The 227,540-nt window shown below is 60.9% G+C and carries 212 protein-coding genes, 2 tRNA genes, 3 pseudogenes and 1 riboswitch (2 of these 218 running past the window's edge); of the genes and pseudogenes, 110 read left to right on the top strand and 107 right to left on the bottom strand.

All coding sequences use genetic code 11. From position 1 onward, the window contains the following. The 4 genes from RAS12_RS25165 to RAS12_RS25150 form a co-directional block, all read left to right on the top strand. Positions 1-53 carry the final stretch of a M24 family metallopeptidase gene (locus RAS12_RS25165; RefSeq protein ID WP_306942501.1) on the top strand. The gene continues 634 nt to the left of window position 1, outside the view, so 53 of the gene's 687 nt are visible here — the last part of the coding sequence; its start codon lies beyond the left edge, outside the window; the stop codon is at positions 51-53. Positions 54-80: 27 nt separating this feature from the next. Beyond that, positions 81-608 (top strand): RNA 2',3'-cyclic phosphodiesterase, encoded by a 528-nt coding sequence (gene thpR, locus RAS12_RS25160; protein ID WP_306942499.1) that lies wholly within the window; start codon positions 81-83, stop codon positions 606-608. Between the two features lie 49 nt (positions 609-657). Further along, positions 658-1,218, top strand: coding sequence for a 5'-3'-deoxyribonucleotidase (locus tag RAS12_RS25155; protein ID WP_306942497.1), 561 nt, complete (start codon positions 658-660; stop codon positions 1,216-1,218). 71 nt (positions 1,219-1,289) lie between these two features. Continuing rightward, positions 1,290-2,627 carry an NAD(P)H-dependent oxidoreductase gene (locus tag RAS12_RS25150; RefSeq protein WP_306942495.1) on the top strand — a complete coding sequence of 446 codons (1,338 nt, stop codon included), beginning with the start codon at positions 1,290-1,292 and terminating at the stop codon, positions 2,625-2,627. A gap of 12 nt (positions 2,628-2,639) precedes the next feature. On the opposite strand, the gene RAS12_RS25145 is transcribed toward RAS12_RS25150, so the two are convergent. From RAS12_RS25145 to RAS12_RS25135, 3 genes are all read right to left on the bottom strand, one after another. Continuing rightward, the gene (locus RAS12_RS25145; RefSeq protein WP_306942494.1) at positions 2,640-3,386 is read right to left on the bottom strand and encodes a FadR/GntR family transcriptional regulator; all 747 of its coding nucleotides are present in this window, start codon (positions 3,384-3,386) and stop codon (positions 2,640-2,642) included. Positions 3,387-3,527: 141 nt separating this feature from the next. After that, a complete protein-coding gene (locus RAS12_RS25140) occupies positions 3,528-4,265 on the bottom strand; it encodes an SDR family NAD(P)-dependent oxidoreductase (RefSeq protein WP_306942492.1) in 738 nt (245 codons plus the stop codon). A 165-nt stretch (positions 4,266-4,430) separates the two neighbouring features. Beyond that, positions 4,431-4,709 carry a hypothetical protein gene (locus tag RAS12_RS25135; RefSeq protein WP_306942490.1) on the bottom strand — a complete coding sequence of 93 codons (279 nt, stop codon included), beginning with the start codon at positions 4,707-4,709 and terminating at the stop codon, positions 4,431-4,433. Here RAS12_RS25135 and RAS12_RS25130 point away from each other — a divergent pair. The 10 genes from RAS12_RS25130 to lpdA all read left to right on the top strand — a co-directional run bounded on the left by RAS12_RS25130 (position 4,708) and on the right by lpdA (position 15,999). Next, entirely contained in the window at positions 4,708-5,943 is a 1,236-nt protein-coding gene (locus tag RAS12_RS25130; protein WP_306942488.1) for a branched-chain amino acid ABC transporter substrate-binding protein, read from the top strand. The genes RAS12_RS25135 and RAS12_RS25130 overlap by 2 nt on opposite strands. Positions 5,944-6,109: 166 nt before the next feature. Continuing rightward, positions 6,110-7,051 carry a branched-chain amino acid ABC transporter permease gene (locus RAS12_RS25125; RefSeq protein ID WP_306942486.1) on the top strand — a complete coding sequence of 314 codons (942 nt, stop codon included), beginning with the start codon at positions 6,110-6,112 and terminating at the stop codon, positions 7,049-7,051. Next, positions 7,048-8,316, top strand: a complete 1,269-nt coding sequence (locus RAS12_RS25120; RefSeq protein WP_306942484.1) for a branched-chain amino acid ABC transporter permease — start codon at positions 7,048-7,050, stop codon at positions 8,314-8,316. The genes RAS12_RS25125 and RAS12_RS25120 overlap by 4 nt, the downstream gene beginning before the upstream one ends. Next, positions 8,313-9,065 (top strand): ABC transporter ATP-binding protein, encoded by a 753-nt coding sequence (locus RAS12_RS25115; RefSeq protein WP_306942482.1) that lies wholly within the window; start codon positions 8,313-8,315, stop codon positions 9,063-9,065. Before RAS12_RS25120 ends, RAS12_RS25115 begins: the two co-directional genes overlap by 4 nt. Beyond that, positions 9,062-9,781, top strand: a complete 720-nt coding sequence (locus tag RAS12_RS25110; RefSeq protein ID WP_306942481.1) for an ABC transporter ATP-binding protein — start codon at positions 9,062-9,064, stop codon at positions 9,779-9,781. Before RAS12_RS25115 ends, RAS12_RS25110 begins: the two co-directional genes overlap by 4 nt. A gap of 36 nt (positions 9,782-9,817) precedes the next feature. Then, positions 9,818-10,606: an SDR family NAD(P)-dependent oxidoreductase gene (locus tag RAS12_RS25105; RefSeq protein WP_306942479.1), complete on the top strand. Its 789-nt coding sequence runs from the start codon at positions 9,818-9,820 to the stop codon at positions 10,604-10,606. Between the two features lie 37 nt (positions 10,607-10,643). Beyond that, entirely contained in the window at positions 10,644-12,827 is a 2,184-nt protein-coding gene (locus RAS12_RS25100) for an alpha-ketoacid dehydrogenase subunit alpha/beta (RefSeq protein WP_306942477.1), read from the top strand. Next, entirely contained in the window at positions 12,824-13,312 is a 489-nt protein-coding gene (locus RAS12_RS25095) for a VOC family protein (RefSeq protein ID WP_306942475.1), read from the top strand. Before RAS12_RS25100 ends, RAS12_RS25095 begins: the two co-directional genes overlap by 4 nt. A 9-nt stretch (positions 13,313-13,321) precedes the next feature. Further along, on the top strand, positions 13,322-14,593 hold the full coding sequence (locus RAS12_RS25090) for a pyruvate dehydrogenase complex dihydrolipoamide acetyltransferase (RefSeq protein ID WP_306942473.1): 1,272 nt from the start codon (positions 13,322-13,324) through the stop codon (positions 14,591-14,593). An 8-nt stretch (positions 14,594-14,601) separates the two neighbouring features. Further along, entirely contained in the window at positions 14,602-15,999 is a 1,398-nt protein-coding gene (gene lpdA, locus RAS12_RS25085; RefSeq protein WP_306942472.1) for a dihydrolipoyl dehydrogenase, read from the top strand. A gap of 46 nt (positions 16,000-16,045) precedes the next feature. Here lpdA and RAS12_RS25080 read toward each other — a convergent pair whose 3' ends face one another. From RAS12_RS25080 to RAS12_RS25065, 4 genes are all read right to left on the bottom strand, one after another. Beyond that, complete coding sequence (locus RAS12_RS25080) at positions 16,046-16,927, bottom strand: LysR family transcriptional regulator (RefSeq protein WP_306942470.1); 882 nt, start codon at positions 16,925-16,927, stop codon at positions 16,046-16,048. A 111-nt stretch (positions 16,928-17,038) separates the two neighbouring features. Further along, the gene (ilvD, locus tag RAS12_RS25075; protein ID WP_306942468.1) at positions 17,039-18,907 is read right to left on the bottom strand and encodes a dihydroxy-acid dehydratase; all 1,869 of its coding nucleotides are present in this window, start codon (positions 18,905-18,907) and stop codon (positions 17,039-17,041) included. Positions 18,908-19,016: 109 nt separating this feature from the next. Next, entirely contained in the window at positions 19,017-19,799 is a 783-nt protein-coding gene (locus RAS12_RS25070) for an AraC family transcriptional regulator (RefSeq protein ID WP_306942466.1), read from the bottom strand. Then, complete coding sequence (locus tag RAS12_RS25065; RefSeq protein ID WP_306951609.1) at positions 19,796-20,686, bottom strand: LysR family transcriptional regulator; 891 nt, start codon at positions 20,684-20,686, stop codon at positions 19,796-19,798. Before RAS12_RS25065 ends, RAS12_RS25070 begins: the two co-directional genes overlap by 4 nt. A 122-nt stretch (positions 20,687-20,808) precedes the next feature. Between RAS12_RS25065 and RAS12_RS25060 the strand changes: the two genes are divergently transcribed. Next, positions 20,809-21,345: a GNAT family N-acetyltransferase gene (locus RAS12_RS25060; RefSeq protein WP_306942464.1), complete on the top strand. Its 537-nt coding sequence runs from the start codon at positions 20,809-20,811 to the stop codon at positions 21,343-21,345. Then, positions 21,342-22,523: an MFS transporter gene (locus RAS12_RS25055; protein WP_306942462.1), complete on the top strand. Its 1,182-nt coding sequence runs from the start codon at positions 21,342-21,344 to the stop codon at positions 22,521-22,523. The genes RAS12_RS25060 and RAS12_RS25055 overlap by 4 nt, the downstream gene beginning before the upstream one ends. Here RAS12_RS25055 and RAS12_RS25050 read toward each other — a convergent pair. Both RAS12_RS25050 and queC read right to left on the bottom strand, forming a co-directional pair. Further along, the gene (locus RAS12_RS25050; RefSeq protein WP_306942460.1) at positions 22,501-23,271 is read right to left on the bottom strand and encodes a helix-turn-helix domain-containing protein; all 771 of its coding nucleotides are present in this window, start codon (positions 23,269-23,271) and stop codon (positions 22,501-22,503) included. The genes RAS12_RS25055 and RAS12_RS25050 overlap by 23 nt on opposite strands. Positions 23,272-23,524: 253 nt before the next feature. Next, positions 23,525-24,235: a 7-cyano-7-deazaguanine synthase QueC gene (gene queC / locus RAS12_RS25045; RefSeq protein ID WP_306942458.1), complete on the bottom strand. Its 711-nt coding sequence runs from the start codon at positions 24,233-24,235 to the stop codon at positions 23,525-23,527. Between the two features lie 164 nt (positions 24,236-24,399). Between queC and ppc the strand changes: the two genes are divergently transcribed. From ppc to RAS12_RS25025, 4 genes are all read left to right on the top strand, one after another. Continuing rightward, positions 24,400-27,249 (top strand): phosphoenolpyruvate carboxylase, encoded by a 2,850-nt coding sequence (ppc, locus tag RAS12_RS25040; RefSeq protein ID WP_306942456.1) that lies wholly within the window; start codon positions 24,400-24,402, stop codon positions 27,247-27,249. A 396-nt stretch (positions 27,250-27,645) separates the two neighbouring features. Beyond that, on the top strand, positions 27,646-28,581 hold the full coding sequence (locus tag RAS12_RS25035) for a 3-hydroxyacyl-CoA dehydrogenase family protein (RefSeq protein ID WP_306942454.1): 936 nt from the start codon (positions 27,646-27,648) through the stop codon (positions 28,579-28,581). 176 nt (positions 28,582-28,757) lie between these two features. Then, positions 28,758-30,098, top strand: coding sequence for a short-chain fatty acid transporter (locus RAS12_RS25030; RefSeq protein ID WP_306942452.1), 1,341 nt, complete (start codon positions 28,758-28,760; stop codon positions 30,096-30,098). Between the two features lie 142 nt (positions 30,099-30,240). Further along, positions 30,241-30,969 (top strand): SDR family NAD(P)-dependent oxidoreductase, encoded by a 729-nt coding sequence (locus tag RAS12_RS25025; RefSeq protein ID WP_306942450.1) that lies wholly within the window; start codon positions 30,241-30,243, stop codon positions 30,967-30,969. A gap of 53 nt (positions 30,970-31,022) precedes the next feature. Here RAS12_RS25025 and RAS12_RS25020 read toward each other — a convergent pair whose 3' ends face one another. Continuing rightward, a complete protein-coding gene (locus RAS12_RS25020) occupies positions 31,023-31,805 on the bottom strand; it encodes an IclR family transcriptional regulator (RefSeq protein ID WP_306942448.1) in 783 nt (260 codons plus the stop codon). 195 nt (positions 31,806-32,000) lie between these two features. Between RAS12_RS25020 and RAS12_RS25015 the strand changes: the two genes are divergently transcribed. From RAS12_RS25015 to RAS12_RS24990, 6 genes are read left to right on the top strand one after another with little or no spacing between them, the layout of a single operon-like run. Continuing rightward, positions 32,001-32,690 (top strand): 3-oxoacid CoA-transferase subunit A, encoded by a 690-nt coding sequence (locus tag RAS12_RS25015; RefSeq protein WP_306942446.1) that lies wholly within the window; start codon positions 32,001-32,003, stop codon positions 32,688-32,690. Next, a complete protein-coding gene (locus tag RAS12_RS25010) occupies positions 32,687-33,331 on the top strand; it encodes a 3-oxoacid CoA-transferase subunit B (RefSeq protein ID WP_006227166.1) in 645 nt (214 codons plus the stop codon). The genes RAS12_RS25015 and RAS12_RS25010 overlap by 4 nt, the downstream gene beginning before the upstream one ends. A 57-nt stretch (positions 33,332-33,388) precedes the next feature. Further along, positions 33,389-33,664 (top strand): muconolactone Delta-isomerase, encoded by a 276-nt coding sequence (gene catC / locus RAS12_RS25005; protein WP_306942443.1) that lies wholly within the window; start codon positions 33,389-33,391, stop codon positions 33,662-33,664. Between the two features lie 12 nt (positions 33,665-33,676). Next, positions 33,677-33,973: a YciI family protein gene (locus tag RAS12_RS25000; protein WP_306942441.1), complete on the top strand. Its 297-nt coding sequence runs from the start codon at positions 33,677-33,679 to the stop codon at positions 33,971-33,973. 52 nt (positions 33,974-34,025) lie between these two features. Further along, on the top strand, positions 34,026-34,805 hold the full coding sequence (gene pcaD, locus RAS12_RS24995) for a 3-oxoadipate enol-lactonase (RefSeq protein ID WP_306942439.1): 780 nt from the start codon (positions 34,026-34,028) through the stop codon (positions 34,803-34,805). A 4-nt stretch (positions 34,806-34,809) separates the two neighbouring features. Further along, positions 34,810-35,850, top strand: a complete 1,041-nt coding sequence (locus RAS12_RS24990) for a cyclase family protein (RefSeq protein WP_306942437.1) — start codon at positions 34,810-34,812, stop codon at positions 35,848-35,850. A 100-nt stretch (positions 35,851-35,950) separates the two neighbouring features. Here RAS12_RS24990 and RAS12_RS24985 read toward each other — a convergent pair whose 3' ends face one another. After that, positions 35,951-36,283, bottom strand: coding sequence for a PsiF family protein (locus RAS12_RS24985; protein WP_306942435.1), 333 nt, complete (start codon positions 36,281-36,283; stop codon positions 35,951-35,953). Positions 36,284-36,763: 480 nt separating this feature from the next. Here RAS12_RS24985 and RAS12_RS24980 point away from each other — a divergent pair, with 480 nt between their 5' ends. From RAS12_RS24980 to RAS12_RS24965, 4 genes are all read left to right on the top strand, one after another. After that, entirely contained in the window at positions 36,764-37,105 is a 342-nt protein-coding gene (locus RAS12_RS24980) for an FxLYD domain-containing protein (RefSeq protein ID WP_306942433.1), read from the top strand. A gap of 202 nt (positions 37,106-37,307) precedes the next feature. After that, a complete protein-coding gene (locus RAS12_RS24975) occupies positions 37,308-37,958 on the top strand; it encodes a carbonic anhydrase (protein ID WP_306942431.1) in 651 nt (216 codons plus the stop codon). A gap of 72 nt (positions 37,959-38,030) precedes the next feature. Next, complete coding sequence (locus RAS12_RS24970) at positions 38,031-38,630, top strand: glutathione S-transferase (RefSeq protein WP_306942429.1); 600 nt, start codon at positions 38,031-38,033, stop codon at positions 38,628-38,630. 237 nt (positions 38,631-38,867) lie between these two features. After that, complete coding sequence (locus RAS12_RS24965; protein WP_306942428.1) at positions 38,868-39,458, top strand: hypothetical protein; 591 nt, start codon at positions 38,868-38,870, stop codon at positions 39,456-39,458. Between the two features lie 139 nt (positions 39,459-39,597). Here the strand turns inward: RAS12_RS24965 and RAS12_RS24960 are convergent, their stop codons facing one another. After that, positions 39,598-40,935, bottom strand: a complete 1,338-nt coding sequence (locus RAS12_RS24960) for a DUF3100 domain-containing protein (protein ID WP_306942426.1) — start codon at positions 40,933-40,935, stop codon at positions 39,598-39,600. 303 nt (positions 40,936-41,238) lie between these two features. Between RAS12_RS24960 and RAS12_RS24955 the strand changes: the two genes are divergently transcribed. The 4 genes from RAS12_RS24955 (at position 41,239) to RAS12_RS24940 (ending at position 44,933) form a co-directional block, all read left to right on the top strand. Beyond that, positions 41,239-42,174: a LysR family transcriptional regulator gene (locus RAS12_RS24955; RefSeq protein WP_306942424.1), complete on the top strand. Its 936-nt coding sequence runs from the start codon at positions 41,239-41,241 to the stop codon at positions 42,172-42,174. A gap of 74 nt (positions 42,175-42,248) precedes the next feature. After that, a complete protein-coding gene (locus RAS12_RS24950) occupies positions 42,249-42,440 on the top strand; it encodes a DUF2970 domain-containing protein (protein WP_306942422.1) in 192 nt (63 codons plus the stop codon). A 212-nt stretch (positions 42,441-42,652) separates the two neighbouring features. Then, the gene (locus RAS12_RS24945; RefSeq protein WP_306942420.1) at positions 42,653-44,395 is read left to right on the top strand and encodes a nitrite/sulfite reductase; all 1,743 of its coding nucleotides are present in this window, start codon (positions 42,653-42,655) and stop codon (positions 44,393-44,395) included. Then, positions 44,388-44,933 carry a DUF934 domain-containing protein gene (locus RAS12_RS24940; protein WP_306942418.1) on the top strand — a complete coding sequence of 182 codons (546 nt, stop codon included), beginning with the start codon at positions 44,388-44,390 and terminating at the stop codon, positions 44,931-44,933. The genes RAS12_RS24945 and RAS12_RS24940 overlap by 8 nt, the downstream gene beginning before the upstream one ends. Positions 44,934-44,939: 6 nt before the next feature. Here RAS12_RS24940 and RAS12_RS24935 read toward each other — a convergent pair whose 3' ends face one another. Further along, on the bottom strand, positions 44,940-45,737 hold the full coding sequence (locus RAS12_RS24935; RefSeq protein ID WP_306951608.1) for an IclR family transcriptional regulator: 798 nt from the start codon (positions 45,735-45,737) through the stop codon (positions 44,940-44,942). Between the two features lie 102 nt (positions 45,738-45,839). Between RAS12_RS24935 and RAS12_RS24930 the strand changes: the two genes are divergently transcribed. The 4 genes from RAS12_RS24930 to RAS12_RS24915 are packed head-to-tail and all read left to right on the top strand — an operon-like array spanning position 45,840 to position 49,952. Next, a complete protein-coding gene (locus RAS12_RS24930; protein WP_306942416.1) occupies positions 45,840-46,829 on the top strand; it encodes a Bug family tripartite tricarboxylate transporter substrate binding protein in 990 nt (329 codons plus the stop codon). 17 nt (positions 46,830-46,846) lie between these two features. Further along, the gene (locus RAS12_RS24925; protein ID WP_306942414.1) at positions 46,847-48,352 is read left to right on the top strand and encodes a class I adenylate-forming enzyme family protein; all 1,506 of its coding nucleotides are present in this window, start codon (positions 46,847-46,849) and stop codon (positions 48,350-48,352) included. After that, positions 48,349-49,140, top strand: a complete 792-nt coding sequence (locus tag RAS12_RS24920; RefSeq protein WP_306942412.1) for a citryl-CoA lyase — start codon at positions 48,349-48,351, stop codon at positions 49,138-49,140. Before RAS12_RS24925 ends, RAS12_RS24920 begins: the two co-directional genes overlap by 4 nt. Beyond that, positions 49,137-49,952 (top strand): SDR family NAD(P)-dependent oxidoreductase, encoded by an 816-nt coding sequence (locus RAS12_RS24915; RefSeq protein WP_306942411.1) that lies wholly within the window; start codon positions 49,137-49,139, stop codon positions 49,950-49,952. The genes RAS12_RS24920 and RAS12_RS24915 overlap by 4 nt, the downstream gene beginning before the upstream one ends. Before the next feature lie 13 nt (positions 49,953-49,965). Here the strand turns inward: RAS12_RS24915 and RAS12_RS24910 are convergent, their stop codons facing one another. Beyond that, the gene (locus RAS12_RS24910) at positions 49,966-50,505 is read right to left on the bottom strand and encodes a 1,2-dihydroxy-3-keto-5-methylthiopentene dioxygenase (RefSeq protein ID WP_306942408.1); all 540 of its coding nucleotides are present in this window, start codon (positions 50,503-50,505) and stop codon (positions 49,966-49,968) included. A gap of 6 nt (positions 50,506-50,511) precedes the next feature. Further along, positions 50,512-51,306, bottom strand: a complete 795-nt coding sequence (locus RAS12_RS24905; protein WP_306942406.1) for a MetQ/NlpA family ABC transporter substrate-binding protein — start codon at positions 51,304-51,306, stop codon at positions 50,512-50,514. 176 nt (positions 51,307-51,482) lie between these two features. On the opposite strand from RAS12_RS24905, the gene RAS12_RS24900 reads away from it, so the two are divergent. Further along, positions 51,483-52,556, top strand: a complete 1,074-nt coding sequence (locus tag RAS12_RS24900; protein WP_306942404.1) for a tetratricopeptide repeat protein — start codon at positions 51,483-51,485, stop codon at positions 52,554-52,556. Positions 52,557-52,618: 62 nt separating this feature from the next. Here RAS12_RS24900 and RAS12_RS24895 read toward each other — a convergent pair whose 3' ends face one another. The 5 genes from RAS12_RS24895 to hemA all read right to left on the bottom strand — a co-directional run bounded on the left by RAS12_RS24895 (position 52,619) and on the right by hemA (position 56,926). Beyond that, positions 52,619-53,182, bottom strand: a complete 564-nt coding sequence (locus RAS12_RS24895; RefSeq protein WP_306942402.1) for a UbiX family flavin prenyltransferase — start codon at positions 53,180-53,182, stop codon at positions 52,619-52,621. A gap of 7 nt (positions 53,183-53,189) precedes the next feature. Next, positions 53,190-53,516 (bottom strand): Grx4 family monothiol glutaredoxin, encoded by a 327-nt coding sequence (gene grxD / locus RAS12_RS24890; RefSeq protein WP_006227137.1) that lies wholly within the window; start codon positions 53,514-53,516, stop codon positions 53,190-53,192. Between the two features lie 127 nt (positions 53,517-53,643). Next, positions 53,644-54,474 (bottom strand): peptide chain release factor N(5)-glutamine methyltransferase, encoded by an 831-nt coding sequence (gene prmC, locus RAS12_RS24885; RefSeq protein ID WP_306942382.1) that lies wholly within the window; start codon positions 54,472-54,474, stop codon positions 53,644-53,646. Between the two features lie 10 nt (positions 54,475-54,484). Then, a complete protein-coding gene (gene prfA, locus RAS12_RS24880; RefSeq protein ID WP_306942380.1) occupies positions 54,485-55,567 on the bottom strand; it encodes a peptide chain release factor 1 in 1,083 nt (360 codons plus the stop codon). Between the two features lie 84 nt (positions 55,568-55,651). After that, positions 55,652-56,926, bottom strand: coding sequence for a glutamyl-tRNA reductase (gene hemA, locus RAS12_RS24875; protein ID WP_306942379.1), 1,275 nt, complete (start codon positions 56,924-56,926; stop codon positions 55,652-55,654). Positions 56,927-57,159: 233 nt separating this feature from the next. Here hemA and RAS12_RS24870 point away from each other — a divergent pair. Both RAS12_RS24870 and RAS12_RS24865 read left to right on the top strand, forming a co-directional pair. After that, a tRNA-Phe gene (locus RAS12_RS24870) sits at positions 57,160-57,235 on the top strand. A 99-nt stretch (positions 57,236-57,334) separates the two neighbouring features. Beyond that, positions 57,335-57,410, top strand: a tRNA-Phe gene (locus RAS12_RS24865). 73 nt (positions 57,411-57,483) lie between these two features. Here the strand turns inward: RAS12_RS24865 and RAS12_RS24860 are convergent. Together RAS12_RS24860 and RAS12_RS24855 are read right to left on the bottom strand one after the other, a co-directional pair. Beyond that, positions 57,484-58,791 carry a type II toxin-antitoxin system HipA family toxin gene (locus tag RAS12_RS24860; RefSeq protein ID WP_306942377.1) on the bottom strand — a complete coding sequence of 436 codons (1,308 nt, stop codon included), beginning with the start codon at positions 58,789-58,791 and terminating at the stop codon, positions 57,484-57,486. Positions 58,792-58,804: 13 nt separating this feature from the next. Continuing rightward, positions 58,805-59,131 carry a helix-turn-helix domain-containing protein gene (locus tag RAS12_RS24855; RefSeq protein WP_306942375.1) on the bottom strand — a complete coding sequence of 109 codons (327 nt, stop codon included), beginning with the start codon at positions 59,129-59,131 and terminating at the stop codon, positions 58,805-58,807. Positions 59,132-59,372: 241 nt separating this feature from the next. Beyond that, a riboswitch (TPP riboswitch) is annotated at positions 59,373-59,464 on the top strand. Positions 59,465-59,532: 68 nt separating this feature from the next. Between RAS12_RS24855 and RAS12_RS24850 the strand changes: the two genes are divergently transcribed. From RAS12_RS24850 to RAS12_RS24820, 7 genes are read left to right on the top strand one after another with little or no spacing between them, the layout of a single operon-like run. Beyond that, the gene (locus RAS12_RS24850; protein WP_306942373.1) at positions 59,533-60,615 is read left to right on the top strand and encodes a LuxE/PaaK family acyltransferase; all 1,083 of its coding nucleotides are present in this window, start codon (positions 59,533-59,535) and stop codon (positions 60,613-60,615) included. Next, positions 60,612-62,072 carry an acyl-CoA reductase gene (locus RAS12_RS24845; RefSeq protein ID WP_306942371.1) on the top strand — a complete coding sequence of 487 codons (1,461 nt, stop codon included), beginning with the start codon at positions 60,612-60,614 and terminating at the stop codon, positions 62,070-62,072. The genes RAS12_RS24850 and RAS12_RS24845 overlap by 4 nt, the downstream gene beginning before the upstream one ends. Beyond that, positions 62,069-62,833: an ABC transporter ATP-binding protein gene (locus tag RAS12_RS24840; protein ID WP_306942370.1), complete on the top strand. Its 765-nt coding sequence runs from the start codon at positions 62,069-62,071 to the stop codon at positions 62,831-62,833. The genes RAS12_RS24845 and RAS12_RS24840 overlap by 4 nt, the downstream gene beginning before the upstream one ends. Beyond that, positions 62,830-63,594, top strand: coding sequence for an ABC transporter permease (locus RAS12_RS24835; RefSeq protein WP_306942367.1), 765 nt, complete (start codon positions 62,830-62,832; stop codon positions 63,592-63,594). The genes RAS12_RS24840 and RAS12_RS24835 overlap by 4 nt, the downstream gene beginning before the upstream one ends. Positions 63,595-63,614: 20 nt before the next feature. Next, entirely contained in the window at positions 63,615-64,616 is a 1,002-nt protein-coding gene (locus tag RAS12_RS24830; protein WP_306942366.1) for an ABC transporter substrate-binding protein, read from the top strand. 1 nt (position 64,617) lies between these two features. Continuing rightward, positions 64,618-65,397, top strand: coding sequence for a 3-oxoacyl-ACP reductase (locus tag RAS12_RS24825; protein WP_306942364.1), 780 nt, complete (start codon positions 64,618-64,620; stop codon positions 65,395-65,397). A gap of 45 nt (positions 65,398-65,442) precedes the next feature. Continuing rightward, positions 65,443-67,917: a mechanosensitive ion channel family protein gene (locus tag RAS12_RS24820; protein WP_306942363.1), complete on the top strand. Its 2,475-nt coding sequence runs from the start codon at positions 65,443-65,445 to the stop codon at positions 67,915-67,917. Here the strand turns inward: RAS12_RS24820 and RAS12_RS24815 are convergent. Next, on the bottom strand, positions 67,914-68,384 hold the full coding sequence (locus tag RAS12_RS24815) for an Lrp/AsnC family transcriptional regulator (RefSeq protein ID WP_306942361.1): 471 nt from the start codon (positions 68,382-68,384) through the stop codon (positions 67,914-67,916). The two genes, RAS12_RS24820 and RAS12_RS24815, sit on opposite strands and share 4 nt — an antisense overlap. A gap of 191 nt (positions 68,385-68,575) precedes the next feature. Between RAS12_RS24815 and RAS12_RS24810 the strand changes: the two genes are divergently transcribed. After that, positions 68,576-69,220: a LysE family translocator gene (locus tag RAS12_RS24810; protein WP_306942360.1), complete on the top strand. Its 645-nt coding sequence runs from the start codon at positions 68,576-68,578 to the stop codon at positions 69,218-69,220. A gap of 58 nt (positions 69,221-69,278) precedes the next feature. Next, positions 69,279-70,184: an EamA family transporter gene (locus RAS12_RS24805; RefSeq protein ID WP_306942358.1), complete on the top strand. Its 906-nt coding sequence runs from the start codon at positions 69,279-69,281 to the stop codon at positions 70,182-70,184. A gap of 30 nt (positions 70,185-70,214) precedes the next feature. Here the strand turns inward: RAS12_RS24805 and RAS12_RS24800 are convergent, their stop codons facing one another. From RAS12_RS24800 to RAS12_RS24750, 11 genes are all read right to left on the bottom strand, one after another. Continuing rightward, positions 70,215-70,790, bottom strand: a complete 576-nt coding sequence (locus tag RAS12_RS24800; RefSeq protein WP_306942357.1) for a hypothetical protein — start codon at positions 70,788-70,790, stop codon at positions 70,215-70,217. Positions 70,791-70,891: 101 nt separating this feature from the next. Next, entirely contained in the window at positions 70,892-71,869 is a 978-nt protein-coding gene (locus RAS12_RS24795) for a Bug family tripartite tricarboxylate transporter substrate binding protein (protein ID WP_306942356.1), read from the bottom strand. A 30-nt stretch (positions 71,870-71,899) separates the two neighbouring features. Next, positions 71,900-72,685 (bottom strand): 2-oxo-tetronate isomerase, encoded by a 786-nt coding sequence (gene otnI / locus RAS12_RS24790; protein WP_306942354.1) that lies wholly within the window; start codon positions 72,683-72,685, stop codon positions 71,900-71,902. Positions 72,686-72,826: 141 nt separating this feature from the next. Further along, positions 72,827-73,768: a hydroxymethylglutaryl-CoA lyase gene (locus RAS12_RS24785; RefSeq protein ID WP_306942353.1), complete on the bottom strand. Its 942-nt coding sequence runs from the start codon at positions 73,766-73,768 to the stop codon at positions 72,827-72,829. An 11-nt stretch (positions 73,769-73,779) separates the two neighbouring features. After that, positions 73,780-74,970 (bottom strand): CaiB/BaiF CoA transferase family protein, encoded by a 1,191-nt coding sequence (locus RAS12_RS24780; protein WP_306942351.1) that lies wholly within the window; start codon positions 74,968-74,970, stop codon positions 73,780-73,782. 10 nt (positions 74,971-74,980) lie between these two features. Then, complete coding sequence (locus RAS12_RS24775) at positions 74,981-75,703, bottom strand: ABC transporter ATP-binding protein (RefSeq protein WP_306942349.1); 723 nt, start codon at positions 75,701-75,703, stop codon at positions 74,981-74,983. Between the two features lie 9 nt (positions 75,704-75,712). Next, positions 75,713-77,485, bottom strand: a complete 1,773-nt coding sequence (locus RAS12_RS24770; protein ID WP_306942346.1) for a branched-chain amino acid ABC transporter ATP-binding protein/permease — start codon at positions 77,483-77,485, stop codon at positions 75,713-75,715. After that, entirely contained in the window at positions 77,482-78,396 is a 915-nt protein-coding gene (locus RAS12_RS24765; protein ID WP_306942344.1) for a branched-chain amino acid ABC transporter permease, read from the bottom strand. Before RAS12_RS24765 ends, RAS12_RS24770 begins: the two co-directional genes overlap by 4 nt. An 84-nt stretch (positions 78,397-78,480) precedes the next feature. After that, positions 78,481-79,683: an ABC transporter substrate-binding protein gene (locus tag RAS12_RS24760; protein ID WP_306942343.1), complete on the bottom strand. Its 1,203-nt coding sequence runs from the start codon at positions 79,681-79,683 to the stop codon at positions 78,481-78,483. A gap of 42 nt (positions 79,684-79,725) precedes the next feature. Next, positions 79,726-81,360 carry a GMC family oxidoreductase gene (locus RAS12_RS24755; RefSeq protein ID WP_306942341.1) on the bottom strand — a complete coding sequence of 545 codons (1,635 nt, stop codon included), beginning with the start codon at positions 81,358-81,360 and terminating at the stop codon, positions 79,726-79,728. 18 nt (positions 81,361-81,378) lie between these two features. Then, positions 81,379-82,848, bottom strand: a complete 1,470-nt coding sequence (locus RAS12_RS24750; RefSeq protein ID WP_306942339.1) for an NAD-dependent succinate-semialdehyde dehydrogenase — start codon at positions 82,846-82,848, stop codon at positions 81,379-81,381. 185 nt (positions 82,849-83,033) lie between these two features. On the opposite strand from RAS12_RS24750, the gene RAS12_RS24745 reads away from it, so the two are divergent. Then, positions 83,034-83,939 carry a LysR family transcriptional regulator gene (locus RAS12_RS24745; protein ID WP_306951606.1) on the top strand — a complete coding sequence of 302 codons (906 nt, stop codon included), beginning with the start codon at positions 83,034-83,036 and terminating at the stop codon, positions 83,937-83,939. 24 nt (positions 83,940-83,963) lie between these two features. On the opposite strand, the gene RAS12_RS24740 is transcribed toward RAS12_RS24745, so the two are convergent. From RAS12_RS24740 to RAS12_RS24665, 16 genes are all read right to left on the bottom strand, one after another. Then, on the bottom strand, positions 83,964-85,160 hold the full coding sequence (locus RAS12_RS24740) for an ABC transporter substrate-binding protein (protein WP_306942337.1): 1,197 nt from the start codon (positions 85,158-85,160) through the stop codon (positions 83,964-83,966). Positions 85,161-85,291: 131 nt separating this feature from the next. Beyond that, a complete protein-coding gene (locus tag RAS12_RS24735; protein ID WP_306942335.1) occupies positions 85,292-86,554 on the bottom strand; it encodes a dihydrolipoamide acetyltransferase family protein in 1,263 nt (420 codons plus the stop codon). A gap of 12 nt (positions 86,555-86,566) precedes the next feature. Further along, on the bottom strand, positions 86,567-87,268 hold the full coding sequence (locus tag RAS12_RS24730; RefSeq protein ID WP_306942333.1) for a GntR family transcriptional regulator: 702 nt from the start codon (positions 87,266-87,268) through the stop codon (positions 86,567-86,569). Positions 87,269-87,279: 11 nt separating this feature from the next. After that, a complete protein-coding gene (locus RAS12_RS24725; protein ID WP_306942331.1) occupies positions 87,280-88,002 on the bottom strand; it encodes an SDR family NAD(P)-dependent oxidoreductase in 723 nt (240 codons plus the stop codon). Next, entirely contained in the window at positions 87,986-90,193 is a 2,208-nt protein-coding gene (locus tag RAS12_RS24720; RefSeq protein ID WP_306942330.1) for an alpha-ketoacid dehydrogenase subunit alpha/beta, read from the bottom strand. Before RAS12_RS24720 ends, RAS12_RS24725 begins: the two co-directional genes overlap by 17 nt. Before the next feature lie 48 nt (positions 90,194-90,241). Next, entirely contained in the window at positions 90,242-91,012 is a 771-nt protein-coding gene (locus tag RAS12_RS24715; protein ID WP_306942328.1) for an SDR family NAD(P)-dependent oxidoreductase, read from the bottom strand. Between the two features lie 228 nt (positions 91,013-91,240). Beyond that, entirely contained in the window at positions 91,241-93,253 is a 2,013-nt protein-coding gene (locus RAS12_RS24710) for a TonB-dependent receptor domain-containing protein (RefSeq protein WP_306951604.1), read from the bottom strand. A gap of 294 nt (positions 93,254-93,547) precedes the next feature. Beyond that, positions 93,548-94,597 carry an ABC transporter substrate-binding protein gene (locus RAS12_RS24705; RefSeq protein ID WP_306942325.1) on the bottom strand — a complete coding sequence of 350 codons (1,050 nt, stop codon included), beginning with the start codon at positions 94,595-94,597 and terminating at the stop codon, positions 93,548-93,550. Between the two features lie 93 nt (positions 94,598-94,690). Further along, positions 94,691-95,668, bottom strand: a complete 978-nt coding sequence (locus RAS12_RS24700) for a CobW family GTP-binding protein (RefSeq protein ID WP_306942323.1) — start codon at positions 95,666-95,668, stop codon at positions 94,691-94,693. A gap of 1 nt (position 95,669) precedes the next feature. Then, entirely contained in the window at positions 95,670-97,328 is a 1,659-nt protein-coding gene (locus tag RAS12_RS24695; protein ID WP_306942321.1) for an amidohydrolase family protein, read from the bottom strand. Positions 97,329-97,333: 5 nt separating this feature from the next. Further along, positions 97,334-98,581 carry a metal-dependent hydrolase family protein gene (locus RAS12_RS24690; RefSeq protein ID WP_306942320.1) on the bottom strand — a complete coding sequence of 416 codons (1,248 nt, stop codon included), beginning with the start codon at positions 98,579-98,581 and terminating at the stop codon, positions 97,334-97,336. Between the two features lie 27 nt (positions 98,582-98,608). Further along, positions 98,609-99,490 (bottom strand): ABC transporter permease, encoded by an 882-nt coding sequence (locus RAS12_RS24685; protein WP_306942318.1) that lies wholly within the window; start codon positions 99,488-99,490, stop codon positions 98,609-98,611. 8 nt (positions 99,491-99,498) lie between these two features. Beyond that, a complete protein-coding gene (locus RAS12_RS24680; RefSeq protein WP_306942316.1) occupies positions 99,499-100,545 on the bottom strand; it encodes an ABC transporter ATP-binding protein in 1,047 nt (348 codons plus the stop codon). Between the two features lie 3 nt (positions 100,546-100,548). After that, positions 100,549-101,412, bottom strand: a complete 864-nt coding sequence (locus RAS12_RS24675; protein WP_306942314.1) for an ABC transporter permease — start codon at positions 101,410-101,412, stop codon at positions 100,549-100,551. A gap of 268 nt (positions 101,413-101,680) precedes the next feature. Further along, positions 101,681-102,778 (bottom strand): M14 family metallopeptidase, encoded by a 1,098-nt coding sequence (locus RAS12_RS24670; protein ID WP_306942312.1) that lies wholly within the window; start codon positions 102,776-102,778, stop codon positions 101,681-101,683. Then, the gene (locus RAS12_RS24665; RefSeq protein ID WP_306942311.1) at positions 102,775-104,124 is read right to left on the bottom strand and encodes an MFS transporter; all 1,350 of its coding nucleotides are present in this window, start codon (positions 104,122-104,124) and stop codon (positions 102,775-102,777) included. Before RAS12_RS24665 ends, RAS12_RS24670 begins: the two co-directional genes overlap by 4 nt. A 183-nt stretch (positions 104,125-104,307) precedes the next feature. Between RAS12_RS24665 and RAS12_RS24660 the strand changes: the two genes are divergently transcribed. Both RAS12_RS24660 and RAS12_RS24655 read left to right on the top strand, forming a co-directional pair. Then, complete coding sequence (locus RAS12_RS24660) at positions 104,308-105,204, top strand: LysR substrate-binding domain-containing protein (RefSeq protein WP_306942309.1); 897 nt, start codon at positions 104,308-104,310, stop codon at positions 105,202-105,204. Positions 105,205-105,318: 114 nt separating this feature from the next. Next, positions 105,319-106,026 carry a FadR/GntR family transcriptional regulator gene (locus tag RAS12_RS24655; RefSeq protein ID WP_306942307.1) on the top strand — a complete coding sequence of 236 codons (708 nt, stop codon included), beginning with the start codon at positions 105,319-105,321 and terminating at the stop codon, positions 106,024-106,026. Positions 106,027-106,072: 46 nt separating this feature from the next. Here the strand turns inward: RAS12_RS24655 and otnK are convergent, their stop codons facing one another. From otnK to RAS12_RS24575, 16 genes are all read right to left on the bottom strand, one after another. After that, positions 106,073-107,326, bottom strand: coding sequence for a 3-oxo-tetronate kinase (gene otnK / locus RAS12_RS24650; RefSeq protein ID WP_306942305.1), 1,254 nt, complete (start codon positions 107,324-107,326; stop codon positions 106,073-106,075). Then, complete coding sequence (ltnD, locus tag RAS12_RS24645; protein WP_306942302.1) at positions 107,323-108,231, bottom strand: L-threonate dehydrogenase; 909 nt, start codon at positions 108,229-108,231, stop codon at positions 107,323-107,325. The genes otnK and ltnD overlap by 4 nt, the downstream gene beginning before the upstream one ends. Before the next feature lie 46 nt (positions 108,232-108,277). Further along, positions 108,278-109,252 (bottom strand): D-erythronate dehydrogenase, encoded by a 975-nt coding sequence (gene denD / locus RAS12_RS24640; RefSeq protein ID WP_306942301.1) that lies wholly within the window; start codon positions 109,250-109,252, stop codon positions 108,278-108,280. A 10-nt stretch (positions 109,253-109,262) separates the two neighbouring features. Beyond that, entirely contained in the window at positions 109,263-110,048 is a 786-nt protein-coding gene (gene otnI / locus RAS12_RS24635) for a 2-oxo-tetronate isomerase (RefSeq protein ID WP_306942298.1), read from the bottom strand. A gap of 28 nt (positions 110,049-110,076) precedes the next feature. Next, positions 110,077-111,408: an MFS transporter gene (locus RAS12_RS24630; protein WP_306942296.1), complete on the bottom strand. Its 1,332-nt coding sequence runs from the start codon at positions 111,406-111,408 to the stop codon at positions 110,077-110,079. Between the two features lie 73 nt (positions 111,409-111,481). Continuing rightward, entirely contained in the window at positions 111,482-112,120 is a 639-nt protein-coding gene (gene otnC / locus RAS12_RS24625) for a 3-oxo-tetronate 4-phosphate decarboxylase (protein ID WP_306942294.1), read from the bottom strand. A 252-nt stretch (positions 112,121-112,372) separates the two neighbouring features. Then, complete coding sequence (locus RAS12_RS24620) at positions 112,373-113,515, bottom strand: hypothetical protein (RefSeq protein ID WP_306942292.1); 1,143 nt, start codon at positions 113,513-113,515, stop codon at positions 112,373-112,375. Further along, on the bottom strand, positions 113,512-114,639 hold the full coding sequence (locus tag RAS12_RS24615; protein WP_306942291.1) for a hypothetical protein: 1,128 nt from the start codon (positions 114,637-114,639) through the stop codon (positions 113,512-113,514). The genes RAS12_RS24620 and RAS12_RS24615 overlap by 4 nt, the downstream gene beginning before the upstream one ends. A 16-nt stretch (positions 114,640-114,655) precedes the next feature. After that, positions 114,656-114,994, bottom strand: a complete 339-nt coding sequence (locus RAS12_RS24610) for a DMT family transporter (RefSeq protein WP_306942289.1) — start codon at positions 114,992-114,994, stop codon at positions 114,656-114,658. Between the two features lies 1 nt (position 114,995). Next, a complete protein-coding gene (locus tag RAS12_RS24605; RefSeq protein ID WP_306942287.1) occupies positions 114,996-115,877 on the bottom strand; it encodes a decaprenyl-phosphate phosphoribosyltransferase in 882 nt (293 codons plus the stop codon). Then, on the bottom strand, positions 115,874-116,497 hold the full coding sequence (locus RAS12_RS24600) for an HAD-IB family hydrolase (RefSeq protein WP_306942285.1): 624 nt from the start codon (positions 116,495-116,497) through the stop codon (positions 115,874-115,876). The genes RAS12_RS24605 and RAS12_RS24600 overlap by 4 nt, the downstream gene beginning before the upstream one ends. Before the next feature lie 215 nt (positions 116,498-116,712). Then, on the bottom strand, positions 116,713-117,159 hold the full coding sequence (locus RAS12_RS24595) for a hypothetical protein (protein ID WP_306942283.1): 447 nt from the start codon (positions 117,157-117,159) through the stop codon (positions 116,713-116,715). A gap of 179 nt (positions 117,160-117,338) precedes the next feature. Next, complete coding sequence (locus RAS12_RS24590; RefSeq protein WP_306942281.1) at positions 117,339-118,235, bottom strand: glycerophosphodiester phosphodiesterase; 897 nt, start codon at positions 118,233-118,235, stop codon at positions 117,339-117,341. Beyond that, positions 118,225-119,829, bottom strand: a complete 1,605-nt coding sequence (locus RAS12_RS24585) for a hypothetical protein (protein ID WP_306942279.1) — start codon at positions 119,827-119,829, stop codon at positions 118,225-118,227. Before RAS12_RS24585 ends, RAS12_RS24590 begins: the two co-directional genes overlap by 11 nt. Before the next feature lies 1 nt (position 119,830). Beyond that, positions 119,831-120,736 (bottom strand): hypothetical protein, encoded by a 906-nt coding sequence (locus RAS12_RS24580; RefSeq protein WP_306942277.1) that lies wholly within the window; start codon positions 120,734-120,736, stop codon positions 119,831-119,833. Between the two features lie 149 nt (positions 120,737-120,885). Beyond that, on the bottom strand, positions 120,886-121,356 hold the full coding sequence (locus RAS12_RS24575; protein ID WP_306942276.1) for a hypothetical protein: 471 nt from the start codon (positions 121,354-121,356) through the stop codon (positions 120,886-120,888). Positions 121,357-121,552: 196 nt separating this feature from the next. Here RAS12_RS24575 and RAS12_RS24570 point away from each other — a divergent pair, with 196 nt between their 5' ends. The 5 genes from RAS12_RS24570 to RAS12_RS24550 all read left to right on the top strand — a co-directional run bounded on the left by RAS12_RS24570 (position 121,553) and on the right by RAS12_RS24550 (position 125,445). Continuing rightward, on the top strand, positions 121,553-122,140 hold the full coding sequence (locus RAS12_RS24570; protein WP_306942275.1) for a hypothetical protein: 588 nt from the start codon (positions 121,553-121,555) through the stop codon (positions 122,138-122,140). A 112-nt stretch (positions 122,141-122,252) separates the two neighbouring features. Continuing rightward, positions 122,253-122,918: an RNA polymerase sigma factor gene (locus tag RAS12_RS24565; RefSeq protein WP_306942273.1), complete on the top strand. Its 666-nt coding sequence runs from the start codon at positions 122,253-122,255 to the stop codon at positions 122,916-122,918. A gap of 2 nt (positions 122,919-122,920) precedes the next feature. Further along, positions 122,921-123,529, top strand: coding sequence for an anti-sigma factor (locus RAS12_RS24560; RefSeq protein ID WP_306942271.1), 609 nt, complete (start codon positions 122,921-122,923; stop codon positions 123,527-123,529). A gap of 5 nt (positions 123,530-123,534) precedes the next feature. Continuing rightward, the gene (locus RAS12_RS24555) at positions 123,535-124,974 is read left to right on the top strand and encodes a caspase family protein (protein ID WP_306942269.1); all 1,440 of its coding nucleotides are present in this window, start codon (positions 123,535-123,537) and stop codon (positions 124,972-124,974) included. A gap of 81 nt (positions 124,975-125,055) precedes the next feature. Next, positions 125,056-125,445: a SecDF P1 head subdomain-containing protein gene (locus tag RAS12_RS24550; protein WP_306942267.1), complete on the top strand. Its 390-nt coding sequence runs from the start codon at positions 125,056-125,058 to the stop codon at positions 125,443-125,445. A 6-nt stretch (positions 125,446-125,451) separates the two neighbouring features. On the opposite strand, the gene RAS12_RS24545 is transcribed toward RAS12_RS24550, so the two are convergent. The 6 genes from RAS12_RS24545 to RAS12_RS24520 form a co-directional block, all read right to left on the bottom strand. Next, positions 125,452-126,657, bottom strand: a complete 1,206-nt coding sequence (locus tag RAS12_RS24545; protein ID WP_306942266.1) for an acetyl-CoA C-acyltransferase — start codon at positions 126,655-126,657, stop codon at positions 125,452-125,454. 16 nt (positions 126,658-126,673) lie between these two features. Next, positions 126,674-128,251: an aldehyde dehydrogenase family protein gene (locus RAS12_RS24540; protein WP_306942264.1), complete on the bottom strand. Its 1,578-nt coding sequence runs from the start codon at positions 128,249-128,251 to the stop codon at positions 126,674-126,676. 19 nt (positions 128,252-128,270) lie between these two features. Beyond that, a complete protein-coding gene (locus RAS12_RS24535; protein WP_306942262.1) occupies positions 128,271-129,395 on the bottom strand; it encodes a zinc-dependent alcohol dehydrogenase family protein in 1,125 nt (374 codons plus the stop codon). A 74-nt stretch (positions 129,396-129,469) separates the two neighbouring features. Beyond that, positions 129,470-129,934: an acyl-CoA thioesterase gene (locus tag RAS12_RS24530; RefSeq protein WP_371321219.1), complete on the bottom strand. Its 465-nt coding sequence runs from the start codon at positions 129,932-129,934 to the stop codon at positions 129,470-129,472. Then, a complete protein-coding gene (locus RAS12_RS24525; RefSeq protein ID WP_306942261.1) occupies positions 129,931-130,803 on the bottom strand; it encodes an SDR family NAD(P)-dependent oxidoreductase in 873 nt (290 codons plus the stop codon). The genes RAS12_RS24530 and RAS12_RS24525 overlap by 4 nt, the downstream gene beginning before the upstream one ends. Next, complete coding sequence (locus RAS12_RS24520; protein ID WP_306942259.1) at positions 130,800-131,288, bottom strand: MaoC family dehydratase; 489 nt, start codon at positions 131,286-131,288, stop codon at positions 130,800-130,802. Before RAS12_RS24520 ends, RAS12_RS24525 begins: the two co-directional genes overlap by 4 nt. Positions 131,289-131,507: 219 nt before the next feature. On the opposite strand from RAS12_RS24520, the gene RAS12_RS24515 reads away from it, so the two are divergent. Further along, on the top strand, positions 131,508-132,149 hold the full coding sequence (locus RAS12_RS24515) for a TetR/AcrR family transcriptional regulator (RefSeq protein ID WP_306942257.1): 642 nt from the start codon (positions 131,508-131,510) through the stop codon (positions 132,147-132,149). 32 nt (positions 132,150-132,181) lie between these two features. Here RAS12_RS24515 and RAS12_RS24510 read toward each other — a convergent pair whose 3' ends face one another. Next, positions 132,182-133,804: an AMP-binding protein gene (locus RAS12_RS24510; RefSeq protein WP_306942255.1), complete on the bottom strand. Its 1,623-nt coding sequence runs from the start codon at positions 133,802-133,804 to the stop codon at positions 132,182-132,184. A gap of 231 nt (positions 133,805-134,035) precedes the next feature. Between RAS12_RS24510 and RAS12_RS24505 the strand changes: the two genes are divergently transcribed. The 5 genes from RAS12_RS24505 (at position 134,036) to RAS12_RS24485 (ending at position 141,675) form a co-directional block, all read left to right on the top strand. Next, positions 134,036-134,806, top strand: a complete 771-nt coding sequence (locus tag RAS12_RS24505; RefSeq protein WP_306942254.1) for an enoyl-CoA hydratase/isomerase family protein — start codon at positions 134,036-134,038, stop codon at positions 134,804-134,806. A 104-nt stretch (positions 134,807-134,910) separates the two neighbouring features. After that, entirely contained in the window at positions 134,911-136,119 is a 1,209-nt protein-coding gene (locus RAS12_RS24500) for an ABC transporter substrate-binding protein (RefSeq protein ID WP_306942252.1), read from the top strand. A 165-nt stretch (positions 136,120-136,284) separates the two neighbouring features. Continuing rightward, positions 136,285-138,375, top strand: a complete 2,091-nt coding sequence (locus RAS12_RS24495) for a PhoX family protein (RefSeq protein ID WP_306942250.1) — start codon at positions 136,285-136,287, stop codon at positions 138,373-138,375. A 155-nt stretch (positions 138,376-138,530) separates the two neighbouring features. Next, positions 138,531-139,031 carry an ankyrin repeat domain-containing protein gene (locus RAS12_RS24490; protein ID WP_306942247.1) on the top strand — a complete coding sequence of 167 codons (501 nt, stop codon included), beginning with the start codon at positions 138,531-138,533 and terminating at the stop codon, positions 139,029-139,031. A 193-nt stretch (positions 139,032-139,224) separates the two neighbouring features. After that, complete coding sequence (locus tag RAS12_RS24485) at positions 139,225-141,675, top strand: TonB-dependent receptor (RefSeq protein WP_306942245.1); 2,451 nt, start codon at positions 139,225-139,227, stop codon at positions 141,673-141,675. Between the two features lie 127 nt (positions 141,676-141,802). On the opposite strand, the gene RAS12_RS24480 is transcribed toward RAS12_RS24485, so the two are convergent. Beyond that, complete coding sequence (locus tag RAS12_RS24480; protein ID WP_306942244.1) at positions 141,803-144,550, bottom strand: autotransporter family protein; 2,748 nt, start codon at positions 144,548-144,550, stop codon at positions 141,803-141,805. A gap of 810 nt (positions 144,551-145,360) precedes the next feature. On the opposite strand from RAS12_RS24480, the gene RAS12_RS24475 reads away from it, so the two are divergent. Together RAS12_RS24475 and RAS12_RS24470 are read left to right on the top strand one after the other, a co-directional pair. Then, the gene (locus tag RAS12_RS24475) at positions 145,361-146,419 is read left to right on the top strand and encodes an RNA methyltransferase (RefSeq protein WP_306951601.1); all 1,059 of its coding nucleotides are present in this window, start codon (positions 145,361-145,363) and stop codon (positions 146,417-146,419) included. Positions 146,420-146,963: 544 nt separating this feature from the next. Then, positions 146,964-147,989 (top strand): tyrosine-type recombinase/integrase, encoded by a 1,026-nt coding sequence (locus RAS12_RS24470; protein WP_306942242.1) that lies wholly within the window; start codon positions 146,964-146,966, stop codon positions 147,987-147,989. A gap of 155 nt (positions 147,990-148,144) precedes the next feature. Here the strand turns inward: RAS12_RS24470 and RAS12_RS24465 are convergent. Further along, positions 148,145-148,465 (bottom strand): annotated as a pseudogene (locus RAS12_RS24465) (IS30 family transposase); the annotation flags it as partial. Between the two features lie 109 nt (positions 148,466-148,574). Between RAS12_RS24465 and RAS12_RS24460 the strand changes: the two are divergent. Then, on the top strand, positions 148,575-148,784 hold the full coding sequence (locus RAS12_RS24460) for a MerR family DNA-binding protein (protein ID WP_306942240.1): 210 nt from the start codon (positions 148,575-148,577) through the stop codon (positions 148,782-148,784). 115 nt (positions 148,785-148,899) lie between these two features. On the opposite strand, the gene RAS12_RS24455 is transcribed toward RAS12_RS24460, so the two are convergent. The 6 genes from RAS12_RS24455 to RAS12_RS24430 all read right to left on the bottom strand — a co-directional run bounded on the left by RAS12_RS24455 (position 148,900) and on the right by RAS12_RS24430 (position 158,630). Further along, positions 148,900-150,042 (bottom strand): glycosyltransferase family 4 protein, encoded by a 1,143-nt coding sequence (locus tag RAS12_RS24455; protein ID WP_306942238.1) that lies wholly within the window; start codon positions 150,040-150,042, stop codon positions 148,900-148,902. A gap of 84 nt (positions 150,043-150,126) precedes the next feature. Then, a complete protein-coding gene (locus tag RAS12_RS24450; protein ID WP_306942236.1) occupies positions 150,127-151,572 on the bottom strand; it encodes an ArnT family glycosyltransferase in 1,446 nt (481 codons plus the stop codon). Further along, the gene (locus tag RAS12_RS24445; RefSeq protein ID WP_306942235.1) at positions 151,556-152,590 is read right to left on the bottom strand and encodes a glycosyltransferase family 2 protein; all 1,035 of its coding nucleotides are present in this window, start codon (positions 152,588-152,590) and stop codon (positions 151,556-151,558) included. Before RAS12_RS24445 ends, RAS12_RS24450 begins: the two co-directional genes overlap by 17 nt. A 123-nt stretch (positions 152,591-152,713) precedes the next feature. Beyond that, on the bottom strand, positions 152,714-155,872 hold the full coding sequence (locus RAS12_RS24440; RefSeq protein WP_306942233.1) for a CusA/CzcA family heavy metal efflux RND transporter: 3,159 nt from the start codon (positions 155,870-155,872) through the stop codon (positions 152,714-152,716). Positions 155,873-155,885: 13 nt separating this feature from the next. Further along, positions 155,886-157,358: an efflux RND transporter periplasmic adaptor subunit gene (locus tag RAS12_RS24435; protein WP_503366824.1), complete on the bottom strand. Its 1,473-nt coding sequence runs from the start codon at positions 157,356-157,358 to the stop codon at positions 155,886-155,888. Between the two features lie 12 nt (positions 157,359-157,370). Beyond that, positions 157,371-158,630: a TolC family protein gene (locus RAS12_RS24430; RefSeq protein ID WP_306942229.1), complete on the bottom strand. Its 1,260-nt coding sequence runs from the start codon at positions 158,628-158,630 to the stop codon at positions 157,371-157,373. A gap of 369 nt (positions 158,631-158,999) precedes the next feature. On the opposite strand from RAS12_RS24430, the gene RAS12_RS24425 reads away from it, so the two are divergent. The 3 genes from RAS12_RS24425 (at position 159,000) to RAS12_RS24415 (ending at position 162,096) form a co-directional block, all read left to right on the top strand. Continuing rightward, the gene (locus RAS12_RS24425) at positions 159,000-159,689 is read left to right on the top strand and encodes a heavy metal response regulator transcription factor (RefSeq protein ID WP_306942227.1); all 690 of its coding nucleotides are present in this window, start codon (positions 159,000-159,002) and stop codon (positions 159,687-159,689) included. Then, positions 159,689-161,023, top strand: a complete 1,335-nt coding sequence (locus RAS12_RS24420) for a heavy metal sensor histidine kinase (protein ID WP_306942225.1) — start codon at positions 159,689-159,691, stop codon at positions 161,021-161,023. The genes RAS12_RS24425 and RAS12_RS24420 overlap by 1 nt, the downstream gene beginning before the upstream one ends. 380 nt (positions 161,024-161,403) lie before the next feature. Further along, entirely contained in the window at positions 161,404-162,096 is a 693-nt protein-coding gene (locus tag RAS12_RS24415) for a heavy metal response regulator transcription factor (protein ID WP_306942224.1), read from the top strand. 122 nt (positions 162,097-162,218) lie between these two features. Here the strand turns inward: RAS12_RS24415 and RAS12_RS24410 are convergent, their stop codons facing one another. Continuing rightward, on the bottom strand, positions 162,219-163,376 hold the full coding sequence (locus RAS12_RS24410) for a porin (protein ID WP_306942222.1): 1,158 nt from the start codon (positions 163,374-163,376) through the stop codon (positions 162,219-162,221). Positions 163,377-163,884: 508 nt separating this feature from the next. Between RAS12_RS24410 and RAS12_RS24405 the strand changes: the two genes are divergently transcribed. Continuing rightward, complete coding sequence (locus tag RAS12_RS24405) at positions 163,885-164,196, top strand: DUF4148 domain-containing protein (protein ID WP_306942220.1); 312 nt, start codon at positions 163,885-163,887, stop codon at positions 164,194-164,196. Positions 164,197-164,560: 364 nt separating this feature from the next. On the opposite strand, the gene RAS12_RS24400 is transcribed toward RAS12_RS24405, so the two are convergent. From RAS12_RS24400 to RAS12_RS24390, 3 genes are all read right to left on the bottom strand, one after another. After that, on the bottom strand, positions 164,561-164,998 hold the full coding sequence (locus RAS12_RS24400) for a hypothetical protein (protein WP_306942218.1): 438 nt from the start codon (positions 164,996-164,998) through the stop codon (positions 164,561-164,563). Positions 164,999-165,214: 216 nt separating this feature from the next. Next, entirely contained in the window at positions 165,215-165,496 is a 282-nt protein-coding gene (locus RAS12_RS24395; protein ID WP_306942216.1) for a DUF4148 domain-containing protein, read from the bottom strand. Between the two features lie 110 nt (positions 165,497-165,606). After that, positions 165,607-165,942 carry a DUF4148 domain-containing protein gene (locus RAS12_RS24390; protein WP_306942214.1) on the bottom strand — a complete coding sequence of 112 codons (336 nt, stop codon included), beginning with the start codon at positions 165,940-165,942 and terminating at the stop codon, positions 165,607-165,609. A gap of 278 nt (positions 165,943-166,220) precedes the next feature. Between RAS12_RS24390 and RAS12_RS24385 the strand changes: the two genes are divergently transcribed. Continuing rightward, on the top strand, positions 166,221-168,227 hold the full coding sequence (locus tag RAS12_RS24385; protein WP_306942213.1) for a heavy metal translocating P-type ATPase: 2,007 nt from the start codon (positions 166,221-166,223) through the stop codon (positions 168,225-168,227). 909 nt (positions 168,228-169,136) lie between these two features. On the opposite strand, the gene RAS12_RS24375 is transcribed toward RAS12_RS24385, so the two are convergent. Both RAS12_RS24375 and RAS12_RS24370 read right to left on the bottom strand, forming a co-directional pair. Then, entirely contained in the window at positions 169,137-170,156 is a 1,020-nt protein-coding gene (locus RAS12_RS24375; RefSeq protein WP_306942212.1) for a GlxA family transcriptional regulator, read from the bottom strand. Then, on the bottom strand, positions 170,143-171,144 hold the full coding sequence (locus RAS12_RS24370) for a Bug family tripartite tricarboxylate transporter substrate binding protein (protein ID WP_306942210.1): 1,002 nt from the start codon (positions 171,142-171,144) through the stop codon (positions 170,143-170,145). Before RAS12_RS24370 ends, RAS12_RS24375 begins: the two co-directional genes overlap by 14 nt. 159 nt (positions 171,145-171,303) lie before the next feature. On the opposite strand from RAS12_RS24370, the gene RAS12_RS24365 reads away from it, so the two are divergent. From RAS12_RS24365 to RAS12_RS24350, 4 genes are all read left to right on the top strand, one after another. Continuing rightward, entirely contained in the window at positions 171,304-172,002 is a 699-nt protein-coding gene (locus RAS12_RS24365; protein ID WP_306942209.1) for a DJ-1/PfpI family protein, read from the top strand. A gap of 658 nt (positions 172,003-172,660) precedes the next feature. After that, on the top strand, positions 172,661-174,775 hold the full coding sequence (locus RAS12_RS24360) for a TonB-dependent siderophore receptor (protein ID WP_306942207.1): 2,115 nt from the start codon (positions 172,661-172,663) through the stop codon (positions 174,773-174,775). Positions 174,776-174,785: 10 nt separating this feature from the next. After that, positions 174,786-175,622 carry a DJ-1/PfpI family protein gene (locus RAS12_RS24355; protein WP_306942205.1) on the top strand — a complete coding sequence of 279 codons (837 nt, stop codon included), beginning with the start codon at positions 174,786-174,788 and terminating at the stop codon, positions 175,620-175,622. A gap of 142 nt (positions 175,623-175,764) precedes the next feature. Further along, complete coding sequence (locus tag RAS12_RS24350; protein ID WP_306942203.1) at positions 175,765-176,220, top strand: DUF2946 family protein; 456 nt, start codon at positions 175,765-175,767, stop codon at positions 176,218-176,220. 52 nt (positions 176,221-176,272) lie between these two features. On the opposite strand, the gene RAS12_RS24345 is transcribed toward RAS12_RS24350, so the two are convergent. After that, the gene (locus RAS12_RS24345; protein WP_306942202.1) at positions 176,273-177,154 is read right to left on the bottom strand and encodes a LysR substrate-binding domain-containing protein; all 882 of its coding nucleotides are present in this window, start codon (positions 177,152-177,154) and stop codon (positions 176,273-176,275) included. 146 nt (positions 177,155-177,300) lie between these two features. Here RAS12_RS24345 and RAS12_RS24340 point away from each other — a divergent pair, with 146 nt between their 5' ends. Together RAS12_RS24340 and RAS12_RS24335 are read left to right on the top strand one after the other, a co-directional pair. Then, on the top strand, positions 177,301-177,630 hold the full coding sequence (locus tag RAS12_RS24340) for a carboxymuconolactone decarboxylase family protein (RefSeq protein ID WP_306942200.1): 330 nt from the start codon (positions 177,301-177,303) through the stop codon (positions 177,628-177,630). Between the two features lie 380 nt (positions 177,631-178,010). After that, positions 178,011-178,757 carry a sulfite exporter TauE/SafE family protein gene (locus tag RAS12_RS24335; protein WP_306942199.1) on the top strand — a complete coding sequence of 249 codons (747 nt, stop codon included), beginning with the start codon at positions 178,011-178,013 and terminating at the stop codon, positions 178,755-178,757. Between the two features lie 47 nt (positions 178,758-178,804). Here the strand turns inward: RAS12_RS24335 and RAS12_RS24330 are convergent, their stop codons facing one another. Continuing rightward, positions 178,805-179,695, bottom strand: coding sequence for an MBL fold metallo-hydrolase (locus RAS12_RS24330; protein WP_306942196.1), 891 nt, complete (start codon positions 179,693-179,695; stop codon positions 178,805-178,807). Between the two features lie 119 nt (positions 179,696-179,814). Between RAS12_RS24330 and RAS12_RS24325 the strand changes: the two genes are divergently transcribed. Beyond that, entirely contained in the window at positions 179,815-180,789 is a 975-nt protein-coding gene (locus RAS12_RS24325; RefSeq protein WP_306942194.1) for a GlxA family transcriptional regulator, read from the top strand. A 633-nt stretch (positions 180,790-181,422) separates the two neighbouring features. Here RAS12_RS24325 and RAS12_RS24320 read toward each other — a convergent pair. Genes RAS12_RS24320 through RAS12_RS24310 form a run of 3 tightly spaced genes read right to left on the bottom strand, consistent with a single transcriptional unit; the run spans position 181,423 to position 183,721 of the window. Continuing rightward, positions 181,423-181,953, bottom strand: coding sequence for a GNAT family N-acetyltransferase (locus tag RAS12_RS24320; protein WP_306942192.1), 531 nt, complete (start codon positions 181,951-181,953; stop codon positions 181,423-181,425). A 23-nt stretch (positions 181,954-181,976) separates the two neighbouring features. Beyond that, complete coding sequence (locus tag RAS12_RS24315) at positions 181,977-182,516, bottom strand: prolyl-tRNA synthetase associated domain-containing protein (protein WP_306942190.1); 540 nt, start codon at positions 182,514-182,516, stop codon at positions 181,977-181,979. After that, positions 182,513-183,721: an MFS transporter gene (locus RAS12_RS24310; protein ID WP_306942188.1), complete on the bottom strand. Its 1,209-nt coding sequence runs from the start codon at positions 183,719-183,721 to the stop codon at positions 182,513-182,515. Before RAS12_RS24310 ends, RAS12_RS24315 begins: the two co-directional genes overlap by 4 nt. A gap of 133 nt (positions 183,722-183,854) precedes the next feature. Between RAS12_RS24310 and RAS12_RS24305 the strand changes: the two genes are divergently transcribed. The 4 genes from RAS12_RS24305 (at position 183,855) to chrA (ending at position 187,160) form a co-directional block, all read left to right on the top strand. Continuing rightward, a complete protein-coding gene (locus RAS12_RS24305; protein ID WP_306942186.1) occupies positions 183,855-184,778 on the top strand; it encodes a LysR family transcriptional regulator in 924 nt (307 codons plus the stop codon). Positions 184,779-184,819: 41 nt separating this feature from the next. After that, the gene (locus RAS12_RS24300; protein WP_306942184.1) at positions 184,820-185,464 is read left to right on the top strand and encodes a class I SAM-dependent methyltransferase; all 645 of its coding nucleotides are present in this window, start codon (positions 184,820-184,822) and stop codon (positions 185,462-185,464) included. A gap of 140 nt (positions 185,465-185,604) precedes the next feature. After that, positions 185,605-185,934 (top strand): PadR family transcriptional regulator, encoded by a 330-nt coding sequence (locus tag RAS12_RS24295; protein WP_442538726.1) that lies wholly within the window; start codon positions 185,605-185,607, stop codon positions 185,932-185,934. Further along, positions 185,931-187,160 (top strand): chromate efflux transporter, encoded by a 1,230-nt coding sequence (gene chrA / locus RAS12_RS24290; RefSeq protein WP_306942182.1) that lies wholly within the window; start codon positions 185,931-185,933, stop codon positions 187,158-187,160. The genes RAS12_RS24295 and chrA overlap by 4 nt, the downstream gene beginning before the upstream one ends. A gap of 348 nt (positions 187,161-187,508) precedes the next feature. Here the strand turns inward: chrA and RAS12_RS31135 are convergent. The 5 genes and pseudogenes from RAS12_RS31135 to RAS12_RS24265 form a co-directional block, all read right to left on the bottom strand. After that, positions 187,509-187,649, bottom strand: a pseudogene (locus RAS12_RS31135) (IS30 family transposase); the annotation flags it as partial. 64 nt (positions 187,650-187,713) lie between these two features. Continuing rightward, positions 187,714-188,376, bottom strand: coding sequence for a DsbA family protein (locus tag RAS12_RS24280; RefSeq protein ID WP_306942180.1), 663 nt, complete (start codon positions 188,374-188,376; stop codon positions 187,714-187,716). Then, positions 188,377-188,823 (bottom strand): disulfide bond formation protein B, encoded by a 447-nt coding sequence (locus RAS12_RS24275; RefSeq protein WP_306942178.1) that lies wholly within the window; start codon positions 188,821-188,823, stop codon positions 188,377-188,379. Between the two features lie 43 nt (positions 188,824-188,866). After that, the gene (locus RAS12_RS24270; RefSeq protein WP_306942177.1) at positions 188,867-189,280 is read right to left on the bottom strand and encodes a copper chaperone PCu(A)C; all 414 of its coding nucleotides are present in this window, start codon (positions 189,278-189,280) and stop codon (positions 188,867-188,869) included. 148 nt (positions 189,281-189,428) lie between these two features. Beyond that, on the bottom strand, positions 189,429-191,555 hold the full coding sequence (locus tag RAS12_RS24265) for a heavy metal translocating P-type ATPase (RefSeq protein ID WP_306942175.1): 2,127 nt from the start codon (positions 191,553-191,555) through the stop codon (positions 189,429-189,431). 68 nt (positions 191,556-191,623) lie between these two features. Here RAS12_RS24265 and RAS12_RS24260 point away from each other — a divergent pair, with 68 nt between their 5' ends. The 5 genes and pseudogenes from RAS12_RS24260 to RAS12_RS24240 all read left to right on the top strand — a co-directional run bounded on the left by RAS12_RS24260 (position 191,624) and on the right by RAS12_RS24240 (position 195,827). Beyond that, a complete protein-coding gene (locus tag RAS12_RS24260) occupies positions 191,624-192,040 on the top strand; it encodes a MerR family transcriptional regulator (RefSeq protein ID WP_306942173.1) in 417 nt (138 codons plus the stop codon). A 206-nt stretch (positions 192,041-192,246) separates the two neighbouring features. Then, positions 192,247-192,773, top strand: a pseudogene (locus tag RAS12_RS24255) (NAD(P)H-dependent oxidoreductase); the annotation flags it as partial. A gap of 335 nt (positions 192,774-193,108) precedes the next feature. Next, positions 193,109-194,107, top strand: a complete 999-nt coding sequence (locus RAS12_RS24250) for an arsenic resistance protein (protein ID WP_306942170.1) — start codon at positions 193,109-193,111, stop codon at positions 194,105-194,107. A 275-nt stretch (positions 194,108-194,382) separates the two neighbouring features. Next, positions 194,383-194,661 carry a metal-sensing transcriptional repressor gene (locus RAS12_RS24245; RefSeq protein ID WP_306942168.1) on the top strand — a complete coding sequence of 93 codons (279 nt, stop codon included), beginning with the start codon at positions 194,383-194,385 and terminating at the stop codon, positions 194,659-194,661. 11 nt (positions 194,662-194,672) lie between these two features. Further along, positions 194,673-195,827 carry a nickel/cobalt efflux transporter gene (locus RAS12_RS24240; protein WP_306942166.1) on the top strand — a complete coding sequence of 385 codons (1,155 nt, stop codon included), beginning with the start codon at positions 194,673-194,675 and terminating at the stop codon, positions 195,825-195,827. Positions 195,828-196,173: 346 nt separating this feature from the next. Here the strand turns inward: RAS12_RS24240 and RAS12_RS24235 are convergent, their stop codons facing one another. From RAS12_RS24235 to RAS12_RS24215, 5 genes are all read right to left on the bottom strand, one after another. Next, positions 196,174-196,728, bottom strand: a complete 555-nt coding sequence (locus RAS12_RS24235; protein WP_306942164.1) for a hypothetical protein — start codon at positions 196,726-196,728, stop codon at positions 196,174-196,176. 33 nt (positions 196,729-196,761) lie between these two features. After that, the gene (locus tag RAS12_RS24230; protein ID WP_306951597.1) at positions 196,762-197,289 is read right to left on the bottom strand and encodes an IncC plasmid conjugative DNA transfer DtrJ family protein; all 528 of its coding nucleotides are present in this window, start codon (positions 197,287-197,289) and stop codon (positions 196,762-196,764) included. A 160-nt stretch (positions 197,290-197,449) separates the two neighbouring features. Next, a complete protein-coding gene (traD, locus tag RAS12_RS24225) occupies positions 197,450-199,567 on the bottom strand; it encodes a type IV conjugative transfer system coupling protein TraD (RefSeq protein ID WP_306942162.1) in 2,118 nt (705 codons plus the stop codon). A gap of 2 nt (positions 199,568-199,569) precedes the next feature. Further along, positions 199,570-201,456 carry a MobH family relaxase gene (mobH, locus tag RAS12_RS24220; protein WP_371321218.1) on the bottom strand — a complete coding sequence of 629 codons (1,887 nt, stop codon included), beginning with the start codon at positions 201,454-201,456 and terminating at the stop codon, positions 199,570-199,572. Positions 201,457-201,643: 187 nt separating this feature from the next. Next, positions 201,644-202,039 (bottom strand): hypothetical protein, encoded by a 396-nt coding sequence (locus RAS12_RS24215; protein WP_306942158.1) that lies wholly within the window; start codon positions 202,037-202,039, stop codon positions 201,644-201,646. Positions 202,040-202,780: 741 nt separating this feature from the next. Between RAS12_RS24215 and RAS12_RS24210 the strand changes: the two genes are divergently transcribed. From RAS12_RS24210 to RAS12_RS24170, 9 genes are all read left to right on the top strand, one after another. Beyond that, positions 202,781-203,344 carry a lytic transglycosylase domain-containing protein gene (locus tag RAS12_RS24210; protein WP_306942157.1) on the top strand — a complete coding sequence of 188 codons (564 nt, stop codon included), beginning with the start codon at positions 202,781-202,783 and terminating at the stop codon, positions 203,342-203,344. Beyond that, the gene (locus RAS12_RS24205) at positions 203,344-204,399 is read left to right on the top strand and encodes a TadA family conjugal transfer-associated ATPase (protein WP_306942155.1); all 1,056 of its coding nucleotides are present in this window, start codon (positions 203,344-203,346) and stop codon (positions 204,397-204,399) included. The genes RAS12_RS24210 and RAS12_RS24205 overlap by 1 nt, the downstream gene beginning before the upstream one ends. Beyond that, positions 204,392-204,766, top strand: coding sequence for a hypothetical protein (locus tag RAS12_RS24200; protein ID WP_175154528.1), 375 nt, complete (start codon positions 204,392-204,394; stop codon positions 204,764-204,766). Before RAS12_RS24205 ends, RAS12_RS24200 begins: the two co-directional genes overlap by 8 nt. Positions 204,767-204,770: 4 nt before the next feature. Continuing rightward, the gene (locus RAS12_RS24195; protein ID WP_306942152.1) at positions 204,771-205,103 is read left to right on the top strand and encodes a VirB3 family type IV secretion system protein; all 333 of its coding nucleotides are present in this window, start codon (positions 204,771-204,773) and stop codon (positions 205,101-205,103) included. Further along, positions 205,094-207,727, top strand: coding sequence for a VirB4 family type IV secretion system protein (locus tag RAS12_RS24190; protein ID WP_306942150.1), 2,634 nt, complete (start codon positions 205,094-205,096; stop codon positions 207,725-207,727). The genes RAS12_RS24195 and RAS12_RS24190 overlap by 10 nt, the downstream gene beginning before the upstream one ends. A 448-nt stretch (positions 207,728-208,175) precedes the next feature. Then, positions 208,176-208,355 carry a hypothetical protein gene (locus RAS12_RS24185; protein ID WP_306942148.1) on the top strand — a complete coding sequence of 60 codons (180 nt, stop codon included), beginning with the start codon at positions 208,176-208,178 and terminating at the stop codon, positions 208,353-208,355. Between the two features lie 10 nt (positions 208,356-208,365). Next, the gene (locus RAS12_RS24180; RefSeq protein ID WP_306942146.1) at positions 208,366-209,127 is read left to right on the top strand and encodes a hypothetical protein; all 762 of its coding nucleotides are present in this window, start codon (positions 208,366-208,368) and stop codon (positions 209,125-209,127) included. 32 nt (positions 209,128-209,159) lie between these two features. Continuing rightward, entirely contained in the window at positions 209,160-209,432 is a 273-nt protein-coding gene (locus tag RAS12_RS24175; RefSeq protein WP_306942144.1) for a hypothetical protein, read from the top strand. A 1-nt stretch (position 209,433) separates the two neighbouring features. Beyond that, positions 209,434-210,453, top strand: coding sequence for a type IV secretion system protein (locus RAS12_RS24170; protein WP_306942142.1), 1,020 nt, complete (start codon positions 209,434-209,436; stop codon positions 210,451-210,453). A 5-nt stretch (positions 210,454-210,458) separates the two neighbouring features. Here RAS12_RS24170 and RAS12_RS24165 read toward each other — a convergent pair whose 3' ends face one another. Together RAS12_RS24165 and RAS12_RS24160 are read right to left on the bottom strand one after the other, a co-directional pair. Continuing rightward, entirely contained in the window at positions 210,459-210,620 is a 162-nt protein-coding gene (locus tag RAS12_RS24165) for a hypothetical protein (RefSeq protein ID WP_306942140.1), read from the bottom strand. Then, positions 210,617-210,829, bottom strand: a complete 213-nt coding sequence (locus tag RAS12_RS24160; RefSeq protein WP_306942139.1) for a hypothetical protein — start codon at positions 210,827-210,829, stop codon at positions 210,617-210,619. Before RAS12_RS24160 ends, RAS12_RS24165 begins: the two co-directional genes overlap by 4 nt. Positions 210,830-211,168: 339 nt before the next feature. On the opposite strand from RAS12_RS24160, the gene RAS12_RS24155 reads away from it, so the two are divergent. The 13 genes from RAS12_RS24155 to pilM are packed head-to-tail and all read left to right on the top strand — an operon-like array spanning position 211,169 to position 224,852. Further along, positions 211,169-211,885, top strand: coding sequence for a VirB8/TrbF family protein (locus tag RAS12_RS24155; RefSeq protein WP_306942137.1), 717 nt, complete (start codon positions 211,169-211,171; stop codon positions 211,883-211,885). Further along, entirely contained in the window at positions 211,885-212,856 is a 972-nt protein-coding gene (locus tag RAS12_RS24150; protein WP_306942135.1) for a TrbG/VirB9 family P-type conjugative transfer protein, read from the top strand. The genes RAS12_RS24155 and RAS12_RS24150 overlap by 1 nt, the downstream gene beginning before the upstream one ends. Further along, the gene (locus tag RAS12_RS24145) at positions 212,853-214,172 is read left to right on the top strand and encodes a TraB/TrbI/VirB10 family type IV secretion system protein (protein ID WP_306942134.1); all 1,320 of its coding nucleotides are present in this window, start codon (positions 212,853-212,855) and stop codon (positions 214,170-214,172) included. The genes RAS12_RS24150 and RAS12_RS24145 overlap by 4 nt, the downstream gene beginning before the upstream one ends. Beyond that, a complete protein-coding gene (locus RAS12_RS24140) occupies positions 214,173-215,171 on the top strand; it encodes a TcpQ domain-containing protein (protein WP_306942132.1) in 999 nt (332 codons plus the stop codon). Continuing rightward, entirely contained in the window at positions 215,171-216,928 is a 1,758-nt protein-coding gene (gene pilN / locus RAS12_RS24135) for a PilN family type IVB pilus formation outer membrane protein (protein WP_306942130.1), read from the top strand. Before RAS12_RS24140 ends, pilN begins: the two co-directional genes overlap by 1 nt. Before the next feature lie 10 nt (positions 216,929-216,938). Further along, positions 216,939-218,261, top strand: coding sequence for a type 4b pilus protein PilO2 (gene pilO2 / locus RAS12_RS24130; protein WP_306942128.1), 1,323 nt, complete (start codon positions 216,939-216,941; stop codon positions 218,259-218,261). Next, positions 218,251-218,766, top strand: a complete 516-nt coding sequence (gene pilP, locus RAS12_RS24125; RefSeq protein ID WP_306942127.1) for a type IV pilus biogenesis protein PilP — start codon at positions 218,251-218,253, stop codon at positions 218,764-218,766. Before pilO2 ends, pilP begins: the two co-directional genes overlap by 11 nt. A 6-nt stretch (positions 218,767-218,772) precedes the next feature. Continuing rightward, positions 218,773-220,479 (top strand): GspE/PulE family protein, encoded by a 1,707-nt coding sequence (locus RAS12_RS24120; protein ID WP_306942125.1) that lies wholly within the window; start codon positions 218,773-218,775, stop codon positions 220,477-220,479. Next, positions 220,466-221,515: a type II secretion system F family protein gene (locus RAS12_RS24115; protein WP_306942122.1), complete on the top strand. Its 1,050-nt coding sequence runs from the start codon at positions 220,466-220,468 to the stop codon at positions 221,513-221,515. Before RAS12_RS24120 ends, RAS12_RS24115 begins: the two co-directional genes overlap by 14 nt. A 48-nt stretch (positions 221,516-221,563) precedes the next feature. Then, positions 221,564-222,130 carry a type 4 pilus major pilin gene (locus tag RAS12_RS24110; RefSeq protein ID WP_306942120.1) on the top strand — a complete coding sequence of 189 codons (567 nt, stop codon included), beginning with the start codon at positions 221,564-221,566 and terminating at the stop codon, positions 222,128-222,130. Then, a complete protein-coding gene (locus tag RAS12_RS24105) occupies positions 222,130-223,125 on the top strand; it encodes an ATPase, T2SS/T4P/T4SS family (protein ID WP_306942118.1) in 996 nt (331 codons plus the stop codon). The genes RAS12_RS24110 and RAS12_RS24105 overlap by 1 nt, the downstream gene beginning before the upstream one ends. Beyond that, positions 223,122-224,363 (top strand): shufflon system plasmid conjugative transfer pilus tip adhesin PilV, encoded by a 1,242-nt coding sequence (gene pilV / locus RAS12_RS24100; RefSeq protein ID WP_306942117.1) that lies wholly within the window; start codon positions 223,122-223,124, stop codon positions 224,361-224,363. Before RAS12_RS24105 ends, pilV begins: the two co-directional genes overlap by 4 nt. A 36-nt stretch (positions 224,364-224,399) precedes the next feature. Then, positions 224,400-224,852 (top strand): type IV pilus biogenesis protein PilM, encoded by a 453-nt coding sequence (gene pilM, locus RAS12_RS24095; protein WP_306942116.1) that lies wholly within the window; start codon positions 224,400-224,402, stop codon positions 224,850-224,852. Positions 224,853-224,933: 81 nt separating this feature from the next. Here the strand turns inward: pilM and RAS12_RS24090 are convergent, their stop codons facing one another. The 3 genes from RAS12_RS24090 to RAS12_RS24080 form a co-directional block, all read right to left on the bottom strand. Further along, positions 224,934-225,650 (bottom strand): hypothetical protein, encoded by a 717-nt coding sequence (locus tag RAS12_RS24090; RefSeq protein ID WP_306942114.1) that lies wholly within the window; start codon positions 225,648-225,650, stop codon positions 224,934-224,936. A 638-nt stretch (positions 225,651-226,288) separates the two neighbouring features. Then, positions 226,289-226,750 carry a DUF3577 domain-containing protein gene (locus RAS12_RS24085; protein WP_306942112.1) on the bottom strand — a complete coding sequence of 154 codons (462 nt, stop codon included), beginning with the start codon at positions 226,748-226,750 and terminating at the stop codon, positions 226,289-226,291. Positions 226,751-227,279: 529 nt separating this feature from the next. Continuing rightward, a protein-coding gene (locus RAS12_RS24080) for a hypothetical protein (protein ID WP_306942111.1) crosses the window boundary here: on the bottom strand, positions 227,280-227,540 show its 3' portion. The gene runs 357 nt beyond the window's last position; the window shows 261 of its 618 coding nt (coding positions 358-618); its start codon lies beyond the right edge, outside the window; the stop codon is at positions 227,280-227,282.

Here is a 227,540-nt window from a genome sequence, read left to right as displayed (position 1 = left end):
GCTTCGGCGCGTTCTTTGAGGACATGCTGCTGGGCAACGAGCACTACGTGTAATCCAGGCATCACCCCTACAATCGGCGCATGTCCACCGTCCGCCTATTCTTCGCCCTGTGGCCGTCACCCCCGCTTGCGGCGACGCTGGCGGGCTGGGCCGAGCAAGCCCGTCCGCACTGCGGTGGACGCATCATGAGGACCGAAACGCTGCACCTGACCCTGGCCTTCCTGGGGCCGGTGGACACCATGCTGGCTGACGAGCTGGCGGCAGCCACACCCGAGCAGCGTCTGACGCCCGGCGCGATGGACGTAGCCCACTACGGCGTGTTTGCCCGTCAACGTATCCTGTGGGCCGGCCCGCGCGAGACACCCGCGGAGCTTCAGGCGGCGCACGATGGGATGTGGCAATGGCTGGCGGGTTTTGGCCTGGCTGCGCCGCCCCAGCCCTTTCGCCCGCACATCACCTTGTTGCGCAACATCGAAAATACGCACCCGCCCGAACCTGCGCCCGAGCCGCTGGCATGGCGATATGACCGCATGGTGCTGGTCGCGTCCGAATCCCTTACCGGCGGCAGCCGCTACCGCGTCGTTGCGCAATCCCGCCCCCAGGCTTGAACGCCAGCGCTCTGGCACAATCGGACGGTTGCAACGACCTGGGTTCACCATGATCATTCTGCTCGATCAAGACGGCGTGCTGGCGGATTTTGAACACGCCTTCATCGACGCGTGGCGTGCGCGCCATCCGGACATTGCGCCGGTGGCGTTCGAAGACCGCAAATCCTTCTACATCCGCGAGGACTACGCCCCCGAACTACGCAGCATGGCCGAGGCCATCTACACCGCACCCGGCTTCATCCGCAATCTGCCGCCGGTGCCGGGCGCCGTGGATGCGGTCAAGGAACTGCTGGCGCTGGGCATGGACGTGCGTATCTGCACATCGCCCTTGTCGCAGTTTGAAAACTGCGTGGCTGAAAAATACCTGTGGGTTGAAAAACACCTGGGGCGCGAGGCCACCAACCGGCTGGTCCTGACCAAAGACAAAACGCTGGTGTACGGCAATCTCCTGATCGACGACAAGCCGCTGATCCAGGGCGCGATCAAGCCGCATTGGAAGCACATTCTGTTCGACGCGCCGTACAACCGTCAGGTGCAGGACCGGCCCCGCATCACCTGGGCGAATTGGCGCAACGTGCTGGCGGGCGAGCTCTATACGGCAGATGCCTGAGTTCTGTTCAACGGTCATGATTTAGGACTATTCTGTGTTGGCTGTACCCCCACCCCGGAGGAGCCCGCACCATGAATCTGCACCGTCTGCTCAAGCAGCGAGAAGCCGACCACAAGCCCTTGCGTGTTGCCCTGTTGGGCGCCGGAAAGTTCGGCGCGATGTTCATGAGCCAGGCCCCTCGGACGCCGGGGATGCGATTGGTGGCGGTGGCGGATCTGGCGCCTGACCGCGCCCGCGCCGCACTGACCCGGGTCGGCTGGCCCGCTGCCGCGCTCAATGCCGCCAGCACCAATGACGCGTACAAGAACGGCAAGGTCTATTTCAGCGATGACCCCTTCGCCATCATTTCCAGCCCCGACATCGATATCGTCATCGACGCCACGGGCCAGGCCGCAGCCGGCATCAGCCATGTGCTGACCTGCTGCGAATACGGCAAACACATCATCATGGTCAACGTCGAAGCCGACGCCTTGGCCGGCCCGCTGCTGGCGCGCCGGGCACGCGAAGCGGGCATCGTCTATTCCCTGGCCTACGGCGATCAGCCCGCGCTGATCTGCGAAATGGTGGATTGGGCGCGCGCCAGCGGTTTCGAAGTGATGGCGGCGGGCAAAGGCACCAAATACCTGCCGGAATTTCACACGTCCACGCCTGACACCGTGTGGCCTTATTACGGTTTCACCGCAGAAATGGTGGCCGCGGGCGACTTCAACGCGCAGATGTTCAACAGCTTTCTGGACGGCACCAAAAGCGCGATCGAAATGGCGGCGGTATCCAACGCCACAGGCCTTTTGCCGTCTCCGTCGGGCTTGCACTTTCCGCCCTGCGGCGTGGACGATCTGGCGCGCGTGCTGCGTCCGCGCGAAGACGGCGGCATCCTGCATCATCGCGGCCAGGTGGAAGTGATTTCGTCTTTGGAGCGGGATGGACGGCCGGTGTTTCGCGACTTGCGCTGGGGAGTCTATGTCACGCTGGCTGCCGACAGCGATTATGTACGGCGCTGTTTCCAGGAATACGGGCTGGTCACTGACCCCAGCGGCAATTTCACTGCCATGTATAAGCCCTATCACCTGATAGGGCTGGAACTGGGCATCAGCGTCGCAAGCGTCGGCCTGCGCCGCGAACCGACGGGCGCGCCCGCCGGCTGGCACGGCGATGTCGTGGCCACCGCCAAACGCGACCTGCAAGCGGGGCAGATTCTGGATGGAGAAGGCGGCTACACCGTCTATGGCCGGCTGATGCCCGCCAACCACTCTGTCGAAGAAGGTTATCTGCCGCTGGGCCTGTCGCACCAGGTCAAACTGAAGAACCCGGTGCGGCAATCCCAAGCGATCCGGTGGCGCGACGTGGAGTACGACGACCGGTCCACTGCGGTGCAGTTCCGCCGCGAAATGGAACAGACCTTCGCGTAGCCACCCCCCGCCTCAGACCGGGGCGGGGCGTTCCGCCTGGAACAAGCGCAACCGGTCCGCCGCGTTGCGCAGATGCTGCTCCGCGGCGCGCCCCGCCGCGTCTGGGTCTGAGCCTTCGATGGCGGCGAAGATGGCCTGATGCTCGCTTTGCACGGCGGCCATGCGTTCGGCATACATGCGGGCCGTGTTGTTGCGCGCGCTGCGGATCACGCGGCGCACGTTGGCTTCAAGGTAGTCGTTCAAGGCCACCAGATGCGGGTTATGCGTGGCCTGCACGATCGCCTGATGAAACTGGTAGTCTTCTTCGTCGCCCAGCTTGTCGTTGATCAGCGCGTATTCCATGCCCACCAAAGCCTGCCGGATTTTTTTCAAATCGGGCTCCGTGCGGCGCTGCGCGGCATAACGCGCGGCGGTCACTTCGATGGACAGCATCAGCTCCAGGATGTGTTCCAGGTCCTGACTATCGCCCGGCGTCGGCGCGGCGATGCGGAATGCGTTGCGTTGAAAGTTCGGGTCCACAAACACGCCGCTGCCTTGCTGCGACGTGACCAGTCCTTCGGACTTCAGGCGGGCCAGCGCTTCACGTACGACGGCGCGGCTGACGGAATAGGTTTCGGTCAGCTGTTTTTCGGTAGGCAGACGGTCGCCGGGTGCGAGTACCCCTTGGCGTATCTGCTCGGCCAGCGCATCGCCCAGAGCCGCTGAAAGCGAACTCTTGGGCGCGGAGCGCGGCGAATCCTGTTCTTGATTGGGCTGCATGGGCTTCGTTGAAACGTGGTGGCGGCTCGCAAGGGCGTCCGCCTTGTTTATAGGAATGTCTCGACGTTTTCAGTGCGGCGGCGGCACGCTTGGAATTATAGGATTCTGCCGGTTTTACCCAAGGCGGCCCCGCCCGGCACATCAAGCGATGTAGATGCCGCCGTTGACCTGCATGACTTCTCCCGTCACGAAACCCGCCAACGGCGAGCACAGGAACGCGATCGACCCGGCGATTTCCTCTGCCGTGCCGAAACGGCGCAGCGGCGTGCTTTCCAGCAGCTGCGCACCCTTTTGGCCGATCAGGTCATGCGTCATCGATGTGGCAATAATGCCCGGCGCCACCGCGTTCACGCGGATCTGCGGCGCCAATTCCAGCGCCAGACTGCGCGTGAAGCTCTGCACCGCGCCCTTGGACGCCGAATACGCGGCGTGCGCATAACTGCCGCGCTGCGCGGCCAGGGACGTCAGCAGCACGATGGACCCGTTGTGGCGCAGATGACGTTGCGCGGCGCGGCAGACGTAGAACGTGCCGTCCAGGTTTACGCGCATCAGCGTGCGCCAGGCTTCGTCGCTGGTGTCTTTGACCAGTTGTTCCGGGTAGATGCCGGCGCAATGCACCAGGTGATCCAGCCCGCCAAAGTGCTTGGCCGCGGCCTCGAACACACGTTCGCAATCATGCGACACCGACACGTCCAGCGCATGGGTATAGATGCGCTGCCCGCTGGGGTCGAGCTCCGCCGAAATTTCGTCCAGACGCGCGCTATTGATGTCGGTCAGCACCAGCCGGGCGCCGTGGGCGGCCATCAGCCGGGCGGTCGCCAGACCAATACCGTTGCCTGCGCCGGTGATCACGGCGACCTGTCCTTCAAATGAAATCATCCTGTCTCCAAAGCTTCGTTATGGCCGGGCCTGCCGCAACCCCTTCAACGGCGGTCATTCCGATTGAACTCCTGAATCCGCCGCTTGACACGAGAAAAACGCTTGCCCTATGATTTATCGGACAACTTAATAAAGTTGCCTGACAACTTATTCTGAAAGCGTAAATCAACTGACGTTTTCAAGCAAGAGCGTCAGAAAAACACGGCAACTCGCCGCATAACAGGCAGGGGACAACCAGGTGGAAATCACCGGCAGCACGACCGTATCCGCGATTTCGGCACGCCCGGAACCCAGCGCGGCGGCACGCCACGCATCGGCTGCCTGTGCCAATCGCTCCCCCCTGCCTCCATCCCAATCGGCCGCAAGGCATAGAAAAACCGCAGCAAGCGCGCTTGCTTGATCAACGGCTTCACCCCACTCCCGTTCCACGGAGGAGACACGCATGAAATTGGCATTCACTACCGGCCTGCTGTGCCTGGCCGGCATCGCCGCATCGGCCCAGGCCGCACCCGTCAAGATCGGTCTGATCGAAACGCTGTCCGGCCCGCAGGCCTCAACCGGCCTGATGTTCCGCGCAGCGGTCAAGTACGAGCTGGACCGCATCAATGCCGCCGGAGGCTGGAATGGCCAGCCCCTGGAACTCGTCGAGTTCGATAACCAGGGTGGCCCGGTGGGCGCGTCCGACCGCTTCCGCGCAGCCGCTGCCGAAGGCGTGCAGATCCTGGTGCAAGGCTCCTCGTCGGCCATTTCCGGTCAATTGACGGAAGACGTTCGCAAACACAATCTGCGCAATCCCGGCCGCGAGGTGGTCTTTCTGAACGTGGGCGGCGAAGCCCTGGAGTTGACCGGCCAGAAATGCCACTTCTATCACTTCCGCTTCACCACCAACGCCGACCTGCGCGTGAAGTCGCTTGCGTCCGTGATGTCGGCGGACGGCACGCTGGGTAAACGCGTCTATGCCATCAACCAGAACTATTCCTGGGGCCAGGACATGGAAGGCGCCACCGAGCGCTTCGCCAAGCAGTATGGCTATGAGGTGGTGGGCAAGACGCTGCATGAAGTCAACAAGATCCAGGACTTTGCGCCCTACGTCGCCCGCATCCGCTCGGCCACCCCCGACACCGTCATCACCGGCAACTGGTCCAACGACCTGCTGCTGTTGATGAAGGCCACCCAGGCAGCCGGCCTGAAGGTGCGTTTTGCCACCGTGTTCCTGGACCAGGTGGGCAACCTGGCCAACGCCGGCGAGGTTGCGCTGGGCCACTACATCGCCCATCCGTACAACATCGAAGCCGCTGGCGACGAAGGCGCCAAGTTCGCCGAAGACTACAAGTCCAAGACCGGCCACTACCCCAGCTACACCGAACCGCAGACCGTGATCGGCGTGCGCTTCCTGGGCGAAGCGCTCAAGCAGGTGCCCGCAAAGGACGGCAAGCTGTCTGTGCCGGAACTGGCGAAAGCGCTGGAAAAGGTCACCTACACGTCGTCGCTGGGCACCTACACGATGCGCGCTGAAGACCATCAGGTGCAATTGCCGATGGTCGTTTCCAAGGTCAGCAAGAGCGCCAAGTACAAGGCCGACGGCACCGACATGGGCTTTGAGCCGGTGAAGGTGTTGGCAGCAGCTGATGTGTCCGCGCCGGTGCAGGCCACTTGCAAGATGCAGCGTCCGGAGTAAGGGCGAGAGATGAGGGATTGCACGCGTTGAGCGTCAGCGTGCAACGCGTGCAATCCCTCGCTCCCCCCGCAAATAACTAAGCGCACCCCGGCGCGGGCCGGAAAAACAAGGTGCGCAATCGATCGCAAGACGCCTCGCGTCCTAGCGCAAGAATTTTGGAGCGGACATGGAATTCTTTACCGTCTCGCTGTTGAACGGCGTGATTTACGGCCTGCTGCTATTCATGGTTTCGGCGGGCCTGACACTGATTTTCGGGATGATGGGTGTGCTCAACTTTGCGCACGCATCGTTCTACATGATAGGCGCGTACGCCGCCTACACCCTGACGCCCGTCACCGGTTTCTGGACGGCGCTGGTGCTGGCCACCATCATCTCCGGCGTGCTGGGCATGGGCGTTGAGCGCTTCTTTCTGCGCCGCGTGCACAAGTTCGGCCATGCGCAGGAACTGCTGGTGACCTTCGGCCTGGCGTTCATCGTCGCCGAGCTGATCAAGCTGTTCTACGGCGACTTTCCCGTGGACTACCGCGTGCCGCAATTCCTGAACTTCGCGGCGTTCCGCGTGTTCGATGCGGACTATCCGTTCTACCGCCTGTTGATGGGCGGCGTGTCGCTGGCGATGTTTGCCGTGATCTACCTGCTGCTGTCGCGCACCCGCGTCGGCATCGTCGTGCGTTCGGCCATTTACCGGCCGCGCATGGCCGAAGCCCTGGGTCACAACGTGCCGCTGGTGTTCATGAGCGTGTTCGGCGTGGGCGCGGCCATGGCAGGTTTGGCTGGAGCGGTTGCCGGCGCCTTCTACACCACCAACCCGAACATGGCGCTGGAGCTGGGCGTGCTGGTGTTCGTGGTGGTTGTGGTGGGCGGCCTGGGTTCGCTGGAAGGCGCAATGATCGCGTCGCTGCTGATCGGCCTGATCAGTTCGTTTTCAGTGGGTATTGACGCCAGTCTGGCCACCTTGTTCGGCCTGTTTGGCGCGCGCGAGTGGGCGGAAGACGTAGGCGGCCTGATGACCGTGAAGATTTCCAGCCTGGCGGCCACGCTGCCCTTCCTGCTGATGCTGGTGGTGCTGCTGGTCAAGCCTTCGGGCCTGAAGGGGGAACAATCGTGAAGCAAACCCAACGCGCCTCAGGCGTGCTGCTGTTGATACTGTGCGTGGCGGCGCTCTGCGCCCTGCCCTGGCTGTTGCCCCCAGGCCAGCTGGTAGCGGCCGTGCAAATGCTGATCGCGGCGCTGTTTGCCTGCGCCTTCAACCTGCTGGCGGGCCAAGGCGGCATGCTGTCTTTCGGCCACGCCGCCTATTTTGGGGTGGGCACGTTCGCCACCATTCACGCCATGAATGCGCTGGGCGGCGCGGGCCTCTTGCCCACGCCGTTGATGCCGCTGGTGGGTGGCGTCGCCGGCCTGTTGTTCGGGCTGGTCGCAGGCTGGTTCGCCACCATGCGTTCCGGCGTGTACTTTTCAATGATCACGCTGGCATTGGCGGAACTGCTGCATGCGCTGGCACCCCATCTGAAAGGCGTGTTCGGCGGCGAAGCCGGCGTATCCGCCATGCGCATGCCGGCCTGGGGTTTTACCTTTGGCTCGGACATCGAGGTGTATTTCCTGGTGCTGGCCTGGGTGCTGATCTCGCTGGCGGCCTTGTATGGGCTGACGCGCACGCCGCTGGGTCGGCTGACGCTGGGCCTGCGTGAAAACGCCAACCGTCTGCGCTATCTGGGCTACCGCCCTCATGCGCTCAAGACCATGGTGTTTGCGCTGTCGGCCATGTTTGCCGGCATTGCGGGTGGCTTGCAAGCCTTGAACATTGAAGCCGGCAACTACGTGTTGTTCGAGGTCAAGCTGTCCACCGATGCCGTGCTGTTTGCCTACATCGGCGGCGTCAATGCCTTCCTGGGCCCGGTGCTGGGCGCGTCCATCCTGACTTTCCTGTCGCAAACGCTGGCCGACATCACGCGCTCGTGGTTGCTGTATCAAGGCGTGCTGTTCGTGCTGGTGATGCTGTTTGTGCCGGACGGCCTGGTGGGTCTGGTGCAACGCGCCGCCAAGTCGCTGCGCGAGCGCGGCCTGGCCAATTGGCTGCCGCGCGCGGCCGTGTCGGTCGCGTCGGGCTTGCTGCTGACCGCCGCAACCGTCTTCAGCGTTGAATTGCTGCAACGCATGTTTGCACGCGACTACCGCGCCCTGTTGGCGATGAACCCCGAGGCCGGCTGGCCCGCCATTCCCTTGTTCGGCCACGACTGGGCGCCGCTGGCGCTGTCCACCTGGCTGGTGCCTGTGGCGCTGTTCGCCGCGGGCCTCTTGGCATGCCGCTGGGCGATGGCCCTGTGGCGCGATGACGCCGATGCCGCCCCCGTGCTGGAGCCCGCAAAATGAGCCACGACATCCTGACCCTGACCGACGTGCGCAAGTCCTTTGGCGAAGCGCAGATCATCCGCGGCGTAAACCTTGCCATCGAGGCCGGTGAACGCCATGCCGTGATCGGCCCGAACGGCGCCGGCAAGTCCACGCTATTCCATCTGATGTCCGGCTCGTTTGCGCCAACCTCAGGCGACATCAACCTGAGGTCGCGCTCAATCGGCGGCCTGTCGCCCGAGGCCATCAACCGGCTGGGGCTCGCGCGCTCGTTCCAGATCACCAACGTCTTCCCGCGCCTGTCAGTGCGTGAAAACCTGCGCTTGGCAGTGCAGCGCATGCATGGCCTGGTCTACAACTTCTGGCGTCCCATTGCGCGCAACCGCGCCGTGAACGAAGACGTGGACCGTCTGCTGGAAAAAGTGCGGCTGACGGCGAAGAAGGAAACGGCCGCTGGCGATCTGAACTATTCCGAGCAGCGCTCGCTGGAAATCGGCATGACCCTGGCATCGCGGCCCAAAGTCATCTTGCTGGATGAGCCGATGGCCGGCATGTCTCAACACGAAGTCGACTACACGGTTGAACTGATCAAGGACGTGACCCGCGACTGCACGCTGCTGATCGTCGAGCACGACATGCAGGTGGTGTTCTCGCTGGCCGACCGCATCAGCGTGCTGGTCTACGGCGAAATCCTTGCCACCGGCACGCCCGCAGCCATACGCGGCGATGCCCGCGTGCGCGAAGCCTATCTGGGAGAGGAAACGGTATGACGGCGCAATCCCCCCTGTTGAGCCTGCAAGGCGTGCATGCCCACTACGGCAAGAGCCACATCCTGCACGGCATAGACCTGTCCATTGGCCACGGCGAAGTGGTCAGCCTGCTGGGCCGCAATGGCGCGGGCCGCTCCACCACCATGAAAAGCATCATGGGCCTGGTGGACGTGACCGGCGGCCGCATCACCATCGAAGGCCGCGACATCACCAACAAACGCCCCTTTGAGATCGCACGCGCCGGCTTGGGTTTCGTGCCCGAAGAACGCGAAGTCTTCGCCAATCTGACCGTGGACGAAAACCTGCGCATGGGCGAACAGCCCAAGCGTGAGGACGCACCCTTCTGGACCGTGGCGCAAATGTTTGAGTACTTCCCTCGCTTGAAGGAACGCGTCAACACCAAGGCAGGCAACCTGTCGGGCGGCGAACAGCAGATGCTGACGATGTGCCGTTCGTTGCTGGGCAACCCGAAGGTGATGCTGATCGACGAGCCCACGGAAGGCCTTGCGCCCAAGATCGTGGAAGTGATCGCAGATGTGATTCGCGACATCCACCAACGCGGCGTATCCGTCGTGCTGGTGGAACAGAAGCTGACCATTGCGCTGAAGGTTTCCACGCGCGTCAGCGTGATGGGCCATGGCCGCATCGTGTTTGAAGGACCGCCCGCGCAGCTGCATGAGCGCCAGGACGTCGTCCAGGAATGGCTGGCAGTCTGACGCCGCCCTCACGCAATCTTTCTACAGGCAACCACTTTGGACAATCCTACTGAAGTCATCCATAGCGATCTGCGCGGACAAAGCGTCGTCATCACAGGCGGCGCCAAAGGCATCGGCTACGCCACCGCGCAGGCCTTCGTGCGCCAGGGCGCGCGCGTCGCGCTGCTGGACATGGACGCAGACGCCCTCAATGAAGCCGTGGCCGGTTTACAGGCCGCGGGCGGCGACGCGCTCGCCGTCCAGGCGTCCGTCACCGACGCCGATGCCGTGGAGCGCGCCTTTGCCCAGGTCGAGCAGGCCTGGGGCCGCATCGACGTGCTGGTCAACAACGCAGGCATCTCGGCCAACAAGCCCACGCTGGAAGTCACCGTGGACGAATGGCGCCGGGCCGTGGATATCAATCTGACCGGCGTTTTTCTGTGCGCGCAGGCCGCCGGCCGCCGCATGGTGCCGGCAGGCACGGGCGCCATCATCAATCTGGCTTCCATGTATGGCGTGGTGGCCGCGCCTGACCGCGCGGCTTATTGCGCCACCAAAGGCGCCGTCGTGCTGCTGACCGAAACCCTGGCCGTGGAATGGGGCCCGATGGGGGTGCGTGTCAACGCGCTGGCCCCGGGTTACGTGGAAACCGATCTGGTGCGCGATCTTGCCGCGCGCGGCCGGCTGGACCCCGAACGCCTGAAGCAACGCACACCCTTGCGCCGCATGGCGCAGCCGGCCGAAATGGCCGATCTGGCGGTATTTTTGGCATCGCGCCAGGCCGCCTACATCACCGGACACACCCTGGTGGCAGACGGCGGCTGGAGCCGCTACAGCTACCTCTAACCGCACTGCAAGCTAAACAATTTCTGGAGATTCACTCATGGCCACCTACCAACCGCTTGAGCCCCAAGCGCCCTGGCGGCAACTGACGGTCGACGCAAAGGACTGGCAGCAGGCGGACCCCGCCCTGCTCGGCACCATGTTGACCCAGTTGCACTGGATTCGCGCCTTTGAAGAGGCCGTGCTGGACCTGGCCGCCGAAGGCCTGGTTCACGGCCCCGCGCACTCGTCCGTGGGCCAGGAAGGCGGCGCTGTCGGCTCCGTGCTGGCCTTGGGCGCTGGCGACCAGATAAACGGCTCGCATCGCGGCCACCATCAATTCCTGGCGAAGGCGCTACAGCACGTCGCGCCCTTGGGCCTGGACCCGCGCAACCCGCTGAACCCCGCCATCGACGAGGTCCTGCAAAAGACGCTGGCCGAAATCATGGGGCTGGCGCAAGGCTATTGCCGCGGACGTGGGGGCAGCATGCACTTGCGCTGGCTGGAAGCGGGCGCGCTTGGCACCAACGCCATCGTCGGCGGCGGCGTGCCGCTAGCGGCCGGCGCGGGCTGGGCGCACAAACACGCAGGCACCGACCGCGTGGCCGTAACCTACTTCGGCGACGGCGCGGTGAACATCGGCTCCGTGCTGGAAACGATGAACCTGACCGCCGCGTGGAAGACCCCGCTGTGCTTCTTCATTGAGAACAACCGCTACGCCGTATCGACCACGGTGGAAGAGTCCACCGCCGAACCGCGCTTGTCCGCGCGCGGCCTGGCCTTCAACATTCCCTCGTGGAAAGTCGACGGCATGGACCCCCTGGCCGTGCATCTGGCCATGTCGGAAGCGGTTGCGCACATGCGCGCCGGCAACGGCCCGACCATTGTGGAAGTGGATGTGTACCGCTTCTTCCACCAGAACGGTCCGTTCCCCGGCAGCGCGTTCGGTTACCGCAGCAAGGACGAAGAAGCGCAATGGCGCCGCCGCGATCCCCTGGACAAGATCGCCGCCGAAATGATCGGCCGCCAGTTGATCACGCAAGCCGAAGTCGACGCCCTGCGCCAGCGCTGCAAGGACGTCATGAAAGACGTGTCCGGCCGCCTGACCGAAGCCGCTGATGGCGGCAAGCGCCGCGTGCGCGCCGATCTGTGGCCCAGCCCTGACTTCCGTGATGTCGGCCTGCGCAGCGATGGCGCGGAGCTGGCTGACCTGCGTTACCAAGATGCCGCCGACTATGCGGGCGCCTCCATCGACCGCAAGTTCGTCGACGCAGTGGCCGACGTGCTGGACCGCCGCATGGAGACGGACGGCGGCGTCGTCGTGCTGGGCGAAGACGTACACCGCCTGAAGGGCGGCACCAACGGCGCCACGCGCGGCCTGAAGGACAAATACCCTGACCGCGTGCTGGGCACCCCGATCTCGGAAAACGCATTTGCCGGCCTGGGCGGCGGCTTGGCGATGGACGGCCGCTACAAGCCCATCGTGGAATTCATGTACCCCGACTTCATGTGGGTTGCCGCCGACCAGATCTTCAACCAGATCGGCAAGGCCCGCCACATGTTTGGCGGTGACATCGACGTACCTTTCGTGCTGCGCACCAAGGTTGCGATGGGCACGGGTTATGGCTCGCAGCATTCCATGGACCCTGCCGGCATCTTCGCCACGGCGCCAGGCTGGCGCATCGTGGCGCCGTCCACGCCGTATGAGTACATCGGCTTGATGAACACTGCGCTGGCGTCCAAAGACCCGGTGCTGGTCATTGAACACGTGGACCTCTATGCCTCGTCGGGCAACGTGCCCGACGGCGATCTGGACTATGCCATTCCGTTTGGCAAGGCGCGCGTGCGCCGCGCAGGTAGCAAAGTCACGATTCTGACCTACCTGTCCATGGTCAGCCGCGCACTCAAGGCCGCCGAAGACGCAGGCGTGGATGCCGAAATCATCGACCTGCGCACGCTGGACCGCGCCAGCCTGGACTGGGACACCATCGGCGCCAGCATCAAGAAGACCAACAACGTGCTGATCGTGGAACAAGGCGCGCGCGGCACGTCCTACGGCGCCATGCTGGCCGACGAAATCCAGCGCCGCTACTTTGATTGGCTGGATCAGCCGATCAAGCGCGTCACAGGCGGCGAAGCGTCGCCCAGCATTTCCAAAGTGCTGGAACGCGCGGCGTTTGCCGACACCGATGAAGTCATGGCCGGTTTGGCCGACGTATTGGCTGACTTGGGAGAACAGGCATGAGCGCGCTGCATATGACCGTGCCGATGGAAGTCGGCATTTGCTGCGCGAATCTGGACGCGCTGCTGGCCTTTTATACCGATGTCGTTGGCCTGACGCTGATCAACCGCGTCACGGTCCCTGCCGACAAAGCGCGCGCCACGGGACTGACTCAACACAGCTACGACGTGGCGCGCTTGCAAACGCCTTATGGCGAGCGCATCAAGCTGCTGCAACCCAGCGCGGCGCCTGATGCGGCAGTGCGCGGCGCAGCCATTCTGGATCGGCAGGGCTCCACCTACCTGACCTTCATCGTTCGCGATCTGGCCGGTGTCGTGCGAAATCTGGAGGCCCGTGGCGTCGCGTTCGACAGCGCGCCCGCGCCGATGGAAGTACGCCCCGGCACCTGGCTGGCCTTCTTCCGCGACCCGGAAGGCAATGTGCTGGAACTGGTCGAATACGACGATCCCGCCGCTTACCGCCCCGACCTGGCCAGCGCCGCAGAATAGGAATACATCGTGGCTCACCTGATCAAACTCCCCTCCGTTGCCGCCGACACCTCGGGCGGCAACCTGCACCAGTGGCTCAAGAAAGAAGGCGACTCCGTCGCCGTGGGCGATGCGCTGGCCGAAATCGAAACTGAAAAAGCCATTGTTGAAATCAACGCCGAGCACGCGGGCGTCCTTGGCCGCATCGTCGTGCAGGCCGGCGCGGCATCGGTGCCGATCAACACCGTGATTGGCGTGCTGCTGGCCGATGGCGACGATGCCTCGGCCATAGACCGCGCTTTGGCCGAGAACGGCGGCGCAGCGGCTGCCGCAACTGCTACCCCTGCTGCGGCTCCGGCTGCGGCTGCGGCTGTTCAAGCCGCGCCGTCTGCAACGGCATCAACGCCTTCTGCTGCCGCCCCCGCAACAAATACCCCCGCCGCGATTCCCGGCGGCCGCTTGTTCGCCAGCCCGCTGGCCCGGCGTCTTGCCGCGCAATGGCACGTGGATCTACTGGGCGTTAGCGGCACAGGCCCGCACGGCCGCATCGTGCGCCGCGACGTTGAAGCAGCACGCGACCGCGCGCCAACTGCCGCGCTTGCGCAAGCCGCTGGCCGGCCGGCCGCCCGCCGCGTCCCGCACACCGGCATGCGCCGCGCCATCGCCCGCCGCCTGACCGAAAGCAAGCAGAACGTGCCGCATTTCTACCTGTCTGTGGATTGCAGGATGGACGCGCTGCTGGCGTTGCGCTCGCAAGCCAATCACGGCGGCGCGGTGAAGCTGTCGGTCAATGACTTCATCGTGCGCGCCGCGGCGCTGGCCTTGCGCGAAGTGCCCGAGGTGAATGTCAGCTGGCACGAAGACGCCATCGAGTATCACGCAGGCGCCGACATTTCGGTGGCGGTGGCAACTGACGGCGGCCTGGTCACGCCCATCGTGCGCGACGCCGACGTGAAGTCCCTGTCCGCTATCGCAGGCGAGATCGTCGAGCTGGCTGGCCGCGCCAAGATCAATCGTTTGAAGCCCGAAGAATTCACCGGCGGATCACTCACCGTCAGCAACCTGGGCATGTACGGCATCAGCCAGTTCGCCGCCATCATCAACCCGCCGCAAGCCGCCATTCTGGCTGTGGGCGCGGCTGAACGCCGCCCCGTCGTGGGCGACAACGGCGAACTAACCGCCGCCACCGTCATGACGGTGACTCTGTCGGCCGACCACCGGGCGGTTGACGGCGCGGTCGGTGCGCGTTGGCTGGCCGCATTCCGAATGCTGATCGAAAACCCCGTACGCATCCTGCTGTGAGCCCGACAATGACGAAGACTACGTTTGATCTGATCGTCGTCGGCGGCGGCCCTGGCGGCTACGTGGCGGCCATACGCGCCACGCAGCTGGGCATGTCGGTGGCGCTGGTGGAACGCGCAGAACTGGGCGGTATCTGCCTGAACTGGGGCTGCATTCCCACCAAGGCGCTGTTGCACAGCGCGACGGTGCTGCGCGCGTGCCAGGAAGCATCGCATTGCGGCGTGACGGGCGCGGGTGATGCCCGCCCCGATCTGGCCGTCATGGTGGCGCGGTCGCGCAAGGTCGCGGGCCGTTTGGGCCAGGGCGTGGCGCACCTGATGAAGAAGAACGGCGTGACGGTGTTTGCCGCCACCGCCAGGCTGGCCGGGTCTGGCAAGCTGGCGTTGGACAACGGCACAACGCTGTCAGCCAAGCACATCATCCTGGCGACAGGTGCACGCGCACGTGAATTGCCAGCGCTGCCGGTGGGTGAGCGCATCTGGGCTTACCGGCAGGCGCTGGCGCCCGCCGCCATCCCGAAGTCGCTGCTGGTGGTGGGCGCAGGCGCCATTGGCGCCGAGTTCGCCAGCTTCTATCGCGCAGTCGGCTCGGATGTCACGCTGATCGACATGACGCCCGAGATCCTGCCGCAGGAAGACGCGGAGATTTCTGCGTTGGCGCGCAAAGCCTTCGAAAAACAAGGCATACGCGTACTGACGCAATGCGCCGTGACGGCGTCAGCCTTGACGGCAACTGGCGTGAAGGTGACGCTGGATCAGCAAGGCAAGAAAACGGAACTAGAGGTTGAACGCGTCATCGTGGCGGCGGGCATCGTCGGCAACGTGGAAGGCCTGGGGCTGGAACACACCCGAGTCAAAGTCGAAAAAACGCACATCGTCACGGACGCCCAGTGCCGCACCGCCGAACCGGGCGTCTATGCCATCGGCGACGTGGCCGGCGCGCCGTGGCTGGCACACAAGGCCAGCCACGAAGGCGTTCTGTGCGTGGAAGCCATCGCCGGCAAACCCGTCCACGCCATCGATCCCTTGCGCATTCCCGCTTGCACCTATTCGTACCCGCAAGTGGCCAGCATCGGCATGACCGAAGCCCGCGCGCGCGAACATGCAAAGCTGAACGGCAGCGAAATCCGTGTGGGCAAATTCACCTTCGCTGGCAACGGCAAGGCTATTGCAATGGGCGAAGACCAGGGCTTGGTCAAGACCGTGTTTGATGCGAAGTCTGGCGAATTGCTGGGTGCGCACATCATCCACCCGGAGGCGTCCGAGCTGATCACGGGATATGGTGTTGCGGCATCATTGGAGGCGACTGAAGAAGATCTGATGCACACGGTGTTTGCGCATCCGACCTTGTCAGAGACATTGCATGAGTCGGTGTTGTCAGCGTTTGGCAGGGCGCTGCACGCGTAATAGGACGATGGGTTGCGCGCTTTCGAACGGCCCGCAACCCCTTCCGCTACATCCGCCCCGCAAAGAAATCCAGAAAACACGCAATCCGCCGCGACAACTGCGTATTGCGGTAGTACACCGCATGCATCGGCTGCAAGTAGTCGCTGTACACGCCCTCCATTACCTTCACCAGCCGCCCCGCCGCGATATCTTCCCGCACCACAAAGTCCGACAAGCAAGCAATGCCCACGCCGCGCAGCGCCAACAGACGCTGCGTTTCGCCGCTGGACGTGGCGAGCGTCGGCGTCGCCAGATAACTGGACCCGCCAGCGTGTTTCAGCGGCCAGACGTTCAGGCTTTCCGGCTGTGTAAATCCCAGCACTTCATGCCCCGCAAGATCCTCTACCGTCTCGGGTGCTCCGCGCCGGGCGATGTAATCGGGGCTGGCCATCATCCAACGTGGACGAGGCCGCAACGCCCGCGCATGCAAAGTGGAATCCGTCAGCGGACCCATGCGGATCGCGACGTCGGTGCGGTGTTCCATCAAATCCACGATGCGGTCATTGCTGGTGAGTTCCAGCGTGATCTCGGGGTATTCACGCCGGAAGTCCCCCACGTGCGGCACAACGCAATGCAGCATGACCGGCACCGACGCATCAACGCGCAAACGGCCCGCAGGCCGTTGATGCACCATGCGCATACATTCTTCAGCCTCTTCCAAAGACGCGACGATCTGGCGCGCCTTCGGTAGAAAATGAGCGCCCTCTTCCGTCAGCTCCATGCGGCGGGTCGTGCGGTTCAGAAGAGTGACACCCAGGTCTTCCTCCAGCCGCGAAAGGCCGCGGCTGACGCCTGATGCAGTTTGGCCCAGCATTTCAGCCGCAGCGCTCATGGAACCGGCGTCAACCACGCCCAGGAACAGGCGCAACGCATCAGAGTTGAGAGACATTGATGACTCCGGATCAAAGATAAAGCGATTTATACAGCTGCAAACGCCGCGCGCGAAGCAAAAAAAAGACGGCGCAAAGCGCCGTCTTTTCAGCAACCGGCAATCAAACGATCAACGCTTGCCCTTCTGCTTCAGTTGCGACAGATCGCGCACCGCGCCGCGATCCGCCGACGTTGCCAGCGCCGCATACGCCTGCAAGGCCAGCGACACGACACGTTCGCGGCCCACCGGCTCCCAGCCGTCAGCGCGCGCATCCATAGCGGCGCGGCGGCGTGCCAGGTCTTCGTCGGACACCGCCAGATGCATCTTGCGGTTCGGGATGTCGATCTCGATGACGTCACCCTCTTCCACCAGGCCGATCGTGCCGCCTTCAGCCGCTTCCGGCGACGCGTGCCCGATCACCAGACCCGAAGAACCTCCCGAGAAACGGCCATCAGTGAACAGCGCGCAGGTCTTGCCCAGGCCCTTGGACTTCAGGTAGGACGTCGGGTACAGCATCTCTTGCATGCCCGGGCCGCCCTTGGGGCCTTCGTAGCGGATCACGACCACATCGCCCGCCACGATCTTGTCGCCCAGAATGGCTTCGACGGCATCGTCCTGGCTTTCAAAGACACGCGCGCGGCCCGTGAAGACCCATTGCGACTCGTCCACGCCCGCGGTCTTCACGATGCAACCCTTCTCAGCCAGGTTGCCGTACAGAACCGCCAGACCGCCATCCTTGGAATAGGCGTCTTCCTTGCTGCGGATACACCCCGTCTTGCGGTCGGTATCCAGGGTCAGGAAGGTTGCGTCCTGGCTGAAAGCCACCGTCGTCGGGATGCCGCCGGGCGCTGCGCGGTAGAACTTTTGCGCTTCTTCGCCCGCGCCGCCGGCAATGTCCCACTTCTGGATTGCGTTGCCCAGCGTGCCGCTGTGCACGTTGCCGCAAGACAGATCCAGCAGGTCCGCGCGCGCCAGTTCACCCAGGATGCCCAGGATGCCGCCTGCGCGGTGCACGTCTTCAATGTGGTACTTGTCAGTAGCAGGCGCCGCCTTGCACAGGCATGGCACCTTGCGCGAAATGCGATCGATATCGGACATGGTGAAGTCCACGCCCGCTTCCTGCGCTGCGGCCAGCAAATGCAGCACCGTGTTGGTGGAACCGCCCATTGCCACATCCAGCGCCATGGCGTTCTGGAACGCGCTCTTGGTGGCGATGTTGCGCGGCAGAACCGATTCGTCTTCTTCTACGTAGTAGCGGCGGCACAGGTCCACCACCAGACGGCCGGCTTGTTCAAACAAACCCTTGCGCCAGGCGTGCGTGGCCACGATGGTGCCGTTGCCCGGCAGCGCCAGACCGATGGCTTCGGTCAGACAGTTCATCGAGTTGGCGGTGAACATACCGGAACAGGAGCCGCACGTGGGACACGCGCTGCGTTCCACTTCGGCGACTTCGGCGTCCGACACTTTCGGGTCAGCGGCTTTGATCATGGCGTCGATCAGGTCGATCTTGGCAATCACTTTGCCATCGACAGGCGACTTGACCTTGCCGGCCTCCATCGGGCCGCCAGACACGAATACGACCGGGATGTTCAGGCGCATTGCGGCCATCAGCATCCCCGGGGTGATCTTGTCGCAGTTCGAGATGCAGACCATGGCATCGGCGCAGTGCGCGTTCACCATGTATTCCACCGAATCGGCGATCAGTTCACGCGACGGCAGCGAATACAGCATGCCGCCATGGCCCATGGCGATGCCGTCATCGACGGCGATGGTGTTGAATTCCTTGGCGACGCCGCCTGCGGCTTCGATCTCGCTGGCAACCAGCGCGCCCAGGTCGCGCAAGTGCACGTGGCCCGGCACAAACTGTGTGAACGAGTTCACTACCGCAATAATCGGCTTACCGAAATCACCGTCCTTCATGCCGGTGGCACGCCACAGGGCGCGGGCGCCGGCCATGTTGCGGCCGTGTGTCGAAGTGCGGGAACGGTAGTGCGGCATGATTTTGTCTCGGGCTGGTGCTGTTATAGCGTGGGCGGCAAAACGGTAAATAATACGCTGGTTCGGCCCGGGTCCGCCCTGCGGGCGCCTTTGGGGCCGTCCGTGACCATCAGGCGGACGTCCCGCCGCGTGCAGCGAAGGCGCTGGGCGACTCGCCCACGGCCCGCCGGAACATGGCGGCAAAGGCGCTGGGGCTGTCATAACCCAGGTCCAGCGCCACATCCAGCACCCGCCCCCCGCGCGCCAGCCGCTCCATGGCCGCCAGCAGCCGCGCCTGCTGGCGCCAGCGGCCAAACGTCATGCCCGTATGCCGCAGAAACAGCCGGTGCACGGTCTTGGGGTCCACGCCCAATTCCCGCGCCCAATCCGCTGCCCCTGCCTGCCGTTCCGGGTGCCGCACGATAGCCCGGCAGATACGCGCAAGCCGGGGTTCGGACGGCTGTGGCAAATGCAGCGGCAACACGGGTTCCTGATGCAGCTCGTCCAGCAACAGCATCATCAGCCGGCCATCGCGTGTATGGGGCATCCAATCCAGCGGCACCTGGGCAGCGGCCACCATCAACTCCCGAAGCAAGGGCGAAATCGACAGCACGCAGCATTGCGCAGGCAAGTGAGCGGCGGCGCCGGGTTCGACAAAGACCGTGCGCATTCGCGGTTCGCCGCTCATGCGGATGCCGTGCGTCACCCAGGCCGGGACCCACACGCCGCGCGTGGGCGGCACGACCCAGATGCCCGCCTCGGTATCCACCACCATCACCCCGGAAATCGCATAGAGCAGTTGGGCGCGGCGATGCCGGTGACGCTTTACGCGATGGCCGTCTTCGTAGTCCACCGCCAGCCCCGCCACGGGCCGCTGCGATGATTCATAGGGAAACAGGTCCACATTGTTCATCTGCCCAACGCCAGAAGCGCCTCTTGTAAGTGCCGCAGCCCGCGACCCAGCGGTTTGTCGCGGCGTAAAACAATGGCCAGATCACGCGACAGGCGCGGCGTTAATGATCGCACCGCCAACGCCTGGCGCTGCCCCGCGCCCGATACGGCCAGCTTGGGCAACACCGCGCATCCCAATCCAGCCGCCACGATTTCCTTCATGGCCTCGGTACTGCCGAGCTCCATGATGGGCTTGGCCACCACGCCTGCCGCCTCGAACCAATCATCCACCAAGCGCCGCGTGCGGGCCCCGGGTTCGAATAGCACCAGCGGCAGTTGCGCCAGGGATTGCGGCGTTACGACGGCAGGTATCGCGCCGGGATCACTCGCAGGAAAAATCGCCACGAATTCATCTTCCATGACCGGGCTGACCTGGAACATGCGCCCCGGCGCCGGCAGCGTGATCAACACGATATCCAGTACGTTGTTTTCCAACCCGCGCAGCATGTCGGCCGTGTTGCCCGTGCTGGCCACGATATCCAGCGCGGGAAAGCGCCGCCGCAGATCCGCCAGCACAGGCGGCAGCAGGTACGTGCAAGCGGTGGCGCCCGTGCCCAGCCGGATTCGGCCCGACACCTGCGACGCATGCGCCGTCATTGCCTGCTCGGCCTGCGCCAGCACAGCGTCGATGGCACGCACATGCGTCAGCAGTTCCAGCCCGGCAGCCGTGGGGCCGGCGCGGCGCCCCACGCGTTCAACCAGTTTCAGGCCGTAGCGCCGCTCCAACTGGCGAATTTGCAGGCTGACCGCCGGCTGCGTCACGCCGCTGCGTTCCGCGGCGGCAGAAAAACTACCCAGTTCTATCACCTGCGCAAAGGTGCGCAGGTGATCCAGATTCAGGCCTCGCATAAAAGCCACCCAAAGTTTTGCTTATGAAAATCATAATCCGCCAAAGCTTTATTAATAAAGGGCCGTGCGCGACACTGGCGGCTAAGGACTCAGATCCACTCTTCAACCGTTCACCCCTTTCCATGACTCCCACCGTTCTTATCCGCGACAGCGTCGAGGCCGACCTGCCCGCCATCAAGACCCTGTACGCCCATCATGTCGAGCACGGCACCGCCTCGTTCGAGCTGGACCCGCCTTCTATCACCGACATGCGCCAGCGCCGCGCTGGCGTGCTCGAAAAAGAAATGCCTTACCTGGTGGCCGAGATCAGCGGCGAGGTCGTGGGATATGCGTATGTCACGCCCTACCGCCCGCGGCCCGCGTACCGCCACACGGTGGAAGACTCGGTCTATGTGAAGGCGGGGCGCTCAGGTCTGGGCATCGGCGGCAAGCTGCTGGCCGCGCTGGTTGAACGCTGCACTGCCGCAGGCTGGCGCCAGATGCTGGCTGTGGTGGGCGACAGCCGCAATGCGGCATCGCTGGCGCTGCACGCCAGCCAGGGCTTTCATCCCGTCGGCACCCTGCGCTCGGTCGGCCACAAGCACGGCGAATGGCGCGACACGGTGCTGATGCAGCGCAGCTTGGGCGAAGGCGACGCCACCCCGCCGCAACGGCCGTGATTTCCGTACGCGCCGTCGTCTGTCTGGGAATGACCCAATTGGTGGGCTGGGGCGTGACGTTCTATCTGATCGGTGCGCTCGGCCCCGCCATGGCGGCGGACCTGGGCTGGAACGCCGCCACGGTCTACGGTGGTTTCTCGGCCGCTATCGTCGCTATGGCGCTGGTCTCGCCGCTGGCCGGACGTCTGGTCGACCAGTGGGGAGGCCATCGCGTCATGCCAGCGGGCGCGGCGGTGGCTGCCGCTGGCTGCGCTGGGCTGGCCTTGTCCCACAGCCTGATCCCGTACTACGCCGCATGGGCCTTGCTGGGCGTGGGCATGCGCTTTTGTCTCTACGACGCGGCCTTCGCCTCGCTGGCACGGGCCGCCGGTCCAGCGGCCCGCCGCCCGATGTCTCAGATCACCCTGTTTGGCGGCCTGGCCTCGACGGTCATGTGGCCGGTGGGACACGCCTTATCCGGCTGGCTGGGCTGGCGCGGCGCGGTGCTCGGTTATGCCGCGCTGGCATTGGCCACCCTGCCGCTATACCTGGCCCTGCCTCGCAAGCGCTACCAGATGCCGCGCGAAGACCGTGGCAATGTATCCAGCGGGCTGGCCCGCAGCGCGGGCGAACGGCGGCTTGCCGGCGGCTTGTATGCGCTTATTGCAATGCTGACCAATTTCGTGGCGGCGGGTAACGCCGCGCATCTGATCTCGATGCTGTCCGGCCTGGGTCTGGCCAGCGCGCTTGCCGTCAGCGTGGCCGCGCTGTGGGGTGTGGGCCAGTTCGCCGCCCGGCTGGCAGACGTGGCCCTGGGCTCGCGACTGCATCCGCTGACGCTGACCTTGGCGGTAAGCGCCCTGCTTCCGCTGTGCTTCTTGCTGGCCCTGATATCAGGCGGCAACGTATACGCGGCGTCGGCTTATGCGCTGCTCTACGGCGCCTGTAATGGCCTGCTGACAATTGCGCGCGGCACGCTGCCGCTGGCCTTATTTGATTTCCGGCACTATGGCGCGCTGGTCGGCGCGCTGCTGATCCCCAGCTTCCTGCTGACCGCGATCGCGCCAGTGGCTTATGCCTATGTGGTGGAACAGTACGGCGCACGCGCCGCGATGGCGCTGTCGGCCGGATTGGCGCTCGCCATTCTGCTGGCGGCTTTTGTGCTGCGGAGGCGCTTTATCGCGCGGGCTCGGGAATGACGGACGCGCCGCCATCGCGGATATCACCTGCGGTCCGGTCGGCACGTAACGCGCCAGAAAAGGAATAGCCTTGGCCGCGCTGGCTTCGAATCGGGATCGACAGGCCTGCGGCAGCCCCCTTGCGCTTGAGCCGGCTGATGATGAGATCCAGTGCCCGCCCGTCGCTGGAAGCGCCCGCGCTGTCATTCGCGAAATCACCCCGGCAGACTAATTTCTCGGCGTGTTCATGCATGCCTTTCAAGACGGCCCTTTCCATCGGAGTCAGGCTGATATCAATGCCGTCCGGCGATGTCAGCATCCACTCGTCATCACCGAGCCGCCACGCAATATCCACTGCTGGCGCCGCATCCGCGCTCACAGTGCGGGCGGAAAATCCATAAGGAACATTGCAGAGTATGAGCTTGCGCTGCGCAGACTGGATGGCCGCTGCAACCTCGCTATAACTGATGTTGGTGCTGTAGCAACTATCGGCGCCCGCGAGCAGCGCATTAATACGCACGGCGGGAGTTTCAATGTGGCGTATCGCAATAATGGTCGCGTTGAAGAAATTCGCCCGCAGCTGGCCTATCGTGATGTCCAGGTCTCGGGGCAGGCACAGATGCACCTGTATTTCGCCTAAGTGGCGCGAGGGCGCAGGGGCCTGAAGCGCAACTGGATTCAGGACAAAACCAATTTGCTCCAGGGAGTTGGCAATACCCTGCTTCGCAAATTCGTTGTCGAAAATGAGAATAATCCGCGACCGATTCATGTAATTGAGCCTTGATTAATAACGCCATTCCATCGAACGGTATCGGAATGTGTTTTTGCATTTCCATACCTGGAATAGGGTCGCAAAAAAAAGCAGCTCAATCCGCGGAGAGGCGGGTAAATCGGACGGTTAGTGAATATTATTCATATTAGGTTGAATAATATTCATATTATTAAAATAGAATTCAACGATCAGCGAAATATGGCGACACCGAACGTGCCTATCCACGCCCGGTATCCCGCAGGCCGCCGCGCTAGCCTTGCGCGGCCGTCCACTTTTCCCAGCCCGTTTTGCGCAACACGCAGGCCGGGCACGCACCGCAGCCATATCCCCAGCCGTGGCGCGCGCCGCGCTCGCCCAGATAGCAGGTATGGCTTTCTTCAACGATGGTGTCTACCAGCGCATCGCCGCCCAAGGTCTGGGCAAGCGCCCAAGTCTCTGATTTATCGATCCACATCAGCGGAGTTTCGATGGTGACGCGGCTTCCCAAGCCCAGGCCGAGCGCGACTTGCTGCGCCTTGATCGTGTCATCGCGGCAGTCTGGATAACCCGAAAAATCGGTTTCACACATGCCGCCCACCAGCACATCCAGCTGGCGCCGGTATCCCAGTGCTGCGGCCAGCGTCAGAAATAATAGATTGCGGCCCGGCACGAACGTATTGGGCAAACCATTGGCCTGCATTTCGATCGCGCGGTCGCTGGTCATGGCGGTGTCGCCCACTTGACCCAATATCTTCAGATCCAGCAAGTGGTCTTCACCAAGCCGCGCCGCCCACTCAGGAAAGTTCGCGCGAATATCTCGCAGCACGTTCAACCGCGCCGACAGTTCGATGTGATGGCGTTGACCGTAATCGAACGCTACGGTTTCCACATGGGCATAGCGATCCAGCGCCCAAGCCAGGCAAGTGGTGGAATCCTGGCCGCCCGAAAACAGAACGAGCGCGCGGCGTTGATGATTTTGCATAAAGGGGGCTTGTAGAAAGACGAAGGAACACCTGGCACTTTAACCGAGCAAAGGCCCCTTCCCGTAAGGAAGGCTGCGTAAAATCGAACGGATTCTTTTTCCGGTTTTTGCATCGACTCGTCTTTTCGCCCCTTCCCTACAGCCGCCCGACGGATCCCCGCCCGATGAATGCCAAGCGCACGCAGTCCGACTCCGCAGAACCCCTGCGTCACGATATCCGGCTGCTAGGCCGCCTGTTAGGAGAGGTCATCGAAGAATGCGAAGGTAAACGCGTCTTCGACACCATCGAAACGCTGCGCCGCACCGCCGTCAAATTCCGGCGCGAAGGCGACGATGCCGACAGCAAGCTGCTTGAACAGCGCGTCAAACGCCTGCAAGGCAATGATCCGAATTCCGTTGCGCGCGCCTTCAGCTACTTTCTGCATCTGGCCAACATCGCCGAAGACCGCGATCAGAACCGCCGCCAGCGCGCGCGAGCGCTGACCGATGGCACAGCCGCGCGCGGCAGCCTGCGCGAAGCCGTGCTAACGCTGGGCCGCAACGGCGTCGGCGTGGCACGCATCCGCCGCCTGCTGGCCGACGCCTGCGTCATGCCGGTGCTGACCGCCCACCCGACGGAAGTGCAACGCAAAAGCACCCTGGACGTACACCGTGAAATCGCCACCGCGCTGACTCAGCGTGAAGGTCCGATCACGCCGGAAGAGTTGACGGAACTGGATGCCGCGCTGCTCGGCCGCGTGGCCACGCTGTGGCAGACGCGCATGCTGCGCTACACGCGCCTGACGGTTGCCGACGAGATTGAAAACGCGCTGTCGTACTACCGCAGCACCTTTCTGCAAGTCATTCCGCGCCTGTACGGAGACTTGTCCAAGCTGCTGAACCGCGAATCCACCAAGCCCTTCGCTGCCCCGCCCCCACCGCTGGAACCTTTCCTGCGCATGGGCAGCTGGATCGGCGGCGACCGTGACGGCAATCCGAATGTAGACGCCGCCACGCTGGAACGCGCCCTGCTGCGCCAAGCCACCGTGCTGTTCGAGCACTATCTGCAAGAGGTCCACGCGCTGGGCGCAGAGCTGTCCATCACCACCTTGCTGATCGCGGCGGACCCGGAGTTGCTGGCGCTGGCGGACAGCAGCGGCGATGACTCTCCGCATCGCAGCGACGAACCTTACCGCCGCGCGCTGGTTGGTATCTATGCTCGCCTTGCCGCCACCGCGCAAGCACTGACCGGCCAGAACCTGGCCCGCCGCAGCACCGTCGCCGCTCCCCCGTACCACGCGCCTGAAGAACTGTCGGCGGACCTTGCCATCATCGCCGCGTCGCTGGCCGCGCACCACGGCGCCCCCATTGGCAAGCTGCGCCTGGCGGGCCTGCAACAATCGGTGGCAGTCTTTGGTTTTCACCTGGCGACGGTAGATCTGCGCCAAAGCTCCGACGTACACGAACGCGCGCTTGCCGAGCTCTTTGAACGTGCTGGCACGCAGCACAATGGCAAGCCGCTGGCCTATCTGACGTTGACCGAAGAGGAACGCGTTGCTTTGCTGCGGGCCGAGTTGGCGCAGGCGCGCCCGCTGGCCTCACCGTGGATCGCCTACGGCGAAGACACCACGCGCGAATTGGCGGTGCTGCGCGCCGCCGCTGCCGGCCGCGCCCGCTACGGCAAGCAGGCCGTGCGCCAGACCATCGTGTCGCACACCGAGACCTTGAGCGATCTGCTTGAAGTGATGGTGCTGCAAAAAGAGGCGGGGCTTATTGCGCCGGCCGGCCACGACATCGCCGCCGACGACGGCCTGATGGTTGTCCCGCTGTTTGAAACCATCCCCGACTTGCAGCGCGGCGCCGACATCATGGCGGCGTGGCTCGACCTGCCCGAAATCCGCCAGCGCGTGAAACAGGCGCAAAGCGGCGCGCAGGAAGTCATGCTGGGTTACTCAGACAGCAATAAAGATGGCGGCTTCCTGACATCCAACTGGTCGCTGTACCAGGCCGAACGCGCGCTGGTCGATGTGTTTTCTGCTCGAAATGTGCGGCTGCGCTTGTTCCACGGCCGCGGAGGCTCTGTCGGCCGCGGCGGCGGCTCAAGCTTTGACGCCATCCTGGCGCAACCGCCCGGCACCGTTGCCGGCCAGATCCGCCTGACCGAACAAGGCGAAGTCATCCAAAGCAAATACAAGGATGCCGAAGTCGGCCGCTGGCACTTGGAATTGCTGGTAGCCGCCACCCTGGAGTCCAGCCTGGCGCCGCGCGCCGAAGCTACCAGCGCAGAAGACGCGCACATGGCCCACCACGGCCCCGCCATGTCGCTCATGTCCGACACCGCGCAACGCACATACCGCGGACTGGTCTACGACACGCCGGGCTTCGCCGAATACTTCTTTGCCGCGACCCCCATCACTGAAATCGCTGGCTTGAACATCGGTTCGCGCCCCGCGTCGCGCAAAAAGGGCCAGCGCATTGAGGATCTGCGCGCCATTCCGTGGGGCTTTTCGTGGGCGCAATGCCGTCTGATGCTGACCGGCTGGTACGGCATGGGCTCCGCAATCGAGTCCTATCTGGAAACCGGCGCGCCCGATGCGCCGCGCTCTCGCCGCGCCCGCCTGGCCCAACTGCGCGATATGGCCCGCGACTGGCCTGCCTTCCGCACCCTTCTGTCCAACATGGAAATGGTGCTGGCCAAATCGGACCTCGCCATCGCGGCCCGCTACGCACAGCTCGTCCCGCAGCGCGCCCTGCGCGACCGCATCTTCGGCGCCATCAGCGCCGAACACGCCCGGACCCTGAGCATGCTGAAGCTTCTGACCCAACGTGAGCTGCTGGCCGACAATCCGACGCTGCAAGATTCTCTACGCGAACGCTTTGCGTATATCGATCCGCTGAACTACCTGCAGATCGATCTGATCCGCCGCCACCGCGCCGCGCAGAAAAATCCCAACCCTGAAGTCGATGAACGCGTGCAACGCGCGATTCATCTGACGATCAACGGGATTGCGGCTGGGCTGCGTAACTCGGGCTAGCCGCCAACCCGAGGGCCTTCCGGTGACCCGATGGGTTCTGGGCGAGGATGCCAGCGCGATAGCAACGGCATCCCTCGCGTAGCCCATCCTGCTGCATGGGCACGCCACCTTCCTGTTCGTTGCATAGACACGGCGGAAGACACCGCTGCCCCGCGCAGGGCCCAGCGTCACCGTCCACCCACCGAACACCTCAAATCCCCCATTTGTCCACCCCCGGCAACTTTTAGTACTATTCCATCCAGAAATTCTATATACGCACAAATGTTCGCATATAGAACAAAATGATTTTTCTGGCTCACCGCACAGAAAGGCACCCACGGACGAGACAGAAAGCACCCTGATTCCCCGCCGTGCCCGCCTGCAGCGCAGCCGCCAGCAAGGACCGAGCGAATCATCATGGATACTCCCCTCAAAAATCTCGCCATCATCGGCGCAGGCGCCATGGGTAGCGGCATTGCCGCACTATTTGCCTCGAAGGGGCTCAACGTCGTCCTGATTGATCCGATGGAAGGCGCCCTTGAGCGCGCCTTGCACACCATCGACCGCCAACTGAACGTCTACGCCCCCGGCAGCGTTCAGGAAGCCATCGGGCGCATCCGTTTCGAACCCAGCCTGGACGCTGCCGCGAACTGCGATCTGGTGATCGAGGCCGTGCCGGAAAACCTGGAACTCAAGCGCGGTATCTTCGCCAAACTTGACGCTCTGTGCGCGCCCCACACCCTGTTTGCGACGAACACCTCGGGCCTGTCCATCAACGCGATTGCCAGCGCCGTCACGCGCCGCGACCGTTTCGTGGGCACTCACTTTTTCACCCCCGCCGACGTGATTCCGCTGGTTGAAGTCGTACGCAACGACGACACCTCGGAAGACACGGTCGTCCAAGTCATGGCGACACTGCGTTTTGCCGGCAAGCGGCCGGTGCTGGTGCGCCAGGACATCCCGGGCTTTATCGCCAATCGAATCCAGCACGCGCTGGCGCGCGAAGCGATCTCGCTGTTGGAAAAGGGCGTGGCCAGCGCCGAAGACATCGACGAAGTCGTCAAGTGGAGCCTGGGCATCCGCCTGGCGCTGTCCGGTCCGCTGGAACAGCGCGACATGAACGGCATCGACGTGCACTACGCGATCGCCAGCTATCTGTACAAAGACCTGGAAAACCGCACGGAACCTTCCGAGCTGCTGAAAAGCAAGGTCGAAAGCGGCCAGATCGGCGCCAAGAGCGGCCAGGGCTTCTACACCTGGAGCCCCGAACGCCGCGAACGCGTGCTGCGCGAAAAAAGCGCCACGCTGGGCGAGCTGGCAGCTTGGCTGAACAACAAGGCCAGCGACTCCTGACAGCGTCTTCTCGAATTCACAAAAGATAAGGCGCGGGGGCAACCGCCAACCGCGCCATCGGGCCACGAGCCCAACCACACAAAGAAAACCAATCGTTGATTCCGCCCCGCGCCGCCACCCGGCGCCGGACAGGATAAGACACTAAAGAACCCGCCTACGGAGTTGTTGGAGGCACCATGAATAAATTAGCTTCATTCTTTACCGAGCTGATGCGCAAGTATCTGCCCGATCCTTTTGTTTTCGCGATCGCGCTGACGCTGCTCACCGTTCTGCTGGCCATGGGCATTGAAGGCCAAAGCATCGGCGACGTTACCCGCGCCTGGGGCAAGGGCTTCTGGAGCCTGCTGGCGTTCACGACGCAAATGGCCGTGATTCTGGCCATGGGTTATGTGCTGGCCACGGCCCCGCTCACCGACCGCCTGCTCAACCGCATCGTCGCCCATGTGCACAAGCCGCACACCGCCATCATCGTGGCGACGTTGGTCGGCGGCGTTGGCAGCTACCTGAACTGGGGCTTTGGCCTTGTCATCGGCGGCATCGTCGCCAAGAAGCTGGCGTTAAAGGTCAAGGGCGTGCACTACCCCCTGATCATCGCGGCAGCTTACAGCGGCTTCACCATGTACGGCCTGGGCCTGTCGGCCAGTATCCCCGTGCTGGTCGCCACGCCGAACCACCCCACTGCCAAGCAGATGGGTACCATCCCGCTGTCGGAAACCATCTTCTCGGTGCCCATGCTGATCACCAGCCTGGTCATCATCATCACGCTGCCGCTGCTCAACGCGTGGCTGCACCCCAAGAAGGGCGAGAAGATTGTTGAGGTGGACCCCAACATCGACCGCGACGCCAACACATCCGGCGCCGTCGAAGACATGCTGGAAAAGGGCACCATCGCCTCGAAGCTGAACAACAGCCGCATCCTGAGCATGCTGATCGGCGCGCTGGGCATCGCCTACGTCACCTTCCACTTCATGGACGGCGGCTCGCTGGACCTGAACCTGATCAACTTCATCATTCTGTTCCTGGGCATCATCCTGCTGGGCACGCCGGCCGCCTACGTGGCCAAGCTGACCGAAGGCATCAAGACGATCTCCGGGATCATTCTGCAATATCCGTTTTACGCCGGCATCATGGCCATCATGGCCGCATCGGGCCTGGTGACGACGATTTCGCAGGTGTTCGTTGACTTCGCTACGCCGGCGTCCCTGCCGTTCTGGGGCCTGATCAGTTCGTTCTTCATCAACTTCTTCGCGCCGTCCGCAGGTGGCCACTGGGTTATCCAAGGCCCGTTCATGATCGATGCCGCGAAAGAAATCGGCAGCGCGCTGAACCAGACCACGATGGCCGTCATGCTGGGCAACGCCTGGAACGACCTGGTGCAACCCTTCTGGATTCTGCCGGCACTGGCACTGTCCAAGCTGAAGCTGCGTGATGTGATGGGCTACACCGTCATCATGATGTTGTGGGTGGGCGTGATCCACATCACCGCCGTGCTGGCTTGGGGTTACATGACCCATTGATAGGCCCCCCCCAGCGCTTGCGCGCTCCCCCAGGGGCGACACCTACAGACCGGCGGAGCCGGATCTGGTGGTGTCCCCGCTTTGAGGGGCGCTGGTGCGGGTTTGGGGGTGGTGTTTTTCTCTATGTTGAACGGGAAATGATATGAGCAAAGAGACTGCGTATCTCGTCACCGGCGGCAGCGCCGGGATTGGCGCTGCCATCATCCGCATGCTGCTGGATGCGGGCCATAAAGTCGTCAACATTGACTACAAGCTGCCCGAGAATCCGCCGGCGGGTCTGGTCTCTTATCAGGCCGATCTGACTGACGAAGCGCGCACCAAGGAAGTCGCCCGCGAAGTGACCGAGGCCTACAACATCGTGGGTCTGGTGAACAACGCGGGCGCTACCCGCCCCGGCACGGCCGATACGGCTACGCTGGCGGATCTGGATTATGTGGTGAACCTGCATCTGCGCACCGCGCTGATCCTGGTTCAAGCGGCGCTGCCGGCCATGCGCGAAGCGGGCTTTGGCCGCATCGTGAACATGTCGTCGCGCGCTGCGCTGGGCAAGCCGGATCGCGTGGTGTATTCGGCCACCAAGGCGGGCCTGGTGGGCCTGACCCGCACGCTGGCCATGGAGTTGGGCGGCGACGGCATCACCGTCAACGCCATCGGTCCCGGCCCGATCGCTACCGATCTCTTCACCAAGAGCAATCCGGCAGGCGCGCCGCAGACTGAACGCATCATCAACAGTATCGTCGTCAAGCGCCTGGGCACGCCCGAAGACGTGGCGCGCGCCGCCATGTTCTTCCTGTCGCCCGACAATGGTTTTGTCACCGGCCAGATGCTGTATGTCTGCGGCGGCACGACCTTGGGCGTAGCCCCTATCTGAGTCCAGCTGCCATGTTCGCCCAGCCCAACCGCCAGCCTTGCCGCCCGCTACGTCTAGCGGCGCAGCAGCGCGTGGTTGATCTGGTCGGCAGCGCGGCGCAAGGGCGGCAGGAATGCCGCCAGCATGGCTTCACGCGAAAAGCGGTTGGCGTGCCCGCTGACATTCATTGCAGCGATCACTCGGCCGCTGCGATCGATGATGGGCACGGCAACCGACTGCAATCCCGGCTCCAGTTCCTGCGCCACGCAGGCGTAGCCGTCGGCGCGCACGCCGGCCAGCACACGCTTCAATTCCGCAATGTCTGTCACGGTGTCGGCGGTGTAGGACTGGATCTGGCTCATCGCCAACACACGGTCCAACTCCGCTTCCGGCAGACCGGCCAGCAACACGCGCCCCATCGACGTCACCCAAGCGGGCAGCCGGCTGCCGACGGCCAGGTTGATGGTCATGACCTTGTGGGTAGACAAGCGCAGGATGTAGACGATGTCCGCGCCTTCCAGCACAGACACCGAGCACGACTCTCGCGTGAGCTCGGCCACTTCTTCCATGTACGGCAGCGCCAGGTTCCACAACGGCGTGCCCGACAGATAGGCGTAACCCAGCTCCAGAATACGCGGCGTCAGCGCAAACTTGCGGTCTTCCACCGTGACGTAACCCAGATGCTCCAGCGTCAGCAGAATGCGGCGCGCGCCAGCGCGGGTCAGCCCCGTCACGGCGGCAACCTCGGACAAGGTCATCTGCGAGCGGTCAGGACCAAAAGCCCGGATCACCGACAAGCCGCGCGCAAAAGATTGGACGTAGCTGTCACTGGGTTGCTGGGTTTCTTGCTGGGCCATCCGACTGTCGCACCAAAGAGTAAAAAGCCCGCCAGTGGCGAGCGATTCGTTGCCAATTCTGGCAACCCCAAACATTGGAGATTGCACCGCGCCAGCTTGCTTGACGCTGTGTACTCCCCATGAAACGATGTTCTTCAGAAGAACGAAAGTTCTAAGTAAGAACAAATTATGACACGCCACCTATGAGCGAACATCATGATCTCTAAGCTTGTTGCAAGCGCGGCGGCCGCCCTGGCGGACGTACCCGACGGCGCCACCGTCATGATCGGCGGCTTCGGCACAGCCGGCCAACCCATGGAACTGATCGACGCCCTGCTCGAACAGGGCGCGAAAGACCTGGTCATCATCAACAACAACGCCGGCAACGGCACGACCGGTCTGGCTGCCCTGCTGGGCGCCAACCGCGTGCGCAAGATCATCTGCTCGTTCCCGCGTCAGGCTGACTCGCAGATTTTCGACGGCCTGTACCGCAGCGGCAAGCTTGAGCTGGAACTGGTGCCCCAAGGCAACCTGGCCGAGCGCATCCGCGCCGCCGGCGCCGGCATTGGCGCTTTCTTCTCGCCCACCGGCTACGGCACGCCCCTGGCGGATGGCAAGGAAGTCCGCGAGATCAATGGCCGTCACTACGTGCTGGAATATCCGCTGCACGCCGACTACGCGCTGATCAAGGCCGAACGCGGCGACCGCTGGGGCAACCTGGTGTACCGCAAGACCGCCCGCAACTTCGGCCCCATCATGGCCAGCGCCGCGCGCGTCGCCGTGGCGCAAGTGCGTGAAGTCGTTGAATTGGGCACGCTGGACCCTGAAACCGTCGTCACCCCCGGCATCTTCGTGCAGCGCGTCGTCGAGATCGGCGCAACTTCGGCCGCCAAGGAGCAGCAATGAGCACCAAACTGACCCGCGACCAGATCGCCGCCCGCGTCGCCCAAGACATTCCTGAAGGCGCCTATGTGAACCTGGGCATCGGCCTGCCCACGCTTGTTGCCAACCACCTGCCCGCCGATCGCGAAGTCATCCTGCATACCGAAAACGGCATGCTGGGCATGGGCCCCGCGCCCGCCAAAGGCGAAGAAGACTACGACCTGATCAACGCCGGCAAGCAGCCCGTGACCGAGCTGCCCGGCTGCTCGTTCTTCCATCATGCCGACTCGTTCGCCATGATGCGCGGCGGCCATCTGGACATCTGCGTGCTGGGCGCCTTCCAGGTGTCGCAGCACGGCGATCTGGCCAACTGGCACACCGGCGCGCCCGACGCCATCCCCGCCGTGGGCGGCGCGATGGATCTGGCCATCGGTGCGAAAGACGTGTTTGTGATGATGGAATTGCAAACCCGCGAAGGCCAGAGCAAGCTGGTCGAGGCCTGCACGTACCCGCTGACCGGCGTGCGTTGCGTGTCGCGCGTGTACACCGATGTCGCCGTGTTCGACATACGCGCCGACGGCGTGACCGTCATCGATATGTTTGGCGACGTCACGGCCGACGAGCTGCTGGCGCTGACCGGCCTGCCCCTGAAGTTTTCCGCTTAGTTTTTTCTGATCCGCGCCCCCGGCATGTGCCGGGGCAGCCATCCTGGAGAATCCCTCATGCTGTACATGGTTCAAATGCAAGTCAATCTGCCCGTCGACATGCCGGCTGAACGCGCCGACAAGCTGAAAGCCGACGAAAAGGCCCTGGCGCAACAGCTGCAACGCGACGGCAAGTGGAAGAACCTGTGGCGCGTCGCCGGCCGCTATGCCAACGTCAGCATCTTCGACGTCGAAAGCAACGACGAACTGCACACGCTGCTGGCGTCGCTGCCGCTGTTCCCGTACATGGATATCAACGTCACGGCGCTGGCGCGCCATCCCTCGGCGATCTGAAAGGAGCATTCCTTGCCCTACATCATCGAAACTTTCGACAAGCCCAACCACCAGGAAGTCCGCCAGCAGCATCGCGCGGCGCACCTGGAATACCTGGACGCCAACAAGCAGTTGCTGTTGGCCTGCGGCGCCAAGTTGCAGGACGACGGCAAGGACGCCGGCGGCGGCCTGTACATCGTTGATCTGGAAACGCGCGAAGCCGCGCAGCAGTTCATTGATGCCGACCCGTTCTCGCAAGCCAATCTGTTCGACCGCGTGACCATCACGCGCTGGCGCAAAGCCTACGTCGACGGCGCCTGCTATCTGTAATCCCGATGCGGCCGCCCTTGCGCGGCCGCTGTTTTATCCGAGGTAATCCCACATGTCTTACGCCGAACTCAGCCAGGCACGGCTGTTCTACGTCATCGATGGCCCTGCCGACGCGCCGGTGCTCGTGCTCTCCAATTCGCTGGGCACCTGCTCCGACATGTGGGCTCGTCAGATCCCTGAACTGACCAAGCATTTCCGCGTGCTGCGCTATGACACCCGCGGCCACGGCAAGTCGTCGATTCCCGACGGCGAATACACCTTCACGCAGTTGGCCAATGATGTGGCCGAACTGCTGGCGCACCTGAACATCAAGCGCGCGCATTTCTGCGGCCTGTCCATGGGCGGCCCGACGGGCATTGCGCTGGCGCTGGCCCATCCGGAACTTGTAGGCAAACTGGTGCTGTGCAACACCGCCGCCCGCATTGGTTCGGCCGAAGGCTGGAGCACGCGCATTGCCGCAGTCGCCGAGCAAACGCTGGAAAAAATGGCGCCGACGCTTGTCGAACGCTGGCTGACCGATGGCTACCGCGCCGCCGAACCCGGCTTGACCCAAGTACTGATCGACATGCTGCGCCGCACGCCGGACGCAGGGTACTCCGCCAATTGCGCCGCGCTGCGCGACGCCGATTACCGCGAACACGTGTCCGCCATCACCGCGCCCACGCTGGTGATCAGCAGCACCCATGACCTGGCTGCCACCCCGGCGCAGGGCAAGGAGCTTGCGGCCGCCATCCCGGGCGCACGCTACGTGGAATTGAATACCTCCCATATTTCGAACTGGGAGCAACCGGAAGCCTACACCCGCGCGGTCGTCGACTTCCTTGCGGAGTAATCGCATGCAGCGCTGGAAACACCGGCCCGAAGGCTCCAATTGGGGCGACTTCGGGCCAGACGACCAACTCGGCCGGCTGAATCTCATCACCGAAGAACAGGTCTTGAAGGGCGCGCGCGAGATCCGCGCCGGCAAGACGTTCTGCCTGTCCTTGCCGCTGGACCTGCCCGGCGGCAACGTGCTCAATCCGCGCCGTCACCCGCCGCAGTTGAGCCCGACCAAACTTGCGGACACGCCCTACCTGAACTTTCCGCTACGCAACGTCAACCCCGACGCGGTGGACGTACTGAGCGACGATCAGGTGTTGCTGTCCATGCAGTACTCAACCCAATGGGACGCGCTGGCACACGTGGGCGCGCTGTTTGACGCCGACGGCGACGGCACGCCCGAACTGCGCTACTACAACGGCTTTCAAGCCGGCGTGGACATCCTGGGTCCCGCCGACGGCGACCACACTGGCTGCGGCTGCAATAGCGGCGGCCCGTCCGCCGCATTAAAGCTGGGCGTTGAAAACCTGGCGCAAAAAGGCATGCAAGGCCGCGGCGTGCTGGTGGACCTGTTCCGCCACTATGGCCCAGGCCGCACGCTGATCGGGTACGCCGAGCTGATGCACGTTCTGAAGACGGACAACATCACTGTCGAATCCGGCGACATGCTGGTGCTGCGCACCGGCTACGCCGAAGCCGTCGTCGCCATGAACGGCACGCCTGACCCCCAGGTGCTGCACACCTACGGCGCCGCGCTGGACGGCACCGACGCGGCGCTGTTGCAATGGATCACGGACAGCGGCATCGCCGCCATCTGCGCCGACAATTACGCGGTGGAAGCCTACCCCGCCCGCGAAAAGACCGGCCCGCGCGCCATGCTGCCGCTGCATCACCACTGCCTGTTCAAGCTAGGTCTGCCGCTGGCAGAGCTTTGGTACCTGAAAGACCTGGCGGAGTTCCTGCACGCCAACGGCCGCCATCACTTCATGCTGACCGCCCCGCCGCTGCGCTTGCCGCATGCGATCGGTTCGCCGGTCACGCCGATTGCCACGGTGTAAAACGGCAACAGCCCCGAAAGGGGCTTTTTTCATTGCCGGATGGAACCGATCATTTGCCGCGAAGCGTCCGCTTGCCTGAACGGGACGCGGCGCCTGCCGCTCACCCCTTCAAGCAAGTGCTCATGAACGTCTTGCGCGGGTCGCCAGTCAGCTTCTGTTCGCCGGCCTTCGCGTTGCAGTCCTTCATTTTCTGTTGCTGCGGCGTCAACTGTTTGGCGGGCGCAGGGGCCTCGCCTTTCAGGCAGCTGCTCATGTAGGTCTTGCGGTCATCGCCCGTTTTTCCGGTCGCCGACTTATTGCAATCTGCCATGCGCTGCTGCTGCGGCGTTGGCGTCTTGGCTGGCGTGGTAGCGGCGGGGGTCTGCGCGTAAGCGCCGAAAAAGCATGCGGACAACACAATGGCCGAAGCCAGCTGGCTAGTACGGGAAAGCATGAGTTTTCTCCCTTGAGCGCCCGCCTGCGTGATGGCACGCAGATAACAGGGCAGCACGATCCGCCGGCCTAGATGCCGGCCCGGTCATCATCGAACAAACCGCCCGGCTTCGCAATAGCCCAAAAAGTTAAGAAAAGATAAGGACTTAGCCCGGATTCATTCAGCTTTAAGACAGCCTGCGCGCCGTCATGGCATGTGAAGTCTCCTAATGGCGAAACGACGCACGTGATCCGGCTTTTTTACCGTGTCCGGTCACGCAAAAATGCCTCCGGGAATTCGCAATTCAGAGACATTCCGACGCACTTGTGGCATCCGCCCGCGAATCTGCGTACATCCCGTGCAACCTGTTACCCATTCATCCTTCTGACCCGTTGTGCCGCCATGCGGAAAGGTGTGAGATAGGCATACCCGCCCGATGCGCGGACGGCCAAGACGGTACGCGGATAAGCAAGCGCACCCACGCCGGTGTCCCAGGAGACCATGATGAAACTCGCCCTTGCCACTCTCTTCTTGTTTGCCGGTCTGTCTGGCGCCGCTGTCGCGCAAAGCCTGACTTATGGCGTCACGTTGGGCAATGTGCAGGCAGTGCGGGATATCAACAGAAACGTGTCGACCATCACAGGTTCGCTGGCCAATCAGTCCGGCCGCGCCATTTCCAGCGCTTTGCTGACCTTTGTGTTGTATGACGCGCAGGGCAACGAGGTGGGCCGGGTCGACGATGACGTTGTCGGTACGATGGCACCAGGCCAGATCCGGCTGATCAAGGCCGTGACGCCGCTGCAATTCACCAAAGTGACGGTTCTGAACATCCGCGCTCAATGACAGGCGGAGGGTTCTCCCCCCTATTCCGCTTATTGCGGCCAGACAAAAACCCTTCTTTTATCAGGGTTTAGACAGGGGGATGTAGGGGCAAATATGGGAAAATTCCATTTGCCGACTCGATGACAGGGGCTTCCACACGAGGCCCCTTCTTGCGTCTGTCGGCGCGCCAGCAAGCCTGGCTTGTTATTAGGAAGTGAAGATCATGTTTCCCAAAAGACTCACCGATGGCTACCAATCATTCCTGGACGGCCGTTTCCACTCGGAAAGCAGCCGCTATCAGAAACTGGCTGAAGCGGGGCAAAGCCCGGAAATCCTGATCATTGGCTGTTGCGATTCACGCGTGTCGCCCGAAGTCATTTTCGATGCCGGCCCGGGCGAAATGTTCGTGGTGCGCAACGTGGCCAACCTGGTCCCGCCCTGTGAGCCTGACTCGGAATCGTCGTACCACGGCACCAGCGCCGCCATTGAGTTCGCCGTCAACGGCTTGAACGTGAAGCACATCGTTGTGCTGGGCCACGCATCGTGCGGCGGCATCCGTTCTTTCTTCGACGATGCCAAGCCCCTGACCAAGGGCGACTTCATCGGCAAATGGATGTCGCAGATCGAACCCGTGGCCGCCCGCCTGGGCCCGGCCACCGGCGACCGCACAGCCAACCTCAAGCGTCTGGAACTGGCCGTGGTCGAACACAGCCTGAACAATCTGATGACGTTCCCGTCCATCCGCCGCCGCGTGGAAAAGGGCGACCTGGAACTGCACGGCACGTACTTTGGCGTGGCCACCGGCGTGCTGTTCCTGCGTGATCCCGATACGGGTGAATTTCACCCCTGCCTGGAAACTGGCATCACCGAATAGGGCGCATATCCGGTACCCTTGCGGCTGCTTTTCGCTTTCTCAAAAGACGCTACGCAATCGACAAGGACCGATATGAAAATCTTCTTCTCGCCCGCTTCGCCGTTCGTGCGCAAGTGCATGGTCATCGCGCATGAACTCGGCCTGGCCGAGCGTATTGAAAAGCTTCCCAGCGCCGCCGGTCCGGTGGCGCGGGATCAAAGCATCATCCCCAACAACCCGCTGGGCCAGGTCCCCACATTCATCACGGACGACGGCCAGGCGCTGTTCGACAGCCGGGTGGTGTGCGAATACCTGAACGACCTGGGCGCAGGCTCGCTGTTCCCGACGGACAAGCGCCGCTGGCAGGTGCTGACAGAGCAATCGATGGCCGACGGCATGCTGGGCGCTGCGTTGTTGGCCCGCTACGAGACCGTGCTGCGTCCCGAAGCGCTGCGCTGGGACGGATGGGTGGAAGGCCAGTTGGGCAAGGTGCGCGACGGCCTGGCGCTGATCGAGAAGAACGCAGCCGGCCTTGAAGGCCGGCTGGACATAGGCACCATCACCATCGGCTGCGCGTTGGGCTACTTGGACTTCCGCTTTCCTGATCTGGACTGGCGCGCCGCGCATCCCAAGACGGCAGCGTGGTACGAAGCATTCAGCCAGCGCCCGTCCATGCAGGCCACCAAGCCCTAATCCGGGTTGGGCTGGAAGCGCTTTCGCGAGAGCACGCCGGGCTCGCAAAAGCGGCCCCAGCCTTGTACGGCGCGGCCTTCGGGCAGCACCGCTCAAGCCCCCGACTACGGTTGGGGGCTTTTTTTCGTCGGAATCATTGCTGGTCCGGTGGACCGTCCGCAGAAAAATTGGAGTAAATTGAACTTGTAACCGACACCACGGCCCAACCTGAAGGTCAATCACGACAGGGAGCTCCGTATGAATGTTTCGGCAATCTCCGCTATCCCCCGCGTCGCCGCGCCCTACCCCGCGCGCATTCCGATGCTGGATGACACGCGCCCCGCCTGGGAAACCGCAAGGGCCGCCGAACGCGCCGCACAAACTGAAGCCGCGCGTCAAACACAACGCACCGCGCAGGCACAGGCCGCCTGGGAAGCGCAGCGCGTCGCACGCGCACAAGCCGCCAAATCAAACGCCGCCGACCCCACCGCTCCGTATGCACGCATCAATGCCGATGACGGCCATCGGCTACCCCTCATTGCCGCGCCCGCGACCAACGTCGACACACTGCGAGACCTATACGCCGACTCGCGCATGCGCCGCGCAGTGGATGACTACACCGCGCAACCCAACCCGATTCCACAACGCGCCGGCAACGCCAACGATCTGGGCACGATCGAAGGCCTGACCCCGTTGCAGCCGTACCGCGTCGCGATGGGCAATCCGCAGGTGCTGGAATTGCAGACCGCCGTGGCCATGAAGGCCGCCGGTGTAGGCATCCCCGCCGTTGCCAATATCGGCGCTACTGAAAACGTCACCGACAACGCACGCTATCGGCCTAAGTCCTAATGTGATTGGAATCCGGGCCACGGCGCGGTTGCTGGAGACCGGGCGAATTGCAAGGATGGCGTGAACCATCCACACAATTTCCGCGCCAAAAAAAAGCCGCCTGTTTTACACAGGCGGCTTCTCTTCAGACTCAATCAGATCAGTGGAAGAATTCCGCGATCATCGTTGCGCCCAGGAAGGTGCCGGCGTTAGCAGCCAGCGACACCACCACGATCTTCCAGCCCAGCTTGCGGAAGGCAGGCAGGTCTTTCAGGATCGACAGGCCGGCCATGGCCAGAATCACGGTCGTGAACGGCAGGAAGTTCACCTTGCCGACCAGCGCAATGATCTGGTCCGAATACGGCAGCACGCCGGGGCAGCCCGCCGTCATGGCGATCAAGGACAGCACGAACACGGCCGGCAGCTTGGGCACGACACGCAGCACCAGATCGGTCAGAACGACCAGGCCGATGATGATGCCCATGCCGGGCAGCGCATCCATGAACGGCACGTTGTAGCCCAGGCGGTTGCCCACCAGCGCAAACAGGCCGCAGATGACATAGGCGGTCAGGCGGTCGCCAAAACCCATCTTGGTGTTGTGCGCCGGCACGTCTTCCGACACGCTGCTGTCGACGACCGACTCTTCGTTCTTGCTGCGCGAGAAGCGGCCCAGAACAGGTTCCAGCTTGCCGTACAGATAGATCGTCGTGGGCAGCGAGATGAACAGCGTGAAGTACACGCCGACCACCGTCGTCAACAGGTTGGCAGCGGCGGCCAAGGCGGCCACCTGATGCGCCATTTCCGGCGTTTGCTGGGACGCGATTGCGCCCACGCCAGCGGCCATCATGCTGCCCGAGCCCACGCCGGCGCCCATGGCGAGCGAACGCGGATCAAAGATGTTCAGGCTGGTGATGAAGCCAGCCATCAGCGCGACGAACAGCGCGCCGATCACCGTACCCGTGATGTACTCGGCCATCACGCCACGGCCTTCCGGCGAATTCATGCCATAGCGCTCGCCAATAATGGCCAGGCTCGGCTCGCGGCCCACCGAGAAGGTGGCGCCGATGGCTTCGCGCTTGATGCCCAGCAGCAGCGCCAACGGCAGGCCGATGGCCATAGTGCCGAAGAAGTGGCCGAATTCCTGGAACACCAGCGCCCAGCCAGCTTCGCGAACTTGCGGCAAGGCGCCGCCCACCATCAGGCCCAGCTTGGCCAGGAACGGCAGCAGCGCGTATTGCAGGTAGCCGCTGATGCGGGTCTGCATGGCCTTGTCGATACCGGCGCCCGCAGGCAAGCGCTGGCCGAAAGCTGCCACGATGGCGCCAATGAAAATGGCCCAAAGCATGGGCTGCAGAACGATCTTGCCCGGGCCCACCGCGAAGGTGACGCTGCCGATCGCTTCGGAAATGACCACCACCAACAAAATGGCGGCAAGCATACGAATGCGAGCAGATAGCGGCATGGAAGGCGCGGCCAGACTGGCGCTGGCGAGAGACATCGAATTCCCCTGATGAACGTGAATAGGTTTTGGTCGTGGCAGGCCGCAAGAGGCGCTGGCCGTGGCTGCCGTCCCCATATAAACGGAGCGGCGGCGCGGTTCAGCGGCATTTCGGGCAGCAAGGGGCGATTTTCGCCCGGTCGCCTTGCGGGCAACCATGACATCAATAGGGCATTAGCGTTGCGTAAAATGCAACACTGATGCTTTTACTGGGAAATATTTGCAAGGTGACGAATATTTTAGGGGAAAACCCTGAAACCACCCTGTGGATCTCCCGCCGCAATACGTAACGGAGCCCCCGTCATGGACGAAAAACTCGACGCCCGCCGCACCCACTACTTCATGCAGGTCATGAGCCGCGGCTCCGTGCGCGGCGCGGCCGAAGTGCTGGAGATGGACCCCTCCGCGGTCAGCCGCGCCATCGCCGCGCTGGAACGAGACTGTGGCATGGCCTTGTTCGAGCGCCGTGGCCGCGGTGTCGTGCCAACCGATGCGGGCCACATCCTGGCCCGCTATGTAAAGCGCCAGCAGAATATCCAGGAGAGCTTCTTCTCGGAGATCGACAGTCTGCGCAACGCTGAACGCGGCCACATTGATCTGGTGCTTGGAGAAGGCTTTGTCGAACTGATGTTCGACCGCGTGCTGCCCGGTTACTGGCGCAGCCATCCCGAGGTCACGCTGGACATCGACGTCGCCCGCACCTCAGAGATCGTGCAGCGCATCGTGGACGACCGCGCCTATATAGGATTGGTGTTCCAGCCGCCCAATGACGCCCGCCTGCGCACGCACTACTCGCGCCCCGAGCCCATTCGCGCCATCGTCCACCAGGATCACCCTCTGACGCAGTTGCACCGTCCGTTGCTGCTGACCGATCTGGCCGATTATCCCGGCGCGTCCATGCAGGAGGGCTTTGGTGTGCGTCAGCACATACAGGCCGCCGAGATCAGCGAACAGGTGCGCCTGCGCAACGTGCTGACGACGTCATCCTTTAAGGCCTTGTGGCAATTCGCTGCCGCTGGCATCGGCTACGCGTTGACGCCGCCCATCGCCGTCACGGCCGACATGCGTGCCCAGCGCCTGGCCAGCCTGCCGCTGGCCAACCCCATTCTGAATCAGGGCAGTCTGCACGTGCTGAGCCGCGCCAGCCGGCATATCTCACCCGCGGCCCGGGAACTGCTGGATCACATCGTGCGCGGCATCGGCGCCCCGGACACACCGGCATCTGATATGGTCGGCTGACGCACATCTGCATCTGTTTCCTTGGGGCAGCACGGCCTACAGTGCCTTATCCCCACATCCGTCAGGAGTCGCATATGCTTAGTTTCCTGCGCACGGTCCGCTCCGTGCTTTGGGGTTTTTTCGGCGTACGCCGCGGCCGGGGTTATGACGCCGACATCGCCAACAACAAGCCCGGCCCGCTCATCGCCACTGGCCTGCTGCTCGCCGCCTGCCTCGTCATCATCCTGGTCTTCGCCGCCCGCTGGGCGGTAAACGCGGCGTCGTAGGAAGGGTGCCGCGCGAGAGTCCCCCCAACGAGCTCCCCCGCGTCACCCGATTTATCCCGCGCCCGTCCACTTCCCTGACAGCATTTTCTTATTACCAGAATGACTTAGACGGTCGCAATCGCTGCCTGTTACGGTTATGAATCCCCCTTTTGCCTGCGCGCTGCGCGGGGCGTGAACAGGGTTCAGACCGAGAAGACTCAAGGGCAGTAGACATGTACGTGTATGACCCCGTCGACCAGCAGCTTGTCGAGCAACGTGTGGCGCAGTTTGCCGACCAGACGCGCCGCTTCCTCGATGGCCAGCTCACTGAAGATGATTTCCGCGTCCTGCGTTTGCAGAACGGCCTGTACATCCAGCGCCATGCGCCCATGCTGCGCGTGGCAATTCCCTACGGCATTCTGGCGTCGCGCCAGCTGCGTACCCTGGCGCATATCGCGCGCAAGTGGGATCGCGGCTACGGCCACTTCAGCACGCGCCAGAACATCCAGTTCAACTGGCCCCGCCTGGAAGACGTGCCGGACATTCTGGCCGAACTGGCTACCGTCCAGATGCACGCCATCCAGACCAGCGGCAACTGCATCCGCAACACCACCACCGACCACTTCGCAGGCGTCGCGCCTGACGAACTCGTAGATCCGCTGGTCTGGTGCGAGATCATTCGCCAATGGTCCACGCTGCACCCGGAATTCGCCTTCCTGCCCCGAAAATTCAAGATTGCCGTGAGCGGCGCCGTGCAAGACCGCGCCGCGGTCGGCGTGCATGACATCGGCCTGCAAGCGGTCGAACGCGACGGCAAGCTGGGCTTTCGTGTCTGGGTGGGCGGCGGCATGGGCCGCACGCCTATTGTCGGCAAGCTGATCAATCCCTTTGTCGAATGGCAAGACCTGCTGACCTACATGCAGGCCGCGCTGCGGGTCTACAACCTGCACGGCCGCCGCGACAACAAATACAAGGCGCGCATCAAGATCCTGGTCAAAGATCTGACGCCGGAAGTCTATGCGCAGCAGGTCGATGAACAGTGGCAACTGATCAAGGGCGGCCCCGACACCATCACCCAGGAATTCGTCGACAGCATCAAATCGCGCTTCGTCTGGCCGCAGTACGACGCCACGGCCGCTGACGACATCGACAACACCGAAGCGCTCGCCGCAGGCGACAAACGCTTTGCCCGCTGGCTGCGCACGAACGTGCATGCGCACAAGGCGGCCGGCTACGCCGCCGTCACTGTCTCGCTCAAGCCTACGGGCGTGCCGCCAGGGGACATTACCGCTGACCAAATGGACGCGGTGGCCGACCTGGCCGATGCCTACGGCTTCGGTGAACTACGCGTATCGCACGAACAAAACCTGATTCTGGCCGACGTGCGACGCGCGCGACTGCACGAGCTCTGGCAGAAATTGGAAGCGCTGAATCTGGCCACGCCCAATATCGGTCTGCTGACCAACATCATCGCCTGTCCGGGCGGGGACTTCTGCGCGCTGGCCAACGCGGTATCCATACCCGTGGCCGAAGCCATTCAGCGCAAGTTCGACGATCTGGACTACCTGTTCGAAATCGGTGAACTGGATCTGAACATCTCGGGCTGCATCAACTCCTGTGGCCACCACCACGTGGGACACATCGGCATCCTGGGTATCGATAAAGCCGGCGAAGAGTGGTATCAGGTCACCCTCGGCGGCCGCCAGAATGGCGCCGCCAAGCCGCTGCCCGATCTGGAATCCACGCGGGGAGGCGGTGCGGCCGTAGGCCGTATCATCGGCCCGTCGTTCGCGCGCGACCAGGTTCCCGGCGTTGTTGACCGCCTGATCCAGACCTATTTGGGCCTGCGCGACAGCGAAGTCGAACGTTTCATCGACGTCGTGGACCGTGTGGGCATCGATCCTTTCAAGCAAGACGTGTATGCGGACCCTGCGTTCGCCAAACCCGTTCAAAACGCCGAGCCCGCCCATGTCTGAAGTCTATGCCCACGACGCCCCCGGCCCGCACCTGATCCGGCAGGGCCAATTGCAGGCGGATACCTCGCGTCCGTTTACGCCCGAACCCGAAGTGGCCGCTGAAGGCCAGGTGCCTAGTGACGAACCCGGCTGGGTCGTGCCGCTATCCACCTGGAAAACATCACACGCCACCTTGCGCCGCCATCAGCATCCCGTCGCGGTTCTGCTGGAACCCGATGCCGACCTGCGTGACCTGCTTGACGCAGATGGCACGCTGAACCCGGCCGGCATCGCTTTCATCGCCGTGGACTTTCCGGTCTATACCGATGGGCGCGGTTACTCGCTGGCGCAGCTGCTGCGCACGCGTTATCAATGGACGGGTGAATTGCGCGCAGTTGGCGACGTGATGATCGACACCATTCACTATCAGGCGCGCGTCGGTTTCGACAGCTTTCTGGTCAAGCCCGGCCATGATCCCAAAAAGGCTCTGGATGCCTTCCAGACCTTCACCGTGCATTATCAAAAAACGTACCGCGTGCCCGCGCCCGCGGCAGTCTGACGGTACCTAGGCGGCTGACACTCCGGGCATCGCCCAGCGCTGCATCCTGACCTCGTCCTGCGCCAGATGCGTACGGATCAGTTCAGCAATGCTGCGCTGGCGCGGCGCTTGCATGCGGTCAATCAAGCTGGACACGCTGATCGCCAAACGCGGATATCCGCCTGCATCGCACAGCGCCACGCCCACGCCCAGCACCCCAGGCACCGCTGCGTTGCCCACTACGGACCATCCCCGGTCCCGCGTGCTCTCGATCAGACGCCGCATCTGCACCACCGTCATCCCGCCATACGCCCGCAGCGCCTGTTCATTCTGCGCCACCACGTCTTCGGCCTCGCCCGGCGGCAGTGCGGCCAATAGCGCCAGACCGGCGGCTCCCACGCCCAGCGGCTGGCGGTGCCCCACCGTCACTGCCAGCACCTGCACCGGATAATTGCCGACCTCGCGGTGCAGGCACAACGAATCGTTTGCGGCGCGGCAAATCAGAAAGGCGGAGTCGCCACTGACGTCGCTGATCTGGCGCAGCACCGGGCGCAGACTGCGCACCGCCTGCGCATGCGGGTCCCCCGCCATCATCACGCCCAGCTCGGCCACGCGCCAACGCGGCGCCTCGGACTCGCGCAGCGCATACCCCTCTTCCACCAGCACATCCAGATACCGGTAAACGGTAGAACGCTGCATGCCCGCAGCGCGCGCGATATCCACCACATGCATACCGCCCGCCCCCGCCTGGCGCAACACACCCAGCACCCGCAAGCCGCGGCGCAACACCCGCGGCCCGGCGCCTTCTGTTTCTGCCTTGTTCATTTTTTGGACAGCTTGCATTGATGACGCTCCTATCAAAGCCCAATATGAATCCGGGCAGACAAAGATCTGTCCAAATATTAGACAAAACAGGACGGAGACAATATGAAGACAACCCTCTTGCGGCGTGCCGCCGTGATGGCGGCCCTGGGCAGCGCAATGCTGGGCGGCGCGCCCGCCCTGGCAACCAAGCCCTATCCCGACCGCCCGGTGACGCTCGTCGTCGGCTACGCCGCAGGCGGCGCCACCGACATCGTGGCGCGGCTCATGGCCAAGGCGCTGACGGAAGAATTGGGCCAGACCATCGTGGTCGAGAACAAGACTGGCGCCAACAGCAACATCGGCGCGGAAATCGTTTCACGCGCCAAGCCTGACGGCTACACGCTGTACATGGGCTCCATTGCCAACACGATCAACCGCAGCCTGTACAGCCAGCTGAACTACGACTTCGTCAAAGACTTTCAACCTGTCGGCATGTTGGCGACCATCCCGAACATTCTGGTGGTGAACCCCAAGCTGCCGGTAAAGACCGTGCAGGAATACATCGCGTATGCCAAAGCGCATCCCGGCAAGCTGACCTGCGCGTCATCCGGTAGCGGTTCCTCCATTCACCTGTCCTGCGAACTGTTCAAGATGGAAACCGGCACGGACATTCTGCATGTGCCCTATCGGGGCAGCGGCCCTGCGGTGGCCGACCTGCTGGGCGGACAAGTGGATTCCATGTTCGACAACCTGCCTTCGTCGCTGCCGCACGTACAGGCTGGAAAACTGCGCGCTATCGGCGTCACGTCGCCGCAACGGTTGCCGTCGACGCCAGATGTGCCAACGCTGGCGGAATCCGGCCTGCCGGGTTTCGACGTGGAATCCTGGTTTGGTCTGGTGGCGCCTGCCGGCACGCCCAAGCCGGTCATCGAACGTCTCAACGAAGCGTTGAACAAAGCGCTGGCCAGCCCGGCACTGCAAGCCTCCTACAAGCAGTCTGGATTCTATGCGCCCAAATCGACCAATTCGCCAGAGGCCTTCGGCAAAACGATCGCCAGCGAAATCGACAAATGGAGCGCGGTCGTCAAGCGCGCCGACATCAAAGCCAATTAAGACTCAAGGAGCACAGGGTGTACCCGATCGATTTCTTCTTCCGCGCGGCCGAGCAGTATCCAGACCACGTAGCGCTGGATGGCCCCGAAGGCCAGGTGACGTATGCGCAGTTGGCGTCCAGCACTCGGGCGCTGGCGGCGGCGCTGCAAGACCTGGACCCGGCGCCGCAGACACGCGTTGCCGTCTGCGCGGGCAACACCGCGCGCCACATCCTGGCGTTGCTGGCGGTGCTTGCCAGCGGCAAGATCTGGGTGCCGCTGAACTACCGCAGCACCGAGCGGGAGATCGGGCGCATTCTGGATGCGACCGAGCCTTCCATCGTCATCATCGACGGCGTCGGCGCGCCGTTGGTGCGGGCGGCGCAAGACCATCGCATTCACCTCGATGCCTCTGATAAGACGCTGACGCTGGATGGCCTGCTGGCGCGTTACGCGGGACGCGAGCCAGTGCGGCACGCGTTAAGCCGCGACGCCACGCAAGCCATCAAGTTCACAGGCGGCACCACTGGCTTGCCCAAAGGCGTGATGCAGCCTTACCGCGCCTGGAATGCCGGCATCATCAACCAGATCGCGAGCTGGTCGCTGACGTATGAAGACCGCTATGTGGTCTCTGCCCCCATCACGCATGGCACGGGCACCTACCTGCTGCCGGTCCTGGCGCAAGGCGGCGCGCACGTGTTGCTGGACGCCGTCACGCCTGCCACCATCACCGCCGCCTTTCGCGAACGCGGCGGAACCCTGAGCTTCATGCCGCCGACGCTGATTTACATGATCATGGCGCAAGATGGGGTGTCGCGTGCAGACTTCCCCAAACTGCGTAACCTGATCTACGGCGGCGCTCCCATGCCGCCCGAAAAAATCGAACGCGCCCGCGCCTTTTTTGGTCCCGTGCTGGGCACCACCTACGGGCAGACAGAGGCCCCGCAGATCGTCACTGTTCTGCGCCCCGCTGATCTTGAGGCGCCAGACAATCGCGCCTCGGTCGGGCGCGTCACCTGGTTGTCGGATGTGGCCATCATGAGCCCGGACGGAGCACTGCTGCCCCGGGGCGAGATCGGCGAGGTCGTCGTGCAAGGGGACCTGACCATGACGGGCTATTGGCGCTTGCCCGAGAAGACCGCCGAAACCCTGATCGACGGATGGCTGCATACCGGCGACACCGGCCTGATCGATGCGCGCGGCTACCTGTTCCTGAAAGACCGCTTGCGCGACGTCATCATCACGGGCGGCTTCAATGTCTATCCCGTTGATGTCGAGAACGCGCTGTCCGCCCATCCCGCCGTGTACGAGTGCTCAGTGTTTGGCCTGCCCGACGACAAATGGGGCGAAGCCGTACACGCAGCGGTGCAGTTCCACCCCGGCGCGCACGCGGATGCCGACGTATTGCGCGCGCACGTGCGCGCATTGCTGGGTCCGGTCGCCACCCCCAAACAGATTCATATCCATGACAGCCTGCCGCGCTCCAGCGTTGGCAAGGTCTTGAAGAATGCCGTGCGCGATGCGGCGCAAAAGGAAACCTCATGAATACGCCCGAAACCCGTTTGTGCGCACACCATCTGACCGGCATGTCCTACCGCGACGTGGATCTGGTGGAAGACCTGATCGGCAAGAAGACGTTCACCGAAGTCATGATCATGCAGATCCTGGGCCGCGACGCGCGCCCCGTGGACATGCGTATCGTCGATGCCGTGCTGGTCACGCTGATGGAACATGGCATGACGCCCAGCGCCATCGCCACGCGCCTGATCTATATGAGTGCGCCGGAAAATCTGCAAGGCGCCGTCGCATCCGGTTTGATGGCGGTCGGCAGCCAATTCGTTGGCACCATGGAAAACTGCTCGCGCTTGCTGGACCGCATCAAGCAGGCGGCGGATGGCCGCGCCGAAGCGCTGGCAATTGCCCGCGAGTTCCGCGAAACCCGCCGCCCCCTGCCCGGCTTTGGTCACCACCTGCACAAACCCGATGACCCGCGTTCCATCAAGCTGCTGACGCTGGCAGAAAGTGAGCCGGACCTGGACGGCAAGTCGCTCAAAGCGCTGCGCCTCCTGGCGGCCGCCATCGATGAGACTTACGGCAAACACATCACCATCAACGCAACCGGGGCCGTGGCCGCGCTACTCAGCGAGATCGGCGTGCCGACCGAGTTGATGCGCGGATTCGCGGTTATCTCACGGGCAGCGGGTCTGGTGTCTCATGTTGCGGAAGAGCAGCAAAGCCCCTCGGGCCGCTACATCTGGGAAACCATCGATCACGCGATTCCGTACGTCGGCAAGGGCAAGACACATCAACAGGATGAAGGAGAATCCGCATGACGTCAGCAAGCGCCGATACGCGGCTGGCAGGCAAGATCGCGCTGATCGCGGGGGCAGGCGCCTCGGCCGCCGGATGGAGCATCGGCCGGGCCAGCTGCGTCACCCTGGCGCGGCAAGGCGCATCCATCGTGGCGCTGGACGCCAATCTGGCGGCGGCCGAAGAGGCGGCTCATGACGTCGAACAAGCGGGCGGCAACGCGCTGCCCGTGCAGGCCGATGTCGCAGACCCCGAGGCGATGCAGGCAGCCGTAGATGCCGCAATGCGCCGCTACGGACGCATCGACATCCTGCAAGCGAACGCCGGTATTGGGAAGGTGGGCGGACCGGAAGACATCTCTCTGGAAGATTGGGACCGCATCCAGCAAGTGAACGTGACCAGCCTCTTGATCGCCACCCGTCTGCTCGCGCCCATCATGCGCCAACACGGCGGCGGCGCCATCGTCACCGTGTCGTCGGTGGCCGGCATCCGCTACATCGGTTATCCGCATTTGGCCTACAGCGTCAGCAAGGCCGCGGTGATTCATTTCGCGCGCATGGCGGCGCAGCAGTACGCCGCCGATGGCATCCGTGTGAACACCGTCATCCCCGGTTTGATCGACACGCCGCGCGTGGCGCAGAACGTCGCCCGCATGTTCGATGCGGACAATCTGCAAGCTGCGCTGGCGGCCCGCGACAAGCAAGTGCCGATGGGACGCATGGGCACGCCCTGGGAGGTTGCCAAAGCGGTGGCGTTTCTGGCGTCGGACGATGCGTCCTACATCACCGGCACGGAACTCATCGTGGATGGCGGCCTGACGGGCAAGTACGCGTGATGCGGGTGTGCGGTTAAGCGAGCACTGGAAAGCGGGTAGCGATATCGTCGCCCGTAAAGTCCGCCACCCATCCCGCAGGGTCGTTGAACAGCCGGATACAGGTGAAGGCAGGCGCAGACCCCATGTCGAACCAATGGGCGATGCCTGCTGGGACCGATATCAGATCATCTTTTTCGCACAGCGCGGCATAGACTTGACCGGCCGCATGCAAGACGAAGAGCCCGCTACCCGCCACAAAGAAGCGGACCTCGTCGTCTGCGTGCGTATGCTCGGCCAGGAATTTACGCCGCAGCGCCACGCGGTCGGGATGCGTGGCGTCCAGACTCACGACATCCACCGACTGATAGCCGCGCTCGGCCACCAACCGGTCGATCTCAACACGGTAGGCAGCCAGCACCTGCTCTTGCGATGCGCCAGCCGCTACGGGCGCTTGCGCGGACCACCGCTCAAAGCGCACGCCGATCTCGCCCAGCGCTTGCTGGATGGCCCCAACGTCATTTAGCACGCGGCCCGATCCGGGCGCGTCGTCGGCATAAATCGTCAGTTGGGACATATCGTTTTACCAGGACGTGGAATAGGCGCCCGGGAACTGCTTCGCCACAAAGGCCTTCACTTCGTCCGATTGATAGGCCTTGATGAAGCGGGCAACGCGCGGGTCATTCTTGTTGTCTTCGCGTGCGGCAATGACGACCGCGGCGAACGGCGCGTCTTTGCTTTCCAGCGCCAGCGCATCCTTGGCGGGCGACAGACCGGCGGGAATGGCGTAGGCCGAATTCACGGCGGCGGCGTCCACGTCAGACAGCGAATGCGGCAATTGCGCGGCTTCGATCTCGATGAATTTCAGGTTCTTGGGGTTTTCGACCACATCGAACAGCGACGCCGTCACCGTCACGCCGTCTTTCAGCTTGATCAGCTTGGCGGCCTGTAGCACCAGCAATGCGCGTGCACCGTTGGTCGGATCATTCGGAATCGCCACCTTGCCGCCCTGCGGCAGGTCATTCAACGACTTCACGCGCTTGGAATAAATGCCCATCTGCTGCACCACGGCCGTCGCAACCGGCACCAGCTTGTAGCCGCGCGCCTTATTCTGCGATTCCAGGAAAGGCTTGTGCTGGTAGATGTTCAGATCCAGCTCCTTGGCATCCAGCGCGGCATTCGGCTGAATGAAGTCGCTGAATTCCACCAGCTTGACCTTCAGCCCTTGCTTGGCCGCCACCTGCTGCACAACTTCACCGATCTGGGCATGCGGGCCGGTGGTCACGCCCACCTTCAGTTCCGCGTCCTGCGCCATGGCAGAGGTACTGGCAAAGCCGATCGACGCAACAAGAACGGCCAAAGAGTGGCGAAGGCGCATAGGGGTCTCGATAAGATGGAAGAATGATCCGCGATTCTAGTGACCGTCCCTAAAAACCGGAAGCGATGAATTTTCATATTGATATGTGCCAATCAATATAAGACCGCATGCCATGACAAGCCTGCATCGTGCAGACACAATAGCGGTTGCATTCAATCCACTACGCACAGACGCCCATGCCCACTTCAACCGAACTTCATCCCCAGGCCCGCGCCCTGCTCGCCGATCACTACGCCGCGATCGACCCCGACCTGCCCGCGCTGCTTGATTTACTCTTTGCCCGCAGCGCCGGAGAAGACTGGCACAAGGCTGGCACATTCAAACATCACCTGCTTGGGGTCTATCGCACGCTGACGCTGTGGAACCAACCGCGCGAAGTCCGTCTGCTGGGCCTGTTCCATAGCGTCTATGGCAACGAATACGTGGACCTGACGCTGTTCGACCGCGAACGCGAGCGCAACACCTTGCGCGACGTGCTGGGCACAGAAGCCGAAGAGTGGGTCAGCCTCTTCTGCGCCATGCCGCGCACGAAGTTCGTACAGACTATTTTGCAAGGCCAGGGCCAGGGGCCGGACGGGCTCACGCTGGAAGGCGCGGACGGCCAGGTGTTCACGTTCACACCGCGCCAGGTCGCCGCGTTCATTGTCGTATCTGCTGCCGACATCGGCGAACAATGGCACAGCTGGCAGGACGAGGTGTTCGCCGGTTATCCGCAACAGCAGCGCCGCGACCTGAAGACCAACTGGGCATCGTCTTTGTGGCCAGGTCCGTTGAAACCGCCGTCAAACATCTTGTCTATGCTTTCGCATCTGCTGGCGCCGCTGTCGCAACTGCCCGCTGACACCGGCATCCCCATTCCGCCCGCGTTCGACCACTGCCGCGCCACGCTTACCCCGCGCGACGAAGCCGCTGCCAGCGCCCTCTACTGGCAGGTCATCACGCGCATGCATCCGCTGACGGAAATGGATAGCGCCCGCCACATGCTGGAAGCGGCGGTTGAACACAATCCATGGGTGGGCGAGCCTCGCCTGCTGCTGGCGCAGATGGCGCTGACGGCCGGAAACTTTGACGCCGCCGAACAGCATGCCGCTGCCGGGCTGGCAGCCTTGCAGGCCTGGGGCACCGCGTGGGACAAGCGTATTGAATGGGCAGGCTGGATGGCTTGGGCCCGCATCGAACTGCAAAACGCGCGTGCACGCCATTGGCCGGAGAATCTGGCCGCGCTGAACGGCCTGGGGCTGGTGCAGTAAGCGCGCTGAATTTCAGGCGCTGTACTTCAGGCGCTGTATTTCAGGCGCTTACTTCATGCGCTTTACTTCATGCCTTCCCAATGCGGGCCGGGCACGACAATGTCAAAGAGCTCCAGCACGCGCGCAACGGTGTGGTCCACCATCTCTTCGATGGTGGCCGGCCGGTGATAAAACGCCGGCAGTGGCGGAAACACAATGCCGCCCATTTCCGTCACGGCCGTCATGTTGCGCAGGTGCGCCAGATTGAACGGCGTCTCGCGCACCATCAGCACCAGACGCCGGCGCTCTTTGAGTGTCACGTCGGCAGCGCGGGTGATCAGATTGTCCGACAGGCCATGGGCTACTGCGGCCAGCGTCCGCATCGAACACGGCACGACCACCATGCCGGCCGTCTGAAACGCGCCGCTGGCCAAGGTGGCGCCCACATCGCGCACAGAGTGCACGTGGTCCGCCAAGGCATAGATGTCGTGCCGGCTCACATCCAGTTCGTGCTTGATATTGAGCACACCGGACGCCGACACCACCAGATGCGTTTCCACATCCTCCACGCCGCGCAACGCTTGCAGCATGCGCACGGCGTAGAGCGCGCCGGTGGCGCCCGTGATGCCGATAACCAGCCGCCGCATGGCGGCGTTAAGCCGTTGCGCCGGATTGCTCCAGCAGCGTCTTCAGTTCACCGGATTCGTTCATCTCATTCATGATGTCCGAACCGCCGATGAATTCACCCGCCACATACAGTTGGGGAATCGTGGGCCAGCTGGAGAATTCTTTGATGCCCTGACGGACTTCGTCGTCTTCCAGCACATTGACGGTAACCAGCTTCTTCACGCCACAGCCCTTCAGGATCTGAATGGCCTTGCCGGAAAAGCCGCATTGCGGGAATTGGGCAGTGCCCTTCATGAACAGCACAACGGGGTGCTGGGTCACGGTTTCACGGATGAATTCTTGAACGTCGCTCATGGTGGTCTCTTGGACAGGCATAACGGAATACGCCAATTATAGGTACAGCGGGAAAAACCGCCCGGATTCCCCCGAAAGGACACCGGACTTTCCCGGAAATGCTCGCGCGAAATCTGTAACAGCAGGGCTAGCGGCCAGTCGGCCAGCGCCCGCCCGTGATCCGCTCTATGCCAGCCAGATCTTGCCGGCTGTGCACATCTTCAAATCCGGCAGCCGTCAGCAAGTCTCGCACGGCCTGCGCCTGATCCCAGCCGTGCTCCATCCACAGCGACGCCCCCGGCCTGAGATGACGGCCCGCGCCCTGGATGATACGGCCCAGGTCTTCCAGCCCGCCCGCGCCGTCGGTCAGCGCGCCGCGAGGCTCAAAACGCAGGTCGCCTTGATCCAGATGCGGATCATCGCTGGCGACATAAGGCGGATTGGAAACAATCAGATCGAACCCTTCGCCTGCGGGCACGGCATCGAACCAGCTGCCTTCCACGAATCGCACAGACGCCGTCAGATCCCAGGCATTGCCGGCGGCCACCGCAAGCGCCGCGGCGCTGACATCGGACGCCATCACCCTCGCATCTCGGCGGGCCAGCGCAATCGAAATCGCAATCGCGCCGCTGCCCGTGCCCAAGTCCAGCACCGCTGGCCCCGCAACCCCGGCCACGCATTCCAGTGCGGTTTCCACCAGCACCTCGGTATCGGGGCGCGGAATCAGCACGTCCGGGGTCACGCGAAACACGTGGCCCATGAATTCCCGCTGGCCCAACAGATAGGCCATCGGCTCGCCTGCAATGCGCCGCTGAACCAGCGTTTCGTAGGCCGCTGCGACCTCGGGCGTCAGCGCGTCGGTGTCATGCGCCAACAGCCACGCGCGCGGCTTGCCCAGCACGTGTTCCAGCGCCATGCGCACTTCCAGGCGCGGCAGGCGGGTATCGAGCAGCAGGCTTTTCAGTTGGGGCTGGGTCACGCGGGCCGCCTCAGATGTCGTCGCCCAGCGCCGCCAACTGCTCGGCCTGGTGTTCGGCAATCAGCGCGCCGGTCAGTTCTTCCAGATCGCCTTCCATGATCTGCTGCAACTTGTACAAGGTCAGGTTGATGCGGTGATCGGTCACTCGACCCTGGGGGTAGTTATACGTGCGAATGCGCTCGGACCGGTCACCCGTGCCGATCAGGCTCTTGCGCTCGGCGGCTTCCTTGCTTTGCCGTGCACGGGTTTCCTGGTCTTTCAAGCGCGCGGCCAGCACTTGCATGGCCTTGTCCTTGTTGCGGTGCTGCGAGCGGTCGTCCTGGCATTCCACCACCAGGCCCGTCGGCAGGTGGGTGATACGCACCGCCGAATCGGTCTTGTTAATGTGCTGGCCGCCCGCGCCGCTGGCGCGGAAGGTGTCGATTCGCAGGTCGCTCGGGTTGATAACGATTTCCGTCATCGCATCCGCTTCCGCCATGATCGCCACCGTGCAGGCCGACGTGTGAATCCGACCCTGCGCCTCGGTAGCGGGCACACGCTGCACGCGGTGCGCGCCAGATTCGAATTTCAGGCGGCCATAGGCGCCGTCCCCGTCAATCCGCGCGATCACTTCCTTGTAGCCGCCCAGTTCCGATGCGCTTTCCGACATCAGTTCGACGCGCCATCCGCGCGTTTCCGCGTAGCGCGTATACATACGCAGCAAGTCGCCCGAAAACAGCGCGCTTTCATCACCACCCGTACCCGCACGGATTTCCAGGAACACGCTACGCCCGTCGTTGGGGTCACGCGGCAGCAGCAACAGCTGCAAGGCGCTTTCCAGCCCTTCCAGCTTGCCCCGTCCAGACTTGATCTCTTCCTCGGCCATGGACTTCATGTCGGGATCGGACAGCATTTCCTGAGCCGTCGCCAAGTCATCCTCAGTGCGGGTGAAGGCAGTGAAAGCCTCGACCACAGGTTCCAGCTCCGCGCGTTCGCGAGAGAGCTTGCGGAAACGGTCCATATCGGACGCGGTTTCCGGTTGGGCGAGCAATGCGTCCACCTCAGTCAGGCGGTGACACAGATGCTCCAGCCGGCTGCGCATGGAAGATTTCATGGGGGAATGACCAAAGAAAAAACAGAAATAGCGGGCGCCCACAAGACGAACGCCCGCCAGGAGGCGGGACGTGGGACAGAATCGCTAACGGCGGGAGTCGCGGCCGGGGAACAGGCGCGGCATCCAGGCAAGCAATTGCTTGCGGTCGTCGCCTTCGCTGCGGTTCAACGCCGCCAGCGGGCCATGCAGATATTTTTGCGTCAGGCCGTGAGCCAGTTGCTCAAGCACGGCCTCGGGAGATTCACCGCGCGCCAGCAGGCGGCGCGCACGTTCCAGTTCGGCGCTGCGCACATCTTCGGCGGCCTGATGCAGGTCGCGGATGACGGGCACCACTTCACGGGACTGCATCCAGTGCATAAAGCCCTGGACACGGGTTTCGATGATGGCTTCGGCCTGCACGACGGCAGCGCGGCGCGCGTCGGTGCCGGTTTGCACCAAACGGCCCAGATCGTCCACCGAATACAGATAGACGTCATCCAGACGGCCAACTTCGGGTTCGATATCGCGGGGCACGGCCAGATCGATCATGACCATCGGGCGGTGGCGGCGCAAGCGCGTGGCCCGCTCCACCATCCCCAACCCGAGGATGGGCAGGGAGCTTGCCGTACAGGACACGATGACGTCGAACTCGGACAGGCGGTCTGTCAGGTCCGACAGTTTCATGGTGCTGGCCGAGAAGCGGTTGGCCAGGATTTCAGCGCGTTCAGCGGTGCGATTGGCCACCACCATGCTGCGCGGACGTTGCGCGGCAAAGTGCGTGGCGCACAATTCAATCATTTCGCCCGCGCCGATGAACAGCGTGCGGGCCTGATCCAGATTCCCGAACACACGCTCAGCCAAACGGACGGCTGCGGCAGCCATGGATACCGACTGCGCGCCGATCGCGGTTTGCGAGCGCACTTCCTTGGCGACCGAGAACGTGCGCTGGAACATCTGGTGCAGCAAGGTGCCCAGCGAACCGGCTTCGCCAGCGGCGCGCACGGCGTCCTTCATCTGGCCCACGATCTGGGTTTCACCCAGCACCATGGAATCCAGACCGCTGGCCACGCGGAATGCGTGACGGACGGCGTCGTCTTGATGGTGGCGGTACAGGTGCGGGCGCAGCGTGCCGGCGTCCAGGCGGTTGTGTTCAGCCAGCCAGGCGGGCAATTGGTCAGCGACGTGGCCGTCGGCTGCGCAATAGATTTCGGTGCGATTACAGGTGGACAGAATGGCGGCTTCGCGGACAGAGCCGCCAAACGCCGAACGCAGACCTTCCAGGGCGGGTTTGACCAGATCGACGGGCATAGACACGCGTTCGCGAACCGAGACCGGTGCGGACGTGTGATTCAGACCGAAGGCAAGGACAGCTACCGACATGAGAGGGGGATGGAGACCATCCGCGCGTAAGCCCAAATGTTAAAAACTGCTTTTGATTATACCCCCGCGGGTTATCCCCAGCCCACATCCGCCCCCAACCGCGACCCTGAGTCGCACCCATCCGTGCCATCTACCCAACAGTCCGCCTGAAAGGCCCGCGCCGAAAAAAGTTGAAGTTCTGCCGAGCTGGCTGGCACAAGACCGAAAAAATGTGTATAGTTGCGGACTTCGTTGGCCTGGTAGCTCAGTCGGTAGAGCAGAGGATTGAAAATCCTTGTGTCGGTGGTTCGATTCCGCCCCAGGCCACCAAAAGATTTATTGAGGTTGCGGTACCAGTTTTCATACTGATACCCCCGCCCCAAGAAAAGCCCAGCCGCCGCGCTGGGCTTTTTGCAAAGCGTACGTGTTGGCCTGGTAGCTCAGTCGGTAGAGCAGAGGATTGAAAATCCTTGTGTCGGTGGTTCGATTCCGCCCCAGGCCACCAAAGATTCAAGCTCTGAGCCCAGCCTTGCGCTGGGCTTTTTGCATTGGCAGATCATTCCAAATGCCCTTGCCCGCTATCGGGCGGCCAGCTTCTTGGCGTCATCCAGGTCGGAGTGCTCAAAGGCCAAGTCAAACTCACTGAGCTCCTGCGATGTCATACCCACATCCGCAGATTGCCCCACCTTGCGCCATTGCAGCACGGCAGCAACCACCTGCTGCACGATGGCCAAGGCCTGATCATTATTGAGAGAAAACCTGGACGATTGGCTCATCAATTGAGCCATGCTGGTAATTGGCCCCGTATCTTCACTTAGCCAAGTCTTGGACTCTCTGTCCTTTTCAGGCATTGGGTTGATGTCAAACGCCGGCGACAACTGCCATTGTTTGTTCCCCATGTAGAGGAACCCGATGTTCTGCAAGTGGTCGTCCACATTGGTGATCAGATGGTTAAACACCAATCGGCGCCACAGCTGCCGGGCGTCATCCACGTAGTTCGCGCATGCGCCCTTCATCTGGTCTAAAACCTCCGTGTAGGCGTGCTCGTTCATGCGGCTGGCCTGAATCAACGATGCGCCGGACATGTAAGGTATACGCGAATCCTGGGCTGCGCGGTCGAAGCGTCGAATGACGGCAACGGGGATGTTCTGCACCACCGATATATGGGCGTCTGCGGCATTGATACCCGCCAGTGTTGCCAGCTTGAGCGCCAGCACCTCAGCGCGAGTGACGTTTCGCTCGTCCTGAATGCTCGGAAACTTCCCCAGTGCGAGAAACCCGTGCTCATCCAAAATGCTGCATTTAGGACGCATACCCCCAAGAGATGTGCCTTTGCCCTGGAGATAGCGCAAGTCTTCGGCGGTTTCCGTGCCTCGTTCCACCGCTTGTGACGACACCAGCATCTTTTCAAGCTCAAGCATAGGAGGCGTCGCGCGCTTGCCGGCTTGCACAGATTGCAAGAAGGTTCCGCGGCTGTCCCGCAAACGCAATGCCCCAATCCTGCTGAAGTCGTCAACAGCACACAGGTAATCGAGTTCGGTCAACGCGCCAAGGGAGCGGTCGTCCTGGCGTCGCTTGGCATGGGCCCTCGAAATGACCCGCCTACCCCAAGCATCGGGTTCCGTGTCCCCCATCGCAAGAAAAAACCGAGAGTCTTCCCGGGCGGGGGGCTTGCGCGTTTGATACACCGGCGTTGACACCAGGTCAGGAGATACGCTGAACGTCTCCTTGTCTTCCAGCCAGCTTTGGAAATAGGCAAACTGGCTGAACATGCGGGGCCCATTACGCACAAAAACGAGTTTCCCCACAGGCATACCGACTTTGCCCAGGCATACGTCAAGCTCGGTTTTGGTGTTTTGTGCAGGGGCACTTGCAAACGCAACCATGTCCTCGTAGTCCTCAAAATGCCTTTGGTGTCTTGCGGCGATTGCTGTAGATGCGTGACGGCAGTTCAGCGTCCATCAAGCTGAGTCCGACGGAATCTTCTGGTGTGTCCAGAAGCAACCGCAGCTTTTCGAGTTCACCAAACACCTGCAACGCGCTGGCCAGGTATTGAAGTGCCATGCCGGGATGCCCGTCCTCCATGCGCCGCACGGTGCTGACTGACACTCCCATTCTCGATGCCAGATCTGCCTGCGATAGCCCGCGGCGCCTGCGGGCAAGCTCAATACTTTTCCCGAGGGATTTGATAGCCCTGCTGACTGGCAAATTTGCGGAGGAATTCATATAAGCATCCATATAGGAGCGCTTCTGCCGTTCTAGCACTCTAATCCGAATCATTCTAGCCATTTTCCTGAATCAGAAAAAGTTATCGCTCAAATTAGAATGTTTATGAGCCATAAGCGCTCTAATTTGAGTGTTTATAGAAATTTCGCACATCTCAAGAACCAGTCACCACATCAAAATATCAGCCTTGCGGCAAAAAGAGTTCCAGCAACCTTTGCACCACCCAATGCGGGTTAACATTCCCATTGCTCCGGGGTGCACGCCAGTGCTGAGATTCAGACCCGCGAACTTGACCCGGTTCATGCCGGCGTAAGAAGAGCATTCGCCCAGCCAGCCGCGCCTTTGCGCCGCTGATGCGGGCGGGCTTCGGAGCTTCCCTGCACAGGAATCAACGAACGCCCATGAATAACGTCGCACCGCTGGTCGCGGACCTACTCGAATTCATTGCCCAGGACGGCTGCACCGACGAGCAGTTCGATCAACTTGCCCTGCGGCTTTTCGCTTATCAATATGGGGCCAGCGCCCCTTACCGCAGCTTCTGCCAGCGCCGTGGCGCCACAGTGCGCAATGTGAAGACGTGGAGCGACATTCCCGCCGTGCCTATCGACGCCTTCAAGGCGATGGAGTTGCGCTGCGAGCCGCCCCGGGCTGACGAGCGCGTGTTCATGACCAGCGGCACGACGCGCGCCGATATGCGCGGACGCCACTTCCATCCGCATCTGGCCGTCTACGACCAGTCCATGACCCGCAATTTTGCGGCGCGCGTCATGCAGGGCACGCCGCGACTGCCTATGGGTATTTTGTTCCCAGACGAAGTGGCGATGCCGAATTCGTCGCTGGCCCATTATCTGGCGCTGGCGAAATCTGCCTTTGGCAGCGAAGGCAGCCTTTACTTCATGTCGCCTGAAGGGATCGATCTGGAAGGGTTGTGGCGTCAGCTGGAAGACGCCGAACGCCGGGGCGAGCCCTATGCGTTGCTGGGCGCCAGCTTCAGCTTCGTGCACGTCATCGATGCCTTGCGCAAAGAGGGCCGGTCGTTTCGCCTGCCGCCGGGCAGCCGCATTCTGGATACCGGCGGCTACAAGGGCCAGTCGCGCGAACTGCCGCTGGACACCTTCTACGCGGAACTCTCGGATCTGCTGGGCGTGCCGCGCACGCTCTGCATCAATATGTACGGCATGACCGAACTCAGCACGCAGTTCTACGACGATGGCAACGCTGTCGTTCCGTCGGTTAAATCGGGGCCGCATTGGATTCGCTCGCGCCTGGTCGACCCGGAGACCGGCCGCACGGTGCCAGCGGGCGAGCGCGGTATTTTGGCTCACTGCGACCTGGGCAACTTCAACTCCGTCAACACCATCCTGACCGAAGACGTGGGGCAGCCGGCCGAAGGCGGTTTCCTGCTGCTGGGCCGCGCAGAGGGCGCGCAGGCCAAGGGCTGCTCGCTGGCGGTGGAAGAATTCATCCGGTCGGCCACGCCATGAACGTGATCCGGGTCGAAGCGGGATATTTGCCGGGACTGGCCACGGCCGACGTCCAATGGCAGGTCCTGCCGTTCGAGCAGGATGGCCAGCGCGTTGACGTCGCGGTGCCGGTGTTGACCGCGCCGCAGATGCAGGCGCTTGCCGAACGCGTCAAACAGGCCAGCGCGCAGCACCTGAAAACGATGGCCGTGTCGGAAATCATCGACGTCATCGACCGCGCCATAAGCCGCCTGCTCGATCCGAACGACCCGTACCGGCGGCAGGCCGACGCGCTGCTGCCCATTGTCAGCGGGTACGACGCCGAGATGGTGCGTTTGGGGCTGACGGGTTTCTTCAAGACGTTTCGCGCGCCGCAGCTGCACCGCTTTGTAGCCGAGGATTTCGCCAATCCCAAAGTACTGGACGGCTTTCAGCCTGCCGTGAAGGGTGGCGCCGTGCGCGCCTTTGGCCCCCAACTGCTGGTACACAGCTGGGCCGGAAACGTGCCTGCACTGGCGCTGTGGAGCTTGATCTGCGGGCTGCTGGTCAAGGCTGGCAATATCGGCAAACTGCCCAGCGCCGAACCGCTATTCGCCGGCTGGTTCGCGCGGCTGTTGGTAGAAGTTCATCCGCCGCTGGCCGATTGCCTGGCCGTGGTGTGGTGGCGCGGCGCGGGCGACGGCGATGCAGCGGCGCTGTACGAGCAAGCCGACACGGTGGTGGCCTATGGCGGCAACGATTCACTTGAAGCCATTCAGCGCCGCCTGCCGGTCACAACCCGTTTGCTTGCCCACGGCCATAAGCTGGGGTTCGGCGTCGTAAGCGCGATGGCGCTCGACGCCCAGAAAGCACCCGCACTGGCGCGCCGCGCCGCGTGGGATGTGATGCGTTATGACCAACAGGGCTGCTATTCGCCGCACGTCTTTTACGTGCAACGCGGCGGCCCCGTTTCACCGCGCGATTTCGCTGGCTATCTGGCGGCCGAACTGGCGAATTTGCAGCGGCGCTTTCCCCGGCGCGCGCTGGATTTAGAGGAATCGGCCGCGACGGCAAAGTGGCGGCAGTCGATCGAATGGAAGCTGCCGGCCGATGGCGCCGACGCCCTGATCGGCGACCCCGCCGCACCGTGGTGCGTCGCCTATACCGATACCGCAGAATCCCTGGCGCCAACAGCCTTGCAACGCAACATCGTGGTGGCCGGCGTCGACACGCTGGACCAAATGGTGCCCCTGGTTGCGCGCCGCAGCGAATTTCTGCAAACCGCCGGCGTGGCCGCCACGCCGGAAGAGCTGTACCGCCTGGCCGAGCAACTAGGCGCGGCGGGCGTGACCCGCATCAGCGCCATTGGCTCCATGAGCACGCCGGAAGCGGGCTGGCATCACGATGGCCGCTTCAATCTGCTGGATCTGGTCCGCATGACCGAAATCGAGCAGTCTGCCGAAGCCGCCGCCGACCCGTTCGCACCCTACGAACCATGAGCGCCGGACAGGCCGTGCCTTTTCTGAACATCGAACAGGTGGTCTACACCTACCCCGGCCGGACGCCCATTGTCGACGGCATAGACTGGCGGCTGGACGCAGGTGGCTTTCATTGCCTGGTTGGCCGCAGCGGTTGCGGCAAGACGACGCTGCTCAAGCTGGCTGCGGGCCTGCTGACGCCGCAGTGCGGCCGCATCCGGCTGTGGGACGGCACGCCCGCCGTGCCCGGCCCGCAGCTCGGTTATGTGTTCCAGGCGCCCACGCTGCTGGAATGGCGGCGCGTCATCGACAACGTGCTGCTGCCGGTGTCGCTGCAACGCCGGCCGTCATCCGCCGACCTCCAACACGCAGAAGCGCTGCTGGCGATGCTGGGCCTGTCTGACCACGCGCAGCACTACCCCCGGCAACTATCGGGTGGACAACAGAGCCGGGTGGCGCTGGCGCGTGCGTTGATTCTTGAACCTGCCCTGCTGCTGTTGGACGAGCCCTTTGCCGCGCTTGATGCCATCACGCGTGGAGAGCTGCAAGACGACCTGCTGCGGATGTGCCGTCTGCGCAAGACCACCGTGCTGTTCGTCACGCACGACATCAGCGAAGCGGTCTATCTGGGTGATCGCGTCGCGGTCATGCACCAGGGCCGCATGGTGGCCGATCTGCACGTGGATCTGCCCGCCCCGCGCACGCAAGTCATGCGTCACGGCGCCGCCTTCAATCAATATTGCGCGCAAGTTTTCGGTTTCATGAATGGGGCTCGGCCATGAAACAGATATTGAAATCTCGCGTGCCTGCCCTTGCCCTGTTGGCCGTCCTGATCGCCGCCTGGGAGCTGACCGTGCGGCAGGCGGGTATATCTGCGCTGGTATTGCCTGCTCCCTCCGCCGTGGCCAAGACACTGTGGAACAGCCTGGCCACCGGGTATCTGTGGCCGCACATCGGCGCGACGCTTGCCGAAATGTTGCTAGGGCTGGCGCTGGGCGGCGCGGCCGGATTGGCGATGGGCGTGGCGCTAGCTGAATCGGCTCTGCTGGATCGTGTGCTCAAGCCCTACGTCATCATCAGTCAAGTGGTCCCCAAGCTGGCGTTGGCGCCGCTCTTTGTGCTGTGGTTCGGTTTCGGCATGGCGCCCACGGTCGTCATGACCGCGTTGATCTGCTTTTTCCCCTTGATGGAAAACACGCTGACGAGCTTGCGGCAGGTGGACCCGAACCGCGTGCAACTGTTCCGCATGCTGGGCGCGACTCGCACGCAGACGATGCTGCGCCTGAAATTGCCAGCCGGTCTGCCAGGCATTCTGGCCGGGCTGCGCGTAGCGTTGGTGCTGGCGCTGGTCGGCGCCGTGGTGGGCGAATTCATCGGCGCCAGCCGCGGGCTGGGCGCCGTCATCATCGCTGCGCAAGGCATGATGGACACGCCCCTGATGTTCGCGGCGCTTGCCACCATCGCCGCCATCGGACTGCTGGGCTACCAGGCCACTCTTATGTTGGAGCGGCGCTTGCTGCGCCCTTACGCCGATCATTCATGACCCTCATCAGGACTCTTCCCATGCTCCCGTCCCCTACCCGCCGCGCGCTCTTGTCGGCTGCCGCGAGCCTAGCCGCACTGTCCATGACACCGCTGGCCGCCCGCGCGCAAGCCGCCGCATCCGGCAAGGTCACACTGGCCGGATGGAGCAAACCCATCACCGAAATCACCAACCTGCTGGCCGAACCCGATAAAGGTTTCTTCAAGGCGCAGGGCGTGGAACTGGTCTACCTGCCGGGCGCGGGCGGCGGCGATGCCATCCGCAACATTCTCAGCGGCCAGGCAGACGTGGCCTTCACGGACCCCGGCTCGTTCTTCATGGCCCTGGACAAGGGCGAGAAGCTGCGCGCCATCTACGATATCTATCCGCAGAACGTCTTCAACGTGGTGTCGCTGAAGTCCGCCAACATCACTCGGCCCGCCGATCTGAAGGGCAAGCGCATTGGCGTCTACAGCTTGTCCAGCGGCACGCGCCAGAACCTGCTGGTGATGCTGCATCAGGCGGGCCTGACAGAGGCCGACGTGGAAATCGTCGTCACCGGCGTGCTGAATTTCGCCCCGCTGTTGCAGGGCCAGGTCGACGCAACCGCAGCCACCGATACCGGCCTGCTGGTGGGGCGGCACCGAGGCTTGGGCGAAGTCAACGTCATGAACGTCAGCGACTACCTCAATGTATCCAGCGATCTGTTCGTTGTGCGCGAGGCGGTCTATCAACAAAAGCAGCCGTTGCTGCGGGCGTTCCTGAAGGCGTACCGCGACAGCGCCGCGTGGATGATTGCTCAACCCGAAGAAGCCGCAACGCTGGCGGGCAAGCGCGCCATCGACGGCACGGACCGCGCCATCAATCTGGAAGTGATCCGGCTGCGCAATGCGGCATCGATCGCATCAGGCGGCCAGCCTCTGGGCACGATCAATCTTGATCTGCTGCAAAAGGCCGCCGACGCCTACCGCGAGCTGGGCTTGGTCCAAAGCCGCATCGACGTGGCCGCTGCTGTCGACACCACTCTGCTGCCGGCGTCCTGACATGAACACCGCCCTGAAATTCGCAGGCAAGGTGGTGCTGGTCACCGGCGCCAGCCGTGGCATAGGCGCCGAGATCGCACGCGGCTTTGCTCGCGAAGGCGCGACCGTGGTCGTGAACTACCTGAGCAATGCCGAAGCGGCAAAAGCCGTGGCGGCGCAGTGCCAGGCGGCGGGAGGCGATGCCTGGGCAGTGCCAGCCGATGTCGGCTCGCCGGAGGCTGTGCGCGCCATGGTCGATAGCATCGTGCAGGACGCTGGCCGGCTTGATATCGTGGTCAACAACGCCTTGCGGCATTATGCGTTTGATCCCCGGCAGCGAACCGCGTTTGACGACATAGGCTGGCAGGAATACCAGTCACAGTTCGACGGCGCCGTGGGCGCGGCCTTCAACGTCTGCCGGGCCGCGCTACCGCATTTCAAGCAACGCGCTCAAGGCTGCATCGTCAACATCGCCAGCAACCTGGTCGAGCATCCTGTCGTGCCGTATCACGACTACACCACGGCCAAAGCTGCGCTGGTGGCGTTCAGCCGGAATCTGGCGGCTGAACTGGGCCCCTACGGCATCCGGGTGAATTGTGTTGCGCCCGGTCTGGTCTACCCGACCCAGGCCAGCGGCGGCACTCAGGAGTCATTCCGCGAACAGCTGATTGCCGCCACGCCGCTGCGCCGCATCGCCCGGCCCGAAGATGTTGCGGGTCCGGTGCTGTTCCTGGCGTCTGACTGGAGCGGATTCATGACTGGGCAGGTGCTGTTCGTGGACGGCGGACTGGTGATGCGCTAGAGTGGGTAGCCCACCCGGTTCGCAGCATCCCAACGGAGTCGCGACATGCGCGTCCGAGCACGAGTCTTCTACTGCCTGTTCGGACTGATTCTGGGCCTGCCGGGCCTGGCAAGTGCGCAGACTGCCGCAGCGCCAGCGCCAGCGCCCCCTGCCCCGCCGCCGCCTGCCGTCATCACCATGGCAGACATCCCCTTGCGGGCCGATACCGACGTGCGCTACGCCGAAGGGGTATTGCAGCGTGTGGCGTCAGCCGACCCCGGCGCCGCGCTCACGCCCACGCTGGACGCGATCGCCAAGTCCGCCGACGAGAAACTCTTTGAATTCCAGCCTGCCCAGCTGCGCACTCTGCCCATCATGCGGGTGGAAAGTCTGGAACGGCATTGGCTTTTCGACGCCCACCGCCTGGCGCGCTGGCACACCGATCTACGCCAGGCGACGTCCTGGTACGCGAGCGACGCGGCGGAACTGTACCGCCGCCGCGCCGCCTGGCAGGCGATCAAGGATTCACCCGCCGCCGTCAACCTCCCGCCTGCGCTGGCCGAACGCATCGATGCCGTCCTGGCGCAGTTGAACGCGGCCGGGCAGGCATTGTCCGGCCCATTGTCCCGCCAGGTGGAGCTGGAACAGCGCGCCAATGCCATCGAAGAGCGAATCAAGACCGGCCAGCGCTCGGTGGCCGACGCCATCGACTACATCGACGCCCGCCTGATGCGCGTGGACTCTCCGCCGCTCTGGGCCTTGGGCCAGACGCAGGACACGGGCGAAAACACGATGGCCTTGCTGCGGACCGGGCTGGACATCGAAGTACGCTTTGCGCGTGATTACGGCGCCGCCGACAGCGGCAACCAGCGCGCCCTGCGCGTGCTCCAACTGGTGCTGCTGCCGCTGCTGTTATGGCTGGCCAGAAAGAGCCGCGATGCGATCCGCGCAGGCGTCATGAGCGAGACCGCCGCAGGCGTACTGGGCCGGCCCTTGTCGACCTGGCTGCTGCTGTCGATGCTGGGCGTGCTGGCGCTGGAGCCGGATGCGCCATTAATGGTGCAGCAAGTGGCGCTGGTGCTGGCGGCCGTGCCGGTGCTGCGCTTGCTGCCGCCTTCCGCCCGCCGCCAGATGGACCAGTGGCCCCATGTCATCACCGCCCTGTTCCTGGCCGAACGTCTGGGGTTTCTGTTTCTTGCCAACACCCTGTTCTACCGCATCTCCACCGTTCTGCTGACCGCCGCAGCGCTGGCCGCCATCCTGTGGCTGATGCACCGTGGCCACAAGATGGCGCCGACCGCCTCGACCCGCATGGTGCGCGCCCTGCGAGCCATCGCCTGGGGCGCGGCAGCGCTGCTATGCGCATCATTGGCGTCCAATCTGTTCGGCAACGTGTCGCTGGCGGAAATGCTGACCAGCGCCGTCATTGGCAGCGGTTACTTCGGGCTGGTGCTGTATGCCGGTGTGACCGTCATCATTACGCTGCTGCAACTATTGCTGGCGCGCCAGGGAATTTCGCGCTTCCGGCTGGCGCGCGAACATGCGCCGCCGCTGGTGCAACTGCTGATCCGCCTGCTGACTGCCGCGGCGGCGGTGGGCTGGGCGGTCTACGCCATGGACCGGTTCCGCATTCTGCGCGCCACCTATGCCTTCGTGACCGAGGTGCTTTCCTACACGCTGGCCGTTGGCGAAATCTCGATCAGCCTGGGCAACGTCTTGGTGTTTTTGATCTCGGTCGTCATCGCGTTCTGGACGGCCCGCACGATACGCCTGGTCTTGCACGACGAGGTTCTGACCCGCATGGCGCTCCCGCGCGGCGTGGGCAACAGCATCGCGTCGCTGACCTACTACCTGGTGCTGTTGCTTGGCCTGGGCATCGCGCTTTCCGCCGCGGGCTTTCAGACCAGCCAGCTCACCATTGTGTTCGGCGCCTTGGGCGTAGGCATCGGCTTTGGGCTGCAAGGCGTGGTGAACAATTTCGTGTCGGGGCTGATCCTGATGTTCGAGCGCCCGATTCAGCCCGGAGATGTAGTGGACATCAGCGGCACGTCCGGGCAGGTGCGCGACATCGGCATGCGGGCCACGCGGATCAAGACATTCGAAGGCGCCGACGTGATCGTGCCCAACGGCACGCTGCTGTCTGAAAAACTGACCAACTGGACCATGCTGGACCGCAGCCGGCGCATCGAAATCAGTGTCGGCGTGGCATATGGCTCAGAACCCAGGCAGGTCATCGCGCTGCTCGAAGAGGTTGCGCGCAAGACGCCGGGCATCGAGCCCGATCCCACTCCCGTTGTGTTGTTCATGGGTCTGGGCGCCAGCTCGCTGGATTTCAGCCTTCGCGCCTGGACCACCGATTTTGACCGCTGGATCGATATCCGCAGCGACATCCTGACAAGCATGTACGACACGTTGAGACAGGCCGGCATCGAGATCCCATTCCCGCAAAGCGACCTGCACCTGCGCAGTATTTCCGACGCCGCGGGTGCAACCCTGGCGGCGGGGCAGCAACATCCGCCCCGTTCGCCCACCACCAGTTAAGCCGGCGCAGGCACCGGCACCGTCAGTCCGTTCTTCACCTGGCTCATCACCACCAGCGTGGAGAACCGCTTGACGTTGGGATCACCCCAGAAATAGCGCTGCGCGAAGACCTCGTATTCCGCCATGTCGCGCATCGTCAGAGTCAGCACAAAATCGACCTCGCCTGTCACCGACATGCACTGCATGATCTCAGGCGCGCCCGCCATCGCACGCTTGAAATGGTCGAGCTTGTCGGCACGTTCGCTCTCCAGCGACACCAGCACCACCATCGTGATTCCCCGCCCCACGGCGGCGGGATCGACGATCGACACATCCGCCGTCACCACCTTCGATTCACGCAGGCGCTTCATGCGGCGCAGGCATGAGACAGGAGACAGGTTCACGCGTTCTGCGACGTCCTGGCTGGTTCGCTGGTTGTCTTCCTGCAAGCTTTGCAGGATTTGAAGATCGAAGTCGTCGAGTTCCATGGGTGCCTCGGAACGGGCTGGAATCAGCCAGGAATGGCTGGTTCCAGATTCTAATCTTGCCGCCGGCAGAATCCGGCCCCATTTCGACGGGAAACTTCATCCGCCCCCCTCGGGATGCAGAAAAAAATCAAGCGGCTTGCTTACACTGAGAGCCTTCTCCCGCGCCGCGGGACTGTATGCCGCTTCCTGCAATGCCCTCACTCCAGCTTTTTCTGCTTTTTCTTGCCGCCGACGCGGCCCTTAAGCTTACGCCCGGCCCGGACATGGCGTTGACGCTTTCGCGGGGAATGACCCAGGGTTTCCGGCCCGCCTTTCACAGCGTGCTGGGCAATGTGGCAGCGGGTTTCATCCAGGTGCCGGCGGTGGTGCTGGGCCTGGCATCCGTGCTACAAGCGTTCCCCACGCTGTTTGTCGGCATCAAGGCGGCTGGCGGCCTGTATCTGGGATACCTGGGCATCAAGGCGATGATTCGTTGCGCGCGAGCCGCGGACGTATCGCTCGCAGCCCGCCCCGGCGATGCCCGTGATGCCTTCTGGCAAGGGTTCATGACGAATCTGCTGAACCCCAAAGTGCTGCTGTTCATGATCGCCTTTCTGCCCCAATTCACGACGCCAGAAAACGGCCCGGTATGGATCCAGATGCTGGTGCTGGGCGTCACGATGAAAGCGCTGAGCCTGCCCTACGGCAGCTGCTTTGCCTACGGCGCCTCGCGCATCCGGGGCTGGGTGGGCCGCAACCCGTGGTTCCTGCGGATGCAGCAAGGGTTGCTGGGCGCGGTCATGGCCGGGCTTGCGCTGTATGTGCTTATCTCCACCGCCGCGAATCTGGCGCACTGATCGCCCGGCCGCTTGCTTGAACCCTCCGACTTCACCGCATTGAGCTTCACCCTGCCTTATGACTGCCGCAACACTGAACACCGGGCGCAATGCCTCTGCCTCCAACCTATTACCGATCCTGTCGCTGATCGCGGCGATGGCGTCGCTGTGTGTCGGCACCTCGTTTGCCAAGTCGCTGTTTCCGGAAGTCGGCGCGCAAGGCACGACCGCCTATCGCATTGTCATCGGCGCCATCATTTTGCTGGCGTTCTGGCGTCCGTGGCGTTTTCCGCTGACGGCGCGCAATGCCGCCAAGATTGCCTTGTACGGCGTCACGCTGGGCTGCATGAACCTGCTGTTCTACTTGGCGCTGCGCACGCTGCCCCTGGGCATCGCGATCGCCATTGAATTTACCGGCCCGTTAACGATCGCCGTAGTGCTGTCACGCCGCGCTATCGACTTTGTTTGGATCGCCTGTGCAATGGCCGGGCTGCTGCTGCTGATCCCCACGGGCCAGTCCATCCATGACCTGGACCCGGTGGGCATCGGCTACGCCATGGCCGCCGCCGTCTGCTGGGCGCTCTACATTATTTTCGGCAAGATGGCCGGCAACGTTCATGGCGGACAGGCAACGTCACTGGGGCTGGTGGCGGCAACCCTGGTGGTCCTGCCGGTGGGAGCTGCCCACGCAGGCATGGCCTTGCTGGACCCCAAGCTGATTCTGGCAGGCATTGCGGTCGGCATTCTGTCGAGTGCCCTGCCCTATTCGCTGGAAATGGTGGCGTTGCGCCGTTTGCCGCAAAAGACCTTCGGCGTGCTGCTCAGCATGGAACCCGCCATGGGCGCGCTGGCAGGCGTGGTTGTGCTGAACGAGCATTTGACGCAAACACAGTGGCTGGCCATCTGCGGCATCATCGTCGCGTCGGCAGGTTGCGCGGCCACGGCGCAGCGCCGCAACAAAGCGCCCGTGCCCGCGCCAGACTGACGCGGGCACGGGCGGCGCGCCTGGCAGCGATCAGCCAAACTCGGGCTCTCGCTGAGGCGGCGACAAGGGATCGAAATCTTCCCAGCGGTTATTGCGCCAGTGGCCATTGGCGTGCTCCACATCCGCGCCGCCGGCATCCCGCAGAATGCGGCAGGCCAGCATTTCACGCTGCGGGCGCGTACGCACCGCCACCATCACCCCCGCCTGCCTGACCTCGGCATGGGCGTCGGGATTGAAGTGGCCGTGCTGCTTGCTGCCATGGCCCGTCACCCACAACGCGCCGAATAGCGAACCCAGGTACGCGCCCACGCCGGCCGCGGCCAGCATCAGCGCTGTGGACTCACTGATTTCAGACATCACAAACCCGGCCAGCACCGCGAACACGGCGCCCACTGCGCCTGCGCCCAAATAGGCGCCCCGTTCAGCCGGTCCCGCGTCTGCGTCCGACCGGCGATCTCCGCCCCAGGCGTAACGGCCATGCACGCCAGGCGGATTGACATAAAAGGTGTTGATATCCCATTCGGGAAAACCGCTGACGGCCAAGCGCTGGGCGGCTTCTTTTGCGGCGTCAAAGCCCTCGAATCGGGCAGCGATGATCAGAGACATGACAATCTCCTGCGCCCGGAGATCCAGGCAGGATTGACATCACTCCATATTACGCCCGCGCCACGCGAACAGCGGGGCGGTTACACAGCGCCCCGCCGCCATCAATCCGCCAGGATGCCCTTGTGACGTATCACTGCACCCCAGCGGGTGTACTCCTCGCGCACATATACCGCAAACTCCTTTGGCGTACCCCCCATGGGTTCCATCCCTTGCAGCGTCAACTGCCGGACGACATCCGGCGAACGCAGCGCATCAGCAATGGCCTGGCTGAGTTTGGCGACGATAGGCGCGGGTGTGCCAGCCGGCGCCACGACGCCCTGCCATGCCGCGGCCTCAAACGTATGACCGCCCGCTTCGGCAAACGTCGGCACATCTGGCAGTTGCGCTGACCGCGCCGCCGCAGGCACGGCAATGGCGCGAAGCTTGCCCGCTTGAATCAAGGGACGGGCGGCGGCCAGGTCCGCCATCATCATGGGCACCACACCCGACGCAACGTCCTGCAAGGCAGGTGGCGTGCCTTTGTAGGGAATGGCGGTGGCCTTGCCCTGGATCGTTTCCAGGAACAGTTCCATCGCCAGGTGATGCGGGCTGCCTACGCCCAAGGACGCATAACTGCTCTGTTTACCGCTACGCAAATACGCCATGACATCGGCCAGGTTGCGCATATCGGATTCCGATGCCACCACCAGCACGATAGGCAATGACACCAGCGATGAAACCGGCATGAAGTTGCGGCCCGGATCATAGGGCAAATCTTTGTACAGCCAGGGATTCAACGCCAGCGTGCTCATGCCCGCCGTCAATAAGGTGTAGCCGTCCGGCGCCGCTCTGGCCGTTTCTTGCGCCGCAACAATCGTGGCGGCGCCCGGGCGGTTCTCCACCACCACGGTCTGACCCAACGTGTTGCCCACATGCTTGGCGACGATGCGGGTCGCAATGTCGCTGCCGCCGCCCGCGCTGAAAGGCACCAGCCAGCGTATCGGATGATCGGGATACTCCGCCGACGCAGTGGCCGAAAACGCAGTAACACCTATCAGCACCATCGCCGCCCAAGTGCGATGGAACAGGCTTTTTCTCATGGTTTGGTCTCCCGGAATTTCAAATACCCGTCATGCCCGGGCAGCGGTCAACCACCGCAGTCCGGCAGAGGTCGAGCCTGCCGGCCGGTATTCGCATCCGATCCAGCCGGTGTAGTTCAGTTCACGCAGTTCGCGAAACACCCAGCCGTAATCCAGTTCGCCACGGTCGGGTTCCTGACGCAGCGGCACGCCGGCAATCTGCAAATGCCCGACACGGCCGGTGGGCAAGTATTGCCGCAACTTCATCGAGACATCGCCCTCGACGATCTGGCAGTGATACAGGTCCATCTGCACCTTGAGGTTCGGCGCATTGACGGCTTGCACGATGGCGTGAGCATCGTCTTGCCGGTTCAGAAAATAACCGGGGATGTCTCGCGTATTGATGGGTTCGATCAGCACGGTGACGCCGGCCGAGCGCGCCTGGCGCGCGGCCCAGTCCAGGTTCTCGTAGTAGCAGTCCAGCAAAGACTCGCGTGTCACGTCGGCAGGCGTCACACCCGCCATGACATGCACGTTGGCGCAGGACAGCGCCGTCGCATAGGACAGCGCCTGCTCGATGCCCGCCTGAAACTCCGCCTGCCGGCCGGGTAGCGCAGCCAAGCCGCGCTCCCCCTTGCTGGTGACGCCGGGCGGCGCATTGAACAACACCTGCGACACGCCTGCGGCATCCATGCGTTCGCGCACGAAGGTGGCCGGCTCTTCGTAGGGGAACATACATTCCACGCCAACGTAGCCGTCGGCGGCCGCGGCTGCATAGCGATCCAGGAACCTGTGTTCCTGATACATCATGGACAAGTTGGCAGCGAATTTCAGCATGACGGGGGCTCCGAAGCGGGCGGCATGCCGGAAACTTAGCACACCCGCCAGGGCCCTCGCGATGCGTGTATCCCCGTCCGTCAGATCGGTAAGACGTCCGGCCTATGCCCCGCCGTCACTCATCCGCTGAAAGCGCCGGCATCAGCCGTTGAAATCAGGTGCCGGATGCAAGGTCAGACGCGGGCCTGCTTTCAGGATCTGACTGGGAATGTCGTGACCCACCAGCGCGGGCAGCGTCGCGGCAATGCCCAGAATACGCGTCAGGTCCACGCCGGTGTCGTAGCCCATCAGCTCCAGCATGTGCACCAGATCTTCCGTGCAGACATTGCCGCTGGCGCCCGGTGCGTAGGGGCAACCGCCCAGTCCGCCCAGCGACGCATCAAAGCGGTCGATGCCGGCCGCGATAGCCGTCAGCGTATTGGCCAGCGCCATGCCGCGCGTGTTGTGAAAGTGCATGGTCGCCGTCAGCGCGGGAAACAATTTGCGGACGTCGCGGCCGATCTTCTCCACCTGAGTGGGATAGGCCATCCCTGTGGTGTCGCACAGCGTCACGCCGTCCACACCCAGCGCCGCAAAACGGCCCACCAGTTCCAGCACTTCGAAAGCGTTGATGTCGCCTTCCATCGGGCAGCCAAATACGGTGGACAGGGACACGTTGATCGCCACCCGGCTGCCGCGCACCGCGCTGATCACGTCGCTCAGTTGCTCGAACGACTGTTCGCGCGTCATGCGCAGATTGGCCCGGTTGTGGGTCTCGCTGACCGACATCACCAGGTTGACCTCGTCTACCTTGCACTCCAGCGCCCGCTGCGCACCGCGCACGTTGGGCACCAGCGCCGTGTAGATCACGTCAGGATTGCGCTCGATCTCGTGCATGACGATCTCGGCGTCACGCAAAGCGGGAATGGCCTTGGGCGAGGTAAAAGACGTGGCCTCGATCTTGGCAAACCCGCTTTGCGACAGCTGGTTGATGAAGTTGATCTTGTCCTGGGTCTCGATGAACTGCTTTTCGTTCTGAAAGCCGTCGCGGGGCGAGACGTCCTGGATGTACAGCTTCTTTCGGCTTGGGGTCGATTCGCTCATGGTCTGGTCCTTCAGATAATGCCGCGCGCACGCCAGTCGGCGCGTTGCGCATCGCCGATACCCAGGCCGCCCAGCACCTCATCGGTGTCCTGCCCCAAGGCAGGCGCCGCGCTGCGGACTTCTCCCGGCGTTTCGGACAGCTTGGGCACAATGCCCGGCAATTTGATCGGCGTGCCGTCCGGCAAGGCGCCGTCCAGAATCATGCCGCGCGCCTGGTAATGCGGATCGGAGGCAATATCCGCAACGTCGTATATTTTTCCGGCGGGAATCTGGCCGTCATTCAGACGGCTCAACACCACATCCAGCGGATGCTGGCCGGTCCATTGCGAAATCGCATCGTCCAGCATGACTACATGCTTTACGCGGCCGGCGTTGTTCGCCAGATCAGGGGATGCCGCCAGATCCGGGCGGCCTATCACCCCCATCAGGCGCTTGAAGATGCTGTCGCCGTTGCCGGCGATCAGCACGTATTTGTTGTCCTGGCAGCGGTAGGCGTTGCTGGGCGCAATACCAGGCAGACTGCTGCCGGCCGGCTGGCGCACTTCGCCGAACACGGCGTATTCCGGCAGCAGGCTTTCCATCATGTTGAATACCGACTCATACAGCGCCACGTCGATCATCTGGCCCTGGCCGTTCTGATCACGCGCGCGCAGCGCCAGCAGGATGCCGATCACCCCATGCAGGGCCGACAGGGAATCCCCGATGGAAATACCCACGCGTACAGGCGTGCGGTCCGGCTCGCCGCTCAAATGGCGCAAGCCGCCCATGGCCTCGCCGATCGCGCCAAAACCCGGCAAGTCCCGATACGGTCCCGTCTGGCCATAACCCGACACCCGCAGCATCACCAGCCGCGGGTTGATGGCCCGCAGCTCGTCCCAGCCCAGCCCCCAGCCTTCCATCGTGCCCGGCTTGAAATTCTCAACGACTACGTCGATATCTTTGACCAGCGCGCGGATCAGCTCTTGCGCTTCCGGCTGGCGCAAGTCGAGGCTGACCGACTTCTTGTTGCGCGACTGCACCTGCCACCACACGGACGTACCGTCATGGATCAGGCGCCAGTTGCGCAAGGGATCGCCCTTTCCGGGCGGTTCAATCTTGATGACCTCGGCGCCGAATTCGCCCAGCATCTTGGCGGCGAACGGCCCGGCGATCAGCTGGCCCAACTCCAGCACACGGATTCCGCTCAATGGTTTGGATGACATGGTTGCCTCGTCAGCTCTTGTGTTTGCCCAGATAGGCCTCGCGCACGCGCTCGCTGGCCAACAACTCCTGGCCGGTGCCCTCCATCACGATGGAGCCCACTTCCAGGACGTACGCGCGGTCTGAAATCGCCAGCGCCTGATTCGCCATTTGTTCAACCAGCAAAATCGTCATGCCGCGTTCTTTCAGCGACTTGATGATTTTGAAGATCTCGGCCACGATCAGCGGCGCCAGGCCCAACGACGGTTCGTCCAGCATCAGAATGCGCGGCTTGCTCATCAGCGCGCGGCAGATCGCCAGCATCTGCTGTTCGCCGCCAGACAAGGTGCCTGCATATTGGTCACGGCGCTCTTTCAAGCGCGGGAACATCGCAAAGCAGCTGTCAATCTCTGGCGCGAGTTCAGCCGGCGATTCCTTGCGCAGAAAAGCGCCCAGCATCAGGTTGTCGAACACCGTCTGGTCCGGAAACACCTGACGCCCTTCGGGCACATGCGCAATGCCCAGCCCGACGCGTTTATGGGCGCTGACGGCAGTTAAATCCTGCCCGCCAAAAGCAATGGAACCCGTTGACTTCTCGATGCCCGACAGCGCGCGCATCATCGTGCTCTTGCCCGCGCCATTGCCCCCGATAATCGTCACGATCTCGTTGGTATCCACGTGCAGCGACACCTGCTTTAACGCATTGACGGCGCCATAGTTCACCGCCAGGTTCTTGATATCCAGTAATCGGCTCATTGTGGTCTCCTATGCGGGCGCGCCCAGGTAGGCTTCGATCACTTTCGGATTCTCCTGGATGTGGTTGGGCAGGCCAGACGCAATCTTCACGCCATAGTCCAGCACAACAATGTGGTCCGAAATCGCCATGACCAGATCCATGTGATGCTCGATCAGCAGAATCGTCAGGCCCATGCCCTTTAACTTCACGATCAAGTCAGTCAACTGATCGGTCTCGGCCGGGTTCAAGCCGGCCGCCGGCTCATCCAGCAGCAGCAGATCAGGCATGGCGGCCACCGCGCGGGCAATTTCCAGGCGGCGCTGCAAACCATAGGGCAGGCTGTTGGCGGCGTCGTCCGCGTAGCGATCCAGTTCAAAGAATTTCAGAATGGCAAAGGCCTGCTCGCGCATGCGCCGCTCTTCAGCCAGGCTGCTTGGCAGACCCAGCAAGTTCGCGAAAAACCCCGACTTCTGCACGCGGTAAAAACCAACCATCACGTTTTCAAGCGCGGACAAGCCGTCAAACAGCTTCAGGTTCTGGAAGGTGCGGCCAATGCCGGATGCGGCGATCTCGTTGGCTGACAACCCGACCATCTGCTTGTTCTTGAAGCGGATACTGCCCGCGTCCGGAATGACCAGCCCAGACAGCAGATTCAATGTCGTGGTCTTGCCCGCGCCATTCGGGCCGATCAGCGACACAATCGAACCCTGCGCCAGTGAAAACGACACTTTGTTGGTCGGAATCACACCACCGAAAGCCTTGTACAGATCTTTGACTTCCAGGAACTCCGGCGCCGCGCGGCCCGCAGCAGCTGCTGGCGCGCGCTCTGGCGTCCAGACGGCAGCGCCTGCGCTGCGAGCCAGCGCGTCACGCTTGCCGCGCTTGGGCAGCACTTTGCGCAACAAACCTGCCAAGCCTTCCGGCATGGCGTACAGCGCGAACAACAGGATCAGGCCATAAGCGAAATGCTGCACTTCCGGCCAGCGCGCCAACATCGCGTCCAGCACCGTCAGCACTACTGCGCCCAGGAACGAGCCCACCGGCGTGCGTCCGCCAAACAGCACCAGCACCAGGAAGAACACCGACAGGTTGAAGTTGACGAAGTCGGAGTTGATGTACTGGTTCTGCTGCGCCACCAGACCGCCTGCAATGCCGCAGGTAATGGCGCTGATGGCAAACGCCAGAATCTTGAAGCGGTAGACGCTGATGCCCACGCTTTCGGCGGCGATCTCGGACGTGCGAACCGCCGCAAAACCGCGGCCAAAGCGGCCATTCAGCAACAAGGATGTCATGGCATGCAGCGCAAGACCCAACAGCACCACCACGACCACCCACTGACGGCTGTCCAGCGTGGCGCCGTTGAATGTCAGGCCAGTAATGCCGTAGAAGCCCTCTTGGCCCTTGAACACATCGGTCCATTCGGACACGATTTTTTCGATCAGCAGGCCGAAGGCGATAGTCACCATGGCCAGACTCGGACCCTTCACCTTCAAGGCAGGAATCGCGATTGCCACACCGAAGACGGCAGACACGCCCGCCGCGCATAACAGCGCCAACCACGGGTTGACCTGATAGTTCACCGTCAGCAGCGCCACGGTGTAGGCGCCCACGCCAAACAGGCCGGCGTGGCCCAGCGACTTCTGCCCGGTCTGGCCGACCAGGATATTGAAGCCGGTGGCAGCAATGTAATAGACCCCGATGTTGAACAGGATCAACAGGTAGAAATCGTTCAATCCTGAATAGGCAAAACCCACGGCCAGGACGGCGATGACAACCGGAATGAGGAGTTTGGACAGGTTCATACTTTCTCCGCGTGCACACGGCCGAGAATGCCCGCCGGGCGGAAGTACAGCACGACGATAATCAGCCCGAACACGGCGATTTCACGCAGGTTCGAATACCAAAGGCCAATCAGCGATTCCAGCAGTCCGATCAGGAAACCGCCGAAGATGCAGCCGCGAGGGTTTTCCAGGCCGCCCAGAATGGCGGCGGAAAACGCCTTGAGCGATAGCAACGTACCCACGAAGACCGATGCAGTCGCAATCGGCGCGATCATCACGCCGGCAATTGCCGCCAGCGCCGAGCTGATGACAAACACGGCAATGGCCACCGCGTTCGCATTGATGCCCATCAAGCTGGCCGTGGACTTGGAGAACGCCACCGCCCGCACTGCCTTGCCCATCTTGGTCTTGTGCAAGGCCCAGTCGAACACGATCATCAAGACCAGCGTGGTGCAGAACACCAGGATCTCTTGCGGGCGCACGCCCGTGCCGAAGATCGTGATGATGCCTTCGCCCAGCGGCGAGGCCACCGCGATCGGCGCCGGGCCCCAGATCAGCAGCGCCAGGTTCTGGATGATGATGCCAAAACCAATCGTGCTCATCACCCAGGACAATCCCGCCTCGCCCACAAAGTGCTTGATGGCCGTGACGTAGAGCACGAATCCCAGCAGACTGAGCACCAGCATGGCGGCCAGCAGCGCGAACAGGAAGGTTCCCCAAGTCACGTCTTCCGGACTGGGAAAACCGATCAGCTTGCCTTGGGTGACCAGCAAGATCGCGCTGATGCCGATCAAACTGGCCAGGGCCAGGAACGCGCCCTGGCCGAAGTTGAACGTCTTGGTCGTGGTGTAGGTAATGCTGAACCCGAACGCGACCAGGGCATAGACACTGCCCATGGCCAATCCACTCAATATGGCTTGTAGTATTTGCATGCTGGGGGCCCCTTGTGGCGCATCCCCCGGCGCGCCGCGACGCCCCGGGGGAGAGATCCTTGACTGTGCTGCTGTGTGCCGTGCTTACAGCTTCAGATCGTCCGGCGTGATCTTGCGGGTGACGTCATCGTCCACCGACACGACCTTGCCGTCGATCCACCGCACCAGCCGGAAATCCTTGACCGACAGCGCTTCATGGTTGTCCGCCGAGAACGGCTGCTGGTAGTTCTTGATCACGCCCTGGGCCTGCGACAGCTGCTGCAAGGCCGCCTGCACCGCTGCGCCATCCGTCGATTTGGCCTGCTCCATCGCGGCCGCGATCAGCTTGACCGAGTCATACGCTTGCGCAGCCATCACATAGGTGGGCACGCGGCCGTCGCGCTTCATCAGCGTGTCGTACAGCGTTTTGGACTGCGGCGAGGAATCTTCCGTGATCGACGCGGTGAAGATCATCTTCTTGGCCAGCTCCGGGCCTGCAATACGCAGGAACGGCGAGCTCAGGTTGGCCCAGGAAGCCAGCGTGGTCGGGAAATAATTGATCTTCTCCAGGCTGCGCATGACGTGCGCGTTGGAGTCGGCCAGCGCGTAGACAATCAGCGTGTCCGCGCCCGAGGCCTTGATCTTGTTCAGCTGCGAGCTCATGTCCGTGTCCTTGGGACCGAACTTCTCGTTGGCAACCGGCGTGATCTTATGCAGCGCCAGGATTTCCAGCGCGTCCTTTGCGCCTTGCTGGCCGTAGCCCGTGGTGTCGGCAATGATCGCCACCTTGCCCGATTGGCTGGAGCGCGCCGCGTAGGCCGCCAGCAGCGCGATCTGGTCGCGGTCGCGCATCGACACGCGGAACACATAGTTCGGCGGCGTCTTGGCGTAACGGTTCGTGATGTCGGTAGCCGTTGCCACCGGCGAAATCGTGGGGATCTTTTTCTGCTGAACGATATGCAGCCACGCCAGCATATTGCCGGAGTTCACGCCGCCCAGCATGGCATTGACTTTAACGTTGTCGACCAGCTCATTGGTGTTCTGGATGGCCTTGGGCGGTGCGCCCACATCATCGCGTTCAACGATGACGACCTTCTTGCCCAGCACGCCGCCTGCGGCGTTCAAGTCATCCGCGGCCTGGCGCGCGCCGGCCAGTGCGGAAATGCCAAAGTCTGCCGAGCCGGTGGCCGACATATCGCTGTTGAAACCGATCTTGATGTCGTCAGCGATCGCGGCGCCGCTGGCGCCCAATAGCGCTGCCGACAGCAACAAGGCTTGAATCTTCTTGGGGAAATGCTTGGTATACACGTTGTCTCCTAGCGGATCACTCAAGTGATCGCGTGTGGTTATTCAGGATTGCTTGATCAGGTCGGCGGCTTTATTACCGATCATCATGGTGGCCGCGCAGATATTGGCCGAAGGCATGGACGGCATCACCGACGAATCGATCACCCGCAAGTTCTGCACACCGTGTACGCGCAACTGCGCATCGACCACGGCGTATTTGTCGCCGGCCTGGCCCATGCGGGCCGTACCGTTGACGTGATAGGACGACACGCCGTAGCGGCGCGCGAAATCCAGCAGCTCGGAATCGGATTCGCACAACGGGCCGGGCAGCGCTTCGCGATCAAAGAACGGCGCCAGCGCCTGCGATTGCAGCAGGCGGCGCGCCAGGCGTATGCCGCGCACCAGCGTGATCTGGTCGCGCTCGTTTTCCAGATAGTTGGCCAGGATGACGGGGTCTTGCAGCGGATCGGCAGAGCGGATACGCACCTGTCCGCGGCTTTCGGGGCGGTGCTGCCACACGCCAGCAGTCATGCCGGGAAAATCGTCCAGCAGGCCCACATACCCTTCCTTGTAGCTGGCGGGTGTGAACACGCCTTGCAGGTCCGGCGCAGTCAGCTCGGGCGTGGACTTCCAGAAGTAATGCAGCAGCGACGGACTCAGCGCCATGATGCTGGGGCGCTTCATCAGCCAGCGGCTGATCTGCCCCGCCAAGCTCAGTCCTTTGACCAGTTCGTTCATGGTCTGACTGTTCTTGACTCGCGCCACGATGCGCACGGAGTAGTGATCGCTCAGGTTCTCACCCACGCCAGGCAGGTCGCGGACCACTTCGATATTGTGCGCGCGCAGCAGGTCTGCCGGCCCCAGGCCAGACAGCTGCAACAGTTTGGGCGTATTGATGGCGCCGCAAGCCACGATGACCTCGCGGCGTGCCAGCACTGAGCGGGTGCGCGCCGGATGCGCGGGGTGGCAATAGGCCACGCCCACCGCGCGGGTGCCATCGAACAGGACGCGGGTGGCCTGCGCATAGGTGCGCACGTCCAGAGTCTTGCGCGCCATCGCGGGCTTCAGGAAGCACTTGGCGGTGCTCATGCGCCAGCCACGGTCGATCGTGCGCTGAAAGTAGCCCACGCCCGCCTGATCAGCGCCGTTGTAATCGGGATTGCGCGGAATGCCCTGCTCCACCGCGCCAGCGATAAAGGCTTCGCACAGCGGATGTATCCAGTCGATATCGGTCACGGGCAGCTCGCCCTGGCGACCGCGGTAGCGGTCGTCTCCGCCCACGCGCCGTTCCATCGACTTGAAGTACGGCAGCACGTCTTCATAGGCCCAGCCCGGATTGCCCAGACTGGCCCAGTGATCAAAGTCGGCCGCCTGGCCCCGGTTGTAGACCAGGCCATTGATGGAGGTTGACCCGCCCAGCGTGCGGCCCTGCGGAATCGGGATGCGGCGGCCGTTGGTCTGCGCCGTGCCTTCGCTTGAATACTGCCAGGCGTATTTCTTGTTGAACACCGCCTTGATGAAACCTGCCGGAATGTGCAGATATGGGCTGTTGTCAGGCGGCCCCGCTTCCAGCACGCATACGGTCGCGCCGTCAGCGGTCAGGCGGTTCGCCAGAATGGACCCGGCCGCGCCGGAACCCACAATCACATAATCGAACGTGTCGGCATCCTGCAGGGATGCTTGCGGTGCTTGGTTCATGGCTGGAATCCGAAGGGCTTAGCGCGGCGCGTTGAACGATTTGCCGGCCAGGCAAACGTATTTGATTTCAAGAAACTCTTCGATGCCGTACTTGGACCCTTCACGGCCCACGCCCGATTCCTTGATACCGCCAAACGGTCCGACTTCGTTGGATACGGCGCCGGTATTGACGCCGACGATGCCGTATTCCAGACCTTCCATCATGCGCCACACGCGTTCCAGATTGGCGGTGTAGAAATAAGCGGCCAGGCCCGATGCGCTGTCATTGGCGCGCGCCAGCACGGCGGCTTCGGATTCAAAGGTGCTGATGCCCACCACCGGTCCGAAGATCTCTTCGTGCGCCAGTTCCATGGCGTCGGTAATGCCTGTCAGCAATGTCGGTTCGTACAGCAGCGTGCCCGCTTCGCGCAGCTTGCCGCCTGCGAGCAGCGTGGCGCCGTGGAGCGTGGCATCCGCCACCAGCCGCGTCACTTTGTCTACCGCCCGCTGGTCAATCAGCGGACCTTGGGTCACGCCAGCCTCCAGACCGCCACCCACCTTCATGCGGCGGATCTCGGCCAGCAGCTTGTCGTTGAACGCATCAGCCACGCTTTCGTGCACGTACACACGATTGGCGCAGACGCAGGTTTGACCCGCGTTACGGAACTTGGACAGCACCAGCCCTTGCACTGCCTCGTCCAGATCGGCATCTTCAAACACGATGAACGGCGCGTTTCCGCCCAGCTCCAACGACAGCTTCTTGATGTTCGATGCGCTTTGCTGCATCAGCAACCGGCCGGTCTGGGTCGAACCGGTAAACGTCAGTTTGCGTACCGTGGCGTTCTGCGTCAGCTCGGTGCCTATAGGCACCGGATCGCCAATGACCACATTCAGCACGCCGGGCGGAATACCCGCCTGCTCGCCCAGCCAGGCCAGCGCCAGCGCGGTGAATGGCGTCAATTCAGAAGGCTTTAGCACCACAGTGCAACCGGCCGCCAAGGCAGGGCTGACCTTGCGCGTGACCAATGCAGACGGGAAGTTCCAAGCAATGATGGCTGCGCACACGCCCACGGGCTGACGGATGGCCAGCATGCGCTGGTCGCTGCGGGTGTGGGGCAGGACGTCGCCATAGATGCGCTTGGCTTCTTCCGCAAACCAGTCCACGAAAGACAGCGCGTAGTTCAGTTCGCCCCGGGCCTCGGCCAGCGGTTTGCCTTGCTCCAGCGTCAGCAGCAAGGCCAGATCGTCGCTATTGGCTTCGATCAGGTTGTGCCAGCGGCGCAAAATGGCGCCGCGTTCCTTGCCCGTCCTGGCTCGCCAGGCGGGCAACGCGGCATCGGCCGCCGCGATGGCGCGTGCGGTTTCAGCTTGCCCCAGATTGGGCACTGTGCCCAGCGGCGTGGCGTCAAAGGGGTTGCGCACCGTAATGGTGGCCTGATTGTCGGCGTCGCACCAGGCGCCGCCAATGTACGCCTGCTGCCGTAGCAGCTGGCTATTTTGCAGATTCATTGTCTTGCGCTCCATCCATCGTTCTTGCGCGGTCCGTTCATGCGGGCCGGTCGCTATTTTTGGTGAGAATAGCAATGGCATCGCCGTCCCCAATAGCAGTCATTAACGATGCCGCCATCGCCAAACGCGATGGCAAGCCCCGGCATGGCTACAATGACCTTTCACCTCTGCCCGTGTTTTCCGCCATGCGTCTTGACCCCACTTCCCTAAAGCTTTTCATCAGCGTGGTCGAACAGGGCACCATTGCGGCGGCGGCTGAACACGAGCACATCGCCGCGGCCGCCATCAGCAAACGCATCAGCGAACTTGAAGCCGATCTGAAAATCCGGCTGCTCATCCGCACCAACAAAGGCATACGCGCAACGCCCGCTGGCATTGCTCTGTCCACCATGGCCCGGCGCGCGCTACACGAGCTGGACGAAATCGCCGTACAGATGCGCGACTACTCGCGCGGCCTGCGCGGCTTTATCCGCGTATTTGCCAATATCTCGGCCATCACCCAGTTCCTGCCGCAAGACATCAAGCTGTTCCTGAACGACTACCCCAACGTACAGGTGGACCTGGAAGAGAAGATCACGTCCACCATCATCAAGTCGGTGGCCGAAAACGCCGCCGACGTGGGTATCTTCTCTGGCACCGCGCCCGACCACGACGTCGAAATCTATCCCTACCGCGAAGACACCCTGGCGCTTGTCGTTCCTGCCGACCACCCCTTGCAGGACCGGCCGGGCTTTCGCTTTGCCGACGCGCTGGAACATGACTTCGTGGGCCTGCACCGGGGCAGCGCCATCAACCGCATCCTGTCGAACGCCGCCAGCGACGAAAAGCGCAACATCAAACTCAAGGTGCAGGTGACCGGCTTTGATGCCCTGTGCTTCATGGTGAATTCCGGGCTGGGCGTCGGCGTGCTGCCGCTGGATATCGCGCGCCGCTACTCGGTCATGTTCGACCTGCGCATCATCCCGCTGGCCGAGCCCTGGGCGCGCCGCAAGATTCAGATCTGCGTGCGCGCCTATGACTCGCTGCCCACCGCCGCCAAGCTGTTCGTCGATCACCTGAGCAAGGGCCAGGCCGGGCCAGAACAGACTTGACCTGCCCCCGCCCAGCCGCGAACCTTACTGCTTCAGGTCTTCGGGTTTGATGGCCTTGGTAATGTTGTCATCCACCGACACCACCTTGCCGTCAATCCAGCGCACCAGACGGAAGTCCTTGTACGACAGCGCTTCATGATTGGCCTTGGTGAAAGCCGGCGCGTAGGTCTTGATCACGCCATTCACGCTGCCCAGGTTTTCCAGCGCCTGCTGAACCTTTTCACCATCGGTGGACTTGGCCTGCTCCATTGCCGCCGCCAGGATCTTGACCGAGTCATAGGCATGCGCTGCAAACACATAGGTCGGCAGCTTGCCTTCCTTTTTCATGATCGTGTCGTACAGCGCCTTGGATTGCGGCGTGGAGTCCTGGGTGATGGACGCCGAGAAGATCATTTTCTTGGCAAGCTCAGGCCCTGCGATACGCAGGAACGGAGGGCTCAGGTTCGACCACGAACCCAGCGTGGTCGGGTAATACCCGATCTTTTCCTGGCTGCGCATCAAGTGGCCGTTGGAGTCCGCCAGCGCGTAGACGATCAGCGTGTCGGCGCCCGTCGCCTTGATCTTGTTTAACTGCGAGCTCATGTCCGTGTCTTTCGGACCGAACTTCTCGTTGGCTACCGGCGTAATGCCGTGCAATTGCAGTACGGCGGCAGCGTCCTTGGCGCCCTGCTGCCCATAACCGGTGGTGTCCGCAATGATGGCAACCTTCTTGTTCTGCGTCGCACGCGCCGCATAGGCCGCCAGAAGCGTAATCTGATCCAGGTCCCGCATCGACACGCGGAAGATGTAGTTGGCGGGCTCTTTGCTGTAGCGGTTGGTGATTTCCGTAGCAGTAGCCGACGGCGAAATGGTTGGAATCTTTTTCTGCTGCACGATGTGCAGCCAGGCCAGCATATTGCCGGAGTTCACCCCGCCCAGCATCGCAACAACCTTCTCGTTGTCGACCAGTTCATTGGCGTTCTGAATGGACTTGGGCGGCGAACCCACGTCGTCGCGCGGCACGATGACGATCTTCTTGCCCAACACCCCGCCCGCAGCGTTGATTTCTTCGGCGGCCTGGCGCGCGCCCGACAACGCAGACACGCCGAAATCGGCCGAGCCGCTGGCGGACATATCGCTGTTGTATCCGATCTTGATTTCGCTTTGCGCCCATGCGCCCTGCACCGCAACTGCCAAGGCGGCGGCGCAGACGATGCGGAAAAGCGGCTTCTGCTTGTTCATTGTTTTGTCTCCAGACATTATGTAATGGTGCTACGACTAAATCGCCGCCATCGGTCTGTGCGCCGTTCGCGGTCCACGCTAAGCGCTGCTGATGTGGACACTACCTGGACAAGAACTTTCCACTCAGAACGCTAGAGAATCAATTCGATGGGATGCTCCAGCAAGTGCTGCACGGCTTGCAGGAACCTGGCGCCCAACGCGCCATCCACCACCCGGTGATCGGCCGACAGGGTCAGGCTCATCACATGGCCAATACGTAGTTCGTCGCCATCCACCACCGGTTGACGCGTCACCGCGCCTGCCGCAAGAATCGCGCTTTGCGGGGGATTGATGATGGCGGCGAACGACTTCACGCCATACATCCCCAAGTTGGACAGCGTCAGGCTTCCGCCTTCGTATTGCTCTGGCCGCAAACGTCCGCTGCGCGCCTGATCCGCCAACTGTTTGATCTGGGCGGACACCTCGTTCAGACCCAACTTGTCCGCGCCGCGCAGAATGGGCGTGATCAATCCCGACTCCAACGCAACCGCAATGCTCAGGTCGATCTGATCAAGACGCAGGGTGCCTGCGTCCGTCCACTGCGCATTGATCTCTGGCACGCGAGCAACGGCGCGGGCCACTGCCATCACCAAAAAATCGTTCAGCGAATAGCGGACGGTTGCCGCAGCATTCAGGGATTCGCGCGCGGCCATCATCGCGTCCATGCGGCAATCGACCGTCAGGTAGAAATGCGGAACCTGCTGCTTGGACTGCACCAGGCGGCGCGCGATGGTCGCACGCATGGCGGAGTGCGGCGTCAACGCGCCAGCCGCTGGCAAAGACGCCGGCGCGGCCGGCTTTGCGGCAGGAGCTGGCGCTGATGCCGCGGCGTGTTCGATATCGACCCGCACGATACGTCCATTCGGGCCGCTGCCTGTCAGCGTGTGCAGGTCCACGCCCATGATGCGCGCAACCCGGCGGGCGGACGGGCTGGCAAACAAGCGATGTTGTTCGGGTTCGGCCGCGACTGATGCCGACGCTGCTACTGGCGCGGGCGCGGGGGCTGGAGTCGAAGTAAACGCCGAGCTTGAAGGCGGGACTGAAGCCGAGGTTGGCACGGAAGCCTTGGCCGCAATGGAAGCAGGCCCGGATGCGGCTGGCGCCTGTCCGCTCTGCTTGGACGACAACGTAGCAATGACGTCGCCTACCGGCACTGCGGTATCGCCCGCGGCAACATGGATACGCTCCAGGATGCCGCTATCCACGGCCTCCAGTTCAATGACGGCTTTGTCCGTTTCGATTTCGGCCAGGATATCGCCCACCTTGACCGTGTCGCCGGACTGCTTCAACCATTGAAGAATTTTTCCCTGCGTCGTGCCCGCGCCAATCGTGGGCATTACGACCTCGATATCCATGTCTCACTCGCTTTACTTGTTGGCTAAGTTACCTGTCTTCTCGATATAGGCCGCAGCATCGGAAATATCGGCCACCACCGCCGCGCGCGCGCCTTCCGCGTCGCGGCGCCGCAGCGCTTGCAGCAGATCGCCGTGATGACTGAACGATTCCCAGCTTTCCGACTTGCGGTCCTTGCTGCTCATGCTCAAAGAAAACAGCGGCGCGATTTGCAGCCAGATGTTCTCGATCATCGTGACCAGCAGCGGCATTCCTGCCGCTTCGTACAGGGTGAAATGCAGATTCCGATTGGCTTCGATGGTCTTCAAGGTATCGATCTTGCGCTGGTGGCCAAGTTTGTCGAACTCCTGGGCATAACGTTCAATACGATCCACCGTTGCATCGTTGATGATCTTGACGGCTTCAGCCGCCGCAAAACCTTCCAGACAACAACGGATACGCACAATCTCGCGAAACTTGGGCAGCCCGGGTTTGGGCACACGCACGCCCCGGCTGGGCAGCATTTCCAGCGCGCCTTCGGCCACCAGCTTATTCACTGCTTCCCGCACCGGCATCGGGCTGGTATTCAAGACGGCCGCAAGACCGCGCAAGGTAACTTTCTCACCCGGCGGCACCGCGCCGCTCATCAGGAGCTGACGCGTTTTTTGATAGATCTGGTCCGCGACCGTAATCCGTTCCTGCTTGTCGAGCAGGCCTTCCAGGATGCTGCTATCCATGTGTTTTACGCCTAGTTCATGTAGACGCCACCGTTCACGTCCAGCGTGGCGCCGCAGATGTAGCTTGCGCCATCCGAGCACAGAAAGGCGATGGGCAAGGCGATTTCGCGTGGCTGGGCCATGCGTTGCAGAGGGATTCTATTCGCATCCAGTTCGGCGCCCTGGGTCATGGCAGTCGCGGTGGCGCCTGGCGCCACGCTGTTGACGGTAACGCCAGACAACGCCGCCTTCCTGGCCAGCCATTTCACGAACGCATGCGTGCCGCCTTTGGCCGCCACATAATGCGGGCTGGCCGCCAGGCCGCCCATGCGCGCCGCGACCGACGACACAAGCACCATGCGGCCCGCTCCTTGCGCCGACATCTTGGCCAGCGCGGCTCGGGTCAAATGCATGACGCCCAACAAATTGATATCGATGACCTGCCGGAACACGTCGTCCCAGCCATCGGCATTCCAGTCGTCCCACGGGCAATAACCCGCGTTGGCCACCAGCGCATCCAGGCGGTCGATGCTGGCTACTGCCGCCTCGGCTGCAGGGCGATCCGTCACGTCAAACGCCAGCGCGCGCGCCTTCACGCCCTGCGCACGCAACTCCGCCGCCAAGGCTTCCGGCGCCTGCCGGTCGGCCAGCACCAGCGCCGCCCCTTGTTCACCGCACACCCGCGCGGTCTCGCCGCCTATCCCGCCAGCGGCGCCGGTGATCAAGATGGTCTTACCCTCAAGCGCGTATGGCATGAACATTCCCTTGTGTCGGATTCAAAGCGCTGTCGCGCAGCATGGCGGTAATCAGCGCGCGGATATCGTCTTCGCCGGCCAAAGCCGCGCGTTCCAGCGCCTGCGACACCACGGGCGGCGCCCAGCGGCCTGTCACGCGCTGCACGGGCTGATCCAGGTAATCGAAGTAACGGCGCTGAATTTCGTCTGCGATCAGCGCGCCCAGGCTTGCGCCGCGCGTCGTCTGCTCAACAATGGCGACGCGGCCGGTCTTCATGACAGAACGGCCAATGGTGTCGTAATCGATATCGCGTTGCGACAAGGTGCGCAGATCAATAATGTCGGCGCGCACTCCTGTTTCCTCGACGATCTGACGGCACCGTTCCACCATGCTTAGGGTCGCCAGCAGTGTGATCTGGTCACCCTCTTGCACGCGTTTGGCGCGGCCGATGGGGATGAAGTAGTCCAGGTTCTTGGGGACCAGCGCTTTGCGCTTGTGCAACTCTTGCGGCTCAATGACCAGCACCGGGTCTTTGCAACGCAGCGCCGAATTCATCAGGCCCACATAGTCAAAGGCATTGGACGGCGCCACGATGCGCCAGCCGGGAAACAGCGCGAACACGCCGGCGGGGTCCATCGAATGCTGCGAGCCATAACCTTCGGCGCCAGGGATGCGAGTACGCAGCACCAGCGGAACGCTGGCCGTGCCGTTAAACAAGTGGCGGATCTTGCCCGCCTGGTTCAATAGCTGATCGCCCGCGACCAGGAAAAAATCGCTATACATCAGCTCGACCACGGGCTTCAAACCCGACAATGCCGCGCCTGTAGCCAATCCGCAAAAGCCGTTTTCGGTGATCGGCGTGTTAACGAGCCGGCCCAAGAACTTATCCGTCAGCCCGCGTGTGGCGCCCACCGTGCCCCCGCCCATATTGGCCACGTCTTCGCCGAACACATAGATGCTGTCGTCTTCAGCCATGCGCGCGCCCATCGTGCGAGCCATGGCTTCGATATAGGACAGGCTTTCCATGTCGGCGTCGTCAAAATCCTCGGCTTCCACATAAGCCACGCCATCGAACTCGCTCATGTCGCTGTTCAGATTGACGTCGACGCTTGCGGCATCTGGCCACAGTTCGGGGCGGATGCGAGCCGACGAGCCGACGCCTTCTACGCACGAGACCGCAGCGGCTTCTACCGCGTCGCTGACCGTGGCATCAATGGCGGCAAGCTCATCACCGTCCAGAATGCCTCGCGACACCAGTTCCTGTTGCAGGAATAACCACGGATCACGCGCCTTCCAGGCGTTCTCTTCCTCGCGGGTGCGGTAACCAAACGCGCTACCCGGGATCGAGGAACTCTGGTGGTAATAGCGGTAGACCTCGGCCAGGATGAACGCGGGCCGGCCTTCACGCTCAATATGCTGTTGCGCCCAGCGCGTGGCCAGCCAGACGGCGAAGGGATTCATCCCGTCGACCTTGACGGCCGCAATGCCGTGACCTTGCGGCCGGGTCAGCAACTCAGTCTGATAGGTGGATTGCTCCACGCTCATCGACACCGCGTATTTATTGTTCTCAAGAAAGAAGATCATGGGCAGGCCGTACAGCGCCGCCAGATTCATGGCCTCGTGGGTGGCGCCTTGATGCACGGCGCCGTCGCCAAAGAACGTGACCATCAGCTTGCCCGACTGGCGCTGCTTTTCCGCGAAAGCGTGGCCGCAGGCGATGGGGATACCGCCTGCGACGATGGCGTTCGTGCCCATGATGCCCAGGTCGGCGCGCCGCAAGTGCATGGACCCGCCGCGTCCGCCCGTCCAGCCATCTTTCAGGCCCAGAATTTCGTGCATCAGACCCTGGATCTCTTGGCGCATGCGCAAGGTCAGACCGCTGGCAACGGGGTCCAACCCCTCTTCATACAAGGCGTTGATAGCCTTGGCAATGCACTGATGATGCGCGCGGTGCGTGCCGTTCATCAGCGTATCAATAGGCAGTGCCGCGATGCAGCCCGCAGCGCCGCCTTCCTGGCCGATGCTGGAATGGGCGGGGCCGTGCACCAGGTTCAGCTTGTCCAGCTGCAGAATCTTTTCTTCGAAGCGCCGTGCGACCAGGAACAGCGTGGTGAGCCGCAGGGCTTCCTCCCGCGTCAACAGCGCCCAATCGCTTTCTTCCACCACCAGCGTGCGCGCTGGCGTCGTCTGCCCGATGTCCTCGAAAAGCATGCTGTCCCCTTGTTGTTCCGGGCTGGCTCACGGGCCAGCCCTGGCCTGTCAGATATGTGCGGTAACGCCGCCGTCCACGACCAGGCTGGCGCCCGTCACGAAGTCGGACGCGGAGCTGGCCAGAAACAGCGTCGAACCGATCAAGTCGTCGGGCTCCCCCCAACGCCCCAACGGGGTGGTGGCAACGACGCGTTCCGCATGACCCGGAATATCCACGCGCGCCTGGCGCGAGAGCGCGGTGTCTATCCAGCCCGGCTGGATCACATTGACGTTGATGCCATCAGACGCCCACGCGCAGGCCAGCGAACGCGTCAGCTGCAAAACGCCCCCTTTGCTGGCCGAGTAGGCGGCGGTCACGGCGTTGGAGGCCAGTGCCAGAATCGAGCCAATATTGATGATCTTGCCCTTGCCACGCAGACTCATCGTCGCGTGCACGGCCTGGCACATGTTGAACGTGCCCTTCAGATTGATATCGACGATGTGGTCCCACACATCCTCTGCGTAGAGCTCGGGCCGCATGCGGGTGTTGACCCCGGCGCAGTTGATGAGCACGTCTACCCCGCCGTAGCGGGCCACCACATCGGCCACCGCGTCGGCGCAAGCCTCGCGGTCTTCGACGCGTAGCGCGATAGCTCCGGTCTTCACGCCAGATTCGCGCAGCTCGGACGCCAGCGCGTCCAGCTTTTCCCCCGCCAAGTCGGCCAGCACCAGCGTCGCGCCGCCTTGGGCAAAAGCCCGGCTGAGCGCTGCGCCGATGCCACCCGCCGCACCGGTGATAAGAACAATCTTGTCTCGAACACTGAATAGTTGTTGGGCCATGCTTCGCTTCGCTGCTGACCGCGCTCCGGCGGATACCGGACGCTATTTCTGATATGTGATCACAAATTGGATTCTAGAAATCTGGTATCTGCGCGTCAACAACTACAGGATCGGGGTCTACCCGTTCAGGGAAAACACGTAGGCGCAGTCAAGAAAAAAGCCGAGGCATATTGCCCCGGCTTGGTTGTGATTCGATTTCGGCCGTAAGCCGATGCAGGACGTGAGTCCTTAATACGTCATGCGCACGCCCAACAGCACGCTGCGGCCCGGCAACGGCGCCACTGACGAGATGAACGACGCATGGTTGTATGCCAGCTTGTTCAGCAGATTGGTGCCGCGCAGATAGACTTCATAACCGGTCTCGCCATAACGGCCGCGATACGCCACGACCGCATTGACCAGGTTGTACCCCGGGGTGCTGTTTTCGTAGGACGCAATGTCGTTCTGCGAAAACACGCGCGCATATTCCACGCCGCCCGACCACTGCTGCCACTTCACATTGCCCCGCACACCCGCGCGTGCCGCTGGAATGCGCGGCAGATTGCCTTCGCCGCCAGTCAGCTTGCCGCGCACGTAGTCGCCGAACACCGCTGCCGAAAGCACCGGCGTGAACTGATGCCGGATCTCGCCTTCCAAGCCGGTGAATTCCGCGTCACGTTGCGTGTATTCGATCAGACGGAAATCTTCGTAGCGGTCCAGCGTGTTGGCGTAGATGTAGTTCTTCACGCGGTTGTGGAACACGCTGGCTGTGAATTGCGTATCGCCCGCGTGCTTGCGCAAGGTCAGATCGATGTTGTGCGAGGTCTCGCGGTTCAAGTCCGAGTTACCCAATTCATACGTGTTGGTGGCCAGGTGGACGCCATCGGCATACAGCTCTTGCGCGTTCGGCAACCGTTGCGATCGCGACAGAGACAGCGCGACAGAGTATTGCGGCGCGAAGTCCCAGATGGCCGCGGCCGATAGCGATGTGCCCGCCAGGCTGCTGCGCGACGCGCCGCCTTGCGGCGAAATGCGCTGCCAATCCTGACGCGCGCCCACTTCAAAGCGCCAGTCGTTCAGCTGGTACTCCTCAAGCACAAACAAACCGTAGCTGCGGGTCTTGCTGCGCGGCAGGAATGCCTCTTCGCCATCTGCGCGGAAATCGCTGTAGGCATTCTGTACGCCCACCACGCCGCGCCAGCCCGCGATCGGCTTGTGCTGTAGTTCAAGGCGCAGGTCATAACCTTTGTTCTTGAATCGGGTGCCGACTTCGCCGCCTTCGATCTCGTCGTGCTGGTAGTCCGTCAGGCCGCCGCGCAGGCGGATCTTTTCGAAGCCGGCAAACGGGTCCTGGTATTCGGCGCGCAGGTCCAGGCGGTTGCTGCGCAACTTCACATAGGGCACACCGCCGTGTTCGTGGTCGTGATCATGGCCCTCTTCCTCATCTCCGTGGTCATGATCATGACCGCCGCAGTGCAGGTGCGTGCCATGCGGATGGCAGCCTTCGTATTCGTGGTTGTGACCGGGCAGCCCGTACTTGCTTTCCAGATGCGTAAACGCCAAGCCGACATAACCTCGCGGCGTAATCCACGACATGCCGACCGAGCCCTGCGACGATTCACTGTACGAGCCTTCCAGCTTGCCGCCTGGCCAGTCAGGGACGTCGTAGTCGCTGGTGCGGCGCTTCATGCCCTCTACTCGTACCGCGAACTGCCCTTGGCCCGCAGTAATCCCCACGGCGCCCGCGCGCTCCTTGGTGCCGGTCGCGCCGCGCAATTCCGCTTCGGCTTCGATGCCTTTCTCGGGCACGGCAGTCGGGATCTTCTTGTCGACCACATTCACCACGCCGCCAATCGCGCCGCCGCCATACAACAAGGTGGCGGGGCCGCGCAGCACTTCGATGCGCTCGGCCAGCAAGGGTTCAACGGTCACGGCGTGATCCGGAGAGATGCTGGAAGCATCCATCACTTCGGACCCATCGGACAGCACCTTGACGCGAGGCGCGGTCTGGCCGCGTATCACCGGACGGCTGGCGCCTCCGCCAAAGGTGTCGCTATTGACCCCGGGCAGGTTCTTCAAAGTCTCGCCCAGCGTGCCGGTGCGTTGTTCGATCAGCGCATCTCCTTCCAGCACAGATGCTGGCAAGGTGGTGCTGTTCAAGTCCAGGCCCAGCGGGTTGGCCGACACGGTGATCGGCGCCAGGGTCTTCGTGCGGTTGGGGTCGGTCTCGGTCTCGGCTTGCGCCACCGGCGCGATCAGCATCAACGAGCAGACCAGCGGTTTCAGCGCGCCCCGGCGGCTTGCCCTCATGATCGCTGCCCCGCCTCTTCCCTGCTTGAACCCCTGCTTCTTGCCTTTCATCTTTGCTCTCTTGGATGTTATATCATTACAAATAGCTGACGAATGATATAACATTTCAGAATCAGTGCAAGATGATTTGAATGGCGTCGCCCTCATCCGGGCGGTAGTGACTAGGGGGATTCAAGCGCGCCTATGCCCGCGCGCTGCGGCATGAGAGTCCCGGGCTGGCAGTGCCCGGGACCGGCCTTCAACGCATCAACCCGCCTTGAATTCCTTGTTCCAGAATTCCAGCATGTCGGCTTTTCCTTCCGTCAGGCTCTTTAAGTCGTAAGCGTGCAGCAGCTTTACCTCGGCCTCCGTGAAACCCACGCGTTTCAGGTTTTCCGGCAGTGACGCGTTGGTCACCGTAGGGGCATAACCCATCTTTTCGGCAAAACCGACCTGGCCCTGCGCGTCCAGCATCGCATTCAGATATTCCCAGGCTGCATCCTTGTTGCGGCTGTTCTTGGCGACTCCCGCCTCGAACGATACCGGCACCGACCCTTCCTTGGGGATCACGAATCCCAAGGGCAAGCCGCTGTCCTTCCACTGCAACGCCCGGGCCTTCCACATGCACGCAATCGCGATCTCGCCCGATTTGAATGCGGCGGCCACGGCCTCATTGGACGGATAGATGCGCGGCGCATTGGCCTTGAGTTTGGTCAGGAAGCGCTTGCCGCCGTCAAAGCTCTTGGTGTCGCCGCCCGCGCCCAGGCCGACGAAGACCGCGTTGTACAGATACAGAATGTCCGAGAAACCGACCTGGCCCTTGAGCTTGGGGTCGAGCAGCGCTTGCAGGGAATCCGGCGGCGTCGGGAATTTCTCGGTGTTGTAGACCAGGGTCATCGCACTGAAAATGTGCGGAATTGAATACGGCGTCTTCAGCGCAGCAATGGCGTGCGCCAGATTCGGCAGCTTCTTGGCATCCACCGGTTCCAGCGTGCCGGAGCGCTCGGCGTCGTACATATCCACTTCGCCCAGCAGCGCCACGTCCATGCTGCCGCGCCGCGAGTTCTTTTCGGCGCGCAGCTTGGTGACACGGCCCACGGCGTTGCCGGTGTCATACACCACCTTGACGCCTTGTTTGCCAACAATGGGGTTGATGATCTGCTGCAGCAGGTTCTGGTAGTCGCCGCCCCAGGTCCCCACTACGATTTCTTTTTCGGCGGCATGCGCCATGCCCGGCACCCAGCCCAGGGCGGGCGCCAAGGCCAATCCCGAGGCGGTCTTGATGAAGCCACGGCGAGTCAGGTTTTTTTCTTGCATAACAACCTCGTATCGAAGGGGAACTGCCGACTTACTACGATGCAGATGCACGGCCGGCTGTGCCCGGCGGCGCGCCCGCAGGCTTGAAAACGGTCAGGCCAGCATCTCTACTGGCGCATGGGGCGCGGAGGCGCGAATGTCATCAACGTTGATGTCGCGCGCAATGACAATGATGGCGTCTTGCGCATCGGGTTGGCGCGTCAAACGTTGCGGCGCGCTGAAGGTGGTGCCTACCGACTGGATCAAGATTGGTTCGGCGCATTCTTTGACGCGCACCACCGCTTTGACCCGCAACAGGCGTTCGCCGCATAGACCCGCCAGGTTATCCAGCCACTCTGAAAAATCTGTCCAGCTGATGCCTTCGTGCGCACGAGCGGCCATTACCCGGATGCGCGGATGGGCAACGCGCTGCCCGCCCGCCACCAGCATCTGCGCCGCCAGCGCAGCCAGGTCAGTCACGCCTTGCGACGGTGCAAAGGCTGCCTGTACGGCTTGTTGCCGGTCGGGTTGGGCAATGATTACGGCAAGCGGATTCAAGGCTGCGGCGCGCGCCGCACGCGAGTCCAGCGCCCCGTCCGGCAACAAGTCCGTTTTGGTCAGCACAATGCGGTGAGCGGCGCCAAACTGCGCCATGGCTTCGTCCATTTCCGCCAGCGCATCGGGGTCGCGGGCGCAGTCGTCTGTGCAGACCACCGTCAGCCGCAAGCCGCGGCTGGCCAACTCAGGGTCCGCCAGCGACGCAATGATCGGACCCGGCCGCGACAAGCCGCTGCACTCCAGAATCACGCGCTGCAATGGGCCGGCGCCGTCAGGACGCGGCGCATCCAGCAGCGCGCTCAGGGTATAGACCAGATCGCTGCGCAAGGAGCAGCACACGCAGCCGTTGGCCATCAGCGTCATGGGCACGTTGTCGCTATCGTTGGCAACGATGGCGCCGTCCACGCCCACCTCGCCCGCTTCGTTGACGATGACACCCGTATCGGCCGATGCCGGATCACGCAGATAGTCCACCAGCAGCGTGGTCTTGCCGCTGCCCAGAAAGCCGCACAGCAAAAATAGATCGACGGCCATATCAGGGGGCCTCGTCCGCCGGGTCGCATGGCGAGCCTGCGGGGGAACCGCCAAAAGGCGGACGTTCACCGTCGGGGTCATCGGTCCAGCTGTCACGCACCATGGCACGCACATCCGCAAGCAACTCCGCAGTGTCGTACACCACGCCGGACTTGATGGTCGTCTGCAAGCAGCGCTTCCACTCCACCTTGGCTGTGTCGTCGTTAAGACGCATGGCGCCTGTGCCAAACAGCAGCTTGAAGTCGGTCAACGGGTTCTGATCGTGGATCAGCAGATCGGCGCGCTTTTGCACATCGATGGAGCCGGTGTCGTCATCGATGCCCAACAACGCGGCGCTTTGCGACGTCGCGGCGCGCAAGACTTCAATCGGATGAAATCCGGCCTCTTGCAAGAGCTCCAGTTCCCGAACAAATCCAAAGCCATAGATCTGGAAGATAAAACCTGAATCGCTGCCCGCGCACACGCGGCCGCCCAGATTTTTGTATTCGTTGATGAACTGCATCCACAGGCGGTAGTTCTGCTTCCATTCGATTTCGTTGGTGGTGCTCCAGCGATACCAGTAAGCGCCATGCCCGCCGCGCTGCGGTTGGAAGTATTTCCACACCGCCTTCCAGGTGTATTCGTCGTGCCAATCGGCGCGGCGCGCGCGCATCAAGTCGCGATTGGCGTCGTAGATGTTGAACGTGGGCACAAAGGTGTGGCCCAGTTCCAGGAACTGATCCATGACCTCACGCCATTTGGCGGAGCCCGGCTGCGCTGCCTGCATGAACGTCTGGCCGGCAACAGCAAAGCGGTAGTACTCGTCGCTGTAGTTGTAGTCGGTGGGAAACGACTGCACGACGCGGTCTTGGAACAGGGCTTCCGGCAGGCCGTAGTAGTGCTCCGAACTGGTCAAGCCCCAGCGCGCGGACTTCAGGGCATTCACGCGGGTGACCGCCATCTGCGCATGGTGGCAGCCCGAGCGCAATCCCTGCTGCGCGGCTTCGTCCAGCGCGGCTTCCATGATGGCGGGCGGCGCGCCAAAGAACTTGATCCCGTCTGCGCCACGCGCTGCCAGCTTGCGCACCCAGTCGCGTCCTTGTTCCGGCGTATGGATCGTCTTTACGCGGTCATTCACCGCCGGAAATACCGAGTGCACAATCATGCGCGGCGCGGCAATCTTATTGGCGGCGGACAGCTCGCGCTGCTCCAGCGTCCAGCCCAGTCCGCCCATTGAGCCCATTTCACGAATGGTCGTCACGCCATGCGCCAGCCACAGCTTGTAGATGTAGTCTGCCGGCGGCACGATGCCGCTCATGGCGTGATAGGGCGTACCGATGTGGGCGTGCGCATCCACGAATCCCGGCGTCACGAATTTTCCGTGGCAGTCGATCTCGTGATCACCCGGCCCCGGACGGCGCTTGGGGTCGATGGCTTTGTGCGGCGTACCCACGTTGACCAGCGCGGTGATGCGGTCATTCTCGATGACGATGTCCACCGGTCCCCAGGGCGGCGCCCCGGTGCCATCGATGATGGTCGCGCCCCGCAGAATCAAGCGCGGGAACGGCCCCAGGCCGCGGTCCCGAGAGACTGGCGCCGACGGCGGATGCCACCCTTTGGCGGCATTGACGTCACGGGACTCTTCACCAACTTCCGATTGCGAAAACGTGGGATCGCTCATGCCGCTTACACCCCGAGTGTGTTGTGTTCGATGACCCCGCCCTTCATGATCAGGGCCAGGTGTTCGCCCTGCCCCAACAGGCAGGAAATATCACGATACGGATTGCCGTCCACCAGCAGCACATCGGCCAGCGCGCCGGCCTGGATGCGGCCCAGCTGGCCGACCTGATTCAGCACTTCCGCCGCGGTGGTCGTGGCGCACTGGATCACTTCCTGAGTGGAAAGGACCTCGTTGCGAATGCGGAATTCATCGCTTTGCAAGCGTTGTGACGGCCCCAACAGGTCAGAGCCGTAGCCGATCTTCACGCCCGCCTTCTTGTAGATTTCCAGGGAGTGCAAACCGGCGGTGCGCACCGTAGCGATCTTGGCCACCGAGTCGGGGGGCAGGCCGTAGTCGGCGCCTTCGTTGGCCAGCGCTTCGTAGGTCACCAGCGTCGGCACCACGAAAGCGCCCTTCTCCGCCATGAAGCGCGCGACGCGCTCGTCGACCAGATTGCCGTGTTCAATCGTGCGCACGCCATTGCGGATTGCGCGTTCAATGGCGTCTGCCGTGTACGAGTGCGCCATCACATAGGTCTGACGGCTGGCGGCCTCTTCCACAATGACGCGAATTTCTTCTTCCGAATAACCAAAGGATGCGATCGGGTCGGTGGGGGACGCCACGCCGCCTGACGCCATCATCTTGATCTGGTCGGCGCCCATCTGAAGTTCCTGGCGCACGGCCTTGCGCACATCATCAATGCCGTCGGCCACGCGGCCGATGTCGCCAGCGCGGAAGCAGCAGCCGCAAAAGCTCATGGGACGCAGATGGTCGGAACGCGGACGCGGATCGCCGTGTCCGCCCGTCTGACTGATAGCGCGCCCGGAGATGAACAGGCGCGGACCCTTGACCGTGCCTTCGTTGACCGCGCACTTCAAGCCCCAACCAGCACCGCCTGCATCGCGCACGGTGGTAAAACCCCGGCGCAGCATGGCCGCCATGATCGGCACCGCGCGCATCATGACCAGCGCATCCGGCAGCACGCCTTGCGTGCTCAGGTTGAGTTGCGTCGCCAGCACATGCACGTGCAGGTCTATCAGCCCAGGCATCAAGGTCCGGCCCCCGGCATCAATCACCTGCGCCGACGCGCTGGTGATCGGCTTGTCCGACACTTCTTTGATGACGCCGTCCTCGACCAGCACATGATGGCCTTCCAGCAGGTCAGCCTGCAACGGATCAAGCAGGTTCGCGTTCTTGAACAATACAGATGCCATGAGGAATTCCTTGGAGTTAGGTCGGAATCAAGACGCCATGGTCTTGATGTAGCGGCGATGGATAAGCCAATTGGAAAGCAGCGCGATGATCAGCGTGCCGCACACCAGAATGACGGCGAGTGCGGCGCCAAACGGCCAGTTCGACGCGCGCGTGATCTGGTCATACAGCGCGGGCGCCATCATGGTCAGGCCGGAGCCGCCCAGCAGCACCGGCGTGGCGTACGCATTCATGCAAAGAATGAAGACCAGCATCGTGCCAGCCGCCACGCCCGGCGCGGCAATCGGCAAAACAATGCGGCGAAATGTCGTGAAGAAACTGGCGCCCACATTGCGGGCGGCTTCTTCCACCGATAGATCCATGCCTTCCAGCACGCTTTGCAAGGTCAGAATCAAATAGGGCATGACGACAGCAGTGGTGCCGATGACGACTGCCGTGGGCGTGTACATCAGGGTCAGCGGCTTGTCGATGACGCCCAGCCCGATCAGCGTGGCATTCACCACACCCGCATTGCCCAGCGCCACCATCCATCCCGCCGCGCGCACCACGTTGCCCACCATCAGCGGAAACACCAGCAAGATCACGAACAGGCTTTTGTATTTGCTCTGCGTGCGCGCCAGGAAATACGCCACGGGAAAACCCAGCACCAGCGCCAGCACCGTACACAGCCCGGCGACCCACAAGGTCGTAAAGAAGATGTCGCGGTAATAGGGATCGCCAAAGAACTTGGCGTAGTTCGCGAACGTGAAGGCGGTCTGCATCAGCTCCGCCGGATCGAACTGATTGAAGCTATAGCGCGCCAGCTGGAATATGGGGACCATGATGATCACCAGCACCACCAAAGACGCCGGAAAAGCCAGTCCCGCCCCTAGCCAGCGGCTGGGCCGCCCGTCTTGTGTCGCAGTTGTCATGGCGGCTCCTATTGCGTGAAGGCCACGCAGTCTTCAGGCTCGAAGCACGCATAGACGCGCTCGCCGGGCAAGGGCTGCGCCACACGCGCGCCGCCATTGACGATCTGGCTCACCATGCGGTTGCCGCCTTCCAATTGCACGCGGACCTCAAGCACAGAACCCAGATACAGCGATGACTCCACCACGCCCGCCAACGCATTGCCGCCTGCCGGCTGCCCTTGCAGGCGCACGCGCTCCGGCCTCACGCCGACATGCGTGGCCCCCGCGCCGCCGGGCGCCGCGATGCGCTGCCCCGCGTCGGTCTGAAACACGTTGTCCGCCTGGCTGCGCCCGGTGAACACATTCATCTTGCCCAGAAAGTCCGCCACGAACAGATTCGCGGGCCGCTCATACAAGGTATCTGGCGCGCCCACCTGCTGCACAATGCCGTCGTGCATGATGGCCATGCGGTCGGCAATGGCCAGCGCCTCTTCCTGATCGTGCGTGACAAACACGGTGGTCAGGCCCAGCCGGCGCTGCAAGGCGCGGATTTCCTCGCGCACTTCCAGACGCAGCTTGGCGTCCAGATTGGATAGCGGCTCGTCCAGCAGAAACACCTTGGGCTCGATGGCCAGCGCACGCGCAATGGCCACGCGCTGCTGCTGCCCGCCAGACAACTGCCGCGGATAGCGCTCACGCAATTCCGTCATGCGGACCATGTCCAGCACGCGGCGGATCTTTGCATCGCGGTCGGCTTTGGGAACCTTGTGCATTTCCAGCCCGAACGCCACGTTTTCGGCCACGGTCATGTGCGGAAACAGCGCATAACGCTGAAACACCATGCCCGTATCGCGCTTGTGCACCGGCAGCCGCGTGACGTCGGTTTCACCGATGCGGATGCGGCCGGAAGTGGGCGTGATGAACCCGGCAATCATGCGCAAGGTCGTGGTTTTTCCGCAGCCGCTGGGGCCCAGAAACGTCACCAGCTCGCCTTCCGCGATTTCCAAAGAGAAGTCAGACACCGCCACCGCCGCACCAAACTGCTTGCGGATATTTTCGATTGAGACCTTCGCCATTTCTTACACCACCTGACTGAGTTTCACGTAGCGGTCGGTCACAAGCATGATGATGCCCAACAGCAGAATTTGCACCGATGCCACCGAAGCGATGGTCGGGTCCAGATTGAATTCCAGGTACTGCATGATGGCGATGGGCAGCGTGGTGCGCCCCGGTCCCACCAGCGATAAAGACAGCTCCAGGTTTTCAAACGACACCACAAAGCTGAACAATGCCGCGGCCACGATGGACGGGCGCAGCATCGGCAGGGTGACGCGCATGAACGCCACCGGAGCGCTGGCGCCCAGGTTGCGGGCTGCCTCTTCGATCGAGCCGTCCAGACCCGCCATGCCTGCGGTGACGAGGCGCACCGTCCACGGGATCGTCAAGCACACGTGCGCAATGACCAGCCCGCCGAACGTGCCGACAATGTCCTGATCGAACACCTCTTCGGCGCGCAGATAAAACAGATAGATGCCGACGCCCGCCACGATGCCGGGGATCAGCAGCGGCGATAGCAGCAAGGTGTTGACGCCCTTGCTGCCCTGGAAGCGATAGCGTGCAATGCCCACCGCCGCCAGCACGCCCATCACCACGCCGATACATGCGGCCAGCAACGACACTTGCAGGCTGAATAGAAACCCGTTGGCAAATGCCGGGTTCTCCCAGGCCTTTACGTACCAGGACAGCGTGTAGCCGGATGGGGGGAAATAGAGAATGGCGTCCTTGAAGAAGCTCAACCACACCACCAGAACGATGGGGCAGAGCATGAACGCATACATGAGTACGACGAAGACGCGGTGCAGCCACGTTGCCCACGGGATCACGCGCAGAGGCTTGGTCCGGGCGGCCGTGACGGCCGCGTTCAAAGGAGGGGCGCTATGCAAATCCTGTTTCCCTGTCAGCAAGTGCCGGCTTGGTTTGAGACTCCTCCGGTTAGAACTCTGCGGTCCTCTCGGTTAACCAAAGCATATCGATGGGTTGCTGCAAGGCTCAACTAGGGATAACCCACGACAGCGTGTAACTCGCGGGTAATCCCTGGCAGCACGGCGCAGACAGGTTGCACCTGCCGCGTTGCAACAGCCGCAGCCGGTGCAACCGCTACAAAAAAGGTTCAACCGCGCCGGGTGGGGACAGGTGATGCCGCCCCGCTGCTTACTCGCTGGCCTGCAAACCGCACAAGGCTTGCAATACCGCCACGCGGCTCTGCGCCAGCACCATGCCGTGCCAATCATAGGCATGGCAGTAAAAGGCATCCTGGGTGGTTTGAAGAATGTCGCGGCGCAACGCGTCGGGCGCTTCAGGGTGCGCGCGCAGCCAGTTGCGGCCCCGCAGCGCCAGCACAATATCGTCAAACGGCACGGTGCCATATTCCAGCGCCATCAAGGTCGGCGCAGAACTGGGGCATGCCTGGTAAGTCAGGCCCGCCAGATGACCCGTGATGTCCACCGACGCCGAACTGCCCTGGTAAGGCACGGCAACGTCCGCGCCCCACCATTGCCGCGCCCGCGCAACTTCGGTGTCGTTGCGCCTGCCAGCGTAGATTTTCTCGCCGTGGCCGCGTGGCCCCAGGCCGGTATGCACGTCAATCCAACCGATATGCGCATAGCGGCTGGCGTGTTCTTCCAGAATGCGGCGCAGGTTGGACAATGATGCCGTCGGTCGGTCTCCGCCATAGAACAGGCCGTCTGCATGGGTGTATTGCCCGCGCGAAACCGCCTGCGCAAACGCGGCCTGACCGTGCTGCGCCACATACCGCGCCAGATCACGCTGATTCTCGTCGGACGGCGGCCATTCCGGCGGCAGCAGCAGCGGATGCAGTTCGCCATATCCTGGATTTTCCGGCAACGGCTGGCCATCAAAAGGCTGCGCGTTGCGGTTCAGATCCACGTTGCCTTCGTCGGTACGTGCGATCCACGAATAACCATAGGGATTCACGGCATGCACCAGCAGCAAGGCGACCCCTGCCTGCCGGGCGCGCTTGAGCATGGCGGCGTCGTCCATCAAGGAAAACTGGCAGCCCGCGCCGCAAAAACCTTCTACCCCATGCGTGGCGGACGTCATGATCAGCAAACGCTGCGCGTCCGGCGCGCCGATCAGTGCAACATCTGTGGCCAAGGCCTCGCCTTCACTGCCCAACGCGTCGATGGCGTAGGAATGCGCAGGCGCGCCTAAACGCTCGGCCTCAGCCAAGAAGCGCGCGCGTGAATCGGCGTAGCTGCGGGGAAAGTAGCTGGTGCTGCTGGGCATCATGCCTCCTGTTTGTCGATCACTTGGCCGGTGCGGTCCTGAATCCAGAACAGCACAACGGTGGAGAGAGTCACGGTCACCATCAAATACCAGGCGGGGGCCATGGGGTTTTTCGTCACGTGCAACAACCAGGTGACGAAGAACTGCGCAAAGCCGCCAAACACCGAGATTCCCAAACCATACACAACTGACATCCCGGTCGTACGCACAGCCTTGGGAAACAATTCGGGCAGCATGGTGATGACAGGCGCCGTCTGCAACGCCAGCAACACGGCCAGCAAGGCGATGACCGCCATCAGCCGCTCAGTGCTGGGCGCTGCGACCAGCCACTGAAAGCAAGGCAGCAAGACGCACACCGTTGCCGCGCGCGACCAGAAGATCACCTTTTTGCGGCCCACGTGATCGGCCAGCATGCCAACGAATGGCGCAATCACAAAGCCTATTGCACCCAAGACCACGCTGGCAAACAAGGTAGACGTGGCGGGCAGCCCCAACTCCTTGTTGGCATAGGCCGGCATGTAAAAGCCGATGATCTGCGCACACACCATCCCGCCAATGACCAGCAGAATGCCTTTGACCACCTGCGCCTTGTGCTCCGCAAACACGCGGCGCAAGGGCTGATGATTGGACGCGCTCGCTTGACCCGGCGCTGCTTGCGCGCCAACGGTTTGGCCCGCAGGTTCCAGCGTTTCTTCCAGGTTGCGCCGGATGTAGGCGCCCACGGGAACGGTCAGAATGCCAATCACGAATGGGACGCGCCAGCCCCAGGACTGCATCTGATCCTTGCTTAGTGCTGCGGTCAGGATTGCGACCGTTAACGCGCCCAGCATCACGCCCAGCGATTGGCTGCCGAACTGCCAGCTGGAATAAAAGCCGCGTTTGTCCGCCGGTGCATGCTCCACCAGCAAGGTGGTGGACGCGCCGACTTCGCCGCCTGCCGCAAAGCCTTGGATCAGGCGAGCCAACACCATCAGCACCGGACCTGCCACACCCATTTGCGCATACGTCGGCGCGGCCGCGATCAGCGCACAGCCCAGCCCCATCAGCCACAGCGTCAGCGTCATGGCCGCGCGGCGGCCGTGACGATCCGCATAAGAGCCGATCAGCATGCCGCCCACCGGCCGCATCAGAAAGCCCACGCCGAAGGTCGCGGTGGTCAGCAGCAGCTGGCCATAGCCGGAAGCCGCCGGAAAAAACAGCGGTCCGATCACAAGCATCAGAAAGGTAAAGACCGTGAAGTCGAAGAACTCCAGCGCGTTGCCGATGGTGGTACCGGCGATCACGCGCTTGCGCATTGATGACGTATGCAGATCCTGACGGCCAGACGATGCCGCAATGGCGATAGACATGTTTTCCCCTTGATGTCTGATCCTGGGCTGCCGGTCCGTGAACCCGGACTGTGCTGCCCCACCCTCGTGAATATACGGATGGCGCACGATAAGCAAAAGACAGTATTTTTGTTCCAGTGAATACTTTTTCTTATACCCCAGCCCGGAACGCAAACGACGCGGAGCCGGGTCTACGAGCCCCCCATGAACCTGCGCCAACTCCGCGCCTTTGTCCTGATTGCTGAACATGGGAGCATCCGCGCCGCAGCGCGCGCCTTGTTCGTCACACAGCCCGCCGCCACGCGCAGCCTGCGCGAATTGGAGCAAAGCGTGGGCGCGGAACTGGTGCGGCGCAGTGCCCGGGGTGTTGAACTGACCAGCTATGGCCAAGCGCTATACAAGCGCGCCGTGTTGATTTTGCAAGAGACGCGCAAGGCGCAAGAAGAAATTGGACAAATGCGCGACGGCGAAGGCGGCACGCTGAACCTGGCGATCAGCTCCGCTGCGCTTACAGTGCTGCCCGCTGCGCTGGCGGCGTTCCGGCACCGCATGCCTCGCGTGGCAGTGGCCTTTAACGAGGTAGCGCCTCCGTACAGTCATGAGCAGCTGGAGTCCGGCCGCTACGACTTCCTGGTGCAGACCGAGTTCGACGGCGACATCGATGACGGATTTGCGCGCACGCCCTTGTTCACGCTGCCTCTGGCGGTTGGCGCGCGCGCCGGGCATCCCCTGCGCCGTGCCCGCAGCCTGGCGGAATTGCACGACGCCTTGTGGCTGTTGCCGGGCAACATCCAGGCGCCCGCCAATCTGTTGCGACTGGCGTTCGCCAGCCACAAGCTGCCTGCGCCCCGCGACGTCATTCCTTGCCAATCTATCGCCGTGGCGTTGGCCATCATTGCCGACAGCGATGCGCTGGGCATCTTCGTGCGAAATTTGTTCGACCATCGTTTGCTGCCGCGCGGCCTGCGCATGCTGTCCTTGAATCACGAACTGCCTGCGGCACGCGTCGCCATCCTGACACGCGCCGACTCCCCGCCCACACCTGCCGCGCAGTGCTTTATCGATTGCTTGCAAGAGGCGCACGCTGCTTCAACACCGTGATGACGCAAGCTGCGACAGCAGGCTTGGCCTGTGGCGGACCGGTTATGATGTCCGCCTGGCCCCGCCCGATGATGTCGAGACCGGCCTTTCGCCTTCTCTTTGCGGTCCTCATTCATGGCGTTTCCACGACTTCCTACTCCCCCTACCCTGACCGACACGGTCGCCAAACGTTTGCTCGCCGAAATCGACGAGGGACGCGTGCTGCCCGGCGAAAAGCTGCCCACTGAAGCCATGCTGGCTGAACAGTTCGGCGTGAGCCGCACGGTTATCCGCGAGGCCGTGTCGCGCTTGCGTCAGGATGGCATCGTCGAAGCGCGTCAGGGCAGCGGCGTATACGTCACCGGCCATACCGGCAACCGTGCTCTGCGCATCGACGCCACGGAATTGAGTTCGCTGGATGCGGTGCTGCACATTGTGGATCTGCGCCGCGCGCTGGAAACCGAGATTGCGGCCCAGGCCGCCGCCGGCCGCAACAAGCAGGACATGGCTGAGATCGACCAAGCCTTGGCCGCCATATCGCAGGCGGTGGACAATGGCGGCGATGGCGTCAAGGAAGATGTGGCTTTTCACCGCAGCATCGCGCGCGCAACCGGCAACCCCTATTTCTTGACCACCCTGGCATTTGTCAGCCAGTTCCTGGAAGCCGCTACCCGCGTGACACGCGGCCACGAGGCACGTCATGCGGATCTGATGCGCGCCGTGCTGCAAGAGCACGGCGCCATCGTGGAAGCCATCCGCAAGCAAGACGTGGATGGCGCCCGGGAGGCCGCCCGCATTCATATGGTCAACGCCGCCAAGCGTTTGAGCCAGGCGCACCGATAGACCTGCTGCGCGGGCCGGCTGGTCAGCTGGGCCCGCACCTTCGGATTTACGCAAACGCCTTGATGAAGAAATCCTGCGTGCCGAAGTTGCCTGATTTCAACGCGATGCTGATCTCGCCCTGCGCCACAGGCGTATAACCCGCGCACCAAGGCACGCCCGGATCGATCTGTTCGCCAATGACGATCTGCTCAAGCCCCAGGGCCTGCACCACGGCGCCAGAGGTTTCGCCGCCCGCCACAATCAGTTGACGAACACCGCCTTCGACCAGCCCAACCGCGATGCGGGCAATGGCCGCTTCGATCATGGCGCCAGCCTGTTCCACTCCCAACGCGCCTTGGGCTTGCTTGACCTGATCGGGTTGCGCCGTGGAGTAAATCAGCACCGGGCCGTCCAGCATGCGCGGCGCGGCCCACTTCAATACCTGGCCTACGACGTCATCACCCGCTGCCAATGCCATGGGGTCGAGCGCCCACGCCGGCCGCCCGCTTTCGATAAAAGCGGCCACCTGTCCGTTCGTGGCGGCAGAGCAGCTGCCCGCCACCACCGCCTGCAAACCCTGCGAGCGCGCAAGCACGGCAGCGCTTGCAGGCGACAGCCCCCAGTTGCTTGGCAAGCCTATCGCGACGCCAGAGCCCGCCGTTACCAATGGCATGCCGCGCAGCGCCGGCCCCAAAGTCAGCAGATCGTTGTTGGACACCGCATCAACGATGGCGATCTCAATGCCGTCTGCAATCAACGCCTGAATGCGCGCCCGGATCGCCTCTTGACCCGCTGCCACCACGCTGTAGTCGATCAGGCCGACCTTGCGCGTCGTTTGTGCGGAAAGCACCCGCACCAGATTCGGGTCCGTCATGGGAGTGAGCGGATGATGTTGCATGCCGGACTCGTTCAGCAGCACATCGCCTGCGAACAGATAACCCTTGAACACCGTGCGTTTGTTGTCTGGAAACGCGGGCGTGGCGATGGTGAATGCGGTGCCCAGCTGGGTCATCAAGGCATCCGTGACGGGCCCGATGTTGCCCTGCGCCGTACTGTCGAACGTAGAGCAGTATTTGAAATAGATCTGCTCTGCCCCTTGCGCTTGCAGCCATTGCAATGCGGCAAGCGATTGCGCCACGGCATCCGCTGCGGGCAGCGTTCGCGTCTTGAGCGCAACAACGACGGCATCCGCATCTTCGCGCAGCGGCTCGCCGGGTATGCCGATGGTCTGCACCGTGCGCATGCCTGCGCGCACGAGGTTATTGGCCAGATCGGTAGCGCCCGTGAAATCGTCGGCGATACATCCTAGTTTGATGGTCATTTGGACTCCGGCAGGGTAATACCCGGAAAGATCTTGATCACGGCGCTGTCGTCCTCACGGCCATGCCCTGCGGAAGACGCCTGCATGAACATCTGATGCGCGGTGGAGGCCAGCGGCAACGGAAACTTGGTGTGCCTGGCGGTATCCAGCACCAGACCCAGGTCTTTCACAAAAATGTCCACGGCTGACAGCGGCGTGTAGTCGCCAGCCAGCACATGCGGCATGCGGTTCTCGAACATCCAGCTATTGCCTGCGCTATGCGTGATGACGTCGTACAAGGCGTCGGCGTCCACGCCTTCGCGCAGACCCAGAGCCATCGCTTCCGCTGCCGCCGCGATGTGCACCCCCGCCAGCAGCTGATTGATGATCTTGACCTTGCTGCCCGCGCCCGCGCTATCGCCCAGGCGGTAGACCTTGCCAGCCATGGATTCCAGCACGTTGCCGCAGGCGTCATACGCCGCCGGCCGGCCCGCCGTCATCATCGTCATCTGGCCCGACGCGGCCTTGGCCGCGCCGCCCGAAATGGGGGCATCCAGGTACAGAATGCCCTGCTCCGCGAGCCGTGCCTCTAGCGCGATCGACCAGCTGGGGTCCACGGTTGAGCACATGACAAATACCGATCCGGGCCGCAAGGCTGCGGCGATGCCGCTATCGCCATACAACACGGATTCAGTCTGCTGGGCGTTGACGACTACGCTGATCACGATGTCGCACGCGGCGGCCATATCGGCCAACGTGGCGCAGGCGACGCCGCCCTGTGCCGCGAACGCCGCGGCGGCTTCTGCGCGGATGTCATAGACGTGCACGTCGTGGCCGGCCCGGCGCAAGCTTTGCGCGATGCCCGCGCCCATGGCGCCCAAGCCGATGACGCCGACGCGCCGTTCAATAGATTGCGGTTTGCTCATTTGGAATCGTCCGGGGAATTCAGTGATCGAGTCAGGCGGCAACGGCTCAACTCGGCAAGTCATCGGCCATGTAGGCGCGGATGATTTCGGCAAAATTGCTATCGCCTTTCAGCCCCAGACGCGACGCGTGCGTCGTGTCCCATTGGCCCGGCCAGCTGCCCACGATGCGTTCGACGCGTTCGTCCGCCTGCCACGTGATGCGGTTGGCAACGTCATCGCCTGCGATGTCGCGCAACGCCTGCTCCATCTCGGCCACGGTGACGGATACGCCGGGTAGATTGATGGGTTTGCGATCGGCCACGGCCTGTGCAGGCAGCTCACAACCGGCAATCAGCGCCTGGATTGCGCCTCGCGGCGACAGCAGCCACAAGCGCGTGCCCGGACCGACCGGGCAAACTGCGGCCTCGCCGTTCAAGGGTTCGCGAATGATGCCGCTGGCAAACGAGGATGCTGCCGCATTTGGCTTGCCCGGCCGCACGCTGATGGTAGGCAGACGCAATACGCGGCCATCCACAAAGCCGCGCCGCGTGTAATCGGCCAACAGCAGTTCGGCAATGGCCTTCTGCGTGCCGTAGGACGACTGCGGATTCAAGGCGGTGTCGTCGCGCACCATGTCGGGCAACGCGCCGCCGTACACCGCCACCGAGCTGGTGAAGATGACCCGCGGCTTATGCCCCAGGGCGCGGCAGGTTTCCAATAGCGCGCGCGAGGCATCCAGGTTGATGCGCATCCCCAGATCGAAATCTGCTTCCGCCTGACCGCTGACAATAGCCGCCAGATGAAAGATGGCGCGGGTATCGGTGCCGATGGCCTGACGCAGCACGGCCGGATCGGCAATGTCGCCGACCATCGAGCGCACACGCGGATCGGTCAACGCGTCCGACTTGACGACATCCAGCAGGTCAATCTGCGTAATGGCTTCGGACTGGCCGCCGTCCAGCGTCAAGACGCCTTGTTCCAACAGCTTGCGAGCCAGGCGCTGGCCCAGGAATCCAGCGCCGCCGGTGATCAGTATTTTCATGATTGCGTGCTCATTGATTGGCAAGATAGGGTTGGGCCCAGCCCAAGCCTTCAGAGGTTCCGGCCTTGGGGCGGTATTCGCACCCAATCCAGCCGGTATAGCCCAGCGCGTCGATGCGCTCAAACAGGTAGGGGTAATTGAGTTCGCCCAGGTCTGGCTCGTGGCGGTCGGGCACACCGGCGATCTGAATATGGCCGATGCCCGCCATGTCGCGCTTGAGCTTCACTGCGATATCGCCTTCGACGATCTGGCAGTGATAGCAATCGAATTGCACCTTCAGATTGTTTGCGCCGACCTCGGCGCAAATGGCTTGCGCGTCGTCCTGACGATTCAGGAAGAAGCCCGGAATGTCACGGGTGTTGATCGGCTCGATCACGACTGTGATGCCAGCGGAGGCCGCCGCGTTCGCCGCGCTTTCCAAGTTCTTCAGATACACCTCGCGATGCGCCGCGCGGTCTTGCCCGGGCTGGATCAGCCCCGCCATCACATGCAGCGTGCGATTGCCCAGCACTGCGGCATATTCCAGCGCCTGATCCAAGCCGCGCTGAAACTCGCTCTCGCGGCCGGGCAAAGATGCAATACCGCGTTCGCCCGCCGCCCAATCACCGGGCGGCGCGTTAAAGAGTGCTTGCGTCAACCCATGCGCTTGCAGGCGCGACTGAATGTCGGCAGCGGCAAACTCATACGGAAACAAAAACTCCACTCCCGAAAATCCATCCTGGGCCGCTGCGTTGAAGCGGTCCAGAAAGGCGTGTTCGGTGTACATCATGCTTAAGTTGGCGGCCAGACGAGGCATGGCGATTCCTTTTGGATGTAGCAGCGCGCTAGCGGTTGACCAGCTTGGCCGGCGTGAACCAGACCGCGATGGCGCCTATGACGAGCACCCCCGCCAGCACATACATGCCTGACGCCGTGGAGCTGGTCACGTCTTTCAAATACCCGATCATGTAGGGGCTGGCGAACCCCGCCAGGTTGCCCACCGAGTTCACGATGGCAATCCCCGCCGCTGCGGCCGTTCCCGACAGAAATGCCGTGGGCAGCGACCAGAACAACGGCGCGCAGGTCAGCACGCCCGCTGCCGCCAGCGACAGGCAGATCAGCGACACCACGGTGTTGTCGGCAAACGATGCCGCAGCGGTGAAACCTACCGCGCCAGCCAGCGCAGGCACAATCAAGTGCCAGCGGCGTTCACGCCGCTTGTCGGCGGAATGGCCCAGCAGATTCATCACGACGATGGCGCACAGGAATGGGATGGCGCTCAACAGACCAATGTTGAGTGCGCCCGTTACGCCCGTCGATTTGATCAGCGTAGGCATCCAGAACGTCAGGCCATACTGGCCGGCCACAAACGCAAAGTAGATCAGGCACATCCACCACACGCGCGGATCGGAGAACACTGCGCGCAGCGAGTGCTGCTGCGTGCCGGTCTGCTTCTGATCCAGTTCAATTTCGCGGGTCAGCAGCGTCTTTTCATCGGTGGTGAGCCACTTGGCGCTGGAAATGCCGTTGTCCAGATACATCACCGTCACGATGCCGATGAGCAGCGCAGGAATGGCTTCAATCAGGAACATCCATTGCCATCCTTGCAGGCCGTGGGTGCCATGAAAGGCTTCCATGATCCAGCCGGACAAGGGGTTGCCGAAGATGCCTGCCACGGGAATGGCGGACATGAACAACGCAATGATCTTGGCGCGGCGATGCGCCGGATACCAATAGGTCAAATACAGAATCACGCCGGGATAGAAACCGGCTTCGGCCAGACCCAGCAAGAAGCGCAGGATGTAGAAACCGGTAGGGGTCTCTACGAACATGAACATGCCTGACAAGATGCCCCAGGTGATCATGATGCGCGCGATCCAGATCCGCGCGCCCAAGCGGTGCATGAGCAGGTTGCTGGGCACTTCAAACAGAAAATAACCAATGAAGAACACACCCGCGCCCAGGCCGAACACGGTTTCACTAAAGCCTAGGTCTTGCGACATCTGGAGCTTGGCGAAGCCCACGTTCACGCGATCCAGATACGCGATCACATAACAAAGCATCAGGAAGGGCACCAAGCGCCAGAACACTTTGGCGTAGGCGCGCGCGGTTTCGCGCGAATCAGGCGGGGTCGCCGCAGCGGGCAAGGCGCCGGACGCGATTTCCAACGGGGGCATAACTAGTCTCCAAGACGATGCGCCAGCCCGATCCGCGCAAGTGCGGCCAGGCAGCTTTGGTATGAATAGCGGATTAGTAGCGCGCGCCGAAGGTCACGCGCAGGTCTTCTATTGCGTCGGCGGTAAGTGGCGCGGGACGCGGATGGCTCATCAGCCACAGGCGGGCGGTTTCTTCCAGCTCTTCCAACGCCCAGGACGCATGCGACACCGACCGTTCCCAGACCACGGGGCCCAGGCGCTCGAACAAGGCGCCGCGCACGGCGGCCGCAACAGCGGCGACTTCGGCCGCCGCCTGCGGATCGCCCGGACGGCGATAGGGAATCAGCGGAATGCGCCCGACCTTCATGACTTGATAGGGCGTGATCGGCGGCAGCACTTCGTCCGGCCGCCACACACCTGCCAGCGTCAAAGCCACCAAATGCGTCGAGTGCGTGTGGACCACACCGCGGGATTCGGGGCTGGCCCGATAGATGCCTTGATGCAACACCAGCGTCTTGGAGGGCTTGCCGCCAGACACCCACGTGCCATTCAGATCCACTTTGGACAGCTCGGCGGGGTCCAAACGGCCCAGGCAAGCGTCGGTGGGTGTGATCAGCCAGCCATCGTCCAGCCGCGCGCTGATATTGCCGGCCGCGCCGACGGTGTAGCCGCGGTGGTAAAGGCTGGCGCCTACCGTGCAGATCTCTTCGCGGATGCGGGATTCGTCAGTCATGGAATACCTCTGCGATGCAGAGGCGACTTGAGGGGCAGGACGGCTGCTGAACCAGCATGATGACGTGTCTCTTGAATAGAAGTTATCGGGTCATCATACAAATTTTGGGTTTTAATCAGATACAGGGGTAAACCCGTGGTTTTCAATAATCGTAGTCAAGCAGACAGGTTGGCAGGGCAGCCCGACTGGCAAAAAAAGGCCGCTCCCCGCAGAGCAGCGGGTGCGGCCATCGCACTTTGAAGGTTGCTTGAATTACCCCGGCGCAGCCGCGTCGCCCCTGGCGCAATCATTCAGCCATCCCGTCAACGCCATCGCCACCACCCCCAGCAATGCCGGATACAACAGGCTGAGATTGCGTGCCTCGCCAGCAGCAGCAAACAGCAGATACAGAGGCACGTTGACGGCAAGCGCCATCCACACATGCAGGCGGAATGCGGCGGGCAGGCGTTTCCAGCCCAGCGCGGAAACGCCGGCAATCATCAGTACCATCACGGCGCTCAGGCCTTTGGGCAGCGTGATGCCGTAAGTGCTTTCCGTGCGGAACCAGTTCTCTGGCGTCAGGTGATAGATCAGGTTGGCAAACGGCTGAAAGCTCACCGTGCCCCCTGGATTTCCTGCGTAGCGGGCGCGCAGCACCACATACACGCAGCCGCACACCAGCGCCAGCACACCCACTACGGCCGCCGACTGCAGGCGCGGCAGCCCTTGCCTGAGCAGTGGATAAAGCGTCAATACAAAGAACAAGAAGGCTTCCTTGTTCCACGCGCCCATGGCCGCGATCAGCACCAGCACGCCCAACCGCAGCGCCATGTTCCGCGCCGGCTGGCCACCCGGCAACCAGGCAAGGCAGATCGCCGCCGCCATGAACAACACTTCAAAGAAGTCGTAGAAAAATCCGCCTTCGGTCAGAAAGAACGGCAGCAACAATGCCAGCACAGCAGGCGCTACCGTTGCCGCGGGCGCGGACGCCCCTAATCGCAGGCACAAGCGGCGCATGACGAACAAGGACGCCAGCAAGCCCAAAAATGTCAGGTAATACACCAGGTGATAACGCAGCGTGAACTCGGGCAGCATGGCTTGCGACGCGGGATAACGCAACGCAAGCCCCGAACGGCTGTTGACACGATCCGGGTCCGCCAGCCGTTGTGACAAGCGATCAACCGTCGCCTGCGGCAACAGGTCTTGAATGCGATTGGCGATATCGGGCACAAATTGCCGGTAGACATAGGGCCGGTAAGCCGACCCATCAACCATGGACGACAGCGAATGCGGTTCGTGCGCATCGTTCAACCGCCACTTGGTATAGAAGCCGTTGAATGCGGCGGCGGCGATCACGATGTAGAACAGACACAGCAGACCCGCGGCAGCCCCGGCGCCGGTGAAAAACCGTTTCATGCGTGCGCCCCTTCAGCGGCTGAATGGCAAGCCTGCCGCGCCACCCAAGCCTGCGCTATCAGGCATAACAAGGTCGGATACAGCATGCTCAGATTACGCATCTCTCCTGGCGAACAGAACAACAGCAAGAGCGGCAGATTGATGGTCAGCGCCAACAGGGCATGCTGACGCAACGTTTTCGGCATGCGCCCCCAACCGCAGCAAGCGATGGCAGCGAATGCCAACATGGCCACCAGGCTGAAAGCCCGGGGCAGCGCCACGCCATAAGTGCTTTCCGTGCGAAACCAATTGCCCGGGTTCAAGTAGAAGCCCAGGTTTTCCCACAGCTGAAAGTCGACCGTACTGCCGGGATTGCCTGCATAACGCATGCGCAGCGCCAAATACACGCAGCCGCACGCGAGCAGCAGCGCACCCACGAATGACAGGGCGTGCAAACGCGAAAGATTGCGTCTGAGCAAGGGATACAGCGCAGGCGTGAAGAAGAAAAACGCTTCCTTGTTCCAGGTGGCGATAGCGGCCATGACCAGCAACACGGCGAGACGCTCCGGCGTCTTGCACGACGCGTTCATGGCAAGCAGTACCGCGCTCATCATGAACAGCACTTCAAAGAAATCGTAGAAGTAGCCGCCTTCGGTCAAAAAGAAAGGCAGCAATAGCGCAAACACCAGAGGCGCCCCCGTCGCGGCCGCAACACCTGTGCCTGCCTGCAAGCACAGCCGCCGCATCACAAACAGCGAGGCCAGCAAGGCAAAGAAGGTCAGGTAATAGACCAGGTGATAACGCACCGTAATGGCGGGCAACATGGCCTCGGAAGCCGGGTAGCGCATCGCCAGGCCAGAGCGGCTGTCTACACGGCGCGGGTCCGTCAAGCGCTCTGACAGGCGCTCGACTGTTGACGGCGGCAGCAAGGATTGAATGCCGTTTGCGATTGCGGGCACCAACTGCCGGTAGACGTAGGGACGGTGCGCAGTGCCATCCACCATGTGCGCCAGCCCCAGCGTGGGATGGCCATCGTTCAGCCGCCATTTCGTATAAAAGCCGTTAAAGACAGCGGCCGCCACGACGGTGTACGCGCAAAACAGCAGAAACCAGCGATATCCGGAGCGGCGAAAGAAACGGGTCATGTCAGGGTCGGATTCGCTATTTTGAAATCAGGAAGACACCGGCTGCGATAAGCGCGGCACCCGCCATCCGCATGCCGGAAATGGATTCCGCGCCCGATAGCAGGCCGTAAATAAACACGCCGGCAATCGCAATGGCGACCATCAGCGGGTAGGCCAGCGACAAATCCAGCTGCCGCAGCGCCAGCGCATAAAAGCCAAAGCCCAGGCCATAGGCGCCTATCGCGGCCAGATACGGAAAAGCCTGCGCCGCTAGCGACGCAGGCAACGCGCCGGCAGGGCTTGCCCCCGCCGCCTTGAGCGCCACGCTCGCGGCCACGCTGCACGCGCCGCTTAAGACCAACCATAGATATGCCATCTCAAGTCCTGACCAGCAACACAACCACCACCAGCCACGCCAGCACCGCCATGCGGATCTGGTTGTCGGCCAGCAGATCGCGGCCCGGCTCTTCACCCGAACCGCCCTTGTAGAGCAAATAGAGATAACGGAAGACACCGAACGTCACGATGGGCAAAGTCACCACCAGGTGCTGCGTGCCATGCATGGCCGCGGTCTCGGCATCGACCGTATACAGGCCATAGGCCAGCAGGGTCGCACTGGCGGTGATGGCCACCAGGTTGTCGAGCAACTGCGCGGAATAGTGACGCAACACGATGCGTGTGCCGCCTTCCAGGGCAAGCTCTGTGTCCGGCATCGAGACGATCTCGGCGCGCCGTTTCGCAAAGCCCAAAAACAGCGTCAGCATGAAGCTGCACAACAGCATCCAGCGCGACGGAATGATGCCCACGGCATACGTGCCGCAGGCCAGCCGGATCATGAATCCCGCCACGATGCAGAACACATCGACCAGCACCTTGTGCTTTAAGTGCAAGGTGTATGCCATGTTCAGAATCAGGTACGACACCACGGCCAGCAATACGCCCCAATGGCCGCCTATGGCGGGCAGACCCAGAGCGCCGCCGAACAGACCCAGCATCAACATGCGGGCAGCAGGCAAACTGACCGCGCCGCTGGCAATGGCGCGATGGCGCTTGGTCGGATGGCGCGCATCAGCCTCCCGATCAAAATAGTCGTTCAGCACATAGACGGCGCTGGAGGCCAGGCAGAACGCCACGAAGCCCAGCGCCACTTGCCGCACCAGGTCGGGTTCGGACCAGCCATGGCTGAAGATCAGGCCGATCAGCACAAATCCATTTTTCAGCCATTGCTGCGGACGCAGCAGTGAAATCACGTCTTTCATGGCTTGACCACCTTGCCGCGATACCAGGCGTGCTCGGCGGCATCAATCATCCATTGGTCGCCACGGCTATCGCCGTAAGCATGAAGTTCATAGCCCTCTTGCGGACCATAGGCCTCCAGCAGACGGCGCATTTTTTCTGGCCCCCAGCAGTTCTTGCCTAGGAACGCGCCGGTCAGACGGCCCAGCGGGTCCACCGCCATCCGCGTACAGAGCAAGGCGTCAAAACCCAAATACCGCGCGGCTTCTTCCAGATAAACATCCGGCGACGCACTGACCATGACACAGTGATCTCCGCGCTGCTGATGCCAGCGCAGACGCGCAAGCATGTCGGGGCGCAACGGAATGGAAGGCGCCCAGCGCCGCGCAATTTCCGCCAGCGCGGAACGCGGACGCCCGGAAAGTGCCGCACGGCATAGCGCCATCTTGGCCGTTTCGTTACTGCACAAGCGCAACGCATACCCAGCCAGCACGGGCGCGGCTATCAGCGACGCCCCGAGCAGCCTGATCCATGACACATGGGCCAGAAACGGGATGAAGGTGTCACGCTGGGTCAGAGTGCCGTCAAAATCAAAGGCGGCGATCACGCGTGCGCGAACGGAAGACTGCGGTTGGGTTGCCATGCTGCCATGACGGCGGAATCCGGCATGGCCGGGGCGCCGCAAACTGTGCCGGGCGATAAGCCGGGCGGTCAAACGCTGACGCTGCTCACAGCGCCAGCGTAAAAAGAGAGAGGCTTGCCGCCTCTCCTCGCTTTCTATGTCAATTATTGTTTATTTGTAACACATTGAGCGATATATGTAGATATATTTCCGCGCGAGGGAGTGATATTTCTGTCCTATATCGAATAGGTGTAGTTGCAGTTCAACACTGCCTGGAGCGGATTGGAATTTCCGCCAGGCTTCTTGCCGCCCGGCCGCGGAGCCAGGAGCTTGGCCTGGAAAGTGCCTGCCACCTCGCCGTCAGCGTTCTTTTTCACCGCCACGCTGGACGGGATGGCGTAGAGCGTCAGCGGCAGGCCCTCATCGGGCGCGATCAAGGTGAAGACCGACTTCGGAAAGTCGGCAACCACATAGGCAGCGGTCTTGTCGGACGTGAATTCCAGCGTGTCGTTGACGTAGCGCAGCGTCACAAGCAGTTCGTCGGAAGATGGCGAGGGAACGACGCCCTTGAGCGCTACTTTGCCGCTTTCTGATTCGCAGGCAATCGACGCCGGGGCGGACCCCGCATGGGCGGCGCCGGCCAAAAGCAAGCAGGACAGGAACCAGGATGCGCGTACGGTCATGAACGTTTCCTTGCTGAAGGTTTGCAGGATATGAGGGGACGGAAAGAGCGGGAAGTTTAGGCGCAAACCTATGGAAATCGTCCTGCGCCTGCTTTTTGCGGCCGGGCCGCTCCCAGGTAAAAACGCCCCCTCGGGGGCAGCAAGCGCCCATCGGGCGTGCGGCGTGGGGGCCCTTTTCTCTAACCGCCCATCGCCTGGCAGAACGTCTGGGCCGATCCATCAATAATGACGCCCGACGGCAGATAACCTTCACGCTGCTTCGCCGTGCGCAACTGCTGCGCCAGGGCGGCATCGCCACCCACCGCATACACGAATACGCGCACCGACTGGGCAGCGGCGTCGCGCAACAATTGCGGATTGGCAGCCAGCGTCATCGCATCCACATGCACCCCCACGGGCGCACCTACGGTTGCGGCCAGATTGGCCAGCCACTGCTTGCTGAGTTGAGGCGCGGTGGCGCGTTGCGACACGTAGCGACCCAGCGGATTGGCGCTGACGGTGTCCGCGTGACGCGGGTCGAACACGATCAACCCCAGATAGCCTTGCCGATCGGTACTGCGCACGCAGCGCAGCGCCTCTGGAAAGGCCGACGTGATCATCCAATTGCCGTGCGGCAACGCCTGCTTCATGCCGCTCACCAGTTTGCTCACCGGAGCGCAGTCGCGATAGATCACCTTGAGCTCGGCGTTGAACGTCTTGGCCGGCTGCGCGGCGGCAAGCTTCAGCGCGTCGTCCAGGAACGGCGGCGCAGATCCGCCGCCCTGCCCCAGCAATTTCGCGCCGCGCCAGTCAGCGCTGGACAGCTGCAAAACCGCCTTGCGGCCCACGCCGCCCACCGTTCTGCCGGTGAGCAGGTCGTGGTGCAACACCCAGCGCCCGTCTTGCAAACGCTGCATATCGATCTCGACGCCATCCCAGCCGCCCGCGTAGGCCGCGTTGATCGACGCCAGTGAATTCTCTGGCAACGAGGGCGCGCCGCGATGCGCATGCACCTGCATGCCCAGGCAGGCGGCGCTCACGGCCGACCACGGCAGCGCTGCGATCAGCGCTGCGGCAATAACTCTTTTAGCTCGCATCGCCGTGGTACCCATACTTCATGCCGTTGAGCACACGCGTGCGCACCATCTCATTGAATGGATAGGTGTAGGCTTGGCCGACCACCACCACATGCGCCACATTGGCCAGCACGCGGCGGCGCAACGCCTGGCCGACGGATTCATCATCACGTCCGGACTCCGCGCGCGACATCTGCTGGAACAGCTCGCTGCGCGTGATGCCATTCTGCATAAAGGAAAACGCCGTCCACACGCACACCAGCGTCAGCACCAGCGCCAAACCGGCGGCGCGAGTCGCGGTGCGGCCCGGTTCCTGGCCGGCAGGCGTGCGCAGCCACGCGACCAGCTTGGCGATCAAGTACAGCAGCTTGGCAAAGTGACCCACGGCGCCCAGCAGGGAAAACAGCAGCGCCACAGGCGGAACGATCGCCGCCCGCGCGGCGTCTTCGCCCAGCTTGTAATGCTGGCCGCCTCGCCCAAAATCTTCATTCCTGGCGGAGAAACGCGGCATTGCCTCATCCACCGCCCGGTCCAGCATGCCGTCGTACAGGCGTTTGAAGCTGGCGGCGTCGGTGTAGTTGGGCGCGACGAACATATTGGCAGGAACCATCATCGTCTGGCGCAGCAACTTCTGCACGCCGGGACGCGCCACGAAGTCTTCATACGACAGGCCCGGCGGAATGGCATCGCCTTCCACATGCACGGTTCGGCTGCGCATCGTCTTCCAGTACTGCTGCGCAACCGCTTCATTGAAGGTCGCCCGGTCATACGTCTGCCAGTCGCCCGGCACCGGGATGCGCTTGCGCACGTCCTGCACCACGCGGCCCTGATAACGCGCCGGCACATTCTCCGGCGTCCAACCCCGCTTGGACAGGTTCCTGCGGTAATCGCTCCAGGCGCGGTCCTGCTCACGCGCCAGCTCAATGTCGGAGGCCACTGGCACGCCCGCGTATTTCTTCCAGCGATCCGACACCGACTGCATCACGCTGGTGTAGACCTGGTGATAACCGCGAATGCCCGGCGCGGTCATGCGGACCTCGCGCCCGTCGAAGGTGAAGGTCTTCATCTGCCGTTGCAGATCGGTGCGGATCACTTGCCGTTTTTTGGGTTCAACCTTCTCATCCAGGTTATCGATGTTAGACAGCAGCACCTGGAATACAGCCAGAAAAGCCTTGCCCTCGGGCCGGGCGTAGACTTCGTCGTCCACCAGCCCGTCCAGATGCAGATCGCCCTGCACCAGCGACCGCTGCAGCAAGTTGGAGTTCGTGGCGATGCGGCGAAAGTCACCGTCGCGGGTGTCTACCAGCACATTCACCAAAAACTTGATGGCAGAAAACACCAGCAGCGCGGTCACCACGCAGGCAATGGCGATCTTCAAGTAGGACGGGCGGCCGCCCGTGCGCAGGCGGTGGGTCAGCAGCAACTGCAAGACCACCAGCGCGGCGGCAATCCCCGACAAGGTGCGGCCGAAGAACTCAAGCTCTTCGATGTCGTGAGGGGTGGCGCGGCTGCCCACAACATCCAGCAGGCGCGCGTTGAATCCCAGCTCGAAACTGAGATAGATGATCGTCAGTACGATCAGGAAAAGAATCTGGCGAATCTGGGCTTGCCGCACGTCAATCTCTCAGGTCGAGCCGGGTCGAAGTAATTTCTTCATCAGGCAGATCCAGCTTGGCTGGCACCCGCGAGGCATTGCCTGCGCGGGGCGTGCTGCCAGAGGCTGCCGTAGGCGCTGCGCCATCGGGCACACGTTGCGGCGGCGGCGGCACGACGCGGCCTGTTGCCCGGTTGTCGGCTGGAGCCGGCCGTGCGGCAGTCTCAGGCGAGCTCGCTGGTTTGCCGGGTTTGGCCGGCTTGGCAGACCGGCCCTTACCCGCAGGAGCCACGGCCGCGGCGGGCGGCGGATAAACGCCATGCTCGCGCAAGGCTTCCTGATAACCGGGCGGATACAGCGATTCGTCGGCAAAGGGTTTGGCGCGGGGGTTCATACCCGCCACAGCCTGCGTATCGCCTCGGCGCATGCGGCCATCCTGCGTGTAGACGAACCGCTCGATGCGGGAGCCCTTCGGGAAGTTGAACGTCAGCGCGCTGCGGTCATCTTGCACCAGCACGGCGGGGCGATCGCGGCAATTGCCCAGGTCCCAGGACAGCACCTCGGACCCCTCGATTGCCAGCACGGTATAGCGGTAGTCACAATTGCGACGTTGAGTCTCGATCACAACCACGGTGCGCGTACCGATATTTTCGGTGCGCGCAATCCGCGCCGAGTCCACATTGGCCAACGGAATCACCCGCTGATTACCCGACAGTTTGACGGAGTACTTCGTCCCCTCGCGGCGCAGCGTGCCTTCGCCACCGCTTTGCAATGGGAACTGGCCGATCTCGGTGCCGAACAACGCAGCGGTGTCCACCCCGTAGGTGTAGCCGCCCCGTGAATTGGTTTTGACCGCGCACGCGCTTAATGCCCCTAAAAGGAGCAGCGCGGTCAACAAACGAAAGAAAAGCGGGCGCAAAGAAGTCATAGTCAGGGCGGAAGACTCAGAGGCCGCCCACAACCTATGGCTGGCAGGCGATCCATGGGACGGCAAGGCAGTCATTCCGTCAAAACCCTGCAATGTATCGCAGAGTTACAACTGGGCGATACCTTTGTTTCAATTGCGCCATGCCAACCTCAGTTGGCGCGGTCAGCGTCGTCTTGCTTGAGCACGCCAGCATCCTTCAATACCTGACCGGCGCTGTGGCGGATGGCAGACACGCAACGCGTCACAATCGCGCGCAGCAGCGCTTCGCTGGGCAGCGTGTCTTGTCCGGCCACAAAGCTCTCAATGGCAGCCGACACCCGGCCCACCGAACCGTCGCGGCCCTGCTGAACGCTCAACTTCACGGCCTTGCAACGGTGATTGACGCCGTTGACGACTTCCAGCAATTCGGCGCGGGTCAGACCCAGGTCGGCCGCGTCCGCAAAGTTCGGGTAGACGAGGCGCAAGAATTCCGGGTCCGTCTCGCTCAGGCTGAAGAACATGGTGCCCAGGTCAGGATGACGGAACAGCACGTCGCCGTCTTCATCAACACGGGCCACCAGGCCCATTTCTTCTTGAACAACGTGTTGGTACAGGGCGGCGAGCGGAGTAAGCGTGGTCATGTTCGGATTCTCAGGGGTGGATGGCAGCGGTGAAATCCGCGTCCTTGCCCATCGCTACGCCCCGGGCTGAAAAAGGTTCGAAAAATTTTTCAGAAAAATAAATCGAACCTTTTGGGCGCTCACGCATAGCGATCCATACAGGCATCCGCTTGCCCACCCCGCCCTGACGACTCAGGGCCACCGAAAAGGAAAGACCATGCAAGGAAAAGAGCTGCGCGACGTTTTGACGCTGGCCAAGACCCATGGCGGCCGCTGGGCCGCCATCGCCGCCCGCCGCGTCAACCGTGGCGACGCCATCGGCGCTTTGCTGTTTCTGCTGGCCACCACCGTGTTTTCAGTGATCACCGTCCGCATGATGGGGTCCCATGCCAGCCTCAGCTTTTACGATCTGCTGCGCCTGCTGAACGGCGGTGACGTGCAGGGCGCCATGTCGGGCGAAGGCGCGGGCGCCGGCATCTATGCCCTGCTCTGGCTGCTGGCCGTGTTCGGTCCGCTGCTGCCTTCCTTCCTGTCCCACCGTGGCGCCAAGCTGGCCTATTTCCTGCCGGTGGCGCTGTGGGGCATCACGCTCGCCGGCGTGCTGTCCGAAGTGCGTGAATTGATGAATGCCAGCCGCCAGCTGTCCGGTTTCATGGGCGGCTCGCGCGCCAGCCGCAACATGGCCGGGGACATTGCGTCCACCATCTGGAACAGCCTGAGCTTTGGCTTCGGCTTCTATCTGTCGCTTGTACTGGCCGTGTGCTTTGCCGTGCGTGGGGTTGCCGCCCTGCGCCGCCGCGCTTGATTTTCCGCCTGCCCGCGGCTAAGGTGCCGCAGCCCTCACCCACGAGGGCTGCGGCACTTTTACGCCGATGGGCTGACGTTCTGCGTCCAGTTCGACAACAAGAATCTGAACCATGAACACGCTCGATCCCAAGCGCTACATCATCAACAACGTTGATGGGTTGCTGCGCATCATGCATGCCGATCCCCGCTATGCGCTGGATTTCCGCAACAAGGCGGAACAGCACATCACGCTGAAACTGCGCAAGAAATTCTTCAACACCTCGCCCGAAGGCGTCATCGACGCCTTCAACAACGCCTTGATGAAGTTCCTGCAAGCGCGCACGTTTCGCGATGAAGGCTTTCAGCACGGCCAGCCCGCAGACGGCTGGGCGGCGCATGAACTGGCGGTCAGCAAGCTGGGCGGCTACCTGTACCGCGGATCGCTGCACGAGCTGATTCAATGGCACCGCCGTACGCGGCACGAAGTGCAATGGACCGATCCCGACGATGAAGGGCAGCAGGGGGACAGCGCCTTCGACGAGAGCGCGGACCTGGGTGATCCCTCCCCATTCGCGGACCCTGCCCGTGCCTACGAGCATCTGTCGCTGGTCAAGCGCATGCGCGACTGCCTGAACAAGCTGAGCGACACCCTGCGGGACACCATGTTCCTGTATCTGGACGACCTGCCGATGGATGAAATAGCCAAGCGGCAGGATCTGCACGTGCCCACCGTCAAGAGCCGCCTGCATGCCGCACGCAAGCTCGTGGCCGACTGCACGCGCAAAGGAATGGACTAACCATGTCTGAAGACCGAGTGCTTTCTTACCTGTCAGGTGAGCAGGACGATGCCGAACGCCGCGCGTTCGAAGCCGACCTGGCCCGCGACCCGGCGCTGCAAGCCGAAGTCGAAGAATGGCGCACCTTGGCCCAGGCGCGCCAGATGGCGCATAACGAAATCGGCCAGGCCGATCGCGACAGCGCCTTTTTGCGCGCGCTGGCCGAACCTCGACCCGCCGCCCCGGCGCCCCAGTCCGCCTGGCGCCGCTTTGGTCAATGGCTATGGCCCACGCCCGCCAGCCCGTTGATGCCGCTGGGCTGGGCGCTGGCCATCATGCTGTCCGTGGTTGTGGTGCTGCAAGCCCCCCGCGAAATACTGGTGTCCGATGGCGTGTTGACGCGTGGCGGCGGTTCCTGCCCGCGTCTGGTGGTGGATCTTCCGGACAACCTCACCGCCCGGCAATTGCGCAACACCTTGTCCCAATATGCCGTGACCCTGGTGTCGGGACCGGACGCAGATGGCCGCTTCATACTGGCTGCTGCGCGTGAATCTTCGCTGCACGACGCCGCCTCCGCACTTGGCGTCTTGTCATCGTCCCCAGCCGATGCCGGCGTCTGCCCCGCACCCTGAACCCCATGGCACGCACACCCACCCTGGTCACCAAACGCCGGCAATTGCTGACCGCCCTGCTCGGCGCCGGCCTGCTCGGCGTCAATTCATTGACGGCCCGCGCCAATCCCGCGTCCACGCCGGTTCCGGCCAAGCGGCGTCATGCACTGGTCATTGGCAACGCCCGCTACGCCGTGCCGGCCAATGCCTTGGTCAACCCGGTCAACGATGCCCGCCTGATCGCCGAAACCTTGCGCAAGCGCAATTTCGACGTCACGCTGCTGACGGACCTGACGACGCCGCAAATGGAAAACGCGGTCGACGAATTCGCCACGCGCGCCACAAACGCAGAGCTGGCGATGGTGTACTTCGCTGGCCATGCCGTGGCGGTGGATGACGTGAACTACCTGTTCGGCGTCGAACTGGCCGTACCGCTGGGCGAGGTCCGCATCCGCACCGCGCAGCAAAGTTCACTCAGCCTGCGCCGTGTATCGCAGGCATTGCGCCGCGCCAATATCCGCGCGCGCCTGCTGGTGCTGGACGCCTGCCGCACCAACCTGACCCGGGGCGCGGCCTCGCCCGGCTTGATTCATACCGTGCCGGCTGGCGGCGAACTCATCGCCTTTTCCACGCAGCCCGGCGCCACGGCCGAAGACGGCTTTGGCAAGGACGGCCCGCGCCACAGCCCTTACGCCTTTTACTTTGCGCAAGGACTGGACGCCCTGCCCGCAACCGCGCCGGTCGAGAATTTTTTCAAGCAACTAACGGGCGACGTGCAGGTTGCCACGGCCCACCGCCAGGTCCCGCACTACGCGAGCAGCCTGGTCGGCACCGTGACGTTCACCACGCTGGCCGACGCGCAGACGCCCGCCGTGCCGGGCGCTGCCGCCAGCGGCCAAGCCGCCCAAGCCGGCCGCGGACCGTCGCCCACCTTGGGCCGCGATTTGATCCGGGCCCGCATGAGCGCGTGGGAATACGAGATTGAACGCGGCGCGCAGTATCTGGACGAGCCGCGCCTGAGCGCATTACAAGCGCGCGCCAAAGCCGGAGACGTGGTCGCCATGACCACGCTGGGCCTGATCGCCGAGAACGGCGAGCACGTCGAACAGGACTACAAGGCCGCGGCCCGCTGGTATCAGCGCGCCGCCGACCAGGGTTTTGCCCCCGCGCAAACCTATTTGGGCGAACTGACCGGCATGGGCCGCGGCGTACCCAAGAACTACAACGTAGCCGAACGCCTGTTCCGCGAGGCTGCCGAGGCCGGCCACCATCGAGCCACCCTGGACTTGCTGGATCTGCGCGTACGCATGGGCGAGCCGATGGACCCGCGCGAATGGGCCACGGCGCTGCAAGACGCCGCACGCAATCCCGCCGGCTTGCCCTTGCCCGGCATGCCGCCGATACAAGGTCTGCCTGACATGCCCTGGATGCGCGCCTTGGGCGTGCGCCCGCCTGGGCAGCCTTGATGAGTCAGGCCCCGATTTCCCCCAGGGGCCGTCTGCGCATCGGGTAGGATGGAGTTGTCGCCCTACCTGAAGGAGATCCGCATGCCGTCAATGAAGCGCCTAGTCTGCACAGCCGCCATCACCTTGATGCTGCCGCTGGCCGCTTACGCCGAAAGCATTACGCTACATGCTGCGAGCGCAACCGCAAGCAGCGACGCGGCCACTTCGGCCCGCGTCGTGGACATTGAACTACAGCCCGACAGCCGCAAAGCCTTGGCCGACTTCACCCGCGAACGCATCGGTAAACGCGTGCAGCTGCGCTCAAACGGCGTGCTGCTGTCATCCGCCACGGTGATGAGCCCGTTGGAAGGCGACAGCTTTCGCATCACTGCCGGCGAGCATGGCTTTGCCGGCAAATCCGCCGAAGAGATCGCCCAAGGCATCATGAAGAGCGGCGGCCTGACCATTGATGATGAGAACACTGCGAAATAGCGGCGCCTAGGCCGTGATTTCGAATAGCCCGGCCGCGCCCATGCCACCGCCCACGCACATCGTGACGACGGCATAGCGCACGCCGCGCCGGCGGCCTTCGATCAAAGCGTGCCCTGCCATGCGGGCGCCAGACATCCCATAAGGGTGGCCAATCGAAATGGCTCCGCCGTTCACGTTCAAGCGATCTTCCGGTATGCCGAGTTGATCGCGGCAAACCAGCACCTGGCACGCGAACGCTTCATTCAGTTCCCAAAGGCCGATATCACCGACCGCAAGCCCGTGACGCGCCAGCAGCCGCGGCACCGCGTGAATGGGGCCGATGCCCATTTCTTCGGGTCCGCAACCGGCCACGGCCATGCCGCGGTACACGCCTAAAGGCGTCAGACCGCGCCGCCGCGCCTGCTCTGCCTCCATGATGACGCAGGCCGATGCGCCGTCCGACAACTGTGAAGAGTTGCCTGCAGTGATGTGCTGGCCCAGCGCCAGGCGCTGCCCATCCTTGAAGACCGGTTGCAACCGCGCCAGGCTATCCAACGACGTGTCGGGCCGATTGCCCTCATCGCGGTCCAGCGTCACCGTCTTTGCCGAGGTCTCGCCCGTTGCGCGGTCCGTGTGCTGCATGACCACGGTGATCGGCACGATCTCGTCGTTGAATGCCCCTCTCGCCTGGGCCGCCGCCGTGCGCTGTTGCGACCGCAGCGCATACGCATCTTGCGCGGCGCGCGAGACGCCATAGCGATCAGCCACGATCTCGGCGGTTTCCAGCATGCTCATGAAGATTTCAGGCTGTTCGCGCATCAGATCAGCGTCGAACCAGCGATTCCGATTCATGCTGCTGTTCTGCACCAGCGAAATGGATTCCAGCCCGCCTGCCACCACAATATCCATGCCTTCCTGCGTGACCTGCCGCGCCGCAGTCGCAATCGCCATCAGCCCGGACGCGCATTGGCGATCCAAGGTCATGGCGGCAACCTGCGCTGGCAATCCCGCGCGCAAGGCCGCCTGCCGCGCCACGTTCATGTGTGTGGTGCCTTGCTGCAAGGCAGCGCCCAGGATGACGTCTTCTACCTCGCCCGGGGTCAACCCCGCGCGTGCCACCGCGTGCGAAATCGCGTGACCGCCCAGCGTGGGCGCGGTGGTGTCGTTGAATGCGCCACGATACGCCCGGCCTATCGGCGTGCGGGCGGTAGAAACGATAACGGCTTCTCTCATGTTGATTCCTTGTGCCTTAGCGATGCCAGATGGTGTGGCTTTGTTCTCGTGCGAATTGCGTGACGTAGTACGGCCCCAGACCGCCTTTTCCGGTCAGCCCCGACCCTTTCCAGCCACAGAATGTCTGGATGCCCGGCCAGGCGCCGGTGGTCGCGCCGCTGGCCCGATTCACATACAGCGCGCCCGCTTCGGCGCGATTCAGAAACAGATCGATCTCATCTGGGTCCTGCGCATAGCAACCCGCCGTCAGGCCATAGTCGATGGCATTGCCATCGTCGATTGCGGCTTGCAAACTGGTGAACGGCTGCACGCTGACGAAAGGTAGAAATAGTTCTTTGCGGTTCAGTCTGTGATTGGGCGGCAGACCCGTTGCGATGGCCGGCTGCACGTAATAGCCATAGGCAAGTTCGCCCGCGTTCAGCCGGCCGCCACCCGAAACAAGCCGCCCGTCCGCACCAGCCTCTTCACATGCTGTGCGGTAGCGCCGCCATGCGGCTTCGTCAATCAGCGGCCCCATGAAGACGCGGCGGTCACGTGGATCGCCCACATTAAGGGACTCTGCTGCCACACGCAGGCGCTCGACAACCTCGTCGTGAACCGAGACGTGTGCATAGACTTTCGAGCCCGCCGAACATTTCTGCCCTTGCAAGCCAAACGCCGACCGCAACACGCCTTGAACCGCCACACCCACCTCTGCGCTGGCAGCAATGTAGGCCGGGTTCTTGCCGCCCATTTCGGCAATGACCGGGCGGGCGTGACGGCCCGCTGCCACGCTCTGAAGCAAGTCCATGCCAACTTCATGGCTGCCAGTAAACGCGTAACCATCGATGCCGGAATGCCGCATCAATGCGGCGCCCGTTTGCGCACCGCCAAACACGCCGTTGACGCCGCCTGCTGGCACCCCGGCCGCGTCGCAGGCATTCAGCAGCAAAGCACCTGTCAGAGATGCGCGGGGCGACGGTTTATACACGACGGTATTGCCCGCCAGCAGCGCCGCGCAGACCATGTTCACGGATAGCGCCAGCGGAAAATTGAAGGGCGCGATTACCGCAAATACGCCATAGGGCCGCAGAACGTCATGCGTGCTTTCATTGTCGAAGGCGCGCGCCAAGGGCTGGCGGTAGCCGTCACTGCGTTCGGCCTGATCGCAGTAGTAGCGGATCAGATCCACTGATTCCTCTGCCTCGCCCAGCGCTTCCAGACGCGACTTGCCGATCTCGATCACGGCCGCCATCGCAAAGTCGTACTTGCGCTCAGACAGCACCATGGCCAACCGGCGCAACACGGTAATGCGCTGCGCCCAGCCTTGCGCGGCCCAGGCGGGCTGCGTGCGGCGCGCGCAGCTTACGGCCTGTTCGATCACGTCCCCGTCTGCGCTGGGAAAGCGTCCCACCATCAGCCAGTGGTCGATGGGCGAATAAACCTCTTGCAGCACTTCGCCAGCAACTGGCCGACCTTCAAAACGATGGCTGAAATCCTGACCCAGCATGCGCGACTCAAAGTCGGGCAAGCGCTGATCCAGCAAGTCATGCACCGCAGAGAAATCGGTATGGATGTTCGAGTACGTGACACGAGGCAGGGTGTGGTCGATCACAATCGCTCCTGATCAGGTTTCAGAACAGCACGACCTGACGAATGGCGGACCCGTCACGCAAACGGTCAAAGCCGGTATTGATCTCGTCCAGCGCGAGCCGGTGCGTCAGCAATTTATCGACCGGCAGGCGGCCGGACTGGAAGAGCGAGACAAAGTTGGGAATGTCGCGCTTGGGCACGCAGGTGCCGATGTATGACCCCTTCAAGGTGCGTTCTTCGGCCACCAGATTCACGGCTTGCAGCGACAGGTGCCGGTCAGGCGGCGGCAAGCCGCCCGTCACCGTCATACCGCCCCGCGCCGTCGCCTTGTAGGCCAGTTCCAGTGCCGGAATAGACCCCGCAAGTTCAAACACAAACTCGGCGCCGCCCTGAGTCAATGCGCGGATTTGCTCCACCGCGTCAGGATCGGAAGCGTTGACGCAATGCGTGGCACCGAGTTCGCGCGCCGTGCGCAATTTGTCATCCGATAAATCCACAGCCACGATCTGGCGCGCGCCCGACACCTGTGCGCCCATGACCGAACACAGCCCCACACCGCCCAGACCCACCACCGCGACAGACGCTCCAGGCGGCACGCGCGCGGTGTTGACCACTGCGCCCATGCCCGTCAGCACAGCACAACCGAACAATGCGGCATGCTCGAACGACAGCGACGGGTCCACCTTGACGCAAGATTCACGAGACACCGTGGCGCACTCCGCAAAGGCGGATACCCCCAAGTGATGATTAACGGCGTGGGCGCCCAAATACAGCCTGCGATCACCCCGCAACAAAGTTCCCGCGCCGTTCGCCGCCGCACCTGGTTCGCACAAGGCGGGTCTGCCGCCCGCGCACGGCAGGCAGCAGCCGCAACTGGGCACAAAGACCATGACAACGTGATCCCCCACGGCCAGATCCCGCACGCCCTCGCCCAACGCCTCGACCACGCCTGCGGCCTCATGGCCCAACACCATGGGCAGCGGCCGCTGGCGGTCGCCATTGATGACCGACAGATCGGAATGGCACAGCCCGGCGGCTTTGATCCGCACCGTGACTTCGCCATACCCCGGCGCCCGCAAGTCGATCTCGGTAATTTCCAACGGACGGGACTGCGCGTAGGGCGCAGCGGCGCCTGATGCCCGCAACATGGCGGCTTTGATGCGCATGATGTCTCCTCGTGGGATGCGCTTGAATGGCTTGCCCGGGCTCTACGGCTCCGGGGCATGCAAGGGGGTCGCGATCAGTTCGCGCTGGCTCGCAGCAACGGTTCCAGCGCGCCGCGCAGCGCCTGCGGCAACTCAACCGGTTGATTGCTTGCGCGGTCTACGTAGGCATGCGTGAAACTGCCTTGTGCGGCAGCGCTGTCGTCATCGCCCCGGAACAACGCGTATTCATAGGTGACGCTGGTGCGCCCCAAACGCCCCACCCTTACGCCTACAACAACCGTGTCCGGAAACGCGACCGGGCGAAAATAGGAAGTCTGGCTATGCACCACCAGACCGATCACGTCGCTTGCCCGCAGGTCCAGCACGCCAAGTTCAATCAAGGTCTGATTGACCGCGGTATCGAAATACTCGTTGTAGACGACGTTATTCATGTGGCCGTAGACGTCGGTATCGCGCAGCCGGGTCGTCATCGGCAACAGACGGGGATAATCGCCCCGCGTGGTTGGAGCCGCGCGCGGTGCATTGGCAGACGCAGTCATGCGGCCTCCTGTGCGCGTTTCAGGATGCGGGCCACATGCGCGAGTCCTTCTCCGGGTTCGATAAAGTTGTCCAGGCTGGCGATCTCGTCAAAGTGCTTCGCAATGCTCTCGGGCGTGCGCTCGCCTTCCGGAAAATACACGCCTTCACTTTCGACGATGGCCAGGCGCGCATAGGTGCCCGCGCCAGCCAGCAAGGCGGTGCGGCTGGGGGCTGCTTCATGCACCAGGAACAACGCGGCAGGGGTGACATACGCCGGGTCCAACGCACGCAACGCATAGGCGTCGAACATCTCCGCCGTCATCCGGGTTGCGGCCGTGGGCACGAGCGCATTCACGTGAATGCCGTTGCGCTGGCCTTCCAGATGCAGCACGTTCATCAGGCCGATCACGCCCGCCTTCGCCGCGCCGTAGTTCGACTGACCGAAGTTGCCGTACATGCCCGACGTGGACGTGGTCATCAGAATGCGGCCGTAACGCTGCTCGCGCATGATGGGCCACACCGCCCGCGCGCAATTCGCGGACCCCAGCAGATGCACGTCCACGACAGCGTTGAAATCGCCCGCGCTCATCTTGGCGAAGGTTTTGTCGCGCAGGATGCCAGCGTTGTTGATCAGAATATCCACGCGGCCCCAGGCGTCCATTGCCTGTGCAGCCATCGCATCCACCTGTGCGCCATCGCACACATTGGCGTCATTTGCGATGGCCTGCCCACCGGCGGCAACGATCTCATCCACAACGGCCTGCGCGCCGCCAAAGTCGTTCACCACGACCCGGCAACCGCGCGCGGCAAGCTGCAAGGCGTGACTTCTGCCCAGGCCCTGGCCTGCGCCGGTCACAATGGCGACGCGTTCATCGAAGCGAATGCTCATGTTGCTGATCCTTGAAGAATGGTCATAGTGATCCAGTCGGCAACCAGTGCGGGCCGCGCCGCGCCCTCAATCTCGACGGTTACTGCATAGCGGGTGGTGAATTCACGCGCATTGCGCGGCGTGAACTCGCTTAGGACAAAGCGGCCGCGCACTTTCGCGCCCACGGGCACGGGCGTCAGAAACCGGACTTTGTCGAAACCGTAGTTGATGCCGATGGCGCCTTCGAACGTGGGCAGGACGTCCTGGCTCAGAGCGGTCAACAAGGACAGCGACAGAAAGCCATGCGCGATGGGTCCGCCGAAGGCGCTTTCCCGCAGGGCGCGCTCAGGATCGACATGAATGAATTGATGGTCATCGGTGGCGTCCGCGAAGAGGTCCACCTGCGCCTGCGAAATCGTGGTCCATGCCGACACACCGATTTCCTGCGAGACCTGATCGGCCAGGGATTGCGGACTGGGCATAGCGCGTAGAGCGTCTGGAGTCATGGATAGGGGCGTCGTTGTCAGGTTGAGTGGCGGCGGGGGGGGAAGAAAACCGTTCTTGGACGCCACAACATACCAAGTAGTATAAACTTCGGTTTTGCGGTTTGTACAGGTCGTGAATGGCCTGAACTATCCGACGGACGCACGCTCGCGCAGACGTTGTCTGCATTGGTAATTGGCTAAACTGGCGCTTTGCTGCGATGGAAAAATGGAGAAAGACGCATGAAGGGGGAACCTACGGTGACGGCTGCGCGCGATGACGGCATGGGGAATATTGAACTGCTGACCGCGGCGGCTGAGTGCTTCATGGAGCAAGGTTTCCACGCATCCAGCATCGACGACGTGGCACGCCGCCTTGGCGCTACCAAAGGCCGCGTCTATCACTATTACCGCTCCAAGACCGACCTGTTCTTTGATGTGCACCGCGAGGGCATGCGGCGCAACTTCGAAGCCGTGCGCCCCGTCATGAAAGAGAAGGGTCCGGCCGCCCAGCGCCTCGCACTGATGCTCAAGCATCACGCGCTGTCGATGATGGAGAACCTGGCGTTCGAGACCGTTGTGGTCCAGGGCGTGCACATGCACAGGCTGGGCGCGACCACGCCCGCGCAGCGCCAGACGCTGGCCGAACTGATGACCATCCGCGATGACTTCGAAGCGCTGTTCAAGCGCGTGGCGTATGAAGGCGTGGAAGACGGCTCGCTGGCCATCGATGATGTGTCCGTGGCCATCAAGGCCGCGTTGGGCGCCATCAACTGGCTTGCTGTCTGGTATCGGCCCCGGCTGGGCGAAACCCGCGACGACCGCGAAATCCTGGCGTCCAAGGTCGTGCACACCATCATCGCCGGCCTGGGCACCCGCGCCTGACGGCACGGGCGCTTGGGGCCAGGGCGTCACCGTCAGCCCAGCCGTTCGCGGCGCAGACGTATACCCGCAGCGTCGCGGTCCCATGTGCCTTCTGCCAGGCCCTCGGTCCGCAACACATGCTTTTGCAGCTTGCCGCTGGCGGTCTTGGGCAGCTCCAACACCACTCTGACGTACCTCGGCACCATGTAGTGCGGCACCCGCTCGGCCAGCCAGGCAATCAACGCCTCGGGCGCAAGCGCGGCTTCTTCCACCAGCGTGACCACGGTCAGCACTTCGTCCTCACCATGCTCGCTGGGCACCGCCACGGCCACCGCCTCGCGCACGGCCGGGTGTGCGCAGATCTCGCCTTCCAGCTCGAATGACGAGATGTTCTCGCCACGGCGGCGTATCACGTCTTTCAAGCGATCCACGAAGAAGAACGTGCCGTCGCCATCGCGCCGGAACGCATCGCCCGTGTGGAACCAACCGTTGCGCATGGACGCCGCCGTCGCCTCCGGATTGCGGTAGTAGCCCGAAAACAGCGCCCACGGGCGATGCGAGCGAATCAATAATTCACCGACCTCACCGTCGGGCAAAGCGCGGTCCTGCGCATCCCCCACCCGTAGTTCGAACCACGGCCGGGGTTTGCCGCAGCGCCCCGCCTCGGTCAGGCCAGGCCCCGCGCTCAGGGGGCTGGCGATCTCGGTCATGTTGTAGACCGTGTACAGGTCCACACCGAAGCGGGTCTTGAACGCGGGGGCATCTTCGCCGAAGGGCACGATGAATACCTTGCGCAAGGGATGCTCAAGATCACGCGGCGACGGCGGCTGCTTGAGCAGGAAATTGGCCATCACGCCCAGCAACAGCACCACCGTGCTTTCGGTTTCGCGGATGGCATCCCAGAACTCGGCGGTGCGGAACTCCGGCACCATGGCGATCGAGCCGCCGTAGGCCAGCATGGCGTACACGTACAGCGTGCTGCCGCAATGGAATATTGGCCCCGCGATCATGCAGCGGTCTTCGGGCGTGATGCAGTCAAACGCATCGGGCCCCATGGTGTAGAGCTGCACGTATGACGTGACCACGCCCTTGGACAAGCCCGTGGTGCCCGACGTGTACATGATGGATTGGGTATCCCAAGGCTCAATCGGCGCGTCGGTGGCGAGCAGGTCGGCCGCCGGTTCACTCGACGTATCGGCCAGCGCCGCAAACGACACCCCCGCAGGCAGCGCCGACGGGGCCTCGCCTTCTCCGGTCAGCAAGATTCGCTTCAAGGCGCCTGGCGCCAGACCCTGCAAGCGGCCCGTCAACGCCCGGTGCGCCAGCATGAGCGATGCCTGCGCGTTTTCCAGCACATGTTCCAGCGGCCTGCCCCGCAGGCCGGTATTCAGCGGCACATACACGGCGCCCAGATAGTTGATGGCAAACCAGTTGGCCAGCAGCTCGGGGCCGTTGCCCATCCAGCACAGCACGCGATCGCCCTGCTTCACGCCCTCTTGCCGCAGCGTGGCAGCACGCCGGCGTACCTGTGCCAGCGTCTGCGCGTAAGTCCAAGAGGGACCTTTATGGAAACGGACAAAGATTCTGTTGGGTATCTTTTTTGCCTGAGCTTCCAGCAAATAGCGCAACACGCATGCCTGGCGGTCAGGGACAGCGCCCCGTGCCTCGTCGTTCATCTAGCGTCTCCTCGGTTTGTTATTTCGCTTTATTTTTCATGACTTCTCTGCCGCTATCCAGGCTTGCGGGATACGGACTTACCCGCACGCCCCCGCTGGCTGCCCTAGATACGCCGGCGCGCGCCTTGCGATTTTTGCAACATACTTGGTAGTATATCCACGAATCGGGCCCGACCACACCACATTCCGATGCGGCCGCTTCGGCCAGGGCTCCGCAAGAAAAGGACAACGATGAGCATGGTTTCAATCGAACGCCACGGCACAGTTGCCGTGGTGCGTTATGACCGGGGCGGCAAGGCCAATGCCTTGAACCTGGCGGCAATGGATGCATTGATCGACGCGGCCAGTCAGTTGGCGGAAGACGACCAGATACGGGCCGTGGTGCTGACCGGCACGCCCGCCATATTCAGCGCGGGCATTGATCTGAAAGACCCGGCGCTGTGGGCGCACGATGACCCGCTGGCAACGCAACGCGCGCTGGCTCGCGGTGAAGCGCTGTGCCGCGCCTGGAGCGAATTACCCCAAGTCACCATTGCCGCTATTGAAGGCGCGGCCGTGGGCGGCGGCGCCGTGCTGGCGCTGGCCTGCGATTGGCGCGCCTTGGGCGCAAATGCCTTCTTGCGCCTGCCCGAAGTCCGGCTGGGTCTGCCGCTGGCATGGGGCGGCCTGCCGCGCCTGGCCAGCCTTGCCGGCCCCGCGCGCGCAAAACGGGCGCTCTTCACCGATTTCAAATTGGATGCAGACACCGCAGAACAATGGGGCGTCGCAGATATCGTTGCGCCCGAAGGTGCCGTGGTGCAGGCCGCGCTGGCGCTAGCCCGCGAAGCCGCCGCCTGCCCTGCCTTGGCAACGAGGCTGACCAAGCGCGCCATCGATGCGCAATTTGACGCCAGCCGCCACGCGCACGCGCAGACCGATCAGTTTCTGTTGTGCCACCTGCTGTCCCCCCCCACCGCCAGCCAGACGCCTGCCACTGCGCGGGCGCACCCCATCAATCCGTAGTTGCCGTCGCAGTCGCCGTAGCCCCAATCGGGCGCCGTTATGCGCGGCTGCCCTTGCCGTTCAGATCCGCCTTAGAGCGGGCACAACATCTTGGAGGAATGACAATGAACCACCTGCTAACCGCCCTGCTTGTCGCTGGGGCTTTCACCTTGCCGGCCGCGCACGCGCAGTCCGACAAACCCATACGCATTGGCGTGCTGACAGACCTGTCCGGCATGAATGCTGACTTGTCGGGCCAGGGATCGGTAGAAGCCGCCCGCATGGCCGTGGAAGATTTCGGGCCCACGGTGTTGGGCCGCAAGATCGAAGTCATTACCAGCGACCACCAGAACAAGGCAGACATCGGCTCCGCCACCGCGCGCCGCTGGATCGATCAGGACAACGTAAAAGCGATTGTGGACGTGCCCACCTCGTCCGTCGCGCTGGCGGTGCAAGAGATCACGCGCACGGCCAACATCGCTTTTCTGGCTTCGACTGCGGGCACCTCGGACCTGACCGGCAAAGCCTGCTCGGCATCCACCGCGCAATGGACCTACGACACCTACGCGCTGGCCAATGGCACGGGCCGCGCGCTGACCGAGTCCGGCATCAAAAAGTGGTATTTCCTGACGGCCGACTACGCATTCGGCCACGCCCTGCAAGCCGACACGGAAAATGCCGTGAAACAAGCGGGCGGACAGGTCTTGGGCGCCGTCAAACACCCGCGCGCATCGAACGATTTTTCGTCGTTCCTGTTGCAGGCGCAAGCGTCCAAGGCGGAGATCGTTGCACTGGCCAACTCGTCCGGCGACACCACCATGGCGATCAAACAGGCCAATGAATTCGGGCTGATTAAAGGCGGGCAGAAACTGGCCGGCCTGCTCATGTTCATCACCGATGTGGACGGCGTGGGACTGGATCAGGCGCAAGGCCTGATTCTCACCACCGGCTTTTATTGGGACATGGACGACCGCACACGCGACTGGACCAAGCGTTACGCCGAACGGATGAAGGGCCGCGTTCCCACCATGGCGCAAGCGGGCGTGTACTCATCCGTGCTGACCTTCCTGAAGGGCGTGCAGGAAAGCGGCAAGCTGGAAGGCGACGCGGTGATGAAGCAGATTCGCGGCATGAAGATCGACGACATGTTTGCGCGCAACGCCTATCTGCGCGAAGACGGACGCCTGATCCACGACATGTATCTGGTCGAAGTGAAAAAGCCGTCTGAATCCAAGGCGCGCTGGGACTACTACAAGATCCTGCGCACGATTCCTGGCGACAACGCATTCCGGCCGCTTGCCGCAGGCGGATGCCCGCTGGTAGCCGCGAAGTAAAAAGCCGCGGCAACCCTCATCCCTAAAGCTGACGCCGCGCTCACGGCGTCAGCTTTATCATTTCTGCCACGCCCGGAAATCTTTCAGTCTGTTGTCATTAACCTTTCATTTCGAACTTCTAGCATTGCTCGTCCCATCAGGCATAGCCCAACGCCAGGAGTTCAAATGAGCAAGAGCATCACGGACAAAGCCGTCCGCAATCCCAGCCAGAACAGCCCGTTTAGCGAAATTCTCGAAAAGAACATGTCGCGCCGCATGGTCATGCGCGGCGGCCTGGCCGCGGCATTCGCGACGATGTCCACCTTGGGTCTGGCCGGCTGTAATAGCAGCGATGATGACGACGACGTCATCGATGGCGGCACGCAGCCGCCCGCCCCCACCGAACCCCCGGTTGTGCAACCGCCTGCGCCGGTCAAGCTGGGATTCAATTCGCTGCCCAATTCGATGACCGACGGCTGTGTCGTTCCTGATGGCTATGTCGCCCATGTGTTCGCGCCGTGGGGCACGCCGCTCAACGACAACGCGCAAGCCTGGAATCAAAACGGCAACAACACGTCCAGCGACCTGCTCAACTCCATGGGCATGCATCATGACGGCATGCACTTCTTCCCGATCGAAGGCAGCTCCACCGAAGGATTGCTGGCGATCAACCACGAGTACATCGACCAACGAACGCTGCATCCGTCTGGCGCGACGACCGTGGCTGGCAAGCGCCCCGTCGAAGAAGTTCGCAAGGAAATCAACGCCCACGGCGTCGCCATCGTGCACGTGCGCCGCGAAAACGGCCGTTGGAACATCGTTCACAACTCGCGCTTCAACCGCCGCTTCACGTCGGCGACTGCCATGAAGCTGGCCGGCCCCGTGGGCGGCACGGACTGGGTCAAGACCCCGTTCTCGCCCAATGGCACGCAAGTGCGCGGCACCAACAATAACTGCGGCAACGGCTACACGCCGTGGGGCACCTACATCACCGCCGAAGAAAACTGGGCGGCCTGCTTTGTGAACACCGGTGTGCAGCCCGCGCATCAACTGCGCGTTGGCATCGGCGCCGCAGCCGGGCGCTACGGCTGGGAAACCGCCGCAAACGATCCGTCGGAAGTATTGGGCGAATTCGCACGCTTCAACATCACGGAAACCGGTGTCGACGCGACACAAGACTGGCGCAATGAAGCCAACGGCTTCGGCTATCTGGTCGAGATCGATCCCTTCGACCCCAGCAGCATTGCCACCAAACGCACGGCGATGGGCCGTTTTGCGCACGAAGGTTGCGCCTACAGCAAGCCCGAAGCCGGCAAACCCCTGGCCTTCTACAGCGGCGACGATTCGCGCTTTGAATATATCTACCGCTTTGTCTCCGAAGCGGTATGGGACCCGAAAGATGCCGAGCGCACCGACCGCCTGGCCGTGGGCGCCAAGTATCTGGACAAGGGCACGTTGTACGTCGCGCGCTTCAACGCCGATGGCTCGGGCGAATGGCTGGCATTGATTGGGTCCACCGTCGGCGCTGGCGGCCGCACCCTGACCGATGAATTCGGCACGCTGGACAACATCCTGATCAACACGCGCGGCGCCGCTGACTTCGTGGGCGCCACGCCGATGGACCGCCCCGAATGGACGGCCACGCACCCGACCAACGGCGACATCTACCTGACGCTGACGAACAACACCAGCCGCAATGCCGGCCGCGGCACCAACCCGCCGAACCCGCGCTTGAATAACGTCAACGGCCACATCATCCGCTGGCACGATGATGCTGGCACGGCCAAGTTCAAGTGGGACATCTTTGTGTTCGGTTCCAACGCAGGCGCCGACGCCGACACCAACCGCTCAGGCCTGACCGCACTGAACCAGCTGGCCAGCCCCGACGGCCTGGGATTCGATGCCCGCGGCATCTTGTGGATCCAGACGGACAACGGCATCGATAGCGGCCGCAACAACGACGTAGCTCGCGCAACCAACGACCAGATGCTGGCCGTGATCCCTGGCGCGATTGCTGACAGCACCGGTACCGGCCCCGTCATCAACGCGTCCAACCAGGCCGACCTGCGCCGCTTCTTCGTTGGCCCCAACGAAGCCGAAATCACGGGATTTGCCGTCACGCCGGACTACACCAGCATCTTCCTGAACATTCAGCACCCGGTGAACTGGCCGGCTTACGGCACGGATGACGCAACCGTCGCCACGACCGGCACCGTGCGCGCACGTTCGTCCACCGTGGTGATTCAGCGCGCCGATGGAGGCCCGATCGGGGTGTAATCAACGACACCGCAGCCTGAACACGAAAGCCACCGCAAGGTGGCTTTTTTTTGTCCGGTAGTGCAATCCCTTGATCCAAGCACGCGAGCCGTCTGGACCGCCAGCGTGTATCGTTAGCGGCCTTATTCAACGCAAGCCCCAAAGCCCCCCACCTGATGACTCCAGACCAACAACTACTTCAAGCCGCCAGCAAGAACGACGCAGCGGCCATCGAGCAGGCTCTTGCTCAGGGCGCGAATGTCAACGCGCGCAATGATTTCGGAGGCACCGCCTTGTTCTGCGCGGCCACGGATGGGGCCGTCGACGCCGCCCGGGTCTTGCTTGCGCACGGCGCTGATCTCGCCAGCCGCGCCGGCCACGGGCTTACCGCTTTGCATCAGGCGGCAGGCTGGGAACGCGAAGGCATGGTGGTGTTGCTGCTGGACGCGGGCGCCGACGCGGACGTCGTCATGGACGACGGCGGGACCCCGCTGATGGCTGCCGCCGCTCGCGGCAATCTGGCGATTACCGAACTGCTGCTTGCCCGCGGCGCCCAGCCCGACCTGCGCGATAACGAGGGTTGGAACGCCTGGGCATGGGCCACGGAAAAAGGCGCCGACGACGTTGCCGACGCGCTGGAAGCCGCTGGCGCCGAGCCCGAGTTTCCTGCGGATTGACAGGAGCGGCGGTACGCGTGAATCGGCTGCTGCGGCGAATGTGCGGCGTATGTGCGGCGTATGTGCGGCGTATGTGCGGCGGCCGAACATGCACAACGTTACATATTGACCGGCGAAAGCTGATCCGTTTTTGGATCTCGGGGGTCAAGACCAATGAGAAACCCATTCCTCATTCTCTCCCGAAAGGTCATCCATGCATGTCGCCCCGGCGTCACGACGCCCCGCCTCTCCCGCTTTGCAGCGCACGCTCTACGCCTCGACGCTGAAAGCCGCCCTGTCGGCCGCTTTCATCGTTATCCCCGTCCTGCTGGCGCCCACCGCCGCCCACGCTCAAGCGCAGACCCGCGGCTATGACATTCCCGGCGGTCCGCTGGGCGACGTGCTGGGCCGCTATGGCCGCGAAGCAGGCATCGTGCTGTCGTTTCGCCCGGAACTCACCGACGGCCGGCAAAGCAATGGCTTGAAGGGCAGCTACACCGCCAGCAGCGGCCTTGCTGCGCTGCTGGCCGGCACCGGCCTGCAAGCGGCGCAGCAAGGCAGCGGCAGCTATGTCCTCAGCCGCCAGCCCGCTTCCAATGACGGCACCGCCACGCTTCCCGCCGTGACAGTGACTGCAACGTCGCACTCCGAGCTGCCCGAAGCCTATGCGGGCGGTCAGGTCGCGCGCGGCGGCAGTCTGGGGGTGTTGGGCACGGTGGACATCATGGACACGCCGTTCAGCACCACCAACTACACGGCACAGATGCTTGAGGATCAACAGGCCCGCACGCTGGCCGACGTGGTCGTCAACGAAGCGTCCGTGCGCGTCATGACCTCCACCGGCAGCTTCAGCGAAGACTTCCAGATTCGCGGCTTTAACGTCACCAGCGGCGATGTGGGACTGAACGGCCTGTACGGCCTGACCTCATCGAACCGTATGCCGGCCGCGTTGATGGAACGCGTCGAAGTGCTGAAGGGTCCCGGCACGCTGATGTACGGCATCAGCCCCAACGGCGCCATCGGCGGCAACATCAACATCGTCACCAAGCGCGCTGGCGATACGCCGCTGACCCGGCTGACCACCACCTACGAAAGCAAGTCTGTCCTGGGCGCGCAGCTGGATATGGGCCGCCGCTTTGGCGAAGACAACCAATGGGGTATCCGTTTTAACGGCGTCTACCGCAATGGCGACACCACGCTAGACAACGGCAAGCAGAAATTTGGACTGGGCGCGCTGGCGCTGGATTACCGTTCGCCCACGCTGCGCTGGTCCCTGGATACCTATTCCCAACGCGAGAACGTGGACAACTTCCGCGCGCAGACCGGATTCAAACCAGGTATATCGTCCATCCCTGCCGCCCCGTCAGGCCACCGCGCCATTTACGATGGCGCAAATCTGATGTCGCGCGACTCGGCCATCGCCTCACGCCTGGAATACGACATTTCAGACCGCCTTATGGTGTACGCCGCGGGCGGCTATCGCTACGGCGCCAGCGAGCAAGACTTTCCTTCGGCACGGACCACTGACGCCGTTGATGCGCTGGGCAACTTCCGCGTGATCAACTCTTGGTATGACGCCTACTCGCGCAACAAGACGGGAGAGATCGGCGCGCGCGCGAACTTCGACACGTTCGGCATCAAGCATCGGGTCAGCCTCTCGGGTTCGATCCTGAAGACGGAAGCGGGCAGCTTCTATCTGTCTGCGCCGTTGAGCCAGAAGATCGACTCCAATATCTACGACCCGGTCCCGCTGATCCCGATGACCGGCGACCGCCAGACGCCGACCAAGAACTCGGAAACCACACTGTCGAGCATCTCCTTGACCGACACGCTGTCGTTTGCCAATGATCGCGTCCTGATCACTGGCGGCCTGCGCAAACAGCAGGTCAAGGCAGAGAACTTCAACGCCGCTGGCGCCGTCACCACGTCGTACAACGAAGGCGCCGTATCTCCGTTGGCCGGCATCGTCGTACGCCCGTGGGAAAACGTCTCGGTATACGGCAACTTCACGTCCGGCCTGACCCGCGGCGGCACCGCGCCCGTAGGCACGGCCAACGTCGGCGAAGTGTTCGCCCCGTACAAGTCCAAGCAGTACGAGGCTGGCGTGAAAGTGGACTGGGGCACCGCCATCACCACCGTCTCGGTCTTCCAGATCGACCGGCCCAATGCTATGACCAATCCCGTCACCAACGTCTATAGCTTCGACGGCGAACAGCGCAACCGCGGCATTGAACTGTCGGCAGTCGGCGAAGTCACGCCGGGCTTGCGCCTGATGGCCAGCGCAACGTTCTATGACGCGAAATTGGAGCGCACCGCCGGCGGCGTGAACCAAGGCAACAACGCCAACGGCGTGCCCAAGCGCACGTTCAACCTGGGCGCCGATTGGGATCTGCCCTGGGTCCGAGGCCTGAGCCTGAACGCACGCGCCATCCACACGGCCGCAACCCCCTACGACGCGGAAAACACGCTGACCCTGCCGTCATGGACGCGTTATGACGTCGGCGCGCGCTACCGCACGGAAATCATGGGCAAGCAGGTCACGTTCCGCGCCAATGTCGAGAACGTGTTCAACAAGAGCTACTGGCTGTCGAGCAGCACGCTCCTGACCGTCGGCACGGTAGCCGCTCCGCGCACGGTGCTGTTGTCGGCGCAGGTTGAGTTCTAAGGGTTGGACTGAAGGTTTGAGATAGCGACAAAAATCGCCTCCCAAAACACCAGGGGCGGATCTTACGATCCGCCCCTTTTCATTTGCCTTGGATTCCAGCTAAACGCTGGCCTCTGCTGGCTTCAGCCTAGAAACGCACGGCCAGCTTGAGCACACCCGACTGCTGCCGGTTGCCGCCGCCGAACTGCGCGTCGTAGGCAATGCCTGCCGTGGTGTTACGCGTGAGGGACATTTCAGCGCCAAGGCCGAGCACTGCCGCGTTACGCGCGATCGGAACGCCAGCCACCGAGAAGGTGCTGCCGCCGTCGAATGCCAGCTCTTGCCTGGGCTGCACATCGCCCATTGCATGGCGCCAGCCCACCGATGCGGTCAGGCGGCCCGGCGTGCGGTCGGAACCGAACTGCCACGAGCCGCGCAGCCCCAGCGTGGTGCTGGTGACATCGTCGGTAGCGCCCGACCCGTGCAGGGCGGCCGTACCACCCGACTCCTTGAAGTCGCGAGTGCGCAACTGGTTCCACGCCAAGCCGGCATACGGTTCGATCGTGTAGGCATCGCCCAGCGGCAGGTTGTAGCCGAGTTCGGTGAACAACTGCGTCGAAGAGGCGTTGTACGACGATTCAAGCCGCTGGTTCAGGCTGCCCGCCGCCACGTCGCGTTTCGAATCGATATCGTGCCAGGTGTACGCCGCGCCAGCCGTAAAGCGCAGATGTCCGGCACCCGCCTGGAAATTACGCCCGCCGAACACGGTCGCCGTGTAGCTGTCGATATTGGTGCGCGACGACGCATCGGCAATGGTGTTGTGGCTGCCGGTGTAGCCCAGCGCGCCGCCCAACCGCCAGCCGCCGCCTACCGCGCCATCGCCGCCAACGAAGAGACCGCCTGCGGACTGGCTCACGCTCGACGCGTTGCCATCCCCCCCGAAGGTGCTCCAATTGCCGAACGCTTGCGCCCAAACCGGAGACGCGCCGCTTTGCGGCAGGGCGTCAGAGGAAGACGAACCCAGCTGAGCCGTCGGCCGTCCGGCAACAACCGGCGCATCAAGATTGCTGCGCAGATGCGCCATCGGCAGCGTGCGCACCGTATCGCCCTGGCTCTGCAACACACTGGCGGTGCTGGCGAACGCTTCGCCTGAGAGCATTCTGAGCGCCGAGCGCGCTTCGTCCGGCGTCATGGAAAGGACCGCAGTCGTCACCTGGTTGGCGCCGGTGCCTTTGCCTGATCCGCTGCCGCTTCCGATCAATGACGATCCATTGCCGGTCACGGACGATCCATTGCCAGTCGTGGACGATCCATTACCCGTCACGGGCGGCTCTTCCTTATCCAACGCGTCACCCACGTTGTTCTGGTTGCTGTTGTCGCCGATGCTGCCAATAGGCACATCGTTGCGCGTCAGCGTCATGAACGCATTTTTTGCGTCGTAGCTGAGCGTGGGAGTCAGGAAAGCATACCCGCTGGATGCGCCCGTAAACGTGCCCTGTATGCCGCCATCAGCCGTCAGGATGTTGTAGGTCGTGCGCGGCGCATAGTTGCCGTCAGGCCCCACATGCGCGACGGTACCGTCCAGATAGGCCACGCCAGTGACGTGGATGCGATCGCTCGCGCTGCTGGCCGGATCGGCATGCACGCGATAGATGGTGTTCGCGCCAAAGGTCAGGTTGCCGTTGACCGTGAGCGTGCCGATGGGCGAACCGTCATTGCCCGGAGAGATCACGGCAGTCGGATAAAGAGTGGTCGTGCCCACCTGGCCGACCCCTGCCAGCACGACTTCACGGCCGATATCGACCGGGCCGTTCAACTTGCCATCGATTTCCAGAGCGCCGTCGGCAATCAGGATGGGGCCAGTCAGCCCGCTGCTATCGGCGGTCAGGATCAATGACCCCGGGCCAGTCTTGACGAAACCTTGCGTGCCTTGCAACGGGTTGTCGATGGTGTCGACGAACTGGCCAGAAGCATAGGTGCCGTCGCCAACGACAAGGGCCGGTGGATTGCCGCCGTTGCCCACCAGGGTGATGGGCGCGCCTTGCAGGCGATACCGGTCCGTGGCGAACTGAATACCCGATACGCGTACCGGACCTGCGCCGCCGTCAACAGTCACCGTGCCCGCAGCGCCCGTGAAAATGGCGTATGCGCTATCGGGCAGAGCGCCCGTGGCATTGGTAGGACTATTCCAGTTTGTGCTGGCGGCGCTCCAGGTGCCATTGCCGCCACCTGCTTGGGTCGCAGACGCCGCGCCGTTGCCGTTCCACAAGTTGGTCGTGCTGGGACCCAGAATAAGGTTGACCTGCTTGTCGCCCGTCAGCGACTGGATGGTTGCCGCGGGCACGGAGTCGCCGGTGACGGTGCCCAACGTGAAGCCGTTGCCGCTCAACGTGCCGCCGTAAGACATGATGCGGTAGTAGCCGGCGTTGACACCCAAGGTGTTCACCGAGACGTTCAGCGTCGTGTTGTTGATGGCGGCGTTGCCGCGCACGGTGATGTTGTCGCCAGTGCCGGGTTGCGTGATGGGCAGCCCCGCATAGCCGGTCTCGAAGTCGAACACGGCATTGTTCATCGACAGATTGCCGTTGACGACCAGGTTGCCGTTGGAGACGCCGGTCGGCGTACCGACGGAATATCCGGGCGCGACGCGCGCATTGCCCGTCACATTGAGATCGCCATTGATCGAGCCAAAACCCGCAACGGTGCCGTTCGATGCCGCATTGACGTTGCCGCCCAATGCAACACCTGCGCCACCTCCGTTGCCGCCGATCACCAACGTGCCGCCGTTGACATCGACACCACCAGGGTAATTGACCGAACCATCGAACACTTGCGTGTTGCCCGACGAAACGGTCAGGTCCGCAGCCATAACGCCGCCGTAATAGGTCGTACTCACTGCAAGCGTCGCCGTCAGCAGCTTCTTAGTGCCATGTATCAAAACGTGGGTCCTTTGCTATTTCGATTAATAGTTGGCTCTTAAAACATTACTGGATTGCAGTAAAAGTATTACTACGTAACGTATAACTCCGTGTAAGCGAAATGAGCCGTTCGAAAAAAAGGACGCAATGTATACCAATTTTTTTGCAATACAAAGAATTTATAGCGGGATACCATCCGTGCTATTTGAATAACGAAATTGGATACCAACCGAACTTTTCAGGCATGGCCAATGGATACCATCCATAAAGAAAAAATGGCACGCCTGGAAACATTCAATATTATTTAAACAAGATGACTTCCGCTCCCACAGCCGACGCGCAAGAGCTTGGCTGGCAAGCGTTTTTCAAGTGTGGCGGCGGGATCTCGGCCTGAACTCATATGGCTGTGCTGCGCCCACAAAGAGGAAGGCTGAAGCAATTATTAGTTAATCCACAGCGCTTAATACAAACCAGCGGCAACCCACCACTATCATTAACTAGAATCAACTGAATCCCCTGATTTTCTTATTATTATTCGCGGGAAACTTTAATCAACCAAATGCGCGGCCTGGATTATCTATTTTCTGCAATATTTCAAATACCAGCACATCAGCCCTGATGGCAGCCACGCACTTTTACACGGCGAAGACAGCTTGGCATTACTGGCCGGCGGCAGCGTTATTAATCTGTGCGAACCGCACTATCAATCTGTAAGAGCGTGCGCGCTTCATCACAAGCCGCCGAGCATGGCGCCGCTGCCACTACCCGGCAGAGTAAAATTCGGCCCCATGCGATTTTCTGACTTCGAACTACGCCTCACAGCCCTTGGCGCCCAGCCCGCTCATCGCGGCCGGATCATGCGCGCCTGGCTGAGCGGGCAGGCGTTCGACGACGGCACGTGGCGGCGGCGTTTCGACAACTTTCTCCCGCTGGCGGTGCGTGACGCGCTACCCGCCCTGGCGATGGAACTGGACAGCCTTGCCCGCATCCACACCGAACATGCTGGCAACGACGGCTCGCGCCTGCTCCTCGCACTGGCCGATAGCCAGATGGTGGAAAGCGTGCTGCTGCCGCGCGACGGACTCTGTGTTTCCACCCAGGTCGGCTGCGCGGTGGGCTGTCTTTTTTGCATGACGGGCAAGAGCGGCCTGATCCGCCAGGTCACCAGCATGGAAATCCTTGCCCAGTTTGTGCTGGCGCGGCGTCAGCGCGCGGTGAAGAAAGTTGTCTTCATGGGCATGGGCGAACCGGCGCACAACCTGGACAACGTGCTCGAAGCCATCGACCTGCTCGGCACTGACGGCAACATCGGCCACAAGAACCTGGTCTTCTCCACCGTCGGCGACCGGCGCGTGTTCGAGGCGTTGCCGCAACAACGCGTGAAGCCCGCACTGGCGCTGTCGCTACATACGACGAAGCCCGACTTGCGCCGGCGCCTGCTGCCACGCGCGCCGCACATCACGCCGGAAGAACTGGTCGAGCTGGGTGAAGCCTATGCCCGCGACACCGGCTACCCGGTGCAGTACCAGTGGACGCTGCTCAAGGGCATCAACGACGGCGACGACGAACTCGACGCGATCCCGCGCCTGCTCAAGGGCAAGTTCGGCGTGCTCAACGTCATTCCCTTCAATAGTCTGGAAGGCGACGACTACCAGCGTCCCGATACCGAACGCATCCGCGAGATTGTCCGCATCCTGCACCGCCGCGGCGTGCTGACCAAGATAAGAAACAGCGCCGGGCAGGACGTGGAAGGCGGCTGCGGCCAGCTGCGCGCTAGGGCCGTGGATGCGGAGCAAGTGGTCCAGCTGCGCCGCCGGCCGCGCGGCGTGAGCCTGGAAGCGGCTTAGGGCGTACCTGGCAGGGGCTCCTTCCCCGCAGCTCGCAGACTGGATTCGCGTGACTGCTGAATGGCGGAAAGACGGGTTGTAGTTTGGCGTGCAATGCTGATGGCTCAGGAACCCCGGCCTTGCCATTGATACGACGATCATCCCGCTGACGCACGAAGCGTCCAGACGCAAAAAAGCCGGCGTCGCTTTCGCTATTCCGGCTCTTGCTGTTGGTGTCGAGAACACCATCAAAAATTCGACCACATCAAGTGGTCGGGGCGAGAGGATTCGAACCTCCGACTCCTGCGTCCCGAACGCAGTGGTCTTCGAGGCCCGAGCAAGATCGCCGAACTTTTGAATCGATACGTCTTTGGTTCCGCCCTGGCCCGATTCCAGGACGAAATCCCGCAAGCGCTCTGAGCGCTTGCGTGCAACGGATCCCGCGGCTATGCGAAAATATCGATTCATGTCAATATGTTATCATCATTTGCCAGATATTTGCGAATGTCGGTCGTTGGTGACCTCCTACCCTAACGCTCTCTGGGCGTAACGGCCGGCCACTGACATGGACCATACTCTCGCACCAGCTCAGAACATCTCCGGGCCCCTGGCCCCCGCCCGCCCGCCGGTCGATGGCGTGAGCGACTCCGGGCATAACATTCATGACGACGCCGGAGCCGACGAAAACCCCACGTATGAAGCCGTGATGGAGGCCTACCAGGCTTCTGGCAAAGACACTGAGCGTTTCAGATACAGCCAGCTCAAGCTGGACTGCTTTTTCAAGGGGCGCACGCTTCGCAGCCTGCGACGGGCAACCGTTCAGCGGTACATCACCCTGAGACAGACCGCCGGCGTGAGCCCGGCCACGATCAACCGCGAATTGGACGATCTTAGCGCCGCGATCAACTGGTACAACTTCCTGCACGAGCTCAACCTCCCCAATGCCCTCGTCGGCATGTCCCTCCCAGTACCAGAGGGCAGGACACGTTGGATTACGCGGGGCGAAGCGCAGCGCATGATCTCGGTCGCACAAGCGATGGCGGTAAGGCCGCATCTTCCATCGTTCATTCAGTTGGCTCTGCACACCGGTTGCCGCCGGAACGAATTGCTCAAGCTCCGACTGCAACGTGTCCGCACCGAGGAGGGTCTCATCACCCTCGAAAGCGAAGATACTAAAACCAAAAAGCACCGCGTCATTCCGTTGAATGCGCCGGCGCTTGAGGCCCTTGACACCATGGCCACTTGGCGTGCGGAGCACTGCCCGACTTCGCCATGGGTGTTTCCCTCTCCAAGGGACCACGCGAAGCCGCTCAGCACCATTCAAAAGGGATTCCGGTCGCTCTGCACCAAAGCCAACATCGACGATTTCAGAATCCACGACCTTCGCCATACGTGCGCGTCTTGGCTGGTCATGGCCGGAGTGCCATTGTTGGTCGTCCGCGACCTTCTCGGGCACTCCTCGATTGAGATGACCGAGCGATACGCGCACCTCGCACCGAACCAAGTCCACGACGCAATGCGTCGCTTGGAAGACGCATGGTTTCAACTGAAGGATGGAAGTACAGTCGGGCGAGGGCTTTCGCGGTCGTGATGTCAAGACTTTCGATCTCAGGGCTACGAACTCGCGAGCCTATCGCTACGACCAGCCGTTTGCACTCCGCGCCAGCAAGGGTACCCACGAGAGGCTCAGTGCCGCGCATCCGCGAAGGCTTGACCGAATCGCACTGACCGCTGTCGGCTGTGCATTCAATCGATCATTGCAACAGATTGGTGAAATCGTTGTGCCGGGGTGTCGTAACCCAGGATCTTCCTCGGACGCTCATTCAAGGCTCTAGCAATTTCATTGAGCTTAGCTTGCGAGTAGTTGCTAAGGTCAATCCCTTTCGGCAAGTATTGTCTGAGCAGTCCGTTGGTGTTCTCATTTGTCCCTCGTAGCCATGGATTTTGCGGATCGCAAAAGTAGACATGTATGTCCGTAGCAAGGGTGAATCGCTTGTGGGCGGCCATCTCTTTTCCACGATCCCAGGTGAGAGACTTGTAGAGTTCGCTATTGAGCTGCCCAGCGTTATGACCGCACCATTGATCATGGCAAATTCGGACCTTCTTCTTACCATCCCGCGCCTCGCCGCGAATCAACTTAGATCGTCGGCATCAGTCGTCCTCCTGGTGGCCCCCTTTGACGCGCCTGCTTTCACCTTGGACGTGTATTTCCACCGCCGCCATTGATGAGATTGCGATGGAGCACCGCAAGGCGGTCGAGCAGAAAATTCGCGACCTTCGTGCCTTGAAATCCGAACTTGACCATCTGATCGATCAGTGCCGTTGCGGCACGGTAGCCGAGTGCCGCATCATCGAATCGCTTTCGCCTGCTACGCTCGCTAGCTAGCCGCCGCGAGTTCACCTTCGTCCTTGCCATACCGATATAGCGCCGGTGGCGACAAGGGGTCTGGATCGTAGATAAGATTGTCCGGCCGTTGCCTATCGGTTCCACCCAATGATGTCTATCGATGCCGAGCGTGAATTCCACACGCTTGTTCCTCAGCCTGCGAAGCCCTCAACCAGCCTAGATACAGACTCTCTAAAGCTTCCGCCATCCTTATCGAGCTGAATTTTCCATGAGGCTCGAACTTCTGCCGTCCAGCGATTCCAAACCGCCTGCGTAGTTCACCATCTTCGATCAGCTTGCCAATTACGGATCGGAGAATCAATCTATCGGAGGGCAATACAACATATCCCGATACGCCATTTTCAATGACCTCCGGTATACAACCCACCGCAGTGCCTACAACAGGTACACCATGTGCGGAGGCTTCAACGAATGTGGAGCCAGCAACACAACTCTCCGGTGCTACCGCATATATGTCAAAAGCACCAAGCAACTTGTCACTGTATACGGGACGATCTACAAAATGAATTCGGGATTTCAACCCGATGTCGAAGGCGCGTCTTGTCAAATTGCACTGCTGAAGCTCGTCCAGCCCAGCCAGCAGCAAATGTACGTCTTGATGGCATTCCATCAACGGACACATTGCTTCCAGCAAAATTCTGAACCCCTGCATATCTCGATCGTCAGCCAAACATCCAACAACGATCGCGCCACTTGGAATGCCGAGCGCATGGCGAACGGCAGACGGCTGTTGATTCGGGCACTGGACATCAAGACCAGTGGGGACGGCCTGCACGTGATGCGCCGAAAACCCGCTCTGTAGAAAGCGCTGCCGTTGGCACTCGCTAACAGTGATGACGTGATCACTCGTCACGCCGAGGGCGTTGAATACTCTCTGCCGCCCTTCTCGGTGTTGCGTCCTTACGATCAGACGCCTTTTCATCAAGCGTGCGATAAGCCCAATGCGAAGATCGTCTGCGACAGAGTGAGTATTGATAACATCGAAGGCTCCACCGCGCATCACCGCCCGGATTTTCATCAGAGCAGACGCAGATGCTATCCAGCCAGTCATCTCGACGTGGTGCGTTGTGAAGCCACTATGTTGGGCTCGTCGGCCCAACTCGGATTTTGCAGGGCAGATGACCTGGAGTAGATGCCCCCGCGCTCGCATAGCGAGCAACTCGTTCAAAATTCGCAGCTCAACCCCGCCAAAGCCGATAGCCGAACTAACGTGAAGGATTCTCAGACGAGACGTCATTTGGAAGGCCGCATGCGGGAAGTCAGATTTCCTGCGCTCGAAAGGGCTAACAGTCGTTGATATGTCTTTGCATTGAGCACTACATTAGCTCCTTACTTTGTAGAGCGTGTAGCGGCGACTTTTATAAATTGAAGTAAGCCTGGATCTAACATTTCCGCTGAGTAAGGATTCTTTCCCCTGCGGGACTGCTACCAAGACGTTCTCGCCCTTCTCCGAAATAAGCTGCTCAAGCCGGTCAATCTCGATGAGTTCTGCCCTCCCCCCTGAATAGAAACGGGCAGAGAAGGGGCGACTATGCAGAAAGTAAAGCGTTTGACCTTCGTCCATCTGCGTTGTGGCCGCGGCTACTAGTTGCTTTTCCGTCTTGAACTTCCTCGGTGCACTCAACGAAGTGATACCGATAATGATCGCCGCGGCCGGCACTAACGCCCCTGCACCAATCAGGGCTCGTGATAAGCGTGAGGCTCTTCCGAAAACGACAAACTCCTTGGAAAAAATCGAGAAAAGCAATGCGAACGCTGGCAAGCTCGGCAGCACATAGGTCCAAAGTATGTTTCCAGAGAACGTGAAAAACACGGGAGCGGCAAGAGTCCACATAGCCAGATAGCTGACAAGCGGCAATCGCCAAACCTGAAGTGCTCTTTCCCGGCGCGATCGCCGGACGATCACCCAGCCCGTAAGCAACACTCCAACCCAGCCCCACGGGAACGATGCCAGTAACCAATCGCCCCAGATGCTGCCGAGCGGCCTTTCATGGGCGGTGCCATACAGATCACCCTTCCAGCCAGCATCTATAAAGCGCAGAACGTGCTCACCCATCAAGAAGTACTGAAGGAATCCAGGGGTCTTTATCTCTGCGAAGACGTACCATGGACCCGCCAAAGCAAGTGTCACCAACGTTCCCTTGAACCAAGGGAGAGCGGTCAGATAGAGCAAACGTTCTCGGCGGATCACAAGCCATGGACCAATGGAGATACCCATAAGAACAAGAGTGAGAGGCCCCTTAGACAACAACCCAATGGCCAAACCCACGAAGAAGCCGTATCGCCAGAACAACGTAGGCCTCGTCGGCGCGACTATGAACGCCAACATTGCATAGGTGACCCCTAGCGCAAAAAAAGAATCCGTCAGAACCGCGCCCGCTGCGGCAAGAGGCAGAAGCATAGAAGAGAGAACCAACGTAGCCCATCGAGCGGAAGCTCGGCCGACGAGGATGTCAGTCGCGTGGTACAGGATTGCTGCCAGACCTGCCATCGTAAAAAATGAAGGGATTCGAACAGCAACTTCCGATTCACCAAAGATCCGTATTCCGAGCGCTTGACTCCAGAACGATAGGGGAGGTTTCCCCCAGAACGGAACGTCTGGTTCAAACCAAGGAGTTATCCAATCGCCTGAACTCGCCATCAAACGTGCAATCTCTGCGTATCTTGGTTCCGAAGTGTCGATTAGAGGCATCACCACCATTGAAAAGAGGCGAGCGAGCGCAATTGCAGCCAGGCCCAAGAAAAACCATTTAGCCTTTAACTGCATTTTCCGTCTTGACCTCAGCGAATTGGAGAGCAGTTACGGTCATCGGATCAAGCACATCGCGCACTATGTAGATTGGCCGCTGCTTCGTCTCCATATACCCTTTTCCGACGTACTCGCCTAACAGGCCGATTGTCAAAAGTTGAATTCCGCTTAGCAGCGTAATCATGGCTACCAGTGACGGGTAGCCTGGCACGTCATGACCGAACACAATAGTCTTGAAAATTATCCAAAGGCCGAACGAGCCGCCCGCCAATGCAACAAAGGCTCCAACACCGGTGGCCCATCTCAAGGGGGCCGTCGAAAAGGAGGTAATACCCTCAAGCGCGAGTCCAAACAATGCGAGATAGTTCCACTTGGTCTTTCCTGCGGCTCGGATCGAGCGGTCATAATCTATAACTTTGGTCGGAAAGCCAATCCAGGCATACATGCCCTTCATGTAGCGGCATCGCTCGGGCAATTGGAGTAGCGCATTCACCGTTCGACGGCTCATTAGCCGAAAATCTCCTGTGTCAGCAGGGATGCGAGACCGACTTAGACGGCTGAGAATGCGATAAAAAGCATACGCGGAGAGCCGCTTTGCTATCCCTTCACCCTCACGCTTTCGTCTGCGCATCGAAACCACATCGAACCCTTCACGCCAAGCCTTGACCATCTCGGGAATCAACTCTGGAGGATCCTGCAGGTCAGCGTCCAACACAATCACCGAAGCACCCCGAGTGTGCGCCAGGCCCGCACTCATGGCCGCTTCCTTACCAAAATTCCGGCTCAGTCGCACTACGCGAACTCCGGGATTTCGACGCATGACCGCCGCAAGTATGGGCACGCTTTCATCCGAACTTCCGTCATCAACGAAAACGATTTCATAGGGAAGGGCGAGCTTCCTCAGAATCACCTCAAGCTTTGCATAGCAGATTGGCAAAACATCTTGTTCGTTCAAGAACGGGATGACAATAGAGAGCTGAATCTCTTGCTCCGCCTCGACGAAAGGCCTAGAAGGATTCGACGGCAACGTAACCATGGGATAAGAACACTGAGTATCGGAGATTGCCAATCTACGCAGGGCGGACCGACAATCATCAAACGTCGGAATTACATTTCCGCAAGCTTGGAGAAGCCTAGGCCCCTCCAAGCTGTTTATGATTCAAACCTTCCCATCAGAAAGCTCAAGTTCCTCAGGGTCTTTTCTGTGAACAAGGCGATAGAGCGCTGGAAGCACCAGGAGTGTCAGGAACGTCGAGGAGACGATGCCGCCGATAACGACTGTGGCCAACGGTCTCTGAACCTCCGCACCAGTCCCTGTTGCAATAGCCATTGGCACGAACCCTAAAGAAGCGACCAACGCGGTCATCAAGACCGGCCGCAGTCGTGTCAAGGCTCCTTCTCTCACTGCGACGTCGAGTGGCCTGCCTTCTTCCCTAAGCGATCGAATAAAGGACAGCAACACCAGGCCATTGAGCACAGCAACACCACATAGGGCAATGAATCCCACCGCCGCCGTAATCGACAAGGGTATCCCTCGCAGCCACAACGCCAAGATTCCGCCCGTCAACGCGAAGGGGATGCCGGTAAATACCAGTAGGCCATCTTTGACGTTTCCGAACATCGCGAACAACAGCACGAATACCAGAAGCAGCGCAACGGGCACCACAATCTGCAAACGCTTTGAGGCCGATTCAAGTTGCTCGAAAGTGCCACCCCATGCCGTCCAATATCCTGTCGGAACTTTGATCTTCTCAGCTATCGCTGTTTCCGCCTCCCCCACAAATGAGCCAAGATCTCTGCCTCGCACGTTGGCACTGACAACGATCCTACGCTTGCCGTCTTCGCGAGAAACTTGGTTGGGGCCTGGCGCCAAATCGAACGTCGCTACTTCAGACAACGGTATGTAGGCCGTCTGAACCTGGCCGTCTTCCTTCGGAAGAGCGATAGGCAAATTCTTAAGTGAGGTGATGTTCTCTCGTACCTTCTCAGGCAGCCGCACGACGATCTCGAACCTGCGGTCGCCTTGGAAGAAGGTTCCCGCCTCGCGACCGCCTGCAGCGATCGTAAGAACGTCCTGGACGTCCGAGAGACTCAGACCGTAGCGTGCCGCTTTGGCACGATCAATCGACACTGTCAGCATCGGGAGCCCAGTGGTCTGCTCCACCTTGACTTCAGAGGCTCCAGGGATCTTTTGAAGAACTTCCGCCACCTCGCTTGCGGTGCTATTCAACACATCGTTGTCATCGCCAAAGATCTTCACTGCGACGTCACTGCGAACGCCCGAGATCAGTTCATTAAAGCGGAGTTGAATCGGCTGCGAGAATTCGTAGTTGTTGCCCGGGATGGTTTGCGCCTCTTGCTGTATCGCTTCTCGTAGCTCTGCATGGGATTTTTTCGGACTTGGCCAATCCTTCTCTGGCTTTAGCATGATGTACCCATCCGAGATATTCGGAGGCATCGCGTCGGAAGCAATTTCTGCAGTCCCCGTTCGAGCAAATACGCGTTCAATTTCCGGGAATTTTTCCTTCAACCTGTTCTCGATCTGAATCTGCATTGCGACCGATTGCGTCAGACTCGTCCCGGGAATGCGCAATGCCTGAATTGCCATGTCTCCCTCGTTGAGGTTCGGGATAAATTCACTGCCCAACCGCGATGCGATGACACCGCACACAAGCACGAATCCCAGAGCACCAGCGAGCATCATAGGCGTGCGGCGAAGCGCCAGATCGAGCAACGGTTCGTAGCGCTTACGGGCCCAAGACATCACCCGAATTTCTTTCTCCGATACCTTGCTTCCGATGAACATCGCCACCGCCGCAGGTACGAATGTCACGGACAATATCATCGCGCCGAGAAGGGCCATGACAACGGTAAGCGCCATCGGGTGGAACATACGACCTTCAACGCCATTAAGCGCAAAAATCGGTAGGTAGACCACCATGATGATCAGTTGTCCGTACAGAAGCGGACGTCGGGCTTCTCGCGCTGCGGCGAATACCTCGTGGAAGCGTTCAGAGCGCGTCAGTGGGCGCCCGTGATGTTGCTGCGCATGACTCAATCGTCTCACGCAGTTCTCAACAATCACCACAGCGCCGTCGACGATAATCCCGAAATCCAAAGCACCGAGACTCATCAGGTTGGCGCTCACTTTGTAAGTCACCATGCCTGTGAAAGTGAACAACATGGATAGAGGAATCACCATCGCCGTAATGATCGCCGCGCGAATATTCCCGAGGAAAACGAAAAGGATCACGATCACCAAGATCGCACCTTCCAGCAAATTCTTCTTCACTGTGGCGATCGCTTTGTCTACAAGGTTGGTGCGGTCATAGACGGTGATCGCCTCTACCCCCTTTGGCAGCGTCTTGTTGATTTCAGCGAGTTTTTGCGAAACTGATTGTGAGACTGCCCGACTGTTTTCACCAATAAGCATAAAGACAGTACCGAGCACGACCTCCTTGCCATTGTCAGTAGCGGCACCCGTGCGAAGCTCTTTGCCTATAGCCACGTCAGCGACATCTCGGATCTTTATGGCTTGCCCGTTCACAGCACTTAGAACGATATCTTTTATATCAGTTATCGATTTAACCTGACCGGGTGCACGAATCAGGTACTGCTCGCCTTTTCTTTCAATGTATCCTGCACCTACATTGGCGTTGTTTCGCTCTAGTGCAGTGATGATGTCCGTCAAGGAAAGACCATACGACGCCAAACGCTCCATGTCCGGAGCGACTTGATATTCCTTCGCATACCCGCCGATTGAATTAACCTCAGTAACCCCCCGAACATTTCGTAGTTGGGGTTTTATTACCCAATCTTGAATTTCCCGAAGATCTGTGGACGTGTAAGGCGAGCCGTCGTCCTTCTTCGCTTCAGGCGTAGCTTCAACAGTCCAAAGGAAAATTTCTCCGAGACCGGTAGATATGGGACCCATGACCGGGATGACACCTTCCGGGAGACTTTCCTTTGCCTCTTGCAAACGTTGATTTACGAGCTGGCGGGCAAAATAGATGTCCGTTCCATCGTCAAAAATCACGGTCGTTTGAGAGAGGCCATAGCGAGATAGCGAGCGCGTCTGCTGCAGACCGGGCAGGCCAGCCATGACTGTCTCGATGGGATAAGTTACACGCTGCTCGGTCTCCAATGGGGAGTAGCCTGGCGCGCTGGCGTTGATCTGGACCTGGACGTTGGTGATATCCGGAACAGCATCAATCGCCAAGCGCGAGTAGTTGTAAACCCCAACGGCAGCCATTCCCAGAGAAATTAAGAGAACGAGCCAGCGTTGCTCGATGGCAAAGCGAATTAAGCGTTCAAACATATGGGGCTCCGACTCAATGCGCGTGATCAGCCGTTGCCTTGCCCAATTCGGACTTCAGCACGAAAGCATTGGAACTGACATACCGCGTCCCGGCCCTTAGCCCGGACACAACTTCGGAACTCTTCTCGGTCGTCGCTCCCAACTTGACCGGCTGCGGCAGGAATCCACCAGGCACCTCAACAAAGACGGTCGGATGTCCATTGACGTCCTGAATAGCATCGCTTTCCACTGCAACGCCTACCTCGTTGCGTTCAACCACCACGTTTACAGACACAAAGAGACCTGGTCGCCAAGCCATTTCTGGATTCTTCAGCGTCACCCGGGCCGTGGCGGTGCGCGTTTGCTGACCAAGCAAGGCGCCTATATAAGACACATTTCCGGAAGCTTCCTCGGCAAAGGCCGTGGACGTGACCTTCGCATCCTCACCTACTCGCACAGTCTGCAAATCTTTAGGTGCTATTACAAACTCCGCCCAGACTGTGCTCAGATCAGATATCGTGAAGATGTTCGACGCGTCAGTTAAGGCCTCGCCCAAAGCGATGTGCTTCTCCACCACGACGCCGTCGAACGGCGCGCGAATTTCGAGGAGACTCAAGTCTTTAGCCGAAGGCTCCGCCCCAACAGCGCGCAGTTTTTGAAGCGCGTTTTGGACAGCAATGTCAGCCTCTTGAAGTGCAGTCTGTGCCTGCTGGTAGTCCTGTTGAGCCGATACTTGTTCGCGCCATAACTTCAGTTCTCTAGCGTGCGTCGTCGCAGCCAAGCTTCTACGCTTCGTGGCAGCAAGCCACTCACTCCTAAGCTCGGAAAGCGAAGCACTAGAGATGACGGCCAACAGTTGCCCTTTTTTCACCTCTTGCCCCAGATCCGCTGAGACCTGTTGAACTGTTCCAGTAGCCTTTGGTACGACATGTGCTGTGCGATCAGCGTTAAATCGAATTTCACCCGGGAATCGCGTGCTCGATTCAAGGCTCTCAGCCTTCGCTTTGCTTGTCACAATCCCAGCAGAAGAAACTTGCTCGGGCGTGAGCGCCAGCAACCCCTCCTCCTTGTGCAACTCAGCACGCAAAGGGCCGTCTCGCCCTGGCAATGAAACGCTGATGTCTACTTCAAAGAAATGTGGCTCGGGAATAACTTGATCGCTGACCAGGCCGGCCGACGATGGCTTTAGCGTGAGGACGACCTCCTCTTCGTTTGGCCTTTTCAGAGTTGCAGTTGCCTTCAAGTCGGCAGGCATTACTGGCTTACCCCCTGTTGCTGCCCAAACCTTTAGACGAGCTGACGCTCCCTCCTCGACTAGACCCACCTCAATCGTGTCATTTCCGTCCTTCGTGACCTCACCTCCGTTCGGTCCCGGCGGCGCTTCGGTATGACCTCCGCGGTCATGGTCTGAAGGACCCGCGTGTCCCGAGGTTGGAACTAGAAATTGGAGTGATAACGCGACGGCGATTACGGCACGACGCCGAAATAACGTAAAGTACGGAGTCATATTCATCTCTATTTATTGGCCAAGAATTCGCTCAATTTCCGCTCGCGACAAAGCCGCTCGCGACAAAGTCGTTAGGTAGGAAATATTCCCTTGCGACAAAGTCCGCTGAGCGTCCAGAACTTCCAAATATCCGACTTTTCCGGCCTCAAAACCCTTACGGGCACCCTCATAAGCCTTTTGCGAAGTTGGGATGACGGACTGGCGATAATCCGTGGCAGAAGCAATCGCAAGGTCATAAGTAGAGGCCGCCATCACCAGATCAGCGCTCAACCGCGCCTCCAGCTCTCGATAGATGTCTTGCGCCTTATATGTCTGCATGGTGGCGGAGTAAACGTTGCCTTGATTCCTATCAAAAATTGGCAAAGGCAACGAAACGCCGAACTGCGCCTTGTTACGTCCCGCCTCGTTGTCGCGCGCGACACCTCCGCTCAATGTGATGTCGGGATAACGCTTACTCTTTTCGACGTTCAGTTCTGCCCTGCTGACTTCCATAGCAAGGCGTCCGGCCGCCAACCTCGGGGAGTTCAACAACGCGGAGCGCAAATCGTCGAGGGCTCGACGGGGAGGGAGATCTTCAATATTCGCGCGCACCAGTTCGAATTTCGGAATCGGTTCTCCCCATAGCAAAGATAATTCTCTGCGTGCAACGCTAAGGTCGTTTTCCGCCTGTCTCACCTCGATCTCTGCTTTTGTTAGTTCGACTTCGGCCCGGTTTCGTTCTAATGGAGGTGCTTTTCCAGACTCAACTCGCTTCTGGGCAAGACGAAGCGCACTCTTTGCGACATCAGCCATATCTCTGCTTACGCGTAGTGTTTCCTGAGCGATCGCGACCGCATAAAACCGGGATGCCACGGATGCCTTAATCTCGGCATTCGCGACGTCATAATCTAATCCGGCCAATTTGCTGCTCAATTGAGCAGCCTCTACACGCGCGCCTCTCTTTCCGCCCAATTCGATCGGCATGCTGAGCATCGTGGTGGTGGTGCGTGTCGCGCGCTGATGATCATCGACGCTGACATCTAGCGACGGGTTCGGAAGACGGCCCGCCTGATCCACTAAGCCCTTCGACGCCCCGAAATTGTTCTTCGCTGCCGATAGCAGGGGGTTCAAATTGAGCGCTGCATCCATCGCCTCTGGCAACGTGAGGATGCTTCCGGACGGAGAACGTACGTCTTCCTTGTTGTATTGTTGTGGCGTAGTCTGTGCCCATACCTGCTGGCCGCACAGCGCGACGGCCATCAGTAGCAGTGGAATTGGCTTAAAGCGCATCATTCAACCTTGGTGAAATCTGAGGGATGTTGGTCCTTGGCTCGATCCAACCCCACCTTAGATCCCTGTAAGATCGATCCGGACGCATGACCGCCCGTACTGTATCCAAGCGCCTTCGTCAGAATCCGGACCCCAAGATGACAAATTGGTAAGGTTTCTGTGCATTACAAATTTGTAATGTTCGAGAGGGGGGATTGACGATCAGCCATTCCTAAAATGCTTCCCACGGCACGAATGGGCAGCAGATTGAAACCTCTATCCATCCAACGAAGTCGCCAAACAGCTCGTACGCACACGTTCGCTCACAGGCTTTTTGTGACCGCTGCTTCGACCTACGTTTGGTGCCGATCACAGTTCGAACGGTTAAAGAAAATGAAGATTTTGGTCGTTGAAGATGAGCGCAAGCTTGCTGAATACCTAAAGCGTGCCCTCTCGGAACACAACTATGTCGTCGACGTTGCATCAGACGGCGTTAGCGGCCTGCATCTTGCTCGCGAGACCCAATACGACCTCATACTTTTGGACGTTATGCTACCGGGAATGGACGGCTTTTCTGTTTTGCACGAGATTCGCAAGTCGGACCGTGTGCCAGTCCTCATGCTCACAGCTCGGGACAAAGTTGAGGACCGCGTGCGTGGATTGCAGGACGGCGCGGATGATTACCTAGTCAAGCCATTTGCTCTTTCCGAGTTATTGGCGCGCGTGTTAGCTCTGGGACGTCGAAGAGGGCAGGTGGTTATGGAGTCCAATCGGCAAAACGTGCTTAAGGTAGGCGACCTCGAACTTGATCTTTTGCGCCGTAAGGCCAGTCGCGCGGGCACACGCCTCGATCTGACGGCGAAGGAATTTACGCTGCTCGCGCTTCTGATGCGGAAACAGGGCGAAGTTCTATCCCGCCTCGATCTCGCGGAACAAGTCTGGGACATCAACTTCAATAGCAATACAAATGTGGTTGAAGTTGCTGTCAGGCGGCTTCGGGGAAAGGTGGACGACCCATTCGAAGTGAAACTACTTCACACGGTACGCGGAATGGGCTACGTGCTTGAACTGAGGGATGAGTAATGCGCTTTCGAGCGATCAACTCACTTCGGGAATGGCTATCCCGTTGGCTCGCGATACAAACATTTGCGGCACTCGGTTTGGTATGCGTGGTCGTGTACATAGCGACAAATCTCAATCTCTCGTACCGTCAGCAGGCGCTCTTGGAGCAAAAACGAGAGGTAATTGAGCACCTGGCCGAAGAATTTTCAGTAAAAGGCGATTTGCCAGACCTTGAACACAAGCTTAGTGATTTTTTTTACGGAAAATCAGAGTTTTCGCTGCGTTTAGTCATCAACGGAAAGATTAGCGTATACGGCGAGCCCACGGTCACCGCAAGTGACTCATCTCGAATACACGTCGTTTTTTCCCTACCGGCGCCAAGCGAACCAGATAGAAGGATGACCGCTGAGCTATTTCTTGACACGACGCCAGATGTAAGCCTTCGGGTAATGCTCGCTTGGACGCTATTTGCGTGCGCACTCGTTGGAGCCATTGTGGTCTCGGTAATAGCAAATGTGCTCGTGCGGCGCGCTCTACATCCTCTACATGAAGTGGCAAGGCAAGCTGCATTGATTTCTCCCGACCGCATTGGTGAGCGATTAGGCGAAGAAGGTCTGGCACAGGAAATCAAACCCTTGGTTCTGCAATTCAATGCCGTTCTTCAGCGACTAGAGCGTGCCTATATCCAAATGGAAGGATTCAATGCTGATGTTGCACATGAGCTCCGCACCCCTCTTGCCACGCTCATCGGAGAGACTGAATTTGCATTGGCTGGGAACCGCTCAATTTATGATTTAAGAGAGATACTTGGCTCAAATCTTGAAGAATTGCAGCGCATGTCAGCAATCATCAACGATATGCTATTTCTCTCTCAAGCGGACCGAGGCGCCAAAGCAAGAGCAACCCATGTGATTAGCTTGCGAGAGATTACGGCGGAAGTTATTGATTATCATGAAGCCGAAGCACTTGATGCGAGAGTGACTTTGACCATAGTAGGGGATCAATCAGGAGAGGTGGATAGATCGCTGTTCCAACGCGCCATATCCAATTTAATTACGAACGCCATTCGTTACAGCAACCCAGATTCGTCAGTCACCGTAAGTCTTGAAAAGAATAATGATGGACAAGTCCTTGTTGCTGTTCATAATTTTGGTGAACAAATAGAAGAACAGCACATTCCTCGACTTTTTTACCGCTTTTACCGGTCCGATTCTGCTCGAGCGAGTGATGCCAATCATCACGGCTTAGGTCTCGCCATCGTAGCCGCCATAGCCCGAATGCACGGGGGTGTACCTTTTGTGCGCTCAGATAAATGGGGCACAACTATTGGATTTAGCATGTCTGCTAATCTCTAAACCCCGGCCAGATTCGAAATTTGACGCCCCTGCATTTACGTGCAGCGGGCGTTTTTTCATTTCTTAGGAATTTGATTCCTTACGTGATTCAGCGAAACTTGCCTCGCCCCTCCGTTTAACAGCGACCCCAATGAAATCCGTCAAAAAGGCGACAGCAATCTTCCATTTCGATTGCAGATTCGTAATTGACGAGTTCGGGTTCTGACGAAGCCTGACCGCTAAAGTAGCTCTTCATATAGAGCGATGCGAGAAGCCGGAACTTAATGCAAAGGACTTTTAGGTTGTTCTGCGCTGTTCCGATAAGCGGGGCGATCTAATGATCCGCGCCGTTCGCTTATTTTTCAACGTCATTTTTTCTCAATGACGTTTCCAAACGACAAATGAAAATCTTAGTTATCGAAGACGAGCGTAAACTCGCTGAAACGTTACGCCGTAGCCTCACGGATAACAGCTATATCGTTGACATCGCTTTGGACGGCGTTAGCGGACTTCAACTCGCCTACGAAACTCAATATGACTTAGTCATTTTGGACATTGTCTTGCCTGGGCTCGATGGGTTTGAAGTATTACAGCGAATTCGCCAGCATGACAACGTGCCTGTGATGATGCTTAGCTCGCGTAGTAGCCTTGAGGACAGGGTCCGTGGCCTAGAGCAAGGAGCTGATGATTATTTGGTGAAGCCATTTGCATTATCCGAGCTTCAGGCGCGAGTACTTGCGCTGAAGCGACGCGGAGTGGGGTCGGGTGACGCAATGTCGGGCCCGAACATCCTTCGCGTGGCAGACCTGGAGCTTGACCTTCTTCGGCGACGCGTGGCGCGCGGCAACTCCAGAATTGATCTAACGGCCAAAGAATTTGGCCTGCTGACCTTCCTCATGCGTAGACAAGGAGAAGTTTTATCGCGCCTCGTCCTTGCTGAACAGGTTTGGGACATGAACTTCAACAGCAACACCAATGTAGTGGAGGTCGCAATTCGCCGGCTTCGCGCAAAGGTCGACGATCCATTCGATATAAAACTGCTCCACACCGTCAGGGGAATGGGGTACACGATTGAGCATCGAGAAGGCGGCTAGTCCGCCATACCTAAGGTCCCGATTTCATAGGCAAGGCTTATGAATTTCTGATCAACGTAAATGCGACATAGACGGAAACTTGTCCCGTCTATGTCGCCACAACCTGGCGTTTCGGCTACGCGTTAGAACGAATGGCGCAGTCCAACCATCGCTTCAGTCGCCTTGGCATCGCTCTGGAAGGCAAAGTTCTTTGTGTACGAACCAACCGCATACATCGTCGTGCGCTTCGAAAGCGTGTAGGAGTAGCCCAATGCAAACGTATTGCTGGTCGAGTCACCGCCGGTAAGGTCACTGTTATTCGGGTCCACACGCTGCCACGAACCGAACATGCTGCTAGCCCCGCCAAGAGGCACGGATGCTGCCAGCAGATAAGAATTCGTGCTGAAACCGTCAACAAATGCATTAGACGGAGTACCTCGTAGCGCTCCGATCGAGGCGCTCGATGGGAGACTCTTGCCAGCGAACCAACCGTCTGTAGCGCGCTCGTATGCCAATGCCAGTTTGACTACTTCGAAGTCATAAGAGCCACCCAGCGTAAACGAACGCGGGGTCGCCGCAGTCTGAGCCGACGAGAGCTTATTCGATGCGTTCAATTGCTCATACGCGAAGAATGCCATGAGAGGCCCGTTGGCATAGCTAATACCGCTAGTAATTGCCCGAGTGTTATCAGCCGTTTTGAATCCGGTTTGGGCGGTACTACGGTCATCTGCGTTAAAGGCATAGCCGGCGGAAACTCGGAAACCACCGATCGACGGGCTCTCATACAGAGCCAGGTTGTCATATCGAACGAAATACGCGCCGCTGAAGCCGAGGCCGCCACCGGTATTCAGTTGCGTGAACCCACCGCCGAAGCTAGAGCCGTACATCGAAGCCATTAAGCGCGATGCGACGTTGTACTGGCGCCCAAGGCGGAATTCGCCCCATTGATCGCTACCGAGTCCAACGGTGGCTTCCCGTCCAAACAGGCGACCGTTTTGGCTCGACGTCCCGTTCGCGGAGTCATACCCGGACTCAAGGCGGAAGGTGGCGTACAAGCCGTCACCCAAGTCCTCTTTGCCGCGCAAGCCCCACCGTGAACCCGCCGTCTGGCCGGAAGTCATGCCAATACGGCTCGCCTTCAAGTCTGATTTTGCACCCGTCTGAGGATCAACGTAAGAGCCATCAACCTTGGCATAGCCAATTCCGGTATCGATGATGCCGTAAAGCGTGACTGACGTTTCAGCATAAGCGGCGGTGGAAAGGGTCGCTGCGGAAACAGCCAGCAGTAGAGTTTTCTTCACAAATTTCTCCTATTTCACAGAGGCGGACTGGAATGATCTCGCTGATAGGAGAAACACGAAGTCTGTTTCGCGACTCGCATTGCTAATGCAATGTGCCCTATCGGCGAGTACGAAAGCAAGTCTGGAGAGAACTCACCAACAGCAAACGGACCATATGATTACAAATATGTTTGCTGCGAGTAATTAACTAAATCCGGTGACTCAAAGCGTGCGCAACCATATGTTTTTTATAGGATAAGTAAAAGCAAAGCGCACTCAACAACTAAGAACCACTAAGCAATATTTTCCTGCAAACGCCCCTGAGCTGTTGTGAAATTCCTACGAATCAAAAAATTTTTGCTCGGCACCATCACTTCGATCGTGCGATTTCAAAATACCAACGAAAACGTAATTTTATGGTCGCGGTTTGGATGGAATGGCTTCGCTACAATTTCTATACGCGTTAAATGATGATGAGTTTTCAATACCGACCTAGATGCGTAAGGTCGGTAAACAAAAGGAGTTGGCGATGAAAATTTCCCTCAAAATGTTGTCCGCCGCCGTTTTGGTTGCAGCCCCCATCTCATACTTGAGTGCCCAATCTGTTCAGCCGGCTAACACAACTGCACCGGGTTACTCGACCTACACCGACCGTGGACTCACACGCGCCGAAGTCCGCGCAGATCTGGCAATGTGGAAGCGTGCGGGAATGGATGAGTTCTGGAACAAAAGCGAGACTCCCGATTTCTACAGTCGTGAATACAAGACTGCGTACGCAGAGTATGTCCGGCTGCGTGGAGGCGCCGAATACCAACAAGAGTTGGACCGCCTAAAGCGTTAACAGAACCCTCAGCCGAGGGTGACGAGCGGCCTCCTCCACCGCGAAGGGAAGAGGTCTTTTTTGGTGCGCACCACATATGCGGTGCGCACCTCTTTTTTTTCTTGATACGTTCCGAGTATTTTTTCTTCTGCAATTGTTATCTTGGCAGCCGTTGTAGACCGTCCGAGAATTGAGAACTTCCGATGGAAGCAGAAGTTAATTCCGAGATACGATCGAGATCACTGTCTTGGCCTGCCATGCGAGTACCGAAGTGGGTGGAACGGCACCCTCGCCCGCGCTCTCGCACGACCATCAGCACCGTTGCAAGTATGCGGACGCACCGAGATTAGAGCTTAATGCTCGACGCGACGCATGCTCGTGACGCTTAGGATGAACTTTCAATGACCTGGCCGTCGTTGTGTTGACGGGTAGATCTACGCGGAGCGACGGAACCATACCTATGCAGAAATGATTCTCGCCATGTGAGGATCAACGCTAGAAGGATCAGACCGGCGACAACAAATGCCCAAAAGATCCAACCGATCAACGTAATCGAAGCTCCTAGACTGTTAGTTGCAGGCAAAATTTGGGCTAATGCCTGTCCAGTACTTGCCACATCTTGCTCCGCTTGGGGCCACGCTGGAATGACTAAGCCGGCCGTCCATTTGGGGAGATCCAATCGGGACAAATCTACGGCTGCGCCAGCCACCCGTGGCATCGCGACCGAAGTCAGGATCCAGTTGATAAACTGTAAGGTTGACGCGACCAGCACCGTCCAGAGTGCGGTCAGCACCGCGAAGGCAATCCAAACTCTTTTTTCCATTGAAGTTGTGCTCTCCTTACACGGATGATCCTAGCCTCGAAAGCGATACTCGTTTTGGTCGAAAAGGCCAATTGAGCATCGCTTTTCACAGTACAGAAGCGCGCGAGAGCTCCCTATCTGTCGATTGCTAGAAGCCAAATTCGAAAATGAAGATTCGCGGAGCAGCGTTTGGCAACATCAAATAGTTCAATATCCCGGATCGAGCAAAGTACACATTTATTTCCCGCCACTACCCAACCGAGCGACTTCATCTTTATATTCTTGCCCGTTTCTGAGCTTTAAATAAGTCGCGTAGCGAGTTCGATAATCTGCACTATAGATATTGGGCGATATCCTGCCTCGATAGAACTTATCCATTCCGGCGCGTTTCCACATGGCCAAATCAGCACGCACCTCTGCGCGCGTCTTCTCGCCATCTGGCATTGGAGTTGGACTACTTGCTATCGCGCAGCCAGAAAGCAATGCCACCGAAACGGCAACTGCAAGACGAGTCGTCATACAACACCTCTTTGAGATAATTCATCTACAAATGAATGGAGGAGTCCCGCCAAACGCCAGCCTCGTTGCGCGTTTGGGCATTACAGGACACCTCCGACCAAATGTCGCATTTATGCGCCTGTGTTGTAGATCTCATCGATGCGTGCTTGTTCTTCAGGCGTAACGGAATCGCGCTCGTGGGCAACCTGCTCACGCGTCTTTTCAGTCTTCACCATCCATCCGGGCTTGGCGGCATTGAGGTTGGTGAAAAACCACTCCTTCTTATTCGCCTTTGCCGCGAGCAACTCCTCGCGAACTTGCTCGGAGGTTTTACCTGCCGGGTTATCTCCAACATGGACTTCGTAGCCAATTTCAGTGTTGGTACGATGGAAAGTTTCAGCTTGAGCCGAAAACCCAATGGTGGAAAGTGCGATTGCGATGGCAGCACCAGAGATAATTTCTTTCATGTCAATGATCCTTAGTTAGTTAAATCGTCGCATAAGCTAGCGACTGACTTAGTAATGTAAAGATCTGGATTCGACAGTTTTCAGTCATTCAAATTACAAATTCGTAATCTGCCGAATTTTTGACTTTTCGTCTTTAGAATTTTAGTTGAGTCGATCGTTTTAACATGCGGAATCATATCCAAATTTGACGTCGAGTGGAGAGCTCAGCACTGACTCGAAAGTCACGCTAGTTTTGCAGACTAACTCTCGCTGATTGCGCTCCCCTCTCAAAAAATTGCGTGCAATTGCTTGAAGAAATAGCAACGTATCTCCAGGACAGTGTTCCCAATATGAAAATTTATCCAATCCGGAAAATTCCATCCCTTTCGGCGGAAATGTACTTTGCGTTAGCGTGCGGTGGGCTCCTGGCAGTCGGCGCCGCGATCGAACGCTGGTGGACTCCCGTTCCTGGTGAAATCTCATTCGCCCTTTACGTCTTAGCGTATATCTTTGGTGGAACCTTTACCTTGGGAGACGCCCTGAAGAATTTGCGACAGAGGCGTTTAGAGATTGATAGTTTGATGCTCGTCGCGGCGGCCGGAGCAGCCGCGCTGGGCGCTTGGGCCGAAGGCGCCCTTCTACTCTTTCTGTTCAGTATCGGACACGCACTCGAGCATTTCGCAATGGGTCGGGCTAAGCGTGCGATTGAGGCCTTAGGTGAGCTTGCACCTAAGACAGCATCGGTCCGACGCAATGGTGAAATCGTTGAGGTTGCGGTCGAAGAACTCGAGGTGGGTGACGAAGTGCTCGTCAAGCCAAACACGCGGCTCCCGGCTGACGGGTTTGTCCTTAGGGGTACGTCGAGCGTCGATCAAGCGCCCGTGACGGGCGAGAGTATTCCGGTCGACAAGTCTCCAGTTGCAGAAGTGGCCCTCGCGCGCAGCCGTCCCACACTTATCGAATCGCGGTCCCTGGTATTCGCAGGCACGATCAATGGGTCTGGTTTACTGGAGATTGAGGTCACCCGCAAATCTGGTGACTCTACGCTTGCACGAGTCGTCGCCATGGTCGCTCAGGCTGAGGTTAGAAAATCTCCCACTCAGAGATTCACCGACCGATTCGAACGGATCTTTGTCCCCGCGGTACTGGGTATCGCGATTCTGTTGCTGTTCGCGTGGGTCGTCGTTGACGAACCATTCCGAGACAGCTTCTATCGGGCAATGGCTGTACTCGTCGCGGCTAGCCCTTGCGCGCTTGCAATCGCAACGCCTAGTGCAGTTTTATCCGGGATCGCGCGTGCAGCGCGCGGCGGCGTTCTGATCAAAGGCGGAGCACCATTAGAAGAACTGGGTAGCCTGAATGCACTGGCTTTTGACAAGACAGGGACGCTAACCGAGGGACGACCAAGAATCACAGACGTCTTAGCTGTCCCTGGTGTCTCCGAACAAGAACTAATGACGATTGCTGTTGCGGTTGAGTCGCAGAGCGATCACCCGCTAGCCGCTGCAATTGCACGCGACGGCCGAAAGATGCTCGAAGCATTCCCACTTCCAGAGGTTACTAGAGTAGAGAATCTGGTCGGCAGAGGAATCACCGCCAAAGTGGGCGAACAACAGGCGTGGATCGGGAAGGTCGAAATGTTTGGCATACCAGGCATTCCGAAGCTTGGAAGTCACGCGATGGCTTCGGCCAATGAACTTCGTGAAGATGGCAGAACGACGATGGTCGTGCGACTAGGAGATCGCGATCTAGGCGCTATAGGTCTAATGGACACTCCACGACAGGGCGCGCGCGAAACAGTGGAAGAGCTGCGACGGCTAGGCATTTCGCACATGGTGATGATATCTGGCGATCATGAGAAGGTGGCCAAAGCTATCGCTACCGAAGTCGGCATTGAGGACGCTCGGGCTGATCTGATGCCGGAAGACAAGGTAACGGTCATTCGCGAACTCAAGGAAAAATCTCGAATCGCGATGGTTGGTGACGGAGTCAACGACGCACCAGCTATGGCGAACGCAACCGTGGGTATCGCCATGGGTGCCGCCGGATCTGACGTTGCCCTTGAGACCGCCGATGTCGCTTTGATGGCTGATGATCTGCGCCACCTACCCTTTGTCGTTGGCTTAAGCCGCCAAACACGACGAATCATTCGCCAGAATCTCTACGTAAGCCTGGGCATCGTTGCCGTATTAGTGCCCGCGACGATTTTGGGTCTTAGCATGGGAGCCGCGGTGGCAGTTCACGAAGGATCGACCCTGCTAGTGGTGTTCAACGCCTTGCGATTGCTGGCGTATCGAAACCCTTAGTTGTGCCGAATTCAACCAGATACGCCATATTTGGAGTCGCACCCGCTCGCGCTGGGCATCGCGGTACCGACTGTGGCCTACTTGTAGCAGGTCGTCACCTCCCCTGCCCCTAATCCCACGACCGACTGCCACGGTTACGCAACCACCCTTCTCGCCAAGCTACTTCAAGCGCTCGGCGGCGAAACCCGCATCGTCAATCCGTCCTCCGTGCCACCGGTCGACGACGCCCGTGACGACCACCCAAAGGCGCAAGCTAATTGCGCGGGTTCAATAATCGGCACTGCGTGTGCCGTCTAGGTGGGGATCGGAGCTGTTGGCACGGGGGTGTATGGATCGCTTTTCCTAGGAGAGGCTCGCAGTTTCACGCGACTGATGTGCTTTGTGCTGATCATCTCCGGAATGTTCGGCTGTTGTTGTAGCACTCTGAGAGGTCCCCAAGACCAACTTGGAGGCGTGAATCTCCACGACGAGGGGCGGGGGCACGCGTGGATTTGGATCATGCGATTTTGAAGGCCGACTGTTCGGCTTTGAGGTTGTAGATCAACTCGCGCAGCCCCTCCTTGCCGTTCAACAGTGTTTAGATGAAAACAGGAACATGATCGAATGGAAGCTAACTCTTACGTCGAACGTTGACGACGGCCTTCGTGCGTCGGGTTCAGTAAAGAGATAGGCAGCAACCGTCGCGAAGCAGTCGTGGTATAGATTTGTCGAACTGTCGCTTTGGGTCGGGAGCGGTCTGTCGTCAAAGACGGCTCCCGGCCAATTGCGGACATCCCCGAACTTGCGTACAGCTACCACGCACTGAACGTGTCTATCTAACGATATGCCAGGATTCGGAAGGCAAACTAAACGCTCATACTGGAAGCCTCGTCATCGACCCCTGGCAGATGCAGGAGCTGCCCTCGCTCCCTACTGCCGCAAGGTACCCTCCGCAGCCCGCATCGACATGGGCGTAACGCCGAGCCTGCGTTCGAAGGCCCGAGACATTTGCTGTCGGCCTGAGAAGCCGCATCGCAGGGCAATCTTATCGAGCGACTGATCGGAGACTGACAAGAGTTCTCTGGCCAGATCCACCTGCGCAGCACGGATGTACTGAGCGGGAGAAAGTCCGTACACCTCTTTGAACGTTCGAGAAAGCTGCCGTGTACCCAGGCAGACGTGTTCCGCGACCTCCTCCACCGTGACGCCATACTCCAGGCGAGCCAGAATGAAGTCAGTCGCACGCCGCAAGCGGTCTGACGACCCTCCGTATGCCGCCAGCGCCATGCTTTGCTGCCCCTGGCCCGGGGCGCGCACGCGGTAGACCACCAACTCACGGGCGACATCTAAGGCTAGTCCTCGGCCAAAGTCCTCGTCGACCAGACTCAATGCCAGGTCGATTCCCGCTGTGGCGCCCGCGGCGGAAAAGGTCTTTCCTTCGCGCGTGATGATGGCATCGTTGTCGACGTGTACTGAGGGGTACAGCTCGGACAGCCTGTCGGCCTGGCCCCAATGCGTGGTCGTGGTCTTGCCCGCCAGAAGGCCCGTCTCAGCCAGGACAAAGGCGCCCGTGCAGACCGAACCCAGCCGGCGGACGCGCGGCTCCACAGCTAGCAACCAGTTCCTGAGCTGGGCGTCGTGCATCGCGTTCATGACCCCGGGGCCGCCGGCGACAATCAGCGTGTCGAATGCGCAGATTTCGGGCGGCGGCAAAGCCGCCGTCTGCAGCCGAAGGTTCGAGGAGCATGTAATTTCTCCGCCGAATGTGGAAAGCGCCGTGATCCTATACCGGTCCGGTTCACGGATGTCGCGCAGGTGACAATTGGCCCGGCTGAAAACATCGGCCGGGCCGGTGGCGTCAAGCAAGAGCACATCGTCGAAAACGACGATGCCGATTTCTCGTGTGCCCTTGAACGCCCTTTCCGTCACGTCCGCTTCAATCCGCGACAAAGCCGCTTTCCTTGGCAACTTGCTGCCACTGCGCATATTCCCTCTTCATGGTATAGGCGAGCGATGCGGAATCTCCATCGCCGACCTCGAGCCCCGCCGCCTGTAACGATGTCCGGATTTTGTCATTCATCACGACCTTGTGGACGGCCTTGCGGTAGCGTTCGATAGTCTCAGGACTGGCCTTGCTGGTCAGGAAGTAGGAAAACCATTCCTGCGCCACCAGACTATCGAAACCTGCCTCCGGAAACGCGGGCACGTCCGGCAATTGGGAAAACCGGTTCTTGCCCGTGATGGCTAGGATACGCAGCTTGCCCGCCCGATGGTGGTCCAGAATATCACTCGGCGCCAGGAAGGCAAAAGGCAGCTGGCCCGAAAGAACGTCGGCCAGCGCTGGCGCGGAGCCTCGGTATGCGACTTGGTTGAATTCGCAGCCCAATTCGCGCTGAAGCAGCACGCCCGAGAAGTGAAATGCGCTTCCAGAAGCCGGAGACCCGTAAAACCCCAGCTTGGGATCCCGAGGAATGAGTGCAACGGCCTCCTTGAGCGTCTTTGCCGGCACGTTGGGCGCACAAACGAACGCGATCGGCGCGGTGGCGACGGTGCCCACGGGCACGAAATCTCGAAACGGATCGTACGGCAGGTTTCGATAGGTATGCGGATAGATGACCATCGAAGACCCGATGGTCTGCAACAGCACACTGCCGTCCGCGGACCCGGTCTGGGCGTAGCTGACGGCAACCTGCCCGCCGGCACCGGAACGATTCTCGACGATGACGTTGGAATTTAAGCTGGTGGCCAGCTCCGGCGCGACCAACCTGGCTATTCGATCACCAGTCGCTCCCGGCGGAAAACCGACTAGCAGACGTACCGTGCCGGGCTGGTTATGCTGCGATCTGGACATGCCGGGCGCAGCCAAAGACAGCGCGCCGAGCAGTCGAAGACAATTTCTTCTACCGTTCATCATTTCCCCTTGCGTGTACGGCCGCATGACAGCGGCTCTTATGTGTCGAGTTTGCCGGCAATCTCGCGCTGCATCGGACTTTCTCGGCACGTTCTCGGACATCAGCTGCAGAAATCTGCGTCGCATGTCAGAAAATGCACGCACTATGTCCGGTGACGGATCGAGTTTGCCCACATGCTTGGCCGCATGAACACCGAACCCATAACCCGCATCGGCATGCTTGTCTTCCCGATGATGACGTCGCTGGACATTCTTGGTCCCTTCGAGGTCCTGGCGCGCGCGCCCTCCTGCCATGCGGAGTTGGTCTGGAAAGATCGAAATCCCCTAAAGGGGGATACCGGCTTGACCATCGTGCCGGACCGAGGGTTTGCGGACGCACCTCAGTATGACGTCATCGTCGTCCCCGGCGGGCCTGGCCAGACGGCGCTGATGGAAGATGCCGAAGTGATCCAGTTCCTGCGTGAACAGGCGGCGGGAGCGGAGCTCGTTACGTCGGTGTGCACCGGATCCCTGCTCCTTGCCGCGGCCGGTCTCTTGCAGGGCAAGAAGGCGACGTGTCACTGGCTCTCCATAGACCAGCTCCCGATCTTCGGCGTCGAAGCTGTGGCTGATCGGGTGGTCGTTGATGGCGACAGGATTACCGGCGCGGGCGTGACGTCCGGGCTGGATTTCGCCTTCACGGTGCTCGCCGCAATCCGCGGTCAAGAGACTGCCAAAGCCCTGCAACTGATGCTCGAGTACGACCCTGCCCCACCCTTTGATAGCGGCCACCCGCGCGTAGCCAGCGCAGACCTTGTCGAGAAAGTCCGGCACGCAGCGGACAGCATGATCCGTGAACGGCGCGCGGTCTCAATGCGGGTCGCGCAGTGCACCGTCGCGACATGATGACCGCAAGCCGCCGCCGCAGCGTGCGCGGGAACGCCCCAACCGGTGCTGCGGCATGATTGAAATTCGATGATGGCCATAGCGTCGCGCCATTCTCGCTTGGCGTCCATTGCGCTATGGGCCGTCGCCGCATGCCTGCTGCTCCGTATTGTCATCCCCGCGGGCTACATGCCGGCGCCAGTCAATGCAGGGCGCACTGTCTCCATCACCTTCTGTAGCGGCAACGGCACCCAGTTACTGCTGAAGTCCGTCTCGGCGCAGACCAGCCGCTCAGACGCGCACGAAGCCGCGTCCGACGTCTGCGCGTTCGGACTCTATGCGGCGCAGGCCTTGATTGGGCATTTTCAGCCAGGACAGCCGAGCGCTTCGACAGCCTACGCCACGCTGCGATTCCACGAATCAGCAGTCCCGCATCCTCTGGATCCACGCGGCCCCCCGCTAGGCGCCAGAGCCCCTCCCCTCGCCTGACGATCCCGCTTTCGATTCTCGTCGGCGCCCCAATCGCGCATGAACAGCCCTGCTCTGCACCCGCAGTAGCGGGCGCCATCGCGTCCCCCGAACCTGCTTTCCGCGACATGTGAACCACGACCTCGCGCGCGGCCAGCAGCCGGAGACATGGCTGCCAAATCGTCTCACCCCGTTTCAAAGAATTCCCACCATGCCTTGCCCTCATTACGCCAAGCGGCTCAGCGCTTCCGCACTGACAGCCACGCTCGCTGCAGCCAGTTTGCCCGCGCTGTCGCAAGAAACCGCGCCTACCGTCACGCTCAGCCCGGTGCAAGTCACCGCTCGGTCAGCCAGTCTGTCGGCGTCCAACGCGTTGTCTGCGACCAAGACCGATACGCCACTGATGGAAATTCCACAGTCCGTGCAGATCATTACTAGCACCTTGATCGATGAACAGCAAGCCCGGACGCTGAGCGACGTGCTGGTCAATGTGTCCGGCGTGCGGGCCACCAAACCGGAAGAACTGCTGTTTGCCCAACCCATCGTGCGCGGCTTTCCTGCGGAGATTTACCTGAATGGCATGCCCGCTTTCGGCGGCACGGCCGCCGCCTTCGATCCCAACAGCCTGGTGAGCGTGGATCGTATTGAAGTAATCAAGGGACCCACGTCCACCCTGTACGGCGGTGGCCTGGGCGCGCCGCTGGGCGGGTTGATCAACGTCGTGTCCAAGCGCCCTGAGTTCGAGTTTGGCGGCACGCTCGGAATGCGTGTGGGCAGCGACTCGACGTCCAACCCGTATGCAGACCTGAACGTTCCGCTAAGTGATCGCGTCGCCGCGCGCATCGTTACCGAATACCAGGAGAACGGCAGCTGGATCGACCACGTCGAGGGCCGTCGATGGTCGGTTCAGCCTAGCCTGCTGTTCAAAATTTCTCCGCAGAGCGAGCTGCTGTTGCGAGGCCAGTACGACAAGCGCAGTCTGCGAGAGTATTCCGGCCTGCCGGCGGATCCCGCCTTGGCAGGCGTCCTGGACAGGAATGCCTACCCAGGCGCGACGATCGGGCAGCCCCGAACGACCATCGAGAATCAGATAACGGGTCTCGAGTTTACGCATCGCTTTGCCGGGGGCACGAAGCTGAACGTCAGCGGCCAGTACGTGGATAGCCGCGTTCGCGACTACGGTAGCTTTATCTATCCCGAACTTTCGCCGCCCGATCCCACGTCGCCCACCGTCTACCCCATTTTCAAGCTGTATATCCCCACACAGGTCAGGGAAACCACATTCGATACGAATGTCTCCAACACGTACCAGGCGCTTGGCGGAAGTCACACGCTCATGGCCGGGTTCAGCTATGACCTGACCCGGTTCTACTCCGCGATGTCCAACGCCGAGCCTATTGGCGAGCTGGACCTTGCCAATCCGGCGTACGGTCTGGACTACGGCGCCGTGCCGGATATCACGTTCAGCCAAACCAACCGTTACGAGACCACGGCCGTCTACCTGCAGGATCAGGCCACCTATGGGCGATTCCATTTTCTGGGTTCGCTCAGACTTAACCAGCTCAACCTGCGCCAGCAGGAGCAGGGTGTGCGCGAAACCTATCACCGCGCCACGCCCCGGCTGGGCCTGACGTACGACCTGACGGACAGCGTTTCGGTGTATGCCGCCTATGCGACGGGTTTTCGCGGCGCCTTCAATTTCACGGGCTTGGAGCCCCCCAAGCCGGAAACTTCCCGCAATTACGAGGCGGGGGTAAAGCTCGCGCTGCGCGATCTCGGCATGTCAGGCACCGTCGCCCTCTTCGAGCAGACCCGACGCAACGTCACGACGGCCGATCCGGATCCCGCAAACTTCGGGATGTCGATCCAGACGGGCGAGCAACGCGCACGCGGACTGGAAGCCGACCTGGTCTGGGAGGTGACTCCGGCTTTCTCGTTGCTTGCCAACTATGCCTACACGCAGGCGGAAGTGACGCGCGATACGTCTATCGACGTCGGATCGCGGCTGCCGCGGGTGCCGCGTCACAGCGGCCGCCTTGCCGGTCGCTACCGGGTGTTGGATGGCGTGGCAAAAGGATTGTCGTTTGGCCTGGGCGTCACGGCGGTCAGCGCCCGCGAGCTGACGCTACCCAATACCGTGTCTGTACCCGGGTACGCACTTCTGGACGCGCAGGCTGCTTATGAGTTCGGCCCGTACACGGTGGCGCTCTCCGCGTTCAACCTCACGAACCGCAAAGTGTTCGACACCTACCAGTACCTGAGTTCGCCTGTGGTGATGCCTGTGCAACCCCGATCCGCGTATCTGTCACTGACCGCACGCTTCTAGGAGAAACGCCATGATAGACATCGAACGCCGCAACCTGACCCTATCTGCGCTGATCGCACCGCTCCTCGCGGCGATGCCTGCCCGCGCGGCCGCCCCATCTTCCGGCACCACACACGGGGACCAGACGTGGGGCATGGACGACGTGCCATGGATGGGCGACGAACAGATCGCCATGCTGGTCTATCCCGGCATGACGGTAATGGATCTCGTCGGTCCCCATTGCATGTTCGGCGCCCTGATGGGGGCCACCATCCACATCGTCTCGAAAACACTGAAGCCTGTCACCAGCGACGCCGGCCTGATTGTCGTGCCCACGGCGACTTTCGACACTTGCCCTCGTGACGTGACCGTTCTGTTTGCGCCGGGCGGCACGGACGGCACGTTAACGGCCGCCGCGGATCCGCAGACGCTCGCTTTCATGGCCGACCGCGGGGCGCGGGCGAAATACATCACCAGCGTGTGCTCGGGATCCCTGGTGCTGGGTGCCGCCGGTTTGCTGAACGGGTATAAGGCCACCTCCCACTGGTCGTGCCGCGACGCGCTCGCCGGGTTCGGGGCAATCCCGACGGACGCCCGGGTCGTGCGCGACCGCAACCGGATCACCGGCGCGGGCGTGACGGCAGGCCTGGACTTCGGCCTGGCCATGGTCGCGGAGCTGCGGGACCGAACCTACGCGGAATGCACGCAACTGATGAGCGAGTACGACCCGGACCCGCCTTTTAATGCGGGTTCCATGAACACCGCGCCACCCGCTGTCAAAGCCGCAATGCTCGATATGGCGTCGGATTTCTCCAAAAAAGCCAAGGCGCTGGCAACCGCGACCAAGCGTACTCCTGCAAAACGCTGAACGTCTTTGCGGCATGTCCATGCCGGCGACTGAGTGCGGCTCGGATTACATGATGACGCGATCGACGTTCGGGGGAGCCCTCGCAGATCGTCGATTGCGTTAACGCAACTTCGCCGCGGCCGGCACGCAGTAGACTTCGCGCATGCTGCATTGGTGCAGAATTCGGCTACGTTTCATCGCTTCGATTTTGTTGTGCGCGCTGGCCTTCCAAGGTCCGGCATCAGGCGCAATGGCGGCCTGGAACGCTGCGCAAGGAAGGCAGATATCGGTCGTCCTCTGCACCACAACCGGCATGCTGTCCTTGATGATGAACGTGGCTGTCGATGAAACCGAAAGTTCGGTGGACGAGACCCCGCGCATGCAGCAATGCCATTTCTGCAAGATTGGTATGTCGATGCCCGTCGTCCTGGCCGCGGCGCTTCTTCTGTTGCCAACTGGCGATGACCAAGTGGCTTTCTCATCTGCCGGTGCCGGGCCAGCCTATCCCAGCACGCCCCAGTGGCTGCGCGCGCAGGTGCGGGCCCCTCGATCGAAAGAGGTACGCGACGCGCTAGGGAGGGGGAAACATCTCATAACGCGGCGTGAACGGCTTGGATGAATTTCGGCGTTCGAAAAAAACCTGCTCAGCCCTCATGAAAATCTGACCCGAGCTATTCCTTCAGCAAATCAATTAGTGCATGGCTAAGCGCACTCGGGCTCCGCTCGTAACTCACTAATCTCATTCCCGGAAGCTCCGGCCAACCCGCAGCGCCCTGTGGCAAGGCAATGAGTCCGTCTTTCAATGCTGATTCACATAGCACTGAGACGCCAAGCCCCTCTTTGACGCAGGACTGGATGCCGACGACGTTGCTCAGTGTTAGCGTTTCGCGCCATTGAACTGCATTCACGTTGAGCGCAGAAGTTGCAGCAGTTCGGAACGAACATGGAGCAGGCAGCAAGCACAAGTGCACCACAGGCGGGGGATGCGCATAATGCTGATTGGCAACCCAGTGCAGCTTTTCTTCGCGAAACAGGCGCGCCGAGCCTCGCCCCTCTTGTTCCTTTACCACCACCACGTCTAGTTCACCGGCGTCGAAAGCCTGGAGTAATGCATCACTGAGTCCCACCTTGACGCTCAGTTCTACCTTGGGAAGTAGTCGGCGGACTCGAGCCAACAACTCAGGAAGTCGGTGGGGAACGAGGTACTCCACTATACCCAGGCGTAGGTACCCAGCCACGTTGCTGCGACCAAGCATGGCAAAGGCCTCGTCGTTCAGGCGCAATAGCCCCATGACATAGTTGAGAAACTGCTCTCCGGCCGCTGTGAGCGCAACTTGGCGGCTGTTACGCGAGAACAGCTCGGTGCCTAGCAGGCTTTCCAGTCGTTGCACACGCGTGCTCACAGCGGATTGTGATCGGCATAATCGCTTCGCAGCTCCGGTAAAACTCCTAGCATCTGAAACTGCCACAAAGCAGCGGATAAGATCGATATCTAGGTCTCGCACATCAATCTTCCAATCGACTTCAGCTAACCCGTAGTCGTCAAGAGCCATAGGAACCACCTCTAGGGTGGCGCCGTTGTATTGCTTCGAAATGGGCCGATTACTACTAGTTCTTACAGCGGCTGACGAGGTATGGACAATCGCGTGACCACGACATCGCAGGACGGGAACATTTGTCACAACACAGGCACTTGAGAATGCACAATCACAATGACGACGTAAAATACATGGCCCATCTTCAGGGAGCAGCGCCCGAAATGGTGGCGGCCTTTTTTAACTTCGACAAGGCGGTCTTTAACAAGAATATCGGCAGGTTGAACTTGGCGACGCGAGAGCTGATTGCGGTAGGCGTAGCAGTCACGACACAATGTTCATATTGCATTGCTGACCATGCACGCCGAGCGGTGGAAACCGGCGCTTCGAATCAAGATGTGGCTGAAGCAGTCATGGTTGTTACAGCGCTTCGCGCCGGAGGGGGTGTTACCCACGGCTGGCAGGCAATGAAGGGCATCGCTGAAACACAATAAAAAGGCATCAAGTGCAATCACGGGCTTCCCGCTGCTGAAGACCAACCCGCTAAGGCAGCATGTCCGTGACACACTGACCAGGATCCCGTCGGCACAGAGCCTGAGACATGGCCCAGCCCCTTGAGACTGGGTCTTTCCGTGGGTTTCTCGGGGCGAGAGTACCCGCAGGCTACGGGCCGTCGGCTTCGTATTAGAGGATTGGCCGGTCCTAGAGCACGAGGATCCCGGGCCGATAGGGACACATTAGCGACGCCGACCGCCGGCGAGGACTGGGCCGCTACTGGCGCGATTACTGGGGCAGAGAAAACAAGCGCGTGGTGGGCGAGGCGCCTTGCTCGTGACCATGCAAATCGTATTTCTTCTTTACTTTTGGTTTAACAATGACGCTTTATCTCGTGGTTGTTGCAGGCGCGGTCGTAGCAGGCTTTGTTCAGGGGCTATCTGGCTTTGCCTTCGGCCTGGTCGCCATGTCGTTTTGGGTGTGGGCTGTTGATCCAAAAGTCGCAGCCGCACTGACAGTGTTTGGTGGTCTTTTAGGCCAACTGATCGCCGCTTTCTCAGTCAGGCGTGGATTCAAATGGAACCAATTGCTTCCGTTTGTCCTGGGAGGCATCACCGGAATCCCAGTCGGCGTCTGGCTCTTGCCGCTGGTGGACGCTCACACGTTCAAAATTGGCCTTGGCGTCATACTTCTGATCTGGTGCCCGGCTATGCTTTTTGCACAGCGCATTCCAAAGATCAGTTTCGGCGGCAGGCTGGCTGATGGCGTTGTGGGACTGGCTGGAGGCGTACTAGGCGGGTTCGGCGGTTTCACCGGCGTAATTCCCACGTTGTGGTGCGTCCTGCGCGGATTCCCGAGAGAGGAGCAGCGTGCAATCATCCAGAACTTCAACCTGGCTATGCTCATCGTTATCATGGGCACCTACATCGCGGCCGGCCTGGTCACCAAGGCGACGCTGCCATTGTTCGCGATCGTTGCCCCCGCCATGCTGATTCCCACGTTTCTCGGCACACGGATGTACAAAGGAATATCCGACCTGCGCTTCCGGCAGATCGTCCTTGGTTTGCTGACAGCGTCGGGTTTGATGATGCTGACGTCGGGTCTGTGGGCGGTCGCAAAAGCATGACCCCCCACATGCCCCGAAGCCTCGTCAAACCGGCCTGACGTAATCGTTCAGAACTTCAGGATTTCACCATCTTCAGGAATGCGTACGCGATCCTGGATGCCGTGCTGCTGCACGTGGTCCTTGAGCTCTTTGCGACTTAACGTCATATGGTTGATGGCATCCATATGCGTTGCGACGATGATCGCTTTCGGCATGGCTTGATAGGCGTGCAGCACATCGTCCTTGCCCATGATGATGGAACCCATGAAGCCGACGACGCGAGCGTCGCCCGTGTTCATCACAATCACATCAGGTTTGAACGTAGCCAGGGTCTGGTCGACTTCGTGACGCCACACTGTATCGCCCACGACATAGACCGTTTTCTCACCGGGCGATTGGAAGACGATGCCCATTGCTTCGCCCAACATCGTGGCCAATGGCTTGACTGCGTACATTTCATCCGTGCCATGCTGACCGCCGATCTTGGTCAACTGCACCCCCTCGAATACGGTCCCTTTGCCCAATATTTGGACGTTGGTATATCCCTGGCCGCGAATCTGTTTGGCATCAGCGTCATCTTGCACGAACAAGGGAATTGCTTTTGGAATGAACGAATGGGCGCCGCCGTCCCAATGGTCCAAATGGGTATGACTCACAATTACCGCGTCCACGCCCTTCAAGACTTCATCCGCCGACATGGGCAATTCGACGAGCGGGTTGCGCAGTTCGCTATGGAAGGTTCCTTCGAAGCCGGGATATTCGCCCTTTTTTGCCAGGAAAGGGTCCACCAGGAAAGTCTTTCCCGCATAGTTGATTTTCGCTGTGGCGTTGCGGATTTGTTGTATCTGCAAAGTTGGCTTGGCCGTCGTTGCATCTGCATTCCCGGCCGCATGAGCCGAGACGTTGGCCGCGCCCAGCGCGAAAGAAAGGGCAAGGCCAAGGGCCTTGAGTCGTTGCATGTGTTGCTCCGTAGTGGTTGTAGTCGGTAGCAGCATTCTGTATCGCAGGCTCCTTTTGCAATATTGACCCGAATTCCAATTAGCGATAACTTTGGGCCACACTCTTGATTTATCCAGCCATGACCACAAAACTGCCCGTCGTTGCCCTGGTCGCCTATCCAAGCTTCAGCCCATTCCACTTCTCCGTCCCCTACATGGTTTTTGGCTCGGAGCTGCCGGAAGGTCGTTTGTTCGACCTGAAGATCGTGTCAACCGACGCGCAGCCATTGACCGCCGAACGCGCGCTGAGCGTGCAGCCCGACGGTGGGCTGGATTTGATGGAAACGGCGGACATCGTGGTCGTGCCCGGGTGGCACGATCTGGACGCACGTCCCGACAAGGACTTGATGATGGCGCTTGTGCGCGCGCATGCGCGAGGGGCGCATGTGGTTGGACTTTGCTATGGGGCTTACGTGCTTGCCTATGCAGGACTGCTCGACGGCAAGGGAGCTTCGACACACTGGATGGCCGAAAAGGACTTCTGCGTGCGTTTTCCGCGTGTGAGGCTTGACATGAACGCGCTGTATGTCGACGAGGATCGATTGATTACCTCAGCGGGTACTGGCGCCGGACTCGACTGTTGTCTGTATATCGTGCGTGCCTATTACGGGCCGAAGATCGCCAATAAGGTTGCGCGAACCATGGTGATACCGCCGCATCGCGAGGGCGGGCAGGCGCAGTTCATCGAACACCCAATGGCGGAATCAACTCAGGATTCTCAAGTCAATCAGCTGCTCGATTACCTGCGGGAAAATCTGGGAGCGCAACACAGCATTGATGAACTGGCGGCAAGAGCGGGAACGAGTCGGCGGACGTTCACCCGTCGTTTTCATAAGGCGACCGGCATGACGGTTGTCGATTGGCTCATCAATGAACGCTTGCGACGAACGCGCGAGCTTTTGGAAACGACATCTATCCCGATCGAGAAAATTTCGGAACTGGCGGGTTTTCAAACACCGCTGTCTATGCGCCAGCACTTCAAACGGCGCTTCCAAGTGAGCCCGAAGGAGTGGCGTAAGTCCTTTGGGCAGAACGCGTTAACCGAAGCGAAATGACAGAGTAGCTCCGCTAGCGCGATCCCTTCGCTAATGGATCTTTATCGAACTCTGTGTGAGCGCTTCAGTACATTTGTCCGAGCAGAACTGAACAATCTCTTTAAGCGGGCGGCTGATACGGGACACGTACCGTCGTTGTCCGACACTGAGGTAGACGTCTTGGGAAACACTGTCATTGCGCTCTTGGCACATTACGCCGGACCGGCTGGCACCTCGGTTCCGTCCGAGCATCTGATTAGTATTTTCGATCATGTGCTGATGATGCTGATGGCCGGGGAACGTGCCTCGACATAGGCGGTATGTTCCCCGGCAGCTATTCGAGTTCGTGCCTTCGATCTGCAGGACCGCTTCGCGCGCAACATGAAGTCCGCACTTAGCGGACAGCCGATTATCCAAGGGGCCATTAGGCGGGACTCGTTGCGACGCTGTCGTTAGCGCGAGCACTTCCGAACGCCGGCTTTGGGTCGGGAGCGGTCTGTCGTCAAAGACCGCTCGCGGCCAGAAGCGGACTTCCCCAATTCGAAGGTTGATAGAAATAGTGCCGATAGACAGCCGTAGCGCGCCACATTCTGCGCGGGCTACGCGAACGAACGGCACGTATCTGATTGAAGCAATAGTGCTAACCGCGATAGTTCAGCCGTCTACCGGGTGACGTGGAGTATCGAGCAACATCTGGTAGAAATCCATGTCTAGCCAGCGCCCAAACTTGAATCCGACTTGCTCAATTGTCCCCACCTTCTTGAAGCCTAAGCGTTCGTGCAAAGAAATGCTGCCGACGTTCGCAGTGTCTATTGCACCAATCATGACATGTAGATCGTTGCCTCGGGCCGCTTGGACGAGCGACTGAAGCACCATCTTCCCAACGCCGCGCCCGCGATGCTCCGGGTGCACATAGACAGAATGCTCAACCGAATACTTCTTCGCGGGGTAGGGGCGGAAGGCGCCGTAACTACCGAACCCGACCAACGCTCCGTCGTCGCTTTCGACCCCGATCACCGGAAAGTTCTTCTCCCTCTTCGTAGCAAACCACAATTCCATCGTTTGCATCGTTCGCGGCTCGTATTCGTACAGCGAAGTGGTATTCGCGATGGTGTCGTTGTAAATATGCAGAATTTGGCTAGCGTGTCGTTCAAAGGTGCACGAGACCTTCGTGTAGGCGTTCATAGATTTCTAGGTCTTGATGATACTTACGAGTCTTCCGAAGTGTCGAAATCGACAAAAATTGCTTGGTGGCCACTGGCGCGAATGAACGCTAGCAACTGATTTGGACTAAGCGAAATACTTTCGTCGTTCACTAACGGGTGAAAATTAAGTTGGGCGCAGTCCAATAGTGCTGAATCGATAACAGGCCTAACGACGTGGGCCGAGTCGTTGATTAAGCCGAGCGGGGTCAGCGCACCGGGCCGAACGCCCAAATGCTCGGCAACACGATCTTCTGATGCGAAGCCCAATTGCCCCTTCCCGCCAACCCGCTTGTGGAGCGTCTTGAGATTGATAGATCTGTCTTCATGCGCCGAGACCAAAAAGTAGTTGCCTTTCTTGTCTTTCAACAAAAGGTTCTTTGTGAACGTACCGCGCATTGCCCCGCGAAGCGCTTTGCCCTCTTCAATCGAAGCATGGGATGGGTAGGGAACAACTTCACAACATATGCCTAATTCTTCGAGTTTGGCAAAGAGGCGGCTGCGGCTATCGCTGACGCACAACCCATCACTTGAAGGAAAGCTCATACCGATCCTTTCACCTGTTGGGCCCGCGCTTTGGCGGACGTGGAGAAGCCGTACCACAACAGAAGTACTGCGGCGACCGCCAACCAGGGCAAGAGCAGTTCGTTTAGCGCCTGCCATCCGAATCGCTTGAGCAAGCCTGCCGCGCTGAAAGAACAAGCAAGCCCCACAACAAAAATAGTCATGTCGTTCGTGGCTTGGGCGCGCCCTTTCTCTGACGGTGAGTAAGTTGTGGTGAGTAGCGTTGTGCCGCCGATGTAGAGGAAGTTCCACCCTACGCCGAGCAAAATGAGTGCGCTGGCAAAGGAATAAAAAGACGTGCCAGTCCAAGTCAGGAGAACATGCCCCACCAGCAACACGACACCCGCGAGCATGACGCGTATGACCCCGAATCGCGCAATGAGCGAGCCGGTGAAAAACGAAGGAAGAAACATGCCAAGAACGTGAAGTTGAATCACTGTCGTCGCGGTGGACAACTCATGATGGTGGTGCACCATGGCGAGCGGCGTCGCCGTCATGGCCAATATCATGACTCCGTACCCAGTGACAGCGCTGAACAACGCGACCAGGTACGACGGTTGTTTAACAATGGCAAGCCAACTGCGGCCCTGCGTAGGATCCACATGATCGACCCGCACGTTGGGCATGCGCAGAGCCGCTAACACACACGTAGCGACCAGGGAAACGGCAGCCAAAATGATGAAAGAGCCAGTGTAGACAGGTTGCAACATGGGCCCACCTACGCGGGCCAAGGTAGGCCCCAACAGAGCCGCCACGATTCCGCCACCCAAAACTAGAGAAATCGCGCGAGGACGAAACAGTTCGTCTGCCACCTCGCTCGCGGCAAACCGGTAGAACTGAGCGAAAGCCTGATAGGCGCCAACAAGGAACGTTCCTGCCGCCAGTACAGGCAGGGACGCTAGCCACACTCCAAGGGCGGCAAGAAGACCTCCAAGTATGCCGAGGGAGGACCCTGTCAGAAAGCCTCTCCGTCGACCGACCTTCGCCATCCAGCTCGAAGCTGGAAAAGTCATCACAGCAGTTCCCAGGAACATTGCCGCGATTGGCGTGGTGGCCAACTCGGGACTAGGCGCGACCAGCCCGCCGGCCAATCCTCCTACAGTCATCACAAGCACAGAAGCAGTCTGAAACAGAGCTTGGGCCGTCGCCAATATCGCAACCTGGCGGTGCATTGTGTGGCCGGTCATGATCCTAAATCCTTACAAGAAAATTAAACTTTGTCGACCGTGAGAGCACGGTCGCAAGGAGAGCTCGGCAGTTTCGCGCACTGGTGTATATTAATCAAATGAATAATAACGTCTCTTGATCTCAAAAAAAGTAATGGAAAGAATCCCTATAGACGTGCGGCATTTGCAGACATTGATCGCTTTGCGAGATAGCGGTAGCGTTTCACGGGCGGCGACGTGGCTGCGTCTAACGCAGGGCGCGCAGTCCCACCACATAAAGGCGCTAGAAGACTTCTATGGTCTACAGCTGTTCGTGCGCAAATCCTCGCCGGTGACGTTCACACCAGCTGGCAAACGCCTATTGGAAGCCGCTGACGCAGTGGTTCCGATCCTGCACCAGACCACTCGGGACCTTGCTCGGTTAGCCAAGGGCGCAACCGGCACACTTCGGATCGCTCTTGAGTGCCACACCTGCTTCGACTGGTTGATGCCGGCTGTAGATGCATTTCGCGCCCGGTGGCCAGAGGTCGAGGTTGACTTGGTGTCTGGCTATCAATCAGATCCTGTAGCGTTGCTCCACAAAGATCGAGCCGATGTAGCCCTGGTATCTTGCCAAGAGCCAGAAGCGGGCATTGACTTCCACCATCTGTTTCGATATCGACTGATGGCACTTGTGGCAAATGACCATCCACTCGCCCAGAAGAGTGTGTTGCAAGCCGCGGATTTTATCGACGAAACCCTCATTACCTATCCGGTCTCCGACGACGCTTTAGACATCATCCGCCAGTTGCTCAAGCCGGCAGGAATCGTGCCCAAGCGTCGCACCACCGAGCTTACGGTGGCAATATTGATGCTTGTTGCTACGAGCCGCGGCATCGCAGTGTTGCCTCGATGGGCGGTGCAAAGCTACCTTCAGAGACAGTACGTCACCGCAAGGCCGATAACGGAGGCAGGGCTAATTGCTGACGTCTGGGCCGCGACTCGCGCGCCAGATAGCGCTAAAGAGTATCTAGTCGACTTCGTCTCCTTGATCAGGGAAACGAGCGCCGCAACTTTGACGGACATCGTCTCGCCGTAGCAAAGGCGCCCGACCTAACAACACCTCCTCGGCGATCATTCATGGCAAACCCCTATTTGGAGAAGTCCCCCATGTCAAAAAAAACTCACTGGGAACATGTTCACCAAGTTAAAGGAAGCGACACGGCAAGTTGGTACACACCGCATCTCACACGGTCTTTGGGACTGATGAAGCAGACGGGACTTTCTGAAACCGCGGCAATCATTGATGTCGGAGCCGGGCAATCCACCTTGGTCGACGATATGTTGGACTTAGGCTACAAGGATCTATCCGTCTTGGACATTTCTGAGGCGGCGATCTCCGCGAGTGCCACTAGGATCGGGCGCCGAGCAGCAAATGTTCAATGGCTGGTCGGCGATGTCACGACGGTCGATCTCCCTGGTGGGCGATATGACATTTGGCATGACCGAGCGGTGTTTCACTTTCTGATGGAATCGAACGACCGGCGTGCTTATGTCGCCCAACTCACTCACGCGTTGAGGCCATCAGGTTTCGCCATAATCGCTACGTTCGGGCTGGAAGGGCCACTTAAGTGCAGCGGGCTGGACACGATGCGCTATGACGCCTCAAGCCTATCAAGCGAAATTGGGCCAGCCTTCGAGTTGGTCAAAAGTGTGTCTGAGATGCATGAAACTCCTTCTGGAGCGCGGCAGCAGTTCGAATATTGTTTATTCAGAATGCTGTAAGCAGCTTCGCCTTTGGGGCGGGAGCAGACGGCCGCGAAAGTCTGCACCTCGCCAACGGCAGCCCTTCCAGGAGGAACAACTGCACAGACTTTGATCGCTCACGCAAGTGTTATTATCGAATTTCGTTATCGAAAATCGATATGAAAGAGAGCTCAACACCTCGCGCAATGGAGCACCACGATCTGCTGTCGGGACTGATCCGCCTGCACGTTTTGCACCACGCAGCCGAGCAGGAAATCTATGGGCAGTGGATGATTGACGAGCTGGCCCACCACGGCTACCGGCTTTCTCCCGGAACGTTGTACCCGATGCTTCACAAGATGGAACGCGATGGCTACCTCATTTCGCGCCAGGAGCGCGACGGACGCACCATGCGCAAGCTTTACACGATCACGCCCAAGGGCAAGGAAGGCTTGGCGCTGGCCAAAGAACGCATCCGGGAGTTCACTGGGGAGGCAATGGACATATGACAGGCTCCGCCAACACCGTACAGCACGAAGCTGTATCTGCGCGCGGCTCAGCCGTTGAAGTCTTCGGCGCCTTCCTTAAGCTGGGACTGACCTCCTTCGGCGGACCGATCGCCCATCTGGGTTATTTCCGCTCGGAGTTTGTCGAGCGCCGCCGTTGGCTGGATGACCGCAGCTATTCCGATCTGGTCGCCTTGTGCCAATTTCTACCGGGTCCGGCAAGCAGCCAGGTGGGTATGGCGCTTGGGCTTGGCCGCGCCGGCTGGTTGGGGTTACTGGCGGCGTGGGCAGGGTTCACCTTGCCATCGGCCATCGCGCTAATCCTGTTCGCCTTTGGCATTGCCGAATACCAAGGACTGGCCCAGTCCGGGTGGGTACATGGTCTCAAGGTAGTCGCCTTAGCCATCGTGGCACAGGCTGTGTGGGGCATGGCCAAGTCGTTGTGCCCTGACCGGCCACGCGCTGCACTCGCCATTCTGGCAGCACTGCTGACCATGATCCTGCCCTCAGCAGCGGGACAAATTGCCGCGATCATGTTGGCAGGACTGCTCGGCTTGTGGACGCTGAAGATTTCACAACCTGGCGGAGGCCAAGCCCACAGTTTCCCTGTCTCGCGCAAACTGGGCTTTGTTGCGCTGCTGCTGTTTGCCACTCCGCTTGTCGTTCTGCCTCTGTGGGCTGCAGCCACGGGGTCGTCGACGATAGCTCTGCTGGAGGGGGTGTACCGCTCCGGTGCGCTGGTCTTCGGCGGTGGGCACGTTGTGCTGCCGCTGCTGCAAGCCACCGTGGTGCCCAGCGGCATCGTCAGCAACGCCGACTTCCTAGCTGGTTATGGCGCAGCGCAGGCCGTGCCAGGACCGCTGTTTACTTTTTCGGCCTATCTTGGGGCGGCTGCCCACGGCCCGCTGCATGGCTGGATTGGTGGGCTGGCTTTGCTGGGCACCATATTCCTCCCCGCCTTCCTCATGCTGGTGGGCGCATTGCCGTTCTGGGAAGGGCTTCGTCACCGCGCGGGTATTCAGACTGCCATGGCCGGCATCAACGCCGGCGTGGTTGGTATTCTGGTGTCGGCACTGTATGACCCGATGTGGACAAGCGCCATCCATGGCAAAGCGGACTTTGGGCTGGCGTTGGTCTCGTTCGGGCTCCTTATAGTGGGGCGCGTGCCGCCAGCGATTGTGGTGCTGTTAGCAGGCTTGGCGGGCTGGGTCATGGCGATGGGCATATGAAATTCATTTCACTGGAAAGTTCCAGCCAAACGGTGTCAGATCATGCCAAGGTCCGCTTTGGGTTGAAAGCTGCATCTAGCGGCGGCTATCGTTGAGGGCTACAGAGCTAGGTCAGTCAAGCCTTGGCACGTCGCCCTCGACGACTTTGGAATCCAGCTACGTTGGTTTCACGGGTTGGAAGAATTCTCTCCTTAGCGCAGTCCTCTCCTCCGCGGCACGCTTAAGCGGTGCCCTCATGGGCTATGCGAGATGCGGGATCGCCTGCACAATTGCTGCCAGCAACGTACGTTGACTGAGCTTTATCAGTCCACTCCGCAAGGGTTGATTTCGTGCGTATGCGTATTCGCATCGCGTCTGCCGCTCGATCAACGTCGCAATATGCCTGCGGCGGCTACCGAACAGCAAGCCGTCCTCGCAGGGCCGAGGAACAGCTCGATCTTTCGCTATGGCCGGGCGTTCGCTGATCGAACCAGCTTCAACTTTTCGTCCCTCTGCCCAACGCCTGGCGCGCTGCTTTCCACCTCTCTAATTCATTTGCGCAAATCCACGACAATTATTCCTTGCGAGTTTGCATCGCATACTCAATCGCCGAGGACAAGTCCTGGGGGCTTAGCTTCACCAGGCGTGCTCCGTTCACAAAGAACGTCGGAGTACCCTTGATGCCTACTGCATTCACGTCCGCCTCATCTGCCTTGATAAGTGCGCTAATTGCGGCATCATGCATCTCTGCTCGCGCCCGCGTCTCATCCAGCCCTGCACCTACTGCGGCGCGCCAGGCGGCGGTGACCGTCGGGTCATCATGCCAATCGGGTTGCGCTTCAAGTATCGCTTCCAATACCGGTTCGAAGAGACCTTGCCGGCGCGCGGCTTCAAGCATCCGAACCGTCTCTTCGGAGCCCTTGTGAAACAGCACATATCGCATCACTACCCGTACGTCGCTCGGATACTTGCTCAGGATCTGTTTGACATAGGGGTAGAAGGCGCGGCATCCCTCGCACGAAGGGTCGAAGAATTCCACCACGGTTACAGGGGCATCGAATCGCCCAATAACCGGGGAGTGAAATCGCACGAGCGTCGCGGCCGTGGGCGCACCCGCTCCCGCCTCCTGACCTGCCTGTGGCACTGGCTCAGTTGCCGGTCGCAAGAGGAACGCGAAGATCGTGAATACAACGATCGAGACGACACTGACGGATAAGACAAGAAGGCGTCGATTCATTTATTTGGTGTGATGACGAACAAAAAGTAGGGAAAGGACTATCACGGCAAACGCGGTCAGGGAAAGCAGCGGTAGAGGTACATAGCCAAAGATTGCCATCGCGGCCCCCGAGCAGGATGCCTCAGCCGAGCAGGCGACGATCTCAGGCTCGATCACGCGCCAGTACAACAAGGTGTGATAAGACGCGAAGGCAGCACCGACTACGCCCAGCGGCAAGGCATAGCGCCAGATGCCACAGTCGCCGCGATAGCAGGCAACCCCTAGCACCAGTACCAGAGGAAACATGAATATCCGCTGGTACCAGCACAACACGCACGGCGTCCTGCCCAGCACTTCCCCGATAAATACCGCCGATAGAGTTGCAACCAGCGCCGTTATCCACGCCAGAATCAACCAGGAGGCAGCACTTCGAGCGCGATGTCTCAATGGAGATGAAACACTAGTCACGGTAGGCTCCTATGCAAATCTTGGGAAGCTCGGAGTTGATTTGTCAATGAGCATGAGTAGTGTCATTCACACCGCTTTCGACGGGAGCCTTTAGCGACCCGATAGGTCCAGCTCGCAACTGAACGGTAATCTCGCCTGCTCGCTCAAATCTCAAAGTAACTGGAACGAGTTCGTCTTTGACGATAGGTTGCGTCAATCCAAGGAACATGAGGTGGACGCCACCAGGAGCCAAGACCACGTCCTTACCGGCGGGAATTTCCAGGCCGTTTTCCAGCCAGCGCATGCGAGCCATGCCGCCGGTGGTTTCGGACGCATGGATTTCGGTTTTCTCCGACAACGGCGAACTGGCGCCAATGAGGCGGTCCGGTTGCTTGCCGCTATTTACCACCGTCACATACCCGCCGCCGACCCGAATGCCGGGTGGTGTTGCGCGAGCCCAGGCTTCACGGACGGACACAGTCGCCGAATCCGCCGCTTGGACTGAGGGGACGACGGAGGTCAACAATGCGGCAATGGCGCAAATTCCGATTCGGGTCCTGATCAATGCTTCACCTTATTAGTTCGTAGTCGGTTGGGAGCAGCAGCTGTTCGGATAGAAAGCGGCATTAATCGCGCCCGCGATATCGCAATAAGCGCAGCGCGTTCGCCGTCACCAGAACCGTGGCCCCGGTATCCGCGAGGATCGCCATCCATAGCGTTGTGACGCCCAACACAGTCGTCACCAGGAAGATCGCCTTCAGGCCAAGCGCAAGTCCGATGTTCTGCCAGATATTGCCGAGCGTGATCCGGGATAAATCGATCAGGTTCACGATTCCCATCACCCGATTCTGAAGCAGTGCGGCGTCGGCGGTTTCCAGCGCAACGTCAGTTCCGCCGCCCATCGCGACGCCGACCGACGCGGTGGCTAGCGCGGGCGCATCATTGATCCCGTCGCCCACCATGGCCACATGGCCATCCCGTTTGAGCGCTTCGATAGCGGCCAGCTTCGCCTGAGGCAGCAGTTCAGCCTGCACGCTGACGCCCAGGACAGCCCCGATCGCGTCACCCGTGCGGCGGTTGTCGCCAGTCAGCATGACGGTCTGGACGCCCATGTCGAGCAAGCGCTTCAGCGCCTGGGCTGCGTCCGGGCGGGGTTCGTCGCGCAAGGCGATCAAGCCACTGATCCGCTTGCCGGCCAGCACCACGACCACCGTCTTTCCTTCCTGTTCGAGCTTGGAAATGGCCTGCGATACCGGTTCCTCGATGGGGGCAAGTTCTTGCGCATAGCGCGGCGATCCTACCGAGGCGAATCCCGATTTCAAGCGGGCGGTCACGGCCTTGCCCGGAATGGCGAGCGCCGCGCCGAAGCTTTGGGGCAACTCCAGGCCCCGCGCCTGCGCCGCTTCCACGATAGCCGCGCCCAAGGGATGGCTGGTCTTGCGCTCTACAGCGGCGGCCCGCGCTAGGACCTCATCCTCGGCCCCTTCGATGGCCACGATATCGGTGATGCGTGGACGGCCCTCGGTGAGCGTGCCCGTCTTGTCGAACGCCACGGTCTTGATCTTGCCCAGTGTTTCCAGCGCCGCCCCACCCTTCACCAGCAACCCCCGCCGGGCGCCAGCGGCGAGGCCCGAAGCGATCGCCGCTGGGGTGGAAATGACCAGGGCGCAGGGGCATGCGATCAGCAATGTTGCCAGGCCGCGGTAGATCCAGGTCATCCAGTCGCCGCCGAACAGCAATGGAGGAACAATAGCGATAAGCAGGGAAACCGCCATCGCCACCGGGGTGTAGACGCTGCTGAAGCGATCGATAAAGCGTGCCAGCGGAGCCTTGGACTCCTGCGCTTCCTCGACCATGTGGATGATGCGGGCGATGGTGTTGTCCGCCGCGGTCCGCAAGATCGACATGCGCAGCTCGCCGTTGCCGTTGATGCTGCCGGCGTAAAGGTTCGCGCCAGGCTCCTTGGCAACGGGCACTGACTCTCCAGTGATCGGTGCCTCGTTTACCTCGGAAATACCCTCAAGCACGGCTCCGTCCGAGGGAACCCGGTCGCCGGGCCTGACGATTGCGACATCACCCACTGCCAGTTGTTCCACTGCCACGGTTTCCAGCTTGCCGTCCTGCTCGCGGAGCGCCTGCCTCGGCGCAAGATCCATGAGCGCCTTGATTGCCGAGCGAGCGCGGCCAGCGGCCACAGTCTCCAGCAATTCCCCGACCGCAAACAGGAATATCACCACTGCGGCCTCTTCAGCCGCGCCGATCACAAGCGCGCCAATGGCGGCCACCGACATCAGGGTTTCAATGCTGAACGGCGTGCCTGTCGTGGCGCTGGCGTAAGCCCGACGGACAACGGGCACGATGCTTAGGATGGCGGCCGCTGAATAGGCCCAGCGCTCGAACTGCGGCGCGAAATGCGCCGCAACGAATGCGATGGCGAACGCGATCCCCGTCATCCACACCAGCCTGGCCTTTTTCCCACGCCAGAACGGCAGCGCATCCCGTTCGGTGGCGGTTGCCGCTGTTGCGGCCGCGTCGTGGCCGATGGGCGTGAATCCCAGCGCTCGGATCTGCGCTTCGATCTTTTGCTGGCTGCTGCGGTCCTCGTCATACGACAACGCCAGACTCTCTTGTCCATAGCTGACGTTGATGTCGGTGACACCAGGAAGGCGCTTCATGGCGTTTTCGATCTTGACCGCGCAAGCGCCGCAATCCATCCCCTCTATTCGTAATTTCAGGGCCTTGTTTGTGGACATAGCTGGACTCGACATGAATTAGGCGATGGGCGTACCATAAACCCCGTAGTGACTACAGAGTCAAACTTATGAGCACACGTCCGCTGACCATTGGTGTTCTTGCACGGGCAACCGGCACGAATATTGAAACCATCCGCTATTACGAGCGCGAAGGATTGCTACCGCGGCCCGAGCGCACTCAGGGCAACTATCGAGCCTACGAACCCAGCCACCTGCAACGGCTGGCATTCATTCGGAGATCGCGCGACCTGGGGTTCTCTTTGCCCCAAGTGCGGGCGTTGCTATCGCTTTCGGATGACAAGTCACGCTCATGCGCTGCCATTGATGAAATTGCGATGGAGCACCGCAAGGCTGTCGAGCAGAAAATTCGCGACCTTCGTGCCTTGAAATCCGAACTCGACCATCTCATTGATCAGTGCAGTTGCGGCACGGTAGCCGAGTGCCGCATCATCGAGTCGCTGTCGCCTGCTACGCTCGCTAGCTAGCCGCCGCAAGTTCGAGTTCGTCCTTGCCATGCCGATATAGCGCCGGCGACGACGAGAGGGTCTGGATCGTAGATAACATGTCTGGTCGTTGCCTAGCAGTTCCAGCCAATGGTGTTTATCGATGCCGAGCGTGAATTCCACACATTTGTTCCTTTGCCTCCGGAGCCCGGAACCAGCCTAGGTACAGATTCTCCAAAGCTTCCGCCATCCTTAATCCGTCCGCCTTGCCACTGGTCGACGACTACCGTGTCGACAACACCAAAGTCCGCGAGCTGAATGAGCGAGTTCAATGGTCGGAAGGCATGATGTGGAGCTCGCCGGAGCGCCATGGCGCCATGGCGCCATGACCGGTCTGATGAAGACTCAGATCGACTGGATCCCCTTGTCCCTGGGGACTGTGCGCCAGACTCAGAGCAAAGCGCTGGCCGTCATGCACGTATCCGGAGGTTCGCAGCTCTTCAATGCGGTGCACCAGAGGCGGGTATCGGGCCGATGGATGCGAATACTGACTATACCCAGGCAATCGTCCGTAGCTAAGGCTTACCTGGAGTTCGATCATGCGAGGCGGATCAAGCCCTCGCCCTGCTAAGACCGCGTGGTTGATGTCGTCGAGGAGCTGATGAAGTTCATCTTGCTCGCTCGAGATGTCGCGCCCTACCTCGTGGACCGCTTCAGCGAACGCAAGGGAACCGCCGAGGCCCTGTCGCACCGAATGCAGCTAGCCGCCATCTAGACTTCGAGATGACGCCCACAGGTTGCAAAAAAGCGTTTGCGAATGATGTCGCTGACAGTCCTTTTTCGCTGAGTGCTTTTGGGGTGGAGCTGGGAAGAGATTGGGGTGGATTTGATAATCGTTCCGGTATATTGCGATTTTTGGTGCGTTGCGATACGGGGACTAGGATGGGGTGGATTTACTTGGTATTGGCGGCCGTCGCGGAGGTGTATGGATCGCTTTTCCTAGGAGATGATCGCAGTTTCATGCGACTGATGTGCTTCGTGCTGATCATCCCCGGAATCGTCGAACACAAGCTGTTAGCGCCAGCGAATGCCTGAGGGGAGCCTTTACAGATGAGTTCCGCAAACCTTCGTGACTTACTGGAAACCAGGCAGATTTCCGTCTACTTTGTGGCGGTGTCGGCGGCATTTGTCACAGCATTCTTTCTGCCCGCCACGCGCGGCCTAGCCGTCGCCATCGAACCCCTACTGGCTTTGATGCTGTTTGTGACTTTTTTGCAGGTCCCAATGGGCGAGCTTCGCCAGGCCATGACGAATGTCCGGTTTGTGGGGGCATTAATCACCGCCAACTTTGTCGCAATTCCTGTACTGGTAGCGATTCTCTTGCCGTGGTTACCTGGGGAGTCACTCATCCGGATCGGCTTCTTGCTGGTCGTGCTAACGCCCTGCATTGACTATGTAGTGACCTTTGCACATCTGGGACGCGCGGATGCCCGGGCGCTTTTGGCCGCGACACCAATTCTCTTGGTCGGCCAGATGCTACTGCTTCCCCTGTATCTGCAACTGTTTTTGGGTGGAGAGACGAGCCAGCTTGTGAGTTGGGAGCCGTTCATTTATGCCTTTGTCTGGTTGATCGCCGTTCCGTTGGTGCTTGCCGCGGCTTGCCAAGCCTGGGCCACCCGGAGCAACGTCGGTAGCAAAGTCACCGAGGTGCTTGGGTTGCTACCCGTCCCCGCAACCGCTGCTGTATTGGCCGTCGTCGTGGCCGCTGTCACGCCGGAATTGGGGCAAGCGCTCATTCCTGTTGGGCAAGTAGTTCCGCTCTACATTGCATTCGCGCTACTGAGCCCAGTCGTAGGTTGGATTGTCGCGAGGGCGTGGCGCCTGCCAGCCGCGCAACGTCTCGCCGTCGGGTTTAGCGCGGCGACACGAAATTCACTCGTGGTATTGCCCTTGGCGTTAGCTATCCCTGGAGCCATACCGATCCTGCCAGCAGTCATCGTCACCCAGACACTGATCGAGCTTGTCGCCGAACTTGTGTATGTCAAATTCGCTAGGCGCGCATGCAACAACAATCTATTGGGTCCTAAGCCAGCTGGGCGGGGGGAGTGACGACCTTTTGGGATCTGGATCTGTCGGTCATCAAGGACGGCTCGAGGCTACAAGGGAACGCCAAATCGGTGCATGCTGGGCGCCTCCCGCTTTAGGAAACGTCGGTCGATCCTTGTCGGCGCCCTGAAACTGGAGTGACAGATTTGGCGATGCCATAGTATCGCTCTGAGCCTGCGTGGTGGCTTTAGGGCCCCCGCAACAGCAGTTTCCCGCTTGCCCTGATTGGCGACATGGTCTCTTGCGTAATATCCCCCGGGGGAGGATATGATTTCCGCATGACTAAACCAGATCCCCACCATCATCACGACGCCGTAGCCAAACGTCTCAAGCGGGCGGAAGGGCATTTGCGCAGCATTCTGTCGATGATGGAAGAACACCGCCCCTGCCTTGAGCTGGCTCAGCAGCTGCACGCGGTCGAGCGTGCCATTTCCCAGGCCAAGAAGATCCTCATTCAAGACCATATCGACCACTGCCTACAGGATGCGGTAGGCGAGCTGGACGCGGATAGGCAGCGCGCGATCGACGAGTTCAAAGAAATAACCAAATACCTCTAAGAACGCTATCCATGTTGTCGTTTTCTGATCTGATCGCCCAGGGTTCGTCGCACGCCTGGCTGTTTATTCCGAGTGCCATTCTGCTGGGCGCTCTGCACGGGCTGGAGCCCGGCCATTCCAAGACGATGATGGCTGCGTTCATCGTCGCGATCCGGGGATCGGTGTGGCAGGCGATGCTGCTAGGCATTACCGCGACCATTTCGCACACCCTGATCGTGTGGGGGATCGGCCTGGGCGGCATGTATCTTTGGCGTGGAGTGGCGGCGGAGGAACTGGAGCCGTACTTCCAGCTGGCGTCCGGGGTGATCATCGGGCTGATCGCGGCATGGATGCTCTGGCGGACGTGGCGGGACCAGCGTAATGCGGACCATGGCAACCATCACCTTGATCACAATCAAAACCACGGGCATGGGGGCCATTCCCATGCGGTGGAGCGGCACGAAATTGATACCGGGCACGGCATAGTCGCGCTAGAAGTGTACGAAGACGGCGTTCCACCGCGTTGGCGATTGACCAGCATGCGGGGCGGGAACTGGCAAGCGCAGGACGTTTCTGTGACGACCGAACGGATCGATGGGGCGCGCCACGAATTCCGTTTCGCGCAGAAGAACGGCTATCTGGAGTCGTTTGAGGACATTCCTGAACCACACGAGTTCATGGCGCGCCTTACCCTGGGCCACGGCGGGCATGTCCACAGTTATGACATCGCATTCATGGAGCCGGATGAGCATCAGCATGACCACCTGCACGAAGAGATGCGAGGACTGGATGTGGCGGGTGAGGGATACCAGGATGCTCACCAGCTAGCGCATGCCAATGACATCCGCCGGCGTTTCACGAACCGGAATGTGACCAACTGGCAGATCGCCCTGTTCGGCCTAACCGGCGGGCTGATCCCTTGCCCCGCAGCGATTACCGTGCTTTTGTTATGCCTCCAACTCAAGGAGTTCGCGCTGGGTGCCGTCCTGGTGCTGTGCTTCTCGATTGGGCTGGCCCTCACGCTAGTGACGGTCGGAGCTGTGGCGGCACTAAGCGTCCGCCAAGTCAACAAACGTGCGCCGTGGCTTAACGCGGTTGCCCAACGAGCGCCGTATCTCTCCAGCCTGCTGATCATTGCCGTGGGCATCTATGTGGGGATGACTGGATGGCTTGGCATCCGCGGCTAATGATCTTTGCCAGCAGTGGCGACACTCGAACGGCAAGGTGCTAGGTCACAAGTGCGAGGCCCCTATAACCTCCTCGACAATGAGTTCTCCGAAGTTGCTCCGCTCAGAGCGCGGCGTCTAAGCTCAGTGAGTACTTTAGGTCGACAGCGGCCAAATGCGCCGCTGCGGCGCATTGTAGGCAGCGGGGCGAGTATTTCGCGCGGGACTAGGACGAAGAAGGTTGCGAAAAAAGTGTGCCACTATAGACCGGGCGCGGTGAGAGACGATTGATCGCCGTTGGCAAGGGAAACCCGATACTTGCCGAGACCTACTTATCTACCGTTTTCACGTCAGTCCCCTCATATTGTCAATGTGGGAGACCTCGACGCGACTCGTCCTGGTCTGAAGTCGATGCCGGGCCTACATGGATCGAGAACGGCAACGGCCGCCCCGTTGCCGCGAGCGTGAGGAGCAGATCGATCTGTTGCGCGTCCTGGTCACCCAACACTTCCATCAATTGCACGCACCGCTGAACGATGTGCATTCGGCGCTGCAGCTTGCGATGCATAGCCTTTACGGCCTGGATACTGCGCTGGGGCTCGCCGGCGTCAACCGAACGCATGCCGTCCAAGAGATCCCATTCCTGTTGCCGCAGAGGGATGCGGTGGGGCGTATTCCGCGCGGTGCCGACGGTCTCGTTTTGATCGAACGCTTGCTCCGGCGGCAGGGAACCACCGACGGAAAGCATGCCCATGGCAATTGCAAAGAGTCCCGACCGCCGCTCAACTTCCAATCCGATAGTGCGACCTGGCCGGCCGTTCTCCTTCCTCTCTCGCACCCGAATTTCGACATGATGACTGCTCGGTCGGCCTTCGATACATAGAAAAACCTGACCGACAGCAACGCTCATGATTTCTTTCATTAATTCGTCCTGACCGCCATAGGCGTTTTTGACTTATAGATACTTCTTAAAGTACTTGGCCATGACCCAAACGAGGACTGCTCCTCCCGCTGCAACGGGAAGGAAGAACATGGCCAGGGACATCGGTGCCGGCACGATGAGCCATACCACCGCCACCATCGGAATGATTCCCCGATTCAGCAGACGCTTGGCGCGTGTGTGTCGTGTTGCCGATTCATGCCCCCCGCATTCCCGCCGCACATAACGCGCCACCAGGCCATCCGTCAGAGCGAGCGCTAGCAGCAGGGCCAGCGCCGGCAGCGCGCTAAAAAGCAACAGCAACCGCACACCAAGCAGCTCCACAGCATGCATAGTTACGAGAACTAGCTCGCGCCCCTGTCCTCGGGTCGACCTCTGCACAGCGCCTCCCAGGAGACTGGGCGGGGAGGTACTGGTCTCGTCAGACAACGCCGCCGCCACCCCGGGCCAGCCAAACACCAAAGCCCGAGATATGCCCGCTACATCGTCAGCAACCCTTCTATTGGGCGCTTGGTCGAGATAGTGTTCGACCAGGTCGCTCATATACTTTGACGGGGCCCGGTCGGTCTGGAAGCCGGCGGCAACCGTAAGGGATGCCACAACGGACAGGAACATCACCACGATGAGCCAAACGGAAAAATGAAGCGCGGCGTGTATCGGCCAGAAGAATCCTCGAACAGCATCCTCCCCGGAAGCTTTGTCCCTAGAAGCCACGGCCGGCCCCCTCCACTGTCACATTGGACGACACCCCACCAGTTCGCTGCAGATCGTTTGAAGAAGAGCCTTCAAAGTCCTGCATGCCGATGACGCGGCCCGCGTCCGCGGCGTCCGCGTATGCCTGGTACGTCGAGCGCATACTTTTGACGACGGCGGCTAAGCCCGTTGGCATCAGCGGATCTGCGTCTTTGCTTGCCAACGGCAAACGCAGTTTGACCAACTGGCCGCCCTCAATGAGCGCGAACGCTTGCCCCTTGGGTAGCTGCACCAGGTCCGAGGGATCAACCAACGCCACCTCACGCGCCGAGTACTTATCTTGCGTCCGAGACGTGAAATCCGTTACGCCGTCGTCTGTCCCATCCCCAGTTGCGGAGTCCAGTTGGCGCGTATACACCTGCACCTTCGGCAGTTGATCGGTGAGAATTTCAGCTGTTGGCAGGTTTTTCACGCGCATCATCACCAGCGTGTTGAAGTTGCCGAAGATCTGATCTGCCTTGGCCTTCGAGCCAATTCGAGACTCGACGTCCGAACCGGTCTGGGTGTACGCGGTCACCTGGTAGCCGGCACCGCCTGCCTTGTTCACCATGGGAATGAACTCGTCGCCGACAAGCTCATTGAACTCGTCGGCGTGAATGCACACGTTGCGCTTTTTGCCAGGCGTCGTCTGCCCGTATCCCGACCCAAACTTGTAAAGGCGCCCAGCCGTTGATGTCAGATCTGCGAACATCGAATTGCCGACTGCACCAGCGACCTCGAAATCGCTCAAGGCGTCTAGGCCCACATACACAATGCCTCCCGTGTCGATGACCTTCTGCCAGTCGAACACCGTGCGGGGATCCGTAGGATCGGAATAGTCCGGCGACAACAGCTTCGAAACTGGCCCAGTTGTTAGCTTCTCCAGTAGTGGATACAGGGAAGAAACCAGCTTCTCGAAATACGAACGATCATTCGTAAGAACGCTGGCGAGACCATCCGCAATCTGGTCATGCCAGCCCTTATCCCGAATCAGCTTCAGAATCTGCAACGGGTACATCGCCCGCCCTGTCTTTTGAGCCTGCGCTTGGAGCTGCTTGTCCGGCTCCGACATCTCGTCACGCCAGCCGGAATGGTCTCGGTCGAGCCAGTATTCGAAGTACTTCAGACAGAGGTCGTCAATGTTGACGGCGTTCTGGTAGATGACCTCGTAGCTGGGCTTCATTCCAAGCGCGACCATCGCGCGCGCCATCACGTTGATATAACGCCACACGAACTCTCTGAACGCCGCAGCCTGGCCCTCCGAGGGCAATTGCCCAGCAAGCCGAGTCGCCACTTCGGTAATCCGCGAGAACGTCGCGATGGGCGAATACCTCGATGACGCATCGGGGTAGCCCAAATGGAAGAAGTGGAAATCCTTCTCCCGGCCTGCACGGCACGCCTCTGCATACATTCGAAGGAGTAGCTCGACATCCCCTTTGGGATCAAAAACCACGACGACGTCGCCGCGGCGGATATCCTGCGTGACCAACAGTTCACATAGCCGAGTCTTGCCCACGCGCGTTGTTCCAAGCACCAACGTGTGGCCGACTCGCTCGCCAAGGCTGGACCACATATCCCGCTCGTCGGGCTCTACGCCGTGAATTGCAGGGTCTCCGCCTACCGGAGGCAGCGGTTTGGCCGGGTTCCACCACGCGTCCCTTCTGAGCAGATTCGCAAGCCATCCGGGATGCTGGCGCTCCACTCGACGGGCCCACTGGTACAGCTCATTCCTCGCAGTCAGGTGCTTGTACTGAGGGAGGCGAGCAATGTGAAGCCGCTGCGTGTGCTCTTGCGTCCAATAGAAGCCCTTTCCTAGAAACAACTCCCTCGACGAACAAGGTATCTCATTGGCAGTTAGCGAGTACGTCGGCAACCGTCGCAGATTGCGTTGAAAGCGGATTAGGCGCCTCGCCTGCCGAGCTCTGATCGCCGCGAGCGAGAGCAGACCTGCGCTTAGTATCCCTCCCGTGGCAGGCGTGACAAGGAAAAGACCCTGGTAAATCCATAGGGCGCCGACGGATGCAAGAGCGGCGATTGAAGAAACCGCTTCATACGGTCGCCGGAACAGGTTTTCGTATGGATGTGCCATGATTAAGCGCTCGGCCCCGTGGAAGCCGGCTTCAACAATTGGTTAGGTGATGGGACTGGTTGAAAGAAGCGCTCGGGCCCGGCCACCAGGATGCCGGTTAACTGTTTTCCGCCTGGTCCGCTCACGTTGTACCGATGTAAGAATGAGCCGGCTGCGCTCTTCTGCGCGTAGTCGGATTTCTGAAACTGCTGTTGCAGTACGCGCCATCGCTCCTTGCTCGCTCCGCCATCTGCTGGCGCTGGCAGGTCAATCCTGGTCTCGAAGTTGTCCGCGTAATCCTTGAAGATCTTCGGAGAGACGAGCAGCATGCCCTCATCGCAGAAGTGCACCGCTGCGTTCGCCTCGTTGTACGGTAGCGATCCAGCGCTAACGCCCATCTGAATCCAAGCCATGAATCGCTCAACATTTGCCTTTTTCGCTGGCATGGCGGGCAGCACTGAGGCGGCTGGCGCAGCCCTGACACGCGGCGCCATTGGCGCACTCATCAATTGGGGTGCTTCAACTTCAATGGGCTGCACCAGCTCCGGCAGTGCGCTATCGACAGCGTCAAGGTAGCCGTCGTCTAGCTCAAGAGGATTGGTATCCGTCAACATATGACCTTCCTGCACCAATCCTAATTCGTCTGGCTCATGATCCCCAATGGGTGGGAGATCCACGACGCAGGGGACCGCTTCGGGCTCGCCCGAGGTCGCGAGCGCGAAATCCTCGGGGAATCCGTCGTTCGCCACTTCCGCCGGCGTGGGCTCAAGGTCGGCCCGCAGAGTCGCCGGCTCGGACGCCGAAGGCAACTCGCCGTTTCGCTCCAATCCGCCCGCGTTGGCTCCGGCTTTTGCGTCGACCACGGAAATTGCACCAGGCGGTAATGCTGCTGGGTAATGAGATGAGTCCTGGAACAATATGAAGAGAGGAAATCTGAGCACGGTAAGCCGCTGGGACCACGTGCCAATGACAATTTTTATCGTCCAGATGGCTGCGCCAGCCTCGTTAGATATTGCTGCGCCATACTCCTGCCATGTGTCGAACAAACGCGAGTTGTCCTCAGGAACCCCTGCAGCGCCAGGTCTGCGCTGCTCAGTTTGCGCCAGATGATCTCTGACCAGCTTGGCAATTGATCCAGAAACGCACCAGAGCGATTCGCCATCGCAAAAACCAACTGCGCCAGCCCGATTCAAGGATACGGACCCCTCGGCCAAGACGCGGCGAAGTCCCGCCATAAGGCGCTCGATCAGCGGGACCGCCCTAGCGCTCGCAAAACGAGTTCTTGGACCAGTGGCCAGGTTGCTTGCCACAGACTGTTTGTCCGCTCGGCCAACAAGCTCACCAATCACGCCCTTCCGCTGCTCTCCACCGAGGTAGTCAAAAAGCTCTTCCATGAGCGGAGGATGCTCCCCGATCCAGGCTAACGCCTGCCCAGGGGCCAGTGTGCGCAACAACGGCAAGCTCAGGCGCTCATGCTTGCGATAGTCCTTATGGTCCGGGAAATGAACTACATACCATTCGCCGCCCTGCTCCTGCATCGTGCCGCCCAACGGCACCCACGGCTTTGCAGATCCCGCCGCCGTATGCACTTGGACCAAGACGTCCGTGACCGGCTTACCGATGTCGTGCAACAAGCTCGCAACTAGCACCGCGTAGGTGTACCTAGCGGCGAGCCGTGTCTGCTCTTCTGGCGCCACACCCATAGGTAGTTTGTAGGCATCGCGAAAGTGCAGCGCGTGCGCGGCAACCTCAAGCAGATGCACCAAGAGACCGCCGGGTTGCGCATGATGATGCGATTCGGACGCGGGCAACAACTGGACGAACTCCGCGAATGCGTCCAGCAGCGGTTGCACGTCCCGCGAGAAGTTTTCAGGCGTGAAGCCCATGCGCTGGCGGATTTGTTCCAGCAAGGGCGCCGCCCCTACAACGTCGAACAAGCGCCGCGCGGGCATTACCTCCAGGTGTCGCGAGCTGGGCGCCGGGTGGCGCGCAGATTCGACTGCGGGATGGTCACCAGCATCTGCTTTCGAGCGTGGCGGCCTTCGCAGCCACCATAACGCACCGGCGGCTGCTCCAGCGCACGCGAGCAGTACCAGGTCAGACTCGGTCGTCAGCACGGTCTGCACTCTCAAACTGAACCAGTGCCGCCGCCAAGTAGCCCCGAACATAGCTGCGCCAAGCGTCCGCACCCACCTCCGACGCATACACCACGACGAGCGTGACCGACGCGGCTTGGAAGTCGGTAAAGCGTTCAGCGAGAGGGTCCCATTGGCTCTTTGAGTCGATGGTGGCCGCCCGCCAGCGCGTACACGGAAGGTCAACCAGCCATTCGACAAAGCAGATCGGGCTGCTAAACGGGCCAGGAAGGCGCTTCAGTTGCTGGCACGCCATGTCGTAGAGCTCAGCACCGCCCTCCCCACCAGTGGCGGTTTGCCACCCGTCGAAGCGTCCGAGCCAGATCAACGCGACGGCGCGCTGCGGTCCACTGCACACGCGACCAAGTTCTCGCTGCATCTCCGCTTTTGCCTTATCTGGCAAAGGCATCGCCTGTGGCGGCCAGGTAGGGCGAGCGGTGGAATGCCTGAGGTAGTTCATGGGTGTCGGCAGGAGGGAAAATACGACAAGCCTCGCCGCCAGTAGACATTCAGGTCAACGTTGAAACAGGAGGGCCCGCAGTCGTAACGACGTACAACGCATTGACAAACGCATGCTTCCCAAACGCGTGACGACAGAGGCGCCGAGCACCAGCCCTTTGGTTTGCCCCTTTAAGCCGTTTGCCTTCCCCTTCCCCCTTTGCGGTGGCCCTTCTCCATTAAGCATTTGCGCCTTTTGAGGGCACCGATTTGAGTGCCCGGCCTTTAGGTAAGCCCCTTCCCCTTCGTAGCGTTTAGTTTCTTTTCTCACATTTAAAGAAACATCAATCGCAAACGACATTGCAACCAGTCGTAAATCAAGCACTCGGGCGCCTTGTTAGTTGATTCAAACAAGCGCGTTTACCCACGACGCGATAGCACGCAAACCAAGCTCACACAAGCACGCAACAGCCGTAACTTTTAGATTCTCTTTAATTCACCAAGTGCCAGTTTCTCCGCGTGAAGCGAAAGTTCAGCCGTCGGCTTCCCTCGTTGCCGATCCGCTGGCTTACCCGCTGGGCTCGACACCTAGCGGGGTTTTTTTCCTTCAAGGTGCGACGTGCAGCTCCAACCCCGGTATCGATTCGCCGCAGCCATTGCGATGTGGACCGTGCTGTCTTCCCAGGCGCACGCCGATTGCATTGCCGCCGCCGCTGCCTACCACCGAATTGACGTTCAACTCCTGCAAGCCATCGTGATGCAGGAATCGGCCGGGCGGGCCGAAGCCGTCAATTGCGCCAATGCCAACGCTTCGTGCGATTACGGCCTCGCGCAAATCAACAGCATCCATCTTGAACGCCTACAGCGATTCGGCGTGTCCAAACAGGATCTCTTTAACCCGTGCGTTTCCGCGTATGTGGGCGCCTGGATTCTGGCCGAGAACTTCGACCGACTGGGCGTGACGTGGGACGCGGTCGGCGCGTACAACGCGGCCACCCCGGCCAAGCGAGTAGCGTATGCGACCAAGATCCAGGCGAAGCTCAGCGCCATTCGAGCCGGCACGCTCGTTCCCGTGCATGTCCCCTTCTCACACCGAACCGCAAACGTTCAGGCCGCGGGTAGATCACCGTCCATCGCAGCCACTGTTTCCAATCCCGACGCCGGCCGTTCTGCAGGAACAGAGGCAGCCAAGCCAATCGCTCGAAATGACATAGAGGCCCGCTGATGGACGCATCAACTTCCTATGCCGAGGGCATCCTGCGGCAACACCTGAGCGCGATCGAGCCCTACCTCACCTCCAATGACGTGAACGAAGTGATGGTGAACGCAGCCGACGACATATGGGTCGAAGACCGTGGCGTAATGCGAAAAGTGGACGCCTGCCTGAGCGAAGAGCAAGTCGATCGCGCAATAACACTGATTGCGAGCAAGAACGGAAAGACGAATTCGCCGCTGCTCGACGCACGCTTGCCAGGACTTCGAATAGCCGCAGCGCGCAAACCCACGGCGCTACGCGGCTCAATGCTCTGCGTCCGGCGCTTTGCAGCAAAGCGGATCTCTCTCGACAGCTACGTGGATAGCGGTGCTTTCGAGGTGGTCACTCAAGATCCTTCGCAAGCGGCATCGGACCAGCAAGAGCAAGCGGCCCTGAAGCACGCCATGCGACATGGCGGCGCCGCGCTTCGTGACTTCTTCCAATGGGTCATCGAGCGCCGGCACAACATCGTCCTCAGCGGCTCGACGTCTGCTGGCAAGACCACGCTTCTAAATGCCTTGCTCGATCTTGTCCCCAGCTCTGATCGCGTCATCACGGTCGAAGATACCGCTGAGCTCCGCTTGAGCGTTCCCAACCACGTAGGCCTTGAGGCCAATCAGGCTCTCGGCGTAAGCGTGCGCGACCTGGTCAGGCTCAGCCTTCGGTGCCGGCCTGATCGAATCGTGCTGGGCGAGGTGCGCGGTGCCGAATCGTTCGATCTACTGGACGCGCTAAACACGGGACATCCAGGCAGCCAAGTATCGCTGCACGCGGACTCAAGCGCGATGGCCCTGCCCCGCTTGGAGTCAATGCTGAGGATGGCACCGGAGACGCAGAACTGGCCACTGCACGACCTCCGCCGCCAGATCGCATCCACGTTCAGATTCGTCGTCCACGCCCAGCGCGTCGGGTCATCCAGAGGCCCGCGTGAGATCAGAGAAATCTTGGGCGTCGACTCGGATGGGTTGTACCAAACCCGCTTGTTGTTTTCCAAAATCCAACTTCAGGACGAACACTATGAATAGCCCCCGGTTGAACCAGCTCCGTCAATGGTTCCGTGGTCGCGCCCTTGCCAAGCCCGCGGACAACCTGCTCTTGGCCGCCTACGCCGCCATCGCACTTCTTGCGCCGACCCCAGCCTTCGCACAATCGAGCATCTTCGGGGGCCGGCTGTGTACCGCCTTCCAGGCGGTCGTGAACAACGAGCTGATCTCCGTCGTCGTGCTCGTCGCTTGCGTCGGCGCGATCTTGATGTGGCTGCTGGACGATGGTCAATCGAAGGTGAAGGTATTTGCTCTTCGTCTCGCCGGCGGCATCGCGTCAATTTTCGGCATCGCCACCATCGTTGCGCTCGTATCGGGGCGAAACCTGATGTGCACCATCGGCGCCTAAGGCCATGGAAGAACGCGACCCAGTCGACGAGCTAGAGGTGGAGGTCGATCAGGCCCTCATCGAAAAGCGGCGCATCATCGGCCTCGATCGACGAGCTGCCGGCGCGTTCCTGTTGCTTGCGCCGCTGGTTGTGCTTATCAGCCGAAGCTTCTGGACGGTGCTCATAGTCATACCGATGTACCTGGGCATCCGCTACTTAATGCGTAAGGATCCAGACAAGATCGACGTGTACCAAATCTACAAGACTCAACACGATCACTACGTGCCCCGCGCCACACGCTCTCAGAAGCGCAACAAGCGCCCCTTCGGCTTCGGCAGGGACTTTCCATGCTACTGACTGAAAAAGACGGCTACCCACTCGATGCGGGCACACTCGGCGAGCTCGAATCGGCGCGGACGAAGGGTTTGGCCTCCACCGCCGAGTTGCTGCCGTGGATGTTCCGGTACAACGAGCAAATCGTCGTCAACAAAGATTCGGCGTTGATGGCGTGCTTCGAGTACACCGGCCCTGACACCGACAGCCAGTCGTCGGCTCAATTGCTGGGTCTCATGCATCAGGCTGAACACGCCTTCCAAGTCGCCAGCAGAAACCCCCAGACCTTTTGGTTTATCACCCATCGACGTCGGAGCGACCCCTATGCGCCGGCCACGATGCCTGACCCCTATTCGCAGGTAGTCGAAGACGAGCGCAGCAACGCCTTCAAGACCAAGTCTAACTACATCAACCGACACTACCTTGCCGTTGCTCTAAGCGCCTCCGCAGGGCTGGACCGCATGGCTGGAAGGTTCTTCCATGCTATGGCACACGAAAAGATAGGGCCATTTCGCGCAGCCATTCACGCATTGCGCGGAATCTGGTCTGACCAGGCCGACTTCGCCTACACCTCCGTGGAACTGGCCGCGGCCGTGAAGGACTTCGAGGAACAGCTTAGCCGCTGGAGGGCCAGCCTTCCTGCCCTGACTCTCACACGGCTGGCCGGCGAAGAACTGGGCGGCTTTCTAGCCTCCTGCGCAGCGCCTGCTGCCCCCCGCCGCGCGTCAGTTGCAATGGTGGACTTTCTCGACGAATCCATGTCCCACGGCGAAGTCATCCCCGCCGAGGACTACATCCTTTTCAAGGCCGAAGGGCGCAAGCGCATCGGCGTGATTACCGGGATACCCGCAGCGCACCAGTTCTATCCGGCACGTCTGCGCCCGCACGCGCTGGACGATCTTCTCAAAGTACCTGGCGAACTCACGATCAGCCACGTCTATCGCATCCAGGACGCCGACGCCAGCGCCAAGATGATCGACCAAATGGGCTCATACCACCGCACCAGCGCATTGGACCTTCGCGCATTGGCAGCGGTTGCCGCGAACTCTGGAGATTCAAATTACGCACCGCGCGAAGACAAGGGACGTGTTGAAGCCGCAGACGAAACTGAAGACCTGAAAAAGGGCGTAAGCCGTGGGAAAACCTCCTACGGACAGTACACGCTAAGCATAACTTCGCTATCGGCCCCGTTCCACAGCGACGAGGTCGAGGCGTGGGACGACGCTATGGAGCAAGCCCGAGCAACCGCTGGAAAGGTTGGCGATGCTTTGATAGGTGCCAAGTTCCTGCCTCTTATCGAGAGCCTGGGCGCGCTAGGTGGCTGGACGGCATCGATCCCCGGAGCTTGGCGCGATATCTCGCGCTGGGCGCCATTGCGTGCTGCCGTGGTCGCGCGTGCCGTGCCTCTTCGCACGGTTTCTCAGGGCGCGAAAGAGAATCGCCACCTGGCCACCATGATGAAACAACCATCTCCGGCCTTGGCGGGACTGCCTACCGATTACGGTACCCCCTATTTTTGGACCGGCTTCTACCACGACATTGGTCACACGCTGGTCTCTGGCGAAACCGGCTTGGGAAAGACCACGATCGTCAATCTGGGCTGGACGCTGTTCCGAAAATACCTTGGCTCAGACGTCTTTGTGTTCGACAGGACGTTCTCAAGTCGCATCCCGATCATGATGCAAGGTGGCGTGTACTGCGATCCCGAAGACACCAGTGACAGCCGTTTGACCGTCAACCCGCTGTCACTCATCGGCGAGATCCGCCACCTCAAGTTCGTCAAGGACTGGGTCTGCACATTGGCAGAACGGCGCGGATACGTCGCCACGAGCACAGACCGCGAAGAACTTGAAAAGGCGATTCTGGCGACCCGCCAACTCCAACGAAAGGATTGGAGGCTGCACGCGGTGTATGTGCAGCTTCCCGTAAGCTCGTTCCAGAATGCTCTGACCGAATGGGTCGGGGAGGCCCTGAACGCGCGTTGGTTCGACAACGCATTGGACATATTTGACGAGATCGCAGCAGGCCGGGCCGCAGCGGTGCTAGGCATAGAAATGGGCAAGCTGCTGGCACAACCTGATGTCCTCATCCCTTACCTCATCTACTGCTTCTATCGCATCCAAGATCGAATCGAGAGCCGCCGCAACTCCGGCGTTATCGCTCCTACGTTCATCGGGTTGCCCGAGGTATGGGGCTTCTTGGAAGAGCCAGCCTTCGCCCGAAAATTGGCCGAATGGATCGACACCCTTCGAAAGCTCCTTGGATGCGTGTGGATGGATGCGCAATCGCCAGAGCGATATATCAACTCACCAATCTACGCCTCAATTCGCGACAACGTCCCGAATCGCATCATCCTGCCATACCCCGCGGCGAAGACTTCGCCATCACTTCGCAAGGCGTTTACTGAGCTTGGATTGAATCCGCAACAGATAGACCAATTGGCCGAAGGAACGCCCAAGCAAGACTATTTCCTGACGCAGAAGGACGGGTTCATGCGCAAGGTGGCGCTGAGGTTGGATACGCGCTCGTTGGCGGTGTTGCGCAGCGAGCTCGATGCCCAAGCCCTGTTTGACCATTACAGAGCGTCAGGTCGAGAAGACTGGCGCGAAGCATACTTTGAAGAGGTCGCCCGTGGATCAAATCCGTAAGTCCGTTGCGCGAACGCTGGCCGTGCTTCTGTTGGTCACAGCAGCCACGCCCGTGAGCGCTGCGATGCCGCAGATTCCTGACACGTCTGAGTACGAACCAGGCGGGTCGGAATGGGGATGCGGGGTGCTTTTGTGCCTGGCCGGCCTCAAACCGCCCAGCCAATGTAGCGGCTATCTCAACCGACTCTGGCGTGTCCTAAACGCAGTCCCTCCTGGACCGTTCCCCACTTGCGCGATCGCGGGTGCAAACAATTACGCCAAGAAGTCACGCGAGCCCTACGACCTCTGCCCAGTAGGCCACGAGCCGGCCGGGCGAGGCCAAGTCGTCGCCCAAGGCACGCCTACGGGCGAAACCAAGCCATTTCGTCCGAAGTATCAGCTCCAAGGCGCCTACGCCACCTCAGAGCCGTCAGCCGATGAGGGTAGTGGTCCCGGTCAACGTGCGTGCGTGAGCGGATACGTTGGCCGTTATGACGTCTGCGATAACTGTGGCCCTGGTGGCGACGCTGGGGGTGGTGTTCCGACCACCGTCAACGTGTACAGCAGCGTCGTTTGGTTGCCCTACAAGGGGCCCCGTGCGATCGACGTCATCATCGATGGCGCGATCTACAACCGTGTTCACTACTGAGGTACCGACCATGCACTCTCGATCCCGCAGGACCGCCATCCGCGCCGCAACAGCCCTCGCATTGAGCTTCATGGCGGGCGCGCCAAAGGCGTCGGGAATTCCGACCTTCGACGGCGCTAACTTTGCTCAGCAGCTTCTCAGTGTGATGAACCAAACTCAACAGCTCACACAGCAGACGATGATGGTGCAGCAAAACCTCACAAACCTGCAGAGCCTGGGCGGCAACGTGTTGAACCTGGCCGAACAGGCTTATGGCGGACAGGGCATCGCGATGAGGGACCTGACCTCCAGCGTCTCCCAGCTATACCAAGCCGGCGCACAGCTCCAACGCATGTATGACAGTGCAAGCGCCGAGATGAAGTCTCTCGACATGACTCCCGAACGCTGGGGGACTGCCTACGTCCACCTTGCGCAAACGAAGGGCGGCGTGTATCGAAAGCAGCTCGATCAGGACTTTTCCACCATGGAGGCTTTCGCCTCACGTGCGGCCAACCTTCGGCAGTTGTCCCGCCAGATTCCTGGAATAGAGGGCAATGTTCAGGGACTGCAACTGCTCAATCAGCAGTCAGGTGTTCTCGCCGGCGAGCTTCTCGAAATGCGCAGCCTTATGCAACGCCAGGTCGTGCTCGACCTGCAAGACCGAGCGACAAAAGAAGATCTGAACAAGCTTTCCGTGGAAGGCGCTCAGCAGCGGTACGACGCTGTGGCCAGAGAAGCGGCGAGCAAGCGGTCGGCGATCGGAAAAATGCAAAGTCTTGAATTTGGCCTGTAGCCATGACCGGTAAGCCTCTCCGAAGAGTACTTATGGCCCTCTGCCGCAGCCGCCGCGAACTTCGCATCGTATGCAAGGAGCGCCGCAGGTACCGGGTGGAAATCGCCGCACGCGGGCGGCTCGACCATAAGCCGATGCGGGCGGCTGCGAAGTCTATGCGGTTGTCGCTTGCCATCGCGATCGTGCAGATTGACTGCACGTCACCAAACGCGCTAGCCGGGTTCATTGCGGTCGTCTTCCTGTCGGCAGCGCTTTTCGCGCTCGATGCTGGAGCGCGCGCCCTCGGTTGGCAATTCGGAGGCTGACATGGACGTCGCTGCCCTTTTCAATCAAGCGTTCTCGGCCGTTAACACGGCCGGCTTCGCCATGGCCGACATCTTTGTGGAAGAAGGCCGGGTCATCCTAGCCGTGGGCGCGGCCGGCACAGGCGTCTGGTTCCTACTGCGCGACTACTTTCTCGCCAGCGACACCGTCAAGTTCCTTGTCAGCCTGTTCAACCTGGTGTTGCGGATGGGCGTGGTCCTGGTGATTGTCCAGAGCATGAACGGCGTTCCGCGTGACATGTTCGTCATTGCGACCCAGGAGGCGGCAACCAAGATTACGAAGGGTTCAGCGAACCCAGTAGAAATACTGAAGCTGACGATGGACACCATTTCTCTAATTGCCGATGGCAAGCGAAAGGAGTCAGAGAAATCGCTCTACTGCAAGATCCACGGTGGCTGGTCGTTGAACCCATTGGACTGGATCATTGACTCGCGGCCCTCTGAGTGCGTGAGCAAGGATCAAATCGGTTTCTTCGATATCCTGAAGAACCTTCCGATCATCTTGGTGATTTTCCTTTGTCAGGTGCTGGCGATTATCGCGATGGTACTTATGTCTATCGCGTTCATCGTTGTCCTGCAGATGTCCTACGTCATGTTGCAGCTCGGGCTAGCGCTAGGTCCATTGCTGGTCGGGCTATCAATCATTCCGGCGGTTTCCTTCCTCTTTGACGGCTGGCTACGGTTCATGATCGCTGCCTCGCTGCAGCAGCTAGTCGCGTGGTTCGTCGCCGTTCTCGTGACAAAGGGGATTGTTCCGACCTTGGTCGGCTTTTACGCCAAGATTGATAGCAGGAAAGAGGCGGATCTCTATTTCGCTTCGAACGAGATTGCAATGATCGCCATCGCCCTTCTCGGGTTCATCGCAGCCTTCATGATGTGGCAAGTCCCAGGGCTCGCACAAGGCTTGGTCTCCGGCGGCAGCGCAAGCGCGCAAAGCTTCGGACGCGGAATGGTGGGCCGGGGCATGGCCGCGAAGTTCTTGCGCAGCGGAGGCAAGCGATGAGCTGCTCAACCTTCGCGCAACTCCCGGTCCCACTCTTCTTCCCATTCTTTGTCGAAACGGTCGGCGTAAGTTTCGCCACCACTATCGACGCGCCCGGACGACGCATAGCCCATCATAAAGGCGCGCGCCAAAAACCCCAGAACAACAAATCCCAAAAGCCCACTCATTTTCCACCTCCAGCCGATGCGTTTGCGGGGCAGTCCATGCCCGCCAGACAAAGCGGTGTCATTTGCTTGATGGCCTCCCGCTTCGCGACGCTCGACTGCTCAATCGACGTCGCGGCTGAGGTGCCCTGGGGCTTCTGCAGCGCGAAGACAGCCGCGCCGCTCGCGACTGCAACGACTGCGACAAGCAAGACGATTTTTGCTTTGGACACGGAAGACACCCCATACGTTTTTTGTTCGACGGATCCGAGTCTACCAAACAGGAACTCGAATCACTCTGGTATGGAGGGCCTCCTCAAGGGTGCCCTGCCCGCTGGTGTGGCCGTCATTTTGCGCGGCCGGAGATCGAACTTACACGTTCAGTTTATCCCTTCCTACGGACTTTCTTCAAGAGATAAGTGCACTCCCCGCTTCCAAATAGGGATGCGCACGCTTAATCCAAATCGCAGAGCCTAACCATGCCCTTCAAACTCCCGGGCCGCTTCTTGGGCCGCCGTCGTCCTGACCTGCGTCCTGCAGATTCGGGGGCCCCGCCCACTCAGCAGCGTGACATGCCCGCATTCGATGCACACGCCCTCCCGTTGACCGAGCGCGCCCAACGCCTGTACTACGCGGTGTTTCAGCGGCCATTACAGCAAGCCGATCGCTCTGCGCTGGTCGCTTTCGCCTTCTTCCTTGTGGCGCTGATTGAGGGTATCGCCCTTTATCAGTTGGTGCCGCTTAAGCAACAGACTCCTTATTTCGTCGAGTGGGATTCGCGATCTGGCGCCGTTTGGATCTCTGACCGCGTTGCGGAGCGGTTCACACCTGAAACAGCCAACAAGACATTCTTCCTGCGTCAGTGGGCGACTTGGCTGCTAACCATCAAGCCGAATCCGTCCGACTCCATCGACGTCGACATTCCCAAGGCGACGCGTTGGACCATCGGGACCGCGACAGATCAGCTCACGAACTACTTTTCCAAAGTCGATCCGATTGGCGTTCGCATTGCCGATCAACCAGGCCTAACGCGAGAGGTCACGGAGAATTCGACGACCTACAGCGTCGACGGCAAGCAGGCTTACATGCTTCTCACCCTGCAAGAACGTGTGAACGGGAAGGAGTACGGGGAACCAAAGACGAAGCTCCTCACGCTGCGGTTCCTTCTCTCAACAGACAAACAAGGGATCGATGACCAGCGGTCCAACCCGCTCGGAGTCAAGATCGAGTGGTGGACGCTTACCGATTATTTCGGTCCTACCAGCGTCCGCATCCAGGGAGCTCAGTAATGCGTCTCGCCCTTCCCCTCATTGCGGCGGTCGTCAGCCTGCTTTGCGCCAGTGCGCCGGCACACTCACAGGAGAGCGATGTCAGAACGGAGGTCGCCCAGGCGCAGAAGCGTGCCAGCACAGGTCCGAACGCGGCTGTCCCTATGCCTCTCGACGCGCGGCTGGTTACGTTCAACTTCGACCGGGACTACGACTATCCCGTCCTCATGCGTCCATTCACGATGGTCCATCTGGAATTCGCGCCAGGCGAGTCCATCAAGGGCTACTACTCATCCGATATGAGCGCGAGCCGCTGGACCTTCAAGGCAGCGCGCACGAAGCGTGACTTGTTCGTCATGTCTAAGGGAGACAACCTGCTCAATACCGCAACAATCATCACGAATCTACGCACCTACCAGGTAACGTTCGTGTCTGCCTCGAAAGGCTCGTACTACAAGCGCGTAAATTGGGCCGGCGATGCGGATCAGGATTTAGCCGCAGCAGGACTCGACACATTTGGCGGAAATGGGCCGACGCGACGCGGGTCGAACGGCCCGCTAGGTGGGATGGAATGGGACGCTCCCGCCACCCCTTCTCCCCGTTCCGCCGCAGTCCCTCGCTCCGACCAAGGCGGGCGGCCAGCGGATATCGTCGACATGTCGAAGGCGAATTTCGACTATCGCATTGATGGCAGTGCCCCATTCAAGCCTGCGATGGTCTTCGACGACGGCAAGTTCACCTGGATCCAGCTCCCGGCCGACGTTCAAGAAATTCCCGCCATCTTTGCTCTCGGAGCCGACGGCACTGCTGAGCTCGTCAACTTCACCGTGCGCCGCAACTACTTTGTGGTTCAGCGCCTATTTCCGGACGGCGCGCTACTAAAGCTACGTAAAGACGAGGTCCGAATCTTCAACCGCCGCGGTAAAGCGTGTGGGCTGTTCGGCTGCGGCGTGTCCGGCGTCAAAAATCTGAACAACGCGACATATCAATGAGCGCACCAGCCACCACATCCAGCGGACCGGCGCCGCAGCGTCGCACTGCGGTGTCCCGCGGGCTAATTAAGATCGTCCTGGTCACTTTCATTGTGGTCGTTCTCGGCTTCGTGGTCGTTCGGAGGCTTGCCGGGGTCGCGCCCGAATCTGCGGCGGACGCCCGAGCCAAGAAGGAAGAGCAGGAGCGTGCCGCAAAGGAGGCGGGTAATCCATTTGCAGTGCAGCGATTGATCGCCGATCAGCTCCGAGACCGCCTGGCGCGCAACGATGACCAAGCTCCCCCGCGCACGGCGGCGCCGGCACAGGAGACAACTGCTGAGCCTGCCAAGCCGACACGCACGGAGACCGACGCCAAGCGGATCGAGGAGCATCGGCACACAGAAACGGTGTCGCAGCGCGAAGATCTGTCGGGTGTCGAAATTGGCTTCTGGGAAGCACAGGACCAGGACGACAGTCAGAACGGCACTCCGGGAATGCCGCAGCGCGCCCCGTCCAGTCCTGAAAGCACCCTTCGCGATGTAGCGGCGGTCGCTGCTGCCGCCGGCATTGACACCAGCGGCTTCACGCGGGGCACTTCTCCCGTTATACCGCCTCGCGGGCAACCGGCCAACACAGTTGGCCAGGTAGTCGGGCCACAGGGCAACGCAAGCGCATCAGGCGGCGCTACAGGAAGCATAAAGTCGCCTTTGTTCGCGTCTGCTGCTCCATCCCCCTACTACATCCGGGAAGGCTGGATCATTCCTGCGGTTATTCAACAGTCCCTGAACACTGACGCCCCGGGCACGTTTCGCGCCATGGTGACGTCGGACGTCTACGACAGCTTGCGAGGCGAGCACCTCCTCATCGAACGGGGCACAGCCCTCACTGGAGAGGTAAGCACCGACATCGCCGAAGGGCAGAGCCGCATGATTATGTCGGTCAACCGAATGGATTTCCCGAGCGGTGGCCGCGTGGCCCTGGGAGGCTGGGACATCTCCGACCGCAGTGGAGCCGCAGGCATTGCCGCGAAGGTTGACGACCACTTTTGGGAGCGCTTCGGCAGCGCCTTTGGAGTAGCAGCAGTCGCCGCATTGGCCGGGCGCTACGACAACAGCCAGAACGTGACCATCAACGTCGGCAGCGGGGGCTCCAACAACGGCAGCGCCACATCGACCTTGACGGGCACGGCCGGCCAGGCACTGAGCGACACAGTCCGGCAGATCCTCCAGCGCAATCAGTCGATCAAGAGAACGCTCACGCTCGAGCCGGCCGACAAGATCAACATCGTCGTCGCACGAGATCTCGTGCTCGACCCGAACATCGTCAGGAGCTACTAAATGGTGTACCGCCTTTCCCATCTATTCGCGGGGGCCTGCCTGGCGCTGCTCGTACCAGTCGTTGCCAAAGCACAGCCCGAATTCGCTGCCCCGAGCCCTGCGTTCTATGAGTTCAATTGGAAGCAGTCCGGAGACAGTGGCATATCACCCGTCCAAGTGTTCGACAACGGCCGGAGGGTGTACCTGCAGTTCGCCCCAGGCAGCGAGATCCCCGCTATCTTCGCCGACGCCCCAGGCGGGCGCATCTTGCTCGCATGGGAGGCGCAGTCCCCCTATATCGTGATTCCTCATATGGAAGCACGCCTTGCCTTCAGGCTAGGGCGACGAGAGGCGCTCGCGTGGCGCGCGGGCCTTCCTCCAGAAGGAAGCTATACAGGCCTGGCGACGCCGGCCAGACAGACTGGTAGCGCGGCATCGCCAGCCACAAGGGAACAGTTGGCGCTTCGGCGCACAGCCGCCGATGCGACGGCCGGCCCGGATCCGTCTTACAGGCCCATCGTCGCCGCCGCTCCACCCGTCCAGCCCGCGGCACGTCCACTAGTTGCGTCGGTGCGAGACGGCTCCAGTCTCGCCACGTTCATGGGCGTCGCAATTGCCGGACCGGTATCGGACTCCACACGCGACGACCCCTCCAATTCCTCCGCGACCGGCGCGGCCGCCGCCCCAAGCGGTTCACCCGTCGTGGCAACCGTCGACCTATCTGCTGCCGGCAGCACCATCGCAGCTATTGCCACTGCACCGCCACCACAGCAGGAATGGCATGCAGATCTCGGCAAGACCGTCCAGCAGACACTCGATGCGTGGGCTCAGACCGCCGGCTGGCAGTCCGTGAAGTGGCAACCCGACTTCGATTACGTCATTGAGGCTCCGGCAACGTTTCGCGGCGAGTTTTGGGATGCGGCCAACGATCTTCTTTCCGCGTATGACGCCGCGAAAAGGAAGTTTCGAGGCCTCGCATATCGCGACAACAAGGTGTTGGAAGTCTGGGAGAAGAAATAATGAAAAAGGCAATCGTACTGGCGGTGGCCGTGGCGGCATCGCTCTCTGGCTGCGCCCTGCAGCGGATCAAAGATACTGAGGCCCGAGTTGATGACGCTTATGGTGAGCATGCTGCCGCCGCGAGCAGCATGCGAAAAGCACGCGATCGCGCCGTGGAGGTGATTGATAGACCGTGGGTATCGAAGACTCCCATCCTCCGGCCGTCGAGCGCCACATATCCTGCACCGCTGCAATGCCCAATCACTTTCGTGCCTGCCGCCCCGATCAGCGTCTTTGAATTTGGGCAGACGGTAACGGCACTTTGCGGGGTTCCAGTTCGAATCACGCCTGACGCAATCGCGGCCTTGAGTGGAGGCACGCGTGCGGGCTCGAGAATGCCCGATATGACGCCGCCAATCGGCGCGAACGGCCCTATGCCACCGGGTGGGTTAGGAGCACTCGGCGGCGGTGGCCAGAGCTCCGCGGCCTTATCAATGTCCGCCAGAGACACGACGATTTCGGGCATTCGTTGGGACGGAAAGCCGCTGCCCGGTCTGCTGGACGCAGTAACTGCCCGCCTCGGGTTGAGCTGGAGCTTCCGCGATGGCGCCGTACAGATTCACTACTTGGACACCAAGGTCTTCCGGATCTACGCGATCCAGTCCAAGACGAACATGCAGTCTGTTGTCCAGTCCGGCACACAGCTCGCTTCGTCGGGCGCCGGGGGGCAAGGTGCTGCCGGCGGAACATCGTCGTCGGGTACTGGCGGCAGCACCGTCTCTGGGGGGTCCACGCAGACCACCATGGTATCGATCGAATCGAACTTGGCTGAGGACGTGGATCGGATGATAAAGAGCATGCTGACGCCGGGCTTGGGGCAATCCAGCCTGTCGGTCAGCACAGGGAGCGTCGCGGTAACAGACACACCCGACGTGCTCAGCCGCATCGCTGCGTATCTCAAGACCGAGAATCGCAACATCACCCGCCAAGCGCTATTCAACATCACCGTCGCCGTCGTGCAGCGGACAGAGACTGACGACCAGGCCCTCGACCTGACTGCCGTTTATAAATCGCTGAACGGCAATTACGGGATCACGGTCGCCAATGCATTCACAGCAGCGTCCGGTTCTGGCTCAGCGTCGATCGGCATCTTGGACACGGCGACCGGTACTGCGGGCCAGTTTTCGGGCTCGAACGCGATTCTTCGCGCGCTGTCCAGTCAAGGCCGGGTGTCAATCGTCACCCAGCCATCCGTCACAACCCTCAATTACCAGCCAGTTCCTGTCCAGGTCGCAAAGCAGACGAGCTATCTAGCTGCGGTCTCCAACACGGCAACGGCTCAGGTCGGCTCCACGTCGGCGCTAACGCCTGGAACAGTCACGACGGGCTTCTCGATGGATCTGCTGCCATTCATGATCGACAGCGAGCAGATGCTCCTGCAGTTCACGATGAACCTTTCCACGGACCCGCGCCTCCGCACCGTGACGAGTGGCGATAACTCCATCGAAGTACCGGAGGTCGACAGCCGAATATTCTCTCAGCGTGTGCGCCTTCGCTCGGGACAGACCCTCATTCTGTCCGGCTTCGAGCAGAACGTCGATCGAGGCAACCGCAGCGGCATGTTCAGCCCTTCGAATTGGCTTACTGGCGGCGGAGGCTCGACCAACAATAGGCGCGAGGTCGTGGTTATCCTGATCACGCCTATCGTGTTGGAAGACGATTCCGAGATTCAGGAAATGACTGACACCGCCGGACAGTACCGTGCGAGGTCAAGCTGAGGTGGCAACCATGGCTCAGACCCAAGCTGACGCCGGAAGCGTCACAGTCATTTCCGCCGGCGGGAAATCACTGGTGTCCGGTCTCTACTGGCAAACGCTCTCAAAACCCCAAAAGGTGATGCAAGAAGCGCGAGAGATCGGAAAACGCGACGGCATGGACATCGTCGCAATCCGTCGCCTTCCTACAATCATCCAAGCCGGCTTTGTGCGCAAACAGGCTGGCGTCCAAAAGGGCATGTTTAGCCTAGCGTCGATCGTTGCTGACCTACTCCTGCGCAAGGAAGGGCAGTCTACTCTCGACCCTCTCATTGCCGCCTTCGCTGTCGGCGATGGGAGGTTCGCGATCGTCGCATTTAAGGACGGCGGAGTCGTTCCGGATTCCGACGTTGTCTTCGGAACGCTGGCACAAGCCCAAGAGGCCGTCCGTGCCCTCTACGCTCTGCTCTCCTCCAAGGGAAAAGAAGTCGCGGTATACGCCCCAGCGGAGCTCGAATTCGGGGGAGATGCATCCGTCACCCTAGAGACGCTTGCGAGTGTCGCTGGACGCAGTCACAAGCTAAAGCCGCTTCGGTTTGGCCTGAGCAGACGGGAATGGGTACTTGTGGCAGTTGCGGTAGTGGCTCTCATCGCACTCGCCGTCGCCCTCCAGGTCTATCGGCAGCATGAGCGCGAACGTCAAGAGCGTCTGGAGCGCCTGCGTCAAGCCGAGCTGGCGCGTGTTAGACATGACAGCGGCCAAATTGTCCTCCCCGCGGCCCTGGTGCACCCATGGACGACATCCCCATCCGTCCCGGCCATGATTTCCCATTGCGAAGACGCCGCCCGATCGGTGCCCCTTTACGTCAGCGCTTGGGAGTTCAAGGGACTCAACTGCACGCCCGCCGCCTTCGAGGCGGCCTACTCGCGCCTGCCACGTGCAACTGTTTTGGATTTCCGGGCAGCCGCAGCCATCGCCTTCCCAGGTGCCGCGGTGTCTATCCAGGCCGACGCGAACCAAGCGACGGTCCGCATCTTGTCCAAGGCGCCGGCGGGAGGCGATGACGAAATGCTGGACATCGGATTCCGCGTGGACAGCCTCGTTTCGCATCTGCAAAAGCAACTTATTCCGATCATCGTTGCGCCCAAGGCCGCACCCACTCAGAGCGCGCCGGGACACGAACCAAACGCGCCGCAGGACTGGGTGGCCGCAACCTTCGAAATTACATCCGACTGGCCAGCGCATTCCATCTTTAAGGGATTCGACGCGCGAGGTGTCCGCCTGCTGGAGCAGTCTACGACCATCACGGAGAGAAAGCTCTCCTACACGATGAAAGGAGAAATCTATGGAAAGTAGGACCGTATCCGCGATGTGCGCCGTGATGGTGCTGCTGCTTGCTCCCATGCCGCAGGCGGTAGCTCAGGTCGCGCGCCAAACTGATCAAGAAGCGCCGCCGGCGGGCACGCTGGCGGAACTCGCTGACATTCAGCTCCGCAGACTCAGGTACGAAGCCCTTGCCGGAATGAATGAAGCAAAGTTGGCCTACGAAAAGACCTCGCGCGTCGAAGACCGAAGTGCTACAGGGGTTCCTGCGGTCCGCTCTGTCCAGGGGGTGGGAAGCCACTTATACGCGGTTCTTGTGTACGCCGGTGGCGCACAGGCCACCGCCCGGCCGGGTGAGGACGTGCCAGGCGGCTACCGCGTAAAGTCGATCTCCGTCGACCGCGTGGTCTTGACGCGAAACGGTCAAGAGCTTCGATTGGGATTCTCGGCAGAAGCCCCTCAAGCGATGTCCGATGGTCCGGTTCGGCTGAGCTCCCCGTTCCCCGGCGCCGCAGTGCCGTACCAACCAGGGAGGTGAGCTGCTATGGATACCACGATCCACACCCCCAATGCCAGCGCCGAAGTTGAACTGGCGCTCGTCTCGCCAGCCGGGCCGCATCGCCGCGTACAGAATTTGAGCGCTGTGGGCGGTGACTGGCAGGCCCCGGAGTATGTGATCGACCGCGTTGTATTGTCCGACGACGGTGTCCTATACGTCGACGAGGAGCACAGCGACGACATGCGCGTGATGTCGTACATATCCCGACTCCGCCTCAACCGCGTAACGTTCGAACAGCGAATGGTCAGCCATTCGGAGATTAAGCGACTTCAGCAGACCGCCAAAGACGGCGCTGCGCTATCGATGGTCGACGGTCAGGGAAGCACCAAGACTGCGCAGCAAGAGCAAATCAATCGAATGATCTCCGAGGCCGCGCGCCTAGGTGCTAGCGACATCCACTTCCTTCCGGACGTCGAGAAGACCTATGTGAAGTACCGAATCAATGGAATTCCAGAGGCGCGTTTCACACTCGACCGGGCCGTCGCTGAAGATCTGGTGTCGACGCTCTACACGTCGATGTGCGAGAAGCCTGACAACTATGAACCATCGCGCAAACAAAACGCCCGTCTGATGGAGCGCTACGCGCGTCAATCCGGTCTGTTTGTATGTCGCATCGCCACTGGCCCAGCAGCCCGAGGCAGGAAGCTCGTCATTCGCCTGTATCCCGACACCGGAGACACCCCGAAGTCGATGGAGCAACTTGGGTACTTGCCAGAACAGTGCGATCAGATCCACCAGTTTTCCCGCAAGACATCGGGGATTGTCTTGGTCACGGGGACGACAGGGTCAGGCAAATCCACCACCCTCAATCACTACCTTAAGCAGGCACTCTTGCACGCTGACGGCGAGCTAATCATCGCCACGGCCGAAGATCCAGTCGAACAACCCATTCGCGTGGTTCTCAACCGAGAAGGCCACGATATTGTTTATGTGGCTGTGCAGGAGCCGATCATCCCGGCCGGCACCAGCGAAGAGGAGATTGAGGCAGCTTGGGTCGACGCAATCGACCACATGCTGAGGTCCGATCCAGATTCCATCCTGATTGGCGAGATACGCGGGAAGGCATCGGTGCGCTCCGCAATCCGCGCAGCGCTCACCGGTCACCCCACTCTCGCCACGCTTCACGTCAAGGACGCCATCAGTACGTTCGACCGTTTGGAAGACTCCGGGGTCCCGAGAAATCTCCTAACCGATCCCACCTTGTTCATCGGCATCATCAACCAGGCGCTGGTGCCGGTGCTCTGCCCTCATTGCAGCATCCCGTTTGGCGATTCCGAGAAAGGGTTGGAGGCGGGATTGCGTGATCGAGTAAGGCGATTCTGCGATGTCTCAGGGGTTCGGCTTCGCGGACCAGGCTGCCCACATTGCCGACGCGGACTCGTCGGTCGAACGGTGTGCGCCGAGGTGGTGTCTCCCAACCCGTCGCTGATGGCGGTCTATCGCAGAAAAGGGACATTCGCTGCGCAGAAGTACTGGGTGCAAAAGATGGGCGGAATCACGCAGTGCGCTCATTTGATTCGTCTGATTGAGGCTGGCCAAGTGGACCCGGACCTTGGGGAGCTCATGGTTCGGCCGTTAGATAGTGACGCCTGGCTCAATGAAGGTGTGCGGCCCCATCGAACGCGCCGCTCAAGCGCCCGCTTAAAGCCGTCCATGCTCAATCAACGGGGGTATCGCCATGGCAAAGCTTAGCCCGCGCAGGCGCATGCTCATCTACCGCACTCTCTACTCGATGGCGCGATCCAAGGTTCCCGTTTTCGATGCTTTGGTGGACATTCAAAAGGCACACAGCAGAAACGGAAGGCGACCGAAGGCTGCAATAGCCGTGTTCGCGCACGAAGTCCTCGTCCGCTTCTCGAGCGGCATGAGCGGAGATCGATTTGCGGAGGCATTCGAAGGATGGCTGCCCCCGACCGAGATATCCATGCTCGCCTCCGCCCAAAAGGCTGGAGACATTGCCACGGGCTGCGACGACGCGATCAAGCACATAAAGCGCCAGGCGCGAGTTCGAGCAGCGATCTTTAGCGCATTCGCCTATCCGTCGGTGATTGTGGTGATGGCCGCAGTACTCCTGACGTTCGTCTCGTTCAAGGTTGTCCCTGTATATGCCAGAGGCTCCGATCCGGCGACATGGACTGGACAAACTGCAGTGGTCTATTGGATGAGCGAGACCATCCGGCATTACGGCATCTTTATTCTGCTGGCCTTTGCCGGTTTGGGGTATGCGATTCGATGGTCGCTGCCCAATTGGACGGGCGCACTTCGGCCAGCGTTTGAACGCCTGCCCCCGTGGTCGACCTACAAGACGATGCAGGGCGCGATCTTCTTCTCGAATCTCGCGATCCTGCTCAATGCCGGCGCGGATCTTCTACAGACCATGGTGCATATCCACAAGCACGCGAATCCGTGGCTGCGACAGCGCTTGCAAGACACCATGTACGGACTAAGCATGGGAAAAAATCTGGGTGTCGCCCTTGAGCTTGCAGGCCACAAGTTCCCAGACGAAGAGTCGATCGCTTACATCACCACCATCGCCTCCCGAGAAGGTTTCGCGTTCGCCTTGGCCGAATTCGCTACGAACGCCGCCGAGACCGCGGCCGAGCGACTGGAGGCCTCCGGAAAAGTCATCTTCTTCGTCGGGCTAATCGGAGTCACAGCACTCGCAGCTGTCATCTTCTTTGGCCTATTCGGGCTGCAAACAGCCGCAATGGGCGATCGAGCTTTCTAACCGCGCAGGACAGCGCAGAGCAACAAACTTTCACCTTTGGAGTATCACATGACCACTTGCGTTAATACCCCCTCCGCATCTCACGCTTTGCTCGCCAATCAACCCGCGCCCCGCCCTCACACTGAGGATGTCGGCCAGCATGCCATGCCTCATGCTGGTACGCCGCTCGCAAGGCAGGCGGGAGCGTCCGTCGACAACTTCCTGGCCTGGATGCTGTTGGCTGTCATCGTGGCCGCTGCGGTTTTCGGAGGCTACTACGTCCTCAACAAGGACACGGAAAACAACCAAGAGGCGCAGAATATTGCGCAACTCGTCAAAGGTGCCAAGCTCCTGCGCGACATGAACGGCTATGGCAACGTGACAACTGCCGCCTTGCAGGCCGCCGGCGCAATCCCCAGCAATATGATCGGAGCGACCACCGGCACGCTCTATCACAGTTGGAATGGCGAAGTCACCGTGGTTGGCGCAGCTACGCAGTTTGTCATCACCTATCGAGCGGTCCCGAGCAGCAACTGCATCCCGCTGCGCGCCAATCTTTCCAGAACTTCTCAGTTTGTCACCATGACGAATTGCCCGACCACCGGCAACGTCGACCTGGTCCTGACTGCACGCTGATGGAAACGTTGCCCGTCACCTTGGAGCAAGCGACAAGCCTGCTCGATCTGAGATTCGTCGATATGATCATCGGTCCTGATTACGCGGAGCTTCGAGAACTGGAAGGGAGTCAGTCCCTCTCAGATAGGGTCCCGGGCCATCTGCAGGCGGACGTCAACTTGCTGCGGCAGCAATGCAGGCAGGCGCTGCGCACGCTCACGAAATCCGAATTCACCGCCTCTTTGGGTGAAGAGAAGTTTCGGGTGACGCAGCTTTTTGACGTCGACTCGCAGGATATCTTTATCCTGGCTCGGGCAGACGTAAAGACAAGACCCTTGAAGTCGCTCGGCATGGCAGATCGGCTGTTCAATCATCTGACGCGGCCGAAGCTGAGCGGCCTGGTCGTCGTATCTGGAGGAATGCGACACGGAAAGACGTCCACGGCCGACGCCATCTTCATAGACCGCCTTGAACGGCATGGCGGTCTAGGCATCGCGCTCGCCGATCCTCCAGAAACCGCGCTAAACGGCATACACGGGAAAGGGCGCGCAATCCAGATCGAGGTGGCACGCGAACACGGCGGCTATCAGGAACAGCTTATGAGGGGACTTCGGTCTCGCGCGAATATCTTCTACCTGGGGGAGACACGCGATCCGCCGTCCGCGATCGAAGTGGTACGCGTCAGCGGCAATGGCTGGCCGGTACTCACGACGCTTCATGCAGACAGTCCTGAGCTGACCTTCACGAAACTTCAGTCGTTATGTGCCGGGTCAGGCGCGTCTGTCGAATCCTTCAATGCAATGCTCGCCGACAACATCGCCGCTGTGATTCATCAACAGCTTGAAACCGTGAAGACGCCCACTGGCATCGCCAAGCGCCTTCAAATCAACTGGCTCGTGTTGGACGGCAAGGAAGACACAGCCATCCGCGCGAAGATTCGCAAAGGCGACTTCGCGGGGCTGAATACGGAAATTGCGGCCCAAAAGGCGGCAGCGATCTTTGGGAGCAGGACATGAAACAAAATTATCGAATGGTCGCAGCCAGGCGCAATCAAGCCGGCTTTACCGTCCTTGAGGCGATGCTTGTCACCATCCTCTTTGCTTCGGCCATGGGAGCCTGGCTCTGGTACCAAGCCGACTACGTGGCAACGCTTACCAGTCGACAGACCGCCTTCCATCAAAAGCAAGTTGGCAATGCCGCCGCCGCGTATGTCAAAAACAACTACGCCGCGCTTCTATCCTCGACTGCTGGTGGGCCGGTCACCGTCTCTCTTGAAACGATACGAGACGCCGGCAATCTACCTTCGAGCGTGCCGCTTCGAAATCCCTATGGCCAGGCCTACTCGCTAGCGGTGCGCCGGGTAGCACAGGGCGGCCAGGACATCCTGGAAGCCCTGCTCGTCAGCGGAGGCGGAGCTGACGTACCCGAGACCGACCTGCGTCGGACTGCCGCCATGCTAGAGGGCGGAGGCTTCGTGCTCTCGCGCCAGCCTACGGTTGCTCAGGGTTCAATGGGAAGTTGGCAGGTCCCAGTTGCCAGCTTCGGCCTTTCATTACCCGGCGGCAATCTGGCCACTGCACTGTTCTTCAATAGCGCTGGCCAGGTCACCGACTATCTGTACCGAAATGCGGTGGCCGGTAGGCCAGAGGTCAATCGGATGAACACGAGCATCGACCTGAACAGCAACGACCTCAACAACGTTCGCACCGTGCGGACGCAGACGGTTGATGCCACGGCCAACATCAACACCAAGGGCGCCTTGGTCATTCAGAACGGCGACGGATCAACGCGAAGTGGTTGGTACACCGCGGGAAACGACGGCTGGCTCCGCGTCCTGAATGACAGCCACGTCGTTACCGGAGGGGAAGTCCGCGGGGGTGCCGTGCGCTCCATGGGACAAACGTACTCACACGGCCGACTCAACGCTTATGAGTACCTGTATGTAGGCGGTGTTGCGAATGAGGGCTGGGGCTGCGAGGCCAACGGCCTGGTCTCCAGAACTGGCATCGGGGAGCCATTGTCGTGCCAGTCTGGCGTGTGGCGAAAGGCCGGAGGCGGGCAGTTACGGTGCGAATACTATTTCGCAGGACGCGCAACTGATAACTTGCCTGCTGACAATTCTTGGTGCCCTGCGGGGATGATCGTCACCAGCGTCACCAGCTCGGGGAGCAATCAGAACTTTTACACGGTCATGGGAAAGAGTTTGTACGCAGGCAACGTGGGGCAAGGCTACACATGCTGCGGAATCTCTTGAAGTTGCTATGTACGTTGCTAACGGGAACACAATTTCATGGGTCTGCTAATAATTCCCCTCCTCGCTCTGCTCAGCCTCATCGCAGTCTTGGCTTCGCATTCAGAGCAGAGCACATTAGATGTGCAGCAACACGTGGAAGCGGCGGCTGCCGGCGGTAGCCTGCGCATCTATGCAGGCGCAGTGGCGCGATTTGCTCAAGCCAATCCGAATTTCTCGGGCGCGGCTCCCTATGGCGCGCTTGGCCTTCCCACATGGTTCTACCCGCAACCAGGCACTGACAACCTGGTCATTGCAGGTAAGGCATATGTTTACTTCGTGCCTAGCGCCAGCACGCCTGATCTGTATCGAATGATCCCCGAAGATGAAGTTGGGCTCCCGTATCTGCTAGGCATTGCCCGAAATGGCTACCTCGACTCCCCCTCGGCGGGAACTGGAATAGTCGGACTGCCGGCCCCTATTCCAGAAGGTGCGGTCGTGTACATCCTCTGATTCCAGTAGGCGCCGGCCAGCGATCGGTATCCGCTCTGTGCTCGTGCGCTTACGGGATAAGCCACGAGCCGCCGCCTTTGCTCACTCCTGTCTGGCCGCCCCTCTCAGGAACGAGAAGTCAATGCCGTCCTTGGTAAGCGCAGCAGTCTCTTGGATGAATTCGTCAAAGACGGCAGGCATCAAGACGTCGGCAAATTCTAGGCGAGAAGGCAGCATTCGATTCAGTGCTTCGTCATCAGCCTTTACGACTTCCACGAAGAGATATCGAAAAAAGTCGCAGACTACTCGAAGTGCAGAGAGCGAAGCGTCCTTTGACCAGAATGAAGCCTGCTTTGGTATATCGATCGATTTCCAATTGCCCCCCTGAATCGAAAACGGGATCATCCAATCTGAGCCAGCGTCTTCTGGTTCATGAAGCTCGGCTTCCCACGCCGCCGCCTTCGGATGGACGTAGTCGTTTCTCGCACGGATGAGGTCGGCTGCTTTTTGGACCACATGACTTCCATGATCAAAGCTGGTTATCCCTTGCATACGAAGGGCAGTTTCAATTTTCGGCAAGGGCGCCAACTTGTCTATCTCATCCCGCAGCGCCTTCGGTGCATCAACTGACTCCAGTATGCAGTTTGCAGTGCACTCAATGCTTAGCGCGGACGCAATGACCGACGCTCGTGCATGCCGACTCATCACAAATGAATTATCGATATCCGACGCCAGTCTGTGGTGAAAAGCAGCATCAGTCAGCAGGTCATAGAAGGCCACGTACCGAAACTTGGCAGGCACTGTCAGTGTCTTGGGCATGTCTGGTCGCTCATGTTATTAGCAAGGGGATTAGACCAAGCGTCGTCGGCGCTGGGTCCTAAAGATCCTGGTCCTCCGATTGGAGGTAACAAGAGTACACCGTCCAAATTTGGTGTGCGATTTCACCTTGAGACGCTGCTGCCAAACGTCATAGCTCGTCCTTCGAGATTCAAAACAAAACCCCCGCCAGGCAATGCCGTGCGGGGGTTGGAGCGCTCTTGCGCTAACGGTGCGGTGTTATGGGCCACCGCTGGCCTGAGATGTGGGATGGGGTTGGCGCCCGAGTAAGCTCAACTGTAGGCTTGCCACAAGCGACAGAATCGCTTCTGGCAAGCCTACTCGGGCTATGCGTGCCCTGCCCTAAGCAGAGCGGGGAGAAGAGGGGAAAGCCGCGGCCGGTTCAGGGCCGCGACGGGTAGCTCAGTCTCGATCGAGGAACGCCAATTCGCCGAATCGAATGAGGGTGAATGACACTGCTTTTTTCATCTGGCCTGTTCAGCAGCCTAACCAGATACTCGGGATGCGCCGTTTTAAGTGCGGCGCGCACTGAACAACCTGCGAAGTTCTCTTCAATAGGCGCCGTTGGCGCACATTGAAGAAAACTCCACCTAGGTGGAGTTTCGGGGTTTGGCTAGGACTTAGTTGCTATCCGTGCCAGTTCGAACACCATCAGCCGAAGCTTCGGGTTCAACGTACTGATAGACCAGCACGCCATCGACTTTCGCCATGTGGATCTTCAGCAAGCGGCCTTTGAGGACCACTCCCGTCTGACCAGCACGAGTGCCAGTCGTGATCTTATAGGTATCGATGTACGGGTCGCCGATGGTCACGGACGCCAAGACCTTTCGGTTGGAGTCGTTCGCAGCTTCTTGAAGCTTTTCGCTCATGACCTTGATAGCCTCTTTGCCGACGATCTTCACGTCGCAATTCAGCCAGGTGAGTGAATCCGCATTACCTTCCTGCGCTTCACCATGAAAGATGCTGATGCTGCACGAAAGGAACGGAGAACCTTTCTTGGGCTTAACTTCGCGAACGCGACGGACATAGCCGAGGCCGCGGAGATGGGCATCGAAGTACTTGGGGGTGTTTGCTTGAGCCATGACGGATCTCCTAAAGAAAAGGGGAACCGCCGCCCCAGTCGGGGAGGAAAGTTCCCCGATGGGCTGAAAAGACACTCCTGGTCGCTAGGACCTGCGGTCACCGAATGGTGGAGCCAAACCGCATTACTACAAAAGATTCCGACATAAGCTGTCGGCGCGCTAACTAGCCGATATCTTACGTTTGCGTCATCCAGAAATCAACGAGATTTGCGCACCGATACTCCAAATTCTCGACGTTCAAAAAGTCCCTTACTGAGGACTCGAAATTTTGAATGGCAGTATCGACGCCATCGTCGACCGACGCGGCGCAAGGTCACGGCAAGGGTCGATCGCGTTCAGCTCTGCCGCCGGGACGGTCTCGACTGCGCGGACTTCTTGACCAGCGCTGTCCAGTGTCACGACTTCCACCTCTCGATCGTCTCCGGATACGGCGAGAACCGTTACGTCACCAAGGCGAGCGTGCATCGCTTGCGCTCCGACTGGACACTTGTTCACCCACGGGGAAATAATATTCATCGCTAAATCCTTGTTAGAGGTTTTCAACACTTGTGGGGAGTGGGCCTTGGCGCACATCACTCTGACCACCCGGCCTGGTCGGGACCGACCCGCCGTAAAAAGTTGGAGCGCTGCTGCCGTCGCGCTGACCTTCGATGGCGCCCCAATCCAGGTTGGACTCGATTTCATTGAGGTCGTCGGCTAAGTCCTCGCTGTCCTCTTGCGGGCCGGCCGACCGGCCGCCCACGGCAGCTTGCTGAGTCAACGGTGGAGCAGAGGTTCGAACGATATCTAC

The organism is Achromobacter seleniivolatilans (assembly GCF_030864005.1).
Lineage (GTDB): Bacteria > Pseudomonadota > Gammaproteobacteria > Burkholderiales > Burkholderiaceae_B > Achromobacter > Achromobacter seleniivolatilans.
The sequence above is the reverse complement of the archived record's forward strand: the minus strand, read 5'-3'. Positions and strand labels throughout refer to the sequence as shown.

What these genes read in the sequence shown, in the direction of transcription:
- hemA (WP_306942379.1), bottom strand. Translation starts at nt 56,926, where the DNA reads ATGTCGGTAGCTGTCCTTGCCTTCGGTCTGAATCACACGTCCGCACCG.
- RAS12_RS24435 (WP_503366824.1), bottom strand. Translation starts at nt 157,358, where the DNA reads ATGACTCCGTACTTTACGTTATTTCGGCGTCGTGCCGTAATCGCCGTC.
- RAS12_RS24930 (WP_306942416.1), top strand. Translation starts at nt 45,840, where the DNA reads ATGAAGACAACCCTCTTGCGGCGTGCCGCCGTGATGGCGGCCCTGGGC.
- grxD (WP_006227137.1), bottom strand. Translation starts at nt 53,516, where the DNA reads ATGAGCGACGTTCAAGAATTCATCCGTGAAACCGTGACCCAGCACCCC.
- RAS12_RS24975 (WP_306942431.1), top strand. Translation starts at nt 37,308, where the DNA reads ATGTTTCCCAAAAGACTCACCGATGGCTACCAATCATTCCTGGACGGC.
- RAS12_RS24490 (WP_306942247.1), top strand. Translation starts at nt 138,531, where the DNA reads ATGACTCCAGACCAACAACTACTTCAAGCCGCCAGCAAGAACGACGCA.
- RAS12_RS24235 (WP_306942164.1), bottom strand. Translation starts at nt 196,728, where the DNA reads ATGAAAGAAATCATGAGCGTTGCTGTCGGTCAGGTTTTTCTATGTATC.
- RAS12_RS24825 (WP_306942364.1), top strand. Translation starts at nt 64,618, where the DNA reads ATGAACACCGCCCTGAAATTCGCAGGCAAGGTGGTGCTGGTCACCGGC.
- RAS12_RS25095 (WP_306942475.1), top strand. Translation starts at nt 12,824, where the DNA reads ATGAGCGCGCTGCATATGACCGTGCCGATGGAAGTCGGCATTTGCTGC.
- RAS12_RS25115 (WP_306942482.1), top strand. Translation starts at nt 8,313, where the DNA reads ATGAGCCACGACATCCTGACCCTGACCGACGTGCGCAAGTCCTTTGGC.
- RAS12_RS24755 (WP_306942341.1), bottom strand. Translation starts at nt 81,360, where the DNA reads ATGAACCAAGCACCGCAAGCATCCCTGCAGGATGCCGACACGTTCGAT.
- RAS12_RS24150 (WP_306942135.1), top strand. Translation starts at nt 211,885, where the DNA reads ATGCGTCTCGCCCTTCCCCTCATTGCGGCGGTCGTCAGCCTGCTTTGC.
- RAS12_RS24695 (WP_306942321.1), bottom strand. Translation starts at nt 97,328, where the DNA reads ATGAGCGATCCCACGTTTTCGCAATCGGAAGTTGGTGAAGAGTCCCGT.
- RAS12_RS24810 (WP_306942360.1), top strand. Translation starts at nt 68,576, where the DNA reads ATGCCCTCACTCCAGCTTTTTCTGCTTTTTCTTGCCGCCGACGCGGCC.
- RAS12_RS24505 (WP_306942254.1), top strand. Translation starts at nt 134,036, where the DNA reads ATGAGCATGGTTTCAATCGAACGCCACGGCACAGTTGCCGTGGTGCGT.
- thpR (WP_306942499.1), top strand. Translation starts at nt 81, where the DNA reads ATGTCCACCGTCCGCCTATTCTTCGCCCTGTGGCCGTCACCCCCGCTT.
- RAS12_RS24855 (WP_306942375.1), bottom strand. Translation starts at nt 59,131, where the DNA reads ATGAATTCCTCCGCAAATTTGCCAGTCAGCAGGGCTATCAAATCCCTC.
- RAS12_RS24155 (WP_306942137.1), top strand. Translation starts at nt 211,169, where the DNA reads ATGCCCGCATTCGATGCACACGCCCTCCCGTTGACCGAGCGCGCCCAA.
- RAS12_RS24345 (WP_306942202.1), bottom strand. Translation starts at nt 177,154, where the DNA reads ATGGCTCTTGACGACTACGGGTTAGCTGAAGTCGATTGGAAGATTGAT.
- otnK (WP_306942305.1), bottom strand. Translation starts at nt 107,326, where the DNA reads ATGACCATCAAACTAGGATGTATCGCCGACGATTTCACGGGCGCTACC.
- RAS12_RS24655 (WP_306942307.1), top strand. Translation starts at nt 105,319, where the DNA reads ATGGCGTTTCCACGACTTCCTACTCCCCCTACCCTGACCGACACGGTC.
- RAS12_RS24450 (WP_306942236.1), bottom strand. Translation starts at nt 151,572, where the DNA reads ATGCAGTTAAAGGCTAAATGGTTTTTCTTGGGCCTGGCTGCAATTGCG.
- RAS12_RS24715 (WP_306942328.1), bottom strand. Translation starts at nt 91,012, where the DNA reads ATGGCCCAACAACTATTCAGTGTTCGAGACAAGATTGTTCTTATCACC.
- pilP (WP_306942127.1), top strand. Translation starts at nt 218,251, where the DNA reads ATGGAAAGTAGGACCGTATCCGCGATGTGCGCCGTGATGGTGCTGCTG.
- RAS12_RS24180 (WP_306942146.1), top strand. Translation starts at nt 208,366, where the DNA reads ATGCACTCTCGATCCCGCAGGACCGCCATCCGCGCCGCAACAGCCCTC.
- RAS12_RS24170 (WP_306942142.1), top strand. Translation starts at nt 209,434, where the DNA reads ATGGACGTCGCTGCCCTTTTCAATCAAGCGTTCTCGGCCGTTAACACG.
- RAS12_RS24670 (WP_306942312.1), bottom strand. Translation starts at nt 102,778, where the DNA reads ATGATGCCCAGCAGCACCAGCTACTTTCCCCGCAGCTACGCCGATTCA.
- lpdA (WP_306942472.1), top strand. Translation starts at nt 14,602, where the DNA reads ATGACGAAGACTACGTTTGATCTGATCGTCGTCGGCGGCGGCCCTGGC.
- RAS12_RS24190 (WP_306942150.1), top strand. Translation starts at nt 205,094, where the DNA reads ATGCTACTGACTGAAAAAGACGGCTACCCACTCGATGCGGGCACACTC.
- RAS12_RS24970 (WP_306942429.1), top strand. Translation starts at nt 38,031, where the DNA reads ATGAAAATCTTCTTCTCGCCCGCTTCGCCGTTCGTGCGCAAGTGCATG.
- RAS12_RS24105 (WP_306942118.1), top strand. Translation starts at nt 222,130, where the DNA reads ATGGAAACGTTGCCCGTCACCTTGGAGCAAGCGACAAGCCTGCTCGAT.
- catC (WP_306942443.1), top strand. Translation starts at nt 33,389, where the DNA reads ATGCTGTACATGGTTCAAATGCAAGTCAATCTGCCCGTCGACATGCCG.
- otnI (WP_306942298.1), bottom strand. Translation starts at nt 110,048, where the DNA reads ATGCCTCGTCTGGCCGCCAACTTAAGCATGATGTACACCGAACACGCC.
- RAS12_RS24910 (WP_306942408.1), bottom strand. Translation starts at nt 50,505, where the DNA reads ATGTCCCAACTGACGATTTATGCCGACGACGCGCCCGGATCGGGCCGC.
- RAS12_RS24615 (WP_306942291.1), bottom strand. Translation starts at nt 114,639, where the DNA reads ATGACCCGTTTCTTTCGCCGCTCCGGATATCGCTGGTTTCTGCTGTTT.
- RAS12_RS25060 (WP_306942464.1), top strand. Translation starts at nt 20,809, where the DNA reads ATGACTCCCACCGTTCTTATCCGCGACAGCGTCGAGGCCGACCTGCCC.
- RAS12_RS24230 (WP_306951597.1), bottom strand. Translation starts at nt 197,289, where the DNA reads ATGAGCGACCTGGTCGAACACTATCTCGACCAAGCGCCCAATAGAAGG.
- RAS12_RS24350 (WP_306942203.1), top strand. Translation starts at nt 175,765, where the DNA reads ATGCTGCATTGGTGCAGAATTCGGCTACGTTTCATCGCTTCGATTTTG.
- RAS12_RS24115 (WP_306942122.1), top strand. Translation starts at nt 220,466, where the DNA reads ATGGCAAAGCTTAGCCCGCGCAGGCGCATGCTCATCTACCGCACTCTC.
- RAS12_RS24960 (WP_306942426.1), bottom strand. Translation starts at nt 40,935, where the DNA reads ATGTCTCTCGCCAGCGCCAGTCTGGCCGCGCCTTCCATGCCGCTATCT.
- pcaD (WP_306942439.1), top strand. Translation starts at nt 34,026, where the DNA reads ATGTCTTACGCCGAACTCAGCCAGGCACGGCTGTTCTACGTCATCGAT.
- RAS12_RS24965 (WP_306942428.1), top strand. Translation starts at nt 38,868, where the DNA reads ATGAATGTTTCGGCAATCTCCGCTATCCCCCGCGTCGCCGCGCCCTAC.
- RAS12_RS24820 (WP_306942363.1), top strand. Translation starts at nt 65,443, where the DNA reads ATGCGCGTCCGAGCACGAGTCTTCTACTGCCTGTTCGGACTGATTCTG.
- RAS12_RS24570 (WP_306942275.1), top strand. Translation starts at nt 121,553, where the DNA reads ATGCAAGGAAAAGAGCTGCGCGACGTTTTGACGCTGGCCAAGACCCAT.
- RAS12_RS24545 (WP_306942266.1), bottom strand. Translation starts at nt 126,657, where the DNA reads ATGAGAGAAGCCGTTATCGTTTCTACCGCCCGCACGCCGATAGGCCGG.
- RAS12_RS24485 (WP_306942245.1), top strand. Translation starts at nt 139,225, where the DNA reads ATGCATGTCGCCCCGGCGTCACGACGCCCCGCCTCTCCCGCTTTGCAG.
- RAS12_RS24605 (WP_306942287.1), bottom strand. Translation starts at nt 115,877, where the DNA reads ATGAAAGACGTGATTTCACTGCTGCGTCCGCAGCAATGGCTGAAAAAT.
- RAS12_RS24580 (WP_306942277.1), bottom strand. Translation starts at nt 120,736, where the DNA reads ATGACTTCTTTGCGCCCGCTTTTCTTTCGTTTGTTGACCGCGCTGCTC.
- pilO2 (WP_306942128.1), top strand. Translation starts at nt 216,939, where the DNA reads ATGGCTCAGACCCAAGCTGACGCCGGAAGCGTCACAGTCATTTCCGCC.
- RAS12_RS24355 (WP_306942205.1), top strand. Translation starts at nt 174,786, where the DNA reads ATGATAGACATCGAACGCCGCAACCTGACCCTATCTGCGCTGATCGCA.
- RAS12_RS24805 (WP_306942358.1), top strand. Translation starts at nt 69,279, where the DNA reads ATGACTGCCGCAACACTGAACACCGGGCGCAATGCCTCTGCCTCCAAC.
- RAS12_RS24340 (WP_306942200.1), top strand. Translation starts at nt 177,301, where the DNA reads ATGCACAATCACAATGACGACGTAAAATACATGGCCCATCTTCAGGGA.
- RAS12_RS24210 (WP_306942157.1), top strand. Translation starts at nt 202,781, where the DNA reads ATGTGGACCGTGCTGTCTTCCCAGGCGCACGCCGATTGCATTGCCGCC.
- ilvD (WP_306942468.1), bottom strand. Translation starts at nt 18,907, where the DNA reads ATGCCGCACTACCGTTCCCGCACTTCGACACACGGCCGCAACATGGCC.
- RAS12_RS24720 (WP_306942330.1), bottom strand. Translation starts at nt 90,193, where the DNA reads ATGCTTTTCGAGGACATCGGGCAGACGACGCCAGCGCGCACGCTGGTG.
- RAS12_RS24555 (WP_306942269.1), top strand. Translation starts at nt 123,535, where the DNA reads ATGGCACGCACACCCACCCTGGTCACCAAACGCCGGCAATTGCTGACC.
- RAS12_RS24320 (WP_306942192.1), bottom strand. Translation starts at nt 181,953, where the DNA reads ATGAACGCCTACACGAAGGTCTCGTGCACCTTTGAACGACACGCTAGC.
- RAS12_RS25025 (WP_306942450.1), top strand. Translation starts at nt 30,241, where the DNA reads ATGAGCAAAGAGACTGCGTATCTCGTCACCGGCGGCAGCGCCGGGATT.
- RAS12_RS25020 (WP_306942448.1), bottom strand. Translation starts at nt 31,805, where the DNA reads ATGGCCCAGCAAGAAACCCAGCAACCCAGTGACAGCTACGTCCAATCT.
- RAS12_RS24735 (WP_306942335.1), bottom strand. Translation starts at nt 86,554, where the DNA reads ATGGATATCGAGGTCGTAATGCCCACGATTGGCGCGGGCACGACGCAG.
- RAS12_RS24430 (WP_306942229.1), bottom strand. Translation starts at nt 158,630, where the DNA reads ATGATGCGCTTTAAGCCAATTCCACTGCTACTGATGGCCGTCGCGCTG.
- RAS12_RS24330 (WP_306942196.1), bottom strand. Translation starts at nt 179,695, where the DNA reads ATGCAACGACTCAAGGCCCTTGGCCTTGCCCTTTCTTTCGCGCTGGGC.
- RAS12_RS24745 (WP_306951606.1), top strand. Translation starts at nt 83,034, where the DNA reads ATGCGTCTTGACCCCACTTCCCTAAAGCTTTTCATCAGCGTGGTCGAA.
- RAS12_RS25035 (WP_306942454.1), top strand. Translation starts at nt 27,646, where the DNA reads ATGGATACTCCCCTCAAAAATCTCGCCATCATCGGCGCAGGCGCCATG.
- RAS12_RS24530 (WP_371321219.1), bottom strand. Translation starts at nt 129,934, where the DNA reads ATGACTGCGTCTGCCAATGCACCGCGCGCGGCTCCAACCACGCGGGGC.
- RAS12_RS24590 (WP_306942281.1), bottom strand. Translation starts at nt 118,235, where the DNA reads ATGCGAGCTAAAAGAGTTATTGCCGCAGCGCTGATCGCAGCGCTGCCG.
- prfA (WP_306942380.1), bottom strand. Translation starts at nt 55,567, where the DNA reads ATGAAATCTTCCATGCGCAGCCGGCTGGAGCATCTGTGTCACCGCCTG.
- RAS12_RS24835 (WP_306942367.1), top strand. Translation starts at nt 62,830, where the DNA reads ATGAAACAGATATTGAAATCTCGCGTGCCTGCCCTTGCCCTGTTGGCC.
- RAS12_RS24800 (WP_306942357.1), bottom strand. Translation starts at nt 70,790, where the DNA reads ATGTCTCTGATCATCGCTGCCCGATTCGAGGGCTTTGACGCCGCAAAA.
- RAS12_RS24475 (WP_306951601.1), top strand. Translation starts at nt 145,361, where the DNA reads ATGCGATTTTCTGACTTCGAACTACGCCTCACAGCCCTTGGCGCCCAG.
- RAS12_RS24360 (WP_306942207.1), top strand. Translation starts at nt 172,661, where the DNA reads ATGCCTTGCCCTCATTACGCCAAGCGGCTCAGCGCTTCCGCACTGACA.
- RAS12_RS24470 (WP_306942242.1), top strand. Translation starts at nt 146,964, where the DNA reads ATGGACCATACTCTCGCACCAGCTCAGAACATCTCCGGGCCCCTGGCC.
- RAS12_RS24405 (WP_306942220.1), top strand. Translation starts at nt 163,885, where the DNA reads ATGAAAATTTCCCTCAAAATGTTGTCCGCCGCCGTTTTGGTTGCAGCC.
- RAS12_RS24610 (WP_306942289.1), bottom strand. Translation starts at nt 114,994, where the DNA reads ATGGCATATCTATGGTTGGTCTTAAGCGGCGCGTGCAGCGTGGCCGCG.
- RAS12_RS25110 (WP_306942481.1), top strand. Translation starts at nt 9,062, where the DNA reads ATGACGGCGCAATCCCCCCTGTTGAGCCTGCAAGGCGTGCATGCCCAC.
- RAS12_RS24265 (WP_306942175.1), bottom strand. Translation starts at nt 191,555, where the DNA reads ATGTCCACAAACAAGGCCCTGAAATTACGAATAGAGGGGATGGATTGC.
- RAS12_RS24920 (WP_306942412.1), top strand. Translation starts at nt 48,349, where the DNA reads ATGAATACGCCCGAAACCCGTTTGTGCGCACACCATCTGACCGGCATG.
- RAS12_RS24310 (WP_306942188.1), bottom strand. Translation starts at nt 183,721, where the DNA reads ATGACCGGCCACACAATGCACCGCCAGGTTGCGATATTGGCGACGGCC.
- RAS12_RS24205 (WP_306942155.1), top strand. Translation starts at nt 203,344, where the DNA reads ATGGACGCATCAACTTCCTATGCCGAGGGCATCCTGCGGCAACACCTG.
- RAS12_RS24280 (WP_306942180.1), bottom strand. Translation starts at nt 188,376, where the DNA reads ATGAATCGACGCCTTCTTGTCTTATCCGTCAGTGTCGTCTCGATCGTT.
- RAS12_RS24245 (WP_306942168.1), top strand. Translation starts at nt 194,383, where the DNA reads ATGACTAAACCAGATCCCCACCATCATCACGACGCCGTAGCCAAACGT.
- RAS12_RS25065 (WP_306951609.1), bottom strand. Translation starts at nt 20,686, where the DNA reads ATGCGAGGCCTGAATCTGGATCACCTGCGCACCTTTGCGCAGGTGATA.
- RAS12_RS24295 (WP_442538726.1), top strand. Translation starts at nt 185,605, where the DNA reads ATGAAAGAGAGCTCAACACCTCGCGCAATGGAGCACCACGATCTGCTG.
- ppc (WP_306942456.1), top strand. Translation starts at nt 24,400, where the DNA reads ATGAATGCCAAGCGCACGCAGTCCGACTCCGCAGAACCCCTGCGTCAC.
- RAS12_RS24940 (WP_306942418.1), top strand. Translation starts at nt 44,388, where the DNA reads ATGTCTGAAGTCTATGCCCACGACGCCCCCGGCCCGCACCTGATCCGG.
- RAS12_RS24325 (WP_306942194.1), top strand. Translation starts at nt 179,815, where the DNA reads ATGACCACAAAACTGCCCGTCGTTGCCCTGGTCGCCTATCCAAGCTTC.
- RAS12_RS24565 (WP_306942273.1), top strand. Translation starts at nt 122,253, where the DNA reads ATGAACACGCTCGATCCCAAGCGCTACATCATCAACAACGTTGATGGG.
- RAS12_RS24915 (WP_306942411.1), top strand. Translation starts at nt 49,137, where the DNA reads ATGACGTCAGCAAGCGCCGATACGCGGCTGGCAGGCAAGATCGCGCTG.
- RAS12_RS24945 (WP_306942420.1), top strand. Translation starts at nt 42,653, where the DNA reads ATGTACGTGTATGACCCCGTCGACCAGCAGCTTGTCGAGCAACGTGTG.
- RAS12_RS24665 (WP_306942311.1), bottom strand. Translation starts at nt 104,124, where the DNA reads ATGTCTATCGCCATTGCGGCATCGTCTGGCCGTCAGGATCTGCATACG.
- RAS12_RS24535 (WP_306942262.1), bottom strand. Translation starts at nt 129,395, where the DNA reads ATGCGCATCAAAGCCGCCATGTTGCGGGCATCAGGCGCCGCTGCGCCC.
- RAS12_RS25130 (WP_306942488.1), top strand. Translation starts at nt 4,708, where the DNA reads ATGAAATTGGCATTCACTACCGGCCTGCTGTGCCTGGCCGGCATCGCC.
- RAS12_RS24370 (WP_306942210.1), bottom strand. Translation starts at nt 171,144, where the DNA reads ATGCGGCCGTACACGCAAGGGGAAATGATGAACGGTAGAAGAAATTGT.
- RAS12_RS24935 (WP_306951608.1), bottom strand. Translation starts at nt 45,737, where the DNA reads ATGAACAAGGCAGAAACAGAAGGCGCCGGGCCGCGGGTGTTGCGCCGC.
- queC (WP_306942458.1), bottom strand. Translation starts at nt 24,235, where the DNA reads ATGCAAAATCATCAACGCCGCGCGCTCGTTCTGTTTTCGGGCGGCCAG.
- RAS12_RS24260 (WP_306942173.1), top strand. Translation starts at nt 191,624, where the DNA reads ATGAGCACACGTCCGCTGACCATTGGTGTTCTTGCACGGGCAACCGGC.
- RAS12_RS24510 (WP_306942255.1), bottom strand. Translation starts at nt 133,804, where the DNA reads ATGAACGACGAGGCACGGGGCGCTGTCCCTGACCGCCAGGCATGCGTG.
- RAS12_RS24595 (WP_306942283.1), bottom strand. Translation starts at nt 117,159, where the DNA reads ATGACCGTACGCGCATCCTGGTTCCTGTCCTGCTTGCTTTTGGCCGGC.
- pilV (WP_306942117.1), top strand. Translation starts at nt 223,122, where the DNA reads ATGAAACAAAATTATCGAATGGTCGCAGCCAGGCGCAATCAAGCCGGC.
- RAS12_RS25155 (WP_306942497.1), top strand. Translation starts at nt 658, where the DNA reads ATGATCATTCTGCTCGATCAAGACGGCGTGCTGGCGGATTTTGAACAC.
- RAS12_RS24200 (WP_175154528.1), top strand. Translation starts at nt 204,392, where the DNA reads ATGAATAGCCCCCGGTTGAACCAGCTCCGTCAATGGTTCCGTGGTCGC.
- RAS12_RS24620 (WP_306942292.1), bottom strand. Translation starts at nt 113,515, where the DNA reads ATGAAACGGTTTTTCACCGGCGCCGGGGCTGCCGCGGGTCTGCTGTGT.
- RAS12_RS24990 (WP_306942437.1), top strand. Translation starts at nt 34,810, where the DNA reads ATGCAGCGCTGGAAACACCGGCCCGAAGGCTCCAATTGGGGCGACTTC.
- RAS12_RS24750 (WP_306942339.1), bottom strand. Translation starts at nt 82,848, where the DNA reads ATGAATCTGCAAAATAGCCAGCTGCTACGGCAGCAGGCGTACATTGGC.
- RAS12_RS24315 (WP_306942190.1), bottom strand. Translation starts at nt 182,516, where the DNA reads ATGAGCTTTCCTTCAAGTGATGGGTTGTGCGTCAGCGATAGCCGCAGC.
- RAS12_RS24600 (WP_306942285.1), bottom strand. Translation starts at nt 116,497, where the DNA reads ATGGCAACCCAACCGCAGTCTTCCGTTCGCGCACGCGTGATCGCCGCC.
- RAS12_RS24860 (WP_306942377.1), bottom strand. Translation starts at nt 58,791, where the DNA reads ATGGTTGCGTTTGCAAGTGCCCCTGCACAAAACACCAAAACCGAGCTT.
- RAS12_RS24785 (WP_306942353.1), bottom strand. Translation starts at nt 73,768, where the DNA reads ATGAGCGAATCGACCCCAAGCCGAAAGAAGCTGTACATCCAGGACGTC.
- RAS12_RS24705 (WP_306942325.1), bottom strand. Translation starts at nt 94,597, where the DNA reads ATGCAAGAAAAAAACCTGACTCGCCGTGGCTTCATCAAGACCGCCTCG.
- RAS12_RS24145 (WP_306942134.1), top strand. Translation starts at nt 212,853, where the DNA reads ATGAGCGCACCAGCCACCACATCCAGCGGACCGGCGCCGCAGCGTCGC.
- RAS12_RS24390 (WP_306942214.1), bottom strand. Translation starts at nt 165,942, where the DNA reads ATGAAAGAAATTATCTCTGGTGCTGCCATCGCAATCGCACTTTCCACC.
- RAS12_RS24950 (WP_306942422.1), top strand. Translation starts at nt 42,249, where the DNA reads ATGCTTAGTTTCCTGCGCACGGTCCGCTCCGTGCTTTGGGGTTTTTTC.
- RAS12_RS24515 (WP_306942257.1), top strand. Translation starts at nt 131,508, where the DNA reads ATGAAGGGGGAACCTACGGTGACGGCTGCGCGCGATGACGGCATGGGG.
- RAS12_RS25015 (WP_306942446.1), top strand. Translation starts at nt 32,001, where the DNA reads ATGATCTCTAAGCTTGTTGCAAGCGCGGCGGCCGCCCTGGCGGACGTA.
- RAS12_RS25140 (WP_306942492.1), bottom strand. Translation starts at nt 4,265, where the DNA reads ATGATTTCATTTGAAGGACAGGTCGCCGTGATCACCGGCGCAGGCAAC.
- RAS12_RS24795 (WP_306942356.1), bottom strand. Translation starts at nt 71,869, where the DNA reads ATGAGAAAAAGCCTGTTCCATCGCACTTGGGCGGCGATGGTGCTGATA.
- RAS12_RS24175 (WP_306942144.1), top strand. Translation starts at nt 209,160, where the DNA reads ATGGCCCTCTGCCGCAGCCGCCGCGAACTTCGCATCGTATGCAAGGAG.
- RAS12_RS24710 (WP_306951604.1), bottom strand. Translation starts at nt 93,253, where the DNA reads ATGCTGATCGCGCCGGTGGCGCAAGCCGAGACCGAGACCGACCCCAAC.
- RAS12_RS24300 (WP_306942184.1), top strand. Translation starts at nt 184,820, where the DNA reads ATGGCAAACCCCTATTTGGAGAAGTCCCCCATGTCAAAAAAAACTCAC.
- RAS12_RS24780 (WP_306942351.1), bottom strand. Translation starts at nt 74,970, where the DNA reads ATGTCATCCAAACCATTGAGCGGAATCCGTGTGCTGGAGTTGGGCCAG.
- RAS12_RS24845 (WP_306942371.1), top strand. Translation starts at nt 60,612, where the DNA reads ATGAACGTGATCCGGGTCGAAGCGGGATATTTGCCGGGACTGGCCACG.
- pilN (WP_306942130.1), top strand. Translation starts at nt 215,171, where the DNA reads ATGAAAAAGGCAATCGTACTGGCGGTGGCCGTGGCGGCATCGCTCTCT.
- RAS12_RS24895 (WP_306942402.1), bottom strand. Translation starts at nt 53,182, where the DNA reads ATGCGGCGGCTGGTTATCGGCATCACGGGCGCCACCGGCGCGCTCTAC.
- RAS12_RS24775 (WP_306942349.1), bottom strand. Translation starts at nt 75,703, where the DNA reads ATGAGCCGATTACTGGATATCAAGAACCTGGCGGTGAACTATGGCGCC.
- RAS12_RS24725 (WP_306942331.1), bottom strand. Translation starts at nt 88,002, where the DNA reads ATGCCATACGCGCTTGAGGGTAAGACCATCTTGATCACCGGCGCCGCT.
- RAS12_RS25050 (WP_306942460.1), bottom strand. Translation starts at nt 23,271, where the DNA reads ATGAATCGGTCGCGGATTATTCTCATTTTCGACAACGAATTTGCGAAG.
- RAS12_RS24305 (WP_306942186.1), top strand. Translation starts at nt 183,855, where the DNA reads ATGGAAAGAATCCCTATAGACGTGCGGCATTTGCAGACATTGATCGCT.
- otnC (WP_306942294.1), bottom strand. Translation starts at nt 112,120, where the DNA reads ATGACTGACGAATCCCGCATCCGCGAAGAGATCTGCACGGTAGGCGCC.
- RAS12_RS24420 (WP_306942225.1), top strand. Translation starts at nt 159,689, where the DNA reads ATGCGCTTTCGAGCGATCAACTCACTTCGGGAATGGCTATCCCGTTGG.
- RAS12_RS25100 (WP_306942477.1), top strand. Translation starts at nt 10,644, where the DNA reads ATGGCCACCTACCAACCGCTTGAGCCCCAAGCGCCCTGGCGGCAACTG.
- RAS12_RS24440 (WP_306942233.1), bottom strand. Translation starts at nt 155,872, where the DNA reads ATGTTTGAACGCTTAATTCGCTTTGCCATCGAGCAACGCTGGCTCGTT.
- RAS12_RS24765 (WP_306942344.1), bottom strand. Translation starts at nt 78,396, where the DNA reads ATGCAAATACTACAAGCCATATTGAGTGGATTGGCCATGGGCAGTGTC.
- RAS12_RS24445 (WP_306942235.1), bottom strand. Translation starts at nt 152,590, where the DNA reads ATGGTTACGTTGCCGTCGAATCCTTCTAGGCCTTTCGTCGAGGCGGAG.
- RAS12_RS24500 (WP_306942252.1), top strand. Translation starts at nt 134,911, where the DNA reads ATGAACCACCTGCTAACCGCCCTGCTTGTCGCTGGGGCTTTCACCTTG.
- RAS12_RS24240 (WP_306942166.1), top strand. Translation starts at nt 194,673, where the DNA reads ATGTTGTCGTTTTCTGATCTGATCGCCCAGGGTTCGTCGCACGCCTGG.
- RAS12_RS24550 (WP_306942267.1), top strand. Translation starts at nt 125,056, where the DNA reads ATGCCGTCAATGAAGCGCCTAGTCTGCACAGCCGCCATCACCTTGATG.
- RAS12_RS24955 (WP_306942424.1), top strand. Translation starts at nt 41,239, where the DNA reads ATGGACGAAAAACTCGACGCCCGCCGCACCCACTACTTCATGCAGGTC.
- RAS12_RS24415 (WP_306942224.1), top strand. Translation starts at nt 161,404, where the DNA reads ATGAAAATCTTAGTTATCGAAGACGAGCGTAAACTCGCTGAAACGTTA.
- RAS12_RS24770 (WP_306942346.1), bottom strand. Translation starts at nt 77,485, where the DNA reads ATGAACCTGTCCAAACTCCTCATTCCGGTTGTCATCGCCGTCCTGGCC.
- RAS12_RS24830 (WP_306942366.1), top strand. Translation starts at nt 63,615, where the DNA reads ATGCTCCCGTCCCCTACCCGCCGCGCGCTCTTGTCGGCTGCCGCGAGC.
- RAS12_RS24110 (WP_306942120.1), top strand. Translation starts at nt 221,564, where the DNA reads ATGACCACTTGCGTTAATACCCCCTCCGCATCTCACGCTTTGCTCGCC.
- RAS12_RS24250 (WP_306942170.1), top strand. Translation starts at nt 193,109, where the DNA reads ATGAGTTCCGCAAACCTTCGTGACTTACTGGAAACCAGGCAGATTTCC.
- RAS12_RS24740 (WP_306942337.1), bottom strand. Translation starts at nt 85,160, where the DNA reads ATGAACAAGCAGAAGCCGCTTTTCCGCATCGTCTGCGCCGCCGCCTTG.
- RAS12_RS25010 (WP_006227166.1), top strand. Translation starts at nt 32,687, where the DNA reads ATGAGCACCAAACTGACCCGCGACCAGATCGCCGCCCGCGTCGCCCAA.
- chrA (WP_306942182.1), top strand. Translation starts at nt 185,931, where the DNA reads ATGACAGGCTCCGCCAACACCGTACAGCACGAAGCTGTATCTGCGCGC.
- RAS12_RS24395 (WP_306942216.1), bottom strand. Translation starts at nt 165,496, where the DNA reads ATGACGACTCGTCTTGCAGTTGCCGTTTCGGTGGCATTGCTTTCTGGC.
- RAS12_RS25150 (WP_306942495.1), top strand. Translation starts at nt 1,290, where the DNA reads ATGAATCTGCACCGTCTGCTCAAGCAGCGAGAAGCCGACCACAAGCCC.
- RAS12_RS24815 (WP_306942361.1), bottom strand. Translation starts at nt 68,384, where the DNA reads ATGGAACTCGACGACTTCGATCTTCAAATCCTGCAAAGCTTGCAGGAA.
- RAS12_RS24685 (WP_306942318.1), bottom strand. Translation starts at nt 99,490, where the DNA reads ATGACAACTGCGACACAAGACGGGCGGCCCAGCCGCTGGCTAGGGGCG.
- RAS12_RS24085 (WP_306942112.1), bottom strand. Translation starts at nt 226,750, where the DNA reads ATGGCTCAAGCAAACACCCCCAAGTACTTCGATGCCCATCTCCGCGGC.
- RAS12_RS24985 (WP_306942435.1), bottom strand. Translation starts at nt 36,283, where the DNA reads ATGCTTTCCCGTACTAGCCAGCTGGCTTCGGCCATTGTGTTGTCCGCA.
- RAS12_RS24730 (WP_306942333.1), bottom strand. Translation starts at nt 87,268, where the DNA reads ATGGATAGCAGCATCCTGGAAGGCCTGCTCGACAAGCAGGAACGGATT.
- RAS12_RS24575 (WP_306942276.1), bottom strand. Translation starts at nt 121,356, where the DNA reads ATGACCACGCTTACTCCGCTCGCCGCCCTGTACCAACACGTTGTTCAA.
- RAS12_RS24690 (WP_306942320.1), bottom strand. Translation starts at nt 98,581, where the DNA reads ATGGCATCTGTATTGTTCAAGAACGCGAACCTGCTTGATCCGTTGCAG.
- RAS12_RS24365 (WP_306942209.1), top strand. Translation starts at nt 171,304, where the DNA reads ATGAACACCGAACCCATAACCCGCATCGGCATGCTTGTCTTCCCGATG.
- RAS12_RS24525 (WP_306942261.1), bottom strand. Translation starts at nt 130,803, where the DNA reads ATGAGCATTCGCTTCGATGAACGCGTCGCCATTGTGACCGGCGCAGGC.
- pilM (WP_306942116.1), top strand. Translation starts at nt 224,400, where the DNA reads ATGGGTCTGCTAATAATTCCCCTCCTCGCTCTGCTCAGCCTCATCGCA.
- RAS12_RS24680 (WP_306942316.1), bottom strand. Translation starts at nt 100,545, where the DNA reads ATGGCGAAGGTCTCAATCGAAAATATCCGCAAGCAGTTTGGTGCGGCG.
- RAS12_RS25145 (WP_306942494.1), bottom strand. Translation starts at nt 3,386, where the DNA reads ATGCAGCCCAATCAAGAACAGGATTCGCCGCGCTCCGCGCCCAAGAGT.
- RAS12_RS24900 (WP_306942404.1), top strand. Translation starts at nt 51,483, where the DNA reads ATGCCCACTTCAACCGAACTTCATCCCCAGGCCCGCGCCCTGCTCGCC.
- otnI (WP_306942354.1), bottom strand. Translation starts at nt 72,685, where the DNA reads ATGCTGAAATTCGCTGCCAACTTGTCCATGATGTATCAGGAACACAGG.
- RAS12_RS25080 (WP_306942470.1), bottom strand. Translation starts at nt 16,927, where the DNA reads ATGTCTCTCAACTCTGATGCGTTGCGCCTGTTCCTGGGCGTGGTTGAC.
- RAS12_RS25125 (WP_306942486.1), top strand. Translation starts at nt 6,110, where the DNA reads ATGGAATTCTTTACCGTCTCGCTGTTGAACGGCGTGATTTACGGCCTG.
- RAS12_RS24140 (WP_306942132.1), top strand. Translation starts at nt 214,173, where the DNA reads ATGGTGTACCGCCTTTCCCATCTATTCGCGGGGGCCTGCCTGGCGCTG.
- RAS12_RS25135 (WP_306942490.1), bottom strand. Translation starts at nt 4,709, where the DNA reads ATGCGTGTCTCCTCCGTGGAACGGGAGTGGGGTGAAGCCGTTGATCAA.
- RAS12_RS24495 (WP_306942250.1), top strand. Translation starts at nt 136,285, where the DNA reads ATGAGCAAGAGCATCACGGACAAAGCCGTCCGCAATCCCAGCCAGAAC.
- RAS12_RS24120 (WP_306942125.1), top strand. Translation starts at nt 218,773, where the DNA reads ATGGATACCACGATCCACACCCCCAATGCCAGCGCCGAAGTTGAACTG.
- RAS12_RS24165 (WP_306942140.1), bottom strand. Translation starts at nt 210,620, where the DNA reads ATGAGTGGGCTTTTGGGATTTGTTGTTCTGGGGTTTTTGGCGCGCGCC.
- RAS12_RS25070 (WP_306942466.1), bottom strand. Translation starts at nt 19,799, where the DNA reads ATGAACAATGTGGACCTGTTTCCCTATGAATCATCGCAGCGGCCCGTG.
- ltnD (WP_306942302.1), bottom strand. Translation starts at nt 108,231, where the DNA reads ATGAGCAAACCGCAATCTATTGAACGGCGCGTCGGCGTCATCGGCTTG.
- RAS12_RS24425 (WP_306942227.1), top strand. Translation starts at nt 159,000, where the DNA reads ATGAAGATTTTGGTCGTTGAAGATGAGCGCAAGCTTGCTGAATACCTA.
- RAS12_RS24840 (WP_306942370.1), top strand. Translation starts at nt 62,069, where the DNA reads ATGAGCGCCGGACAGGCCGTGCCTTTTCTGAACATCGAACAGGTGGTC.
- RAS12_RS24660 (WP_306942309.1), top strand. Translation starts at nt 104,308, where the DNA reads ATGAACCTGCGCCAACTCCGCGCCTTTGTCCTGATTGCTGAACATGGG.
- RAS12_RS25030 (WP_306942452.1), top strand. Translation starts at nt 28,758, where the DNA reads ATGAATAAATTAGCTTCATTCTTTACCGAGCTGATGCGCAAGTATCTG.
- RAS12_RS24400 (WP_306942218.1), bottom strand. Translation starts at nt 164,998, where the DNA reads ATGGAAAAAAGAGTTTGGATTGCCTTCGCGGTGCTGACCGCACTCTGG.
- RAS12_RS24520 (WP_306942259.1), bottom strand. Translation starts at nt 131,288, where the DNA reads ATGACTCCAGACGCTCTACGCGCTATGCCCAGTCCGCAATCCCTGGCC.
- RAS12_RS24850 (WP_306942373.1), top strand. Translation starts at nt 59,533, where the DNA reads ATGAATAACGTCGCACCGCTGGTCGCGGACCTACTCGAATTCATTGCC.
- RAS12_RS24905 (WP_306942406.1), bottom strand. Translation starts at nt 51,306, where the DNA reads ATGCGCCTTCGCCACTCTTTGGCCGTTCTTGTTGCGTCGATCGGCTTT.
- RAS12_RS24455 (WP_306942238.1), bottom strand. Translation starts at nt 150,042, where the DNA reads ATGACGTCTCGTCTGAGAATCCTTCACGTTAGTTCGGCTATCGGCTTT.
- RAS12_RS24335 (WP_306942199.1), top strand. Translation starts at nt 178,011, where the DNA reads ATGACGCTTTATCTCGTGGTTGTTGCAGGCGCGGTCGTAGCAGGCTTT.
- RAS12_RS24700 (WP_306942323.1), bottom strand. Translation starts at nt 95,668, where the DNA reads ATGGCCGTCGATCTATTTTTGCTGTGCGGCTTTCTGGGCAGCGGCAAG.
- RAS12_RS24630 (WP_306942296.1), bottom strand. Translation starts at nt 111,408, where the DNA reads ATGCCCCCGTTGGAAATCGCGTCCGGCGCCTTGCCCGCTGCGGCGACC.
- RAS12_RS24195 (WP_306942152.1), top strand. Translation starts at nt 204,771, where the DNA reads ATGGAAGAACGCGACCCAGTCGACGAGCTAGAGGTGGAGGTCGATCAG.
- RAS12_RS24980 (WP_306942433.1), top strand. Translation starts at nt 36,764, where the DNA reads ATGATGAAACTCGCCCTTGCCACTCTCTTCTTGTTTGCCGGTCTGTCT.
- RAS12_RS24090 (WP_306942114.1), bottom strand. Translation starts at nt 225,650, where the DNA reads ATGCCCAAGACACTGACAGTGCCTGCCAAGTTTCGGTACGTGGCCTTC.
- denD (WP_306942301.1), bottom strand. Translation starts at nt 109,252, where the DNA reads ATGAAAATACTGATCACCGGCGGCGCTGGATTCCTGGGCCAGCGCCTG.
- traD (WP_306942162.1), bottom strand. Translation starts at nt 199,567, where the DNA reads ATGGCACATCCATACGAAAACCTGTTCCGGCGACCGTATGAAGCGGTT.
- RAS12_RS24560 (WP_306942271.1), top strand. Translation starts at nt 122,921, where the DNA reads ATGTCTGAAGACCGAGTGCTTTCTTACCTGTCAGGTGAGCAGGACGAT.